This window comes from Delftia sp. (assembly GCF_059499305.1).
Window position 1 is genome coordinate 55,733 of record NZ_JCABYI010000009.1, and the last position, 172,793, is coordinate 228,525.

A 172,793-nucleotide genomic window follows, 5' to 3' on the forward strand; every position below is an offset into this window, starting at 1 on the left:
CCCGAAGACAAGCGCGGCGCCATCCGCGTGGGCCAGAAAGTGAATGTGCGCCCGTGGTCGGCCGGCATGCAGCCGCTGCAGGGCCAGGTGCGCGAGGTGGCGGCCAGTGCCGATCCGGTCACGCGCACCTACCAGGTGAAGGTGGCACTGCCCGCGTCGGATGCGGCCGCCGTGCCGCCGCTGGGCGCGACGGTCCATGCGCTGCCCGAGGGCATGGGCCCCACGGGCCAGCCCGTGATCAAGCTGCCCACCACGGCGCTGCGCCAGGAAGGCGGCGGCGGCCAGGGCACGGCCGTGTGGGTGTTCGATGCCGCCAGCAGCACGGTGAAGCTGCAGCCCGTGCAACTGGCCACGGCCGATGGCAACGAGGCCGTGATTGCCGCCGGCCTGACGCCCGGCATGCAGGTGGTGGCCGCCGGCGTGCATGTGCTCACGCCCGGGCAGAAGGTCACGGTCTATCAGGACCGGTATGACAAGACGCAGCAGCCGGCACAGGCGCCTGCCGCCGCAGGTGCCGCAGCTTCCGCAGGTGCTGCGTCCAGCGGAGCGGCCCAATGAGCGGGCCCAAGCACAAGGCGCCGCAGGGCGGGCACTTCAATCTTTCGCGCTGGGCGCTGGACCATGTGGCGCTGACGCGCTATTTCATGGTCGTGCTGCTGCTGCTGGGCTTTGCCTCGTACTTCCAGCTGGGGCAGGACGAAGACCCGCCCTTCACCTTCCGCGCCATGGTGGTGCGCACCAACTGGCCGGGCGCCACGGCGCAGCAGATGGCCGAGCAGGTCACCGACAAGATCGAGCGTACGCTGCAGGAGGTGCCCTACGCCGACAAGATCAGCAGCTACTCCAAGCCCGGCGAGTCGCTGATCATCTTCCAGCTCAAGGACAATTCGCGCCCCGGCGATGTCCAGCAGCTGTGGTACACGGTGCGCAAGAAGATCGGCGACATGCGCTACACCCTGCCGCAGGGCGTGCAGGGGCCGTTCTTCAATGACGAGTTCGGCGATGTCTATGGCGTGATCTACGCCCTGCAGGCCGACGGCTTCAGCTACGCCGAGCTCAAGACCATGGCCGACGACGTGCGCCAGCAGCTGCTGCGCGTGCCCGATGTGGCCAAGGTCGAGCTGTTCGGCGTGCAGGACGAGAAGGTCTACATCGAGCTGTCGCAGCGCCGCCTGTCGCAGCTGGGCCTGGACATGAACCAGGTGCTGGGCCAGCTGGGCCAGCAAAACGCCATCGAGGGCGCAGGCGTGCTGCAGACGCCGCGGGAGGACGTGCAGGTGCGCGTGGCCGGCCAGTTCCTGGCGGTGGATGAGCTGCGCGCCATGCCCATCCGCGGCGCATCGGGCGCGCAGCTGCGCCTGGGCGATATCGCCGAGATCCGCCGCGGCTATGCCGATCCGGCCAATGTGAAGGTCCGCCACCAGGGGCGCGAGACGATTGCGCTGGGCGTGTCCATGACCAAGGGCGGCGACATCATCCGCCTGGGCAAGTCCCTGCGCGGCGCCGTGGGCGACATCGCGCGCACGCTGCCGGCCGGCGTGGAGCTGGCCAACATGCAGGACCAGCCCAAGGCCGTGGCCGACTCGGTCAACGAGTTCCTGCAGGTGCTGATCGAGGCCGTGGTGGTGGTGCTGGCCGTGAGCTTCATCAGCCTGGGCCTGCACAAGCGCGAGGGCCACCAGCCGCTGTGGAAGCGCTGGTACATCGACCCGCGCCCGGGCCTGGTGGTGGCCATCACCATTCCGCTGGTGCTGGCCGCGACCTTCCTGGCCATGTGGTACTGGAACATCGGCCTGCACAAGGTGTCGCTGGGCTCGCTGATCATCGCGCTGGGCCTGCTGGTGGACGACGCCATCATTGCGGTGGAGATGATGGTGCGCAAGATGGAGGAGGGCTACGAGAAGTACCGCGCCGCCACCTTTGCCTACGAGATCACGGCCAAGCCCATGCTGACCGGCACGCTGATCACGGCGGCGGGCTTCCTGCCCATCGGCATGGCCAAGTCCATGACGGGCGAGTACACCTTCGCCATCTTCGCGGTGACGGTGATTGCGCTGGTGCTCAGCTGGTTCGCCTCGGTGTACTTCGTGCCCTACCTGGGCATGCTGCTGCTCAAGCGCCCGCCGCACGCGGCCACGCTGCCGCCCGAGGTGGCCTCGGGCGAGGTGCCCATCGAGGAGACCAACCTCAATGCGTCCTCAGCCGAGCATGAGGTCTTCGACAGCCCGTTCTACAACCGCTTCCGGCGCGCCGTGAACTGGTGCGTGACGCACCGCTGGCTGACCATCGCCATCACGGTGCTGGTCTTTGCGCTGGGCCTGGTGGGCATGTCGCGCGTGCAGCAGCAGTTCTTCCCGGATTCCAGCCGACCCGAGGTGCTGGTGGACATCTGGTTCCCCGAAGGCACGTCGCTGGCCGCCAACGAGGCCGTCACGCGCCGCGTGGAAGAGCGCTTCATGAAGCTCGACGGCGTGCGCACGGTCAGCGAATGGGTAGGCTCGGGCGTGCCGCGTTTCTACCTGCCGCTGGACCAGGTGTTCCCGCAGAACAACGTCTCGCAGTTCATCCTGGTCGCCCAGGACCTGCCCACACGCGAGCGTCTGCGCAAGGCGCTGCCGGCGCTGCTGGCCCAGGAGTTCCCCGAAGTGCGCGGCCGCGTCAAGCTGCTGCCCAACGGGCCTCCCGTGCCCTATCCGGTGCAGTTCCGCGTCTCCGGCACCGATCCGCAAAAGCTGCGTGCCTATGCCGACGAGGTCAAGCAGGCCATGATCGCCAACGCCGACATGCGCGGCGTCAACGACAACTGGAACGAGTCCGTCAAGGCCGTGCGCCTGGAGGTGGACCAGGACAAGGCGCGCGCCCTGGGCGTGAGCAGCCAGGCCATCGCCCAGGCGGCCCGCGTCATGCTCAGCGGCTCCACCGTGGGCCAGTTCCGCGAGGGTGACAAGCTCATCGACATCGTGCTGCGCACGCCGTATTCGGAGCGCGACGCCATCACCGACATCGCCAACGCCTACCTGCCCACGGCATCGGGCAAGTCGATCCCGCTCACGCAGATCGCCAAGCCCGTGATGGTCTGGGAACCCGGCGTGATGTGGCGAGAAAAGCGCATGTTCGCCATCACCGTGCAGGGCGATGTGCGCGAGGGCCTGCAGGGCGCAACGCTGACCCATGCGCTGCTGCCCGGCCTGCGCGAGATCGAGTCGCGCTGGCACGCTGCGGGCGACACGGCCTACCGCATCGATGTGGCTGGCGCCGTGGAGGAAAGCTCCAAGGGTTCGGACGCCATCGTCGCTGGTGTGCCCGTGATGCTGTTCCTCACCTTCACGCTGCTCATGCTGCAACTGCGCAGTGTCAGCCGTTCACTGCTGGTGTTCATCACCGGGCCGCTGGGCATTCCCGGCGTGGCGGCGGCGCTGCTGCTGCTGGGCCGGCCCTTCGGCTTCGTGGCGCTGCTGGGCGTGGTGGCGCTGATGGGCATGATCCAGCGCAACTCGGTGATCCTGATCGACCAGATCGAGACCGACCGCGCGCGCGGCGTGCCGGCCTGGGACGCCATCATCGAAGCCGCCGTGCGCCGCCTGCGCCCCATCGTGCTGACGGCCGCCGCCGCTGTGCTGGCCATGATCCCGCTGTCGCGCAGCGTGTTCTGGGGCCCCATGGCCGTGGCCATCATGGGCGGGCTGATCGTGGCCACCGTGCTGACACTGCTGGCGCTGCCGGCCATGTACGCCGCCGTGTTCCGCGTGCGCCGCGAGCCCACGCATTGATGCGGCGGAAACGCAGAGGCCGCCGCTCAAATCCGGGGTATGGCAATGCACCCCGCAATTGCGGCTAGAATCTGCGCCCTGACCTAGGAGCCGCCGCGCAGGCGGCTCCCCAAGAACCAGCGCGGGTGGCGAAATTGGTAGACGCACCAGGTTTAGGTCCTGACGCCAGCAATGGTGTGGGGGTTCGAGTCCCCCCCCGCGCACCACGCACCAACGCCGCTCAACTGCGGCGAACACTGCTCAAGCCCGCTTCCTGTAGAGGAGGCGGGCTTTTTTTCTGGGTCTCCGCTGCAAAACGGAACGGGTTGAAACCGGCACAAAACAGCGCAAAATCACATCACAATCCCGCGCAGATCCCGCTTGTGATCCCGCGCGTGCAGCAGGAGATGGGATGGCGTATTTCCGGAAGGTGAAGAACGGCTGGCGGGCCGAGGTGGAGCGTGCGGGTATTCGGCGCACCGCCACGCGGGCGACCAAGGCCGAGGCGCAGGGATGGGCCGTGGCCGAGGAGGCGGCCATTCTGGCCGGTGCGCGCGGGGAGTTTCCGCGGCGCACGCTGGCCGAGGCGGTGGAGCGCTATCGGCGCGAGGTCACCGACAAAAAGACGGCCAGCACGGCGCGGGCCGACCATTTGCGCTTTGATGCCTGGCTGCGCGAGTTTCCCGAGCTGGCCTCCAAGGTCTTCCACGAGATCACGGGCGACGACCTGGCGCGCTGGCGCGATGCGCGGCTGCAGCAGGTCTCCGGCGCCAGCGTGCTGCGCGAGGCGCAGCAGTTCCGCCCCATCTGGACGCTGGCGGTCAAGCAGTGGAAATGGGTGGGCAAGAGCCCCTGGCCCGAGATCAAGCTGCCGGCCAAGTCCCATGCGCGCCGGCGCACGGGGCAGTGGAGCGAGGTGCGGCGCATGCTGCGCTCGGCCAATGTCTCGCCACGCCTGGCGCCTGTCACCGCCATGGAGCAGACGGCCTGGACCATGCTGGTGGCCCTGCACACGGCCATGCGCAGCGGCGAGATCCTGCGCATGGGCCGCAGCAATGTGGATCTCAAGCGCCGGGTCTACCACCTGCCGCACCACAAGACCGAGGCCAAGGTGGGCGAGCGCCATGTGCCGCTGACGCGCCGTGCCGTGCGCCTGCTGCGCGTGCTGGACGCCGCCGCCGAGGCTGCCGGGCGCGATGCCTACTGGACCATCAGCGACGCCAGCCGCGACACGCTCTACCGCAAGCTGCGCGACCGGGTGATGGTGGAGGGCCTGCGCTTCCATGACCTGCGCGCCACGGCGCTGACCTGGCTGAGCAAGCGCGTGGATGTGTTGACGCTGGCCCGCATCAGCGGCCACGTGGATATCAACGAGCTGTTCAATACCTATTACCGGGAGACGGCCGAGGACATCGCGGCACGGTTGTAGGCAGGGTGGCTGCCAGAAATATCACTCCAATATGATATGTTGACAATATTATTCTGGAGTGATAATTTCAATCCATCATCTTGAGATGATATTTTGAATGCCCTGGCCAGGAGAACACCATGGACCACCTGTTGCAACTGCCCGATCAGCTTGCGCTGCACCTGAAGTCGCTGCGCAAGGCCGCTGGCGTGAGCCAGGCCCAACTGGCACAGCGGCTGGGCGTGTCCCAGTCGCGTGTGGCGGCGATAGAGCGTGACCCGGCCGCCATCAGCGTGCGCCAGCTGATGGAGATCCTGCAGCTGCTGGATGCCGATCTGCTCATGCGGCCCAGGGCGGATGCGGTGGCTTCTCCTGCGTCTGCATCTGTGCCTGTACCTGGACCTGGACCTGCTGCGTCGAAGGTTGCCGAGCCCGCTCCACAGCCGTACGCGGGTGACAACGTGCCCCGCAAGCCCGCCGACCGCCCCGTGGCCTTCAAGCCGCAGGCGCTGCCGCCGCACTGGCAGGACCGCAAGCCGAAAGGGTCCTGGTGATGGCGGCGCTGGGCGTCTGGATGAATGGGGAGCGGGTGGGCACCTGGGAGGTCACGCGCACGGGCCGCCATGTGTTCGCCTATGACCCGGCCTGGCCGCAGAGCGCGCATGCGCGGCCGCTGTCACTGTCCATGCCCTTCACGCGTGACCTGACGGTGGCGGGCGAGGTGGTGGCCCACTATTTCGACAACCTGCTGCCGGACGGCGAGGGCATTCGCCGGCGCATTCACCAGCGCTTCGGGCTGCGTGGGGCCGATGCGTTCTCGCTGCTGGAGGCCATTGGTCGCGATTGCGTGGGGGCCGTGCAGCTGCTGCCCGAGGGCGTCGTGCCCGATGGGTTCGACCAGGTGCGCTTCGAGCCGCTGAGCGAGGCGCAGATTGCCGAGCACCTGGCCAGTCTGGGTGGCGGGTTTGGCGCGCTGGAGGTGGACCAGGAGTTCCGGCTGTCCATTGCCGGTGCGCAGGAGAAGACGGCAGTGCTGCGCCATGGCGGCCAGTGGTGCCGCCCGCTGGGTGCGACGCCGACCACGCATATCCTGAAGCCGGCCATCGGCGTGGTGCCGCACTGGCACTACGACCTGAGCGAGTCAGTGGCCAATGAGTGGCTGTGCGCCCGCCTGCTGGCCGAGCTGGGCTTTGCCGTGGCCGACAGCAGCATCGAGAGCTTTGGCGGGCAGCAGGTGCTGTGCGTGGAGCGCTTTGACCGCGCCTGGACGGCGCAGGGCTGGATTGCGCGCCTGCCCCAGGAAGATTTCTGCCAGGTGCGCGGCGTTGCCAGCGCCAACAAGTACGAGACCCACGGCGGGCCCGGCATGCTGCAGTGCCTGCAGGTGCTGCAGCATGGCAGCGAGCCTGCCCAGGATTGCGCCCGCTTCGTGATGGCCCAGCTGGCGTTCTGGCTGCTGGGGGCCACGGACGGGCATGCCAAGAATTTCTCGGTGTTCCTGCAGCCGGGCGGCGGCTATGAGATGACGCCGCTGTACGACGTGCTGTCGGCCTGGCCCATCATCGGCCATGGCCACGGCAAGATTGCCCGCCAGCGCGCCAGGATGGCCATGGCCCTGCCGGGGCGCAGCCGCCACTACCGCCTGGCCGAGATCCAGCGCCGCCACTGGAAGGCCCTGGCCGAGACCACGCGCATCGCAGGCCTGTGGGAAAGCATGGTGGAGATGGTCGAGGCGCTGGACGGTGCCATAGCCCGGCTGCAGCCGCGCCTGCCGGCCAGCGTGCCGCAGCCTATGGCCCGGCAGATCTTCGACGGGGCGCGCGACCAGGCACGGCGCTTTCTTGCGGGCAGCGATCACTGAGCGCACGGCAATGGCCTGGTGCCGGCTCACCGGCGCCCCTCGGCCCAGGCCTTGACGTCGGCCATGCGCCAGTAGCGGATGCGGCGGCTGGCGTTGATGAAGGGCTTGGGAAAGTCCGGGCGCTTGGTCAGGCGCGCGGTGACGTGCTCGCGGCTCAGGCCCAGGTAGTTGGCGATGCCCTGGGTGTCCAGGCGCGGGGCGCTGTGAAAGAGTTCCATGTTCTGTTGCGTCATTGCGGTGTTCTCCGATGTCGTGTCCGGTGCTTGATCAGGCCTGGCGCGGCGTGATGGACTTGCCTGCCTTCTTGCGCTCCACACGTTCAACTCGCTCGACTCGCTCCACTCGCAGAACGGGCCGGCCGCTGGCCAGCAGGGCGCAGGCCTGGGCGTGGCTGGCGCTGGCCGCTTTCAGGCGCAGCACGGGCAGCAGGCGGGCGTCGGCCAATTGATCCAGCTGCGCGGCGTCCACGCCGTGGGGGATGAGGGTGGCGCGGTAGCTGCGCAGGGCGGTGATGTTGTGGTGCATGGTGGGTCCTCCTGGGGTGGATCAGCTGGAAAAGAAAGGGTGGTTGGATGGCGTGGCGCCGGATGCGGGGCGGTGCAGCACGGAATGGGGCACTGAATCGGCACCCGAATCGGGCCCGGCCGGGTTGGCCCGGTCCTCGCATTGGTGCCCGCCGCGGCCGATGAGGGCGCGCAGCGTGTGGCCCGTGAGCCGGGCCGTACAGTTATTGAAACCAGTCCAAGCGCGCGCCAGCGGCGCGCGGGCGGGCAGGGTCGGCGGGGCCACGTTGGCGCCCTCGGCGCTTTCTGCACCTTGGGTTTCCTGGAACTCCAGCGTGGCGCGGGCCACGCTGCGCCAGGCGATGCGGCGCGAGACCAGCCACTGGCCGCGCCGGGTTTCCAGGCCTACCACGCGGCCGCAGCCGGGCGCGATGGCCTCGCCGTATTGGTTGACGGCGCCGGCGGGCACGGGGCGGCGTGCCATGCGCAGGTGCCAGCGGTCGCGGGCCAGGCAGTGGCCGCCCATGGCTTCCATGTAACGGCGCCAGTCGGCGGGGATGTCGGGCCCGTGGCGGTGGCTGGCGCCCCAGGCCTTCCAGCTGGCCTTGTCGCCGTCGATGCGGATCTGTTCGACCTGGTCCTTGCTGACACGGCGCAGCTCGCGCCAGACGCAGACGCTGGGCATGCCCACGGCCTGGAACTGGCGAATGCCCCAGCAGGCGGCCCAGGCGTCCACGCGGCAGTGGCCGGGCATGCCGCCCTGCTCCACATCCCACAGGCGGCCCTGCACCACGTCGAGGTGGTCGGCCAGGGCCGCATGGCCCACGCTCTTGGCGATGTACTTGGCCACGTAGCCGGCAGCGCCACCGCCGGTCATGCGCTTGACGTGGACGCGGTTGCGCTGGGCGCCGCGCTCGTCGCCATCTTCGCTGAGCCACCATTTGCGGATGGCGGCCTCGATGTGCTGGGCGTGCTCCTCGCACTCGGCCCAGACCAGGGCGTGCCAGTGCGGCGTGGCGTCATGGTGCGGCTCGGCCACCCGGATGCCGTACATGGCGATGCGCTGGCGGCCCAGGTGCGAGCGCACGCGCGCCCACATGGTACGCAGCCACAGCTGGGCATCGCGCGGCGTGCTGTGGCCGTCGTAATGGGGATTGGGACGCGGCCGGCCGCCGCTGCCCAGCGTGACGGCGTGAAAGCGGCTGGGCGCCGTCAGCGTGAGAAAGAGGCCGACGTGGCTGCGCGCGTCGGCATATTCCTCTGCGCCGCGGATGCGCGTCATCAGCTCGCCGCCACGGATCACGGGGTTGGCCGGCGACAGCGCGGCCAGCTCGGCCAGGGTGAAGACCTGGCCGGCCTCGTTTCGGTAGAGGCTGCGCTCCAGCGCGCGGGCGTTGCGTTCGATCTGCGCGGTGCGCCGGCGCACGGTGGCATTGCTGGCATAGCCGCCGGCGCTGCGGTTGACGATGCCCAGCTTGACGGCGCCGGCCTCCACGGTGCGCGTGACGTGGCGGCGCAGCATGCGGCGCCACCAGGCGGCATCCAGCGCGCGGCGGATGGCGGGCTCGCCGGCCAGTGGCGTGCTTTCCTGCAGGCCCAGCATGCGCAGCATCAGCCGCACCAGGTCCACGCGTGCGGCCAGGTCCATGTTCTGGGCCTGGGCGCCGGCGTCGAGCTCACCGACTTCGTCGCTCAGGCGCCTGGCCATCTGGCAGATCTCGTAGTCGTCCAGATTCCACTCGGCCGCACGGCCGTGGCGGCTGGCAAAGTCGTCAATAGCGGCCAGCGCGTCGTGGCAGGCAGCCCATTCGGGCTGGCCGTTGGCGTGTTGCGCGCCCTTTTGCCAGTCGCCCAGGCCCAGCAGCTTCATGGGCTGCAGCCACTGCGGGGGCAAGGCTTTTTCCAGCGCTTGCATGGCGCGCTGGACCATGTGGGGGCGGGGCTTGTGCTGGTCCCATTGCTGCAGGCTGGCGGTGCGCAGCCTGCGGCCGGTGGATTTGGCGGCGAGCAGGACGGACATGGGCTCAGGTCCTCAGGGCCAGCGCGCGCAGCGGCAGCAGGCAGGTGCGCAGCGCTCGGATCTGGCGGCGGATGGCGTCGCGCTCGGGCGGCGGCATTTCGCGCCAGTCGCGCAGGGCCAGCTCCTCGATCTCGCCGTCTATGCCCGCCAGCAGCACCAGGGCCATGCGGTAGTGGCTGGCCAGGCCCGCCCATTCGCGGCTTTCGGCGCTGCCCGAGCGGCCGTTGGAGGCGCGCTGCGCGGCTTCGCGCTGCAGCTCGCGCAGGCGGATGCGGCAGTCCCTGACGCTCAGGCGCTGGTAGGCCTCGGGCAGTGCGGGCGGGTCCACGGGCCGGTATTCGGGCCGGTATTCGGGCCGGTATTCGGGCGCGGGCGCATCGTCTGCCTGCAGCAGTCGCATCAGATCGGAAAGGCGCAGGTCGCCGAGCTTCATGGTCTGTCCAGGTCGTTTCAGGGTGAGCGCATCCCGCAGGGCCTTCATGCAGGCTCCGCAGGTTGCGGGAAAGGGGGTGGGGTGGCGGCGGTGCAGGCGGGGCTGCCCGCGCGCCGGGTGGGGCGCCGTCAGGAGAAGGCGCCCCGGCCGCGCTAGCTGCGCGCGCCTTCGGTGGATTGGGCGGATTCGGCCGCCTGGGCTGCGCGGTGCGCTGCGCCTTCGTATTGCGAGGACGGCATGGCGTCCAGCTGGGTCTGCAGCAGCTTGCGCTTGATGTGCGTGCTCATCGGCAGGATCACCATGGGGTTGGGGATGGCGCTGGGGCTGATGGTGCGGTTGATCTCGGTCACCGCCGAGAACACATGGCCGCACTCGAAGTTGCGGCATTGGAAGATGGTCTCGCGGCTGGTGCTGGTCAGCTGCAGGCTGGTGCGGGTGTAGGCGTGTTCGTTGCAGTGGGGGCACATCATGCGCATGGCAGGCTCCTGGGGGCAGTTGGGATCGAAGACAAGGCGGTGAACAGGTCGGCGCGGGCGGCTATCGCGCCTGATCGGCCTGGGGCAGCGGCGGCATCTGCTGCTCGTACTGCTGCATGCCCATGCGGTACAGCTTCAGCGCGAAGTTGGAGGCGCTGCGGCTCTCACGGCTGGCATAGCGGGCGTGGCGTTCGCGTTCGGATGCCGTCATGCGCAGTGGCACGGGCCTGTCATGAAGCACCGGATCCGCAGGGATACCGGGCACGGCTCTGGGGGAGTGCATGGCTGTCATGTAGTATTTGGGATGGTTTGGATGGTTTGGTTACACGCTGACTGCATCATTGCTCGAAATTTCGAGCATGTCAATTGATGAATAGAAGAAATTTCGATCACATCGGTGAAAGGCTGAGGCAGGAGCGTCTGCGTCTGGACGTGGCGCAGCTCGCCATGGCCGACGCCTGCGACGTCTCGCGCGGCACCCTGGCCACCTGGGAGAAGGGCGAGCAATCGCCCAATGCGGCCGCCCTGGCCGTGATGGCGGGCCTGGGCGTGGATGTCCTGTATGTGGTCACGGGCCAGCATGCGAACGCATCGGTCCAGACCCTGGCGCCCGACGAGCGCGAGCTGCTCGATTGCTACGGCCGGGCCGACGATTCGGGCCGCGCCGCCATCATGGCCGTGGCGACCCTGGCCGCGCGCTGAACGGCCTGCGCCGGCCGCTCCAGGACGCGCTCTACCCGCCCCTCTCGCTCACTTGGCGCGTGTCTCCAGCGTCAGCTTGGAGGTGAAGCCGCCGTCGCCCAGCTCGTGCTGGATCTTGACGACCAGCCACGGCGTGTCATCGATCTCTGCCTTGAACCCCTGCAGCTTCAGCGGCGTCTGCGGCATCAGGTCGGGCCGCGCCAGCGCCAGCTTCAGGCCCATGGTGGCCTTGGCGCGGTTGATGCGGCCCATCTCGGCCTTGGCGGCGGCCTGCGCCTCGGCCTCGCTGCCGTAGGTGTCCTTCAGGCGCTTTTCGTTGTCCTCGGCACCCTGCGTGGCGCTGCGTTTCTCTGCGCGATCCGCGTCGTTCCAGTACGCGCGCACGCCGCTGTAGTCGTTGCGTGCGGCCGTGTGGTAGTTGTGGCTGTCGCCCTCGGCGCGCGTGAGCGTGGCGGCCTCCACGGTCTGGCCGCCGGCGGTGATCTTGCTGTCGATGGCGATGAAGGCCAGCTTGCCCTTCTTGACCGTGCACACGGCGTCGTACTGCCGCGCCAGGCGGCTGCAGAAGTTCAGGTCGCTTTCGTGGGTCTGGTCGATGTGGTCCACGCGCAGGTTCTCGAACTGCGCGTCCACGCGCACCTGCAGGCCGTTGCGCTGCGCAATGCTGCGCACGATCTGGCCCAGCGTGCTGTTGTGGTAGCTGTGCTCGGAGCGCGTGCGCAGCTGGCGCTTGAGCTCGGCCGAGCGCGCATGCACCACGATTCTGTCGGGCGCACCCTGGTGCTCCACCTCGTCCACCTCGTAGGTGCCCTTGTCGACCAGGCCGTGGCCGGCCCAGCCCAGCTTCAGCGCGATCTTGGATCCCTTGCCCGGCAGGGCCAGGCGCCCATCGCTGTCGTCCAGCGTGATGTCCAGCTTGTCGGCTTCTTCGCCGCGCGATTCGGACAGCGTCAGGTTCATCAGCCGCGTGTCCACCTGGCTGGTGATGTTGCGCCCGTCCAGGACGATCTCGTACTGGGGCTTGGCGTGCAGGTATTCCTGTGTGGCCATCAGATCCACCATTCCCAGAAGTCGTCACCGGGCCAGGGATCGACGCCGCCGCCGCCTTCGGCCAGGTGGTCGTCCACGCGGGCCAGCTTGAGATCGAACTCGATGCGGCGCGGCTTGCCGCCCGGTGTGTAGTGCGTGCCGGTCTGCTGCAGGCTCTCGATGACCCAGGCGCCCAGGATGCTTTCGCCGCCCACCAGGGCCCATGCCTTGCCCTGGTCGGCCATTTCGCGCAGGTCGTCCAGCGACTTGGCCGTGCCCCGGAACTCGGGTGCGAGCACGCCGGTCAGGCCCAGCGTTTCATCACCTGGGCCCAGCGACTGGCGGGCGGGGCGCGCGCCAACGCGGCTGTTGCTCGGGTGGCGCCAGGTGCTGCTGCGCACCAGCTTGTCGAATGCCAGTGTGTCGATGCCGAAGGCAAACTGGCCCAGTGTGATCAGCATGCTCATGCTCCTCAGTCGATGTCCGACAGCTGCGACAGCACGTTGGAGCGCCTGGCCATTTCGCGGCGGTCCAGCTCGGCGGCCACGGCGCGGGCAATGGCCTGCGCATCCTGGCCGGGCGCAGCGTTGACGGTGATATGGATGGTGGCGCCGGCCACCGGGGCCGGTGCCGGCGCGGGTGCAGCAGCGCTGGCCAGCGGCGGGCGGCTGTCGATGCGCACGGCGCCCGTGTCGGCCAGGGCCGGCATGGCGCCCGTGGCCAGCGTGGCCGCCGTGGCTGCGGCCGCAACACCCTGGCGCAGTGCGCCGGCGCGGCCCTGGTCGGGTGCCGACGCATCGCCGGACTTGAACCATGAGCCCACCGACGAGGCCAGGCCGCTGATGCCCTTGCCGGCCAGGTCAGAGACCACGCCGAACAGGCCGCCCGTGGCGCCATCGAGGCCGGCCTTGCCGGCCTCCAGCAGCGTGCCGCCGACGCCCTTCCAGTCGCCGGCCTTGAAGGCGGTGGAAAGGCCGTCCCAGTTCTGCATGATCGAGCCGCCCGCGCCCATCAGGCCGCCTGCGAGCCGGCCCATGGGTGTCATGCGCACCAGGCCCATCAGCGATGCGGCTGCACCACCCAGACTACCGCCCAGGCCACTGCCGACGGCTCCTGCGGCCCCCAGGCCGGCGCCCAGCAGGCCCATGACGGCGCCCGCACGGCCCTTGCCTGCACCGCCGCCGAAGATGCGGCCTGCAGCGCGGCCCGCGCCGGCCAGGGCGGTGCCTATGCTGCCCATGGCAGCGCCGCGACCCATCATGGCCAGCGACAGGACCACGGCTCCCAGCCCGCGCCTGAGCACGCCCGCAGCGTTGCTGGCCATGCGCAAGCCTCCCGACAGCAGACCCATGGCTCCGCCACCGCCGCTCATCATGGACAGGGACAGGACCACGGCGCCCACGCCGCGCCGGAGCACGCCCGCAGCGTTGCTGGCCATGCGCAAGCCGCCGGCCAACAGGCCCATGGCACTGCCGCCACCGCCCATCATGCCCAGCGACAGGACCACGGCCGCCAGGCCGCGCCTGAGCACGCCCAACGCACCGCTGCCTGCGCCCATGGCCGCGCCCAGCAGGCCGAACACGGTGCGCGTGAGCAGCAGCGGCGCCAGCAGGCCGAACAGCACGCTGCTCACCACGCCGACGCCTGCGATCAGCAGGCCCAGCACGGCCACGATGCGCAGCGTCCACTGCACGATCTGGGGATGCTCCTTGACCCAGGCACGCATGCCTTCGGTCATCTCGCGCAGCGTGCCCAGCACGGCCTTGAGGTCGGACTCGATGGTCGAGCCCATGTCGCTCAACAGGCCGTTGTAGCTGTCCTTGACGGACTCGTATTGGGCCGAGACCGAGTCCTTCAGGATGGCCACGCGCCCATCCAGATCCGCCTGTGACTTGAGCTGGGAGGCGATCTGCTGGTAGCCGCCAGGGCCCTGTTGGAGCAGCGCCTCCAGGGCCTTGCGCGTCTGCGCGTCGCCGCCGGCCAGCTTGTCCAGCGCAGCGGCGCGCAGCTTGTCGCTGCCCAGGCTCTGCAGCTTTTGCAGCTGGGCCATCATCTGCTCGGTGCCGCCGAACTGGCCGCTGGCATCCTTGAAGTCCAGCGACACGCCCTGGCCCGCGAGCATCTTGTTGACCTGGCCCAGCCTGGCCGGGTCCATGGAGTTCTTGACCAGGTTGCCGACGGCCTTGCCGGCGGCCTCGCCGCTGATGCTGGCGTCGTTGAGCATGAGCAGCAGCGGCGCAAACATCTGTCCCGATCTTGCGCCCTGCTGTCCCAGCTGCGGCAAGGCCTTGCCGATGGCGTCCAGGCCCTTGACCATGCCTGTGGGGTCCAGTCCCAGGTGGGAGGTGCGCTGCACCGTGTCGGCCAGTGCGGCCATGTCGCCCGCGCTTGCGCGGGTGGCTTGCTGCAGCTGTGCCGCGAACTCGCCGGCCTCCTTGGCGGGCATGTTCAGCACCGCGCCCAGGTTGGCCGCCTGCCGGGCCACGCCGCCCAGCACATCCTGCGAGGACACGCCCTGGCGCTGCAGCTGGTTCATCATCGCGATGTAGTCGGCCGTGCTGCCGGGCATGTCGGTGCCCAGGCTCTTGGCCAAGTCCAGCACCTGCTGGTAATCGGCGCCCGGCTTGCCGTTGCTGCCCGCCATGGTGGCGCGCAGCTGTGCGGCGGCCTGGTCGTCGGTCATGAAGGCCTGGCTCACGGCGCGCACGGGCGCCAGCATCTTGCCGCCCGTCTCGCGCAGCGCCTGGCCGCGATCGGCCAGGGTCTTGCTCTGCTCGCGCAGGGCGTCGATCCTCTCCAGCCGCTGGGCGGCCGGTGCCACCACCTTGCGCTGCTTTTCCATCTGGGCCGTGGTGGCGCGGATGTCGTTGTGCAGCTTGCGCTCGTGCGCGGACAGGTTGCCCGTGTCCACGCCCGCGCCGCGCAGGCCTTCGCGCATGTCCATCAGGCGCGATCGCTGCGTGGCGCGCAGCAGCGCCAGGCGCTCCTCCTCGACCTGGGCCGAACGCAGCGCGCGCAGCATGGCGCGCGAGGGCTGCTCGCCCGCGCCCGATTCCAGCCGCAGCTGGGCCATCTGCTGGCGCGCGCCGCGCAGCCGTGCTGTGGTGTCGGCCAGGCCGCTGCGCAGCGCGCGGTAGTCGCCCAGCTGGGCTTGCTGCTGCTGCAGCTTCTTCAACTGGTCGACCGTTTCCTTGAGTTCCCGGGCCGTGTTGCTGCTGGTTCTGCCCAGCAGCGCCAGGGGCTGGTGCACGCGCTCGGCCTGCTTGAGCACCTCGTCCAGGCGCAGGGTGTCAACGGCCATGGAGGGCTCCCTGGCCGGTGCGGTGTTGGCGTTGGGTGGAGGTCATGGGCAAGGGGCGTGCAAGACAGGGGCGAGAGGCGGGCAATGGAGTGGAGGTGGTGCTCAGTCCTGGCTCAGTCCTGGCTTTCGTAGCGCTCGCGCGCCCGTTCATGCCATTGGCCGAGTTCGGCCAGCGACATGTCCTCCATGTCCGCCGGCCGCCAGTGGAAGACCATGGCCAGGTCGGCCATGGCGTCCTCTACGCGCTCGGGAATTGCTCCCTCTGCGCCTTCGGCACCAAAAAAGAGGCCACCTCCGTACCGAGGGTCACCAGGTCGGCGGGGTCCAGCTGCAGCACCTCGGCCTTGTGCAGCATGGGCTCGGTCACGCGCGGCAGCAGGGTCTGCAGCGCGGTCACGTTCATGTGCAGCAGCTCGACCAGCGACAGGCCGCGCAGCGCGCCGGCATTGGGGCGGCGCACCAGCACCCGGGCCAGGTCGCCGCCGGGGCGCTTGAGCGGCACGTCGAGCGTGATCTCGCGCGCATCGCCCGATGCGAGGGCGGCCGCGTTGGCGGCAGCCTGGTTCTGGAGGTCTTCCTGGGGCTTGGTGGTGTCCATGATGTGTCAGCGTTCGGGTGAAGAAAAGAGGAGGACCGGGCCGGCCGGCCCGGTCAGTTGAGCCAGGCTCAGATGCCCAGCGCGGCGCGGACCTGGGCCAGGCGGTCGATGCCGTTGACGACTTCGACGAAGTTGACCGGGTCGATCTCGATCAGCACCTGGCCGTTGATGGACAGGCGGTAGTAGCTGACGGCCAGCTTGTACTTGATCTCGGTCTTGTCGCCGGCCTTGGCCTTGCCGGGGTCGAACTCCGAGAAGCGGCCACGCATGACCACTTCCAGCGAGTCCACGCCTTCGCTGTCATCGCCCTGCAGGGCGCCGGCGAAGCGCAGCAGCACGCCGTCGTGGCGCAGCGTGCCCCAGGTGGAGATCAACTCCTTCATGTAGCCGGCAGCGGTCAGGTCGGCCTCGATGGCCTCCATGCCGAAGTCCAGGCTGACCTCGCCGTTCATGCCGCCGGCGCGGTACTTCTCCATCTTGCGGGTGAGCTTGGGCAAGCCCACTTCGGGCATGTCGCCGATGTATGAGTTGCCATCCACGAAGGTGGCGAAATTCTTGAGAGAGCGGGGCAGTCCCATGGTGCTTTTCTCCTGTGTATCCGGTGTGTTCGGTGTATTGGGTGTGTCGGGTGCGGCCGCCGTTTACTGGCCGGTGCCCACGCGCAGGGCGAAGTCGGCGAAGTAGCGATCGGTGATGCGCTGGCGAAAACCCAGGTCCTCCAGCGGAGGCACGGGCGTGTAGTCGTAGTCCAGCACCAGCTTGCCGGCCTTGAGCGTGGCGGTCTCGTTGACCGTTTCGTCGTACCAGGCCTTGCCGTCCAGGATGTAGCCCAGGGCCTTCAGTTCGCGGAACTTGGTGTTGATGCCTTCCAGGATGTCCTTGACCAGGCTGGGGTGCATGGGCTTGTCCACGGCCCAGAAATGCGCCTCGGCCATGGTGTCGGCCAGCACCTGCGCGGTGCGCACGCTGGACTCGAAGCGGAACAGCTCGCTGTCCGTGCAGGTGCGCGAGCCCCAGAAGCGGTGGCCCTGGCTCTGGATCAGCGTGGTGATGCCGGCCTGGTTGAGGATGCCGGCCTCGGTATCGGGGCTTTGCAGGTCCCAATGCACATCGCGCGAGATGCCCAGAACGCCCGACAACGGCACGTTGGACAGCGTCTTGTGCCAGCCCTGCTCCTGGTCGATGCGCGCGCGCAGGCCCAGGGCGTAGGCCACGGGTGAGGCGTCCTGCACGGCGGCGGTAGACAGGTCCAGCGCCTTGAAGCCGGGCCACAGCAGCATCAGCTCGCGCTGGCCGAAGTGCTCGCGGTAGGCCTGGGCCTCGGCCACATCGTTGCCGATGGCCGCCGCATAGGCGAAGCCGCGCAGCTTGATGGCCACGGACGCCAGCGCGTCGGTCACGGCCTGGCTGTCCAGGCCCGGCGCGCCCAGAATGCGCGGCTTGACGCCGAGCTGGGCCTGGGCCGCCAGCAGCGCCTGCAGGCCCGTGTACTGGTTGCCGGCGGTGGTGCCGATGACCTTGGCGTCCTGGTCGGTGCGGCGCTCGGCCTCGGTGGCGCCTTCGCCATCGGCCACGCGCACGACGACCAGCACCGGGCGGCACTGCTCCTTGATGGCGTTCAGCGCCTGGGCCAGCGTGCCCTTGGTGCCGGCCTTGCCGATGGCCGCATCGACCTTGGTGACCAGCACCGGACGGTTCAGCGGGAAAGTGGCCGCATCGGCGTCGCTGGCCGTGGCCACGAGGCCGATCACGGCCGTGGACACGATGCGGATGGAATTGATGCCTTCGCTCACTTCCGTGACGCGAATGCCATGATGGAACGGGGCTGTCGCCATGGTGTTCTCCGGGTTGGGGGTGGTTGGGCCGTGGGGCTGTCGTCAAAAAGGGGTGGTCACGGCTGTTCGTGGGCTTGTACGGGGCCGTCCAGGATTTCCTGGGCACGCCCCGCGGCGATGAGTCCGAAGGCCTCGAACCGGCGCAGGCTGTCGGCCAGTTCGGGGTCGTCAAGATCGAGTTGCCGCGCCTGCTCGATGTCCTTGAGCAGCGAGCGCAGCGTGGCCGCGTTGAGCCGGTCGGCCTCGCCCGCCTCGGCACGGTCCACCACGGCCCACTCCAGCGCCGTGCGCTCGACCACGGTGAAGCGGCGGCGTAGGGCGTGGGGGGTGATGTGGCGGGGGGCGGGTTCGCTGGCTGCAGCGGGGCCAGCCTGGTTTTCAGGCAGCGCCTGCGCCACGTCTTCCCAGTGCGTGCCGGTCCAGCGGCGGCCGAGCACCGAGGTGTCGTAGCGGGGCAGGGGGAGCAGGTCGGGAGCGTTGAGCTCGGCGTGGGTTTCGGTGATGGCGAAGGCCACGCCGGCGGGGGTGAGCTGGGCGTAGTGGTGGGGCATTACTTGAACTCCACCAGTTCCCAAGACATGGAGAACCCAGTTCCTGCTCCCGCCCACGGTGGAAGCGTGCAGTTCCCTTCAATTTGGGTGCCAGAAATCAAGGCAACATGTCCTCCGTTGAACATGCCTTCGGTGTTCCATTGGCGAACACCTGTGCTACCTAGATACGACAAGGCTGCTTTTGCGGGATTGACCGGTGAAATGCTGACAACCACCCTGCTAGTGCTTCCGCTACTAGCGGCGGGAATATCGATTCGACCCCTCTGAACGCTCTTGATGACAGTACTGCCGTTGACCTGGCTGCTCAGTTCCGCAACCGCGCTGCGTGCGGCCGCCAGGGAGCTGGTCAAGGCAGCAATCTCCGCCCGCGTCTTCACCAGATCGGCACTGATGACGGCATCCAGGCTCACGCGGGCACCTTTGCGCAAGCTGCGGTGTTGATGGAATCGACAGTGATGGTCTGTGTCATGCTGAAGTTCATGCAGCCAAGGCGGCCTGGTTGTCCTTGCAGGGCTTGGCGCCTGCCGCCTGCAAGGCCGCTGGCGCTGTGCCCGGGTTGCATTGATGTTCTCGCGGCGGGGGCTTGGGCGCCAGCGACCTTGGCTGTGCCGGAGGGCTGCACAGAGGCTTGGTTTGGCGCTGGTTCGGGGTACAGACCAGAAACGGAAAAGCCCCGGCCGCTCAACGGGCGCCGGGGCTTTTGCAGGTGGAGATGTCAGGCGCGTTCGCCGGGCTGGACGGGGGCTCCGAGGATCTCGCTTGCGCGGCCTGGTGCGATCAGTTGAAGGTCCTCGATCAACAGCAGGTAGCTGGCCACACCGCTGTCGTCCAGGTCGACGAACTGAGCCTGGTCCTGATCCTTGAGCATGGACCGGAGCGTGGCTGCGTTTTTGCGCTGAACCTCAGTTGCATCGGCGCGGTCTACGGCGGCCCATTCGATGGCGGCGCGCTCCGAAACCGTCAGGCGCCAGCGTAGAGCCTGGGAGGTGATGTGGCGCACGGCTTGCGGGAGTGGTGCCGGGGCATCCTGGATGGATGCCACCCGCCAGGCATTTGGATAGTGCTGTTGAGCGAAGGCCTCATCAGCCATGATCGTGTTGGCGACTGAACCTTCGCCGTCGATGATTTCAATAATTGCCATGGCGTCAGACTCGCTTGAACAGGCGCAGGTGGGCGAGGCCGGCGCCGCCATTCCTGGGCATGATGTTGTAGCCGGTGCGGCCTGCTGAGGCCCCGCGACCGGGCAGGGTGTGCGTTGATCCATCTGAATGCCCACTTCCGCCGCCGAAGAGGCCCGCTGGTGGGGACGAGCCGACGCTCGAGCCGACGCCTGGGGCACCTGGTTGGCCTCCGTGAAAACTGATGTCAAAGGGCCAGAAATAGGAGCCGATAGGCACGCCCACCAGTGTTCCGTACAGGTCAACCGCATGATCGCCTGTCGAGCCGTTGCCTGATGTTCCATTTCCCACATCCACTGCTGCGCCCGCAAGATTTCCGTAGGAAAGATTGCCCTGTGGTTGCCTACCCTTGGTCCAGTAGTCGGCACCCATGATTTCTGCAGTGACAGGGCTGACGCCTTGTGCCGTGTTAGGCCCTGCATCGCCGCCCTGACATGTCATGAGGACGTTGCCGTTGACAGTGATGAGCGTGTTGCCACCTGGAGCCGAAGGGATATTCTCGGTCGTCCTTGCTTGACCTCCTGCTCCGATCACGAAGCCGATCACATCGCCTGCAGCCACTGAAAAGGCTTTCACCCCCCAAGGAGCCGAATTGCCAGGTCCATAGGATCTGTTGCCGCCAGCGCCTCCACCCATGCCAGCCACAATGGCCCAGCCTTCATCGACAACCGTGATGCTGGTTGAAGACAGTACCAGCTGGGATCGCACAGGCAGCAGCCTGCCGCCCTCGAATTCACTCAGTCTTGCCATGTTGGCTCCTTATCCGATAGAGAGTGACCAGTTGTTGTGCCAGGCATATGTCAGCGTGACGCGCCAGGCTTCGACATTGAAGACAACATCTTCTGCACGTCCATTGATGAGGTGTGCAGGATTGCCTCGTCTGAGGGTGAAAACTCCGCGCTTCCAGAATCCCCACGGATCGGTGAGAGTAATGGCATCGCCGATAGCCGGTGCAAACGGCAGAGGGCGGCTGTAGGCCGTATCCGTGTACAGCGAGTACTCGACCCCGGCCTCGAACGGTGTGTCATTGGTCAGACTGTTGGAATGTCCCTGGCGCATACGTCGAAGCGCGACATCTCCAGCTACAGCCTGCGCAGTGTTGCTGGCTTTGGCGACAGCTTGCAGATCGACAGCCTTGGTCGCAATCGCGTTCTGCAGCGCAGTGATTTGCTGGCCTGTGCTTTGCAGGCCAGCACTCAGGGACTGGGTCAGGGTCTGCTGCACAGCCGCAAGATCCAGTGCTGAGGTCTGTGCCTGAGAGGTCAGGGCCTGGTCCAGGTACTGGACGGCGCCATCGATGGCATTGAGCGCGCTGCGCAGGCGAAGAACATCTTCTTCCAGCCGATTCTCCGGGTGAGGTAGCGGCCAGCCCTGGGGAGTTTTGTCGTTGTGGACTGTCATGACTTTGGTCGATTCATGGTGGAGTGGGCGCGGTTCATCCCTGCACCTCCGTGGCATTCACCCCCGACACCCGCCCCGTGGCGGCGTCATAGGCATAGGTTTCCGTGCGCACGCGCCCGCGGTAGCTGGTCTGCTGCTGGGAGACGCGGCCGGCGCCGTCGTAGCTGACGGCTGTGGTGGCGCTGAAGCCGTTGACGCTGCGCGTGATGCTGCTGATGCGGCCTTGGGCGTCGTAGCCGAAGCTTTCGCTGGTGGCGCCGTTGGCCGGGCCCAGCGCGATGTGCTCCGGGTTGAGCTTGACGTTGACGCCGGCCACGCCGTTGACGCTGGCTACCTTGCTGGTGCTCAATGCCTGGGCAGCGGTCTCCAGCTGCTCTATGCGGTGAGCCACCACGTCCATTGCGTCCTGCACGCCCTGGGAACTGGCCTTGGTCCCGATGAGCTGGCGCGCTGCGGTCAGCGCCTGGTCCACGTCCTGCACCGCCTGGCGCAGCCGCAGCACGTCGTCCTCGAGCCGGTTGTCGGGATGGGGCAAGGGCCAGCCCTGCGCTGTCTTGTCGTCGTGCAATGTCATATCACGATGGCTCGCAGGTTGGTGACCTGGGGACGGGCGCTATGGCTGCCAGTGAGCACCAGGCGGACGCGCAGGCGCTCGGAGTTGATGCCGGCCAGGCGGTAGGTGATCTCCAGCACGCCTGCCGTCTGCGGGCTGGTGCTCAGGTAGGGGACGTTCACCCAGGTGCTGCTGCCCTCGGCCTGCATCTGCACGGCCAGGGAGCTGCCGGCGGGCAGCAGGGCCTCGGCCACGACGCTGAGCGTGGTGTTGCTGCCGGCGTTGATGGTGGGGCTGATGTAGTCGCCGGTGTTTTGCAGGCTGGCTGCGGCCAGTTGCATGCCGGGCAGCAGATGGGCTGCCAGTTGGGTGTTGCCCGAGAGCTTGGCGCGCACGGCCACTTCTCCGTTGTACCGGCTGGCCAGTTGCACGGGCTGGCCGGCTGCAGCTTCCAACGTTGTTCCATCCTCCAACTGCATGGCAAAGACCACTTGAGAGTCTGCGGCAGGCAGCATGGCCCCGGCCTGCACCATGAGGTCAGTGGCGTCCTGAACGGCAAAGCTGCCCAGTTCGATGGTGCGGGTGTTGGCCGTGTGTTCAGCCGCCAGCAGTTCGAAGGCGAGATCGCGCGTCTGGTGTGGCGTCCAGGTACTGGCGTTGCTGCTGGACAGCAGCACGCCCACGCTGTAGGGCTGGCTGGTGACCCATTGCGCGCGGGCCTGGTCCCAGCCACCGAGTTCGGCCACGGCCACGGCGGTGGTCATGTCGTTGGTGAGGATGACGATGGCGTATTCGACGCCGGCTTCCAGCAGCTGGGGCGCCCACTGAGCAAGAGTGGGCTTGCCTGCGGCGATGTCGGCGCGGATCTGCTCAGGCTTGAGCACGCATTCGGCAATAACGCCGCGCGAGGGCACGCCGCCAGTGACTTCGCGCAGCTGCACCTGCACGTCCTCTTTGCCCGGAGTCGTGAACCACAGGCGTGTTCCGCAGACTTCGCGCGTGGTGCTCAGCGTGAAGGTCTGGGCCAGCGGATCCCAGCCGGTGGGCCATATGACGACGACCACAACGGAGGCCAGCGTACGGCTGCGCAGCGTGCCTTGACCGGTGAAGATGGTTTCTGCATGGCTGCCGCCTCGGCCTGTGAAGCGCACGGCCTTGGTGCCTGCAGGCACGCGAGCCGGGATTTTGAACTTGCCTTTCAGACCTTGTGCCGTGGCCACCAGCGTGCCGCCGGCCAAAGGCTCGGGCGTGACGGCGATGCCATCGAAGCTCACTTCCGTCAGCGTTTCGCCCACGGGGAAGTCGATCCAGAACTGCACATCGATCTGGCGCAGGAACTCGATGTTCTTGGATGTGTCCGAGAGCACGCGCTCGGACTCGCCGCTCCAGAAGCTCTCGATGATGGGATTGGCCCAGGTGGTCTGCACCTCGGTCCAGTAGTCCACGGCAGGGGTGAGTTTGATGGAACTGGGCAGTGGGTCAAAGGCCCCGTAGGGATTGACCAGCATGGTGGTTGTGCGGCCCAGCTGGCTGAGCACGGGCACGGCCTGGTAGGGCGTGGTCTGGGGGGTGGTGATGTCGGTGCCGATCTGGTGCAGTTGCACATTCAGCGGCAGGCGCAGATGCCCGCCCAGGATATGGCCGGTCTGCGCACGTCCCGCATCGCGCAGGCCGTTGTCCAGCATCGGATCCGCAAACAACCCCTTCTTGACCCCGCTGTGCCGCCCCGACACGTCCACCGACAGCCGCAGCTCGGCCAGGTCGGCGTAGATGGTCTGGATGTGGTCCTGGTAGGCCTTGAGGGTCTGCATGGGCACGACGCGCACGGCGTCCTGGTCCACGCGGCGGTTGCTGTCCCAGCTTTGGTAGACCGAGGCCAGGGCCAGGGTGCCGCTGGGTGCGGCCGGCACCTTGGGCGACCAGGCGGCGGGCACGCCGGGCACCCATTGCAGCTGGCCTTCGCTGTTGAGCACCAGGCGGTCGTAGCGGCGCAGCGCGTAGTGGTAGCTGACCAGCACCAGGGTGTCCTTGAGCGCGCCTTCCACGGTGAAGCCCGTGGAGTCCACGGCCGTGGGCGTGGCGTTGAGCATGTACTGGTAGGTGACCTGGTAGGTGCTGCCGGGCACGGGCTCGGCGCCCGAGGGGCTCCAGTCGATCTGGCCGCCCACCAGCTTCCAGTCCGTGCCCTGCACGTAGGTGGTGCCGGCCTGGACCACGCTGTCCACGGCCAGCACGGCGTTGTCGGGCAGCGGGTCGGCCGCGCCCGTGAAGCCGCCATGCGTGAGCGTGACGGTCTTGCGCGCCTGCACGCGCACCTGGGGCGTGCCGACAGCGGGCTGGCGGTCGAAGCGGATGCGCTGGGCGGCCGTGCCGGCCGAGGTGTGGGGCTCGCTGTCCACGAAGAACAGGTCTGGCTTGGCCTCGTAGACCAGGCGGCGGCTGGCACCCAGCTCCAGCGGATGGCCGTTGACGCGGGCGGCGCCCTCGCGCACGGTGTAGACCTGCTGGCCGGTGGCCAGGTCCTCGCCCATGATCACGTCCAGGCCGCGCACCACGTAGGTGCCGCCCGCGCTGTCGCGGTCATAGCGGGCCAGGGCCTGGGTGACGGCGTCGATGTTGGGCGGCGGCTCCTTGGGCATGACCGAGCCGTCGATGATGGTCCACACGGGATAGAAGGTGCCGGCCGTGCCGTCGCCCTGCGCGCCCCAGACCAGGGTGACGCGCTCGCGCAGCGCACCGGGCTCGCCATAGCCGCGCGTGCCGGCGGCGGGGTTGAGCAGTTCGGGGTCCTGCAGCTCGGTGACGGTATCGGTCTGCAGGTAGGCGCCCACGTAGACCGTGCCCACGGTGGCCACGGTGAGCGTGCCCGGCGTGATGCCGCGCACGGCGCCGGCCACGTAGAGTGCGCCGGCCTCGATGGTGGTGGCGCCCGTGTCCGCGGAGGTGATGCACTGGCAGCCGCGGACGATGTCGCCCTCCTTGAACAGCACATCGGTGATGCCGCGCAGGCGGTGCTGCTGCATGCTCTGCAGCTCGTTGAGTTCGGCCGATTGCAGCACGCGGTCGGCCGCGAACTGCAGCCTGTCGTAGCGCTTGCCGGCGTCGAAGCGGTCGTAGATCTTGGTCTGGCTCATGGGGTGCCGTTCAGAAGGGGAGGATGATTTCTTCGACCTGGCGCACGCTGCCGCTGCGCAGGATCCGGGGGCGGCGCTCCAGCGTGTACAGCTCGCCCTTGCCGGTCAGCTGGCTGGCCAGCACCCAGCGCTGGCCGGGCGGCACGTCCGTGGCGACCTGGGTGCCGAAGAACACGCCCATCTCGCGCACGTCCTCGCCCTTGGCGTCGTCGAAGCCGAAGGCCGCGCGCAGGTAGACGAAGGTGGTGGGGGTGTCGCTGACGCTGTAGCGCGCGCCGCTGGGCAGCTCGATCTCGCCGTTGTCGTCGGGCCGCGCAAAGCGCACCTCGGTGACCAGGCGGCGGCCGATTTCGTCGACCAGGGCGTTGGCGGTGATGGGTTCGGGCTCGGGCGCGGCGTCCCAGGCGGGCAGGCCGCGGCCCCAGGCGATGTGAATGGTCTGGGCGGCGACGGCCTTGGCGAGGGCGATGCGGCCCGCTTGCTGCAGAACTGCCATGTTCAGGGTTCCTCGGGTTCTTCGGTGGTGGTGGTGCGGGTTTCGAAGGATCGGCGCCAGGGCGTGCTGTCCCAGCGTCCGGTCCAGGTACGGGTGTTGTCGTGCGGGCGCTCGGTGCTGGCCCAGGGGTGCAGGCTGGCCAGGGCCAGCGGTGCGGGCGCCGTCCAGGCGCTGTGGGTGGCCATGGCCTGGGCGGGAATGGGCCGCAGCGGCGCGTAGTAGGCGGGCTCGCCCGTGGTGGTGGCGTTGACTTCGGTGATGCCCAGGCTGGCGTCGATCAGGATCTCGCTGTCCAACGTCCAGGCATCGAGCAGCATGCGGTCGGCATAGGTGGCGATGGTGGTGACGCGGAACAGCTGGGCCGTGAGCACGCCGTCCGAAGGCGGTGCCTCGGTGCCGGTGCGGCGGGGCAGGCCCTGGCTGAGCTTGACGGGTTCGCCATATGGCGACACATCGATCCAGGTGCCGCTGTCGTTGTCCAGCATGCCGGCGTCCAGGCCCGGGCCGTGGTCCAGCCGCAGCGGGCGCAGGTCGTGGCCGTGGAAGACGCGGTAAAAGCGCACGTGCGCCGGCAGGCTGGCGCGCACCACATGGGCCACGCTGGCCAGCTCTGCGTCGCCGATGATGCGGCCCAGGTCCAGGTGCAGCCAGGCACCATCCTCGTCGAGCTGCGCGCCGTCATAGCCCAGCCAGCCCAGCGCGCGCTGCATGGAAGCGGCCGTACCGCGCTCGCGCAGCCAGGGCAGGCCGTTGGCGATGAGGGCGGGCACATCGTCGAAGTAGCGGTCGAACTGGGCAATGCCCCATTCGGCCGCCAGCCAGGGCAGAAAGGCCGCAGGCTCGCCCTGGGCCGGCGCGGGAAAGGCGCCTGCCAGGCCGTCCCAATTCGGGACGACCTGGTCCACGGCCTTCTCCAGCGCCGTGGCGTTGGGCGGCAGCACGTGGCGGCGGGGCGCCGTCGGGACGATGGCGGCGGTGCTCATGCCTGTAGGCCCTCGTCCACCAGCTGCACGCGGCCCAGCACCGGGTATTCGTCGGCGGCCAGCGGCGTGAGCTCGGCCGGGGCCTGGGCGTCGGGGTAGGTGACGCGGGCAATGCCGTCCACATGCAGGCGCGTGGTGATCCACGAGCGCGGCACATCGCGGCCCAGCAGCGCGTAGGCGGCGATCTGGGCGGCCAGGCCGGCCTGCAGGCGCGCCACGATGTCCACGGGCGCACCGGGCTCGCGCAGCAGGTGCGCCGTGATGTCGATGGGGTGCGGGCGCGCCAGCGATACCGACACGGGCACGCCCAGCGGCCGCGCGCCTGGCGCATTGAGGGCCGACAGCACGATGGCCAGGGTCTCTTCGGCCTGTGCTGGCTCGACCAGCCACAGCTGCACGCTCACGCGGCCGGGCTGGGGCTGCGTGGCGATGGCGCTGTGCACATTGGCGCTGGCCGTCATGGCCAGGTGCTCGTAGTGCTCTGCCGTGCCGCTGCCGGCCAGCGCGCGCACGCGCAGCAGGATGCGCTGGCGGTAGCGTTCGTCGCTTTCCCCGGGCAGTCGGGCCACATCGTAGAAGGCGCCCTTGTGGTCCAGGTCCGAGCCCCGGGCGAACGCAATCAAATGCGCGCGCGCGGCATCGTTGACGCGCGCCCGGTACAGCAGCTCGCGATAGGCGTGCGCCTCCAGCAGCTTGTTGAGCGGCTCGCTCTCCAGCGCCAGGACCTCGGCGGCCTCGGGGTGGCGCGCCAGCAGATCGGCGCGGTGGGCGTCGAGGATGCGCTCGAAATCCAGCGTCTCGACGACGCCGGGCGGCGGCAGGGCGTCCAGTGCAGGGGTCATGTCTTGCTTCATGAAAGGGTGCGGGCGATGGGCATCTGCAGGCTCAGCGGTGCCGGGCGGCGCGTGTTGTTGAAGGTGCCGATCAGCGTCACGTCGGCGCGCCCGGGTGCGGCCGGATCGCGCTCGATCACGATGCGCGTCAGCCGGATGCGCGGCTCCCAGCGCATCAGCGCGCTGGCCACGGCGGCGCGCAGGCGCGCCTGGGTGGCGTTGTTGTCGGGCTGGTCCAGCAGCGCCGGGACCAGCGATCCATAGTCGCGGCGCATCACGCGGGAGCCGATGGGCGTGGACAGGATGTCGGCCACGCTCTGGCGCAGATGCTCCATGCCCTCGATGCGGCGGCCTGTATGGCGGTTCATAGCGGCCCCTGCGTGACGGCGTCGCCCGCCCTGACGCCGCCGTGGCGGTGGCGCAAAAGGCTGATGGGGCCGGTGGTCACATCGGGCGCGCCGGCCAGGCCTTGCGCATTGACGGTGGCCGAACCGCCACCGGCCTGCAGGCTGATGCCTTGCTCGTCGATGCTGATCACCGAGTTGCCCACGCGCAGCGTGATGCCGTGGGCCACGTTGATGTTGAGACGGCCCGTGGTGCTGTCGTGCTCCATGAAATCAGTGGGGCTCCACTGCGTGTGGCACACCCCTTCGCGGTCGCTGGGCTGGGCTGCGGCACTGCTGTAGATGCCGGTCAGCGCCACGGCGCCCAGCAGGTCGCCGCCGGGCGACAGCAGCACGCACTGCTCGCCCACGGCAGGCGGCCACCAGACGCTGGCGTTCTCGCCTGCGGCGCGCAGGGCCAGCCAGGGAATCCAGTTGGTGGTCAGGTTGCCGGTCTTGACGCGGCAGCGCGCAGGGCGCGCATGGCGGACTGCGGCGATGGTGCCCGTGCGGATCAGCCCCTCCAGGCGGCGGATGATCTCGTACGGGCTCTCGGTTTGTGCGACGGGCGAATCCATGGCGTTCATGGTGCCGGCCAGGCCCTTGCGTGTCGCCGTGTGCCGGGCGTGGCGCACGCTGCCACATGCAGCCCGACATGCAGCCCGGCATGGAGCAGGGCCACGCCTCAGCGCGGGTCGTAGTTCCACTCGGCCACCTTCTCGCCGAACAGGAACAGCTCCCACAACTGGCGCTGCGCAATGTCGAGCTGGCCCGGCGGCTCGGGCTTGTAGATCAGGTCGAAGGCGCCGGGGCTGCCCTCGCGCGGGCGCGCCAGCACGGCCTCCACCAGGTCGATCTCGATGGCGAGCTGCAGCGGCTGCGAGGCGGCTGCAGGGTCCGTGGAAGGAGGTGCAATGTCGAAGCGGATCGCCTGCTCGCGCTTTTCGGCATGGTCGAACAGGTCGGGCTGGTGGCGCCGCGCCCAGACCAGCAGCGGCACGGTCACGGCATCGATGCTGCCGGTGAAGTCCGCAATCACCAGGCTCAGCGTGTAGCGGTATTCCCAGGAAAGGGACGGCGTGCCCGTGTTGACCACACGGCCCCTCTGGATGGTGAAACGGATGTTCCCCGGCGACTGTTGCAACTGGGGCAGGGCAGCGACGAGCGCGTCGCGCAGGCTAGCGGGCTTGAGCATGGCGGGGGTCCTGGGTCATGGTGCTGGTCAGGGCGCTGGTCAGCGCGAGCCCGGCGTCGTAGGCGCGCTCGCAGGCGCTGCCTCGGTGGCGGGCGTCGTCAGCAATGCGCGCCAGCGCTCCCGCTCGCTCGTCAGCGCGGCGCTGCAGCTCGGCGAGCAGATCGAGGGCGCCGGTGTCTGGCGCGCACTGTCCGGCAGCGGCGCGAGCCTGGGCGGCGGCACGGTGAGCGGTGAGATAGTTGGCGAGGTCGCCGCGCAGCCGGCCAGCAGCAGCGCGGGCAGCATCGGCATCCGCCGCAGCGCGCGCCAGGGCCAGGTCCGTGTCGCGTGCAAGAAAGTCGAGGCGTTCACGGTAGGCTCCTTCCCGTTGTCGATAGCGTTCGGATGCGTGCAGCGCGGCGGTGGCAGCGGCCTGGCGGTCTGTCGCCAGATCCGTGCGTGCCTGCGCCGCATCGCGCTCGGCACCCAGCCGCGCCAGCGACTGCCAGACCAGCAGTGCCGCCAGCAGCAGGGCCAGCAGCTGCCAGGCATGGGTTTGCAGGCGGTCCATCAAGGCTTGGCCTCCATGCAGGCCGCGTGGCGTGCCTGCTGGCGTGTCCACACGCCGCGGCATACCTTGTTGCCGGGTGCAGAGCAGTCAAAGCGCCAGCGCGTGGGCCGGCCTGCGCCATCCCATCGATAGGCGCTGAAGCCCTGCAAAGGCTGGCTGCTGGTCATGAATCGCCAGGACAGGTAGGACTGGCAGGCGCCGGCGTAGTCGCCAGCCCGTGTCCTGGCCAGCATCGAGGAGCCGCGCCAGGCCCCGCAGCCGTATTGGCCTGCGAAGTCCACCGCCTGGGCGAACTCGGCCGGGTGCACCCGCGTGTCACCCAGCGAATCGCGCACACAGGCGCCGTACTGCTGCTCCAGCAGGTTGATGGCCAGCTCGCGCGCCCGTTCGCGGGTGATAGGCGGGTCGGCCAGGGTCACGCGCGTGCCGTCCTCGTAGCGCGTGGCGCCGTGGCCGATGGTGGGTACATCGCCGCGAACCGGGATGATCGGATCTGCGCTGAAGCCTTCTGCGGCAATCCAGGCAGCAACGATGGCCGCGCCGATGCCCAGGCCTGCCGCTGGCATGCGCGCTGTGCTCATGGCGCCGCTCCGGTGTCTGTGGCGGTCGAAGACGCCTTCCTGCGCGCAGCGTCCTTGGCCTGGCGCGCGCGCCGGTCCTCGCGTTCATTGCGCCAGCGCCACAGCAGATACGCGGCCTGCAGCAGCACGTAGACGATGGTCAGCGCGGTCGCTGTATGGGTCATGGTCCAGCCATTGGCCACGTTAGCGGCCACGACGGTGACGGGAGGCGCGGCCTTGGCGCCTTCCAGGGCGGCGGTCTTGACGATGGTTTCTCGGTCCATGTCAATCCCAGAAACTGATCAGGGGCAGGCTGGGCGCCTGGGCGGGTTCGGTCAGCTCGACAGCCAGGCCGGCGGGCAGGTGGGGCCCGTGGGCCGACAGGCCCGGGTTGCGCTCCAGCGTGGCTTCCACCACGCCGCGCGTGGCGCCCAACTGGCGCATGCACAGCTCGTCCAGCGTTTCGTATTCACGGGCAATGGCCTGCATCAGTCGCGCTCCCTGTATGCAGGGTCGGCGGGAGCAGCGGCACGGGCCGGTGGCGGTATCGCCTGATCCGGCGCGGGAAAGGGAATGGCAAGACTCACTGAAGCTCCTCGTGGGCCGGCCCGCGCGGACCTGCTCCTGGGGCACCTGCCATGCGTGTGGCTGCGGATGCCGGGAACGCCTCAGGCCACCGGATCGCGGGGGCACCGGGCAGGCGGTATGCCGGGTCCGGCGCGCGGGCCGGGGATGAATGCCATGTTTGCCCAGGGGCGCCAGCCGGGCAATCGCCGAAGCCTGTGCGCAAACCTGGCACACCATCGGCGTATCCGGTGCAGGAACGACAAGGCCCCGCAGGGCGGGGCCTTGTCGAGGCGAAGGTGGGCTGGGCTAGCTGCGCTTGCTGCCAATTGCCTGGCTGCGATGCAGATGGTCGGACAGGTCGCCCGCCGCCGCGCTGAGCTTGCGTGACACCGGCAGCAGCAATGCGGTAATGGCCGAGGCGTGCACGGCCGTGCCCCGGGCTGCAGCCAGCAGCTCGCAGATGGCGGCCACTTGCTCGCTGGCGCTTTCCACATCGTCCCTGACCGTCTCAATCTGGTGCTGCATCACGTCTTCTTTCTACTGTATGCACATACAGTATAGGTCGAATGGGCAGATGTTTCAATTTGAAGTGACCCTGTTTCATCTGCTGATTGAGGACGGCAAGCGGGGTTTTGATCAGGTCGTGTACATGTCGACCTGGCGTGTGCAGAGTGCACCTCGAGGCTTTTGAATGGCCCGCGCGAATCCCGCGCTGTGAAGGCAAGTGATTGTTTTTGAATGGTTGACGACCCGCCCCCCGCGCACCACGCACCAACGCCGCTCAACTGCGGCGAACACTGCCCAAGCCCGCTTCCTGTAGGGACGGCCCGTTTGCAAACGGATTGGGGGATTCCCCGCAAGTGGGTGCGTCCGGAGGTTAAAACCGCCTCGTTTATAATGTCCGGCTTCGCTTACATCACGGGTTGAGCGAACCATGTGCGGTCCCCAGCGGCCAGGCGCATGTGATGTAAGCCCTTGAAATCTGAGGTGCCGCGCGGCCGACTGGCTTTGGCTCGCGTTGCACCGTGACTTTTGCGCAATACGGTGCGGGCTGTACAGCAGCCGGCACGGTCCAATCCCTCATAGGAACAAACATGGCCGTTACTGTTGAAACCCTTGAAAAGCTCGAGCGCAAGATCACGCTGAGCCTGCCCCTGAACTCCATCCAGAGCGAAGTCGAGAACCGCCTCAAGCAAGTGGCGCGCACCGTGAAGATGGACGGCTTCCGTCCCGGCAAGGTGCCGATGAGCGTGGTGGCCCAGCGTTATGGCTACTCGGTGCAGTACGAAGTGCTCAACGACAAGGTTGGCGAGGCTTTTGCACAGGCCGTCAACGAAGCCAAGCTGCGCGTGGCTGGCCAGCCCCGCATCTCCGAAAAGGAAGGCGCTCCCGAGGGCGAGGCCCAGTTCGAAGCCATCTTCGAAGTGATGCCTGAAGTCAAGATCGGTGACCTGACCTCGGCCGAAGTCGAGAAGCTGACGGCCGAAGTGGACGACGCCGCCATCGACAAGACCGTGGACATCCTGCGCAAGCAGCGCCGCACCTTCGCGCAGCGCGCCCAGGCCGATGTGGCCGTGGACGGCGACCGCGTGACCGTGGACTTCGAAGGCAAGATCGACGGCGAGACCTTCTCCGGTGGCAAGGCCGAAGACTTCCAGTTCCTGGTCGGCGAAGGCCAGATGCTCAAGGAATTCGAAGACGCAGTGCGCGGCATGAAGGCCGGCGAGTCCAAGACCTTCCCCCTGGCTTTCCCCGCCGACTACCACGGCAAGGACGTGGCCGGCAAGACCGCCGACTTCCTGGTGACGGTCAAGAAGATCGAGGCCGCCAACCTGCCCGAAGTGGACGAGGCTTTTGCCAAGGCCCTGGGCGTGGCTGAAGGCACGGTCGAAGGCCTGCGCGCCGACATCAAGAAGAACCTGGAGCGTGAAGTCAAGTTCCGCGTCCAGGGCCGCAACAAGCAGGCCGTGATGGACGCGCTGGTGTCCAAGGCCGAGCTGGAACTGCCCAAGGCCTCGGTGCAGGCTGAAGTCGCCCGTCTGCTGGAAGGCGCTCGCGCCGAGCTGCAGCAGCGCGGCATCAAGGACGCCGACAAGGCCGAGATCCCTGAAGACGTGTTCCTGCCCCAAGCCGAGCGCCGCGTGCGCCTGGGTCTGGTGGTGGCCGAGCTGGTGCGCGCCAACGAGCTGCACGCCACGCCCGAGCAGATCAAGGCCCACGTGGAAGAGCTGGCCGCCAGCTACGAAAAGCCCGAAGACGTGGCACGCTGGTACTTCGGCGACCGCCAACGCCTGGCTGAAGTCGAAGCCGTTGTCATCGAAAACAACGTGACCGAGTTCGTGCTGGGCAAGGCCAAGGTCTCCGACAAGGCCGTGTCCTTCGACGAACTGATGGGCCAGGCCTGAGGGTTTGAGCACCGCCTGCCTGCCGCTTTGTGAGATCGGCGGGCGGGTTGGCATCTGCGGGGCTTGTGCTTTGGCGCACAAGCCCCATTTTCTTTCCGGATACGGCTAAAGTAGCCCCCTAGTACTGGAGAAAACATGAGCGCATTGGAAACTCAGGGTTTGGGCATGATCCCAATGGTCATCGAACAGTCCGGCCGCGGAGAGCGGTCGTACGACATCTACTCGCGCCTGCTCAAGGACCGGGTGATCTTCCTGGTGGGCCCTGTCAATGACCAGACGGCCAACCTCGTCGTGGCCCAGCTGCTGTTCCTTGAAAGCGAAAACCCCGACAAGGACATTTCGTTCTACATCAACAGCCCCGGCGGCTCCGTGAGCGCCGGCCTGGCCATCTTCGACACGATGAACTTCATCAAGCCCGATGTGTCCACGCTGTGCACCGGCATTGCAGCCAGCATGGGTGCCTTCCTGCTGGCCGCTGGCACCAAGGGCAAGCGCTTTGCGCTGCCCAATTCCCAGGTCATGATCCACCAGCCGCTGGGCGGCATGCAGGGCCAGGCCACCGAGATCGAGATCCACGCCCGCGAGATCCTCAAGACCCGCGAGCGCCTGAACAAGATCCTGGCCGAGCGCACGGGCCAGCCGCTGGAAAAGATCCAGCACGACACCGAGCGCGACTACTTCCTGTCCGCCGACGAAGCCAAGGACTACGGCCTGGTCGATCAGGTGATCAACAAGCGCTCCTGAAGCCCGGAGGCTGTATGAGAATGGGCGGCGTTTTCCCCCTACGGAAAACGCCGCTTTCCATTTGGTTATCATCCTTTTCCATATTTCTGTAACAAGGCACCGACCCCATGGCCGAGAAAAAAGGCTCCTCCAGCGGAAAAAACCTTTATTGCACCTTCTGCGGCAAGAGCCAGCATGAGGTCAAGAAGCTGATCGCGGGTCCGTCAGTCTTTATCTGCGACGAGTGCATCGATCTCTGCAACGAGATCATCCGCGACGAGCAGCCCAGCACCGAGGCCAAGGACGGCCGAGGCGACCTGCCCACGCCCGCCGAAATCAAGGCCAACCTGGACAACTACGTGATCGGCCAGGACCTGCCCAAGCGCACGCTGGCTGTCGCCGTATACAACCACTACAAGCGCCTGCGTCACAAGGACAAGGCCGGCAAGGACGAGATTGAGCTGGCCAAGAGCAACATCCTGCTCATCGGTCCCACGGGCTCCGGCAAGACGCTGCTGGCGCAGACGCTGGCGCGCATGCTCAACGTTCCCTTCGTCATGGCCGATGCCACCACGCTGACCGAGGCCGGCTACGTGGGCGAGGACGTCGAGAACATCATCCAGAAGCTGCTGCAAAGCTGCGAATACGACGTCGAGCGTGCGCAGCGCGGCATCGTCTACATCGACGAGATCGACAAGATCTCGCGCAAGTCCGACAACCCCAGCATCACGCGTGACGTGTCGGGCGAGGGCGTGCAGCAGGCCCTGCTCAAGCTCATCGAAGGCACCATGGCCAGCGTGCCCCCGCAAGGTGGCCGCAAGCATCCGAACCAGGACTTCCTGCAGATCGACACGACCAACATCCTGTTCATCTGCGGTGGCGCGTTCGCGGGCCTGGAGAAGGTCATCGAGAACCGTACCGAGGCGTCGGGCATCGGCTTTGGCGCCACGGTCAAGAGCAAGAAGCAGCGCTCCATCTCGGAAGTGTTCCAGGAGATCGAGCCTGAAGACCTGATCAAGTTCGGCATCATCCCCGAGCTGGTCGGCCGCATGCCCGTGGTCACGGCCCTGGCCGAACTGGGTGAAGACGCCCTGGTGCAGATCCTGACCGAGCCCAAGAACGCCTTGGTCAAGCAGTACAGCAAGCTGCTGGCCATGGAAGGCGTGGAGTTGGAGATCCGGCCCGCCGCGCTCAAGGCCATCGCCCGCAAGGCGCTGGCGCGCAAGACGGGTGCGCGTGGCCTGCGCTCCATCCTGGAGCAATCGCTGATCGGCACCATGTACGAACTGCCCAATGCCGACAATGTCGAGAAGGTGGTGGTGGACGAGTCCACCATCGAAGACGGAAAAGCACCGCTGCTGGTTTACCGCGAGGCGGCCAAGAAAGCCTGATGCGCCGCTGCCTGCAAAGGTCCGGCAGCGCAAGTCCCTGTGGCCCGAAATCCTTTCGGGCTGCGGGGTTGAAATACACCGGTGGGCGGACCATCTTCCGCTGACAAACCGAGGATTCCCATGTCAGGACATACCCCTTTGCCTTCCACCCCCCTAGACCTGGCGCTGCTGCCGCTGCGCGATGTGGTCGTGTTCCCCCACATGGTGATCCCGCTGTTCGTGGGCCGCGCCAAGAGCATCAAGGCGCTGGAGCTGGCCATGGAGGGCGACCGCCGCATCATGCTGGTGGCCCAGAAGACCGCCTCCAAGGACGAGCCCACGGCGGCCGACATGTTCGACGTCGGCTGCGTCTCCACCATCTTGCAGATGCTCAAGCTTCCCGACGGCACGGTCAAGGTGCTGGTCGAAGGCCAGCAGCGCGCGCTGGTCAAGCAGGTCATGGATGAAGAGACCCACTTCGTGGGCTCCGTCGTGCCCGTGGCGCCCGAGGCCGAAACCCACAAGCCCAGCGAGATCGAAGCCCTGCGCCGCGCCGTGACGCAGCAGTTCGACCAGTACGTCAAGCTCAACAAGAAGATCCCGCCCGAGATCCTCACCTCCATCGCCAGCATCGACGATGCCGGCCGCCTGGCCGACACCATCGCCGCGCACCTGCCGCTCAAGCTCGAGAACAAGCAGGCCGTGCTCGACCTGGTGGACATCAAGGAGCGCCTGGAAAACCTGTTCGAGCAGCTGGACCGGGAGGTCGACATCCTCAATGTCGACAAGCGCATCCGTGGTCGCGTCAAGCGCCAGATGGAAAAGAACCAGCGCGACTTCTATTTGAACGAGCAGGTCAAGGCCATCCAGAAGGAGCTGGGCGAGGGCGAGGACGGCGCCGACATCGAAGAGATCGAAAAGAAGATCAAGCTCGCTCGCATGCCTGCCGAGGCGCGCAAGAAGGCCGAGGCCGAGCTCAAGAAGCTCAAGCTCATGTCGCCCATGTCGGCCGAAGCCACCGTGGTGCGCAACTACATCGATGTGCTCACGGGCCTGCCCTGGAGCAAGAAGACCAAGATCAAGCACGACCTGGCCAATGCCGAGGAGGTGCTCAATGCCGACCACTTCGGCCTTGAAAAGGTCAAGGACCGCATCCTTGAATATCTTGCCGTGCAGCAGCGCGTGGACAAGGTCAAGGCGCCCATCCTGTGCCTGGTCGGTCCTCCGGGCGTGGGCAAGACCTCGCTGGGTCAGTCCATCGCCAAGGCCACGGGCCGCAAGTACGTCCGCATGGCGCTGGGCGGCATGCGTGACGAGGCGGAAATCCGCGGCCACCGCCGCACCTACATCGGCGCCATGCCGGGCAAGGTGCTGCAAAGCCTGGACAAGGTCGGCACGCGCAACCCGCTGTTCCTCCTGGACGAAATCGACAAGCTCGGCATGGACTTCCGTGGCGATCCGTCGAGCGCCCTGCTGGAAGTGCTGGACCCCGAGCAGAACCACACCTTCGGCGATCACTACGTCGAAGTGGACTTCGACCTCAGCGACGTGATGTTCGTGGCGACCTCCAACTCCATGAATATCCCGCCCGCGCTGCTGGACCGCATGGAAGTGATCCGCCTGTCGGGTTACACCGAGGACGAAAAGGTCAACATCGCCATCCGCTACCTGCTGCCCAAGCAGATCACCAACAACGGTGTGAAGGAAGGCGAGATGCGGGTGGAGGAATCCGCCATCCGCGACATCGTGCGCTACTACACGCGAGAGGCCGGCGTGCGTTCGCTGGAGCGCGAGCTGTCCAAGATCTGCCGCAAGGTCGTCAAGGGCCTGCAGCTCAAGAAGCTGGAGCCCACCGTCGTCGTCACTGCCGACAACCTGCCTGACTACCTGGGTGTTCGCAAGTACACCTATGGCCGTGCCGAACTGAACAACCAGATCGGCCAGGTCGTGGGTCTTGCCTGGACCGAGGTCGGCGGCGATCTGCTGACCATCGAGGCCGCCATCATGCCCGGCAAGGGCGTGATCTCGCGCACCGGCTCGCTGGGCGACGTGATGAAGGAATCGGTCGAAGCCGCGCGCACCGTGGTGCGCAGCCGCTCGCGCATGCTGGGCATCAAGGACGAGGCCTTCGAGAAGAAGGACATCCACGTGCACGTGCCCGATGGCGCCACCCCCAAGGACGGCCCCAGCGCGGGTGCGGCCATGACGACGGCCTTCGTCTCTGCGCTGACGGGTATCCCGGTGCGTGCCGATGTCGCCATGACTGGTGAAATCACGCTGCGCGGTGAGGTCACCGCCATCGGCGGCCTCAAGGAAAAGCTGCTGGCGGCCCTGCGTGGCGGCATCAAGACGGTGCTGATCCCCGAAGAGAACGTCAAGGATCTCCAGGAGATCCCCGACAACGTCAAGAGCGGCTTGGAAATCATCCCCGTCAAGTGGATCGACCAGGTCCTCAAGGTGGCGCTGGAACGCGTGCCAGAGCCTCTGTCCGACGAGGAGGCCGCCGCCGTGGCCCCGGCGGAAACCAAGGCTGTGGAGCCTGCAGTCAAGCACTGAAGATGAAAAAATGTAGCGTTTTTCCTGAACCCTCCAAGAACTACGCTACAATTCATCCCATCGCAGCAAACGACGTTGTAGAATGTCAGGCTTCGATAGAAATGCGGGAATAGCTCAGTTGGTAGAGCGCAACCTTGCCAAGGTTGAGGTCGACGGTTCGAACCCGTTTTCCCGCTCCAGTTTTGGATGTGTCTTGGTACGTTCGATTCAGGTGACGGGTAGTTGCTTGAATGTTTGCGGGAATAGCTCAGTTGGTAGAGCGCAACCTTGCCAAGGTTGAGGTCGACGGTTCGAACCCGTTTTCCCGCTCCAGTTTTGGATGTGTCTTGGTACGTTCGATTCAGGTGACGGGTAGTTGCTTGAATGTTTGCGGGAATAGCTCAGTTGGTAGAGCGCAACCTTGCCAAGGTTGAGGTCGACGGTTCGAACCCGTTTTCCCGCTCCAGTTTTTAAAAACTGCAGCAATGCTGTAGTTGTTTGATAGTGATCTTGGCGCGATAGCAAAGCGGTTATGCCCCGGATTGCAAATCCGGTTAGACCAGTTCGACTCTGGTTCGCGCCTCCAAAAATTCATTGCGAAAACAGTTCAAAAGGCCCTTCGGGGCCTTTTTCTTTTTCTGCGTCAGGATCATTGCTTGTCCTTGCTGTCTGGTTCGAGCCAGCCCCGTGCCCGGTCAAGCTCCATCTCTCCCTCTCTCTAAAGTTTCGGCACTCTGCGAGTGGTTCAGGGCTTGTTCTTCTGTGACATGAAGAGAATTCCATTCTGTAATTCATTGCCAGTTCGGTGAATTATTTTGTTTCCAATTGTTCTGCCTGGATCATCGACACGAGCGTGCTTATTGGAAGTTGATTGGAAAATTGCAAAAAAGTGCAAATGGCTTGCCATTGGCAGTGGATTCAATTGGCCGGTCGTGGATATGATGCGCGCTTCATTCATCGGGAGGGATTATGAAGATCAAGCTATTGACGGCGATTGTTGCCAGCGGCGTGGTGCTGGCGGGTTGTAAAACCATGGAGTCCGCTGATGTGGGCGGGCTGCTGGATTCGGGCTCCACGGCCATGAAGGCCATGACGCTCACGGATGACGATGTGGTCACGCTGTCCAACGACTCCTGCGCGGCCATGGATGCGCAGAACAAGGTGGCCGATGCCAAGAGCAAGTACACGGTGCGGCTGAACAAGGTCATTGCCAGCATGCCGCAGGCCGTCAATGGGAAAAAAGCCGTCTACAAGGTCTATATGACGCAGGACGTGAATGCCTGGGCCATGGCCAATGGCTGCATTCGCGTCTACAGCGGCCTGATGGATCTGATGAACGACGATGAATTGCGTGGCGTGATTGGCCATGAGATCGGGCATGTGGCGCTGGGCCATAGCAAGAAGCGCATGCAAACGGCCTATGCGGCATCGGCTGCGCGCTCGATTGCAGCCAATAGCGGCAATTCGGCGCTGGCCTCGCTGTCGCGCTCGCAGGCCGGAGATCTGGGTGAGAAGTTCATCAACGCCCAGTTCTCCCAGTCCCAGGAGTCGGCGGCTGATGACTATTCCTTCGACCTGCTCACGGAAAAGAAGATGAGTCGCCAGGGACTGGTCACATCGTTCCAGAAGCTGGCTAAGCTCAGCGGTGGCAGTGGCGGCAGCTCCATCCTGAGCTCTCACCCCCCGTCTGAACAGCGCGCCAAGCGCATGCAGGACCGCATCGACGGCAAGTAAGCGACGGCATGGAGCGGGCTGCTGTGCGGGTGGGCATTGATCCGCTTCGACGTGGATTTTTTCCGGACTTGGTCCGGAGTGCCGGAAATCTGCGCTAGAATTCAAGTCTGCTCTGTGAGGCGCACAGCTTGACAGATATGCGGGAATAGCTCAGTTGGTAGAGCGCAACCTTGCCAAGGTTGAGGTCGACGGTTCGAACCCGTTTTCCCGCTCCAATTCAGAAAAAAGGGAAGCGGTAACGCTTCCCTTTTTCGTTGGTGCTGCAGTTCGCAGGCATGAGCAGCTTGCGTTGGCCTGTGACGCTGCGGTGCAGGGCCCCGATGGTGAAATTGGTAGACACTGCGGACTTAAAATCCGCCGCTTCCGAACAGGGGCGTGCCGGTTCGATCCCGGCTCGGGGCACCATTAAACTATGCAAGCCTGTGCAGCAACTGCACAAATCGGCCTAAATCAACGGCTTGCGATCCATGAACACCATGCTACAGTGCGCCTGCCGCACTGTTTTGCACAGGGCGGCCCAGCAATTTCCCCCAGCTGATCCCCCCAATTCATGGCAACCCCCCAGAAGACAGCCGCCGGCTCTTGGCGGATCCAAATTGAAGTCCGTGGCCAGCGTGACGCAGGCACCTTCCCGACCAAGCGCGAGGCCAGCGAGTGGGCTGCGCAGCGCACCGCCGAACTCAAGGCCCTGGCCGTCGGCGGCAAGGCCGGCGCGAGGATGCTTGGCGAAACCCGTACCGTGAACGATGCTGTTAAGCGATATCGCGATGAGGTCTCGCCCACGAAGCGCGGTTGGGCAAAGGAATGGGTGCGATTGGACGCGATCCAGAAGCATGAGGCATGGCCAGGCCGCCGGCTGCTGGCGCAGTTGGACGCCCAGGACCTGATCGCATGGCGGGATGCTCGGCTCAAGGCCGTGTCTCGCTCCAGTGTTTTGCGCGACATGGTGCTGATTGGCCACATGTTGGAGACGGCACGGCGCGAGTGGAATTGGCTGGATTCGAACCCAATGCGGGACGTGACGAAGCCGGCCGAGCCGGACCACCGTGAGCGGATCATCACGGGGCCGGAAATCCGCAAGATGCTGCGGGCCCTTGGCTGGTCGCGCAGCAAGCCGATCCGGTCGGTGTCGCAGGCTGTGGCGCATTGCTTCATCGCGGCGCTGCAGACCGGCATGCGGGCTGGTGAATTGACGGGGTTGGAATGGGGGGATGTGCGCGAGGACTACTGCACGTTGCATGCAGGGCGCACGAAGACGGGGAAGGCGCGCCAGGTCCCGCTGACACGGGCGGCGCGTCGCAACCTGGAGGCATGCCGAGGCTGGGATGAGGGCTTGGTGTTCGGGATGAAATCACAGTCCCTGGATGCGATGTTCCGCAAGTACAGGGGCAGGGCAGGGCTTGATGGGTTCACCTTCCACGACAGCCGACACACTGCAGCAACCCGTATGGCGCAGGTGCTGCATGTGCTTGATCTGTGCAAGGTTTTCGGCTGGGAGAACACAACGCGGGCCCTCACGTACTACAACCCGAAGGGCTCGGACATCGCGGCGCGCCTCAATGCTGGCGCATCTCCCAGTCGATGACCTCCGACAGCAGCCATTTCCCGTCCTTGCCAGGGCGAGGCATGGTTCGGTCATTTGCCAGCCTGGCTGCGAGCGTATTGCGGTGAACGCCAAGGCGTTCAGCGAGCTGCTGACGGGTCAGGCGCGCACCAGTCTGTGCGCATATGGCCTGCAAAGCGCTGGCCATCACCTGGAGGCTGCGCATCACCTGATCGAGCTTGTCTGGCGGCGTGATTGTGCTCATGTTGTTTCACTCCTAGTTTTTTCTGCTGCTGCACGCGCGGGTCGCGCTCTTGCTGATATGCGCCCCACAGCGCCGCGCCGGCCTGGCGCCGCTCCTGGGAGCGGGTGATGCCGGCGGAGATGCACTGCGGGCAGCTGAAGTGGTGGGCCTGATACGCGCGGTCGGCGGTTTCCCAGGCATTTGGTGGATCAGACATCGATCACTGACCCGGGCTCAATGAGTGGGTGCGTGATCTGGCCGCAGGAGATGACGTGGTTGAACCAGTGCGGGATGCGCTCGTAGATGGACGCCGGTACACCGCTGAATTCCACGCAGTGAAGCCGATGCAGGCGCTCGAAAGAATCCTGGGTCTGATGGGTCAAGGGAATCCGCATGTTCTTCAGGAAATCTCTCAGCGAGCAGATGTCGAAGCTGCGGTAGCGCGTGTAACGCTCTTCTACCTCCCGCCTCAGCTTCCGCACTTCCAGCTTGCCCCAGTCGTCCAGGCTGTCCTCATCGGGCCAGATGAACAGATCCAGCGGGCCGCGCGAGATCTGGAAGGTGCGCACGGGCACGATGCTGGCCGCCTCGGCGCTGCCGGCGATCACTGCTGATGCGAGGCGCAGGCGCTCAAGTACTGCTGTCATCCTCATCCCCTCAAATGAAAGAACCCGCTGGTGCGGGCTCTGGTTGCTGGTCCTGTGGCTCTTGCCGCCTGTCGCGCTTGTCGCCGCGCTCGCGGGCTCGCTTGCTCATGGCTTGTCCCTCATGGCTCGGATGGCAGCATCGGCGCAATCCCAGACCTGGTGCTTGTGGTCAACGTCTTCGAGCGCGTGATCGCAGCGGTCCTCATGCTCGCGCATGACATCCCAGATCGCGCGGGCGACATCGGAGCGCAGCCTCAGCCGGTCGTCATCGCTCAGTGGATCGGGCCGACCTTGCAAATTCGCGGTTTTGTCAACCAGCGGTTCTTGCAGATTCGGCGATTTGTCAACCGGCCGTGCATCCGCCTCGGCCTTGTAGAGCGCCTCAGCCATCTCCAGAAGGCGCACGGGGTCTGGGTTCCGGCCCGGCTGTCCGCGCGGCCCCGCGATCTCGGCGCAGAACTGGATGGCCAGCTCCTCCTGCCCCGGGACCATGCAATCGAACCCGGGTTTCCAGGGCAGCGGTTTGGACTCTGGATGCAAGACGTTCCAGAAGTCACGCGGCCCGTGGAACCAGCGCACGGCCGACTGGTTGACGATGCAGGCGCGGCCATCGGGCAGAGACAGGACAACGCCGGTCACGTCATAGGGCTCGCGCTCGCAGATGGCTTCCACCTTCTGGGCGGTCAGGCCATCGCCAACTAGGGCATTGACGTGCTGGACGGGCGTCATGTCGGTGGGCGGCAGCGGCTTGCGCGCCTCCAGCTCAGCCCGGTGCTCATCGCCCGCTGTGCATCGCTGGACGCTGCTGCAGTACCTCGGCGTGTCGCACTGCAGGAGCTGCTGCAGGCGCTGGTTCTCGGCCTGCAGGCGGCGCATCATCTTGACCGCGCTGTAGGCCTCCAGGGACAAGGCGTTCTGCTTTCCCCATTTGGCTACGCAGTGCTCCAGCCGCGCGGCGAGTGCATGGACTTCTTCGGGTGTTGGTGCTGTGGTCACGGGGTCTGTCCTTTCGCGCAGCCGTAGGCTGCAAGGGCCTTGCGCAGTTCTGGGTGGTCGCCGTGGTCGCGGATGTTCAGGCGGATGTCGCGGGGCGTCATCCACAGCCATTCGCCGTCCGTGTCCACTTCCACGCGTGCGGCTGGCGCATCACGCATAGCACGGCGCGCATGGAATTCGACCAGGCGCCAGTGGCGGGGCTGAGCGGGGTTCGTGGTCATGCAGGTCCTTTCTGCTGCGCCTCTGCAGCCGGCAGGTAGCTCAGCTTCCATGTGGGGTGGAATGGGTAGGGGTTGATGTGGCCGTCCAGCCGGATGTTGATGTATCCGTGGCGCGCACTGGTGATGGTGCCCAGCTCAGACTTGCCGTCGCCCGTGTATTCGACCCGGCCGCCGCGCTTGGCGGGCACGCCGTAGGTCTTGCGTATCCAGGCCATGCTCATTGCTGCGGTCCTTTCTGCTGCGCCTGGGCGCGCGCCTTGGTCGTCGTGTAGCTCGGAGACCACTCCACCTCCAGGTCGAACTTTCCGCCGCAGGTGCCGCATTCCAGGCCCTGGGCCGATTCGTGGCGGGCATCGCTGTTCTGCTTGGTGGCGCAGTACGGACAGATGATGTCGCTCGTATAGACGCAGTCGTCCTCGCTGTGCCCGTTCGCCTCGGCGGCGGCCAGCGCCTCCGCTTTCCGCGCGGCGTCCAGCTTCTCCTGGCACGGCTTGCACCGCCAGCCGCCATCGCGTGCGCCCCACGGTGCTTCAGCCAGCTCGGCGCGGGAGCAGTTGCAGGTCACGCAGCGGTCATGCGCCTCGCACGGGGAGTAGTTGTAGGACTTGCCGGTCCCCAGGCATTTTTCGCAGGCGCACACCCAGTACCAGGCACCATCGATGCGGTCTGCGAACAGTCCCTTGGTAGGTGGCTCCATTCGCACTTCCGGCAAGCCAGTCTTGTGCCATGGATCGTTCCAGACCTGAGTGCTGCCGCTGCGCGTGCGCTGCGTCCACTCTCCTGGGATTTCGGGGATCAGGATCATCGTGTCGCGCAGGGATGTGCCCGCGCCATTCAATGCGTTGGTCATGTGTCAGCTCTCCTTGTGCCCAGTGGGGCGCGGTGGCATGTGCACGCTGACGGTGAGGCCAGGCTCGTCCGTCAGGTCGCGCAGCAGGGCTTCGGTCAGCAGGACGAGGCGGGGCAGGGCCTGCTCGGTGGGGCGGCGCACGATCTCCTGGGCGGTGGCCAGGTACTCGCGGCGCAGGGCCATGGGGTGGGTGGGGATCGCGTCAGCCATGGCCGTGCTCCCCCTTGGTTGCTGCCTGGGCTGCGATGGCTGCAGCGAACGCTTCGTCCACGCCGTCCAGGTCAGGCGCTTCGGCGGGCGCCCAGTGCGTGTATTCCTCCACGTCGTAGGTGCCAAACGTGCGCGGCCCGTCGATGGTCTTGCTGTTGGCGTCGTACAGCCAGATCAGGTCATCCGACTTTTCTGCCGTGAAGATGTCGCGCCACTCGCTCGCTGGTGCCGGCGCATCCACTGCAGGCGCAGCAGGTGCCTGGGGCGCTGCCTCGGCTGCCCGCAGCGGCGATCCCTGCAGCCCCTGGCGCTTCAGGTAGTCCAGCGCTTGCGCCGGCAGAACGTGATTCGGCGCGGCTTTGCGAAGGGCCTGGACTAGTTTCTTCACCAGGGCGGCCAAGTCGTCCACATGAGCTGCAGGTGCCTGGGGCGCTGCGGCCGGCAGGTGCGTTTCCGCGATGAGCGACGTGCGGGCGCCGCACTCAGGGCATGCCGTTGTCATCGTGCCGACGCGGTTGCAGCCTGGGCACTTATCTTCGGCAGGGCTATCGCCGGTCCAGCGGCAGGTGTTGCACGCAGCCTTTCCGTCAGATGCGTCGTTGATGCCGATGTGACCGCAGCAGTCGCACAGCAGCACTGCCACATACGTGCGCGAGGGGACTGCAGGCGCTTCCAGGGCGGGCGCTGCTGGGGCCGGCAGGGCGGTCAGCAGCACAGCACCCTCGTCCTGGTACTCTGCCTGGGCCACATACAGGCCGTGTCCGCTATGGCCGTCGCACACAATCAGCCGCACGGTGAGGGCCTCCTCGTATTCGGCAGGATCGCCCAGCATGTCGCGCAGCAGGCCGGCCTGGTCCTCGTCCAGCGTCACATCCAGGGCCGACGCCACAGCGGCAGGAGCTGCCGGCTCCTCGATCTGGGCCAGGCACTGGCGTGACATGTGCTCCAGCGTTGTGGCCGTGGCCATGTGCTCGTTGTAGGCGTCCAGGGCTTCGTGCTCATTGCCCCAGTCGCCGCCGAGGGTGTGGGCGTTCTTGAGTTCGTCCGCCGCTACGCGCAGCAGGCGTGCGGCTGTCGTGATTGCTGTCATGAGGCTTCCTTGTTGAGCAGCTGCCAATGCGCTGCGGTGGTGTTGATGACGTGGCCTGCGCGCTGCTGCAGCGGGCACGCGGCCTGGGGTGGGGTCGGGGTCATGGGGTGCGTTGTGCTGATCGAGCAATCGACAGCAGCAGGTCTCGGAACTGGTGGGGGGTAGCGTTGCGGATGCGGGTCTTGTTTTTGCCGCCGACCATGGCCAGCATCCCGATGCGTCGGGCCTTTTCGTAGCCGTGCAGCTCTACAGCCCTGGGGTGCAGCCGCTGCTCGGTCTTGCCCCACCGCAGATCCGGAAGCGCTTCCCGCGGCATGCCGGCGGCCAGCAGCCATGTGCCCTTTCCGGCGATGTGCCCGTAGTGGCCCTGGTACACGCAGCAGGTCCAGATGCCGGGCGCGGCCTCCACCCAGCCGCCAGCGCGAGGCGGTTTTCTCAGCCCGAAGTGGGTCCAAGCGTGGGAGTCCGCCGGATGCTCCAGCACACCGCCATGCCGCCGCAGAGCGCCCAGGGCTGAAGCGAAGCAGCCGCCATCGTCACCCATGCGGAACTGGTGCGGCTTGCGGGTGCTCCCGTGCCAGAAGCGGCCCCATCGCTGGCACGGTGGGTGAGCCACCACAGGGTGCGGGCCGTCATAGCGTCGCGCATCCCGGGGCTCATCCCACGGGTCCACGCCAGGCAGGTCGAAATATGCGCCGCCCGTCTCGACGTACAGGGCGGCAACTGGTTGATGGTCCATGAGGGCTCCAGAAACAGGAAAGCCCTCGCGGCATACCGGGAGGGCTTCGGGGGATGGGTGTGTCAGGCTCTGGCGTCGAGCCGGTTCTTGATCGCTGTCACCTTACGGTGGTACTCGTTTGCTGCGTAGACCCGCTCCAGTGCGTCACGAAGCTCTCTACGCGTGCACTGCTGCTGCATCTCATTGCAGATGCGCAGGGCCTCGTAGATTGCGTCGTACTCTGGCTTTGACGCGCCCCAGGTCTGTGCGCGGTCGTGGCGTGCGCTGATGGATCGCATTGCGTCCTGAGCGGCCACCATCGCCGGCTCGGCATCCGGGAAATGGTCCGCCGCCAGGAACCTGCCCCAGTTGATCCGCAGCGTCAGCGTGTGCCACGTCGATTCGTCGGCAGTGCCTTCGATCAGAGTGGTGGCCAGTCCGAGCGGGACAAGCTGTAACTGAGTCTCGTCTGCTTTGCCGAAACGGATGTTGATGGGCAACTGGATGTGCCCAGCACCAAGTACAGGGCGCCGCTGCTTCTTGGCTGCGCGGCGCTGGGCTCTGTTGAGTTGCTGCGTCATGCTCTGGTCACCATGGTGATGAGCCCGGCCCACGGCGATGCGGACGAGCCAACGCGCCGCCTTCGCTGAGCAGCCCTGATGGCTCGGTTCACGCGGTAGTTCCTTCGGTTCAACGCCTTCCTGCGGGCATCGTCAAACACAGGCCGATCTGCGTCTTTTCCGGGAGCTGCTGCATAGATCGGTATTTCACGACCCTGCCGCCCTGATTGATCCCGCCATCGGCTAACCCGGAAGAATTTCCCAGGGTGGTTTTTTCTGGCGCGCGCCATGGCTCCATCCACTTTCCCGCGTGGCAGTCCGGTGGCTTCGGCGATTTCCTCAGCGCTCATGGGGCCGAGCTCGCGCAGGGCCTGGGTTATTGCGTCGCGCACGACAGGTGGGACTGGCATGCTTCCTCCTTTGGCTCGGGGTGCAACTCGCTGAATTCATGGATGCACTGGCTGTAGTAGTCGCGTGCGGCCTCGACCTTCTCGGCAATCGCACGCTCCTTCGCGAAGTCCCGTTCAACCAGCCAGGTGGTCAGCCGCAGGTGCTCTGGGATGTGGCTGACGACGTGCAGCTGCAGCGGCTCGTAACCGATCAGGCGCTCAGGCGTGTCCACAAGGGCGTAGTTCACCTCCCACTCGTCTGCGTCCCACAGCCACATGTAGCCGCGCATCTGCCACTCGTAGAGCTTGTCCTCGCAGTCCTTCGTCCACCCTGGGAAGGTCTTGGCCGACCACGAAGACTTCAAGTCGTGGCCGCGTCGGCGCTGCACGTCGAACAGGTCGCACTCGCCGGTGATGAGGCCATTGGTCTTGCGCTCGGTGTTCTTCACCAGGGCCAGGCCGCGCACACGGTTCAGAAGGGCGATGCTGTCATCCTCGACTTCGAGGCCCTTTTGGGTTTCCTTGCTGGAGAACTCGAACTCAACGCCGAATATTTCCTGCTGAGCCAGTTCGCGGATATAGGTCTTTGCACCCACGGAAAGCGGGCCTTCGGCCTTCGTCTTGGGCTCGGCCATCAGCTTGCCAATGCTGGAGCACCGGAAGAGGATTTCACGCATCACGACTCCTTCAGTTCTGCGCCGCGCGCCTGAACAGCTGCGGCGAATGTGGCGTAACCATCGCGGTCCTTCGCGTTCTGGAAAACCTTCACGCCTTCCTTCATCACTTTGGAAAGTGCGTCTCGGCTCGCGGCGGCCTTTGCCTTCGCGCACCACTCGTCGCGCAGCAGCTGCACCTGGGCCTGGCGCTCGTCGTCAACCAAGTGGCGCACCAGTTCGGCGTCCAGGTCTTCCAGGTCCTGGCTGAACATGTCAGAAGCCGCCGTGACGTTCAGCACCATGGCGATCTTGGCCCGCTTGCAGGCCATCTTCAGCACCGTGTTGGCAAGATCAGCGGACTCTGTTCGGACCTGCTGCACGGTGTAGTACCCCCCTTGCTTGCGGCCAAACTTCATGCGGCGATGCGTCTCTGGGGTGGCTTCGAATTCCTCGGCGCACACAGCCTTGCGCCATCGGTACTTCTCTTCATCCGATGAGCACTCGCCAAGACCAGAGCCAAGCGTGGCGCCAGATGTCTGGTGCTCCCCGATGCAGTTGACTCGGTAGCGGATAGAGCCGTCACGCGACAGGTCCGTCACCTCGTAGCGGTCGGCGATGCGGAAGGTCATGCACAGCACCTCCGCACCAGACTTCAGCAGCGTCGGCTTATCGCCGGCCCCGGGGATGGCGCCGTAGTGCACGTTCGGCTTCATGACCGCCTGCATCACCTGCTGGACGGTCTTCGCATGCGCAACGACCTCAGCAGTAGGGTTCGCGCTGCGTGCGGGAACCATGGTGACTGTTTCAACTTCAACGACAGCATTCATGGTGGTCTCTCGGTTCTCAGTAGGTGATGGAGACGGCCGGAATGGCCTTCTTTGCGATCAGCGTGATGGCCTGTTTCGCGCATTCCTCGGTCATGCCCCCGGCAACGAAAGCGGCCAGCGCGGCGCGGTTGACGGCAGCCTTGTGGGCCTTGTCGGCTTCGCGGCGCTTTGCCTCGGCGGCTTCTGCGGCCTGCTGCTGGGCGACGCGGCGCTGTTCGGCTGCTACGGCTTCGGCGGCGCGGCGTTCGGCGTCCGCCTTGGCCTGCTGCTCGCGTTGCACGGCCTCTGCCTTCTCGCGCTCGGCGCGCTCTGCCGACAGCTTCAGTTCCAGTTCGCGCTTGTCCGCTGCGGCCTTTGCTTCAGCTTCGCGCCGGATCACCGCTTCACGTTCGGCCTGGGCGCGGGCCTCGGCCTCACGCTGGGCGCGCTCTGCGGCCTCGCGGGCGATGCGCTCCTCGCGCTCCTTCTGCTCGCGGGCGGCGGCCTCGGCGCGCAGGCGGGCCAATTCAGCCTGTTCCGCCTCATGCTTCTCGCGCGTCTCCAGCGCCGCAGACAGCCCCTCCAGTGCCTTGGCCTTCGCGCGATGGGCCTCGGCCTCGTATTCCTCGAAAGCCGCATCAATGACATTCGCGTTCAACGCCGCGATTTGCTCCCGCAGAGTCCCGGAGGTCAGGTTCTCGGCACCCTGGACCGACTGCTGCATAAGCTCGATAGCGAGACGGTGCTTTTGCTGCCGAGCCTCTTCCGCTTCCTCCCACTCGGTCAGCGGCCGGCGGACCTCATCCGCCAAGCTGTCCAGCGCGTCCCGCATACGCTTGCGCTCGGCGTCGATCTTCTTCGGGACTTCCTTCATGTCATCGACCAGCTGTTTGCCCAGCCCGTCCAGCGCCGTTTTGGACTTGCGCACCTTGAAGGCAATGCTTGCGATGTGATCGCGGCCTTTCTTCGTTGACGTGTCAGGAGCGTGGCTCAAAGCCTCCTTGCGGATCAGCTCGATGTACGGATCAAGCCCTGACGGTGCGCTGTAGACCTGCAGCGCGGTTTCTTGGGGCGGCAGTAGCGCCAAATCGGTGTTTGTGTTCATGGTGATCTCGGTTGCGCTACAAGGCGCCGGAGTTGATGAGGTGTGGTGCTGCAGCGAGCAGTAGGGCTACTGCTGCGAAGAGCGACCACAGGAATGCGTAGAGCAGGTAGTTCATGGCGTGGCCTTTCCGATCTCGGCTGCGACATGCACGATGGCGTGGCGCATCTGCTCGCGCTTGTCGTCGCGGAACGTGGTGCAACCAGCGATGCCCTGGCGCTGCGACTCAACCGTGCAGCCGTCGCCAGGAAGCCTCCCAGGCAACACCTTGAGCCGGAGGTCAGCGGCGAGGCCAAAGGCTTGACCATCGTCGGCCAGCGGATTCCATGGCACGCGATACCGGAACGAGGGGTTGCCCTGCATTTCCTTGTGGTAGCAGCTGCCATCGTCCGAGAAGTAGATTTCAATGCCGACCGCTTTTGCGGCCAGCGTCAGAAGCTCCTGCTCGCTCATGGCTTCGCTCCTTTCACCAGGGCCAGGGCCGCGCGGGCAGAATCGATCGCATCACTCTGGCTTTCTGAATTTCCCAAAGTGATTGGATGAAAGGCTTTGTGCATTGCTTCCAGAGCCTCCGCAAGCGCATCCCGCTGCTCCACCAGTTGGCGCGGCGTCAGGCCGGTTTCATGGTGCACGCGGCTGGCCTCGCGGATGAACTTCATCGCCTGGATGTTGGACTCCAGCTTTGTGTCGCCGTAGACGCAGCGGACGTGGAAGAAAGCGCCCTCGTTCACTTCGCCGAGGCCGAATGTCTTCGGGCCGTAGACCGCGTATGTCCAGCGCGAGGGCTTGATTGCTTCACTCATGACGGCTCCCTGGTCAGCAGTGCTGTGATTGCTTCCTGTGCTGCGCGCGCGGCTTCCTCGCTTGCGTAGACGAGTCCACGTTTCTGCAGGTCAAATCGAGGATTGCAGGCTGGATCTTCGAACCATCGATAGGCGTGGCCATCCTGCGTGATGTAGTACCCCGGGCCGCTCATCACGGGCGCCTCGATCTCGCGGTCGCCGACAGTGATGGTCTTGGGCTTGATGCGGAATTCCCGGCGCGTCGTCTCGCCCGTGAGCAGATCCGCCAGGACGTGGTCATTGAGGCTGTTCATGCTTTGCCAAACCCCGTCTCCGTTGAATTGGGCCTGCACAGTTTCCCCATCTGCGATCCAGCGCAGGACCTGTGCGTGCGGGTGTTCTTTCTTCATGACTGCTCCTTCGATCGGGCGCGGATCATGTCGTCCGCCATCTGGTAGGCCATCTCGGCGACCTCGTGGGCCCGGCAATTCACAAAGCTCCATCCAGAGCTGCTGTTCGCCTGGATCGGGCCGCCGGGGTTGGCGAGCATGCCGGCCATCGCTTGACCTGCGTAGTGGTCGCGCAGGCTCATGCCCTCGCATCCGGTGTAATCGTCGGCCTGCGGGAATGCCGGGCCGCCCGTGTTGATTGCTTTGCTCATCGAAGTTCCTTGTGGCAGGTGTGACTGCCGTTATCAAAAACAGGGGTGAGTCCCTCGCAGGCACGGGCCGCGCCGCGCGCGATGCGCTGCTCCTGCGCCGTGGGCTGGGGCTCCTGTGCGCCGGCCTGGCTGCAGCCTGTGAGAGCCAGCAGGAGCAGGGCGGCCAGCACAGCGAGCAGCCAGCCTCCTGGTACGCCATCGGCTTCGGGCTCATGCACAGGACCGGGCCGCGAGCACTCGCGCAGGTAGCGGGCATCGGGATCGGGGTTGAAGGGCTCGGCCGGGGTCACGCGCTGCATGGGGCGTCCTCCAAATGAAGAGGCCTCCCGGAGGAGGCCTGCTGAACACGCTTGAACTCGACTACCCAGACCCAGGGGTTTGACTCCCACGATCCGTCGCCGTTGATGGTCCACCAAAGGTGTTCGAAGTTCTCCCGCGCGAACCTGCCGCCGGGGAGATTCAGGCTATGCGGGACGCCCTCTGCCAGTGCGTCGGCCTCGCTGATGTCCTGCAGGCGCTCCACGCGCACACTGGTGATCTCCAGCAGGATGCGGCTGGCCCAGCGGGGCATGTGGATGCTGGGGCGCCAGCCGTGCCGTTTGCTTTCGCCGTCGGCCCTGTATTCCACGTCATCGGCGGTCAGGGCTGGCGGGTAGTAGCCCGTCTCGTGGTCGCATTCGTCCTTGAACCACCAATGCGACTCGCGCACCCAGAGCCTGTCGCCTGGCTGGCCGTAGGGGCAGAACGAGCGCACATAGTCCAGATCGTTGGGCTGCATGCTGCCCTCGTCCAGAAAGTGCGACACCTCGCCCATGGCCGCCGCAGCACGCATCAGCTTTTCCATGCGAGGACTGAAGGCCCTGCGCGTCTGGGTCTTCGTGCCGGCTAGGAGGGCGAGAACCATCGGCGCAGAAAACAGGATCGGTCGTTCTTTCATGGCGTCCTCAAATGGCGTCGGCGCTGAACTCCAGCGCCTGGGGTTGGGTTGCGAGCGCGGCGCGGACCAGCTCGGGCGGCATCGGCTCTGCGAACTGGCGCTGCAGCGCGGCTTCGAGAGTTGCGCAGCGGGCCTCAAGCTCCATCAGCCGGAACTCGGCCAGCGCGGGGTGGCGGGCCACTGTGGCGGCGTCAGGCAGCATTGCGGGCCTCCTGTTCCAGCGCTGCGGCCACGCCCTCGCTGCAGTGCTCGAGCGCGAAGTCCACCAGCGCGGTGTGAAGCTCGGCGGCGCTGGCCTGGCCGACCATCAGCCGCGCGAACACACTGCGCACAGGCTCGTTGTCGCAGTCCAGGGCGTGCAGCAGCAGTTCGTCGGGCGACCAGCCGCCGCGCGGGCCGGATATGCGGCAGTCGAACCAGTCAGCGGGCTTCTTGAGACGCAGGCCGGTGCGGATTTCGCGATCAGCCTGGACAGCCCAGTAGGCGCTGGCGGCGTCGTCGTCGCTCAGCCGCTGCACGTGAGCGTCTGCAACGAAGGAGTCGAGGCATTGGGGGCGGGCGTTCATTGCGTGCTCCCGGTGGCCTTGGCGATAGCGGCGCGGGCCTTGGCGATCAGCGCTGCGGTGTTGTCCCCGCCAAACGTGTTTGCCTCGCAGAAGGCCAGCGTTTCGGCCAGGGCCTCCAGCAGCTCCGGCGCGGCCGCGATCAGACGGGCGTTGGCCTTTGCCTCCAGCGTGTGCGGCAGAAAATAGCCATCCCGACACTCGGCAATTTGCACGCCACGCGGCAAACCTTCTGGCTGGTGCATAGGGGAACGAACCCAGGTTCCCATCGCCTCCCATGGCCCCGGCGTGTGCTTGTCTTGCATAAAGCCTCCATGCGGCCCGCAGGCCAGAAACGAAAAAGGCCCTGCATTGCAGAGCCTGGGTGTAAAGAGCCGGCGCCTTTCGGCACGCCTGGGGAGTCAGGGAGGGTTGGAGATAGTCCCCCAGGTCCCGGCTGGAAAGAGAGAGCCGCGTGTTGCGCGCAAATCGCTTGCATCCATCTCCTGTGCGCGCGCGGCTGGAAACCATCACATCTGCAACCGGCAGAGCTGCAGCACTATCCCGAGGGACCCAGTTGCAGATGTGATGGGCCCTGGGCTTGCCAGGGCGGGGGATCAGGCGACGGCTTCTTCCTTGCGGCGCTTCACGATCTCTTCCCGTGCCTTGCGGCCTTTTGCCTTTGGCAAGTACATCGTCGCCAGGATCTCGCGGTCAACTGTGACGCCTGGGATCAAGTCCATTGCCTCTGCCATGTAGTCCAGCCAGCCCGTGACCTTGCCAGTCTTCAGGTCCATCATCCCGCCCTTGCATGTGCAGTTGTGCATGGCGAAATTGACACGTTTGGCTAACTGCAAAGCCACCTCCTGCCAATCTGTCTCAGGCTTCCCTTCTGCTTGCTTCTCAGTCATCTCTCATCTCCTTGGTGTGCCCCGGCTACGAGCCGGGGGAGTGGGTTAGGCGGGTACTTTGGCGAACGTCCGCTTCGTCACCGTAACTTGCTCTTCTGTGCAGATCAGGTCGTAGGCGTCCTCCATCCACGGGACTGCGTCTGGTTCGCTGTGCTTGCCGCCGCCGTAGTAGTGCGTCCAGCCGACCCAGGAGCCGTCTGGCATCTGCTTGGCGACCGCCTCAGTCTCGTAGTAGCGCGATCCAGGTGCGCTGAGTCCGGTTTCCTCGCCTGTGCTGCGGAGCTCGCTGCGCGCGTCTTGCAGCATTCCGCTCTCGTCGTGCTCTTCGTAGAGGGAATCCACGTTCTCGGCGGTGATCTCTGCATCAGCGGCCAGGGTGATGTCTTTCCACTTGGCGGCAAGCAGCAGGATTGCGTGCTTCAACTTCTGTTCTGGCGTCATATCTGCTCCTGTTGAAAAACCGAAGGCGCCGCGAAGGGTCATGGCGCCTTTGGTTCTGCCCCTGTGCGCCAGGGGCGGGCGGTCATAGATTTGCTCTGTAGGCCTCGAACAGCCCGGCGTGGGCCAGTGCGTCATCAGCTGCAGCGCGCGCCTTGTCGATCTCGCTCTGCAGACCGTGGGCTGTCAGCGACTCCATCAAGCAGGTGATCAGCTTCGTCTCGCGCACTTCCATGGCCTGCCTCTTCAGCTTGAGCAGCTCCACCTTCGTGCGCTGCCGGTCGGCTTCGAGATGCGCAATCTCGCTGTCCAGCGCTATTCGCTGCTCCACAGGGATCGATTCCCCATGCACAAAGAACAGCTCCTTGTTGCGCAGCCGAAGCGCCTCTTTCTCAAAGAGCTCCAGCTTGTTCTGCTCTCGCTTCATGGTCAGCTGCGCGATCTGGGCAGCCAGTGTTTCTTTCATGATTTCCCTTTCTGAAAAAACGAAGCGCACTCGGCGAATGCGCTTTGTTTTGCCCAGATGTCGCTCTGGGCCGCGCCGGTTTCCCGGTCATGCTGTGGCTTCACTGATTGCGTTGAGGGGTCGCCACTCCCAAGTACCCGGTGCCTGATGGCTCCATGCCCGGTAACTCGCCTTTCGCATGTCCGCGAGACTGCGCGGCCAGGTGGTGGCCGGGTCTGCCGGCCTATTCGTGTCGCATGCTTGCTCCTCGCAGCGCGTGGCTGCTTGTGTTTCGCCGGATGTCCGCGCCGGCTCGCGAGTGCCTTTCCGACCTGGCCATGGCTTGGCCTGCGCGGGGAGTCCAACCCAACTTTCTCCAACGGCGTGACCCGTTTAGATTTCGCGCGCCACCTTTTCTCTGCCGGTGGGTCACAGGGGCAGGGCCTTGCGGCCTGTTCATCCTTCCTTGAGAGCTACAGAGAGATGCGGGCTGGTACTGAACTCCAGCATGACCAACTAGCCGTTTAGGGCCGCTTACCAGTCGGTCGGCATCATGCAGAACGAGGGTGCACCACCTGCATGGCCCAACTTGTGTTCCTGCGCATCAGCCTGCGCATTCCGCATCTCTCTGTAGCCCTCTCTTTTTAAAGACCAGTCAGCGCCCGGCCGATCCCGTGACACCCGCCGCCGCAACTGCTGCGCCCCTTGAGGCTCGACCTGCCCTCTGCTTCCTGTCGGGCTTCCCGGCTCCGTATCGCTTGCCGAGGTCGTTTCGCGTTTGTTGCTGCGTCTGGGATGTATTGAATCATGATTCAAAACCGATGTCAATCATGATTCAGTCCTGGGGTGAATACTTGTTCAGTTGGTGCAAAAAAAATCCCGCCGAAGTGGCGGGATGTGGGGCGAACGTCGAGAGCGCTACTTTTGCGACAGGTATCGCTTCCGCACGCTCTCTGTGGTTTGGTTGCACAGGTTTTGCGTCGCCAGCGTGATCTCTGGGACGTGGATGCACACGCCTGGTGAGTGCCGGAAGGAATCGGCCTTCACTTCATCGAAGTACTGGACCTCGCCATCGGCGAGTTTGACCGTGTAGCGCGTCTTGTACTGCTGCACAGGGGCGGAGTCGGCTGCTGAACCAAGCATCGCCCCCAGGAGACCTACCGCCAAGTTTGCCCCGACCGAGTAGCTGTTGCCGCGCAAAGACCGGTCGATATAGGCAGCGCTGGCTACAGCGCCGCCGAGAGCTGCGCCGCCCGAAGTTCCTGGCGTGGATTGATCAACGGTCTGGACATCAGTGATCACGCCGTACCGGTCGGGCTGGTGAGTCCGGACAGCATGCGTGTCTTGCAGCTTCGCTTGCTCATCAGGAGACAGTGCATCCCAGCTGTCTTTTGACAGGTGAGCGATCGTTTTGGTTGGTGTCGGCGCGGCTTCCGTTGTGGTTGGCGTTGTCAGCTTCCAAGAGCCAGGCTCAGGGACTTCTACCTGTGCGACCGGCGTGTATCCGGGGTCGGTGGTCCTTGCGGTGTATCGGGGTATGTCCGGCGCTGACGTGGCGCAGCCAGCCAACATGGCAGACAACAATGCGAGGAAGAGTGGCGAACGCATAGTCACTCATCGAACTTGATTGCCCGGCCCTTGCCCTCAAGGCTGCCCCAGCTCATCAGGGAGATCCCACCCTTTCCGTAGCGCGCCAAAACGACGGCATCCGCACCCATCTCAGAGGCCTTCTCTCTGAGTTTTTCGGTCACCATTTCGCGGGTTGGGTCCGGATGGAAAAGGGTGGTTTTGTTGACCATGACAGAGATGTCTCCAAGCATCTTGTACTTGCGGTCTGTGATATCGCTTTCTGTGACCTGGATCTGCGCTGGTTGCTTCTTCGGCCCTTGGCCGGCAGTGACGTCTGCAGCGCTGTTGTCAACCGAGCTGGTAGACCAAGTTGCGCAACCCGTCATAGACATGCACAACAGAATGGAGCAAAGAATCCTCACGCGCATAGTTTCCCCGTGTCTGGTGGTGTATCAAAAAGTACAGGGAGTGTAGGCCGTAATTGCAAGCCGGCGCAACCGGAATGCCTACCCGCGGCCCAGCTCGGCCAGCGTGTCCTGCAGCGTCTTGATCAGCCGCTCAACGTCCTCTGGTGGCATCTCCACCCAGGTCGTCGTGACTGGCAGGCCGGCTGAGGTCTTGGCCGTGTGCCTGATCCCGATGAGCGTCTTGCCGCCCTCGGTGCGTGTGCGAACGCTGGTGAACTGGAGTAGGGGAGCGGGAGTCATGGCGCCATCGTGGCATGAAAAAGCCCGCTCGGGGCGGGCTTATTTAATGGCGTATACCTTTGTCTAGCAACTTCGCCGCAGCACCCATAACAGGGACACTGAGGAACGCTATGGATACTTTCCAGTCGGCGCCAACATGGATGCTCCATATGGCTGCAAGTACGCAACCAATGACAAGAAGCGCCCCCACAAATCGACTGCAGCTTTCGATAGAAATCTCTGCAATTGATATTCGGCGCTCAGATGATATGCGAGCAGCTTGCTCCTTCTCGCACATGACCATGATACGTTCAGCGCCGTTTGGAATAATTCTGTCGAACTGCTCCAGCGCGCCTGGCGGCGGTAGTGGCCCTTGCCATTGGGCTGACATGATTTGCGTTCCGCCTTGGCGTTGCTGCTCCGCTGGCGGCTGGGGTGCAGGCGACTGAACTGGCGCAGTTCTTTTCGCTGTCCTAGTTTGTTTTGCGTTCATTCTCTCGCTTGAGTACGAAACGCATGGTGTCGCCAACACGCTTCACATCACCTCGCATGCGTGAAAGATCTGAGCCTTCCGGACGCTGGAACGTTGGGGCTGCGAAAACACTAGCGGTTGCGCCAAGGCCGCTGATCAGAGCGGCCAGGAATCTGACGTGCTTCTTCATCATAGACCTCCTGGACTGCAGCGCTTGGCGCCTGCAAGGCCATCGCCAACCGCCTTGAGCTGTTTCGACGCCTTGGACACGAAGTACTGCGTAAATTTAAAAAAAACCTGCGAATATATCTAAGAATCTCTCGCTCTGGCAGAGCGGCGAAATTTCGTTGGTAAGGTAGCTTAACAGCCTTACTTGTACGGATCTAGCATCCCGCAGCAGTTTTCATGGTGTTCCTATGTAGGTTCGACGCTCACACGGCGCAAGTTGTTGGGTGTTCGCATCGTCCTTCGATGCTTGTACGACCCTGTTTGCGCTTGGAAGTTCGATAGCGAATGTCGTGAACCTGTCAGGGTGCGATGGTCATGGCCCTGGTTGGATCACCCTACAACCGCGCGGCGTCGGCCTTGCGCTCAGCGGCCTGAGACGTAGGTGACCAGGCCGTGCTGCACATGGACCAAGAGTCCAGTGCGCCAGCGCATCTTTTCCACGTCAAAGTCTTCCGTCTCGACGTTCGCCGGCTGGCCGCATCGGTGAAGTACGACGCCCTTGCTCATGCCCACCTGGATGTCCTTGCCGCAGGCCTTAACCAAGGCGTCCTCTGTGGCGGTTATTGCGCGCTCCATCGAGGCCACGAACATCGGGTACTGAGCGCGGGCAACGATCATGGGCATGTTGCCCACGGAGTCGAGGTTCACAAAGGTCTCGGACAGGCTCATGGACATCTTCTTCTGGAAGGTCACACCGCTCACAGTCGAGCCAGTCACGATGTGATAGTTCGCGGCCACCAGTACCAGGGCAGCCACAGCAATAGCACCAGTCGCAATCAAGGCCTTCTTCATCCCTCTCTCCTTTAGATCCGCTCGCTCTGTTTGTGCACAACCTCGCCGATCAGCTTCACGCCTTCATGGCAGACCTTACGTGGGTAGCGGCGCTGATCGGGGTTGTCTGAGGAAAGCCACCACTGGCCATCATCCCGGATGAGCCGCTTTACGACCATCTCCCCCTCGTAATTGACAGCGAAGACAACTCCATCCCTAGGCTGTGTCTGAGCGGTGTTCACTATCACTGTGTCGCCGTCATAGAGTCCGGGCTCCATGCTCCCATTGCTGACTGTTGTGGCGAGGAGGTCTTTTGGCCTGAACCCGCGCCTCTCGTACCAGTCCTTGCGGAAGGCAAGTGGATTTCCCACTTCATCGATCGGGTCAACGCCGAAGCCCGTCACGCCCGCTGACAGCTTGAACCTGACACGCCGTATGGCTGGATAGTCTGGATTGTTCTCCAGCTCAATCTCGACGGGATCTGGTCGCGACAGTTCCATGGAGCCTTGGCCAGTGGCAAGCCAGTCTGGGCTGACCTGCAGGAAGCCAGCCGCCTTTGCGTTGTTCTCCGCGCTGAAGGACTTTGAGAGGCCGTCAAGCACGCGCTTGACTGCTTGGTAAGTGACGCCCATGCCGCGCGCGAGCTCGGCGACGGTCACTCCGCGCGTGTCTATAGCCTGCTTAAGGCGTCCTGAAAATTCAACCATGGTTCAAATGTGCCTTGGCTGGAGTGAATTGTGATTGCTTTTCTAAGTGAATCATGATTCAATGTTCGCTATGAACAAGTCTGAAGCAATCCAACAGCTGGGCGGCTCCATAGCGGAGGCCGCCAAGGCCATCGGCGTCACGTACCAGGCCGTCAACCAGTGGCCAGAGGTTCTTCCGCGCAGGATCGTCGACCGTGTGGAGGCAGCACTCTGGCGTGCTCACAAGGCTGCTCACTCGCGCCGCCGCGCCCAGCCCAAGGAGCAGGCCCATGGCTGAGCCGCAGTACCGCTTTGGTGGCCCCATCCCCGAGGGCGCGCGCCGGCTGAAGGAGCGCCGCGAGGCCAGGGAGCAAGAGGCTCTCTGGCGCGAGGTTGAGGCGCGGCGCTCTGGCTGTGTCAGCCGTTCTTCAGGCCCTCTGCAGCACGCCATATCTCCCAGTACGCCTCCTGGATCGTGCGGCACAGGTTCTCCTGCTTGCCCTTCTCTGGGTCGTTCTGAATCTGCGCCGCAGCAATCTGCGCAGCCGCAGCCATCCACATGTCGTTGACCTTGAGTTTCATGCTCGCCCTCCTTGGCGCTGGTTGTGTCGGAACTTCCAGCATAGCCCAGCGAGTGGCGAGCACCTTTTCCTGATTTCCACCCAACAACAACCGCCTGGAGGGCATACCAACCATGACATACCGCAACCGTGACCTCATCCGTGAACCCCTCTGCATGCTGCGTGCCAGCAAGGAGGAGCGGGAGAAGCTGATCGCTTGGGCCGAGCGCCGGTCCAACGGGGGAGCGGTTGCCCCGACGTTGCTGGACGCATTGCTGCGCCTGGCCGACGAAGAGATCCATCAAGAAGAGCGTTCGCATCGGACAAATGCTACGCAGCGCCACGGCCTTGACAGGAACGCCTTCGGCGCTCTCCTGGCCGCGTGATGGCTTCTTCGGACCCGCCCCATGACCCAGAAAGAAGCCACCCCCATGACCGAACCGCCGATGCAAATCGACTTCGGCAGCGCGTCGCCTGAACAGGTGCGCGCTCTCCAAAAGCTAGCAGACCGCGCGGGCTTGTCCTTCGAGGACTTCGCTTTGAAGCATCTGCTCGCCCTGGCCGAACGCGACGAGAAAAAGCCCGTGCAGGGCCCTATTGGGCGACTGCTGGGTTTCCGCCGCGCTCACTAGGCCGTCACTTTCCAGTTACTGCAAAGCAGCAATCCCATGAAGCCCACCGCATTCCACATCCCCAGCAAGTCCGTGATGGCCGGCGCCAAGCATCAGCGCCCGGTCAATCACACAGCTGGTCAATACATCCGCGTCGTCGGCCAGGCAGTCAGCCGCGCCGAGAGCGACCGCCGCCACGCCATGCGAAAGGCATCGATATGAAAGGGCAAAAGCAAAAACGCCTGCAGCTGGAGGGCTAGCAGGCGTTTTAGGAGTCTGGTCTCGGTTGCAGCCGGGATTCAGACGAATCTGGAAATCACATGCGCATTTTATGGCCCCAACCGGCCAGCGCACAAGAGGAATCGAATGCAACGTGATGCAAGCAGGGAGGGGCGATGAACTACTACCCCTTCCATATCGGCGACTACATCGCCCATACAGCGCACCTCGATCCCATCGAGGACTGCGCATATCGCCGTCTGCTCGACGCCTACTACCTGAACGAGGGACCACTCCCGGCTGATGCTTCTGATGTCGCGCGCAAGATCCGCATGAAGGCCAATGCAGCGGATGTTGAGCGAGTGCTGAACGAGTTCTTCACCCTGACGGATGACGGATGGCTGCACGCTCGTTGCAACGACGAGATCTCCAAGATGAAGGAGAAGCAGTCGAAGGCTAAAGCGTCCGCTGAAGCATCGGTGCGCGCCCGTCAAGCGAAGGCTGTAGCGAACGTTTCCGAGAAGAAGAGCGACGAAGAAGCGGGCGGCGAACGAACGCTCAACGAACGCTCAACGGATGCTGAGCTACCAACACCAACACCAACACCAACACCAAATAAAGAAGAATCTGACGATTCTTCGTCGCCTTCGGCTCCTGCCAAGCCTGCCCGTGGCTCCGGCAAGCGATCCGCAGTGTCGTCCATCGACGGTGTGCCGGACAGCCTCTTCGCGGAATGGCTGCAGGTCCGCAAGGCAAAGAAGGCCGGGCCGGTGAGCCAGACCGTGGTTGAAGCGCTGCAGCGCGAGGCAGGCGCGGCGGGCATCACTGTCGAGCAGGCAGTTCGCACCTGCGTTGAGCGCGGATGGCAGGGCTTCAATGCCGAATGGCTCAGGAAGGCCCCTATTGGCCCCGCCATGCGTTCGTTTGACCCTGGTGCACCCGTAGAGACCTTCGCACAGCGCGCGGCCCGCCAGCGCGTCGAGGAGGTCTCGCCGATGGCCGCGAGAAAAGCTCCTGGCGCCGGGTTTGAGGCTGCCCAGCGATTCATGAACGGCGGCGACGTGATCGACGTGACGCCGCGCGCCCAGCCGCAGCTGGAGATCGACGGAGGCTCATATGGCCGTTGAGACCTTCACCGATGTGATCGAGGCCATCTTCACCAAGATGCAGGTCCGTTACGGCGCGACGTGGTTGCGCCAGTGGGAAGGCGTGGACATGAACCTGGTGAAGAGCGACTGGGGCAACGAGCTTTCCGGCTTCGCGCGCAACCTGGAGCCGCTGCGCTACGCCCTGCGCAACCTGCCGGACCGCTGCCCGAACGTGAGCCAGTTCCGCGCCATTGCCAACTGCTGCCCGCTGCCCGAGTTCAAGCAGCTGGAGGCGCCCCGGGCCAGCGAGAAGGTGGTTGCCGAGCAGATCGCCAAGCAGACCGACCTGAAGGCTGCGATGACGCCGCGCCACGACCCGAAGGAGTGGGCCAAGGTCATCGTCAAGAGGCACGAGATGGGCGAGCGCATCAGGCCCCTGGTTCTGCTGTTCGCGCGCCAGGCCCTGGGCATGGAGGGTAAGCAGAAATGGCAATGACCCTCATCCAGCACCTGAAGGCCGGCGCAGTCCTGCGCTACCGCCAAGGCTTCGGCTTCTACGTTGTCAAGGACGGCAAGACCACCAGCGTGAACCAGGCCGAGGCAGAGGCCGCAATCCGCGCCCGCCGCGTCCGCCCCGAGAGCAAAGAGGCCGACAAGTTCGGCGTCTACCACTTCGCATTGACCAACAAGGAGACGGCATGACCACTCACGAAATCAAGTGCCCGTTCCACTCCTGGGGCTTCGGAGAGGAAGACGGATGGGCGCCGGGTTGCCGAGTAGAGGTAGACGAGGTGTATGCCGGCCATGTGCTTGGCGAGGCAACGTGGCGCAAGGAGCACTCGTACATCGCGGACGCTTGGGGGCAAATGGTCATCCGCGAAATCCAGCGCGTGAGCATCGCCGGCTTCGAGGACCGGATTTTCTATGTGCGCACATGGCGCGACCCGGATGGCATTGAGTTCGGCAAGAAGGGGCTGAAGTGCAAGGGCGCGCGCGCCTTCGCTCGGATGCTGAAGGGATGGCGCCACCCGTTCTACATGGACGGCGAACTCGTCAACGTTCAGGAGGCCCCATGACCACATGCATCACCTGCCAGCACTGGCAGCCCAAGAAAACAGACCCAGGCATGCGCCGCCTCGGATTCGCCCAGTGCATGAAGCGCACCAAGGGCCACACGTACAGCGCAACCGCGCCGGCCTGTGAACAGCACAAGGCAGTAACTCAAGAGCAGGCCCAAGCGAGGGCCGAGTGGATCAACAAAGGAGTGGGGCAATGAGCAAGACACACGAGAAAGCCGGCGTGCAGCTGCCGGAGCCGGATGCATTCATGGATGTTGAGGACCAGCACTACCTGGGGACATCGGGCGAATGGTGCGTGAGCGGCCGTCGTTGCGACGACGAGGATCTTGCGCTTTTCAGCAAGAAGACTGTCGAGGAGCTGCTTCAAAAGCAGCATCAGGAAATCGCCAGTGCGCTGGCCGAGTACGACAAATTGCGCGACGCGATGAGCGCGCAGTCGGGCTGCAGGGATGGCGGCTGCTTGGTGAAGCGCCCGCAGGGCATGCACACGAACGGCGGCTGCAAATGCCACCGTGACCAGATCGTTTCCCAGCGAATGATGTACGCCGGCCAGCGCCTGGCTGATGTCGTCCGCGCTTTCGTCCAGGAGGCCGCATGAGCAAGACAGAGACACAGAGCAGAGCAGAGTCCTTGGCCAAGATGCTGGAGTTCGGCGCGTTCTCGCCGAATCTGCTCCAGAACGAGATCGGTGTTCGCAAGGGGGCCGCCGCCGAGCTGCGCCGCCTGGACGCAGAGAACAAGGCCCTGCGGGAGTTGCTTGGCGCATCGCCGGCCGTGCCGCATGGGTTCGCCCTGGTGCCGGTCGTGCCTACGCGGCGGATGCTGGATGTGGGCCGGTGGTCTGGCGCGGGCAGTGTGAGCATTCAGGAGGAATGGGCGCGCAAGGAAGTGTGGCACCGCATGCTGGCAGCAGCGCCCCAGGCAGCAGCCAAGACAGGAGACGCAGCATGACCGAGCGCGAAATGCTGGAGGCGGCTGCACGGGCCATGGGACTGCAACAGACCGGGTGGCTTGATGGGCATGAGCCAATGCAAGCCGTTCTGGTTGCCGATGGGGACTATCAGCGGCTGTGGAATCCGCTCAATGACGGAGCACAGGCTCTTGACCTGGCCGCCGCCCTACGCATCAGCGTGGAGCACAACCACCCGGCAGACAACCATCCGTGGGTCTGCGCCAGCGTTGATGGATACGTTGGGCCGGGGCAGCAGTTTGTCGAAGACGTCCCCGACGAATCCCAGCGCGCGGACCGTATGCGCCTGGCCATCCTGCGCTGTGCTGCGGCTCAGCTGCCAAGGGAGGTTGCATGACCCGATATCAAGCACTGCGCCGCATGGGCTTCGACCCGCTGGCTTCTGGCTTCGTCGCCTTCCTAAACTTCCTGTTCGGCGCGCCGCGCAACGAGATCCGCGTGATGCACACGGTCATCGAGTTCGAGGCAGAGGAAGAGCAGCGGGGCGCGACCCTGATCGAGCTGCTGGCCAGGCACCTGGACACATGGCCGCCTGGCTATGGCCGGGTGATCCAGTGGAAGGACGGGTCGGTCTGGGCTTGCGCTGGGTATGGCCATGGCATCGAGCTCTTCCAGATTGCCGAGATCGCCACCGACCGAGCAACTTCCGTGGCCACTGAAGCCAAGTGGCTCGCACAGCGCGCGAAGGAGCAAGCATGATGCCCCGCATCCGCAAAGAGAACGGCGTCTGGCTGTGCTTCAGTCCGTTCTATCGGGGTTTCTTCCTGGCTGGCCGCGTCTACGGCTTCGGCCTCACGCCCCAGGCCGCCTACGAGTCGTGGGCGGGGAAGGGGGCGCAGGCATGACCTACCTCGAATTCATCTTCAGCAGCCTCTGGGTGTTCTTCGGCGTTCTGCTGCTCTTGGTCGTCGGCCTTGATGGGTTGGCGAAGGTCATCCGGGCTTTTAGGGGGCGTCATGACTGACCGAGCCCCCATCGATCCGCAGGTGGCCGTGGACTACATGCTCCAGACCGCGCCCCGCTACGCCGCTGCGAAAGCAAAGCGCGTGCAGCTGGAGGAGTTCCGCAAGAGCAAGAAGGCCATCCTGATGCAGCAGTCCGAAGGGAAGACCGTGGCGGACCGCGAGGCCTCCGCATACGCCCACCCGGAGTACATCGAGCTGCTGAATGGCCTGGAGGCTGCCGTGGAAGCCGAAGAACTCTTCCGCTGGAAGATGAAGGCGGCAGAGCTGCAGGTGGAGATCTGGCGAAGCCAGGAGGCGAGCAGCCGCGCAGAGGGGAGGGCGGTCCGATGAACAAAGCCATGTACGCCCTGGGCCGGCTCAAGACCGGACAGATGAATAAGACCGAGCAGGCCTATGCCCAGCACCTGAGCAGCCAGCAGCACGCCGGCTTGATCCAGTGGCACAAGTTCGAGGGCATCAAGCTGCGCCTGGCCGACAACACCTTCTACACGCCTGACTTCGCCGTCATGAGCGCGGATGGCGTGATGGAGTGCCACGAGGTCAAGGGCTTCTGGCAGGACGACGCCAGGGCAAAGATCAAGGTCGCGGCCGACCTCTACCCCTTCCGCTTCGTCGCCATCAAGGCCAAGGCCAAGAAGGACGGCGGCGGCTGGGCTTTGGAGGAGTTCTGATGCTCAACAAGCTCAACGCCAAAGAGCGCGCGCACCTCGGCCGCGTCAAGGAGCTGCCCTGCAGCGTCTGTAATGCGCCCGGGCCGAGCGAGGCCCACCACACAAAGCAGGGAAACCAGTACAGCTGCATCGCCCTGTGCCCAGACTGCCATCGTGGCAGCTTCAACGGACTGCACGGCCAGCGCCGCATGTGGTCGGTCATGAAGATGGATGAAAACGACGCGCTGAACGTGACCGTGCAGCGCCTGATGAGCAACTGAAGAAAGAGAGCCACGCATGAAACGAGACCTGAACCTGACCGTGCCCGTGGAGTTGCGCCAGGCTGAGGAGTTACTGGAGCGATACGGTCGCTGGGCCCAGGACCGCTACAAGAAGCAGCGGTGCGCCAGCGCAGAGGGCAAGTACGTCCCACCGCCGCCGCCCATGAAGGACCGCGAGGAACCCATGGAGCCTTTAATGCCGGACTGGAGCGCCATGCAGGTCCAGCGCGCGCTGCAGGTCGTGCCCATGCAGTTCCGTCGCATCCTCCTGGCCCTGTACATCCCGCAGAAGGAGCATCCCAATGCCGCGCGCCGGCGCATGAACGCCACCAACCAGCAATGGCACCAAGGCCGGATCAATGGCCTTCGCTCGTTCTGGTCGTCATATTCGCGCCGGGACTTGCGCGGCTTGACAGGTGGTGCCATAATCGCGACCACTTACCGCGACACTGAGTCGTGCGCCCCGGTTACCTGAAGGTAGCCGGAGGCGTGAGAAACACAAAAGCCCGCAAGGTTCACGCCCTGCGGGCTTTTCCATTTGCGCCCGAACCAGCCGGGACGCGCGCTGCGGGATAGGCGCGCGGGAATGTCTCGCCACAAGCTGCGGAGCTGGTCAGCGAACGGCATCCCCTCAGCGCCCCAGCAGGCGTAAGTCCGATGAGGGAACCCACACCAGAGCCACACAGTGGCCGCCAAGCAAACCGCCCCAGTGGCGGTTTTTTCGTTTCAGACCACGAAAGGACAGCTATGCAAGCATTTGCGCCCCTGGTCGTCATCGTTGATGGCGAGCCCCTGGCCTCCACTGAAACCATCTGCCAGGGCATGAAGGCCCAGCACGCCAGCACCATGAAGCTGCTGCGCCGGCATCGCGCCGCCATGGAGCGGTTCGGCTTGGTCAGATTTGAAATCCGGGCAAGAGCGGAAGGGTCGCATGGCGGTGGCGATGTCGAATACGCGCTTCTGAACGAGCAGCAGGCGGCCTTGCTGATTTCGCTCATGCGCAACACCGCCGCCGTCGTAGCCTTCAAGGCGGACCTGATCTCCGAGTTCTTCCGTATGCGTGATGCGTTGAACCAGCGCGGGCATGACCTCTGGAAACAGCTGCAGGCCGCCATCGCCCAGGAGGTCGAATCCAAAGTCCGCGCCTCCTTCGGATCGCACCTGATGCTGGAGCGCAAGAAGGAAAAGGCGCCGCTGCTGGCCCGCATCGAAAGCCTCAACGCCGAGATCCAGCCCGCGCTTCCGCTGCACTGATCACCACTGGTTCTTCGTGGTTGCCCGCTTCGGCGGGCTTTTTTATTCGCGGCCTTGGCCTATCGGTCGGGCATCAGACTTCCAAGCTGAGGAGCCGGGTTCGATCCCCGGAGGCCGCTCCAGTTCGCCACCGCTCGGGCGCGCCCAACACGCCTAACTCGCTCAGGACGCCTTGCCCGCAGCGGTGGCACCTATTCCAGAAAGGGCCTGCCATGGCAACACCGGCAAAGGCAAAGCCGGCTGCTGTCATCGGCGCCCGGCCATATCCACCCGCCGACCTGTGGCGCTACGTCCCGGCTGAAGGGGTGGGGGAGTGGGTCCAGTCCGAGATCCTGGCCGACGATGGCCGCATCCACAATCCGGACCACGCGCACCTGATCGACGCTGATCTGGTGTTCCTCTGGGCACCTGGCGGATTCACCAAGGCCATGAAGACCGTGATCGGTCAGGCTGAGGAAGTGATGATCCGAGCCGGCGGCTGGCAGAAGGGGCGGCAGGAGCAGCAGTTCTACGACTGGTTCGGTCGCGTGCCCGCTTTCATGATCACCCTGGACGCCAGCTACTGCGCCCAATGCTCGGATGCCGAGTGGTGCGCTCTGGTGGAGCATGAGCTGTACCACGTCGCCCAGGCTCAGGATGAGTTCGGCGCGCCCCGCTTCGGGAAGGACGGAAAGCCGAAGCTGAAGATTCGCGGCCATGACGTGGAGGAGTTCGTCGGCGTGGTCAAGCGCTACGGCCCTTCGGTCGATGTCAAGCGGCTCGTTGATGCGGCTAACGCCGGCCCTGAGCTGCGCCTGGGGAACATCGCTCACGCATGCGGCACCTGTCTGAAGGTTGCGGCATAACATTCACCACTCATATACAGGAGAGCGCATATGGCGAGGCTCGATGAGGCGGTCAAGCGCTTCATTGTGCAAGCGCTCGCCTGCTACGACACGCCGTCTCAAGTGGCTGAGGCGGTCAAGGAGGAATTCGGCCTGGTGCTAGACCGCGCGCATGTGGCGGTCTACGACCCGACGAAGGCGTCTGGCAAGGACCTGTCCAAGAAGTGGCGGGACCTGTTCGAGGAGACCCGCAAGCGCTTCCGCAAGGAGGTGGCGGAGATTCCGATTGCCGATCAGGCGTACCGACTGCGGCAGCTCCAGCGCATGCTGCAGGACGCCATGTCACGCAAGAACGTGGTGCTCGCGTCCCAGCTGCTGGAGCAGGCCGCGAAGGAGGCCGGCGGCGCGTTCTCGAATCGCCGCGAGATCAGCGGGCCGAACGGCGGCCCGGTGCCCGTGGCGCCGACCGTGATCGAACTGGTGGCTCCGAATGTCCAAGGCAAGGATTGAACTGCCGCCCAAACTGATCCCGGTGTTCAGCGGCGAGGCGCGATACCGGTGCGCGCACGGTGGCCGGGGGTCTGCAAAGACCCGCAGCTTCGCCATGATGACGGCGGTACGCGCGTACATGTTCGCCGAGGCCGGTGTGTCCGGGGTGATTCTGGGCGCGCGGGAGTACATGAACAGCCTGAGCGAGTCCTCGATGGAGGAGATCAAGCAGGCCATTCGCTCGGTGCCGTGGCTCGATGCCTACTTCGAGATCGGCGAGCAGTACATCCGCACGAAGAACCGCCGCGTCTCCTACGTGTTCGCCGGCCTGCGCCACAACCTGGACAGCATCAAGTCCAAGGCGCGCATCCTGATCGCCTGGGTTGATGAGGCGGAAAGCGTCAGCGAGGTGGCATGGCAGAAGCTGGCTCCCACGGTGCGCGAGCAGGGCTCCGAGATCTGGGTGACATGGAACCCAGAGAAGGACGGCAGCCCCACGGACAAGCGGTTTCGCAAGGAGCCGCCGCCGAATTCGAAGGTTGTCGAGCTGAATTACTCGGACAACCCCTGGTTTCCCGAGGTGCTCGACCAAGAGCGCCAGGCCGACCGCGACCGGCTGGACGACCAGACCTACGCCTGGGTATGGGATGGCGCGTACCGCGAGAACAGCGATGCGCAGATCCTGTCGGGCAAGTACCGCGTGGCCGAGTTCGATCCGCAGCCGGGCTGGGATGGGCCGTACTTCGGGCTGGACTGGGGATTCTCCCAAGACCCGACCGCTGGCGTGAAGTGCTGGGTCGGGGATGGTCGGCTCTGGATCGAGTACGAGGCCGGCAAGGTCGGGTTGGAGAACGACGACATCGCCGACTACGTGATCCAGCGGCTGCCGGGCATCGAGCAGCACACGGTGCGCGCCGACTCCGCGCGACCCGAGACGATCAGCCACGTCAAGAGCAGGGGCCGCGACGGCAAGCGCCAGTGCCTGCCCAAGCTAGAAGCCGTGGAGAAGTGGAAGGGCAGCGTAGAGGACGGCATCGCTCACCTGCGCGGCTACAAGGAAATCGTCATCCATGAGCGGTGCGCCCAGGTGCTGCGCGAGGCCCGGCTCTACAGCTACAAGGTGGACCGCAAGAGCGGCGACGTGCTCACGGACATCGTGGACGCGAACAACCACTACATCGACGCATTGCGTTATGCGCTTGGCCCGCTGATCAAGCGCGCCGGGTATTCCTGGAGAGGCTTCTGATGGGCATCATCAAAAACATGGCTGATGGGCTCGTCAACATCGTGGCGAACCTGGGCACCGCGCGCGACAAGGCGGCGCACAACCACTACGTCGTGACCCCATGGACGCCTCAGCAACTGGAGGCGATCTATCGGTCCACCTGGCTGGCCCGGGCCATCATCGACTACCCGGCTGAGGACGCCACCCGGAAATGGCGCCAGTGGCGCGCCGAGGCCGAGCAGATCACCAAGATCGAGCGCCTGGAGAAGGCGCTGCACCTCAAGCGCCGCGTGCAGGATGCCGTGACGGCCGCGCGGCTGTACGGCGGGGCGGCGATCTACCTGAACACGAAGACGGCGAAGCAGGAGCTGCCGCTGCAGGTGGGCAAGGAGGAGATCCGATCCCTGGTGGTTCTGACCCGGAACAACCTGACCCCGGACCAGGTGGTGCGCGACATCGACAACCCCTACTACGGGCGACCAGAGTTCTACACGCTGTCCACGGGCGACAACGCCGGGCAGGTGCGCATTCACGCAAGCCGGCTGGTGATCTTCCGGGGCGCCGCGCTCCCCGAGGATGCGAACGCCGCTGCCCAGAACCAAGGATGGGGCGACAGCGTGCTGCAGTCCACAATGGACGCCGTCCAGCACATGGACAGCACCATGGCCAACATGGCATCGCTGGTCTTCGAGGCCAAGGTGGACGTGCTGAAGTTCAATGGCTTCGCCTCGATGCTGGAGGACGAGGGGAACGATGCGGTACTCGCGCGCCGGCTGAGCACACAGGCGGCCATGAAGGGCATCAACGGCGCCCTGGTCATCGACGCCGAGGACGACTACGAGCAGAAGAGCGCCAACTTCGCCGGCCTGCCGGACGTGGTGGCCAAGTTCATGGATGCCGTGTCGGGCGCCTCGCGCATCCCAGTCACGCGCCTGTACGGCCGCGCCGCCGTGGGTCTGTCTGGCTCCGGCGACGGCGACGAGCGCGTGTACTTCGACCGCATCGGGCACATCCAGGCAACGGAGATCCAGCCGGCCATGGAGCTGCTGGACGAGTGCCTGATCTGGCAGGCCCTGGGCAAGCGGCCCGAGGAGATCTATTTCGAGTGGCGCCCGTTGCGGCAGCTGACCGAGACCGAGCGGGCCGAGATCTTCGCGAAGACCGCATCGGCCGCGCGCTCGCTGGCCGGTCCTGCCGCCGGGGAGCTGATCCCCATGGACGCGCTGTCCGATGCGCTGGTCAACGAGCTGACGGAGCAGGGGATGCTGCCCGGTCTGGAGCAGGCCGTGGAGGACTTCGGGAGCCTGCGCGAGCAGGGCCTGCCGGCCGAAGGCGAGGAAGACCCGCCAGCCACTGGTGTCGCGCCGCTGGCCGACGCCGCGCCACGCCCGCTGTATGTCAGCCGCAAGGTGCTCAACGCCGCCGAGATCCTGGCCCATTACCGGGGGCAGGGCATCGGCAACCTGGTGGCCGCCGCAGACATGCACGTGACCATCACCTACAGCCGCCAGCCGGTGAACTGGATGGCGATGGGCGAGGCCTGGGGCAGCGAGCTTGTCGTCAACGCCGGCGGCGCGCGGCTGATGGAGGCCTTCGGGGAAAGCAAGGACACGGCCGTGCTGGCGTTCGTCAGCAGCAACCTGTCCTGGCGCCACGAGGAGATGGTGCGCGCCGGCGCGACCTGGGACTGGCCCGAGTACCAGCCGCACATCTCGATCTCCTACGCCTTCACCGGCGACATCGATGCCATCGAGCCCTGGCGCGGCGAGATCAAGCTGGGCCCCGAGATCTTCGAGGCCCTGGACGAAAACTGGAAGGAGAAGTGATATGGAAACGTTTCAGCAGCCGAAGATCACCGGCTACCGCCAGCTGACCGAGGCCGAGGCCGCCCTGATGAACGAGATCAAGGCCCAGGGCGTGGTGCTCGGGGCCTTGGTTGAGCGTCTGCAGGCCGCACCCGATGTGGATGGCCGCTGGGTTGCCATCGGGGCAACTGACCTGCAGACCGGCCTGATGGCGCTCACTCGCGCCGTGGCCCGGCCGACGACCTTCTGAGGCGCGCCATGAACGTGAAATTCGCTGATCGCGTGGCCGTGGGCGAGCTGAAGGAGACCCGCGAGGGCTACCTGGTGGCCACGGCCCGCGTGGCGCGCACCGGCGTGCAGCTGTACTACGCGAGCGAGCTGGGCGACGTGGCGCGGGATGCCGGCTTCAAGCCTGGCGACGTGGTGCGGGTCTATCGGCATCCGGACGAGGTGTTCCACCCCGACTCGCTGGCCAGCATTACGAGGCTTCCCATAACCGTTGACCACCCCAGTGAGGAAGTCACCGGTGCGAACTGGTCGAAGTATGCGGTGGGCGAGATCGGGGACGCCTACAGCACGGAGCCCGAATGGATCGTGGTCAATCCCATGATCAAGGACGCCGGAGCGACCAAGGCCGCGCGCACGACCCATCAGGAAATCTCGATGGGCTACAGCGCCGCCATCGTCCCGGCCCGCGACGGTCTGGAGGCCGACTTCGAGCAGCGCGGCATTCGCTACAACCACCTCGCCCTGGTGCCCAAGGGCCGCGCCGGCGAGAAGGCGCGCATCGGCGATTCCTGGGGCGCGAGCCCTGTCCAAGATTTTCAACCGGGCATTTCGCCCACAACTGTGAAGGAGGGTCGCATGAGCGATCAAACCAAGACGGTGGTTCTGGGCGACAAGGCTGCCCAGGGCCTGACCGCAGATGCCGCCGCCGTGATCGAGGCCTACAAGGCCGACATGACCAAGCAGCTGGCCGACGCCATGGCAGCGAAGAAGAAGTCCGACGAAGAGAAGGACGAGGAAATCGGCAAGCTCAAGGCCGAGGTCAAGAAGGCCAAGGACGCCGCTGTCATCGACGTGGACGCCCTGGTGGCCGCGCGCACCGAGCTGGTGGGCCAGGTCAAGGCCATGGACGCCAGCATCGACCCCAAGGGCAAGACCGACGCCGAGCTGCGCAAGGCCGCCGTGCTGGCCAAGCTGGGTGACGAGACCGTCAAGGGCGCCAACGACGACCAGATCACCGGCATGTTCAAGGCCCTGGCCAAGGACGCCGCCACCACGAACCCCGTGGCCACCGCGCTGCGCAGTGGCGTGGTCAACGTGGGCGACGCCCAGTCCCTGGCCGACAAGGCGCTGGCCACCGCCAATGCCGACCTCAACGCCTGGCGCACCAAGCAGTAAAGGAGGGCACACACCATGCCTATTCAGTTCAAGGAAAGCATTGCCCCCTTCGCCGTTGGCCGCCGCGTCAACATGGAAGAGTGGAACACCTTCACCCGCACCAAGGAAGGCTCCGGCACGCTGGGCTTCGGCGTCCCGGTCAAGCCCGGCACTGGTGCACACACCTGCGTCCAGATCACGGCCACCACCGGCGAGAACGTGCTGGGCATCACCGAGGCCTCGCAGGTCCTGCCGCGCCCCGGTGACGGCTACGCGCAGTACGACAACGTCGGCATCTGCGAATCGGGCGTCATCGGCGTGCTGCTGGGCGCCAACGTGACCAAGGGCCAGGCGGCCCGCTGGAACACGGCCGCCAATAACTGGACCGGCGCTGCCCAGTCCGCCACCGTGGTGACCATCCCCGGCGCACAGTTCGAGGAAGACGGCGTCAGCGGCGCGGTCGGCGTCGTGCGCTACCGCCGCCCCGTCCCCTCGCTTTCTGTTTCGGGAGCCTAAAAAATGCACCAATTCACTGACCAACAAGCGCTCGCTTTCGTCACCGGCCAGGCCTACCAGATCAACCAGCGTGTCTACGAGACGCGCTACCCCGACTGGGACTACGGCCGCCTGATCTACGTGGACACCTCGTCCCCCGAGTGGTCCCCTGGCATCCTGACCTATACGTCGAACAACACCGGCCGCGCCAACTGGCAGTCCGGATATGCCAAGGACATCCCTCTGGCCGACGTGGACCAGGATCAACAGATCAAGACCTTCCAGCTGGCGGCTATCGGCTACCAGTTCAACATGGAAGAGGTCAACACGACCATGGGCTTCCCAGGCGCCGGCCTGCCGGACCGCCGCGCCAAGTCTGCGCGCCTGGCGTACACGAAGTTCATGTACGACCTCACGGTGAAGGGCAGCCCGGAAAAAGGCATGGGTGGCCTGATCAACTACAGCGGCGTCGTGGTGAGCAACGCACCAGCCGACGGCACGGGAAGCTCTCCGTTGTGGGTGAATGCAGCCGGCGTGGGCGTGAAGACTCCCGCCCAGATCGTGCGCGACGTGAACATCGCTCTGCAGGGCGTTTCGACGGCCACTTTCCAAGCCGAACTGGCCGACACGATCCTGATGCCCGACGAGGCATTCAACTACATCGCCGCGACGCCCTACAGCGCCACGACGATGGAGACCATCCTGTCGTTCCTGATGCGCACGAACCTGTACACGATGAAGACGGGCCTGCCCCTGACCATCCGCACGGTTCGCGAGTTGAGCACTGGCGCGGCCAACGGCACCACCGGCCGGCTCGTGGCCTACAAGAACGACGCTGAGTACGTGAAGCTGCATCTGCCGATGCCTCACCGCTTCCTTCCGGTGTGGCAGGACGGCCCGATGAACTTCGCCATCCCTGGCATCTTCCGCACCGGCGGCGTCGAGCTGCTGACCACGGTGGCCATGCGCTACCTGGACCATATCAGCGAACCGCCCACCCCCTGACGGGCCTGGGTTGAGGGCTACGGCCCTTGACCCGGCATACCCAGTCCATTGCCCCGCAGTGGGCTTTTCTATGCCTGGAGCGACCATGAAAAAGATCACGAACCTGACCAACAGCCCCTATGACCTGCAGGGCGTCGATGGCCCGGTGCGCCTGCCGGCCTTTGATAGCGTCGAGGGCGAGTTTTCCGGCGAGTACCTGGACCTGCTGGCTGCCAGCATGGCCGTGCGCGTGGAGGATGCTGAGGCACCCGCACCCGCACCCGCGCCGGAGCCGGAGCCGGAGCCGAGCGCCGCCGAGGACCTGCAGGGCGTCGATGCTGCTGCTGAGCCTGCTGAGCCTGCTGAGCCTGCTGAGCCTGCTGAGCCTGCTGACGCGCGCGCCCAGTACGAGGCCGTGGCCGGCAAGCCCGCAGACAAACGTTGGTCCGACAAGCGCGTGGCGGAAGAGATCGCCAAGCTGAAGGCCTGACCATGGCGGCATACGGGACCGATGACGGCCTGCAGGCCTGGTTGACGGCTCAGGGCCTGACTCTGCCGGTGGGCGCCGTGCCCGCCACGCTACGCGCGATCGGCAGCGCCTATGTGGATGCAGCCTACGAGGCCCGGCTGCAATGCAGCCACCGCGCCGGCGGCTTCTCCCAGGAGCTGACTTGGCCGCGCGCTGGACACCGGGTGAACGGCCAGCCCGTGCCCGAGGACCTCATCCCGCCGGCCTGGATCAACGCCAGCTACCGGGCGGCCTACCTGGAGGCGACCACGCCGGGCTGGGCCACGGGCAGCACCGATCCAAACCGAGTTGTCAAACGGCAGCGCGTCGAGGGTGCTGTGGAGCGCGAATTCTTCTCGGCGGCAGACGCCGGCGGCGGGAGCGCTTCGGCGGCTGGCATGGCCTCGGACGCCATCATCAACGGCATGGTCCTGCCCTGGCTGTGTTCCGGCAAGCGCAGAGCTGACACGCTGTTCAGGGTGATCTGATGCCCGACTTCTACCAAGAGATGCAGGACATGGCGCGGGAGATGCTCGCGCCCACCAGCCAGGGCGGCCTGGGCCAGGGCGAGATCGTGCTGACCCGCAAGACGCCCGGCACGCCCGGCCCGAATCCGTGGGACCCCGTGGAGCCGGTGGTGCAGTCTGAGACGCTTGGCGGCGCAGTGAGCGGCATCAGCCAGCAGCTGGTCGGCACGGAGATGGATGGGGCTGTTCTCCTGGCATCCGACCGTCAAGCGATTTGCGAGGCGCCCAGGATGGAGTACCAAGCCGGCGATGTGCTGTCAGTGGATGGCGTCCCGGTGCACATCCTGGGCGTCAAGCGCATTCCGGCCGCAGGCACAGTGTCTGCGGTCAAATTTTTCATCAGGGGGTAGGTCATGGCAACGCGCCCCACGATGTCCCAGGCGCGCCTGTTCGCGCTGCTGATCGAAGAGATGAGCCCAGAGGTCCATCGTGCGTTCATGGCCAGCGTGACTGACCTGCAATCGCAGGTGGACTGGCCGGCACTGCTGGACGCCCTGGAGCACATGGACACGCCTGCGGCCATCGCCGCGCTGCACATCGACCCGGCCGCCTGGGCGGTCTACAGCGCAAAGGTGAGCGAGGTCTACGCGAAAGCCGCGGCGTCCACTATCGCGCAGATCCAGGCCCAGGGTATTGGCGGCATCGGCGTGCGGTTCCGCATGACTGATCCCAGCGCCCAGGAGTGGATCCGCGAGAACGTGGCCAACCGCGTCGTGGGCTTCAGCAATGAGCAGGTGCAGGTCGCGCGCACGGTCATCGAGGCCGGCTACGCCCAGGGCCAGGGCCCGCGCAACATCGCCGTGGACCTGGTTGGCCGGGCCACTGGCGGCACTGCCCGCGATGGCGGTGTGCTGGGTCTCGACGGTCCGCGCGCCGCGCGCCTGCGGGCCGTGACCGAGGGCATGCGAACCGCCGAGGGCGTCCGCGACCTGGTGATCGAGCACGCAGACGGCACGGTGTCGGTCCGCTACAAGGTCAACGAGGCGACAGCGAAGCGTATCCTGAAGGCGCACAAGGCCGGAACGGCGGTGCCAGATGCGGAGCGAGCGATCAGCGAGCGCCAGTACCGCAATGCCTTGCTAAAGGACCGTGCCGACACCGTGGCAGCCACGGAGACCGCCAACGCAGTGATGGGTGGTCGCATGGAGCAGTGGAGGCAGCTGGTCGATTCAGGCGTTGTCGATCCCGCGAACGTGATCAAAACGTGGCAGCACAGGCGCGGTGCTTCGCTCTACCACCGGCCCGACCACCTGGCGAAGTCTGGGAAGTCCGTGCGCGGCCTGTTTACGCCCTTCGTCTTTCCAGATGGCGCGCAGCTGCTACACAGCCACGACCCGAAGGGCGGCGCAAAGCACAACATCAGATGCGGGTGCGACACGACGTTCCGCGTCGACCACACAGCGGGGCTTGAGTAATGGGCGCGTTCGCAGATCAACTGACCGCGTGGGCCAAAGAGACCGAGGCCCGCACGGAAGCCGTGTACCGCAGGAGCATTGAGCTCCTGGCCGACGAGATGAGGACCACGGATGAGCAGGGTGGCCGCGTCCCGTTCCAGGACGGCGAACTCGCGCGCTCGCTCCAAGCATCGACTCAGGCCATGCCGACGACAGCGCCAGGACCATTCCCGGGAAACGATGTCGGCGCGGTAGTGGCGACCCTGAAGCTCGGTCAGCCCATCTGGCTGGGTTACCAGGCGGTCTATGCCCGCCGGCAGAACTATGGCTTCGTCGGCGCCGACGTGCTGGGCCGCGTGTTCAACCAGCAGGGCTCCTATTTCGTGGAATACGCCATCGAAATGTGGCCCACCATCGTCAAGCTGGCTGCAGAAGACACGCAAGCCCAAGTGGAGGCCAAAAAGAAATGACTCCAGGCATTGAAACAAGCATCTGGCTGGCCCTCAAGAGCCGCATCGACACGCTGCCCCTGGCCTACCCCAGGGCCTGGCCCGGGCAGACGTTCCAGGTGCCCAGCACCGGCAGCCAGTTACTGCCGTTCCTGCGCATTGGTCGCGTCACGGTGGCTCCGTCCCGCCAACTGCTCGCCGATGGCAAGCCGCACGAGCGCCGTGGATCGCTGATGGTCACCCTGGTGCAGCCGCTGGGCCAGGACGTGGCGGTCTACGACCAGATCGCCTCGGGCATCGCTGAACACTTCATCGACGGCACGCAGATGCGCTACGGCGCCGTGTGCGTGGCCGTCAGCTCGTACCCGCATGTCCAGGAGGGCTACGAGGACACGGGGTACTGGACAGTTCCCGTTCGCATCCCCTGGCGATGTTTTGCATGAAAGGAGGTGGCCATGTGCCCTGACTGCAAGGCGCGGCAACAGCTCGCGCGCGATGCCCTCTACCGGGCGAAGGTGGGCGAGGCCCTGGGCCACGTCGTGAAAGGCGCCGCCGAGATGGTGGGGCTGAAGGGGAAGACCGGCTCTGCTGAGCTGGCTGAGCAACAGGCGCCGCGCACTGAACGCCGGGCCATGAAGGGCGCCACGCCCACCGAATAGCGCCCCGCGCGGGCGCCAGCATCGTTTTTTCAACCGACCCGGCCCAGCGCCGGGTTTTTCGTTTCGCCGCCCCTGTGCGGCTTTTTTGCGTAGGAGCAAACACTATGAGCGGTGGACTCTACCCCATTGCGGGTTCGAAGATCTTCATCGGCGGTCCCGTCACCGCCAAGGGCGCAGTCACTGCGGCCGACTTCCAAGGAGCGACCTGGACGGAGATCGGCGGCTGGGCGAACGCCGGCAGCATCGGCGACACCCAGAACGTGGCCGAGCAGGACCTGATCAATGAGCGGCGCACCCGCAAGATCAAGACCACGCTGAACGCCGGCACGATGGAATCGCAGTTCGTGCCCATGGCCACGGATCCGGGCCAGATCAAGTTCAAGCAGGCCATTGACGAGTGCCGGCCGTACCAATGGAAGATCGAGTGGGGCGCAGACTGCCAGCCCAGCTCTGTCGTGACCATCAGCGTGGCCTCGCCTGGCGTGGTGACCTGGAACGGTCATGGCTTGGCAGCAGGCCAGCCGGTGGTCTTCACGAACGAGGGCGGTGCGCTTCCGACCGGACTGACGGCAGACACCGTGTACTACGTGGTTGCTGCCGGCCTGACTGCCAATGCGTTCAGCGTGGCCGCAACCCCAGACGGTGCCGCAATCGCCACGACGGCGGCAGGCACTGGCGTGGACACAGCGACTGCCCCGCCGGCCGGCATGACGGACCTGTTTTTCGGGCTGGCACTGCCCGGAGCGCGGTCTGGCGGCGCTGCGACTGCGGTGCACCTGCGCACGTGGTCGATCGCGGTTGACTCGAATATTCTCGAGATCTAGACCCAGGGTATAGCGCTGCCTAAAATGGGCGAGCCCGCAAAGGACTGGCATCCGATGCGGGCTCTGACCAAACCATCATTTTTAGAGGAAATGAAAGCATGGCTGCGCGCATTTTAAGCCTCCCCACGCCCGAGCAACTGCGAGAGCTGCTCCGCTACGAGCCTGACACCGGCAAACTGTTCTGGAAGGAACGGCCTCTGAGCATGTTCCCATCCCCAAGGCACCAAGGCTCTTGGAACACACGTTATGCAGGGCGCGAGGCGCTGATCGAATTGCACCCATCTGGCTACCTCAGAGGGCGCGTGTTCAACCGCGTGTACTACGCTCACCGCGTCGTATGGGCAACTGTTCACGGCCTGTGGCCGGACGCGCATATCGATCACATCAATGGCGACAAGGCAGATAACCGGCTCGTCAACCTGCGTGCAGCCACGCAGCAGCAGAACAACCGGAACACGGGGAAGCGCAAGGACAACGCGAGCGGCTTCAAAGGAGTCTGCTTCCACCTTCGGTCCAAAAAATGGATGGCGAGCATAAGCATCGGCGGAAGCAAGTCAACATACCTGGGACTATTCGACACGCCCGAGGAGGCCCACGCTGCATATTGCTCGGCCGCACAGAAGCACCACGGCGAGTTCGCCAAGACGCAATAGCGCTCAACTGAATCAAGCAAAGCCGCAGGCTGGGTTTCCCTCCTGCGGCTTTTTCTTTGCCCGAAACCCCGAAAGGGGCCAGGGGCCGGGGGGAGTGGTTCACCCGCCGGCCCCGCCTGAACCATCGAACCGAGGAATTCGCAAAATGGACATCAATAGCCTCATCGTGACCGACGAAGGTCTGGCAGCACTGGACAACGGCGCCTGGGTGCGCGACATCGGCGGCATGCCCGGCCTGGCCCTGAAGGTGCGCGGCCTGACCTCGCCCGACGTGCAGAAGGCGATCACTGCCAAGCAGGCCGCCCTGCGCGCCAAGAACAAGGGCAAGCCCCTGGAAGCTGAGCAGCTGGCCAAGACCATGAACGAGATCCTGGCCGAGCAGGTGCTGAAGGACTGGGAAGGCATCGAGGATGCCGGCCAGCCCGTCGCCTATGACCAGGCTCTGGCGACAAAGTGGATCACCTCGCGCAACGGCGAGAAGTTCGCCTCCATCGTGCTGCGCGCGGCCCAGATGGTCGATGCCGACGCCAACGCCTTCGTGGAGGAGGCGGGAAAAAACTCGTCGCCCGCCTGAAGTGGGCACTTGAAAACCCCGACGCGGCCGAGACCATCGCGGCCTACGTCCGCTTCGGGCAGGAGATCCCCAAGACGCTCATCCCGCCAGAGCTGACCGACGTGGAGTGGCCGATCTGGCGCGCGTTCTGGGAGCTGTCCACTGAGCGCGGTGTCGGCATGGGCCCAGGGCCGATCCCGATCTCAGCCATCCGCGCCGCCGGCGAGGCGCTGGGCCTGCAGGAGCAGTTCTTCAAGCCCATCGTCCGCGCCATGGACAACGCCTACCTCTCGCACGTCACCGGCAAGGAGAAGACCTTCAGCCGGGAAATGATGCGCAAGGGGTGAACCGGCCGGCCGGCGCCGGCGCTTCTTCACCTGGTCCGTCGCGCGCGGGCCGCCACATTTCTGGAGTCAGCATGGAATCCCAAGGAAAGGCCGCGATGAACGCGGCACAAGCTCAGGCTCAAGCAGGAAACGCTGCCGCAAGCACCACTGCGGCCATTGCTTCGGCTGGTGTGGCGCGCGCCGCATCCACATGTGCATGCAACCGTAAAGGCTGCCCCGCATGCGACATGCTCGCCAGGGTGCACTCCGTAGAGGCCATCGTGCCGCCCACATTCAATCCCTGGACAGAGATGCTGGCCGCGAGCCGAGAGATCGTGCGGCTCAACACCCAGATCGCGCGGCTGCTGCAGCGCTGGGACAGCGAAGGCTTGCCGAGCCGTAGAGGTGAGGTGTGACTATGGACGCTTTCTTAGATGGGAAAGCGGCTCAATGCGTCCTTGCAATGGCTCGATTCCCTGAGCTGCTTGCAGCGACATATCGAAAACCTGCCGCTCCAGTTCTGACATTGGTCCATAAACCTTCTCCGCATCAAGACGAGCCTCAATGCTCGCAAGATGAAGCTGAAATTGGGCGTGGTCGGGGTGTGTTGAAATTAGTGAAGAGAGCACGTAGTGATGCGCTCTGAGCATGGACAGGATCACATCTCTATCCTTGGCAAGATCTTTGTAGGCGTGGTACGCCTCATCCAGTGACTGGAAGCTCATGGTTCGCCCTCCTGGCGATGGGTTGTGTGGAAGCTCCCATCGTAGGCCAGGAGGGCAACCGGGCCCGCTGGGCACTGATGCGCTACGATCAGCGCCATTTAATTGCCTGGAGGGCGTATGGGTGAGATTTCTGATGATGCTGTCATGCCGATCACGCAGCATTCTTGGCCGAAAACCTATGCCGCGTGGGGCAAGGACGGCATCGATCGAATCAACGCACTGATGCAGCCGGCGGCTGAGGTTGTGGCCTCGTCTCCTGGGTGCGACAGGTTGGATGTCTTGGCGTTGAGTGAAGATCGAAGCTCTGCCCCAAACAGCGTTGTCTTCTATGCCGACTGCGCCAACGGCAACCGCTTCTACATTACTGAAGACGACATCGTCAACAAGAGAAAAGTGGTTTCCCAGAACTCGAAGTCCACATGGTTGAGTGATCAGCAGATGTTCGAGATTTCAATGGAGGCGGTGAAGGGCAGACTCATGTTTCCCTGTCACTTTTCCGAAGCCACCGTCCAACGTGCGGTTGTTGGTAGAACTGTGGTCACTCTCGCATTCCGCCATGCTGATGAGAACGGCGCCAATGCAATAAGGGTGGCAAAGTGCTATTTTGACGGAGTGTCGCTAAAGGAAGTGGAGTTCATGCCGCTATGACTATTCGATCATATTTTGGCGCTCGAGCACTGAAGCTTGCTGTAGCGACACTGGCAATTTTGGCATTCGCTTTCCCCGCGTTCGCGCAGAAGGGAAAGGACGCCAAGTTTGTGGCTGACGCTAAGCGCGTAGTCTCTGATTCGTTCAAAGACCCCGATTCGGCAAAATTCCGTGACCTAGGTATATATCAGAGATACAACAGTGAACAGCGATTCCTGTGCGGCGAAGTTAACGCGAAGAATTCCTACGGAGCCTATGTTGGGTATAAATCATTTTATTACACCGAAGGTGATTCGCATGTTATCTCTGATGAGGATAGTCGTATTGACTGGATAAATTACAGAGAATACTGTCACAAGAAAATTTCATCGGTTAAGTAAAAGTTATTCACCATAAGGCCCCGGATACCCCGGGGCTTTTTCATTGGCTCGCCATCGGCGGGCCTTTTTTATTGGGGTCGCACAATGGAAATAGCAGCATTGGGCTTGCGGGTAGACGCTGACGGCGTGGACGGCGCGGCCAAGTCCCTTGAGAACCTGACTGCCCAAGGCGCAAAGGCTGAAAAGTCCCTGGAGGGGATGGAGAAGACCGCAGCGAAGACCCAGAAAACGCTGGAAAAACTCGGCCAATCCGGCGCCGGCGCCGAGCAGGCGGTGAAGAAGGTTGGGGATGGCGTGGCTGCCATTGGAGACGGCGGGCAGGCCGCTGCGCAGAAGGTGGACAGCGCCTCCAAATCCATCGTCGGCAACATCAACAAGACTGCGGCCGCAGCTGAGTCCGCAGAGAAGTCGGCCTCCAAGTTCTACGAGGTGCTGGGCCGGCCGGTGAGCCCTGGCGGCGGTGTCATGGCGTATGCAGAGCAGCTCAAGAGCGCTGAGGCCGCGCAGGAGGCTGCGTCTCAGGGTCTCGGCAAGATCGGTATGTCCGCAAAGGCCACAGAGGCTGCGTTGCGCGGCGTCCCGGCTCAGTTCACCGACATCTTCGTGTCCCTCCAGGGCGGTCAAGCCCCGATGACCGTCTTCCTCCAGCAGGGCGGCCAGCTGAAGGACATGTTCGGCGGGGCCGCACCCGCGGCGAAGGCCCTTGGCGGGTATGTGCTGGGCCTGGTGAACCCATTCACGGTGGCCGCCGCTGCAGCAGCAGCTCTGGGTGCGGCGTATTACCAAGGTTCCCAAGAAGCGGATGAGTTTGTCCGGGCCATCGTGCTCACCGGGAATGCCTCCGGGGTGACGACAAGCCAGCTGCGCGACTATGCCCGCGAGATTGACGCTGTTGTGGGCACTCAGGCCCAGGCGGCATCTGGCCTGGCAGATTTTGTGGCGGCCGGTGTGCGTGGGGGCGACGAGCTGCGCCGATACACCCAGACTGCGATCGAGTGGGAGAAGGTCACCAGCCAAGCAGTGGGGAAGACGGCAGAGCAGTTCTCGGCTTTGCAGAAAGACCCGCTCGCTGCCGTGCTGAAGCTCAACGAGGGGGCCAATTTCCTCACGGTGAGCGTTTACGAGCAGATCAAGGCCCTGGAGGACCAAGGGAAGAAGGCTGACGCATCTCGCGTTGCCATGGATGCGCTGGACAGCTCCATGCGCGACCGAGGCAAGACCATCAAGGAGTCCCTGGGCTATATCGAGCGCGGCTGGATTTCCATCAAGGGTGCAGCCGCCGACGCATGGGATGCAATGCTCAACGTGGGCCGCGCCTCGAGCATCAATCAGCAGCTTGGCGCAGTGCAAAAGGAGCTGTCAGCGCTCCTGGCGCAATCCGAGTCTGGCTTTGGCCAGACCGATGGCGGCGCCGCGACCGGGCGTAGCAATGCGGCCTATGTGAAGAAGATCAAGGAGCGAATTGACGCTCTGCGCGCCGAGGAATGGGCTCTCCTGGAGAAGGCTGATGCCGAGAAGATTGCAGCCGTGGCATCGGAGGAAGCCGCGCGCCGGATGAACGCCCGCATTGCATTCGACAAGGATTACGCAGAGGCGCTGAAGAAGGAAATTTCGCTCGAGGAAAAGCTCACCAAGGCGCGCAACGAAGCAATTGAAGCCGGCAAGAGCGATGCGGACATCAAAACCGTGTTGGCGTGGGTGACCGAAGAGCACAACAAGGCCAACAAGGGCAGTGCTGCTGCCGCCCGCGAAGCGAAAAAGGAGCTCTCCGACCAAGCCAAGGTGTACGCCGAGCTTGCCGGTCTTTCCAGCACCTACTACGACGAGCTGGCGCGTGGGCAAAAGGAGTTCGCCAAGGGCTTCCTGACGCAGGCCCAGTACGTGAAGTATGTCGAGGACCTCATCAAGAAGCAGCCTTTCGCCATCGCATTGGCAAAAGAGGAGGCTGCCACTACCAAGGCCCGGGTGAAGGCGTGGGAAGAGGAAGGGAAGGCTCAGGAGAAGCTGGCCAGCCAGCGTGAGCGAAGCGTCGCTCAGGTGATGGAGTCGGTCCAGAAGGCCAAGGACGAGGAAGAGGCGCACAAAGTGGCTGCTGCCGCTGGGATCACCCATGCGGAGGCCATCGCTCAGATCGCGCTGGCGCGCGCGGAGGACGCCTACCAGCAGGCGCTGAACCAGCAGGCTGATGGACAGACGCTGCTGTCGCTCCAGAAGGAGATCAACGCGCGGCGTGAGCTGGCTGAACTGATGCAGCAGAAGGGCATCCGCGAAAGCAACACCCGGGCCGCGAAGCAGATGGCCCAGGACTGGGAAAAGGTCTCCCAGACCATCAGTCGCACGCTCAGTGACTACATTATGGCCGGGGGCACCGACGCGGCCGTGTACCTGAAGCGGCTGTTTGCCACGCTGGTGCTGCAGCCGGTCGTCCAGGCCGTGGTGGGCGGGCTCATCGGCGGCGGCGGTGCCGGCGGCGCGGCCGCGACGAGCCTTCTGGGCAGTGGTGCCTCGGGGCTGGTCAGCAACCTGCTGTTCGGCGGCATGTCGCTGACCACGGTTGGCAGTTCCATCGGCGCCGGCATCATGGCCACGCTGACTGGCTCCAGCCTGGGCGGCGCGGGCGCGGCCGGCATCCTGGCCGGCGGCTCGTCGGCGCTGGGCATGCTGGGCGGTGCGTTGCCATACCTGGGCGCCGGCCTGGCCGTGCTCAAGATCCTGTCCGGCGACTGGTTCGGCAGCCGCGGCCCGAACCACTCGGGCGGCGTCGCATCGACTGCGACCACCGACCGCGACCTTGCAGTGATGCAGGTGCTGGGCACGGACGCCTGGGGCAACACTCTCGGCGACTTCACCACACGCAAGAACGAGGCAATCGACAAGCAGCTGCAAAAGACCGTCAACGGCATGCTGGAGATGTACAAGGCCCTGGCCAAGATCGGCGGGGGTGGCGCGCGAGAGATCGACATCGCGGCCGGGTTTTCGACGAACCCCAAGTATGCGGATGAAGGCGTGTATGGCTACTTCCAGATCCTGGACAAAGTCACGGGCGAAGTGCTGAAAAAGTACAAAAACCGGGACATGGACAGGGACCCGGAGAAGGCCTGGGCGCAGTTTGTCGCCGACATGGGTGGTGAGCTCGTCAACGAGATCAAGAGGGGGGATATACCGGGCTGGATGCGCGAGGAGCTTGATGCTCTGGGCGACAACGTGACCATCGAGGGCCTCAACGCCGCGATCCAGAAGATCGCCGTCATCGATGCCGCGTTCAAGGGCTGGGCGGACACGGTGATCGGGTTCGCGAACCTGACCGCCAAGGCTCAGACCGAACTGCTCAAGTTCAGCAACGGCATCGAGGCGCTGGCCAACAACGTCAACGCCTTCTATGCCGGCTTCTACAGCGAGCAGGAAAGGGCCGAGATCTTGCAGCGCCAGGTGCGCGACCAGCTCAAAAAGCTGGGCATCGACATCGATCCTGCAGGTGGCGAGGCCGCGAAGAAGGCCTTCAGGAAGCTGATCGAGGACGCTTTGGCGTCTGGCGACAACGAGCTGGCGGCCAAGCTGCTGGCCCTGGCGCAGCTGTTCGGCGTGGCGGCCGACGCGGCGCAGAAGTCGGCCGAGGTGGCTGCTGACGCCGCGAAGACAGCTGCCGAGGAGGCCGCGCGCGCGCTGGAAGAGGCGCAGCAGAAGGCCAAGGACTTGGCCATGGCCAACTTCGAAGCGGCCATCGCGCGCGAGCAGCAGTACTGGCAAGCCGTGGCGTCCAACGCTCAGGAGTCCGTGCAGGCGATCACGGGCATCCTGACGCCGCTGAAGCAAGCCGCCAAGGAGCTGTTCGGCAGCATCGAGTCTGCGGGCCAGATGCAGGCGGTGCAGGGCATGCTGTACATCGAGCGGGCCATTGCCGGCCTGCGCGGTGGGGCCAAGCTCTCCAGCTACGACGGGCTCACCGACGCGATCAGCGCGGCGCGCGGCGGCATCACATCGGGCCGCTACGCATCGCAGTTTGAGCGCGACCGGGATGCCTTGGTGCTGGCCAACCAGCTCAAGCAGATCTCCGGCTACGGCGACACCCAGCTCAGCGTCGAAGAGCGGCAGCTGAAGAACTCGCAAGAGCAACTCCAGAAGCTGGACAAGACGCTCAGCTACTGGCGCGACCTACTGGACGACAACAAGGCCCAGATCGACGCCACGCTCAGCGTTGAACAGGCCATCCAAGCCTTGAAGGCCTTGATGTTCCCAGAGCAGCCGGCCGGAACTGGCTCGAAGCCTGGGAAGGGTGGCGGCCTGGGATCGGATGTCACACCGGGCTCTGGCAGCAACCTGCACAGCGACGGAGGCGACTCCCCCTACAAGCATGTCTACACGAACCCGGACGGCTCTGCGTATTACGCGTCCGTGACTGCGAAGGATCGCGTGGATCGGCTGAACAGCCTGAAGGACGGGTATCACTCGTTCGATGGCTCGGGGGATGCTGCCGGCCTGTATGCCTGGGCGCTGCGTGTCAACGCCACGCCGCAGGACCTGGCCGAGCTGTCCGGTCTTCGGCAAGCCGACTGGGAGGCGTGGCTGGCAAACCAGCGCATGCCGTCCTATGACATCGGCACCAACTACGTGCCCAAGGACATGCTGGCCCAGATCCATGAGGGCGAGGCCATTGTGCCCAAGGCCTTCAACCCTTGGGCCGGTGGGTCGATGGGGGGCGGGAATCTGGAGGGGCTGGTCCAGCAGCTGCTATCCGAAGCGGTCCAGAGCCGCGAGGAGCGCAGGCAGCAAGCAGGCGAGATCGTGCGCCTGAACGCACAGATTGCGCGGCTGCTGCAGCGCTGGGATGGCGACGGTCTGCCACATGAACGAGAGGAGGCAACTGCATGAGCATTTCGCAGCTCACGGTCGTCGCGCCACTGACGGTAACGCCAGCCATGCTGGTGAGCACCGATGTGCCGGAGAACGACTATCCAGAGTGGGCGGCCGGGACGACCTACACGAAGGGCCAGCGGGTGATCCTCGCAGCCCAGCATAAGGTCTACGAGAGCACGGCGGACAGCAACACGGGCAACAACCCCGCGACGCCGTCCGCCGAGCCCAAGTGGGTCGAGGTCGGGCCGACCAACCGCTGGAAGCCGTTCGACAAGTCCGTGTCGAGCCAGGTCAAACAGGCCAACAACATCAGCTACCGGATCAAGCCGGGCCAGGCGATCACATCGCTCGGTCTGCTCAACGTCGCGGGCGCCACAAGCATCCGCGTGCGTGTGATCGATCCGACCTTCGGCGAGGTGTACGACGAAACCACGTCGATGGCGCCCGTGCCCGCCGCCGCAGACTGGTGGCAGTGGTATTTCGGGGTGCGCACAACGCCCACGCAAGCGCTGCTGCAGGACCTACCCAGCTTCCCGATGGCCGACATCCTCATCGACGTATCTGGCACTGCGGATCTTGCAGTCGGCGTGATCTTGATGGGGCAGACCCGCGCGTTCGCGCTGGGTGTTCGGTCCGGCGCGCGCCTGGGGATTCAGGACTACTCGCGCAAGGAGCGGACTGAATTCGGCGACGTTGTGCTTGTGGAGCGGAACTACGCCAAGAGGGCTGCATTCCAGTTGCTTCTTCAATCCAGTGAAGTGGATTCGTTCAATTCCTTCTGCGCCTCTGTGCGCGCCACGCCATGCCTTTGGATTGGGTCTGACCGATTCGAGTCCACGGTGATCTATGGCTTCTACAAAAACTTCGAAATCATCCTGTCCTATTACGACTATGCGGACTCTGAACTGGAACTGGAGGGCCTGACATGACGGAACCCGTCAACCCAACACTCATCACGGAATTGCCGCCAGCACCTGCGCCAACCGATACGCCAGCCGTATTCAGCGAAAAGGCATTTGCGACCGTGGCGGCCCAGGTGACCATGGTGCCGCAGATCAACGCTGAAAATGCCAAGGTTTACCAGAACGCCGTTGCTGCCAATGAACGGGCCGTGGCGGCGGATGCCTCGGCGGATGCGGCCGCAGTTGAGGCTGACCTGGCCATGGGCTACCGCAACACGGCCAACGCTGCAGCCAGCACTGCCACAACTCAGGCCGGGATTGCGACAGGCGCGGCAAGCACGGCAACAACCCAGGCGGGACTTGCCAGCACTGCGCGCACAGGTGCAGAGACAGCGCGCAGCGGGTCTGAATCGGCGCGTGATGATTCGGTCTTGGCGAAGAACGCCTCGGAGGCTGCGCGCGATGCAGCTGAGGACTTCCGCGACCAGGCCGCCGTCTTCGCATCCGAGCAGATCAAAGGGTCTAGCACCACAAGCGTGACGCCTGGCGCCGGCGCGAAGAGCTTCACGATTGAAGCGAACCGCTCGTTTGTCGTGGGCATGTATGTGGTGGCCACCTCCACCAGCGATCCTGCAACGTCGATGAGCGGCTACATCCAGAGCTACAACTCGACCACGGGCGCCATGGTCATCGGGGTGGACGTGTTCTCGGGGGCGAGCGCAAAGGCGGACTGGGTGATCGGCGTTGCTGCACCTGGTGCTGCCTCGGGACTGACGCGCCAGGTTGTCACTGCAAACACGACGTGCGTCGCTGGCGTCGCCTACATCGTTGCCGCCGCAGGCATCACGCTCACGCTGCCCACGTCCTGGACAGCTGGCGACAAGATCGGGATTATCGAAGCCATTGGCGACGGTGCCCAATACACCCAGGCCTGGGGCACCACGAAACTGCGTGGCCGCACCATTGGCACGCAATTGCTGACTGCGGTATTTGGCAGCACCGGCGTTCTCACCTATCAAGATTCGACACGAGGGCTTGTATGACGACACTTCCTGAATTGCTGGGCCAGGGCGGCGGCAGCATTCCCATCTGGTTCAGCGGCCGCACGGTCCTGAAATGGGACACCGTGCGCTCTCCTGCTGATGGCGAGCTGTATACGCGGATAGCGGCAGATGGTGCCGGCACAACTGACCCCGCAGACGACATCACAAACTATGTTGCTGCCAGCTACCGGCGTATCCCGTCGCTCGCGCCGCCCGCAGGCAATTTCGCAACAAACTCTCAATTTGCAACATATGGCGCTACCAAAGTGAGTCCAGTAATCTCTGCAGGGGCGCGGACTTTGCTGGTCAGCGCGACTGGACGTGGAAGCCTTACGTTTCTTGGAGCAGCACAGACTTCAGGATCGAACCGCACGACCCGTTGGGAGGTTATTGCAGATGGCCGTGTTCTACTGGACCAGTCGCTTACTTTAGCGACTAGTCAAGGCTTTGCGATTCTCGGCCGCACAACGATGAACTCGTCAGCAGTCGAGGGTGTCTATACGTGGGAGGATTCCTATCCTCTGGAATTCCGGCGGTCCTTGTCGGTGTACATCACCCCGGCAATTGCCACGACAGCGTCAACGGATTTCTGGGCATACCGACTGAGGGGGCTGTCATGAGCGAAATGATCACTGAAATCATTGACGGCCTGGCAGTGACCCGCTGGCCGGATGCCCTTCGCGTCGAGCTTGTGCCGCACTCGTGCTCGCGCCGCCAGGGCCGTCTCGCGCTGCTCATGCTGGGCTTGCTCGACAGCGCCGAGGCTGCCATTGCGGCCATGCCCGACGACGCGGACAAGCGCGCAGCTCAGATCGAGTACGAGGCCGACACCTGGGAGCGGCAAAACCCGTTCCTGTCAGCTCTGTGGGCCCAGCTCGGCGGCACACCGGAATCGCTCGATGCGGCCTTCGCGCTTGCTGTGACGCTCTGACCGTCCCGATTGACCACCCCACGACAGCCGCCCGCGAGGCGGCTTTTTCATGCCCGGAGGAGGGCCGATGAATCAACTTGAACCAACAGCTGCAGCTGTGGCAATCGCGTCCGTGCTCTTCGGGCCTGCGATGGCGGGCTACATCGGTCCGTATGCAGTGATCGTCATTGCATCGACCGTGGGCGCCGCGTGGGCACTGGGCCGGCGCGATCCCAGCTCGCGGCTCGGCGCCGTGGGCTACTTCGCACGGCTCAATGCCACGGCCCTGCTCATCACTGCCGGCCTGGCCACCCTCGCGGGGCGCTGGATGGGAATGGATGAGACCAACTGGATGTTGGCGCCCATTGCGCTCGTCGTGGGCGGCGTGGGCGACGACTGGCCGCGGCTCGGCCGCTGGGTCTTCGAGCGCGCCGGCCGCGTGCTGGAGCGAAAAGCGGGCGGCGGCGGGGAAGGGGGCACTCCATGACATGGCAATCCCATCAGCTGCTTGCGATGCTCAACCTGGGTATTTGCCTGGCCATCGGCTGGGCCTGCATCTGCCGGCTCAACTCCCACGTTGCGCGCGTACACAAGCTGGCCCGCGCCAGGTATGCGCTGCTGCTGGCAGGCGCTCTGGCCTCGGGCATGCAGCCGGCCCTGTGGGGCACATGGACCACCGTGGGCGACACCATTTTCAGCGCCTGCGTGCTCGCGGGCCTGCTCATCAACGTGGCGCGCTGGCACTCGGCTGCGCACCCCATGCGGAGGCAAGACGACCATGAACTTTGACCAGGCATTCGACCGCCTGCTGGGCCATGAGGGCGGCTACAGCAACAACTCAGCGGACCCGGGCGGCGAGACCATGTGGGGCGTCACGGCCCGCGTTGCCCGCGCCGACGGCTACTTGGGCGAGATGCGGGACCTGCCGCGCGACCGCGCAAAGAGCATCTATCGGCGCCTGTACTGGACGCCCGTGCGAGCCGACGAGCTGCCCGAGGTGGTGCGCTTCGACGTGTTCGATGGCGCCGTCAACAGCGGGCCCGCGCAGTCCATCAAGTGGCTGCAGCGCGCGGCTGGCACGGTGGATGATGGCATCCTCGGCCCCAAGACCATGTCGGCTGCTGCAGCTGCTGGGCCGGCTCTGGCTGCCCGCTACAACGGCCACCGGCTGCTCTTCATGGCCGACCGCCCCACCTGGGGCAGCTTCGGCAAGGGTTGGGCGCGGAGGATTGGCAAAAACCTTCTGGGGGCCGCAGCATGATCGCGCCCACGCACGCCATCGTGGCCGCGCTCGCAGCCGGAAACCTGCTGCTGGGCTGGGCCTGGCTGTCTGCCCGAGACGATGCAACCACGGCTGCCGCTGAGCTGGTGAGCATGCAGGAACAGCGCGACGGCGCGCTCAAGGGCGCTCAGGCCTGCAGCGATGCCACCGAGGCCTTGGGCACGGTGGCTGCTCAGCGTGCAGCCGAGGCAGCGCCGGCCCGTGCTGTCGCCGCTGGCCAAGCCCAGGCGCTCAATGCCCGCGCCGACTACACCCTGGCCACGGCGCCGGCCGCGCCCGGAGACAGCTGCGCGAGCCTGCAGGCCCTGGGCGCGCAGTGGCTCAAGGGGAGGGCAAAGCCATGACGCGGACTGCCCTGGTTGACAGATCGGGAAAAATGCAAGATCGGCTGGTTGACAAATCGCGGATTTTGCAAGGTCCGCTGCTGCTGGCTGTGCTGGCCCTGGTCGGCTGCAGCTCCGTGCCCAGGGTCGAGATCCAGGAGGTCAAGGTGCCCGTGCCCGTGGAGTGCCGCGAGCCCATTCCGGACAGGCCCGCCATGCCCACGGAAACCCTGGCCGACGATGCTGACCCATTCGAGCTGCTGCGCGCAGCCCTGGCCGAGATCGACCGCCGCGAAGGCTACGAGGTGCGGCTGCTGGCCGCGTTGTTGAGCTGCACAACGCCGCTGACGCCGCGTTGATGCGGGATGCCTGGCCAAAGGTTGCGCGCTGAAAAAGGTGTTGACGCAGTACGGATTCCGTACTACATTAACACCCATGGCGACACGTTGAGCGCCACAACCAGGGGCCCAGAATGATCTACCACGTTGCACCGCAAGAACACCAAGGAGCCATCCTCTCCCTGTTCGCGCTGCACGGCGACGAGGCCTATGAGATGTACGCAAGCCGCTGGCCCGAAGCCGGCGAGCTGGCTCAGTATCACGCTCACTACGTGCACTGCTATGACAGCCTCGATGACGCCCGCGAGCACGTAGAGCAGCACGGCGGGAAGATTTACGAGATCAGCGACGAGGCCATGGCGGAAGACCTCATCGAGGTCGAGCGCGACCGCCTGGAGTTTGACCATCCCATGGTCCGCAGCGAGATCCCGGCAGAGTACATCCGCGAGGTCTTGTGATGACAGCGAGCGACCTTCGCGCCTGGCAGGCCCGCCACGGCTACACATACAACACTGCGGCTGAGGCCCTCGGCATGGGCCGCACTACGTTCGCCGAGTACCTCAAGCGCGAGGGGGCGCTTCCGCGCTGGCTGGCTCTGGCGTGTGCGGCCATTGATGCCGGTCTGGAGCCGGCCGGCTCATCTCCGGAGCCAGCTTCATCCCAGCAATAACCCCCCAATTTCAGCAAAAAATGGCGCCAATGCTGGGTTTGCGATCCCGGCTCGGGGCACCATGAGCTATGTGCAGCAACGTTCTGATGCTGCAATCTTTGTAGCAATTTTGCGTTGAGGCGAATGCTGCGGTTGCGCAATGTTTCGCGGTGCTGCGCAGTGCATGTTGCTGGCTTCGTGCTCTTGCAGCACCGCATTGTGGCCATGCGCCGCCAAGTCCTTGCCGGCTGCATTACGTGCGAGAATCCCTTCATCAGGCCCCGGGCTGCTTGCCTGGATGGCGCGGCTCGGGCAGACAGTGATGGCGATGCCTGCATGCGTTCCGTTGACATTGATCGTGGCACATGGTGCGGCGTGACAGGTGTGGCCAAACTCATCCCAGACGAGAACATGTCGAATTACAACGCTCCATTTGAAATCCACGTGCACGGCCAGGTGCTGCTGCGCCCCGACACGACCTACGAGCAGTTGCAGGAAGCGCTGGGCCCGCTGTGGAAGTATGCGGGTGCCCGCTCCCTGGCCGATGGCGCTGGCAGCGTCTACGAAGAAGAGCCCGGCATCCAGTTCGATACCAAGGAGCGCCTGCTCCAGGTGTGCTGGACGGTGCGCGGCGATGAGGACTTCCGCCAGTCGCTGGACGACATGTGCATGGGCATCAACGAGCTGGCCGAGCAGGGCGCTGCCATCGAGGTGACCTTCTACGACACCGAGTTCGACGAGGAAGAGGAGTCCGAAGAGGCCGAGTCGCGCGACGACTTCGTCATGCTCTTCGTGGGCCCGACGCCCGCGGCCATCATGCAGGTGCAGCGCGACCTGCTGGTGCAGGACGTGGTCAACCTGATGGAGCGCCATTTCGACGGCTCCGAGCTGGGTGGCGTGGTGCAGGAGATCGACAAGCTGTTCTCCCAGCGCTTCGACGCCCTGGTCAGCTCGCTGGAGATCGGCAAGCCGCCGCGCGGCATGGGTGGATCGGGTTCGGGCCACGGCGGCAACCGCCGCCCCCGCCACCTGCATTGAGCGCAAGGCGCTGCCCCGCGCAGCGTACAGCCATGGCGGCACAGGCCAGCACGCCCAAGTATTCCGGAGCAGTCACCGAGACCGTGCGCCGCCAGCGCGAGCAGCGGCGCGAGGTGGCCGGTGGCGCGCTGCCGCTTCCCTACCTGTCCGCCTACCCGGCCGCGCTGCAGTCACAGGTGCGTGGCTGGCTGGCCGATGACAAGGCCGAGGCCTGGCTGCTGCGCAAGCATCCCGAGGCCCATGCCGTGCGCACGGACAAGAGCCTCTATGACTACGTGGATGCCCTCAAGGGCCGGCACCTGCGCAACGCCGGCACGCTGAACAAGGTGGCCTACGACGGCCGCATCCATGTGGTCCACAACGCCCTGGGGCTGCACACGCGCCGCACAGTGGTGCAGGGAAGCCGCCTCAATGCCCGGCATGAGATCCGCATCGGCGCACTGTTCAAGCAGGCGCCCGAGGCTTTCTTGCGCATGATCGTCGTCCACGAGCTGGCCCATCTGCGCGAGCCCGATCACGACAAGGCCTTCTACCAGTTGTGCACCCACATGGAGCCCGAATACCACCAGCTGGAGTTCGAGCTGCGGCTGTACCTGAGCTGGATGGACCACTCGGGCCGGCGCCTGTGGCAGGCGCAGCCGTGATTCAAGCGGCCGTGGGGATGGCGCTGGATTCGCCGACCTGAACGGACGAGCAGCATTGCGCGGGCAGATCCAGCCAGCGCGATGCGGCGGACTGCAGGGCCTGCAGCGATCCCGTGGTCATCAACCGGACCTGGCCCTCCGCCGCGGGCAAGGGTCCTGTTTCGCTGGCCAGGGTGCCCAGGCGGTCCAGCACGCGCCGCGTCTGGCGGGCCACCGGGGCACCGGTGTCGATGAACTGGATGTCCGGCCCCAGCAGCGTGCGCAACTGCTCGCGGGCGAATATGTAGTGGGTGCAGCCCAGCACCAGGGAATCCATCTCGCCCGTCTTCTGTCCGAAGCTGCCCAGGGCATTCACATACCTGGCGCACAGGCGCGCGACCTCGGTGGCCATGGGGTCGGCGGGAACGGGCTGCTCCGTGCTTTCCTCGATGGCCTTGGCCAGTCCGTCGCAGGGCTGGACATGGAATTGCACGCGCTGGCCATGGTCGGCCACCAACCGGGCAAAGCGCGCACTACTCACCGTGCCGCGCGTGGCCATCACGCCCACGTGGCCGGTCTGGCTCGATAGCGAAGCGGGCTTGATGGCGGGCTCCACACCGATCAGGGGCAGTTCGGGCATTTCAGCGCGCAGCATGTCCACGGCAGCGGCCGTGGCCGTATTGCAGGCGATCACCAGTACCTTGATCTGGTGCTGCTCGCACAGGTGGCGCGCAATGGTGCGCGTGCGCTGCTGCACGAAGGCGTCGCCGCGTGCATCGCCATACGGTGCATAGCCGCTGTCGGCCAGGTAGATGAAGCGCTCATGCGGCAGCTCATGGCGCAGCGCCTGCAGCACGCTGAGGCCGCCGATGCCGCTGTCGAAGACGCCGATGGGAGAGGCCGGGGAGGTCATGTGGAGATGCGGATAAAGGCTTTTGGAGGCGGCGCCCAGTATGCCCGCTCGGGCGCGTTCATGCTCGGGCCATGGCTTGCTGCTGCAGCCATTGGGCATGTGTCAGGCGGTACAGGCAATGCCTGCGCAGCGCATGGCCTGCCGGCACCTCCGGATGGTCGAAGTCATGGGCGTCGCGCTCCATGCCCAGGCGCTGCATCACGGCCTGCGAACGCAGGTTGGACAGCGCGGTGAACGAGACGATGGACTCCAGATGCAACGCGCCGAAGCCGTACTCCAGCGCCGCCCGCGCGCCTTCGCTGGCCAGGCCCTGGCCCCAGAAAGGCCGGGCGAGCCGCCAGCCGATTTCCACGCAGGGCGAGAACGGCAAAGACGCGGCGGGAGTGTGCAGCCCGATGAAGCCCATGAACTCGCCACTGGCAAGGTGCTCTGCCGCCCAGAAGCCCCAGCCGCGTTCCTCGATCAGTGCCTGGATCCTGTCTGCCATGGCATCGCTTTGTTCACGGCTGAGCAGTGCCGGAAAGTGCTCCATGACCTGTGGGTCGGCATTCAGCGCGGCAAAGGGCTGCCGGTCGCCGGCCTGCCACTGGCGCAGTATCAGGCGCGGTGTCCGCAGGGTCGCTACAGGGGAATGTGTGGTGGTCATGGTTGGAGAGGGCGCTGCAGTACCAGCAGATACGCGGCTGCATGGCCGTGGAAGGAGTGGGGGATGAAGCCTGCCTTGCCTGCCAGCTTTTCCACGCTGGTGCGGCGCTGGAAATGCGGGTCGAAGACCAGCTCGGCCACGGCCAGCAGGCCGCCGGGGCGCAGGCTCTGGAACACGTCGGCCAGCGCGGCCTGGCGGTCCGGGATCTCTCCCAGCACGGCGGCCATCACGGCGCGGTCGTGCTGCTCGGCTGCCAGCTGCCCCTGGCCCAGCGCCGCCGCCTGGGTGCGCACATTCTCCAGCCCCTGCGCGCACGCCTTGGCCGCCACCTGTTCGAGCATGGCCGGCTGCAGGTCCACGGCCAGCACCTGTCCCTGCGCACCGATGGCACGTGCCAACGGCAGGGTGACGCGGCCCGGGCCGCAGCCCGCGTCCAGCACTTTCATGCCTGGCTGGATCTGCAGTTGCCCGACGATGAAGGCGGCCTTGTTGCTGGCCGCGAAGGGATTGTCGAGCTCGACCATCCAGCGCAGCCAGGACGGGCAGGGCAGGACATGGCGGCGGGAGGACAGGCGCCACGCCAGGCTGGTCGCGGCCAGCAGGGCGATGAGGACGAGCGCGATGGTCATGTTGAATGGGCAGTGTTGCAGGCAGCGGGCAGTCTGTCACAAATGCCCGCGCCAATGAAAAGACCGCCCGAAGGCGGCCTCTTTGCGCTTGGCGCCGGCCTCAGGCCGAGGCAATCTCAATGGTCTTGAACTCGCCGGATGCGATGCGCTTTTGCCATTCGGCAGGGCCGGTGATGTGGGCGCTGGTGCCGCCGGCATCCACGGCCACGGTCACGGGCATGTCCACCACGTCGAATTCGTAGATGGCTTCCATGCCCAGGTCCTCGAAGCCCACGACCTTGGCGTTCTTGATGGCCTTGGACACCAGGTAGGCGGCGCCGCCCACGGCCATCAGGTAGGCCGACTTGTGGTTCTTGATGGACTCGATGGCCACCGGGCCGCGCTCGGCCTTGCCGATCATGGCGATCAGGCCGGTCTGCTCCAGCATCATGTCGGTGAACTTGTCCATGCGGGTGGCCGTGGTCGGGCCTGCGGGGCCCACGGCTTCGTCCTTGACCGGGTCCACCGGGCCGACGTAGTAGATCACGCGGTTGGTGAAGTCCACGGGCAGCTTCTCGCCCTTGGCCAGCATGTCCTGGATGCGCTTGTGGGCGGCATCGCGGCCCGTGAGCATCTTGCCGTTGAGCAGCAGTGTGTCGCCGGGCTTCCAGCTGGCCACTTCTTCCTTGGTCAGGGCGTTGAGGTCCACGCGGCGCGACTTGTTGTAGTCGGGCTCCCAGTCGATCTTGGGCCACAGGTCCAGCGAGGGGGCGTCCATGTAGACCGCGCCGGAGCCGTCCATCACGAAGTGCGCGTGGCGCGTGGCCGCGCAGTTGGGGATCATGGCCACGGGCTTGGAGGCCGCATGCGTGGGGTACATCTTGATCTTGATGTCCAGCACGGTTGCCAGGCCGCCCAGGCCTTGCGCGCCAATGCCCAGGGCGTTGACCTTCTCGTACAGCTCCAGGCGCAGTTCCTCGACCTGGTCGAGCTTCTCGCCGCGCGCGGCCTTGGCCTGCAGCTCGTACATGTCCAGGTCTTCCATCAGGCTTTCCTTGGCCAGCAGCACGGCCTTCTCGGCGGTGCCGCCGATGCCGATGCCCAGCATGCCCGGCGGGCACCAGCCCGCGCCCATGGTCGGAACGGTCTTGAGAACCCAGTCCACCAGGTTGTCGCTGGGGTTCATCATGATCATCTTGGACTTGTTCTCCGAGCCGCCGCCCTTGGCGGCCACGGTCACGTCCAGCTTGTCGCCGGGCACGATCTGCACGTTGATGACGGCAGGCGTGTTGTCCTTGGTGTTCTTGCGCGCGAACAGCGGATCGGCCACGACCGAGGCACGCAGCGTGTTGTCGGGGTGGTTGTAGCCGCGGCGCACGCCTTCGTTGATGGCGTCTTCCAGGCCGCCCGTGAAGCCTTCCCAGCGCACGTCCATGCCCACCTTCAGGAACACGTTGACGATGCCGGTGTCCTGGCAGATCGGGCGGTGGCCGGTGGCCGACATCTTGGAGTTGGTCAGGATCTGGGCCATCGCGTCCTTGGCCGCCGGGCTCTGCTCGCGCTCGTAGGCGCGGGCCAGGTGGGCGATGTAGTCGGCGGGGTGGTAGTAGCTGATGTACTGCAGGGCGCCTGCGATCGAATCGATCAGGTCCTGCTGGCGGATCGTGGTGGTCATCGGTGGGGTGTCTTTTTGATCGGGGGAACAGGGGAGGGGAATCCCGGGGGCGATTATCGGCGCTGCGCGGCGGAAAGTGCACGCAAGGGGTGCAGTCTTGTACAAGAGTCGAGGGGTTTGCCTGGACAAGCCCGCCTCGGCGACACCTCAGTGGGGGATGGATGCGAGAGGTTCCCATTTGCGGAGTTACCATGGGCGGGTTTTTGCCATTGCGGCCCCGCCAGCCAGACATCCCCGAGCCACGCAACGCGCGGCCCGCCGACCTGCCTCCAGCCAACTGCGCCGCGTTGTTTTCACCAAGGAGTCCACACCAATGACCGCGACCCGCCAGGAAAAAGACACTTTCGGACCCATAGCCGTCCCCGCAGACAAGCTTTGGGGCGCGCAGACGCAGCGTTCGCTGCAGAACTTCGACATCAGCGGCGAGCAGCAGCCGCGCGAGATCATCCACGCGCTGGCCCAGGTCAAGAAGGCCTCGGCCACCGTCAACCACAAGCTGGGCCTGCTCGACGAGAAGAAGACCCGGGCCATCCTGGCTGCCGCCGACGAGGTGATCGCCGGCAAGCACCCGGACGAGTTCCCGCTGGTGGTCTGGCAGACGGGCTCGGGCACGCAGACCAACATGAACGTCAACGAGGTGCTGGCCAACCGCGCCAGCGAAATCCTCGGTGGCGAGCGGGGCGAATCGCGCCTGGTCCACCCCAATGACGACGTGAACAAGAGCCAGTCGAGCAACGACGTATTCCCGACCGCCATGCACGTGGCTGCCGTCACGGCCATCGAGCAAAAGCTGCTGCCCGCCATTGCCCTGCTGCGCAATACGCTGCAGGCCAAGAGCGAGGCCTATGCCGACATCGTCAAGATCGGCCGCACCCATCTGCAGGACGCCACGCCGCTGACGCTGGGCCAGGAAATCTCGGGCTGGGTGGCCCAGCTGGCCCATGGCGAAAAGCATGTGCGCGCCGCGCTGCCGCACCTGTACGAGCTGGCGCTGGGCGGCACGGCCGTGGGCACGGGCCTGAATGCGCCCAAGGGCTATGCCGAGGGCGTGGCGGCCGAGCTGTCCCAGCTCACCGGCTACCCGTTCGTGACGGCGCCCAGCAAGTTCGAGGCCCTGGCCTCGTGCGACGGCCTGGTCCACGCCCACGGCGCGCTCAAGACGCTGGCCGCCAGCATGATGAAGATCGCCAACGACGTGCGCTGGCTGGCCTCCGGCCCGCGCAGCGGCCTGGGCGAGATCTCCATCCCCGAGAACGAGCCCGGCTCGTCCATCATGCCCGGCAAGGTCAATCCCACGCAGAGCGAAGCCGTGACCATGCTGGCGGCCCAGGTCTTCGGCAACGACGTGGCCATCAACTTCGGCGGCGCCTCGGGCAACTTCGAGCTGAACGTGTTCCGCCCCATGGTCTCGCACAACTTCCTGCAGAGCGTGCGCCTGCTGGCCGATGGCATGAAGAGCTTCAACGACCACTGCGCCGTGGGCATCGAGCCCAACCGCGAGCGCATCACCGAGCTGGTGCAGCGCTCGCTGATGCTGGTGACGGCGCTGAACCCGCACATCGGCTACGACAAGGCGGCCTACATCGCCAAGAAGGCGCACAAGGAAGGCTCCAGCCTGCGCGAAGCCGCCGTGGCTTCCGGCCACCTGACCGGCGAACAGTTCGACGCCTGGGTGATCCCTGCCAAGATGGTCGGCAATCTGTAGGACCTGCTGATGCAATCAAAAAGGGGAGCCGATCGGCTCCCCTTTTTTTGCTTCATGGCCTGGCTCAGTTGTCCGCCTGCGGGCGGCGCACGGTGCGGAACACATACTTGAGCGCGTCGCCGATGGTGCTTTCCCAGACCGGCCATTCATGCTTGCCGTTGACGATGCGCAGCTCGGCAGGCTGCTTGTTCCTGCGCAGTTGGGCGTAGAGCTGGGCGGCGTCGGACTCGATCATGAATTCATCGTCGTCGCCCGAGTTGATGTACATGGGCACGCTGATCTTGCGGGCGAGAAAGCTGTCCCACAGCACAGGGTAGTTGTAGCTCTTCCAGACCGTGGTGCTGTACTGGCCGCCCGTGTTGGGTTCGGCAAAGACCTTGACCGAGCGTGCCGAGGAATCGGCGGGCGGCTCTGGGTTGTAGATGGCAGGGCTGAGCAGGGCGGCGGCCTGGAATTTCTCGGGGTACTTGAGCACGTAGCGCAGCGCGCCGTAGCCGCCCATGGACAGGCCGCCGATCACGCGGCCATCGCGGCTGGTGAGGGTGCGGTACTTCTTCTCGACATGGGGGACGAGGTCCTGGAAGAAGGCCGTCTCCATGGGCTCCTTGAGGTCCACGTACCAGGTTGTTCCCGCGTCGGGCATGACGATGATGGCGGGCGGGATCTCCCCGTTCTGGATCAGCTGGTCCACCGTGCGCAGCAGATTGCCCTTGACGGGCCAGTCGTTGCGCTGGCCGTCGTTGCCGTGCAGCAGGTACATGACGGGATAGCGCAGCCTGGACTGGGCGTCGTAGCCCGTGGGCAGGTAGACGTTGTAGGTCCAGCTGCGCTGCAGCGTGGCGCTCTTGAACTCGGCGGCCTCGATGGAGCCGGCCTGGGCGGCCGGGCCGGCCAGCAGCGCGGCGGCCGCCAGCGTGCCGGAGGCGGCCTGGCGCAGGACGATTGACAAGGAAAGTTGGCGCATGTTTTTTGTCTCCTGTGGTCCGTGGCAAGGGCCCACGGCTGCGCCAATGTAATCGAGGCCCTGGCCCCGCCTGCGCTCCGCGCGGCCGGGCCGTCGCCTCGGGGACCATGGTCCTCAGCCGGGCGCACGCTGCGCGTGGCGCAGCGCGCTGCGAAAGCCCAACTGCCCCACCACGCACGCCACGACCAGGGCCAGCGCGGCCGACAGCGCCGGGTTGCTGCCCAGGCTGGCGCCCAAGGTGCACAGGCCGCCCACGGCCATTTGCGTGCTGCCGTAGACACCGGCGGCCGAGCCCGTGAGGCGCGGATGCACGCTCAGCGCGCTGGCCAGCGCCGCAGGGCTGGTCAGGCCCGAACCCAGCGCGAACAGCACCATCAGCCCCACCACGATGGCCGGCGTGAGCTGGTTGAACAGGGCCAGCAACAGCAGCATGGCCGCGCTGGCCAGGCTCAGCAGATTGCCGTTGAGCATCAGCCGCTCCAGGGGCCAGTGGCGTATCAGCTGGCGGGCCAGCGCATTGCCCACGGCCATGCCGCCCATGAGCAGGCCCAGGTAGATGGCCACCTCATGCTTGGTGGAATGCAGCTGCTCGATGAACACGAAGGGCGCCGCCGCCAGGAAGGCATAGATGGACGTGGTGGCGCAGCCGCCGCCCACGGCAAAGCCCACGAAGGCCGGCGAGCGCAGCAGGCTGCGGTAGTCGTCGCGGATGGTGCCCAGGTGCAGGCGGCCCGTGGGCTGGCCGGTTTCGGGCAGCAGCTTCCAGATGGCGAAGGCCGTCACGCCGCCGACCACGGCCAGCGTGCCGAAGATGGCGCGCCAGCCCAGGGCGTCGTCGATGGCCGAGCCGATGGCCGGCGCGATGCCGGGGCCGATCATCATCATCAGGTTGAGCAGCGCCAGGCTGCCCACGGCGTTCTCGGGCGTGCTCGAATCGCGCGCAATGGCGCGGCCCAGGGCCAGGCCCGCGCAGCCGCCCAGCGCCTGGAGCAGCCGCGCGCCGATCAGCCAGGGGGCGGACGGGGCGAGAAAGGCCGCCAGGCTGGCCAGCGCATAGAGGATGAGCCCTGCCAGCAGCATGGGGCGGCGCCCCAGGCTGTCCGACAGCGGGCCATAGATCAACTGGCCCACGCCCAGGCCCAGGATGTAGACCGTGATGGTCAGCTGCATCTGGCTGGCGCCGGCCTGGAGCTGGCGTGCCGCATCGGGCAGGGCGGGCAGGAACATGTGCATGGCCAGCGTGCCGACGATGGTCACGACCACCAGCAGCCATAGCGGCGCCTTGCGGCTGGCCGCTGCATGGTCCTGGGCGGGTGGCAGCGAAGAGTGCTCGGCAGCCATCTCAGGCAGCCTGCTCGTCGGGCAGGTCCGTGTCGCAGGCGGGCTCGGCGGCCATGGCCTCCAGCAGGCGCTGCAGCGTGGCGTAGGCCGCGTCCAGCTCCTCGGGCGGCACGGCGCCCAGCACCTGGGCGCGGGCCTGCTGCAGCAGGCCCTGCACGGCTTCGACCTGGGCATGGCCGGCTGGCGTGAGCTGGATTTTCCTGACGCGGCGGTCGCTGTCGTCCACGCGCTCTATCCAGCCCTGGGCGGCCAGGCCGTCCACCAGGCGCACGACCGAGGAGCTGTCCAGCGCCAGGGAATGGGCCAGATCCTTCTGGCGCATGGCTTCAGGCGAACGCGCCAGATGCATCAGCGGCATCCATAGCGCCTGGGTCAGGCCCATGGGCGCCAGCAGCCTGTCCAGCGTGCGGCGCCATTGCTTGTTGACCTGGCCCAGCGTGAACATGAAATGCCGCTGCACGCTGGCGGCATCGGCTTGCGCGGGCGGGGACTGGTCGGGAAGGGAAGACATCGTGGCATTCAAATAGTTGGTATTCCAATTATCTGCATGTCAACGATATCGTTTCCCCGAGCCGCCTGATACATCCGCAGGCGTCAGGGTTTTGGCCCCCGCAGGGGAGGCGGGGCCTACATGCCCAGGGACTTGAGCAGTTCGTCGGTGTCCGTGCTCCCGGCCGGTTCAGGCGCTGCGGCGGGGGCGCTGGCGTTGGCCTGCGCCATGAGGGCGTCCGGGTCGGGGCGCTCCTGCGGTTCGAAATCCACCACCTTGATGAACTCCGTGCGGTCCATGGCCAGCTCGAGATAGAAGATGTTGTTGTTGCCCGTGTAGAAGGTCACGCGGCGCGCCTCGGGAGAGTCGAGGTTGGCATCCACGCTGAGGTTGACCTGCTTGTTCAGGCGGATCATCTTGGGCTGGCTTTGCGTGATGTAGGTCTGAAGCTCGCGCTGGACCTTGCTGGTGAAGTCGCCCACCACCTGGTTCATCAGCTCGCCCATGACGTTGCTGACATCGTCGGAGGTGTAGGAGCTGGCAAGGTCCTCTTCACCCATGCCCATGCTCAGCATGTAGCTGCGGTACAGCTCCATGGCGGCGGCGGCCGAGAAGTTGATGATCACCAGGCCCGAAAAGCCGCCGTCCACCAGGACAAAGCAGCCGATGTCGGGCTTGAGGCTGGTCTTGGTGATGCGCTGCACCATGCCCGAATACTGGATCTGGCACTGCGTGGCCACCTGGAGCACGCGCGAGACGGAGTTGCAGAGGCTGATCAGCACGTCTTCCGTGCCATGGACGATGGGATGTTGGGGCTGGTTCATGAGGTCAACGGGACAAAATTGTGAGCGATTATGGGTGCAAGTCCGTTGTTTGCGACTGTTTGTAACATTGAAAGTCCAATGTGCCCCCTCCTGGGGCGGGGCTTGGCAGGCGGCCCCGAAAGCCGCGCTCAGCGAATCGCCTGCGTGGACTCGCGCACGATGCAGCGCCCCTGCATGACCACCTTGCGCACGGGCAGCTCGGGCGCATGCAGCCGCTCCATCAGCAGGCTGAAGGCCGTTCGGCCCATGGCGTCGATCGGCTGCTCGATCACGGTGATGGCGGGGGCCACCAGTTCTGTCCAGCGCTCGTTGTCGAAGCCGGCGAGCGCCACATCGCCGGGGATGCGCAGGCCTGCGGCGCGTATCGCGCGCAGGCAGCCTTCCAGCAGCAGGCCGTTGCTGGCCACGAAGGCGTCGGGCCGCTGCGGCTGGCGCAGCCATTGCGTGACTTCGGCCTCGGCGGCATCGCTGGTCGGGGGCAATTGGCGCAAGTCGGGCTCCAGGCCTGCATCGCGCATGGCGGCCAGATAGCCGTCGCAGCGCTCGCGCGCCGTGCTGCTGGTGCTGCCGAAGACGCCTGCAATGCGGCGGCGGCCCTGTTCCACCAGATGCCTGACCAGGGTGGCGCAGGCCTGGGCGTTGTCCAGCACCACGCTGTCATGGAAGGCCGGGGCGCCCGCCCGGTCCACCAGGACAACGGGAAACTCCAGCTGCATGCGCTCGAGCTTGTGCAGGCTGGCCTGGGTGGGCGCAAAGATCAGCCCCGCGATGCGCTCTTCCTGCATGAGCTGCAGGTACATGGCTTCGCGCTGCGGGTCTTCGTCGGTATTGCACAACAGCACGCGCCGGCCCTGGCGATAGGCCTCGGCCTCGACCGCGCGGATCAGGGCCGTGAAAAACGGGTTGCGTATGTCGGCCACCAGCACGCCCATGGGCCCTGCGTCGCGCGCGCGCAGCCGGCGTGCCATCAGATTGGGCCGGTAGCCCGTGGCCTGCACGGCGGCCGCGACCCGAGCCCGGACCTCCTCGCTGACCGAGCCGCCCGCCAGCGCGCGCGATACCGTTGATTTGGAAACCCCGGCCGCACGGGCCACATCGTTGATGCTGATGCTCAATGCAATCGTTCCCGTTGGTTGTGGTGTGCCGCAGAGGATAACTCCAAAGAAATGCCGGGGTATGGCCGGATGGTGGCCAGGTTATGTTGCAGTGCAGATTGACCGATGGTTGGGAACGTTCCCACAATCCGCGCCATGAACAATGCCCATTCATCCCTCCCGGCGGTTGCACCCACCGCTCCTGCGGGCCTGCAGATCGCCGTGCGCCTGGGCGCCAGGGTGCGCGACAAGGCCGACGCCATTGACCAGGCCGCCCGGCTGCTCCAGGACAGCGGCTGCGTGGCCCCTGGCTATGCCGCCGGCATGCAGGCGCGCGAGGCCCTGGCCGAAACCTTTCTGGGCCACGGCGTGGCCATTCCCCACGGCCGCGCCGAAGACCGGGCCCTGGTGCTGCGCGACGCGGTGGCCGTGCTCCAGGTGCGCGAGGGCCTGGATTGGAATGCCGGCCAGAACGTGCATCTGGTCGTGGCGGTGGCGGCACGCTCCGATGCCCACATCACCTTGCTGCGCCGCCTGGCCGGCCTGCTGCAGACACCCCGGCTGCAGGCGCTGTTCACCACCGGCGATGCGCAGCAGGTCATCGATGCACTCCAGGGGCAGGCGGACCCGGCACCGCCTGCCGCCCGCCCGGCGGCAGTGGACCTGGCCGAGGCGTGCGAATGGACCATTGCCTATCCCAACGGCCTGCATGCGCGGCCTGCCACGCGCTGGGCGGAGGCGGCGCGCGGCTTTGCCTCGCGCATGCAGGTGCGCCATGGCGGCGAGGTGGCCGATGCGCGGCAGATGGCCAGCCTGCTGCAGCTGGGACTGCGCGAAGGCGACAAGGTCACCGTCTCGGCAGAGGGGCTCGACGCCAGGGCCGCGGTCCAGCGCCTGTGCGCCGTGGCCCAGGCCCTGGTGGCCCAGGAACGTGCCGATGCCGACGCCGCTGCGCGCAAGGCGGCCGAATCGCCCGCCACGGGCTGGCTGCCGCCGCTGGCGCGGCCTGCCTTTGTGGGCCTGGGCGCCAGCCCGGGGCTGGCCGTGGCCCGCATCCACCAGTGGCGTGTGGAGGCCGCCGAGATCCCCGACCTGCCCGAGCCGCTCAGCGTGGGCGGTGCGCGGCTGCATGCGGCGCTGGCCGAGACGCAGGGCCAACTGCGCGCCCTGCATGACGACACCCGCCACCGCCTGGGCGAAGGCGATGCGGCCATCTTCAGCGCGCAGGCCGAGTGGCTGGGCGACACCGGACTCATCACGCGCGCCTGCCAGTTCATGGTCCAGGGCCACGGCGTGGCCTGGGCCTGGGACCAGGCCGTGGAGGAGGGCGCTGCCCGTCTCCAGGCGCTGGACAACCCTGCGCTGGCCGCGCGTGCCGCCGACCTGCGCGACGTGGGCCGGCGCGTGCTCGTGCAATTGCAGCCCTCGCTGGCAGCGGCGGGGCCGGATGGCCTGCCGGAAGGCGGCTGCATCCTGGTCGCGGCCGATCTTTCTCCCTCGGAAACCGCCCAGCTGGACACGGCGCGCGTGGCCGCGCTGGTCACGGCGCAGGGCAGTCCCACCTCGCACACGGCCATACTCGCGCGCACGCTGGGGCTGCCGGCCGCCGTGGCGGCAGGCGGCGGCGTGCTGGGCATGGCCGATGGGGCCCTGGCCATCGTCGATGGCGCCAATGGCCGCATCTACCTTGATCCCTCGGAGCAGGACCTGGCTTCGGCGCGTGCCCACATGGCCGAGCAGCAGGCACTGCAGGAACGCGTGGCCGCGCAGCGCAGCCTGCCTGCCATCACCACCGATGGCGTGCGCATCGAAGTCTGCGCCAACGTCAACCTGCCCGGGCAGGTGCCGCTGGCCCTGTCCCAGGGCGCCGAGGGCGTGGGCCTGATGCGCACGGAATTCCTGTTCCTGGAGCGCGGCAGCACGCCCGGCGAGGACGAGCAGTACGAAACCTACCGCGCCATGGCGCAGGCGCTGGAGTGCCGGCCGCTGATCGTTCGCGCGCTGGACATCGGCGGCGACAAGCAGGTCGCCCACCTGGAGCTGCCGCGTGAGGACAACCCCTTCCTGGGCGTGCGCGGCGCGCGGCTGCTGCTGCGCCGCCCCGACCTGCTGGAGCCCCAGATGCGCGCCCTGTACCGGGCGGCCCGCGATGGCGCAAGGCTGTCCGTGATGTTTCCCATGGTCACCAGCGTGCAGGAACTGCTGGCGCTGCGCGCGGCCTGCGAACGGCTGCGCGCCGAACTGGACGCCCCGGTCCTGCCGCTGGGCATCATGATCGAGGTGCCCGCCGCCGCCGTGCAGGCCGACGCACTGGCCCGCCATGCCGATTTCTTCTCCATAGGCACCAACGACCTGACCCAGTACGTGCTGGCCATGGACCGCCAGAACCCGCAGCTGGCGGCCGAGGCGGACAGCCTGCATCCGGCCGTGCTGCGGATGGTGCGCGCCACCGTGCAGGGCGCTGCCACCCGCGCACGCCCCGTGGGCGTCTGTGGCGGACTGGCCGGCGACCCGTTCGGTGCGCTGCTGCTGGCCGGGCTGGGGGTGGGCGAGCTGTCCATGACCCCCAACGACATCGCCGGTGTCAAGGCCGGCTTGCGTGCGGCCAGCCTGCGGCAGCTGCAGGCGCTCGCAGGCAGGGCGCTCGGCTGCGAGGATGCCGCGCAGGTGCGGGCACTGGCCAAGGAGGTGATGGCATGAACGCCCCGCAAGCCATCACCGTGACCCTGAACCCGGCCATAGACCAGCTTGTGACCCTGGATGCGCTGCTGCCCGGCCAGGTGCAGCGCGCGCTGGGCAGCGTGCAGGCGCCGGGCGGCAAGGGCATCAATGTTGCCGCCGCCTTGGCGGGCCTGGGCGTTTCCACGGCCGCGCTGGGCGTGCTGGGCCGCGACAACGCCGGCATGTTCGAGGCCTTGTTCGCGCAGCGCGGCATTGCCGACGCCTGCCTGCGCGTGCCGGGCCAGACGCGCACCAACATCAAGCTGGTGGCCGACTGCGGACGCCAGACCACGGACATCAACCTGCCAGGCCTGGCCTTGGCCGAAGCGCATCTGGACGCCGTCATGGCCGCGCTGGCCCGGTATCTGCGGCCCGGCCTGGCCGTGGTGCTGTCGGGCAGCCTGCCGGCCGGCCTGCCTGCGGACAGCTGGGCCCGGCTCCAGGCCCAGGCCGTGGCCGCCGGTGCCGATGTGCTGCTGGACACCAGCGAGGCCCCCCTGGCCGCCGCCCTGGCGACGGCCCCCCATGTGGCCATGCCCTGGGCCATCAAGCCCAACCGGGAGGAGTTGCAGGCCGCCACCGGCCAGCGCCTGGACGGCCGCGACGCGCTGCTGGCCGCCGCGCGCAGCCTGCTGGACCGGGGGCTGGGGCTGGCCGTCGTGTCCATGGGCGAGGAGGGCGCGCTGTTCGCCAGCGCGCAAGGCGCGGTGATCGCGCGGCCGCCGCAGCGGGCACGCGGCAGCTCCGTGGGCGCGGGCGATGCCATGGTCGCGGGCATGGTGGCCGCGCGGCTGCGCGGACTGGATCTGGCAGACACCGCACGCCTGTCCACGGCCAGCGCGCTGGCCTGGCTGCAGGCCGCGCCCGCGCGCGAAGTCGATGCCAACCGCGTCCAGGCACTGGCTGCCAGCGTGCTGCTGGAGCCATGCCAGTGGCCGTGATCCCCCATTCTTCAGGAGCTCTCATGAACCCTCTTTTTGTGGTGATCGCAGCCGCCGGGCACGACGCCGAAGCGCTGCTGGCCGCCGAAGCCCTGCGCCATGCGGCCGGACAGCGACCCTTGGCCGTGGAAGTGCGTGCCAGCGGCGGTGTGATCGGGCTGCATGCGGCCGATGCCGCCGCGCAGGCCGGGCAATTGCTGATCGTGGCGGATGCCGGCACCCATGACGATGCAGATACCGCCGCCGATGCCTCCCGCTTCGTGCACGCCGCCGTCGAGCGCTGCAGCCTGCGCGAGGCGCTTGATGATCCGGCCGGCGTGCTTGCACGCTGCGCTGCCGCCAGTCCCGCAGAAGAGCGCATGGGCGAGAACATGGGCAAGCGCACGGGCAAGCGGATCGTGGCCGTCACCTCCTGCCCCACAGGCATCGCCCATACCTTCATGGCGGCCGAGGGCCTGCAGCGCGGCGCGGCGGCGCTGGGCCACGCCATGCGCGTGGAGACACAAGGCTCGGTGGGCGCGCTCGATGCGCTGACGCCGCAGGAGATTGCCGAGGCCGACCTGGTCATCATCGCCGCCGACCGCGAGGTCGATCTTTCGCGCTTCGCGGGCAAGCCGTTGCTGCGCAGCGGCACCAAGCCGGCCATACGCGACGGCTCGGGGCTGATCGCCAAGGCGCTGGCCGAAGCCACCGTGCATGGTGCCGCCGTGGGCGCTGCTGCAGGTGGCGCCGCGCCCACGCCGGCCCGGACCCAGGGCGGTGCCTATCGCCACCTGATGACCGGCGTGTCCTTCATGCTGCCCTTCGTCACGGCGGGCGGCATTCTGATCGCGATGGCCTTTGCGCTGGGCGGCATCTATGTCCATGACGATGCGCACCAGGGCACGCTGGGATGGACGCTGTTCCAGATCGGCGCCAAGGGCGGCTTTGCGCTGATGGTGCCGGCGCTGGCCGGCTATATCGCCTATTCCATTGCCGACCGGCCCGGCATTGCGCCGGGCATGATCGGCGGGATGATCGCGTCCAGCATGGGCGCGGGGTTCATCGGCGGCATCGCGGCCGGCTTCATCGCCGGCTACGGCGTGGCCTTCATGGCGGCGCACATCCGGCTGCCGCAGGCGCTCAAGGGCCTGCTGCCCATGCTGATCCTGCCCGTGCTGGGCAGCCTGTTCACGGGGCTGCTGATGTTCTATCTGGTCGGTGCGCCCGTGGCCGAGCTGCTGCAGTGGCTGAGCGCCTGGCTGCGCGGCATGCAGGGCGCCAGTGCCTTGCTGCTGGGCCTGTTGCTGGGCGCGATGATGGCCTTTGACATGGGCGGGCCGGTGAACAAGGCCGCCTATGCGTTTTCCACGGGAATGATCGCGAGCCAGGTCTACACGCCCATGGCCGCAGCCATGATCGCCGGCATGACGCCGCCGCTGGGGCTGGCCCTGGCCACGCGCCTGTTTGCCGACCGCTTCACGCGCGAGGAGCGCGGCAGCGCCGCCTCGGCCGGCGTGCTGGGCCTGGCCTTTGTCACCGAGGGGGCCATTCCCTATGCGGCCCGCGATCCGCTGCGCACGATCCCGGCCCTGGTACTGGGCTCGGCCGTGGCCGGTGCCGTGTCCATGCTGGCGGGGGTGGAACTGAAGGTGCCGCATGGCGGCATCTTCGTCGCGCCCATTCCCAATGCCGTGACCCACGTGGCCATGTATGCGGTGGCGCTGGTGGCGGGCGTGGTGGTCACGGCCATCGCCCTGCGCATGTTCAAAAGGCCCGCCGAAGCGGGCCTTTGAAGCAGGAAGCCGGGGGAGCGCCTGGCGCGGCTCCCCCGCAGCGTTCAGCGGGCTGCGGCGCGGGCCTGTTCCAGCCAGCCGTCGAAGGTCTTCTGGTGGGCCTTGATCCAGCCGTCCACATGGCGGGTGATGTCCGAAGGCTTGCTCTGGCCCTGGCTCATCATGTGGTTCTGTGCGCTGATGTCACCCACGGGGACCTGCATCAGCTCGAACAACTTGGCGGCATCGGGATGCTTGTCGGTGAAGGCCTTGTTGGCGATGATCTGCTGCTTGTTCACCACGAAGCCGTAGTTCTTGCCGTTGGGCAGCTTGGTGTCCAGCTTGGCCTGCTCGCCGGGCAGCGAGGAGAAAGGCACCTCCAGCCATACCACGTCCTTGCCGGGCTTGAGCACGTTGCTCACCCAGTAGGGCGTCCAGGTGTAGTAGAGGATAGGCTTGCCGGCCTTGTAGCGCGAGATGGTGTCGGCGATCAGCGCCGAGTAGGTGCCCTGCTTGTGGGTCACGGTGTCGCGCAGCTTGTAGGCCGTCAGGTGGTGCTCGATCACGGCCTCGCAGCCCCAGCCCGGCGTGCAGCCGGTGAGGTCGGCCTTGCCGTCGCCGTCCGAGTCGAACAGCTTGGCGATCTTGGGGTCCTTGAGCTGGCCGAGGTTGGTGATCTTGTATTCGTCGGCCGTCTTCTTGTCCATCAGGTAGCCCTGGGCGGCGTTGTCCGAGTACACGCCCTTGCGGAACAGCTTGGCGTCGCCGCCCGCGTTCTTGTAGTAGTCGGCGTGCAGCGGGTTCCAATGCGTGGCCAGGAAAGTGGCATCGCCATTGGCAATCGCCACGTGGGCCGTGGGGTACTCGACCTCCTGGAAGGGCTGCACGTCGTAGCCCAGCTTCTCCAGGGCCTTCATGACGATGAGGGTCTGGAAGCTCTCTTCGGCGATGGAGCTCTTCAGTGGCAACACCTTCACGCCCTTTCCGGGCTGTTCGTCGGCCGACCATGCGCTGGCGCAGGCCAGCGCAATGCCTGTGGCGATGGCGCCGGCGCGCAGCCAGTGGCGCAGTGCGTTGGCCTGCAGTCGGTTGGGGTTCAGGGCTTGGATCATCCTCGGGTTCCTCCGTTGTGTGATGAAAGGGGAGCGGGCGGCCAGCGGGGCTGGCCGTTTTCGGGAAGGCGACGCGGCAGAAGGCCCGTCCGCGCCGCAGGCAAGGCGTTCAGCTGGTGCTGCCGCGATGAACTGGCTTGCTGCCGGCGCCCAGCAGGCGGGCAATGCAGCCAGCGGGGCCGCTGTGCCACCAGCGCGCGCCGCCACGGGTGGTCTGTCCCATGGCCTGGGTGATACGGTCCAGCACGATGGCCAGCAGCACGATGCCCAGGCCGCCCACGGTGGCCAGGCCCATGTCCAGGCGGCCGATGCCGCGCAGCACCATCTGGCCCAGGCCGCCCACGGCGATCATGGAGGCGATCACCACCATCGACAGCGACAGCATCAGCGCCTGGTTCACGCCGGCCATGATGGACGGCATGGCCAGCGGCAGCTGCACCTTCCACAGCAGCTGCCAGGGCGAGGCGCCGTACGCGCGGCTGGCCTCGATCAGGTCGGGGCGCACCTGGCGGATACCCAGGTTGGTCAGGCGGATCAGCGGCGGCAGCGCGAAGATGATGGTCACGATCACGCCGGGCACGTTGCCGATGCCGAACAGCATCACCACGGGCACCAGGTAGACGAAGGCCGGCGTGGTCTGCATGGCGTCGAGCAGCGGGCGTGTCCAGCGCTGCGCACGGTCGCTGGAGGCCAGCAGGATGCCCACGGGCAGCCCGATGACCATGCAGAACACCAGCGAGGTCAGCACCAGCGACAGCGTCACCATGGCCTCGGGCCAGATGCCCAGCATGGCGACGACCACAAGCGAAACGGCGGCGCCAATGGCCATGGCGCGGCCCGCGAACTGCCAGGCCACCAGGGTCAGGATCAGGATCAGCAGCGGCCAGGGCAGGGCCAGCATGGCATCGGTGATGCCCGACAGCGTGCCGTCGATGGGCGTGCGCACGGCCTGGAAGAAGGGGCGGAAATGGTGGACCACCCATTCCAGGCCGCTGTTGATCCAGCCCTGCACGGGCAGGCCGTCGGTGGTCAATTGGTGCCAGAGGCTGGCATGGGCGTCTTCGGGAACGCCCGAGCCGGCCGAGGCGCCCAGCCAGTCACCGCCTGCAGCATCATCGCCGCTGGCGGCGCCCCAGGGATCGGCCGGGGCATCGGGTGCCGGCGTGGCGGCGGTGGCCCAGGGATCGGCGCTTGCAGAGGCTGCAGAGGCTGGGGAATCGGTGGAAGCAGGGGCTGCGCTCGCATCGGCCCAGGGATCGGTGGCGGCAGCGGCGGTGTTCGGGTTCAGGTTGTTGTTGGCATCGCTCATGCGGCATCTCCTTGTCGTTGTTCGATCGGCTCCACGGTCGGCGCGACGGTGGGGGCGACGGTGGGGGCGTTGGAGGCCGGGAAATGCGGGTTGAGCGTGACGGGCGGCACGATCTCCTGCGGCGGCGGCACGGGCGGCGTGTCGCGGTCCAGGAAGCGCAGCATGGTGGTGCGGCTGACCACGCCCATGAACTGGCCGTCGTCGCTGGTCACCGGCAGCGCGCAGGGCGCGGCGGCCACGGGCCCGAACAGCTCGGCCACCGGCGTGCCTGCGGACAGCGGCTCCACGTTGGGCAGGAAGGCGTGGCTCAGGCCCAGCATGCCCGGGCGGCCATGCAGTGCGTCGCGCAGCGACTGCGAGGACACCACGCCCAGGAAGCGGCGGCGCGCGTTGACCACATAGGCGTAGTCGCGGTCGGAGTCTTCCAGCAGGCGCTGGGCGGCACGGCAGCCGCGGTCGCTGTGCTCCGACACCACGGTCAGGGCCTGGCGCGCAATGTCCCCGGCCTTGAAGACCGAGGCCGCATCCACGCCGCGCACGAAGCTGCGCACATAGTCGTCGGCGGGGCTGCGCAGGATCTCGTCGGGCGTGCCGACCTGGATCACCTGGCCATCCTTCATGATGGCGATGCGGTCGCCGATGCGCATGGCCTCGTCCAGGTCATGCGAGATGAAGACGATGGTGCGGCGCTGGATCTGCTGCAGGCGCAGCAGCTCGGACTGCATCTCGGTGCGGATGATGGGGTCCAGGGCCGAGAAGGCCTCGTCCATCAGCAGGATGGACGGATCGGACGCCAGCGCCCGGGCCAGGCCCACGCGCTGCTGCATGCCGCCCGACAGCTCGTCGGGATAGCTGGCGCCCCAGGCGCCCAGGCCCACCTGCTCCAGCGCGGCCTGGGCCTGCTTCTGGCGCTCGGCCTTGTCGGCGCCGGCCAGCTCCAGGCCGAAGGCCGTGTTGTCCAGCACCGTCATGTGCGGCATCAGCGCAAAGGACTGGAACACCATGGAGATGTCCTTGCGGCGCAGCGCGCGCAGATCGCGCTCGCTCAGGGCATTGATGTCCTGGCCATCGACCACGATGCGCCCGGCCGTGGGCTCGATCAGGCGGTTGAGCATGCGCACCAGGGTGGACTTGCCCGAGCCCGACAGGCCCATGACGACGAAGATCTCGCCGGCCTCGATGGTGAAGTCGGCGTCGAACACGCCGATGGACTGGCCCGTGCGCTCCAGGATCTCCTGTTTGCTCAGGCCTTGTTGGACGAGCTCGAGTGCGGTCCTGGGGTCGTCCCCGAAAACCTTGAACACATGATCGATGATGATCTGCTTGGCCACTGTGGCGTTCTCCTTTTGGGTGAGATGGAACACAGTCCAGCGTCCTCGACGGGCGAAGACGCTGGCGCGCAAGCCAAAAATGAAGCCCTGATGCCGTTCGCTGCAGGGGACGGCCGTCCCCCGTTGCTGGAATTCAAACAGGTGCGAAAGCACCCGAGACGGCTCGGATGGCACGCGAAGCGGTGCGCAAGAGCCAGAGGTCGAGAGCAGCCGGCGGCAAGCGCGCGCGGTGTCTCAGGCGGGCATCGTGGCTGAAGATCAGCCAGCGCGATGCCCCACAACATCAGGACCGAGTTTCGGCCCGGTTGACGGGGCTGTGCCGGGAGCACAACGATCCGCCGGAGGGATCGGCAGGCCGTGAAGACGGTGCCGATGACCTGCTTGGCAGGTTGTAAAGAAGCCGAAATTATATAAAACAGGTTTTACTGCGTCAAAACGCATGAGCCGGAAAAGGCCTGTTTCGGGCTGTTTCAAGCCCTTGAGGGCTGCAATCCGGTCAGTATTTGCTCACTTAATGAGAGCATAGAGATCATGATTCACAAGGCATATGCTGTCATCGATGAATAAAATCGGTCAAGCGTCAGCTTGAGGAAAGCTTCAGGCCCGATCTGCGGCAAAAAGCGTGCCCGGCGCCCGCCCATGAAAAAAGCCCCGCAGCGGCTGGCGCTGCGGGGCTTCGGTGTGGGATGCCGCCGGCTCAGTGGTTGCCGGCCGTGCTGTTGATCAGCTTGTCGGTGTAGGCGATGGCCAGGGCACTGGCCAGGAAGGTGACGTGGATGATGGTCTGCCACATCAGCACTTTCACGTCGTAGCTGCCTGCGTTGATGAAGGTCTTGAGCAGGTGGATGGAGCTGATGCCGATGATGGACAGGGCCAGCTTCACCTTGAGGATGGAGGCGTTCACGTGGCCCAGCCACTCGGGCTGGTCGGGGTGGCTGTCCAGGCCCAGGCGGCTGACGAAGGTTTCGTAGCCGCCCACGATGACCATGATCAGCAGGTTGGAGATCATCACCACGTCGATCAGCGCCAGCACCACCAGCATGATGATGGTTTCGTTGAGCGCGCCGATGGGCGCATCGTGCTTGTAGCCGATGCTGGTGATCAGCGCCTGCAGCGCTTCCTGGTTGCCGAAGGCGGCCTCGATCAGGTGCCACAGCTCCAGCAGGAAGTGCCAGACATAGACGCCCTGGGCGGCGATCAGGCCCAGGTACAGCGGCAGCTGCAGCCAGCGGCTGGCGAAGATCAGGGAGGGCAGGGGACGCAGGGGGGAGCCGGGGGCTCGGTTGGAGTTTTGCTGGCGGGCCATGGTGGTCGGTCGCGCTTGTCTTGCGTGGGGGCGTGGATGGGAGGGGACAATGGCCGTGGAAAACGGGCGCGCGATTTTAGCGGCGAAACAGGCCATTGCCGGTGACAGCCAGGAACTGCGGGGAATCCCCAGGTAGACGCGCCCAAGGGTGTTTCAGTCAGTGGCATGTAAGACCGGCCCCCGACAGTCACACCACAATTTTTATTTGGCCAGCCCAGGAGACAAGCAAGCATGAGCACCGCAACAGCATCCCCCATTGAATCGGTACTGGTGGAGAACCGGGTCTTCCCGCCGCCGGCAGACTTTGCCGCCAAGGCCCGCATCTCCGGCATGGAGCAGTACAAGGCGCTGTGCGCCGAGGCAGAGAACGACTACCAGGGCTTCTGGGCCCGCCTGGCGCGCGAGAACGTGGTCTGGTCCAAGCCCTTCACCCAGGTGCTGGACGACAGCAATCCCCCCTTCTTCCGCTGGTTTGCCGATGGCGAACTCAATGCCAGCGCCAACTGCCTGGACAAGCACATGGGCACGGCCGTCGAGCACAAGACGGCCATCATCTTCGAGGCCGATGGCGGCGAGGTCACCAAGGTCAGCTACCGCGAGCTGCTGGAGCGCGTCTCGCAGTTCGCCAACGCGCTCAAGGCCCAGGGCGTGCAAAAGGGTGACCGTGTCCTGATCTACATGCCCATGACCATCGAGGGCGTGGTGGCCATGCAGGCCTGCGCGCGCATCGGCGCCACGCACAGCGTGGTGTTCGGCGGCTTCTCGGCCAAGGCGGTGCAGGAACGCATCGTCGACGTGGGCGCCGTGGCCGTGATCACCGCCAACTACCAGATGCGCGGCGGCAAGGAACTGCCGCTCAAGGCCATCGTGGACGATGCGCTGGCGCTGGGCGGCTGCGAGGCCGTGCGCCATGTCTTCGTCTACGAGCGCACGGCCACGGCCTGTGCCATGACGGCGGGCCGCGACAAGACCTTCAGCGAGATCCTGGCCGGCCAGAGCACGGAGTGCGCGCCCGTGGCCGTGGATTCCGAGCACCCGCTGTTCATCCTCTACACCAGCGGCTCCACCGGCAAGCCCAAGGGCGTGCAGCACTGCACGGGCGGCTACGTGCTGTGGGCCAAGCAGACCATGGAGTGGACCTTCGACCTCAAGCCCAGCGACGTGTTCTGGTGCACGGCCGACATCGGCTGGATCACGGGCCACACCTACGTAGCCTACGGCCCGCTGGCCGCTGGCGCCACGCAGATCGTGTTCGAGGGCGTGCCCACCTTCCCCAATGCGGGCCGCTTCTGGCAGATGATCGAGCGCCACGGCTGCACCATCTTCTACACGGCGCCCACGGCCATCCGCTCGCTGATCAAGGCCGCCGACAGCGATGCCGCCGTGCATCCGAAGAACTGGAACCTGTCCAGCCTGCGCCTGCTGGGCAGCGTGGGCGAGCCCATCAATCCCGAGGCCTGGATGTGGTACCACAAGCATGTGGGCGGCGAGCGCTGCCCCATCGTGGACACCTTCTGGCAGACCGAGAACGGCGGCCACGTGATCGCCCCCATGCCGGGTGCCACGCCGCTGGTGCCGGGTTCGTGCACGCTGCCGCTGCCGGGCATCATGGCCGCCATCGTCGACGAGACCGGCCACGAACTGCCCAACGGCGCAGGCGGCCTGCTGGTGGTCACCAAGCCCTGGCCCAGCATGATCCGCACCATCTGGGGCGACCCCGAGCGCTTCAAGAAGAGCTATTTCCCGGCCGAACTCGGCGGGCAGACCTATCTGGCAGGCGACGGCGCCGTGCGCAGCGAGGACCGGGGCTACTTCCGCATCACCGGCCGCATCGACGACGTGCTCAATGTCTCCGGCCACCGCATGGGCACGATGGAGATCGAATCGGCCCTGGTCGCCAAGACGGATCTGGTGGCCGAGGCCGCCGTCGTGGGCCGCCCCGACGATCTGACCGGCGAGGCCATCTGCGCCTTCGTGGTGCTGAAGCGGGCACGCCCCACGGGCGAGGAAGCCAAGCAGATCGCCAAGGAGCTGCGCGACTGGGTGGCCAAGGAAATCGGCCCCATCGCCAAGCCCAAGGACATCCGCTTCGGCGACAACCTGCCCAAGACGCGCAGCGGCAAGATCATGCGCCGCCTGCTGCGCTCGATTGCCAAGGGCGAGGCCATCACCCAGGACACGAGCACGCTGGAGAACCCGGCCATCCTCGACCAGCTGGCCGAGACGAACTGAGGTCCGACACGACCGCCATGAAGAATCGGAGCCCTGGCTCCGGTTTTTTCTTGGCCGGACTGCGGGCGGCGCCCTGTCTTGCAGTCCTATTTTGTGTGGGCCGACAGCTCAGGCATGATGGTTGCGGTACAACCGAAGCTGTTGCTTTCACCACTGCCGAGGGAGGCCTTTCACCATGAATCTGAGAACCTTGTCGCTGCTGATCACCGTGGCCCTGATCGCGTTGCTGGCGGCATTCAACTGGAACACGCTGGCCGCGCCATCCGTCGTGTCGCTGGGCGTCACCGATGTCCAGGCGCCGCTGGGCGTGCTGATGCTGGCGCTGACCTGCCTGCTGGGCGTGTTCTTCGTCGCCTATGTGCTGTGGCTGCAGGGCTCGGTGCTGATGGAGGCGCGCCGACACGCCAAGGAAATGCAGGCCCAGCGCGACCTGGCCGACAAGGCCGAGGCCTCGCGCTTCACCGAGCTGCGCACCGTGCTGGAAGACCTGCATGCGCGTGACAAGGAGGTGCTGATGGCGCGGCTGGATGCGCTGGAGGCCCATCTGGTGCAGCGCGCCCAGGAGTCGGACAACAGCACGGCCGCCTATGTGGGGCAGCTGGAGCAGCAGGTACGCCTGCACCAGCAGCCCGGCACGGGCGCTGCGGACTACAGGTAAGGGGGCCGGGCCCGGATTCACCGGCGGACCATGAAAAAACCGCGCGACTTGCGTTGCGCGGTTTTTTTTTGCGGGCCCTGAGGCGGGGCCCCGAAGGAAAGGCGGAGCCTACTTCAGCGACATCACCCAGGCGGCCAGCTTCTTGGCATCGGCTTCGTTGACCTGGGGGTTGGCGGGCATGGGAACCGGGCCCCAGACGCCGCTGCCGCCCTTCATGATCTTGCCTGCCAGCTTGTCCACGGCGTCCTTCTGGCCGGCGTACTTGGCGGCCACATCCTTGTAGGAGGGGCCCACCAGCTTCTTGTCCACTGCGTGGCATGCCATGCAGTTCTTGGAGGTGGCAAGTGCCTGGTCGGCCATGGCGGGGGCCACGGCGGCGACGGTCAGGGCAAATGCAATCAATGTCTGCTTCATCATGAGTTCCTGGGGTGTTGTCGGGAATAATTATGCGAACCATTGTAGTGGGCGCGCATGCGTGATGCGTTACCTCGTGTGAAGCGCTTTGTGGCGAAGGAGAAGTGATGTATCTGTTGGGAATTGCGGTCCTGCTCACCCTGCTCAAGCTGGCCGATATCGAACCTGTCGCCACCTGGTCGTGGTACGTCATCCTGGGCGCCTATGGCTTGACGGCGGCCTGGTGGGCCTGGGCGGACATGTCGGGCTACACCAAGCGGCGCGCGGCCGACAAGATCGAGCAGCGGCGCCTGAAGCGCATCGAAAAGAACAAGGAAGCCATGGGCACGGGCACGCGTTCGCGCCGCTGATCGGATCTGAATTGCGCAGCAGGCTTCGCCGCAGGCGATGCCTGGGGTCTGCAAAGGGGCGGTCCACGCCGGCCGGGGCATTCCTGCGCCCCAGCGGTGCGGCGGGTGCTGCGCCATAATCTTCGCCCAGACCCTGGCCTTCCCCACAGGACCAGGGACGGACCGAGACGACAGACAACTGGATTGCCCATGCCCGCATACCGTTCCAAGACTTCCACCGGCGGCCGCAACATGGCTGGTGCGCGCGCCCTGTGGCGTGCCACCGGCATGAAGGATGGCGACTTCGACAAGCCCATCATCGCCATCGCCAATTCCTTCACGCAGTTCGTGCCCGGCCACGTCCACCTCAAGGACCTGGGCCAGCTGGTGGCGCGCGAGATCGAGGCCGCAGGCGGCGTGGCCAAGGAATTCAACACCATCGCCGTGGACGACGGCATCGCCATGGGCCACGACGGCATGTTGTACTCGCTGCCCAGCCGCGACATCATCGCGGACTCGGTGGAGTACATGGTCAACGCCCACTGCGCCGACGCGCTGGTGTGCATCTCCAACTGCGACAAGATCACCCCCGGCATGCTGATGGCCGCCATGCGGCTGAACATTCCCGTGATCTTCGTCTCGGGCGGCCCCATGGAAGCGGGCAAGACCAAGCTGGCCAATCCCACCACGCACACGCTGGAGTTCAAGAAGCTGGACCTGGTCGATGCCATGGTGATCGCGGCCGACTCCAACTACACCGACGAGCAGGTCGCCCAGGTCGAGCGCTCGGCCTGCCCCACCTGCGGTTCGTGCTCGGGCATGTTCACCGCCAACTCCATGAACTGCCTGACCGAGGCCCTGGGCCTGTCCCTGCCCGGCAACGGCACGGTGCTGGCCACGCATGCCGACCGCGAGGAACTGTTCAAGCGCGCCGGCCGCCGCATCGTCGAGCTGGCCCGCGAGTACTACGAGCAGGAAGACGCATCCGTGCTGCCGCGCTCGGTGGGCTTCAAGGCCTTCGAGAACGCGATGACGCTGGACATCGCCATGGGCGGCTCCACCAACACCATCCTGCACCTGCTGGCCATTGCCCGTGAAGCCGAGATCGACTTCACCATGGCCGACATCGATCGCCTCTCGCGCCAGGTGCCCCAGCTGTGCAAGGTCGCGCCCAACACGCAGAAGTACCACATCGAGGATGTGCACCGCGCCGGCGGCATCTTCGCCATCCTGGGCGAGCTGGCTCGCGCCGGAAAGCTGCACACCGACGTGCCCACCGTGCACGCCAAGACCCTGGGCGAAGGCCTGGCGCAGTGGGACATCACCACCACCCAGGACGAAGCCGTGCGGCACTTCTACCTGGCAGGACCGGCCGGCATCCCCACCCAGGTGGCCTTCAGCCAGAACACGCGCTGGCCCAGCCTGGACCTGGACCGTGCCGAAGGCTGCATCCGGTCCTACGAGCACGCCTTCTCCAAGGAGGGCGGCCTGGCCGTGCTGACGGGCAACATCGCCCTGGACGGCTGCGTGGTCAAGTCGGCCGGCGTGGACGAAAGCATCCATGTGTTCGAGGGCACGGCCCACGTGACCGAGTCGCAGGACGAGGCCGTGCAGAACATCCTGGACGACAAGGTCAAGGCCGGTGACATCGTCATCGTGCGCTACGAAGGCCCCAAGGGCGGCCCCGGCATGCAGGAAATGCTGTACCCGACCAGCTACATCAAGTCCAAGGGCCTGGGCAAGGCCTGCGCGCTGCTGACGGACGGGCGCTTCTCGGGCGGCACCTCGGGCCTGTCCATCGGCCACTGCTCTCCCGAAGCTGCCGCTGGCGGCGCCATCGGTCTGGTGAAGAACGGCGATCGCATCCGCATCGACATTCCCAACCGCAGCATCAACGTGCTGGTCTCCGACGAGGAACTGGCCCGCCGCCGCGCCGAGCAGAATGCCAAGGGCTGGAAGCCCGCCCAGCCGCGCCCGCGCAAGGTCTCGGCCGCGCTCAAGGCCTATGCCAAGCTGGTGATGTCGGCCGACAAGGGCGCCGTGCGCGACCTGTCGCTGCTGGACGACTGACACCGGGCTGCACCGCCGCCCGGCGGTGCGCACCCGATGAAAATGAAAAGGGATGGAAGGCCTTGCGGCTTTCCATCCCTTTTTCTTTTCTCTTCTCTCAGGCCCTTGAGGGCTCTTGTTTCATCGTGGGGCGACCGGCTTGCCGTTTCATCGTGGCTGCCGGTTCGGGTTTTCATCGTGGAGCAAACAGCCCACTCTCATTTATGGGAAGTGCCTGAAAAATTGGCGCGGCCAAAACAAGGGACAGCGAGCAAGGGCCGCCCCGCCGCGAGGCTGTCGTCCCCCTCCCGCGAAGCGAGAGAGGGGGAAGGCGCGAAGCGCCTCAGGGGGAGCTTCATTCAGGCCGGTTCGCCCATCTTGCTTTGCAGGTAGTTGGGCAGGCCGATCTTCTCGATCAGGCCCAGTTGCTTCTCCAGCCAGTAGGCGTGGTCTTCTTCGGTGTCGCGCAGCTGGGCCAGCAGCAGGTCGCGACTGTTGTAGTCGCCGTGGCGCTCGCACAGGGCCATGGCCGAGCGCAGGCTGTCACGCACGCGGTATTCGGTGGCCAGGTCCTTGCGCAGCATCTCTTCGACGGTCTCGCCGGGCGTGAACTCATGCGGGCGCATGTCGGGGCGGCCGCCCAGGAACAGGATGCGGCGCAGGATGGCGTCGGCGTGCTGGGTTTCCTCTTCCATCTCATGGCCGATGCGCTCGAACAGGCGCAGCAAGCCCTGGTCCTCGTACTGGCGCGAGTGGATGAAGTACTGGTCGCGTGCGGAAAGTTCGCCGCGCAGCAGCTCTATGAGGCATTCGATGACTTCTGGCTGGCCTTGCATGTTCTTCTTCTCCTGACTGTGTTGAACACCGCAAGTATCGCGTGAACCCCCGGATCGGCCAAAACGCCTGCCGCAATTCCCCGCGGGCCGCGCATTGCATGCATGCGCGACGCAGAAGCATTCGCATCGCCACCGGTCTGGGTGGAGGCGGGGCCTAGGGTAAACGCTGTATTGCTATGTCGAATAATAGTTATTTATCATAACGATTATGGATCCGAAGCATCGGTGTCCAACCTCCCATTTCCCTTTTGCACAAGGAAGCGCAATGAGCACCGAACGTACCGAAGAACAGACCGTGTCCTGCACCGTCGAAGGCCGCGTGGCCTGGGTGAAATTCAACCGCCCCGAAAAGCGCAATGCCATGAGCCCCCAGCTCAACCGCCAGATGATGCGCGTGCTCGACGACCTGGAGTTCCGTGACGACGTGGGCGTGGTCGTTCTGGCCGGTGAGGGCACGGCCTGGACTGCCGGCATGGACCTGAAGGAATACTTCCGCGAGACCGAGGCCACGGGCCTGGCCGGCACCCGCAAGGCCCAGCGCGAGAGCTATGGCTGGTGGCGCCGCCTGCGCTGGTTCCAGAAGCCGACCATCGCCATGGTCAACGGCTGGTGCTTCGGCGGCGGCTACGGCCCGCTGTTCGCCTGCGACCTGGCCTTTGCCTCGGATGACGCCAAGTTCGGCCTGTCCGAAATCAACTGGGGCATCCTGCCCGGCGGCGGCGCCTCCAAGGTGGCGGTGGAGCTGCTGTCCTTTCGCCGCGCCATGTACCACGCCATGCTCGGCGAGAACATCGACGGCCGCACGGCGGCCGAGTGGGGCCTGGTCAACGAATCCCTGCCGGCCGACCGCCTGCAGGCCCGCGTCACCGAAGTGGCCGAGGCCCTGCTGCAGAAGAACCCCATCGCCCTGAAGGCCACCAAGGACGCCATCCGCCGCGTGCGCGACATGAGCTACGACAACGCCGAGGACTATCTGGTGCGTGCCCAGGAAGCCGCCAACAGCTTCGACAACGAAGGCCGCAAGGAAGGCATGCGCCAGTTCCTGGACGACAAGACCTACAAGCCAGGTCTCGGAACCTACGACTTGAGCAAGCAAGTCACCCCCTGAGGCGCTTCGCGCCTTCCCCCTCTCTAACTCGCTTCGCGAGGGAGGGGGACGACACCCTCAGTGCGGGGCGGCGCGGCCGGCTTAGGCCCTTCCTCGGTGTCCCTCGCTTGGGCAGCGTCCACCACGCGCGGTAGGCCTCCCAGCTTTAATCATTGGAGACAAGAATGACAACGACAGAGATGGCGGCCGCCGTGCGGCCCGACATCGGCAGGCTGCTGAGGCCGCGTTCCATCGCCATCGTCGGCGCCTCGGCCACGCCGGGGGCGCTGGGCGCATCGGTGCTGGGCAATCTGGAGCGCAACGGCTTCGCTGGCGACATCCACCTGATCAATCCCAAGCGCAGCGAGATCGCCGGCCGGGCCTGCCTGGCTTCGGTGGACCAGCTGCCCGAGGGCGTTGACGTGGCCGTGCTGGCCATCCCCCAGCCCTTTGTGCTGGACACGGTGCGCGCGCTGGCGGCGCGGCGCGTGGGCGCGGTGGTGATCTTCTCGGCCGGCTTTGCCGAGGCAGGCGAGCGCGGCATGGCCGAGCAGCGCGAGATCGCACGCATTGCCGCCGAGGCCGGCATGGTGGTGGAGGGTCCCAACTGCCTGGGCTGCATCAACTACCTGCAGCGCGTGCCGCTGACCTTTGTCGAAGTGAATATCGACGCGCAGCAGGTCGATGCCGCGCGGCCCGCCATTGGCGTGGTCTCGCAAAGCGGCGCCATGATGACCGTGCTGTGCACCACGCTGGCCAGCCGCGCGCTGCCGCTGTCGCACGCCATCTCCACGGGCAACGAGGCCGCCAGCCATGCCGAGGACTATGTGGACTTCCTGCTGGAGCAGCCTTCCACGCGCGTGGTCGCCATGATCGTCGAGCAGTTCCGCCAGCCCGGGCGCATTCTGGCCGCCGTGGCCCGTGCGCGCAGCCTGGGCAAGTCGGTGGTGCTGCTGCATCCGGGCAAGAGCAGCGCGGCGCGCGCCTCGGCCGCCACGCACACCGGCGCCATGGCCGGCGACTATGCGCTGATGCGCACCAAGCTGGAACGCGCAGGCGCGGTGTTTGCCGAGACACTGGAGGAGCTGGGCGACATTGCCGAGATCGCCATCCGCTGCCCGGTGCTGCCATTGGCTGGTGCAGCCGGTGCAGCAGCTGCAGCGGGAGTTGCCGTGCTGGGCGAGTCCGGCGCCTTCAAGGCGCTGACGCTGGACTGGGCCGAGGAGCTGGGCCTGGCCCTGCCCGCCATCGGCGACGACGACTCGCCCGCGCTGCGGGCTGCGCTGCCCGAGTTCGTGGGCGTGAGCAACCCACTGGACCTCACGGCCCAGGGCCTGGTCGAGCCGGACCTGTATTTCCGCACGCTGGATGCGCTGTTTGGCGATGTGCGCTTTTCCACCATCATCGTCGGCCTGATCCAGGGCGACCCGGTGACCTGCGGCATCAAGATGCCGCCCGTGCTGCGCGCCGTGCGCGAGCTGCGGCCGGCCAAGCCCGTCATCGTGGCGGGCCTGGACGAGGGCGCGGCCGTGCCTGCCGAGTTCATCGCCGAGATGCGTGCGCTGGGCGTGCCGTACTTCCCGAGCACCGAGCGTGCCCTGCGCGCCGTGCAGCGCCTGACCGCCTTCAGCCAGCGCAGTTTCGAGCGCACCGATGCCCAGCCCGTCGCGCTGGCCCTGCCCGCAGGCCGCACGGTGGTGCCCGAGTACGAATCCAAGGCCGTGCTGGCCCAGGCCGGCGTGCCGTTTGCGAAGGGCCGCCTGGCCACCTCGGCCGAGCAGGCCGTGGCGATTGCGGCGGAGATCGGCTGGCCCGTGGCGCTCAAGGCGCAGTCGGCCGACCTCAGCCACAAGAGCGATGCAGGCGGCGTGATCCTGAACATTGCCGATGCGCAGGCCATGGGCGAGGCCTGGAGCCGGCTGCATGCGAATGTGGCCGCCTATGACAGCGCCATTGCGCTGGACGGCGTGCTGGTCGAGGCCATGGGCCGGCGTGGCCTGGAGATGATCATCGGCGCGCGCAACGATCCGCAGTGGGGTCCCGTGATCCTGGCGGGCCTGGGCGGCGTGACGGCCGAGATCATGCGCGACGCGCGCCTGCTGGACGCCGACCTGTCCACCAGCGAGGTGCTGCGCGAGCTGGACCGCCTGCAGGGCGCGCCGCTGCTGCACGGCTACCGTGGCGCCCCGGCGCTGGACCGCCAGGCGCTGGCCGAACTCATCGTGCGCCTGGGCCAGGTGCTGCGCGGCATGCCGGCCATCCGCGAGATCGACCTCAACCCGGTCATCGTGCTGCCCGAAGGGCAGGGCGTGGTGGCGCTCGATGCGCTGATGCTGGTCGAGCACAGCGCCGGCTGATGCCCGCGCAAGGGCTGGCGCGGCGCGCCGGCCCTTTTCATGCGCAGCCCTGTCTCGCTTTCCCGCTTTCTTTTTTCCGCTTTCCCTTCCTCCACAGGAGGTCTCCATGAGCCTGCCTTACCCGCCGGGCCGCGTGTCCACGCCCGCGCCGGCCGAGTCGAACGGACTCGGCTATGCCTACTACGTCACCATCATCCTGCTGCTGGCCTACACCCTGTCCTTCGTGGACCGCCAGATCCTGGGCCTGCTGGTGCAGCCCATCAAGAAGGATCTGCAGCTGTCGGACTGGGTCTTCAGCATCGTCCACGGCTTTGCCTTCGCCATCTTCTACACCTTCGTCGGCATCTTCCTGGGGCGCCTGGCCGACCGCTGGAACCGCCGCAACCTCATCGTCATCGGCATGGCGATCTGGGTGGTGGCCACGGCGGCGGGCGGCTATGTCACGGGCTTCGTCTCGCTGTTCGTGGCGCGCATGTTCGTGGGCGTGGGCGAGGCGGCACTGTCGCCGGCGGCCTATTCCATGCTGGCCGACTACTTCCCGCCCGAGCGCCGCGCACGCGCCATGAGCATCTACACCTCGGGCGTGTACATCGGCTCGGCCACGGCCTTCATCGTGGGCGGCCTGGTCATCCAGGCCACCAGCCAGGCCGGCGAGGTGGTGTTCCCGCTGCTGGGCAGCTTCAAGCCCTGGCAGGCGGCCTTCATCTTCGTGGCTCTGCCCGGCATTCCGCTGGTGGCGCTGATGTACACCGTGCGCGAGCCGCTGCGCCGGGGCCTGCAGGCCCGGGCCGCGTCCGCCATAGTGGCCGCGCCCGCGGGACCGGCGCCCGACCTGTCCCATGTGTTGCGCAACAAGCGCGCCTTCCTGCCGCTGCTGCTGGCGCCGGGCATCACGGCCATGATCACCTTCGGCGTCACGGCCTGGCTGCCGGCCACCTTCATCCGCCAGTGGGGCTGGACGCCTGGCGAGATCGGCCCGGCCTACGGCGTCATCATCCTGACCTTCGGCATTGGCGGCATGCTGCTCAGCGGCTTCCTGGCCGACTACCTCACGGCGCGCGGCAAGCAGGTGGGGTCGATCGTCATCTCGCTGGTGGCCACCGGCGTGCTCGTCATCACCGGCCTGGTGCTGGCCTTTGCGCCCACGCCCACGGTGGCCCTGGTGGCCGTGGCGGCCACCACCTTCTTCCTGGGCATGCCGGTGGCGCTGGCGCCGCCGATCCTGCAGGCGGTCACGCCCAACCAGCTGCGCGGCCAGGTGACTTCCATCTACCTGCTGCTGATCAACCTGATCGGGCTGGGCCTCGGTCCCTTCCTCGTGGCCTTCTTCACGGACTTCGTCTTCCATGACGAAAAGCTCGTGGGCCTGTCGCTGGGCCTGGTGTCCGCACTGGCCGCGCTGCTGTCCGTGCTGTGCCTGGCCAGCGCCATCGGTCCCTACCGCCGCCTGGTCGCGGCCACGGAGGGCCGGGCATGAGCGCGCAGGCATCACATTGCTCGCACTACCAGCCGCCGCTGCAGGACATCCGCTTCGTCCAGCAGCACTGGCTGGGCGCCGAGGGCGACTGGCGCCGCATGCCGGCCCACGAAGCCCTGGACCAGGAGACGGCCGACATGGTGGTCGAGGCGGCCGGGCGCTTTTGCTCCGACGTGCTGGCCCCGCTCAACGGCCCGGCCGACCTGCAGGGCTGCCGCTTGCAAGAGGGCAGGGTGCGCACGCCCGACGGCTTTCCCGCCGCCTATGCAGCCTTCGTGGAGGCAGGCTGGCCCGCACTGGCCTGCGCCCCCGACGCTGGCGGCCAGGGCCTGCCCCAGCTGCTGGACGCCGCGCTGCACGAAATGCTGGCCTCGGCCAACCATGGCTGGACCATGTATCCGGGCATCCTGCACGGTGCCTATGCCTGCCTGCACGCGCATGGCGACGCGCACCTGCGCGCCACCTACCTGCCGCACATCGTCAGCGGCCGCTGGCTGGCCACCATGTGCCTGACCGAGCCCCAGGCCGGCTCCGACCTGGGCCTGCTGCGCAGCCAGGCCCGGCCCCGCGGCGATGGCAGCTATAGCCTGGACGGCAGCAAGATCTTCATCTCGGGCGGCGACCAGGACATGAGCGAGAACATCGTCCACCTGGTGCTGGCGCGCCTGCCCGATGCGCCTGAGGGAACGCGCGGCCTGTCGCTGTTCCTGGCGCCGCGCGGCATTCCCCGGGACGACGGCAGCTTTCTGCCCAACGCCATCCACTGCGATGGCATCGAAAAGAAGATGGGCATCAAGGGCAGCGCCACCTGCGCCATGCGCTTCGAGGGCGCGCAGGCCTGGCTGGTGGGCCAGCCCCACCAGGGCCTGGCTGCCATGTTCGTGATGATGAACTCGGCCCGCCTGCACGTGGGCCTGCAAGGCCTGGGCCATGCCGAGATGGCCTGGCAGCTGGCGCGCGCCTATGCGGCCGAGCGACGCCAGATGCGTGCCCAGCCCCGGCCTGCCGATGCGCAGGGCCCCGCCGACCCCATCGCCCTGCAGCCGGCCGTGCAGCGCATGCTGGCCGACCTGCGCGTCTGGACCGAAGGCATGCGCGCCATTGCAGGCTGGGTGGCGCACCAGCTGGACCTGGCCGAACAGGCGCCGGATGCCGAGGAGCGCGCCCAGGCCCATGCGCTGGCCTCGCTGCTCACGCCCGTGGTCAAGTCCTTCTTCACCGAGCGGGGCTTTGCGCTGGCCAGCGAGGCGCTGCAGGTCTTCGGCGGCTACGGCTATGTGCACGAGTACCGTATCGAGCAGACGCTGCGCGATGCCCGCATCGCCATGATCTACGAAGGCACGAACCAGATCCAGGCGCTGGACCTGCTGCAGCGCAAGGTGGCCTCCAGCGGCGGTGCCGCGCTGGCGCCGCTGCTGAAGGTGCTGCGTGAAGAGGCCGATGCCTGCGACGCCGCGGGCATGGAGACCGGCTTTGCAGGCGCGCTGCGCAGCTGGGCCGAGCGCATGCAAGCGCTGACGGGCGAGCTGTGTACCGGCGCTGCCGGCGACAGGCAATTGCTGGCGCGTTGTGCCGAGGACTACTTGCGACTGGTCGGCACGCTGTGCATGGCCTTTGCCTGGGCACGCGCGGCGCGCGTCAGCCTGCCGCTGGCCGATCCGGCGCTGCGCCGCTCCAAGGCGGACAGCGCGGCCTGGTTCCTTGCGCATGGCCTGCTGGATGCGGAGCACTGGCTGCGCCGTACCGAGGCCGCTGCCCGTACGCCGCTGCCAGCCGCCGTGGCTTGAGCGGGCTGCCGGGGCTTTTATGATGGAACGCCGCACCGGCCCTGCAGAACCGCAGGCGCCGGTGCGGCCTTGCCTCGTTGCGCCTTCTTCCTCTTCCGGATCCGTGTCCATGGACAGCTCCTTCGAACCCGCCGTCGACCAGTCGCGCCTGCAGCGCTTTCTGGGCTACCGCCTCACGCGCGCGGAAATCCACATCCACAAGCTGTTTGCGCGGCGCGTGGCCGAACTGGACCTCAAGCCCAGCGAGTTCTCCATCCTGGTGCTCATCCACTCCAATCCCGGCATCTACCTGCGCCAGCTGGGCGAGGCGCTGGACATCTCGCCCTCCAACCTGGTGCCCGTGGTCGAGCGCCTGGTGCAGCGCGGCCTCATCGGGCGCCAGCCCGATCCGCGCGACCGCCGGCTGCAGCAGCTGCACCTGACGGACGACGGCAGCGCACTGCAGGCGCGGGCCGAAGGCGTGGTGGTGCAGCTGGAAGACGAACTGGAGCAATTGCTCACCGCCACCGAGCAGCGCCATCTGCTGTCTGCCCTGGACAAGCTCACGGCCATCCATGAAGGCCCGCAAGGCTGAGCGGGCGGGACGCCATCTTTCCAACCCCTGGCCGGCGCCGGCCATGCGGCGCTGCGGCACAATGCCGACCATGCTGATGTACCCGCAGATCGATCCCGTGGCCCTGCAGATCGGGCCCCTCGCCGTGCACTGGTACGGCCTGACCTATCTGGCCGCCTTCGGCCTCTTCCTCTGGCTGGGCACGCGCAGGCTGCGCCACCCGCCCTTCGTGCGCATGCAGGGCGACCGCGCCTGGACGCGCAAGGACGTGGAAGACATTCTTTTCCTGGGCGTGCTCGGCGTGGTCGTCGGCGGGCGGCTCGGCTATTGCCTGTTCTACAAGCCCGGCTACTACCTCAGCCATCCGCTGGAAATCTTCTACGTCTGGCAGGGCGGCATGAGCTTTCATGGCGGGCTGATCGGCGTCATCGGCTCCATGGTCTGGTTCGCGCGCTCGCGCGCACGCTCGTGGCTGGAGGTGGCCGACTTCGTCGCGCCCTGCGTGCCCACGGGCCTGGCGGCGGGCCGTGTCGGCAACTTTATCAATGGCGAACTGTGGGGCCGCTTTGCCAGTCCCGAGCTGCCCTGGGCCATGGTCTTCCCGCAAAGCGGCTCCATGCTGCCGCGCCATCCTTCGCAGGTCTACCAGTTCCTGCTCGAGGGCCTGCTGCTGTTCGTGCTGCTGTGGCTGTATGCACGCAAGGAGCACAAGCCGGGCCAGGTGGCGGCGGTCTTCCTGACCGGCTATGGTGCCTTCCGCTTCATTGCCGAGTACTTCCGCGAGCCTGACGACTTCCTGGGCCTGCTGTCGCTGGGGATGAGCATGGGCCAGTGGCTGTGCGTGCCCATGGTGATCGGCGGCATTGCCATGTGGCTGTGGGCGGCGGGGCGTCCGGCCTATCCGGCCCATGCGGGCAAGCCGGCCTGAACCTGGCTGGACACAATGCGAAGCGGGCCCTGGGCCCGCTTTCTTTTTGGCGTGGCGCGCGCGTGCTGGGGATTGCCCGAAGACAAGAACGCGACATCGGCGTACACGCGCTGGCGTACAGACTCCCATAATGTGAGCAGCAAGGGATTGTCATTGGCCCGTTGGCGGCATGACAGTCCCGTGACCGCTTGATATGGAGGAGTGTCTGAATGGGTCTGGCTACCGACTGGATTGCCCGCAATGTGTCCCGCTTTCGCAGCACCGAGGCCGCTGCGCCTGCAAAAAAGGCCGAAGGCGATGCAGCCAAGGCTCCCGCGCCGCGCGGCACGGCCCAGCGCCTGCAGGCCACCCTGCGCCGAGGCCAGGAAGTGCTGTCCCCGCGCGAGCTGCGCAAGCTCATGGAAGACCTACAGGCGGCCGCCGACGCAGCGCTCAGCGATGTCGAGGGTGGCCGCCACGCGCAGCAGCTGATGGACTGGTATGCCCAGGCCGAGCTGCCGGCGCGCCAGGATTTCTGGGCGCTGATCGTCGAGCAGTTCGGCCCCGACACCGACGCCTTGATGACCGCACGCAAGCGCTATGACACGGCCACCAGCGACGCCGAGCGCGGCCATGCCGAGATGGATCTGCGCCGCGCGCTGATGTCGCCGCGCACGCGGCTGCTGCAGCGGTTTGCCCAGCCGCAGGGCGGCATGGGCTTTCTGGTGGACCTGCGTGCCGAACTGCTGGCCCTGCCCAAGGCGGAACAGCAGCGCTTTTCCGCGCTGGATGCCGAGCTGGAGCATCTGTTTTCCACCTGGTTCGACGTGGCCCTGCTGGAGCTGCGCCGCCTGAGCTGGGACTCGCCGGCCTCGCTGATCGAAAAGCTCATCCAGTACGAGGCCGTGCACGACATCCGCAGCTGGGCCGATCTCAAGAACCGCCTGGACAGCGACCGCCGCTGCTACGGCTTCTTTCACCCCCGCATGCCCACCGTGCCGCTGATCTTCGTGGAGGTGGCGCTGGTGGACAAGATGTCCGACAGCATTGCCCCACTGCTGGACGAGACCGCCGCAGCCTCCGACCTGGGCCGCGCCACCACGGCCATCTTCTACTCCATCAGCAACACCCAGACCGGCCTGCGTGGCGTGAGCTTCGGCGACTCGCTGATCAAGCATGTGGTGGAGACGCTGACGGGCGAATTCCCCCGGCTGCGCCATTTCGCCACGCTGTCGCCCATTCCGGGCCTGCGCGCCTGGATCGCCAAGCACGGCGACGCCATCCTGGAGAAGATGGACGAGCGCCAGCGCAAGGCCTTCGAGCTCAAGGCCGGCGGCATGGGCGCCGAGCACCTGCTGGCGGCGCTGGATGCGCCGCAGGATCTCAAGCCCGACGCGCCCGTGCGCCGCGCCCTGCTGTTCTGCGCTGCCCACTATCTGGGGCGCGAGACGGCCAAGGGCCGGCCGCTGGACCCGGTGGCGCGCTTTCACCTGGGCAACGGCGCGCGCGTGGAGCGGCTCAACTGGGCGGCCGACCTGTCGGCCAAGGGACTCAAGCAGTCGCTGGGCCTGATGGTCAACTATCTCTACGACCTCAAGCGCCTGGACAAGCATCGCGGCCTGCTGGCGCAGGGCCGCATACCGGTGTCCTCGGACATCGAAGCCCTGTGCAAATGAAAAGGGGCGCGGCGCAGGCCGTGCCCCTTTTCTTGCACAGGGATTGCTGCGCCTGACAACGAAGACAGCCTCAAAGAGGCGACAAGGAGACAAGTCATGCAAGCTTCCCACCCCACGGGGCGGCGCGCGGTGTTGCGCGCGGCCGGGGCCTCGATGGCCGCGCTGGCCCTGCCCATGGCAGCCCGCGCGGCGGCGGACTGGCCGTCCAAACCCGTGAACCTGGTCGTGCCGTTTCCGGCCGGCGGGGGCACCGATGCCTTTGCCCGGCCGTTCTCGGCCCAGTTCGCCAAGAGCGCGGGCAAGACCCTGGTGATCGACAACCGTGGCGGCGCAGGCGGCACCCTGGGCGCCAGCTACGCGGCCAAGCTGGCGCCGGACGGCTACAACTTCTTCATGGGCGGCACCCACCATGTGATTGCGCCGTCCATGTACCCCCGCCTGGACTATGACCTGGAGCGCGACTTCGTCGCGCTGGCCCTGCTGGCCAGCGTGCCCCAGGTGCTGGTGGTCAACCCGCGCAACGTGCCGGGCAAGACCGTGCAGGAGCTGCTGGCCGACCTGCGCAAGCGGCCGGGCAAGCTCAACTACGCCTCGGCGGGCGCGGGCACATCGCACCATCTGGCCGGAGAGCTGTTCAAGCTGCAGACCAATACCTTCATCACCCACATTCCCTATCGGGGCGCAGGCCCGGCGCTGCAGGACCTGATCGCCGGCAATGTGGACATGATGTTCGACGGCCTGGGCTCCTCGGCCCAGCACATCAAGAGCGGACGCATCCGTGCGCTGATGGTCTCGGGCGACAAGCGCAACCCCGCCTTCCCCGACGTGCCCTGCGCGGCCGAGTCCGGCCTGCCCGACTACACGGTCACCACCTGGTACGGCCTGTGGGCGCCCAAGGGCACGCCGCAGGCGGTGCAGGCCCAGGTCATCGACCAGGTGCAGCGCATAGGCTCGGCCGAAGAGATCAAGTCCATCTGGGCGCGCAACGGCGCCGACTACGGCGGCATGAACCAGCAGCAGTTCGCGGCCATGGTGCATGGCGAGATCGCGCGCTGGGCCCAGGTGGTCAAGGCCTCGGGCGCCAAGCTGGAGTAGCGGACGAGGGGCCGGTCAGGGCGGGGGCAGGGCGGCGGCATGCGCGTGCATGTCACCACCCTGTCACGGGCCTTGGCTACGGTCCATCCCTTCTGAGATCCATCCTGGGAGGGAATATGAACAAGGCAGACAAGGTCCGCTCGCCCGCATCCGTGCTGCTCGCGTTGGTCCTGTCTTTCGGCACGGCCACGGGCCTGGCAGGCTGCGGCGGCAGCGACGACGGCCCCGAGACCATCGGCTCGCTGCGGCTGATCGGCGACTACAGCATCAAGACCAAGACACTGTTCGACGGCGTGGAGTTCGGCGGCATCTCCGGCCTGGACCGCGCGCCCGATGGCAGCTACTGGGCCATCTCCGATGAGCGCGGCGGCGAGCGCGGCACGCCGCGCTTCTACAACCTGGGCATTCAGTTCGATGACAAGGCCATCCAGGCCGTGACCATCCGCAAGATGGTCACGCTCAAGGGCCGCGACGGCCAGCCCCTGCCCGGCACGCGCCGCACCGTGGACCCCGAAGGCATCCGCGTGGCGCCCAACGGCAACCTCTACGTGTCCAGCGAGGGCAACTTCAGCACCGACCCCGCCAGCCTGTTCCAGCCCTTCGTGCGCGAGATCAGGGTGGACGGCAGCTTCGTGCGCGACTTCGAGACGCCTGCGGCCTTCAACTACGTGGACAACACCACCAGCGGAGGGCGCAACAACAAGCTGTTCGAGGCCCTGGCCGTCACGCCCGACGGCAGCGTGTTCACGGCCAACGAGGATGCGCTGGTGGAAGACGGCCCCCTCACCACGCTGGCGGCGGGCAGCGTGGTCCGCGTCCTCAAGCTCGATCCGGCCACGGGCAAGTCCGGCGCGCAGTACGTCTACCAGCTGCCGAAGATTCCGCTGGACAAGGCCGCCAGCGGCAGCTTTCCGCCGGACAACGGCCTGCCCGAGCTGCTGGCCGTCTCCAACCACGAGTTCATCGCCATCGAGCGTGCCTTTGCCGATGGCGTAGGCAACACCATCCGCCTGACGCGCGCCACCATCGAGCCGGACACCACCGATGTGCGCAGCTTCAAGAGCCTGGTCGGCGCCAGCTACAAGCCCATGAAGCGCGAGCTGCTGCTGGAGATGCCCGTGACCTACCAGGGCGTCAAGCTGGACAACATCGAAGGCATCTCCTGGGGCCCGCGCCTGGCCAACGGCAACCGCACCCTGGTGCTGGTGGCCGACAACAACTTCGCGGACAACCAGGTCACGCAGTTCCTGGCCTTCGAAGTGCGGCCCTGAGCCCTCTTCGGGCTATCTCGGCTTGCGCGGGCGTTCATAGCCTGCGCTTGCGGGCGCGCCCAGCACCATGTCGGTGAAGGCGCTGCCGCCTGCGCAGATGTGCTGGCGCATGGCCTCGGCGGCCACCTCCGCCTGGCCCGCGCAGATCGCAGACACCACGGCCACGTGCTCCTGCTGCGAGCGCGCCAGGCGGCCCGGCTTCTCGAACATCCGGCCCCGGTAGGGCGTGATGCGCAGCCGCAGCAGCCGGGTCTGTTCCACGATGAAGTCGTTGCCGCTGGCCTCGTATATCAGTTCGTGCAGCTGCATGTTGGCCTGCACATAGCCTTGGGCATCCTGCGCCTGGGCGCAGGCGGCGGTGTGCGCCAGCGCCGCCTGCAGCCGCTCGCGCAGCTGCGCATGGATGCGCGTGGCGGCCAGCCGGGCCAGCACGCCTTCCAGCTCGGCCAGGCCTTCCATCATGGCCACCAGCTCGCGCGCATCCAGGCGCCGCACATAGATGCCCGAGCGCGGAACGATCTCCACCAGCCCCTTGGCCACCAGCAGCAGCAGCGCCTCGCGCACGGGCGTGCGCGAGGCGCCGAAGCGCTCGCACAGGGCCGGCTCGTCGATGGCATCGCCGGGCTGCATGGCGCCTGAGCGCAGCTCGTCTTCCAGCGATTGCCGTATACGCTCCTGCAGGCTGGACGTGGCCGGGGTTTTCTCCAATGGCTGCTTGGCTGGAAGCATTTTCTAATTCAAATATATCTGATTGACTGACTGATACATATGACGCCCAGACTCGACATCCAGGATCACCTGGCCACCATCACGCTGCAGCGCCCCGAAGCGGCCAACAAGCTGGCCCCCGAAGACCTGGGCACGCTAGTCGCGCATGTGGAGCTTATCAACCGCCGCGACGATGTGCGCGTGGTGGTGCTGCGCAGCGAGGGCAAGTACTTTTGCAGTGGCTATGATATATCAGAGATCCAAGGCAGCCAGACCGAGGGCAGCAGCTTCGGCGAGATGGTGGACGCCATCGAGCAATGCCGCGCCGTGACCGTGGCCGCCATCCACGGCGGCGTCTACGGCGGTGCCACCGACATGGCCCTGGCCTGCGACTTTCGCGTGGGCAGCACGGCGGCCGAAATGTTCATGCCGGCCGCGCGCCTGGGCCTGCATTTCTACGCGGGCGGGCTGGAGCGCTATGTCTCGCGCCTGGGCCTGGACACGGCCAAGCGGCTGTTCCTGACCTGCGAGCGCATCCAGGCCCCGGAGATGAAGGCCTGCGGATTCCTCACCCATCTGGCCGAACCCGCCGCCTTCGACGCGGCCGTGGCCCAGCTCACCGGCACGCTGGCCGCCATGGCGCCCATCCCTTTGTTCGGCATGAAAAAGCACCTGAACCTGATCGCGCGCGGCCACCATGACGTGGCCGAGATCACGCGCGAGGTGCAGCGCAGCATCGCCTCCGAAGACCTGCAGGAGGGCGGCCGGGCCTGGCGCGAGAAACGCAGCCCGGAGTTCAAGGGGCGCTGAGCAGCATCCTCCCGCATACACGCAGATTGCCCGTGGTGCTGCCTACCGCCCACAGCCCACGGAACCGGCGCGGCCCAACTCGGGGACACCGAGGAAGGGCCGCTCCCGCACCGAGGGTGTCGTCCCCCTTTGGGGGAAGGCGCGCAGCGACTCAGGGGGTATCAATAAACAGGAGACAAGCCATGTTCAAGCGTTTTGCACTGTCGTTGCTGCTGGCCGGATTGGCCGGTGGCGCGATGGCCCAGTCCTATCCCGCCCGGCCCGTCACGCTGGTCGTGGGATTTCCGCCCGGCGGCGGTGCCGACGCGGTGGCGCGCATCGTGGCCGACAAGGTCGGCAAGATCCTGGGCCAGCCCCTGCTGGTGGACAACCGCCCGGGCGCCGGCACCACGCTGGCGTCCGAGCATGTGGCGCGTGCAGCGCCCGACGGCTACACGCTGCTGCTGGGCAGCGCCAACATCTATGGCTCGGACCAGCTGCTCTACAAGAGCGCTCGCTATGAGGGCGCGCGCAATTTCACGGGCATCACGCGCTGGAGTTCGGCCCCCATGCTGCTGGCCGTGCGCAAGGATTTTCCGGGCCAGAGCGTGGGCGATCTGGTGGCGCTGGCGCGCAGCCAGCCCGACAAGCTCAGCTATTCCTCCTCGGGCGCAGGCGTGATCACGCACCTGGCCACGCTGTCGTTTGCGGGCGCCAGCGGCGGCCTGCGCATGCTGCATGTGCCGTTCAAGGGCGGGGCGCCATCGATACAGGCCGTGGCCGCTGGCGATGTGGACCTGACCTTCGGCACGCCGCCCTCCGTGCTGCCGCTGGCCCAGGCGGGCAAGCTGCGAATGCTGGCCGTGAGCACGGCCGAACGCTCGCCGCTTTTCCCCGAGCTGCCGGGCATGAAGGAGTCCGGCGTGCCGGGCTTTGACTACACGTTCTGGTTCGGCCTGTTCGCCCCGGCGGGTCTGCCCGAGGACGTGGCGAAGAAGCTGTTCGATGCCAGCACCAAGGCGCTGGAAGACCCCGATGTGAAGGCCAGGCTGGCCAAGCAGGGCAATCTGGCCGCGCCCTCGGCATCCCTTGAGGAATTCCGTACCTGGGCCCTGAAGGAAGGTCAGGAATCGAAGGCCCTGACCCAGCGTTCCGGAGCCGGATTGCAGTGAATATGAATGATCAAGCCATGAATGAACAAGCCACGGGCCTGCCGCTGCAAGGCCTTACCGTCATCGACCTCACGCGCGTGCTGGCCGGCCCCATGTGCACGCAGATGCTGGCCGACCTGGGCGCGCGCGTGATCAAGGTGGAGCAGCCCGGCACGGGCGACGATGCGCGCGGCATCGGGCCGTTCGTGGACGGGGGCTCGGCCTATTTCCTCTCGGTCAATCGCAACAAGGAGTCGATTGCGCTGGACCTCAAGCAGCCCCAGGATCGCGAGGTCTTCGAGCGCCTGCTGCAAGTCGCCGATGTGCTGGTCGAGAACTTTCGCCCCGGCACCATGGACAAGCTCGGTTATGGCTGGGAGACCCTGCATGCACGCCATCCCCGGCTGGTGATGACCTCGGTCTCTGGCTTTGGCCAGACGGGTCCCTACAGCGGCTTTCCCGCCTACGACATGGTGGTGCAGGCCATGAGCGGCATGATGAGCGTGACCGGCCACCCGGACGCCGGGCCCTGCCGCGTGGGCGTGTCCATCGGCGACCTGGGCGCGGGCCTGTACGCGGTCATCGGCACACAGGCGGCCTTGATGCGCCGCTCGCGCACGGGGCAGGGCGAGCGCGTCGATGTCTCCATGCTCGACTGCCAGGTGGCCTTGCTGGAGAACCCCGTGGCCCGCCTGGGCGCGCTGGGCAGCGTGCCGGGGCCAATCGGCACGCGGCATCCCTCCATGGCGCCCTTCGATGTGTTCGCGGCGCAGGACGGCTGGTTCGTCATCGCCGTGGGCAGCGATGCGCTGTTTCGCAAGCTCTGCGGCCTGCTGCAATTGCCCGAACTGGCCGAGGACGCGCGCTTTGCCGGCAATGCCCTGCGCTGCGAGCACCAGGCCGAGCTCAAGGCCGCGCTGCAGGCGCGCCTGCGGGACAGTCCCAGGGCGCATTGGCTGGGGTTGCTCACTGATAATGGCATCCCGGCGGGGGAGTACAACAGTGTGGCCGACATCGTCGAGCACCCCCAGGTGCGCGAGCGCGGCATGCTGGCCCAGGTGCAGACCCCCAGCGGCCAGACGCTGCGCGTGGCGGGCAATCCCTTGCAGGCCTCGCTCGGCCAGCCCCTGGTGCGCAGGCAGCCGCCCGCGCTGGACGCGGACCGCGAGCGCATCCTGCGCGAGCTGTCCGTGGCGCCGCCTTCGCCAATCCATGAACGTGCCTGAGATTTCCCGGTCCCCAGCGGATTCTTCCTTCTTCTTCACAGCCATGACCAACCGCAATCTGTTCGCTGCCTTGCGCGCCGCCTTTCCCCAGGATCTGCAAAAGTGGGCCGTAGAGGCCATAGGCGCTGACGGCGCCAGCCTGTTCTACAGCTGGGCCGACCTGGACCGTGGCAGCGCGCGCATGGCCAACCTGCTGCAGTCGCTGCAGCTGCCGCCCGCCAGCCGCATTGCCGTACAGGTGGACAAATCGGTGGAAGCGCTGATGCTCTACCTGGCCACGCTGCGCAGCGGCCATGTCTTTCTGCCGCTGAACACCGCCTACCAGGCCGCCGAGATCGAGTACTTCGTGGGCAATGCCGAGCCCGCCGTCGTGGTCTGCACGCCGGCCAATTTCGGCTGGGTGTCCAAGATCGCCTTCACCTCGGGCGTGGCCCATGTCTACACCCTGGGCGACGACCGCAGCGGCACGCTGCTGGAGCGCGCCGCCCACCATGGCGACGAGCATGAGGTGGTGGAGCGCGGCGAGGACGATCTGGCCGCCATCCTCTACACCAGCGGCACCACGGGCCGCAGCAAGGGGGCGATGCTCACGCACGGCAACATGCTGTCCAACGCCGAGACGCTCAAGGACTACTGGGGCTGGCAGGACGGCGACGTGCTCATCCACGCGCTGCCCATCTTCCATGTGCATGGCCTGTTCGTGGCCATCCATGGCGCGCTGCTCAACGGCAGTCCCATGATCTGGCTGGCCAGGTTCGAACCCGGCACGGTGATCTCGCGCATGCGTGATGCCACCGTCTTCATGGGCGTGCCCACGCTCTACGTGCGCATGCTGGCCGATGCGCGGCTCACGCGCGAGGCGGCGGCCCACATGCGGCTGTTCATCTCGGGCTCGGCACCCATGCTGGTGGAGACGCACCGCGACTGGCAGGAGCGCACCGGCCACGTCATCCTGGAGCGCTACGGCATGAGCGAGACCATCATGCTGACCTCCAACCCCTACCGTGCCGATGGCCGCAACGGTGGCCAGTCCGAGCGCCGCGCCGGCACCGTGGGCTTTGCGCTGCCCGGTGTGGGCGTGCGCATCGTGGACGACGCAGGCCAGCCCGTGGCCGTGGGCGAGATCGGCAACATCCAGGTGCGCGGCCCCAATGTGTTCAAGGGCTACTGGCGCATGCCCGAGAAGACGGCCGAGGAGTTCACGGCCGATGGCTGGTTCCGCACGGGCGACGTAGGCAAGCTCGACGAGCGGGGCTATGTCAGCATCGTGGGCCGCAGCAAGGACCTGATCATCTCGGGCGGCTACAACGTCTATCCGGCCGAGATCGAAGGCTTCATCAACGAGCTGCCCGGCGTGGCCGAAAGCGCCCTGGTCGGCGTGCCGCACCCCGACTTCGGCGAGGTGGGCGTGGTGGTGGTGGTGCCGCGTCCTGGCGCTTCGCTCGAGCCCCAGGCGGTGGTCGATGCGCTCAAGGGCCAACTGGCCAATTTCAAGATTCCCAAGCGCTGCTTCGTGGTGCAGGAGCTGCCGCGCAACACCATGGGCAAGGTGCAGAAGAATCTCCTGCGCGACCAGCACAAGCAGTTGTTCGCCTGAGTGGTCGCCAAGGCGCGGGTCGCGCCCTGGCCTGATTGAAAAAGCAAAAGGCATCGGCGCCGCCGATGCCTTTTTTTGTGCAGCGAAAGCCGAAGCTGCCGCTACCCTTCAGCGCAGTACCAGCACGGGAATGTGGGTGTGCGTGAGCACGTGCTGCGTCTCGCTGCCCAGCAGCAGGCGCTGCAGGCCCTTGCGGCCGTGCGAGGCCATGACGATGAGGTCGCAGTCGCGGCGCTTGGCCACGTCTATCACGCTTTCGGCCACCAGGTCGGACTTGACGATCTCCGTGGTCACGTGGACCTTGAGCGCCTGGCCCTTGGCGTGGATGGCATCCAGCACGGTCTGCGCGTTGGCCGTCCACTGGCCTTCGATGCGTTCGATCTGCTTGAGATCCACGGTTTCGCCGCCTTCGAAGTAGCTGCGCGGGTAGTGCTGGACCACCTTGACGACGATCACACTGGCGCCGCACAAGGCGGCAAGGCCCAGGCCGCTGTCCACGGCCTTGTCGGAAAGCTCGGAACCGTCGGTGGCGATCAGGATGCGGTTGTACATGCGTGCTCCTTTCGTGTGTGCTGATGGGTGGGACGAAGTCAGCATAGACCCAACCATGAGTTAACGGTTGATTAATGTCAATACGCTTATCATGCCCCCCGATTACGCTAAGAACCATGCCCCACACCATTGCAGCCCCATCCAGCGAGGCGGCGGTGGCGGCGCCTGATTCAGGTCTCTCGCCCTCGCAGCAGGCCACGGCCCGGCTGCTGGATGATCCGCAGGAGTGGAGTTCGTTCGGACGGCCCGCAGGCCCCGCAACTCCCGCCGACCCTTCCAAAGAACCCACCGATTTCCCTGCCTGGGATTCGCACGTCGTTCTGGAGGGCATGCACTGTGCCGCATGCGCGCTGACCATCGAGGATGCGCTGCGGGCCGTGCCCGGGGTGGAGAAGGCCGAAGTCAGCGCAGCCACGCGCCGCGCGCGAGTCACCTGGCGCCACGAGCAGGTGCTTCCATCCCAGTGGATGGAGGCCGTGCGGCGCGCCGGCTACCAGGCGCTTCCTGCGCGCGATGCCTTTGCGCGCGAGCGCCGCCAGGCCGAGAGCCGCCGTGCGCTGTGGCGCTGGCTGGTGGCCGGCTTTTGCATGATGCAGGTGATGATGTATGCGTGGCCCGCCTACGTGGCCCGCCCCGGCGACCTGTCGCAGGAGATGGAGACGCTGCTGCGCTGGGCCTCCTGGGTCATCTCGCTGCCTGTGGTGCTGTTTTGCTGCGGACCCTTCTTCTCCAGCGCGCTGCGCGACATACGCCAGCGCCGCGTGAGCATGGACCTGCCCGTGGCGCTGGGCATGCTGATCACCTTCGTGATCAGCTCGCTGGGCACCTTCGATCCTTCGGGGCCCTTCGGCGAGGAAGTCTTCTACGACTCGCTGACCATGTTCGTCTTCTTCCTGCTGTCCGGCCGCTGGCTGGAGCTGCGGCTGCGCGACCGCACGGCCGGTGCGCTGGAAGCCGTGATGAACCGCCTGCCGGATGCCGTGTTGCGCGAGAACGCGGCCGGCCACTTCGAGCGCGTGGCCACGCGCCGCCTGCGTGCCGGCGACCTGGTGCGCGTGCTCAGCGGCGAGGCCTTCCCGGCCGACGGCACCATCGTGCGCGGCCGCACCCATGCCGACGAGGCCCTGCTCACGGGCGAGTCCACGCCCGTGCTGCGTGCCGAGGGCGACAGCGTCACGGCCGGCAGCTACAACCTGGACGCCGTGGTCGATGTGCGCGTGGACGGCGTGGGGGCCGACACGCGCTTTGCCCAGATCGTGGGTCTCATGGAAAGCGCCTCGCTGCAAAAGCCGCGCCTGGCCCAGCTGGCCGACAAGGTGGCGCGGCCCTTCCTGGTCGTGGTGCTGCTGGCCGCGCTGGGCGCTGCCATCTGGTGGTGGCCCACCGATCCCGGCAAGGCCATGATGGTGGCCGTGGCCGTGCTCATCGTCACCTGCCCCTGCGCGCTGTCGCTGGCCACGCCCGTGGCCATGCTCACGGCCGCCGGCACGCTGGCGCGCAGCGGCGTGCTGGTGCGCAACCTGCAGGGCCTGGAAGCGCTGGCCGCCGTGGACACCCTGGTGTTCGACAAGACCGGCACGCTCACACGCGACGGCCTGGCGCTGTCCTCGTTCGAGCCTGCGCGCGGCGAGGATGCCGACGAGGTGCTGGCGCTGGCGGCGCTGCTGGCGCGCCAGTCCATGCACCCTGCCTCGCGCGCCATCGCGCAGGCCGGCGCCCATGCCGCGACGCACTGGAAGCTGGACACCATGCAGGAAGTGGCAGGCCTGGGCCTGGACGCCTGGGTGCAGGGCCCGGGCGGACGCCGCCATCTGCGCCTGGGATCGGCCCTGCATGCGGGCGTGGCGGGCGAGCAGCCCGTGCAGGGCGTGTTGCTGGCCGAGCAGACCGAACAGGGCTGGCATACGCTGGCGCGCTTTGTACTCAGCGAGGACGTGCGGCCCGAGGCCGCCGCCGTCGTGCAGGCGCTCGGCAAGCAGGGCATCGCCGTGATGCTGCTGTCCGGCGACCGAGAGGACGCCGCACGCGCCATGGCGGCGCGCGTGGGCATCACCCAGGCCCACGGCGGCTGCAGCCCGCAGGACAAGCTGGAGCGGCTGCAGCAGGCGCAGGCAGCCGGCCACCATGTGGCCATGGTGGGCGACGGCCTCAACGACGGCCCAGTTTTAGCTGGAGCGCATGTCTCTTTTGCTTTTGGTAGAGCAGTGCCGCTGGCACAATCGCGCGCAGATTTCGTTGTTCTGGGCGACAGCCTGGAACTGGTGCTCCAGGCATGTCTGTTGTCGCGCCGCACACTGCAGGTGGTGCGCCAGAACATGGCCTGGGCTGCCGCTTACAACGCGGTGTCGATTCCACTGGCCCTGGCGGGCTTCATGCCTGCCTGGGTGGCCGGCCTGGGAATGGCACTGAGTTCGCTGCTGGTGGTGCTCAACGCCGCGCGCCTTGCGCGCAGCCTTCCACTGGCCTTGACGAATCACACGGGCACGCCTGCTGCGCCCGCAGCGTCCGTCACCATGCCGACGGGCTCCACCGCAACGGTGGGGAGGTTCTGACTATGGACATTCTCTATTTACTGATCCCGCTGTCGGTGGTGCTTGTGCTCGCCATCCTCGCGGCCCTGTGGTGGGCCGTCTATCGCGGGCAATTCGAGAGCGTGGAACAAGAGGGCGAACGCATTCTTCGGGACGATTGACGTGGGTCAACACGCCCGACAGCGAAGAAAGTAACACTTTGATAGCAATCTAAGGGGTGCACGATGGATAGTTCAAATAACAACGCTGTCTATTACGACGATACCGTCGTAAGGCAGTTCTCTATCATGGCCGTCGTCTGGGGAGTGGTGGGCATGGCTGTCGGGGTGTTGATCGCCTCGCAGCTGGCCTGGCCGGAACTCAACTTCGGCATTCCATGGCTGAGCTACGGACGCCTGCGTCCGCTGCACACGAACGCCGTGATCTTTGCCTTTGGCGGATCGGCGCTGTTCGCAACCAGCTACTACGTGGTGCAGCGCACCTGCCAGACGCGGCTGTTCATGCCCAAGCTGGCCAGCCTGACTTTCTGGGGCTGGCAGATCGTCATTCTCGCCGCCGCGATCAGCCTGCCGCTGGGCTACACCCAGGGCAAGGAGTACGCCGAGCTGGAGTGGCCGATCGACCTGCTGATCGCCGTGACCTGGGTCTCGTATGCCATCGTGTTCTTCGGAACCATCGGCATCCGCAAGGTCCGTCACATCTATGTGGCCAACTGGTTCTTCGGCGCCTTCATCATCGCCGTGGCGCTGCTGCACATCGTCAACAGCGCGGCCATTCCGGCCGGCTGGATGAAGAGCTACTCGGCCTACGCCGGCGTGCAGGATGCCATGGTGCAGTGGTGGTACGGCCATAACGCCGTGGGCTTCTTCCTGACCGCAGGCTTCCTGGGCATGATGTATTACTTCATTCCCAAGCAGGCTGGCCGTCCGGTCTACAGCTACCGCCTGTCCATCGTCCACTTCTGGGCGCTGATCTTCACCTACATGTGGGCGGGTCCTCACCACCTGCACTACACCGCGCTGCCCGACTGGACGCAGTCCGTGGGCATGGTGTTCTCGCTGATCCTGCTGGCTCCCAGCTGGGGCGGCATGATCAACGGCGTGATGACGCTGTCGGGCGCATGGCACAAGCTGCGCGACGACCCCATCCTGCGCTTCCTGATCGTGTCGCTGTCGTTCTACGGCATGTCCACGTTCGAAGGTCCGATGATGTCCATCAAGACCGTCAACGCGCTGTCGCACTACACGGACTGGACCGTGGGCCACGTTCACTCGGGCGCCCTGGGCTGGGTGGGCCTGATCACCATGGGCTCGCTGTACTACCTGATCCCGCGCCTGTTCGGCAAGACCAAGATGCACTCGGTGGGCGCCATCGAGCTGCACTTCTGGATGGCCACCATCGGCATCGTGCTGTACATCGCCGCGATGTGGATCGCCGGTGTGATGCAGGGCCTGATGTGGCGCGCCGTCAATCCCGATGGCACGCTGACCTACACCTTCGTCGAAAGCGTCAAGGCCAGCTATCCGTTCTACGTGATCCGCGTGGCCGGTGGCCTGCTGTACCTGGGCGGCATGCTGGTCATGCTGTGGAACACCTGGAAGACCGCGATCTCCGGCCGTTCCGTGAAGGTGGCCGTGCCTGCTGTCGTGGCCCACGCCTGAGCGTCTAGGAGCATTACTCATGTCCGATCACAACCATAGCGCTCCCAAGAGCTTTTCCCACGAGAAGGTGGAAACCAACAATTTCCTGCTGATCGTGCTGACCCTGCTGGTGGTCGCCGTCGGCGGCCTGGTGGAAATCGTTCCGCTGTTCTTCCAGAAGTCGACCACGGAAGCGGTGGCGGGCCTCAAGCCCTACACGCCGCTGCAGCTGATGGGCCGCGACGTCTATCTGCGCGAGGGCTGCTACAACTGCCACTCGCAGATGATCCGCCCCTTCCGCGCCGAGACCATGCGCTACGGCCACTACTCGGTGGCGGGCGAGTTCGTCTACGACCACCCCTTCCAGTGGGGTTCCAAGCGCACGGGTCCCGACCTGCACCGCGTGGGCGGCAAGTACAGCGACGAATGGCACCGCATCCACCTGAACAACCCGCGCGACGTGGTGCCCGAGTCCAACATGCCTGCCTACTCCTGGCTGGAGAAGAACAAGGTGGATGACACCGTGGTCGCCCAGCACATGAGCGCGCTGCGCAAGGTGGGCGTGCCCTACAGCGACGAGGAAATCAGCGGCGCCGCCGAGCAGGTCAAGGGCAAGACGGAAATGGACGCCGTCATCGCCTACCTGCAGGTGCTGGGCCGTTCGGTCAAGTAAAGGAGAGCGACATGGACATCACCACCATGCGCATCGTGGCCACGCTGGCCTCTCTGGCCTGCTTCATCGGTATCTGGTGGTGGGCGTTCGCCCGCCGCAACCAGGCCCGTTTCGAAGAGGCCGCCCAGCTGCCGTTCGAGCAAGACTGAGTCCCTCCACCAGAACGAGAACTTCCCATGAGCGATTTCGTAAACAACTTCTGGTCGATCTATGTCACGGCGATCACGCTGGGCGGCATCATCGGCTGCCTGCTGCTGCTGTATCTCACCGCACGCAAGAAGGTGGTCCCGTCGGCCGACAACACCACGGGCCACGTCTGGGACGAGGACCTGCGCGAGCTGAACAACCCCATGCCCAAGTGGTGGATGTGGCTGTTCATCATCACCTCGGTGTTCGGCTTCGCCTACCTGGCGGCCTATCCGGGCCTGGGCTCGTTCGCGGGCAAGCTGGGCTGGACGCAGCTGGGCGCCTATGAAAACGAGATGGCCAAGGCCCGCGCGGACCTGGAGCCGCTGTACGCCAAGTTCACGAGCATGAGCACCGAAGACATGGCCAAGGACCCCCAGGCCATGGCCATCGGCGAGCGCCTGTTCATGAACAACTGCGCGCAGTGCCACGGCTCGGATGCACGCGGCGGCAAGAGCTTCCCCAACCTGACCGATGGCGACTGGCTGCATGGCGGCACGCCCGACAAGATCAGGGAAACCATCACGGCGGGCCGCATCGGCATCATGCCTCCCATGGCCGCTGCCGTCGGCACGCCCGATGATGTGCGCAACCTCTCGCACTATGTGCTGAGCCTGTCGGGCAGCCCGCACGACTCGCTCAAGGCTTCGCTGGGCAAGTCCAAGTTCACGGCCTGCGCCGCCTGCCATGGCATGGACGGCAAGGGCAACCAGGCCCTGGGCGCGCCCAACCTGACCGATGACATCTGGCTGCACGGCTGGGGCGAGGCCGCCATCACGGCCATGATCAACAACGGCAAGCACAACGAGATGCCTGCCCAGAAGGACAAGCTGACCGAGGCGCAGATCGCGGTGCTTGCCTCCTATGTCTGGGGCATGTCGCACAAAGACGGCGCAGTCCGTCAATAAGGACAGGGGGCGGCGCTGCGGCGCCGCCTTTTTGCCTTTTGAGTTTTCAGATATTCCAAAAAACCAAGGAACCCACCATGAAGCCCGAGAACGGGGATGATGCCGGGAAGCCTCCCCGCAAAGTCATTCCGATCACGCCTGCCGACCCGGACCCGAGCCAGCTGGTGTCGATGTTCGAGTCCGAGAAGAAGGTCTACCCGCGCTCCATCAGCGGTGTCTTCGCACGCTGGCGATGGGCTCTGGTGTTTCTCACCCAACTGGTTTTCTATGGCCTGCCCTGGCTGGAATGGGGGCAGCGCCAGATGGTGCTGTTCGACCTGGGTGCGCGGCGCTTTTACCTGTTCGGGCTGGTGCTGTACCCGCAGGATTTCATCTACCTGGCGGGCCTGCTGATCATCTCGGCGCTGGCGCTGTTCCTGTTCACGGCCGTGGCCGGTCGCCTGTGGTGCGGCTTTTCCTGCCCGCAGACGGTCTACACCGAAATCTTCATGTGGGTGGAGCGCAAGGTCGAGGGCGACCGCAGTGCGCGCATGCGCCTGGACAAGAACGGCTGGACCTTTGAAAAGCTCTGGAAGAAGTCGCTCAAGCAGTTGCTGTGGATTGTCATTGCCCTGTGGACCGGCTTCACCTTCGTGGGCTACTTCGTGCCCATCCGCGAGCTGGGCGGCGAGCTGCTGGCGCTGCAGGGCAGCTGGCAGGTCTTCTGGGTGCTGTTCTACGGCTTCGCCACCTATGGCAACGCCGGCTACATGCGCGAGCAGGTCTGCAAGTACATGTGCCCCTATGCGCGCTTTCAGAGCGCCATGTTCGACCGCGACACCATGATCGTCAGCTACGACACGGGCCGGGGCGAGCCGCGCGCGCCTCGCACCAAGAAGGTGGACTACAAGGCCCAGGGCCTGGGCGACTGTATCGACTGCAAGATGTGCGTGCAGGTCTGCCCCGTGGGCATCGACATCCGCAACGGCCTGCAGTACGAATGCATAGGCTGCGGTCTGTGCATAGACGCCTGCAATTCCATCATGGACAAGATGGAGTATCCGCGCGGCCTCATCCGGCTGACCACGCAGAACGCCATGGCCGGCCTGTGGCGGCGGGCCCAGGTGCTGCGCCGCATCTTCCGTCCGCGCGTGCTGGTCTACTCGGCCGTGCTGATCGGCCTGAGCATGGCCATGATCGTGAGCCTGGCGCTGCGCCAGTCGGTCAAGGTCGACGTGATACGCGACCGGGCGTCGCTGTCGCGCATCGTCGCGGGCGGCAAGCTGGAAAATGTCTACCGCCTGCAGATCATGAATGCCACCGAGCAGGCCCAGCGCTACCGCATCAGCGCCCATGGCCTCGACGGGCTGGAGCTGGCGTCCGAGCAGGAGGTCGAGGTCGGCCCGGCCGAGACGCGCGGCATTGCGGCGCGGCTGCAGATTCCCTACGGTTCCGCCGAGCCGGGCTCGCACACCGTATTCTTCGATATCGATGCCGTGCATTCAGGCGCGGGACGCGCGTCCGAAAAGGCCGTCTTCCTGGTGCCCCGGTGATATGTCTGGCCGGCGCCGCCCAGGCTGCGCCGGCTGTTTGAAAGAAAGAGGTTATCCATGTCTTCCAGTCCCGCAGTCTCCGCGCCCGCCACGGCCCCTTCGCATCCGGACGCCGGCAAGCCCTGGTGGAAGTTCGCCCATGTCTGGCTCGTGGTGGCCGGCCCGGCCGCCGTCGTGGTGGCTGGCGTGGTCACGGCCGTCATTGCGATCAATGGCGCCGATCCCGTGATCGATCCTGACTATTACCGCAATGGCATCACCATCAACGAGCGTGCCGATGGCGTGCGCGAAGTGCCCAAGAGCCTGGCGCCCGCGGTCACCGGCCGCAACCACGCGGCCACGCCCGCGCAGGACCATCCCACGGACCGCTGAACGCAGGAAAATGCCGTGCACAAGGCCGCAGTCGCGGCCTTTTTGCATGGTGGATGGCATCTCCAGCATGCGCGAGGGCCAAGGGTTTCCTACAGGCAGTGCAGGGTGCGCAGGGCTTGGCACGGTGCGAGGGCGGCGCGCACAATGAAAGCCACCCCTCGACAGCTCAAGGAGATCGCTGATGTTGGCCCAACGCTGGATGTGGATTGCCTGGCCGGCCTTTCTGGCCGCCGCCGTGATGGAGATGCTGGTATTCGCCTTCGTGGACCCGCTGGAGCTGCACTGGCTCGGCGACCTGGGCTGGTCGCGGCAGGGAATCTACACGCTGGCCTTCTTCGCCTTCTGGGGCGTGACCATGCTGTCCAGCCTCATGACCACCATGCTGGGACGCTCCACGCACGATCTCAACGACGGCGTGGTCTCCGAGCCGGACCCAAATCTGGCCATGCAGGGCCTGGGGCGCGATTGAACCTGCGTGCACTGCAATGGCAATGAACAAGGCCCGCGATCGCGGGCCCTGTTCATTGCCGGGGGGCGGGGCCTTGCGGCGTCACTGGCACTGCTGGCTGTTGACGATGCGCTTGAGCGCGTCCGTGTCCAGGATGCGCAGATGGCGCTGGCGCACCTCGATGATGTTTTCTTCGGCAAACTTCGAGAAGGTGCGGCTCACCGTCTCCAGCTTCAGGCCCAGGTAGCTGCCGATTTCCTCGCGCGTCATGCGCAGCACCAGTTCCGACTTGGAAAAGCCCCGGGCGTGGAGGCGCTGCACCAGGTTGAGCACGAAGGCGGCCAGGCGCTCCTCGGCACGCATGCTGCCCAGCAGCAGCATCACGCCATGCTCGCGCACGATCTCGCGGCTCATGACCTTGTGCACATGGTTTTGCAGGGCCGTGACCTCGCGCGACAGGTCCTCCAGCTTGTCGAAGGGCATGACGCAGACCTCGGCGTCTTCCAGCGCGACCGCATCGCAGGTGTGGTGGTCGTTGACGATGCCATCCAGGCCGATGATCTCGCCGGCCATCTGAAAGCCCGTGACCTGGTCGCGCCCGTCCTCGGTGGCCACGCAGGTCTTGAAGAAGCCCGTGCGGATGGCGTACAGCGAGGTGAAGGACTCACCGTTGCGAAACAGCAGGCCGCCGCGCTTGACCTTGCGGCGCGTGGCCACGATGTCGTCGATGCGCTGCATCTGCTCGGCATCCAGGCCCATGGGCATGCACAGCTCGCGCAGGTTGCAATTGGAACAGGATGCTTTGATGGTCTGAAGGTTCATGGAGTAAACATCAGCGGCGCAGCAGTGCGCCGGCGGTGACCTCGTGGATGGCGATGAGTTGGATCAAATTGTCGCAGCACTGCCGCGAACAACTCTTGATATGAGTCAAGGACGCGGCCAATGGGCTGCGGCACAGTGGACGACATTAGAGGAAAAAACCCATGACCGCTGTCACCCCAGAGCTGCTGCGTCGCTTCGACGTACCGGGGCCCCGATACACCTCGTTCCCCACGGCCGATCGTTTCGTGGAGGCTTTCGGTGCTGAAGACTATATCCTGGCACTTGAGCACCGCAAATCGAGTACCGCAGCGCGGGCCATGCCTTTGTCGCTGTATGTGCATGTGCCGTTCTGCGAGTCGCTGTGCTACTACTGCGCCTGCAACAAGATCGTGACGCGCCACCACGATCGCGCGGCCGTCTACCTGGACTACCTGGCGCGCGAGATGGCCTTGCACACGGCCCATTGCGGCAAGGGCCAGGCCGTCAGCCAGCTGCACCTGGGCGGCGGCACGCCCACCTTCTTCTCGGACGATGAACTGCGCACGCTGATGGCCCTGCTGCGCGAGCATTTCAAGCTGGAGCCGGGCGGCGAATACTCCATCGAGGTCGATCCGCGCACCGTCAGCGTCGAACGCCTGGCCGTGCTCAAGGAACTGGGCTTCAACCGCCTGAGCTTCGGCGTGCAGGACTTCGACGAACAGGTGCAGATCGCCGTGCACCGCGTGCAGCCGGCCGAGCAGGTGTTCGCGCTGGTGGCAGCGGCACGGCAGCTGGGCTTTGCCTCCATCAACGTGGACCTGATCTACGGTCTGCCCAAGCAGACGCCCGAGTCCTTCGAGCGCACGCTGGCCCAGGTCAATGCGCTGCGGCCCGACCGCATCGCGCTCTATGCCTATGCCCACCTGCCCGAGCGCTTCAAGCCGCAGCGGCGCATCGCGGCCGAGGACCTGCCCCAGGGCGCCGACAAGCTGGCCATGCTCTCGCGCTCCATCGCGGCCTTCATGGACGGCGGCTATGTCTACGTCGGCATGGACCACTTCGCCTTGCCCGAGGACGCGCTGGCCGTGGCCAAGCGCCAGGGCCGGCTGCATCGCAACTTCCAGGGCTACAGCACCCAGCCCGACTGCGACCTGATTGCGCTGGGCGTGTCGGCCATCGGCAAGGTGGGGGCCAGCTACAGCCAGAACGCCAAGACGCTGGAGGAGTACTACGACGCCATCGACGCCGGCCACCTGCCCGTGGTGCGCGGCCTGGCACTGTCGCGCGATGATCTGGTGCGGCGCGCCGTCATCATGGCCATCATGTGCCAGGGCGCCGTGCTGTTCGAGCCCATGGAGCAGGCCTGGCTGCTGGGCTTTCGCGAGTACTTCGCCCCCGAGCTGGCGGCGCTTCAGGACCTGCAGGCCAAGGGGCTGGTGCAGATCAGCGACGAGGGATTCCAGGTCACGCCCATGGGCTGGTACTTCGTGCGTGGCGTGGCCATGCTGTTTGACCGATATCTGCAGGCCGACAAGAACCGGGCGCGGTTTTCGAGGATCATCTAGGCCCCATGCTGTTGTCGCTGCTCTGGACCGCTTTGATCATGGGGCTCGTCGGCGGGCCCCATTGCCTTGCCATGTGCGCCGCGCCCTGCGGCGTGGTCACGGGCGGGGCGGGGCAGGGCACGGTACAGGGTGGTGGGCAGGTGGTCGCCGTCCATGGACTGCAAAGCCGGCTGTGGCTGCGCACGGCGCTGTTCCATGGCGGGCGGCTGGCCGGCTATGCCAGCCTGGGCGCTGCCTCGGCGCTGGCCATGGAAAGCCTGTCCTGGCTCACCAGCCAGACCACGGCGCTGCAGCCGTTCTGGACGCTGACCCATGTCGCCGTGATGGCCTGGGGCCTGGCCATGATGGTGCAGGCCCGCCAGCCCGCCTGGCTGGAGTCTGCGGGCCGCGCCGCCTGGCGGCGCGTGCAGCCCTGGGTGTCCGCCCCTGGCGGCACGCTGGCGGCGGGCTATGCCTGGGCGCTTATGCCCTGCGGACTGCTGTATTCGGCCGTGCTGGTCGCCGCGCTCAGCGGTGGCCCCTTGCAGGGCGCATCGGCCATGGCGGCCTTTGGCGTGGGCAGCGGGCTGTGGCTGGTGGCCGGCCCCTGGCTGTGGCGGCTGGGCCGCCAGCGCCTGAACGGCCTGCGTGCCGAATGGGGCACGCGGCTGGCCGGCCTGATGCTGGTGGGCGTGGCCGTGTGGGCGCTGTGGATGGACCTGATCTACAAGCCCAGTCTCTGGTGCCGATGAACAACAGCGGGGGACAGACTTGGTCCTGAGGGTCGCGGATTGCCTGCAAGGCCCTCAGAACTGGAGATAATGCCCGAATCATCGGCTTACATTTGCCGATTCCTTCAGCCTCGGGGCCGTTGCCGCGCGTGAACCATTCCGTCCTCATCGATATCCGAGACCTCCGTCCGGGCATGTTTGTCCAGCTCGATGTTGGATGGCTGAACCATCCCTTTCCGGTCAGCAGCTTCAAGATCACCTCCAGCGCACAGATCCAGACCCTGAAATCCCTGGGCCTGGAGGCGGTGCGCTGCGTTCCGCACAAAAGCGACGCCTGGCCGGCCGAGGTGCGCACTCCGCCGCCGCAGCCGCTGCCCGCTGTGGCGGCCGCCGCAGCCGAACCCGCCGAGGAACCTGCACCCGCAGCGCCGCTGCTGCTGTCCGTGCCCAACTGGCGCGGCCGGCTGGAGGACTGCAATGCGCGCTTTCAGAAGGTGGAGCGTGGCTATGTGGCCATCGAAACCACCCTTGCCAGCGCGCCCGAGCAGGCGCGCATGCCCACCGAAGCCCTGGTCGACGGCTGCCTGGCCGAACTGGCCGGCCCGCAGGACGTGGCGATTCACCTCCTGTCCGATGGCGTGGGCAGCAACCAGAGCGTGCATGCCGTCAACGTGACCGTGCTCGGCCTGCTGCTGGGCCGGGCCCTGGGCCTGGAGGCTGCGCTGCTGCGCGACCTGGGCCTGGCGGCGCTGCTGCACGATGCCGGCAAGCCGGTGGCCGGCGCCGAGGGCATGCACGGCCTGGCCCTGGAGTCTTCCGTGCCCGACGCGCTGCGCGACCGCTACGAGCGCCATGTGGGTGAATCGGTGGCCATCGCCATGCGCATGGGCCTGTCGGCCCAGGTCACCACCGCCATCGCACAGCACCATGAGTGGGCCGACGGCACGGGATTCCCGCTGAGCCTGGTGGCCGAGGACATGGAGCTCACGGGCCAGATCCTGGCCCTGGTCAACACCTATGACCGCCTGTGCAATCCCGGCGATGCGCAGACGCCGCACACGCCGCACGAGGCGCTGTCCATGCTGTTCAGCCGGCTGCGCGACAAGTTCGCCGCGCCCGTGCTCAATGGCTTCATCCGCATGATGGGCGTGTTCCCGCCGGGCTCGGTGGTGGAGCTGACCGATGGGCGCCATGCCATGGTCATGTCCGTCAATGCATCACGGCCGCTCAAGCCTTCGGTGATGGTCCATGACGCCAGCGTGCCGGCCGCCCAGGCGCCCGTGCTGGCGCTGGAGCTGTTTCCCGCGCTGGGCATACGCCGGGGCGTGGCTCCTGCGCAGTTGCCGCGCGACGCGCTGGACTATCTGTCGCCGCGCCGGCGTGTCTGCTATTACTTTGAACGGGCGGTGGAATTGGATCCGCCGAAGGTGGCGTCTTGAACAAGCAAGCGCTCAACCGCGCCTGGCCCCGCCTGCTCGATGCCCTGCAGGAGGCGCTGTGGCTGATCGATGCCCGCAGCCTGAAGGTGCTGCGCGCCAACGCCGCCAGCGAATCCGTCACCGGCTATGAGACCGATGCCGCCGTGGGACTGCCCGTGCAGGTGCTGGCCGCCACGCCGCAGCAGCAGGCGTTCTGGAGCGACCCCTTCAACTGGCAGGCCGGCGCCCAGTTCATTTCCGAGGTGCGCCGTGCCGACGGCCAGCTGGCGCCCGTGGAGATGCGCGTGCGCGCGCTCGACGGCGAGGTGCTCCTGGTCAGCATGCTGGACCGGCGCGAGCAGGCGCTGCACGAGGCCGAATTCGAAAGCCTGCTGGGCGAGTTGCGCGCCACGCTGGAGTCGGCGGCCGACGCCATCCTGGTGTGCGATCCCGATGGCCGCATCCGCGCCTTCAACCACCGATTCGCCACGCTCTGGGGCATTCCCGAGGCGTTGCTGGTGCGCCGCAACGACGCGGCCATCCTCGATCACCTGGCCGGCCAGGTGCGCGATGCCGAGTCCTACGCGCAGCAGTTGAAGCTGCTGTCGGCCCAGCCCCTGATGGAAGCGTCCGACGTACTGGACCTGCGCGACGGCCGCATCCTGGAGCGCCGCGCCGTGCCCCAGCTGCGCCGGGGCCTGCCCATGGGGCGCATTTTCTCCTTCCGCGACATCACGGCCGAGGCCCAGACCCAGGCGGGCCTGGAGCTGGCTGCGCGGGTCTTCGAGTCCAGCCTGGACGGCATCTTCATCGCCGATGACCACATGGACGTGGCACGCACCAACCCGGCCTGCGAACGCTTGCTGGGCGGCATGCCCGTGCAGGGCCGCACGGTGGAATCGCTGTTCGAAGCCACCGAAGACCCATCCGACACGCTGGGCGACCTGGCCCGCATACAGTGGCATCAAGGCGGCTTCTGGGAGGGCGACCTGTGGCTGCGCCAGGCCGGCGGTGCGCGCTGCGCCGTGCGCCTGTCCTGGGTGCCGCTGCGCAATGCGCAGGGCGACGTGGTGCAGAGCATCGGCTTCATGCGCGACCTCACCCAGCAGCGCGTGGCACAGCAGCGCATCGAACAGCTGGCCTACAGCGACGCGCTCACCGGCCTGCCCAACCGGCTCAATCTCACGGAGCGCGTGGATGCGGCCATCGAGGCCGCACGCGCAGGCGGCACGGTGTTCAGCATCCTGTTCATCGACCTGGACCGCTTCAAGATCATCAACGACTCGCTGGGCCACCAGTTCGGCGACCGAGTGCTCAAGCTGGTCGCACAGCGCCTGAGCGACTGCATGCGGCCGGTAGACATCCTGTGCCGCCTGGGCGGCGACGAGTTCGTGCTCTACCTGCACGGCTGCAACGCCGAGCTGGCTGCCGCGGTGGCCAAGCGCATCCTGCAGGAGATGGAGCGGCCCTTCCTGCTCGACGGCCTGGGTTTTTCCGTGCAGTGCAGCATCGGCGTGGCCCAGTACCCGGCCGACGGCCTCACGCTGGACGAGCTGATCCGCCAGGCCGACACGGCCATGTACCGCGTCAAGGAGCGGGGCCGGGGCCATTTCAGCTTCTACCAGCCGCAAATGAGCGCGGGCCTGCTGTCGCGCATGAAGCTGGAGCATGCCATGCGCCAGGCGCTGGAGCATGGCCGCATGGCCGTGTACTTCCAGCCCCAGGTGCACATAGACAGCGACCGCATCGTCGCGGCCGAGGCGCTGCTGCGCTGGACCGACCCCGAATTCGGCGTGGTCTCGCCCGGTGTCTTCATTCCGCTGGCCGAGGAGTCGGGCTACATCGTCACGCTGGGCGCCTGGGTCATGGAGCAGGCGGTGCAGGAGGCTGCGCGCTGGCAGAAGCAGGGCATGCCGATCAAGGTGTCGGTCAATGTCTCGGCGCTGGAATTTCGCCAGTCGGGCTTTGTCGAGCGCGTGACCGAGCTGCTGCGCCGCTATGGCCTGGAGCCCCATCTGCTGGAGCTGGAGCTGACCGAAAGCATCCTGCTGCAGGATGCACAGGACATGGCGCTGCGCGTATGCCAGATCGCCGATCTGGGCGTGGGCATGGTCATCGACGACTTCGGCACCGGCTACTCCAACCTGGCCTATCTGAAGAAGCTGCCCATCTCCAAGATCAAGATCGACCAGAGCTTTGTGCGCGGCCTGCCCAGCGACGAGGGCGACCAGGCCATCGTCGGCGCCATCATCAGCCTGGGGCTGGCGCTGGGCGTGGAGATCGTGGCCGAGGGCGTGGAAACGCACGAGCAGCTGACGGCCATCCACCGCATGCAGGGCCACTACTTCCAGGGCTTTCTGTGCGCGCCGGGCCTGCCGCGCGAGCAATTCGGCGAATGCCTGCAGGCCCAGCGCGCCGGCATCGGCGCCATCGCCTACCGGCAGAGAATGGCCCAGGTGGCAAGCGCTCAGCTGCCCGCGCTCAAGCCCTTCCAGAGCATGTAGGCGGCCAGGCCGAACAGCAGCGTGGCGAAGATCCGCTTGAGCTGGGCCACGGGCAGCCGGTGCGCGGCCCGCGCGCCCAGCGGTGCGGTCAGCACGCTGCAGCAGGCCAGTGCCAGCAGGGCCGGCAGCCACAGGTAGCCCAGCGAGTATTCGGGGCGTCCCGCATCACCGGCGCCTGTGAAGATCAGGCCTGCCGCATTCACCACGGCAATCGGAAAGCCCAGCGCCGCGCTGGTGCCCACGGCCATGTGCATGGGCACCGAGCAGCGCATCATGAAGGGCACGCTGATGAAGGCCCCGCCCGCACCCACCAGCCCCGAGATGAAGCCCAGGCCCGTACCCGCACCGTACAGCCCCAGCGGCCCCGGCAGGGCGCGCGTGGCCGTGGGCTGGCTGTTGCTGCGCAGCATGCGCAGCGCCATGTAGCCGATGAACACGCCAAAGAACAGCGCCAGGTACTTGCCGCGCAGCAGTGCGAAGACTCCCAGGCTGGCCAGCAGCCCGCCCGTGATGATGCCCGGCGCCAGGCTGCGCACGATGTCCCAGCGCACGGCGCCGCGACCGTGGTGGGCGCGCAGGCTGGAGATCGAGGTGAACACGATGGTGGCCATGGCCGTGGCGATCGCCATCTTCACGGACAGGTCCGGGCCGACCCCGCGCTTGTCGAGAAAGTAGGTCAGAAACGGCACAAGCACCATGCCGCCGCCCACTCCCAGCAGGCCGGCCAGGAAACCGGAGCACAGGCCCAGCAGGGCCAGTTCGAGAAACAGCAGATCAGGCATGCGGCGGCAGATCGGTAGTGGAGGGGCGGGCAACAAAAAACCCGGCGCACCGTGGAGGTGCGCCGGGTTGGAATCAGGTGTCTGCAAAGACCACCGGGCCGTCATCCTGAACCGGGGTTCAGGGGGGCAAGGGCAGCCAGACGTTGGGTTCATCTGACGCGAGACGATCACGCTCGAATGGCAATGTACCAAGCCCGGGCTCATAGAGCATTGGTCCAAGGAACTATAAAGCCCGGCGGGTTTGCAGACGCCTCCATTCTAAGGCCGTTGATCAGGCCCGCGATCAAGTTCTTTGAACGGCATGGGCTTTTCATTGACATGGGCGATGCAATGAAAACAGCCTCCGAAGAGGCTGTCGTGCGGGGCAAGGAAAGGCAGCGGCGGCCCAGGCTCAGATCAGCCGCGCATCGCCCTCCAGGGCCTGGTCCAGGCGCAGCACCAGTTGCTCGGCAAGGGCCTGCTGGCGCGCACGCTCGGCCAGTTCCTCGGGGCTGGGCTCGGGCGGCTGGGATGGGGCGTTGTGCTGGGAAGCGGCCTCGTCATGCAGGGACTGCATCTCGGCCTGGGCCGTGGCCATGGCGCTTTCCTGGGCTTCGCGGTCCAGCACGTCGAAGGCCATGTTCAGCGCGGACAGCACGGCCACGCGCTCGCGGGAGCGGACCTTGCCGCTGTCGCGGATGCGGGTCATGGCCGTGTCCACACGGCGCACGGCTTCGAGCAGACGCTCTTCCTGGCCATCGGGGCAGGTCAGCACATAGCTTTGCTGCAGGATTTGCACTTCGATCTGCTTCATGGGCGTTCGGGGCGTCGGCGGTTGCGAAGGGGTCAGGCCCCCTGGTTGGAGGGCAGGCGCTCGATCAGGGCATCGACGCGGGCCCGGGCGGCGTTGAGCCGCGAGCGCAGCGAATCACGCTCCTGGGTCAGGGCCGCCACCTGCTCGGCGAGCAGCGCATTGGTGCGTTGCAGTTCCTCGTGGCGAACCAGCAGGCGCTCCACGCGCTCTGCAATGTGGTCGAGGGAAGTCTGGGAGGTCATAGACGCTGAGATTGTAGGACGTGCGAACGAAGTGAGCACATTCCGTGGAAGTATCCGAGGAAACCTGGTAACAGGCAGGCGTACACGGCTTGACGTCAGCGCCTTGCTCGGGTATTGGAGAGCGAGCGCCAGACTGTCTCACAAAATCGTAGCGCCATCTGTAGGACTCGTCTGCTTCGGCGGGATGTATTGCGTAAGCATTGGTTGCGGCCGCGGTGCGGGCGCGCACTACAATGCGCCGCGCGGAGCGAACACATGAACATTGACCTTGGCCAGGGCGGGGCACGCTGCCCGGCGCTGCTGATCACTTCCACGGCTTCGGGCCAGGGCAAGACCACGCTGACGGCTGCGCTGGCGCGGCTGCATGCGCGCCAGGGGCGCCGCGTGCGCGTGTTCAAGTGCGGCCCCGACTTCCTGGACCCGCACTGGCACGAGCTGGCCAGCGGCGCGCCCGTGCACAGCGTCGATCTGTGGATGACGGGCGAGGCCGACATGCGTGCGCGCCTGCACGCCGCCGCCTGCGAGGCCGACCTCATCCTGGTGGAAGGCGTCATGGGCCTGTTCGACGGCACGCCCTGCGCGGCCGATGTGGCCGAGCGGCTGGGCCTGGCGGTACTGGCCGTCATCGACGCCTCGGGCATGGCCGGCACCTTTGGCGCGCTGACCCATGGCCTGCAGCACTATCGGCCGGGCCTGCGCTGGGCCGGCCTGCTGGCCAACCGCGTGGGCAGCGCCCACCATGCCGATCTGCTGCGTGCCGGCCTGCGCGATCCCTCGCTGTGGCTGGGCGCGCTGGCGCGCGTGCAGGGCAAGGGCGCCGCCTCGCTGCTGCCCGAAAGACACCTGGGCCTGGTCGCCGCACATGAACTGGACGATGCGCTGGTGCGCCTGGACGTGGCCGCCGACGCGCTGCAGGCTACGCCGCTGGGCCAGTTGCCCTGGCAGGCCGGGCCGGGGCAGGGCGCCAGCTGGCAGGACTGGTCCGTGGATTTTGAGCTGCCTGCCGAACGCACCGAGCAGGTGCAGCCCTGGCTGGCGGGCCGCACCGTGGCCGTGGCGCGCGATGCGGCCTTCAGCTTCATCTATGCGGCCAACCTCGACTGCCTGCGTGCCATGGGCGCGCGGCTGGCGTTTTTCTCGCCGCTGGCCGGCGAGCGCCTGCCGGATTGCGATGCGCTGTGGCTGCCCGGCGGCTATCCCGAGCTGCACCTGGATGCTCTGGCCGCCAATGCCGCGCTGCGCGGCGACATCGCCGGCCACGTGGCTGCCGGCCGCCCGGTCTGGGCCGAGTGCGGAGGTATGCTGGCGCTGTGCGAGCGACTGACCGACACCGCGGGCCGGACCACGGACCTCTGGGGCCTGTTGCCCGGCCATGCCTGCATGCAGCCGCGCCTGGCCGGACTGGGCATGCTGCAGCTGCCCACGCCCTGGGGCCTGCTGCGCGGCCACACCTTTCACTACAGCCGGCTGGAGACTTCCATGACCGAGGCCGGGCGCAGCAGCCGTCCGGGACAGGACGCCCATCCCGACCGGGGCGAGGCGCTGTACCGCCACGGCAGCGTGCATGCCAGCTATTTCCATGCCTGGTTTGCCTCGCAGCCGCGTGCCGTGGCCGCGCTGCTGGGCGCCGACATTCATCCGGGGACCGCGTGATGACCGAGCCCATCTCCACCGTTTCGCTTCCCCGCAGCCAGCTCATTGTGGGTGGCCAGAAAAGCGGCAAGTCGCGCCGCGCCGAATTGCTGGCGCGCGCCTGGCTCGATGGCGCACCGGACCGCGAGGCCGCGCTGATCGCCACCGGCCAGCCCTGGGACGACGAAATGCGCGAGCGCATCGCCCGCCACCGGCGCGACCGCGCCGAGCGCGTGCCCGGCATGGCCACGCTTGAGGAGCCGCTGGACCTGGCCGCCATGCTTGCGCGGCACAGCACGCCGCAGCGCCTGCTGGTGGTGGACTGCCTGACGCTGTGGCTGACCAACTGGATGATGCCGGCCCAGCCTTCCGAGGAACTGGCGCGTGGATGGTCGGGCCAATGCGCGGCCTTTCTTGACGCCTTGCAGGGCGCGCCCGGCCCGGTGATCCTGGTCGGCAACGAGATCGGCCTGGGCGTGATCCCGCTGGGATCGCAGGTGAGGGCCTTCGTCGATGCGCTGGGTGTGCTCAACCAGCGTGCGGCGCAAAGCTGCGAAACCGTCACGCTGATGTGCGCCGGCCTGCCGCTGGCGCTCAAGGGCCCGCAGCCGTGAGGCCATGGCGTCCCGCCCTGTGGGGCCTGGCGTTGGCACTGGCGCTGTCTGCGGCGCAGGCTGCCATCCGGGTCACGGACGGGCGGGGCGTTCCGGTGGAGCTGCCACAGCCGCCGCAGCGCATCGTCAGCCTGCTGCCCTCGCTGACCGAGACCGTGTGCGAGCTGGGCGGCTGCCAGCGCCTGGTCGGCGTGGACCGCTATTCGAACTGGCCGGCCCATGTGAAGACCCTGCCCGTGATGGGCGGCGGAATCGATCCCAACATCGAGGCCATCGTCGCGCTCAAGCCCGATCTGGTGCTGGTGTCCATGGCCTCGCGCTCGGTGGCGCGGCTGCAGGCATTGGGCCTCAAGGTCGTGGCGCTGGAGCCGCGCACCCATGCCGATGCGCAGGCCGTGCTGCGCACCGTGGGCCAGTTGCTGGACCTGCCGCCCGAGCAGGGTGCCGACCGGGTCTGGGCCGCCATCGAGGCGCGCATGCAGGAGGTGGAGCGCAGCATGGCCCCCGCGCTGCGCGGGCAGACCGTGTACTTCGAGGTCAACCGCGGCCCCTTTGCCGCAGGCGAGTCTTCGTTCATCGGCGAGACCCTGGCGCGCCTGGGCATGCGCAACATCGTGGGTGCGCAGCTGGGGCCGTTCCCGCGCATCAACCCTGAATTCGTGGTGCGCGCCGATCCGGACTTCATCCTGGGCGGCGACCGCAGCCTGGGCACATCGGGCGAGCCCTATCCGGGCTGGGGCCGCCTGCGTGCCATGCAGGCCGGGCGCGTCTGCCGCTTTGTGCCGGCCGAGCTGGACGTGCTGGTGCGCGCCGGCCCGCGCATGGCCGAGGGCGCTGCGCTGATGGCGCGCTGCCTGAACGGGGCCGCACGGTGAGGCCGGCCCGCAGGCACCACAGCGGCTTGGCGGCGCCGTGGATGGCACTGGCCCTGCTGGTCGTGAGTGCCCTGCTCATGCTGCTGGGCGCGGGCGTGGGCAGCACGGGCTGGGAAAGCGTGTGGGCGGCGCGCAGCGATCCGCTGTCCTGGCAGATCGTCACCGAGATCCGGCTGCCCCGCACGGCGGGCGCCTGGCTGGCCGGCGGCCTGCTGGGGCTGGCCGGGGCCATCGCCCAGGGCGTGTTCCGCAATCCGCTGGCCGATCCCTATCTGCTGGGCAGCGCCTCGGGCGCCTCTCTGGGCGTTGCATTGAGCATGGCGGCGCTGGGCGCCTCGCCCTTCGCACTGGCGGGCCTGGCGCGCCTGGGTGTCACGGGTGCGGCCTTTGCGGGCGCGGCCCTGGCCGTGCTGCTGACCCTGGTGCTGGCCCAGGGCGTGCACAACACCATGCGCCTGCTGCTGGCCGGCGTGGTGGTGGGGGTGGTTCTGGGCGCGGCCGCATCGCTGGTGCTGCTGATGAACCCGGACATCATGCAGGCCATGCAGGCCTTCATGCTGGGCAGCACCTCCTTCATCGGCTGGGGCGCCTGCGCGCTGATGCTGGCCGTGCTGCTGGCCACCGCCCTGGGTGCCTGGTGCCTGGGCCGCGTGCTCGACGGCCTGTCCCTGGGCGAGGCCACGGCCCACAGCCTGGGCCTGCCGCTGGCGCCGCTGCGCATGGTGCTCATCTTGCTGCTGGCGCTGGCCACGGGCACGGCCGTGGCGCAGACCGGGCTCATCGCCTTCGTCGGCCTGGCCGCGCCGCATCTGGTGCGCTCCATGGTGCGGTCCATGCACCGCTGGCTGCTGGTACTCAGCGCCGGCATGGGCGCCGTGCTGCTGCTGGCCGCCGACCTGCTGGCGCGCTGGCTCATCGCCCCGCAGGAGCTGCCCGTGGGCGCGCTCACGGCCTTGCTGGGAGGCAGCTACCTGCTGTGGCTCATGCACCGCCGCCACGCCCTGCGCGGCGGGGAGGGCGCATGACGGCCCCCGCCCTGCAAGCGCGCGCCCTGAAGGTTCGCCTGGGCGATCGACAGGTCTTGGGCGGCCTGAGCCTGGCCCTGCCCGCCGGCCGCTGGACCGCCATCGTCGGCCCCAATGGCGCAGGCAAATCCACGCTGCTGCGCGCCCTTGCAGGCATGGAATCCGGCGCTGGCGTGCAAGGCGAGGTGGAGCTCCTGGGCCGCCCGCTGCGGCAATGGAGTGCGCGCGAACGGGCCTGCTCGCTGGCCTGGCTGGGGCAGAACCAGCCCGTGGCCGGCGACATGCGGGTCCAGGACGTGGTCATGCTGGGCCGCCTGCCGCACCAGGGCTGGCTGGCGGCGCCCAGCCAGGCAGACCATGCCGCTGTGGAGCAGGCGCTGCGCCAGACCCAGGGCTGGGACTGGCGCATGCGCAGCGTGGGCAGTCTCTCGGGCGGGGAGCGCCAGCGCGTGCTGCTGGCGCGCGCCCTGGCCGTGCAGGCCCGTGTGCTGCTGATGGACGAACCCCTGGCCAACCTCGACCCGCCGCACCAGGCCGACTGGCTCGAATGCGTGCAGGCCCTGGTCGCCCAGGGCCGCACCGTGGTCAGCGTGCTGCATGAGATATCGATGGCCTTGCAGGCCCAGGACCTGGTCATTCTCGACAAGGGGCAAGTGGTGCACCAGGGGGCCTGCGCCGACGCGGCCACGCATGCGGCGCTGGAGGCCGTGTTCGAGCACCGGCTGCGCATCCGCGCCATCGACGGGCAGTGGCTGGCCCTGCCACGGCTGCGGGGGCAAGCTGCGGCTCCCTGATCGCCTGTCGGAAAAAATGTCTCTCCATGCGCCGTATCTGAGTCGCTGGGCTCTGACCATCGATGGCCAGCCCCTGTCCACGCCGCGCGGTGTGTTGCTGCCCGTGCGCCAGGGCGGCACGCCCGCCATGCTCAAGATTGCGCTGGAGCCCGAAGAAGTGGCCGGTGCCCGCCTGATGGCCTGGTGGAATGGCGACGGCGCCGCGCCTGTGCTGGCCCAGGAAGGGCCGGCCTTGCTGATGCTGCGCGCCACAGGACCCGAATCGCTGGTGGAGATGGCCCGTGGCGCGCGCGATGAGCAGGCCACGCGCATCCTGTGCACCGCTGCCAAGCGCCTGCACCTGCCGCGCGCCAAGGCGTTGCCACCCCTGGTGCCGCTGACGCAGTGGTTCCATGCATTGCTTGCACAAGGCCATGGAACCGCCAGCCTGCTCGGCCTGTGCGCCACCACGGCACGCGAGCTGCTGGCCGCACCGCGCGACGTGACCGTGCTGCATGGTGACCTTCACCACGGCAATGTGCTGGACTTCGGCCCCCTGGGCTGGCTGGCCATCGACCCCAAGGGCCTGCACGGCGAGCGCGGCTTTGACTACGCCAACATCCTGAGCAATCCCGACCGCGCCAGCGCGCTGGCGCCGGGGCGGTTTGCGCGCCGCATGGCCACCATTGCCGAAGTCTCGGGCATAGAGCAAAGGCGCCTGTTGCAATGGGTGCTGGCCTGGTCGGGGCTGTCTGCCGTCTGGAGCATGGAAGACGGTGATGATCCTGGCGCTGCAATGGCTGTGGCGCAAATGGCGGCTTCGGCCTTGGCATGCTGATTTTCAGACTGCGATACATCTCTTTTTCTGTCGCAACAGGGTGAAATAGCGCTTCACAAAAAAAGGGTGGAGGAATTTTTCGATGCTTGCCGATGCACTGGAGATGTTTGAGCAGCAGGGATTTGTCATCTGGCCAAGACCCATGGAGAAGGGCCTTCTCGACAGCTTGGTGGCATCTGTTGAAGCCATCCAGCGCCATGCGCAGGCCAGAACACTGGATCCGGCGTTGGACGAGCTGTTGGTATACGAGAAAGATCTGTCGGCCAGCAAGCGCGCCGGCTTGGATGGTGCCCTTACCGGAAACTCGATCTTCATTGTTGGAGATCCCGCCCGCTTTGATGAAGTCTTTGCAGAGACACTTCACGATGCCGCGCTTGTCTCGGCGGCAACGACGCTTCTTGGCGTGGACGAGGCAGTGGTCCATTTCATGAACGTGACCATCAAGAATCCCGGATTCGGACGGTCGATCTCCTGGCACCGCGATTATCCCAATGGGTATTTCTGCACCAGGGATTCCAGCTTTGTCCGTCTGATGATCTGCCTGGATGGCATGTCGGTGGAGAGCGGTGCCACCTGCTTCGATGCGGGCACTCATCGCATCTCCGACCAGGAGGCGCAGCAGCAGAAGGTGAGTGGCACCTGGCCCACTCCCGATCCGGCCGACACCGTCACCGTGCAGTGTGACCCAGGCCAGATCGTGGCGATCCACCCGAAGGTGCTTCATGGCGGAGGCATGAATACCGGCTCTGGAATGCGGCGCAACGTCATCCTGCAGATTGGCACTCTGGGTGCAGAGCCCATGACACACGCCGAAGAATCTCTGACCGGCATCGTCATCGGCGCGAAAGGCTGCAGGGAACACCTGAATCGCTGAAGGCGTATCGGGGACGAGGCCAAGGCCATCGTGGACCGCGTGGTGAGGGGCATGATGCCTTCGCCCATCCTTCGCTCATCCCTCGTCCAAGGGCATCTGAAGGGCGCAGGCCGGCCTGGTTGTCCTGCCAGCGGAATTTTTCTAACATACAGAAATCTGTACGAAAGATCTTTGCAAAGGATCTGTGCGAGAAATCTGTACGAAATTCCTGCTCTGGGGGCCGTCATGAAGACCACGCTTGACCTCAACGATGCATTGCTGACCGAAGCAAAGACCTATGCGGCACAGCAGCACACCAGCCTGACGCGCCTGATCGAGGAGGGCCTGCAATTGCGCTTGCGCAAGGCCCAGGCGCCTGCCCGGCGCGTGCGCCTTCCCGTCTACCACGGCAAGGGCGGACTGGCACCGGGGCTGGACGCACTGAGCAACCGCGCGCTGCTGGATGCCGCCGGTCAGCAGTATCAACCATGACGCCCGATGTCAACCTGCTGGTTGCGGCATCGCGCAGCGACCACCCCCATCATTCGGTGGCCCGCGACTGGCTGGAGCAGGCCATGGCCGATGCCAGCCAGGGCGTGCTGCTGAAATTGCAGCCCATGGTGGTGGCGAACTTTCTGCGCCTGGTCACGCATCCGAAGATCTTCGTCAACCCGACTCCTATGGTCGAGGCTTTGCGCTTCGTTGACGCATTGCTGGCATCGCCCGGCGTCGAGCAGGCCGTGCTGGGTGCCGAATGGCCGGCGTTAAGGCAACTGTGCGCCGACAAGGCGCTTTCCGCCAATGACGTACCGGACGCTTGGCTGGCCGCTGCCGCCATCCACCAGGGCGAGCATGTGGTCAGCTTCGATGCCGATTTCAAGCGCCTGCTGCCGCGCTCCCAGTTCACCCGGCTGGCGCCCCAATAATTCCGTTTCATTTCAGACTCCCCCAACCCATGACCCGCATCGCCCTCATCCACGCCCTCAGCCATTCCGTCGCTCCCATCAACGAAGCCTTTGCGCGCGACTGGCCAGAGGCGGTACGCATGAACCTGCTGGACGACAGCCTCTCGGCCGACCTGGCGCGCAACGGGCGCGGGCTGGACGCCGCCATGCACGAGCGCTTCCAGCGCCTGGCGCAGTACGCCGTGGACACGGGCGCGCAGGGGATCTTGTTCACCTGCTCGGCCTTCGGCCCCTGCATCGAGGCCGTGGCCGCGCGCCATGCGCCGCTGCCCGTGCTCAAGCCCAACGAGGCCATGATCGAGGAGGCCGTGCAGGGCCAGCAGGGGGCCTTGGGTTTGATCTCCAGCTTCGCGCCCACGCTGCAGTCCATGCCGCCGGAGTTCCCGGCCAGCATCGAATTGGTGCCTGCCCTGGCCGATGGCGCCATGGACGCGCTCAACCGCGGCGACACCGCCACGCATGACCGCCTGGTGGTCGAGCAGGCCAGGGCCCTGGCTGCGCGTGGCTGCACGCGCATTGCACTGGCCCAGTTCAGCATGGCGCGTGCCCGCGCCGCCTGCGAGGCCGCCACGGGCCTGCCCGTGCTCACCACGGTGGACAGCGCCGTGCGTGCCCTGCAGCGCCGGCTGGGCGTGCGCCTCGGTTAAAGTGGCGCTCCGCTGCGGCGCACGCCCGCCGCAGCGTGTGCAACTTTTGAGGACACAGACCCATGCAGATCGAACAGGCCCCGACGGAAAAGCCCTATGAAAAGCCCGAAGGCGAACGCCGTGGCCTGGTGCTGGTGAACACCGGCGACGGCAAGGGCAAGAGCACGGCGGCCTTCGGCCTGGCCCTGCGCGCGCATGGCCGGGGCAAGTCCGTCAAGATCTTCCAGTTCATGAAGGTGCCCACGGCGCGCTTTGGCGAGCACCGCATGTTCGAGCAGCTGGGCATGCCCATCGAGGGACTGGGCGACGGCTTCAGCTGGAAGAGCCAGGACCACGAACGCTCTGCCCAGATCGCACGCGAAGGCTGGGAGCGCGCCCGCACGGCCATTCTCTCGGGCGATCACTTCCTGGTCGTGCTCGACGAAATCACCTATCCGCTGATCTACGGCTGGCTGCCGCTGGAGCCCGTGCTGCAGGCCCTGGCCGACCGCCCGCGCCATGTGCACGTCATGCTCACGGGCCGCCGCTGCCCCGAGGAAATCATTGCCGTGGCCGATACGGTCACGCGCATGGAACTGGTCAAGCACGCCTTCCAGGCCGGCATTCCCGCCCAGCGTGGTATTGAGGACTGATGCCGCCTGCAGGCCCGGCCTGCGGCGGACAATGGCGGCATGAGCAGCGAAACGCATTCCCGGGCGCCAGATACCATTCCCGCCCAACCCTTTGCCGAGGCCGAGCGGGCAGCCGTCTACCGCGCGATCCATGAGCGGCGCGACATGCGCCATTTCTGCGGAGGCGAGGTCGCGCCCGATGTTCTGCTGCGCCTGCTGCGCGCCGCCCACCATGCGCCCAGCGTCGGCTTCATGCAGCCCTGGCGCTTCATCCGCGTGCGCGATGCGCAGTTGCGCCAGGGCATACACGCCGTGGTCGAGCAGGAGCGCCTGCAGACCGCCCGCGCCCTGGGCGAGCGCGAGGAAGACTTCATGCAGCTCAAGGTCCAGGGCGTGCTGGATGCGGCCGAGGTGCTGGTCGTGGCCATGCCGCCCGGGCGCGATGCCCATGTCTTCGGTCGCCGCACCTTGCCCGAGATGGATGTGGCCTCGGCCGCCTGTGCCATCCAGAACCTGTGGCTGGCCGCGCGTGCCGAGGGGCTGGGGCTGGGCTGGGTCTCGCTGTTCGATCCCGAGGTGCTGGCCGCGCTGCTGCAAATGCCCGTGGGCAGTCGGCCGCTGGCCGTGCTGTGCCTGGGCCCCGTGTCCGCCTATTACGCCGAGCCCATGCTGCAGCAGCAGAAATGGGCCAGCCGTGCGCCGCTGCAGGACATGCTCTACGACGACCTGTGGGGCCAGCGCGCCGCCGGGGCGCCGCCGCAGGCATGAACGACAGCCATTTCTGGCAACTGTCGGGCGCCGCGTTCAGTCCGCTGTGGTGGAGCTGGCAGGCGCTGTCGCAGCCTGTGCCCGACCCCTGGGCCCGCCACGCCCTGGCCGCCGCGCTGGCTGTGCCCGTGGCCCTGCTGATCGACCGGCTCTGGGGCGAGCCGCCCGTGTGGATGCACCCCGTGGTCGCCATGGGCCGGCTGCTGGCTGCGGTTGGGCGAAGAATTGCCCCACGCGAAGAACATGTGCGCGACTGGCCACGCTTTGCGCTGGGCGCAGTCGCCTGGTGCCTGCTGGCGCTGCTGTTCTTCGCCATCTACGCGTTCATCCAGTGGCTGCTGCCGCCTATGCCCTGGTGGCTGGGGGCGCTGGTGCTGGGGGTGCTGCTCAAGCCCTTGCTGTCCTGGCGCATGCTGCGCGACGAGGTGCTGGCCGTGGAAGCCGCACTGCAGCAATCCCTGCCTGCAGGCCGCGAGCGCCTGACCTGGCTGGTCAGCCGGGACACGGCGCAGCTCGACGCAGGCCAGGTGCGCGAAAGCGCCATCGAAACCCTGGCCGAGAACCTCAGCGACTCCGTGCTGGCGCCGCTGTTCTGGTTTGCCGTGGCCGGCCTGCCGGGCGCGGCCCTCTACCGTTTTGCCAACACGGCCGATGCCATGTGGGGCTATCCGGGCTGGCGCGGGCATGGCGATGACCGGCGCCACTGGCAATGGGCCGGCAAATGGACGGCGCGTGCCGATGACCTGCTCAACTGGATACCGGCGCGCCTGACCGCCTTGCTGCTGACCTTGTCCGGCCTGGCCGCTGGCCGACGTCCGGGCTGGGGTGCGCTGCGCCAGGACGCGCGCATCACCCCGTCGCCCAACGGCGGCTGGCCCATGGGCGCCATGGCAAGGCTGCTGGGTGTGCGCCTGGGCAAGCCCGGCGTCTACGTGCTCAACCCCGCAGGCTGCGTGCCGCAGGCGGCCGAGCTGCAGCAGGCCGTGGCGCATGCGGGCCGCGTGGTCGCCATGCTGGTGGCTGCAGGGCTGGCCGCCGCCCTGGTCCTTGGATGGGCGATGGCAGGAAAGACACCATGAAACCGATCCCAGTCACCCACGGCGGCACGGATGCGCTGGGCGTGCCCGCGCACGATTTCTCCACCAACCGCAATGCCTGCGGGCCCAGTCCGCAAGCGCTGGATGCGCTGTCCCAGGCCCACGCGGCCCAGTACCCCGACCCGCAGTACACGGCGCTGCGTGCGCGCCTGGCGGACTTTCATGGCGTTACGGCCGGGCGCATCGTCATCGCGGCCAGCGCCAGCGACTTCATCCACCGCATCACCATGCATGCAGCGCGCGAAGGCGCGGCCGTCGCCAGCCTGCCGGCACACCATTACGGCGACTACGCCCACGCGGCCCAGGTCTGGCGCCTGCGCCAGGCCGTGCGCGACGGTATCACCGAGGCCGGCCCCGGCCTGCACTGGGCCTGCGCGCCATCGAGCCCGCTGGGCCAGCCCGAAGATGTCTGGCCCCTGTGGAGCGAGCCCGCACCGCCCGGCACCTGGCGCGTGATCGACTGCGCCTATGCGCCCCTCAGAATGGAGCCGGGCATGGAACCCGCCGTGCCCTTCCCGGTGCGCGATGCCTGGCAGATGTGGACTCCCAACAAGGCCCTTGGCATGACCGGCGTGCGCGCGGCCTACGCCATTGCGCCCGAAGCCGTGCCGCACGACGAGATTGATGCCTTGCGTGCCCTGTCACCCTCCTGGCCCGTGGGCGCCCATGGCGAGGCCATGCTCACGGCCTGGACCGCACCGGCCACCCGGCAATGGCTGGCGCAAAGCCTGCAACGGCTACGCGATTGGAAGGCGCAACAGATCGATCTGGTGCAGCGCCTGGGCTGGCAGGTGCTGCCCGGCTCGCAGGCCAATTACTTTGTGGCGCGCTGGCCGCAGGCACGGCAGGGCGACGCCATGCAGACGCGTCTGGCCCAACTGCGCGTGCAGGGCATCAAGCTGCGCGACTGCGACAGCTTCGGCCTGCCCGGCTGCGTGCGCATGGGCGTGCTGGCGCCTGCATCCCAGAACGCCTTGCTGGCTGCCTGGCAGCCAATGGAGAAACACCATGCAATCGAGTGAACCCGCCGCCGTGAACCTGCCCTTGCCCGAGCCCGGCCAGCGCCCCGCGCTGTGCGTGATGGTGCTGGGCACCAGCAGCGGTGCCGGCAAGAGCTGGGTGGCCACCGCGCTGTGCGCCTGGTACCGCGCCCAGGGCTACAAGGTGGCGCCCTTCAAGGCGCAGAACATGAGCAACAACGCGCGCGTGGTCTGCGCGCCGGGCGGTGCCTGGGGCGAGATCGGCACGGCACAGTACCTGCAGGCCCTGGCCGCAGGCTGCGCGCCCGATGTGCGCATGAACCCGCTGCTGCTCAAGCCCGAGGCCGACATGCGCAGCCAGGTCGTGCTGCTGGGCCGGGTCAGCGAGGAACTCTCGGCCTTGCCCTGGCGCGGCCGCAGCGCCCGCGTGTGGCCGCAGATCGCCGAGGCGCTGGACAGCCTGCGTGCCGACAACGACGTGGTCGTCATCGAGGGCGCAGGCTCGCCGGCCGAGATCAACCTGCATGCCAGCGACGTCGTCAACATGCGCGTGGCGCGCCACTGCGGCGCGCATTGCCTGCTGGTATCCGACATCGACCGCGGCGGCGCCTTCGCCCACCTCTACGGCACCTGGGCCCTGCTGCCTCCGGAAGAACAGGCGCTGATCCGCGGCTTCGTGCTCAACAAATTCCGGGGCGACGCCAGCCTGCTGGCGCCCGCCCCGCAGATGCTGCAGGAGCGCACCGGCGTGCCCACCGTGGCCACCATCCCCATGCAGTTCCAGCATGGCCTGCCGGAGGAGGATGGCGTCTTTGACGACCGTGGCTCTGGAGGAGGCGTGGGGCGCGCCGTGCACACCACCATCGCCATCGTCGCCTACCCGCGCATCAGCAACCTCGACGAATTCCAGCCCCTGCTGCAGGTGTCGGGCCTGCGCGTGGTCTGGGCGCGCACGCCGGCCCAGCTGGCTGGCGCGGACTGGATCATCCTGCCGGGCTCCAAGGCCACGGCTGCCGATCTGGCCTGGATGCGGTCCCAGGGCCTGGATGCTGCCGTCGCCGCCCATGCGGCGGCAGGCCGGCAGGTGCTGGGCATCTGCGGCGGCCTGCAAATGCTGGGCGAGGCGCTGATCGACCTGCACGGCGTGGACGGCAACGCAGCCGGCCTGGGCCTGCTGCCGCTGACGACCCTGTTCGCGCCCGACAAGACCGTGCTGCCCGCCAGCGTGCAGCTGCCGCCGCTGCCAGGGGCTTTGGCGGCGCTGTCCGGCGTGCAGGCCCGGGTCTATGAAATCCACCATGGCCAGACCAGCGTGCGCCCCGACATGGTGGCTGCCGGCAGCGCCGTGGCCGAGCCTGTGCCGGGCCTGCTGTGGCACAGCCCTGACGGCCGCATCGCCGGCTGCTATTGGCACGGCCTGTTCGAGAACGCGGACGTGCTGCGCGCCCTGTGGGGTGCCGAGGTTCCCACGCTGGACAGCGTCTTCGCGCGCATGGCCGACGGCGTTCAGCGCTGGTTTGCCACCCAGGCTTGACCCAGGTCGGCGACCGCTTGCGCGTTGCGCGGCAACATGTAGGCCATGGACTGCATGCGCAGCCGTGCTGTACCGATAAATGGGGAGCTGGAAAACACGCATGCTTGGGCCTTGACTTTTTCACGAGGAATGGAGTGAAGCTATGAAGAATCCATGGATCCGTCCCCTGCAGCTGTGTATTGGCGCTGCCGTCCTGGGCATGGCCGGCCTGGCCACCGCCCAGCCCGGCCCCGGGCCTGATGGCACGCCGCCTCCGCCCCCCGCCGCGGAAAAGGCCAAGCCCCATCACCACCACAAGAAGCACGCCGAGCACAAGGGGCCCGCCAAGCGCGGCTATGACCGCCGCGACCCTGCCCAGCACGAGGCCGCCGCCGTCCAGGAGCAATCGCGCCGAGGCGGCGTCCAGTCGGGCGACAACTTCCAGCGCAATGCCGTGGCCCGCTGCGATGTCTTCAAGAACGAAGGCGACCGCCGCTCCTGCGTGGAGCGCGTCAAGGACGGCCAGGTCAGCGGCTCCGTCGAAGGCGGCGGCGTGCTGCGCGAGTACACGGAACAGGTTCCTGTAAGGCAATAACAGCGTCTGCTGTTATTCACCTGAGAAAACCCGCCGGGCCACGAAGCCGGCGGGTTTTTTTGTGGGCGAATGCAGGCTCCCGCGTCAGCAGCCTGTGGTGTGGTCCGTGCTGCAGGCAGCCGGTATCGAACCTCGACCGCAGAGACCTGGCCCGCCACCACGCCCCTGTCCACCGGATTTGACCTGGGTCATACAAACCCATTCCACCCGCCCCGGACCGGCGCGCACCGGCAAGGCATTTCTATGATGGCGCCGTACTTCCCATATGGAAAAGGATTCAACCCATGCAAGCCTTCCGGATCGTGGTCATTGGTGCGGGGCAGACCGGCACTCCCTTGCTGCAGCAATTGCTGGACGCGCCCTTCGTGCAGTTGCTCGGGGTGGCCGACCTGGACCTGGACCAGCCCGGCATCGCACTGGCGCGCGCGCGTGGCGTGCCGGTCACTACACGGTTCATGGATCTGGTGGATGCAGCGGTCGACATCATCATCGACGTGACCGGCTCCCCCCAGGTGCGCGAGTCGTTGCGCAGCAAGATGGTGGAGACCGGCAACACGCACACGCTGATCATGCATGAGGCGATTGCGCTGCTGATGATGTCGCTGTCGGCCGGCCGGCTGGTGACCAGCAAGCACAGCGATCTGGAGTATTCCTGAACGCAGGCGGCGGATAGGCAGGACAGCTATCCGCCCCGTCCTCCCGTGCCTGGCGGATGACGGGCTGCCGCAGCAGGCGCTACAGCTACAGCCACTCCTTCATCCACCCCAGCCCCTCGCTGGTAGCGTGCGCGGCCGCGCCGCGCGCGGGGCGATATTCGCAGCCTATCCAGCCGTCGTAGCCCAGCTGGTCCAGCAGGCGGAACAGGTAGGGGTAGTTGACCTCTCCCACGTCGGGTTCGTGGCGTTCGGGCACGCCTGCGATCTGCAGGTGGCCCACGCGGCCCGTGGGCAGGTACTGGCGGATCTTCATGGCGAGGTCTCCCTCGACGATCTGGCAGTGGTAGAGATCCATCTGGACCTGGACATTGGGCTCGGCAATGCCGGTCAGCAGGGCGTGGGCCTGGTCCTGGCGGCTCAGGAAGAAGCCGGGCATGTCGCGGCCGTTGATGGGCTCCAGCAGGATGGCGATGCCGTGGGGCGCGGCCAGCCGTGCGGCGTGGCGCACGTTGGCGATGTAGGTGGCGCGCAGGGCATCGTCGCTGGCGCCTTCGGGCTTGAGGCCGGCCATCACGTGGATGCGTGGGCAGCCCAGCGCGCGGGCATAGGCAATGGCGCGTTCCATGCCCTGGGCGAATTCCGCCTCGCGCCCGGGGATGCAGGCCAGGCCGCGCTCGCCCGCGTTCCAGTCGCCGGGCGGGGCGTTGAACAGTACCTGCCGCAGGCCGTGGTCCTGCAGGCGGCGGGCCAGTTGCTCGGGCGCGAAGTCGTAGGGGAACAGGTATTCGACGGCCTGGAAGCCGTCGCGCGCGGCGGCCTCGAAGCGGTCAAGAAAATCCAGGTCGTTGTAGAGCATGGACAGGTTGGCGGCGAAGCGGGGCATGAAGGCTTTCCTGAAAACGGATGCTGAGTGTGGCATCAGGCGCGCTGCAACGCGCCGAAGGCCTTGGTGAAGAAGTCCGTGGTGCCGAAGTTGCCGGACTTGAGCGTGAGGTGCAGCCCCTGCGGCGCCAGGGGCGAGGCGGCATGGCACCAGGGCACGCCAGGGTCGATCTGCGGCCCTATGCGCATCTGCTCGATGCCCAGCGCCTGCACGCAGGCGCCCGAGGTTTCGCCACCGGCCACGACGAGCTGGCGCACGCCCATCTCGACCAGCCCCCGGGCGATGGCGGCGATGGTCTGTTCGACCAGTGCGCCGGCCTGCTCCACGCCCAGGCGGCCCTGCACGGCCTTGACGGCCGCGGATTCGGCCGTGGAGTAGATCAGCACCGGGCCGCTGGCGATGTGCTGGCGGGCCCAGGCCAGGGCCTTGCCGGCTTCGTCCTCGCCGGCGGCGATGCGCAGCGGCTCCAGCGCCAAGGCAGGGCGCCCCGAGGCGATGAAGTGCGCCACCTGCGCATTGGTGGCCACCGAGCAACTGCCCGAGACGACCGCCTGCAGGCCGGTGGCGGTGGGCAGGGCAGCGGCCTGGGCCGAGGGCTGTATGCCGAAGTTCGCGGGCAGGCCGATGGCCACGCCCGAGCCCGCCGTGACAAGCGGCATGCCGGCCAGCGCCGGGCCCAGGCGCAGCAGGTCGTCGTTGGAGACGGCGTCGACGATGGCCATGCCCGTGCTCTCTGCCTGGAGTGCGGCGATGCGCGCGCGGATGGCGGCTTCGCCCTGCGCGACGGCCACATGGTCGATCAGCCCCACCTTGCGCCGTGTCTGCGCCTGCAGCACGCGCACCAGGTTGGCATCGGTCATGGGCGTGAGCGGGTGGTTGCGCATGCCGCTTTCGCTGAGCAGCACATCGCCCACGAACAGGTGGCCCTTGAAGACGGTGCGCTGGTTGTCGGGAAAGGCAGGCGTGGCAATGGCGAATTCGCAGCCCAGCGCGTCCATCAGCGCATCGGCCACGGGGCCGATATTGCCCTGCGGCGTGCTGTCGAAGGTGGAGCAGTATTTGAAGTAGATCTGCGGAGCCCGGCCATCGGGGCCCTGGCCTCGCAGCCACTGCAGTGCCTGCAGCGACTGGGCGACGGCGTCGGCCGGCGCGATGGTGCGCGACTTGAGCGCGACCACGACGGCGTCCACGCCCTCGTCCACCGGGCCGGCGGGCACGCCAATGCTTTGCACCACGCGCATGCCTGCGCGCACCAGGTTGTTCGCCAGGTCGGTGGCGCCCGTGAAGTCGTCGGCTATGCAGCCCAGAAGAAGGGTCATGGGGATTCCGATGGAGCCGGAGGCAGGGTGATGCCCGGGAAGATCTTGATGACGGCGCTGTCGTCCTCGCGGCCATGGCCGGCGGTGGATGCCTGCATGAACATCTGGTGGGCCGTGGAGGCCAGGGGCAGCGGGAATTTGCTGTGGCGCGCGGTGTCCAGCACCAGGCCCAGGTCCTTGACGAAGATGTCCACGGCCGACAGCGGGGTGTAGTCGCCGGCCAGCACGTGGGCCATGCGGTTCTCGAACATCCAGCTGTTGCCGGCGCTGTGGGTGATGACCTCGTAGAGCGCGGCGGCATCGACGCCTTCGCGCAGGCCCAGGGCCATGGCCTCGGCCGCTGCGGCAATGTGCACGCCGGCCAGCAGCTGGTTGATGATCTTGACCTTGCTGCCCGCGCCCGCGCTGTCGCCCAGGCGGTAGACCTTGGCGGCCATGGCGTCGAGCACGCCTTCGCAGGCGGCATAGGCCTCGGGGCGGCCTGCCGTCATCATGGTCATCTGCCCGGACGCGGCCTTGGCCGCGCCGCCGGAGATGGGCGCGTCAATGTAGTGCACGCCCTGCGCCTGCAGCCTGGCCTCCAGCGCCACGGACCAGTTGGGGTCCACGGTGGAGCACATGACGAAGACGGAGCCGGGCTGCAGCGCGGGGGCGATGCCGCCTTCGCCGAACAGCACGGCCTCGGTCTGCCGGGCGTTGACGACCACGCTGACGATGATGCGGCAAGCGGCGGCCATGTCGGCCAGCGTGGCGCAGGCTGTGCCACCTTCGGCGGCAAAGGCGGCTGCGGCCTCGGGGCGGATGTCGTGGACATGCACGTGGTGCCCGGCGCGGCGCAGGCTT

General features: G+C 66.4%; 206 protein-coding genes and 8 tRNA genes (1 of these 214 cut by a window edge). 125 read left to right on the forward strand and 89 right to left on the reverse strand.

Annotated features, from left to right (window positions below; translation table 11 throughout):
- The 6 genes from AC5I49_RS06335 to AC5I49_RS06360 all read left to right on the forward strand — a co-directional run.
- On the forward strand, nt 1-558 hold the end of the coding sequence (locus AC5I49_RS06335; protein WP_016449590.1) for an efflux RND transporter periplasmic adaptor subunit. 666 nt of this gene lie to the left of the window's left edge; 558 of the gene's 1,224 nt are visible here — the last part of the coding sequence; the start codon falls outside the window, past its left edge; it ends in the stop codon at nt 556-558.
- On the forward strand, nt 555-3,770 hold the full coding sequence (locus tag AC5I49_RS06340) for an efflux RND transporter permease subunit (RefSeq protein ID WP_392414048.1): 3,216 nt from the start codon (nt 555-557) through the stop codon (nt 3,768-3,770). The genes AC5I49_RS06335 and AC5I49_RS06340 overlap by 4 nt, the downstream gene beginning before the upstream one ends.
- 119 nt (nt 3,771-3,889) lie before the next feature.
- Nucleotides 3,890-3,976, forward strand: a tRNA-Leu gene (locus tag AC5I49_RS06345).
- A 185-nt stretch (nt 3,977-4,161) separates the two neighbouring features.
- Nucleotides 4,162-5,178, forward strand: a complete 1,017-nt coding sequence (locus AC5I49_RS06350; protein WP_495789012.1) for a tyrosine-type recombinase/integrase — start codon at nt 4,162-4,164, stop codon at nt 5,176-5,178.
- 119 nt (nt 5,179-5,297) lie between these two features.
- Complete coding sequence (locus AC5I49_RS06355) at nt 5,298-5,711, forward strand: helix-turn-helix domain-containing protein (protein ID WP_495789013.1); 414 nt, start codon at nt 5,298-5,300, stop codon at nt 5,709-5,711.
- Nucleotides 5,711-7,018, forward strand: a complete 1,308-nt coding sequence (locus AC5I49_RS06360; protein ID WP_495789014.1) for a type II toxin-antitoxin system HipA family toxin — start codon at nt 5,711-5,713, stop codon at nt 7,016-7,018. Before AC5I49_RS06355 ends, AC5I49_RS06360 begins: the two co-directional genes overlap by 1 nt.
- A 26-nt stretch (nt 7,019-7,044) precedes the next feature.
- On the opposite strand, the gene AC5I49_RS06365 is transcribed toward AC5I49_RS06360, so the two are convergent.
- The 6 genes from AC5I49_RS06365 to AC5I49_RS06390 all read right to left on the reverse strand — a co-directional run bounded on the left by AC5I49_RS06365 (nt 7,045) and on the right by AC5I49_RS06390 (nt 10,661).
- Nucleotides 7,045-7,251, reverse strand: a complete 207-nt coding sequence (locus tag AC5I49_RS06365; RefSeq protein WP_012204496.1) for a helix-turn-helix transcriptional regulator — start codon at nt 7,249-7,251, stop codon at nt 7,045-7,047.
- A 34-nt stretch (nt 7,252-7,285) separates the two neighbouring features.
- Nucleotides 7,286-7,543, reverse strand: a complete 258-nt coding sequence (locus AC5I49_RS06370; RefSeq protein WP_016449585.1) for a hypothetical protein — start codon at nt 7,541-7,543, stop codon at nt 7,286-7,288.
- Nucleotides 7,544-7,564: 21 nt separating this feature from the next.
- A complete protein-coding gene (locus tag AC5I49_RS06375) occupies nt 7,565-9,541 on the reverse strand; it encodes a replication endonuclease (RefSeq protein ID WP_495789015.1) in 1,977 nt (658 codons plus the stop codon).
- A gap of 4 nt (nt 9,542-9,545) precedes the next feature.
- Nucleotides 9,546-9,974 carry a hypothetical protein gene (locus AC5I49_RS06380; RefSeq protein ID WP_495789016.1) on the reverse strand — a complete coding sequence of 143 codons (429 nt, stop codon included), beginning with the start codon at nt 9,972-9,974 and terminating at the stop codon, nt 9,546-9,548.
- 152 nt (nt 9,975-10,126) lie between these two features.
- Nucleotides 10,127-10,450: an Ogr/Delta-like zinc finger protein gene (locus AC5I49_RS06385; protein ID WP_043825225.1), complete on the reverse strand. Its 324-nt coding sequence runs from the start codon at nt 10,448-10,450 to the stop codon at nt 10,127-10,129.
- Between the two features lie 61 nt (nt 10,451-10,511).
- On the reverse strand, nt 10,512-10,661 hold the full coding sequence (locus AC5I49_RS06390) for a hypothetical protein (RefSeq protein ID WP_236884675.1): 150 nt from the start codon (nt 10,659-10,661) through the stop codon (nt 10,512-10,514).
- A gap of 158 nt (nt 10,662-10,819) precedes the next feature.
- Between AC5I49_RS06390 and AC5I49_RS06395 the strand changes: the two genes are divergently transcribed.
- Nucleotides 10,820-11,152, forward strand: coding sequence for a helix-turn-helix domain-containing protein (locus AC5I49_RS06395; RefSeq protein ID WP_012204502.1), 333 nt, complete (start codon nt 10,820-10,822; stop codon nt 11,150-11,152).
- Nucleotides 11,153-11,200: 48 nt separating this feature from the next.
- On the opposite strand, the gene AC5I49_RS06400 is transcribed toward AC5I49_RS06395, so the two are convergent.
- The 25 genes from AC5I49_RS06400 to AC5I49_RS06520 all read right to left on the reverse strand — a co-directional run bounded on the left by AC5I49_RS06400 (nt 11,201) and on the right by AC5I49_RS06520 (nt 30,824).
- Entirely contained in the window at nt 11,201-12,202 is a 1,002-nt protein-coding gene (locus AC5I49_RS06400) for a contractile injection system protein, VgrG/Pvc8 family (RefSeq protein ID WP_250439276.1), read from the reverse strand.
- A complete protein-coding gene (locus AC5I49_RS06405) occupies nt 12,202-12,642 on the reverse strand; it encodes a phage tail protein (protein WP_495789017.1) in 441 nt (146 codons plus the stop codon). The genes AC5I49_RS06400 and AC5I49_RS06405 overlap by 1 nt, the downstream gene beginning before the upstream one ends.
- 11 nt (nt 12,643-12,653) lie before the next feature.
- Entirely contained in the window at nt 12,654-15,482 is a 2,829-nt protein-coding gene (locus tag AC5I49_RS06410) for a phage tail tape measure protein (protein WP_495789018.1), read from the reverse strand.
- 113 nt (nt 15,483-15,595) lie between these two features.
- Entirely contained in the window at nt 15,596-15,712 is a 117-nt protein-coding gene (locus AC5I49_RS06415; protein ID WP_012204506.1) for a GpE family phage tail protein, read from the reverse strand.
- Between the two features lie 8 nt (nt 15,713-15,720).
- On the reverse strand, nt 15,721-16,080 hold the full coding sequence (locus AC5I49_RS06420) for a phage tail assembly protein (RefSeq protein ID WP_012204507.1): 360 nt from the start codon (nt 16,078-16,080) through the stop codon (nt 15,721-15,723).
- A 68-nt stretch (nt 16,081-16,148) separates the two neighbouring features.
- Entirely contained in the window at nt 16,149-16,658 is a 510-nt protein-coding gene (locus AC5I49_RS06425) for a phage major tail tube protein (protein ID WP_012204508.1), read from the reverse strand.
- Nucleotides 16,659-16,721: 63 nt separating this feature from the next.
- Nucleotides 16,722-17,915, reverse strand: a complete 1,194-nt coding sequence (locus AC5I49_RS06430) for a phage tail sheath subtilisin-like domain-containing protein (RefSeq protein ID WP_016450710.1) — start codon at nt 17,913-17,915, stop codon at nt 16,722-16,724.
- Between the two features lie 56 nt (nt 17,916-17,971).
- Nucleotides 17,972-18,466, reverse strand: a complete 495-nt coding sequence (locus AC5I49_RS06435; protein ID WP_016450711.1) for a hypothetical protein — start codon at nt 18,464-18,466, stop codon at nt 17,972-17,974.
- A complete protein-coding gene (locus AC5I49_RS06440) occupies nt 18,466-18,876 on the reverse strand; it encodes a hypothetical protein (RefSeq protein WP_155524763.1) in 411 nt (136 codons plus the stop codon). The genes AC5I49_RS06435 and AC5I49_RS06440 overlap by 1 nt, the downstream gene beginning before the upstream one ends.
- Nucleotides 18,877-19,181: 305 nt before the next feature.
- A complete protein-coding gene (locus tag AC5I49_RS06445) occupies nt 19,182-19,607 on the reverse strand; it encodes a hypothetical protein (RefSeq protein ID WP_016450712.1) in 426 nt (141 codons plus the stop codon).
- Between the two features lie 4 nt (nt 19,608-19,611).
- Complete coding sequence (locus AC5I49_RS06450) at nt 19,612-20,394, reverse strand: hypothetical protein (RefSeq protein ID WP_495789019.1); 783 nt, start codon at nt 20,392-20,394, stop codon at nt 19,612-19,614.
- A 9-nt stretch (nt 20,395-20,403) separates the two neighbouring features.
- Complete coding sequence (locus AC5I49_RS06455; RefSeq protein WP_495789020.1) at nt 20,404-21,045, reverse strand: hypothetical protein; 642 nt, start codon at nt 21,043-21,045, stop codon at nt 20,404-20,406.
- A gap of 34 nt (nt 21,046-21,079) precedes the next feature.
- Nucleotides 21,080-21,619: a hypothetical protein gene (locus AC5I49_RS06460; protein ID WP_016450715.1), complete on the reverse strand. Its 540-nt coding sequence runs from the start codon at nt 21,617-21,619 to the stop codon at nt 21,080-21,082.
- Nucleotides 21,616-24,732: a DUF4815 domain-containing protein gene (locus tag AC5I49_RS06465; protein WP_495789021.1), complete on the reverse strand. Its 3,117-nt coding sequence runs from the start codon at nt 24,730-24,732 to the stop codon at nt 21,616-21,618. The genes AC5I49_RS06460 and AC5I49_RS06465 overlap by 4 nt, the downstream gene beginning before the upstream one ends.
- Before the next feature lie 10 nt (nt 24,733-24,742).
- Complete coding sequence (locus AC5I49_RS06470) at nt 24,743-25,228, reverse strand: BW3TFN family phage tail fiber component (protein ID WP_012204516.1); 486 nt, start codon at nt 25,226-25,228, stop codon at nt 24,743-24,745.
- Nucleotides 25,229-25,230: 2 nt separating this feature from the next.
- Nucleotides 25,231-26,211: a phage tail protein gene (locus AC5I49_RS06475; protein WP_012204517.1), complete on the reverse strand. Its 981-nt coding sequence runs from the start codon at nt 26,209-26,211 to the stop codon at nt 25,231-25,233.
- Nucleotides 26,208-27,053, reverse strand: a complete 846-nt coding sequence (locus AC5I49_RS06480; RefSeq protein WP_235434621.1) for a baseplate assembly protein — start codon at nt 27,051-27,053, stop codon at nt 26,208-26,210. Before AC5I49_RS06480 ends, AC5I49_RS06475 begins: the two co-directional genes overlap by 4 nt.
- Nucleotides 27,054-27,061: 8 nt before the next feature.
- Nucleotides 27,062-27,412, reverse strand: a complete 351-nt coding sequence (locus AC5I49_RS06485; protein WP_495789022.1) for a GPW/gp25 family protein — start codon at nt 27,410-27,412, stop codon at nt 27,062-27,064.
- On the reverse strand, nt 27,409-28,062 hold the full coding sequence (locus AC5I49_RS06490) for a phage baseplate assembly protein V (RefSeq protein ID WP_495789023.1): 654 nt from the start codon (nt 28,060-28,062) through the stop codon (nt 27,409-27,411). Before AC5I49_RS06490 ends, AC5I49_RS06485 begins: the two co-directional genes overlap by 4 nt.
- Before the next feature lie 50 nt (nt 28,063-28,112).
- A complete protein-coding gene (locus AC5I49_RS06495; RefSeq protein WP_495789024.1) occupies nt 28,113-28,622 on the reverse strand; it encodes a phage tail protein in 510 nt (169 codons plus the stop codon).
- Nucleotides 28,606-29,172 carry a DUF2514 family protein gene (locus AC5I49_RS06500; protein ID WP_495789025.1) on the reverse strand — a complete coding sequence of 189 codons (567 nt, stop codon included), beginning with the start codon at nt 29,170-29,172 and terminating at the stop codon, nt 28,606-28,608. Before AC5I49_RS06500 ends, AC5I49_RS06495 begins: the two co-directional genes overlap by 17 nt.
- Nucleotides 29,172-29,753 (reverse strand): glycoside hydrolase family protein, encoded by a 582-nt coding sequence (locus AC5I49_RS06505; protein WP_495789026.1) that lies wholly within the window; start codon nt 29,751-29,753, stop codon nt 29,172-29,174. Before AC5I49_RS06505 ends, AC5I49_RS06500 begins: the two co-directional genes overlap by 1 nt.
- Nucleotides 29,750-30,016, reverse strand: a complete 267-nt coding sequence (locus AC5I49_RS06510) for a hypothetical protein (protein WP_495789027.1) — start codon at nt 30,014-30,016, stop codon at nt 29,750-29,752. Before AC5I49_RS06510 ends, AC5I49_RS06505 begins: the two co-directional genes overlap by 4 nt.
- Nucleotide 30,017: 1 nt before the next feature.
- On the reverse strand, nt 30,018-30,221 hold the full coding sequence (locus tag AC5I49_RS06515; protein WP_016445085.1) for a tail protein X: 204 nt from the start codon (nt 30,219-30,221) through the stop codon (nt 30,018-30,020).
- A 384-nt stretch (nt 30,222-30,605) separates the two neighbouring features.
- Nucleotides 30,606-30,824, reverse strand: a complete 219-nt coding sequence (locus AC5I49_RS06520) for a hypothetical protein (protein WP_016445086.1) — start codon at nt 30,822-30,824, stop codon at nt 30,606-30,608.
- Nucleotides 30,825-31,393: 569 nt separating this feature from the next.
- Here AC5I49_RS06520 and tig point away from each other — a divergent pair.
- The 12 genes from tig (at nt 31,394) to AC5I49_RS06580 (ending at nt 40,651) form a co-directional block, all read left to right on the forward strand.
- Entirely contained in the window at nt 31,394-32,704 is a 1,311-nt protein-coding gene (gene tig / locus AC5I49_RS06525) for a trigger factor (protein ID WP_016445087.1), read from the forward strand.
- Between the two features lie 135 nt (nt 32,705-32,839).
- Nucleotides 32,840-33,448: an ATP-dependent Clp endopeptidase proteolytic subunit ClpP gene (clpP, locus tag AC5I49_RS06530; RefSeq protein WP_016445088.1), complete on the forward strand. Its 609-nt coding sequence runs from the start codon at nt 32,840-32,842 to the stop codon at nt 33,446-33,448.
- Nucleotides 33,449-33,555: 107 nt separating this feature from the next.
- Nucleotides 33,556-34,818 carry an ATP-dependent Clp protease ATP-binding subunit ClpX gene (clpX, locus tag AC5I49_RS06535; RefSeq protein ID WP_495789028.1) on the forward strand — a complete coding sequence of 421 codons (1,263 nt, stop codon included), beginning with the start codon at nt 33,556-33,558 and terminating at the stop codon, nt 34,816-34,818.
- A gap of 120 nt (nt 34,819-34,938) precedes the next feature.
- Complete coding sequence (gene lon, locus AC5I49_RS06540; protein WP_016445089.1) at nt 34,939-37,353, forward strand: endopeptidase La; 2,415 nt, start codon at nt 34,939-34,941, stop codon at nt 37,351-37,353.
- A gap of 103 nt (nt 37,354-37,456) precedes the next feature.
- Nucleotides 37,457-37,532, forward strand: a tRNA-Gly gene (locus AC5I49_RS06545).
- Between the two features lie 57 nt (nt 37,533-37,589).
- Nucleotides 37,590-37,665 (forward strand) — tRNA-Gly (locus AC5I49_RS06550).
- 57 nt (nt 37,666-37,722) lie between these two features.
- Nucleotides 37,723-37,798 (forward strand) — tRNA-Gly (locus tag AC5I49_RS06555).
- 46 nt (nt 37,799-37,844) lie between these two features.
- Nucleotides 37,845-37,918: transfer RNA gene (locus AC5I49_RS06560), tRNA-Cys, on the forward strand.
- A gap of 383 nt (nt 37,919-38,301) precedes the next feature.
- On the forward strand, nt 38,302-39,066 hold the full coding sequence (gene loiP, locus AC5I49_RS06565; RefSeq protein ID WP_016445158.1) for a metalloprotease LoiP: 765 nt from the start codon (nt 38,302-38,304) through the stop codon (nt 39,064-39,066).
- 139 nt (nt 39,067-39,205) lie between these two features.
- Nucleotides 39,206-39,281 (forward strand) — tRNA-Gly (locus tag AC5I49_RS06570).
- A 99-nt stretch (nt 39,282-39,380) separates the two neighbouring features.
- Nucleotides 39,381-39,471: transfer RNA gene (locus AC5I49_RS06575), tRNA-Leu, on the forward strand.
- A gap of 145 nt (nt 39,472-39,616) precedes the next feature.
- Entirely contained in the window at nt 39,617-40,651 is a 1,035-nt protein-coding gene (locus tag AC5I49_RS06580) for a tyrosine-type recombinase/integrase (protein ID WP_495789029.1), read from the forward strand.
- Here AC5I49_RS06580 and AC5I49_RS06585 read toward each other — a convergent pair.
- The 32 genes from AC5I49_RS06585 to AC5I49_RS06740 form a co-directional block, all read right to left on the reverse strand.
- Complete coding sequence (locus AC5I49_RS06585) at nt 40,623-40,874, reverse strand: helix-turn-helix transcriptional regulator (RefSeq protein ID WP_495789030.1); 252 nt, start codon at nt 40,872-40,874, stop codon at nt 40,623-40,625. The two genes, AC5I49_RS06580 and AC5I49_RS06585, sit on opposite strands and share 29 nt — an antisense overlap.
- Nucleotides 40,875-41,062: 188 nt before the next feature.
- Nucleotides 41,063-41,500, reverse strand: coding sequence for a hypothetical protein (locus tag AC5I49_RS06590; protein ID WP_495789031.1), 438 nt, complete (start codon nt 41,498-41,500; stop codon nt 41,063-41,065).
- 105 nt (nt 41,501-41,605) lie between these two features.
- A complete protein-coding gene (locus AC5I49_RS06595; RefSeq protein WP_495789032.1) occupies nt 41,606-42,496 on the reverse strand; it encodes a hypothetical protein in 891 nt (296 codons plus the stop codon).
- Nucleotides 42,493-42,717 carry a hypothetical protein gene (locus tag AC5I49_RS06600; protein ID WP_392458746.1) on the reverse strand — a complete coding sequence of 75 codons (225 nt, stop codon included), beginning with the start codon at nt 42,715-42,717 and terminating at the stop codon, nt 42,493-42,495. The genes AC5I49_RS06595 and AC5I49_RS06600 overlap by 4 nt, the downstream gene beginning before the upstream one ends.
- A complete protein-coding gene (locus AC5I49_RS06605) occupies nt 42,714-42,938 on the reverse strand; it encodes a hypothetical protein (protein ID WP_495789033.1) in 225 nt (74 codons plus the stop codon). The genes AC5I49_RS06600 and AC5I49_RS06605 overlap by 4 nt, the downstream gene beginning before the upstream one ends.
- Complete coding sequence (locus AC5I49_RS06610) at nt 42,935-43,567, reverse strand: hypothetical protein (RefSeq protein WP_495789034.1); 633 nt, start codon at nt 43,565-43,567, stop codon at nt 42,935-42,937. The genes AC5I49_RS06605 and AC5I49_RS06610 overlap by 4 nt, the downstream gene beginning before the upstream one ends.
- 3 nt (nt 43,568-43,570) lie before the next feature.
- Nucleotides 43,571-43,777, reverse strand: a complete 207-nt coding sequence (locus tag AC5I49_RS06615; RefSeq protein WP_495789035.1) for a hypothetical protein — start codon at nt 43,775-43,777, stop codon at nt 43,571-43,573.
- The gene (locus AC5I49_RS06620; RefSeq protein WP_495789036.1) at nt 43,770-44,867 is read right to left on the reverse strand and encodes a hypothetical protein; all 1,098 of its coding nucleotides are present in this window, start codon (nt 44,865-44,867) and stop codon (nt 43,770-43,772) included. Before AC5I49_RS06620 ends, AC5I49_RS06615 begins: the two co-directional genes overlap by 8 nt.
- Nucleotides 44,868-44,967: 100 nt before the next feature.
- Nucleotides 44,968-45,606, reverse strand: a complete 639-nt coding sequence (locus tag AC5I49_RS06625) for a hypothetical protein (RefSeq protein ID WP_252652681.1) — start codon at nt 45,604-45,606, stop codon at nt 44,968-44,970.
- A 62-nt stretch (nt 45,607-45,668) separates the two neighbouring features.
- A complete protein-coding gene (locus AC5I49_RS06630) occupies nt 45,669-46,166 on the reverse strand; it encodes a hypothetical protein (RefSeq protein ID WP_252652682.1) in 498 nt (165 codons plus the stop codon).
- Nucleotides 46,167-46,521: 355 nt separating this feature from the next.
- Entirely contained in the window at nt 46,522-47,211 is a 690-nt protein-coding gene (locus AC5I49_RS06635; RefSeq protein WP_252652683.1) for a hypothetical protein, read from the reverse strand.
- Nucleotides 47,211-48,017, reverse strand: a complete 807-nt coding sequence (locus AC5I49_RS06640; RefSeq protein WP_016449480.1) for a hypothetical protein — start codon at nt 48,015-48,017, stop codon at nt 47,211-47,213. The genes AC5I49_RS06635 and AC5I49_RS06640 overlap by 1 nt, the downstream gene beginning before the upstream one ends.
- 16 nt (nt 48,018-48,033) lie before the next feature.
- The gene (locus AC5I49_RS06645; protein ID WP_016449479.1) at nt 48,034-49,101 is read right to left on the reverse strand and encodes a hypothetical protein; all 1,068 of its coding nucleotides are present in this window, start codon (nt 49,099-49,101) and stop codon (nt 48,034-48,036) included.
- A 111-nt stretch (nt 49,102-49,212) separates the two neighbouring features.
- Complete coding sequence (locus AC5I49_RS06650; RefSeq protein WP_495789037.1) at nt 49,213-49,551, reverse strand: hypothetical protein; 339 nt, start codon at nt 49,549-49,551, stop codon at nt 49,213-49,215.
- The gene (locus AC5I49_RS06655; RefSeq protein WP_495789038.1) at nt 49,548-49,901 is read right to left on the reverse strand and encodes a hypothetical protein; all 354 of its coding nucleotides are present in this window, start codon (nt 49,899-49,901) and stop codon (nt 49,548-49,550) included. Before AC5I49_RS06655 ends, AC5I49_RS06650 begins: the two co-directional genes overlap by 4 nt.
- Nucleotides 49,898-50,290 (reverse strand): hypothetical protein, encoded by a 393-nt coding sequence (locus AC5I49_RS06660; RefSeq protein WP_495789039.1) that lies wholly within the window; start codon nt 50,288-50,290, stop codon nt 49,898-49,900. The genes AC5I49_RS06655 and AC5I49_RS06660 overlap by 4 nt, the downstream gene beginning before the upstream one ends.
- Nucleotides 50,287-50,541: a hypothetical protein gene (locus tag AC5I49_RS06665; protein WP_495789040.1), complete on the reverse strand. Its 255-nt coding sequence runs from the start codon at nt 50,539-50,541 to the stop codon at nt 50,287-50,289. The genes AC5I49_RS06660 and AC5I49_RS06665 overlap by 4 nt, the downstream gene beginning before the upstream one ends.
- Complete coding sequence (locus tag AC5I49_RS06670) at nt 50,538-50,840, reverse strand: hypothetical protein (protein WP_495789041.1); 303 nt, start codon at nt 50,838-50,840, stop codon at nt 50,538-50,540. Before AC5I49_RS06670 ends, AC5I49_RS06665 begins: the two co-directional genes overlap by 4 nt.
- Complete coding sequence (locus AC5I49_RS06675; RefSeq protein ID WP_495789042.1) at nt 50,828-51,478, reverse strand: ASCH domain-containing protein; 651 nt, start codon at nt 51,476-51,478, stop codon at nt 50,828-50,830. The genes AC5I49_RS06670 and AC5I49_RS06675 overlap by 13 nt, the downstream gene beginning before the upstream one ends.
- A 7-nt stretch (nt 51,479-51,485) precedes the next feature.
- Entirely contained in the window at nt 51,486-51,680 is a 195-nt protein-coding gene (locus AC5I49_RS06680; RefSeq protein ID WP_016454446.1) for a hypothetical protein, read from the reverse strand.
- Nucleotides 51,670-52,044 (reverse strand): hypothetical protein, encoded by a 375-nt coding sequence (locus AC5I49_RS06685; protein WP_495789043.1) that lies wholly within the window; start codon nt 52,042-52,044, stop codon nt 51,670-51,672. The genes AC5I49_RS06680 and AC5I49_RS06685 overlap by 11 nt, the downstream gene beginning before the upstream one ends.
- A complete protein-coding gene (locus AC5I49_RS06690) occupies nt 52,041-52,346 on the reverse strand; it encodes an XkdD/Y8K6 family phage-associated protein (RefSeq protein ID WP_495789044.1) in 306 nt (101 codons plus the stop codon). The genes AC5I49_RS06685 and AC5I49_RS06690 overlap by 4 nt, the downstream gene beginning before the upstream one ends.
- Nucleotides 52,347-52,637: 291 nt before the next feature.
- A complete protein-coding gene (locus tag AC5I49_RS06695) occupies nt 52,638-52,931 on the reverse strand; it encodes a hypothetical protein (protein ID WP_495789045.1) in 294 nt (97 codons plus the stop codon).
- A gap of 45 nt (nt 52,932-52,976) precedes the next feature.
- Complete coding sequence (locus tag AC5I49_RS06700) at nt 52,977-53,414, reverse strand: hypothetical protein (RefSeq protein WP_495789046.1); 438 nt, start codon at nt 53,412-53,414, stop codon at nt 52,977-52,979.
- 40 nt (nt 53,415-53,454) lie between these two features.
- The gene (locus tag AC5I49_RS06705) at nt 53,455-53,835 is read right to left on the reverse strand and encodes a hypothetical protein (RefSeq protein WP_495789047.1); all 381 of its coding nucleotides are present in this window, start codon (nt 53,833-53,835) and stop codon (nt 53,455-53,457) included.
- Nucleotides 53,836-54,732: 897 nt separating this feature from the next.
- Nucleotides 54,733-55,422: a hypothetical protein gene (locus AC5I49_RS06710; RefSeq protein WP_495789048.1), complete on the reverse strand. Its 690-nt coding sequence runs from the start codon at nt 55,420-55,422 to the stop codon at nt 54,733-54,735.
- A gap of 2 nt (nt 55,423-55,424) precedes the next feature.
- Nucleotides 55,425-55,613, reverse strand: coding sequence for a hypothetical protein (locus AC5I49_RS06715; RefSeq protein ID WP_495789049.1), 189 nt, complete (start codon nt 55,611-55,613; stop codon nt 55,425-55,427).
- 276 nt (nt 55,614-55,889) lie between these two features.
- Complete coding sequence (locus tag AC5I49_RS06720) at nt 55,890-56,090, reverse strand: hypothetical protein (RefSeq protein ID WP_495789050.1); 201 nt, start codon at nt 56,088-56,090, stop codon at nt 55,890-55,892.
- Nucleotides 56,091-56,133: 43 nt separating this feature from the next.
- Nucleotides 56,134-56,460 (reverse strand): DUF2335 domain-containing protein, encoded by a 327-nt coding sequence (locus AC5I49_RS06725; RefSeq protein ID WP_227468510.1) that lies wholly within the window; start codon nt 56,458-56,460, stop codon nt 56,134-56,136.
- A gap of 82 nt (nt 56,461-56,542) precedes the next feature.
- A complete protein-coding gene (locus AC5I49_RS06730) occupies nt 56,543-56,731 on the reverse strand; it encodes a hypothetical protein (RefSeq protein WP_016449465.1) in 189 nt (62 codons plus the stop codon).
- 401 nt (nt 56,732-57,132) lie between these two features.
- Complete coding sequence (locus tag AC5I49_RS06735; protein WP_495789051.1) at nt 57,133-57,561, reverse strand: hypothetical protein; 429 nt, start codon at nt 57,559-57,561, stop codon at nt 57,133-57,135.
- An 11-nt stretch (nt 57,562-57,572) separates the two neighbouring features.
- Nucleotides 57,573-58,247 (reverse strand): LexA family transcriptional regulator, encoded by a 675-nt coding sequence (locus AC5I49_RS06740; RefSeq protein WP_495789052.1) that lies wholly within the window; start codon nt 58,245-58,247, stop codon nt 57,573-57,575.
- 70 nt (nt 58,248-58,317) lie between these two features.
- On the opposite strand from AC5I49_RS06740, the gene AC5I49_RS06745 reads away from it, so the two are divergent.
- The gene (locus AC5I49_RS06745) at nt 58,318-58,524 is read left to right on the forward strand and encodes a Cro/CI family transcriptional regulator (RefSeq protein ID WP_495789053.1); all 207 of its coding nucleotides are present in this window, start codon (nt 58,318-58,320) and stop codon (nt 58,522-58,524) included.
- Between the two features lie 119 nt (nt 58,525-58,643).
- Here the strand turns inward: AC5I49_RS06745 and AC5I49_RS06750 are convergent, their stop codons facing one another.
- Nucleotides 58,644-58,808, reverse strand: a complete 165-nt coding sequence (locus tag AC5I49_RS06750; RefSeq protein ID WP_495789054.1) for a hypothetical protein — start codon at nt 58,806-58,808, stop codon at nt 58,644-58,646.
- 112 nt (nt 58,809-58,920) lie between these two features.
- Here AC5I49_RS06750 and AC5I49_RS06755 point away from each other — a divergent pair, with 112 nt between their 5' ends.
- From AC5I49_RS06755 to AC5I49_RS06950, 40 genes are all read left to right on the forward strand, one after another.
- Nucleotides 58,921-59,172, forward strand: a complete 252-nt coding sequence (locus AC5I49_RS06755; protein WP_250439358.1) for a hypothetical protein — start codon at nt 58,921-58,923, stop codon at nt 59,170-59,172.
- A gap of 21 nt (nt 59,173-59,193) precedes the next feature.
- A complete protein-coding gene (locus AC5I49_RS06760) occupies nt 59,194-59,418 on the forward strand; it encodes a hypothetical protein (RefSeq protein ID WP_495789055.1) in 225 nt (74 codons plus the stop codon).
- Between the two features lie 36 nt (nt 59,419-59,454).
- Entirely contained in the window at nt 59,455-59,619 is a 165-nt protein-coding gene (locus tag AC5I49_RS06765) for a hypothetical protein (protein WP_495789056.1), read from the forward strand.
- A 173-nt stretch (nt 59,620-59,792) separates the two neighbouring features.
- Complete coding sequence (locus tag AC5I49_RS06770; RefSeq protein ID WP_495789057.1) at nt 59,793-60,743, forward strand: YdaU family protein; 951 nt, start codon at nt 59,793-59,795, stop codon at nt 60,741-60,743.
- Nucleotides 60,733-61,200 (forward strand): hypothetical protein, encoded by a 468-nt coding sequence (locus AC5I49_RS06775; RefSeq protein ID WP_495789058.1) that lies wholly within the window; start codon nt 60,733-60,735, stop codon nt 61,198-61,200. The genes AC5I49_RS06770 and AC5I49_RS06775 overlap by 11 nt, the downstream gene beginning before the upstream one ends.
- Nucleotides 61,197-61,406: a hypothetical protein gene (locus tag AC5I49_RS06780; protein WP_495789059.1), complete on the forward strand. Its 210-nt coding sequence runs from the start codon at nt 61,197-61,199 to the stop codon at nt 61,404-61,406. The genes AC5I49_RS06775 and AC5I49_RS06780 overlap by 4 nt, the downstream gene beginning before the upstream one ends.
- On the forward strand, nt 61,403-61,780 hold the full coding sequence (locus AC5I49_RS06785; protein WP_495789060.1) for a hypothetical protein: 378 nt from the start codon (nt 61,403-61,405) through the stop codon (nt 61,778-61,780). Before AC5I49_RS06780 ends, AC5I49_RS06785 begins: the two co-directional genes overlap by 4 nt.
- Nucleotides 61,777-61,980 (forward strand): hypothetical protein, encoded by a 204-nt coding sequence (locus tag AC5I49_RS06790; protein ID WP_495789061.1) that lies wholly within the window; start codon nt 61,777-61,779, stop codon nt 61,978-61,980. Before AC5I49_RS06785 ends, AC5I49_RS06790 begins: the two co-directional genes overlap by 4 nt.
- A complete protein-coding gene (locus tag AC5I49_RS06795) occupies nt 61,977-62,381 on the forward strand; it encodes a hypothetical protein (RefSeq protein ID WP_495789062.1) in 405 nt (134 codons plus the stop codon). The genes AC5I49_RS06790 and AC5I49_RS06795 overlap by 4 nt, the downstream gene beginning before the upstream one ends.
- Nucleotides 62,378-62,734 (forward strand): hypothetical protein, encoded by a 357-nt coding sequence (locus AC5I49_RS06800; RefSeq protein ID WP_495789063.1) that lies wholly within the window; start codon nt 62,378-62,380, stop codon nt 62,732-62,734. The genes AC5I49_RS06795 and AC5I49_RS06800 overlap by 4 nt, the downstream gene beginning before the upstream one ends.
- Nucleotides 62,731-63,090: a hypothetical protein gene (locus AC5I49_RS06805; RefSeq protein WP_495789064.1), complete on the forward strand. Its 360-nt coding sequence runs from the start codon at nt 62,731-62,733 to the stop codon at nt 63,088-63,090. The genes AC5I49_RS06800 and AC5I49_RS06805 overlap by 4 nt, the downstream gene beginning before the upstream one ends.
- A complete protein-coding gene (locus tag AC5I49_RS06810) occupies nt 63,087-63,452 on the forward strand; it encodes a hypothetical protein (RefSeq protein WP_495789065.1) in 366 nt (121 codons plus the stop codon). Before AC5I49_RS06805 ends, AC5I49_RS06810 begins: the two co-directional genes overlap by 4 nt.
- The gene (locus AC5I49_RS06815) at nt 63,449-63,598 is read left to right on the forward strand and encodes a hypothetical protein (RefSeq protein ID WP_495789066.1); all 150 of its coding nucleotides are present in this window, start codon (nt 63,449-63,451) and stop codon (nt 63,596-63,598) included. Before AC5I49_RS06810 ends, AC5I49_RS06815 begins: the two co-directional genes overlap by 4 nt.
- On the forward strand, nt 63,595-63,717 hold the full coding sequence (locus AC5I49_RS06820; RefSeq protein WP_495789067.1) for a hypothetical protein: 123 nt from the start codon (nt 63,595-63,597) through the stop codon (nt 63,715-63,717). The genes AC5I49_RS06815 and AC5I49_RS06820 overlap by 4 nt, the downstream gene beginning before the upstream one ends.
- Entirely contained in the window at nt 63,710-64,048 is a 339-nt protein-coding gene (locus tag AC5I49_RS06825; protein WP_495789068.1) for a hypothetical protein, read from the forward strand. Before AC5I49_RS06820 ends, AC5I49_RS06825 begins: the two co-directional genes overlap by 8 nt.
- Nucleotides 64,045-64,389, forward strand: coding sequence for a PDDEXK family nuclease (locus tag AC5I49_RS06830; RefSeq protein WP_495789069.1), 345 nt, complete (start codon nt 64,045-64,047; stop codon nt 64,387-64,389). The genes AC5I49_RS06825 and AC5I49_RS06830 overlap by 4 nt, the downstream gene beginning before the upstream one ends.
- On the forward strand, nt 64,389-64,649 hold the full coding sequence (locus AC5I49_RS06835) for a hypothetical protein (protein WP_495789070.1): 261 nt from the start codon (nt 64,389-64,391) through the stop codon (nt 64,647-64,649). The genes AC5I49_RS06830 and AC5I49_RS06835 overlap by 1 nt, the downstream gene beginning before the upstream one ends.
- A 16-nt stretch (nt 64,650-64,665) precedes the next feature.
- A complete protein-coding gene (locus tag AC5I49_RS06840; RefSeq protein ID WP_495789071.1) occupies nt 64,666-65,124 on the forward strand; it encodes a hypothetical protein in 459 nt (152 codons plus the stop codon).
- A gap of 272 nt (nt 65,125-65,396) precedes the next feature.
- A complete protein-coding gene (locus AC5I49_RS06845) occupies nt 65,397-65,903 on the forward strand; it encodes a Rha family transcriptional regulator (protein WP_495789172.1) in 507 nt (168 codons plus the stop codon).
- Nucleotides 65,904-65,951: 48 nt separating this feature from the next.
- A tRNA-Gly gene (locus tag AC5I49_RS06850) sits at nt 65,952-66,025 on the forward strand.
- Nucleotides 66,026-66,115: 90 nt separating this feature from the next.
- Nucleotides 66,116-66,748 carry a putative metallopeptidase gene (locus tag AC5I49_RS06855; protein WP_495789072.1) on the forward strand — a complete coding sequence of 211 codons (633 nt, stop codon included), beginning with the start codon at nt 66,116-66,118 and terminating at the stop codon, nt 66,746-66,748.
- A 30-nt stretch (nt 66,749-66,778) separates the two neighbouring features.
- Entirely contained in the window at nt 66,779-67,237 is a 459-nt protein-coding gene (locus AC5I49_RS06860) for a DUF2280 domain-containing protein (protein WP_495789073.1), read from the forward strand.
- Entirely contained in the window at nt 67,218-68,462 is a 1,245-nt protein-coding gene (locus AC5I49_RS06865; protein ID WP_495789074.1) for a PBSX family phage terminase large subunit, read from the forward strand. The genes AC5I49_RS06860 and AC5I49_RS06865 overlap by 20 nt, the downstream gene beginning before the upstream one ends.
- On the forward strand, nt 68,462-70,267 hold the full coding sequence (locus AC5I49_RS06870; RefSeq protein WP_495789075.1) for a phage portal protein: 1,806 nt from the start codon (nt 68,462-68,464) through the stop codon (nt 70,265-70,267). The genes AC5I49_RS06865 and AC5I49_RS06870 overlap by 1 nt, the downstream gene beginning before the upstream one ends.
- Before the next feature lies 1 nt (nt 70,268).
- Nucleotides 70,269-70,496, forward strand: a complete 228-nt coding sequence (locus AC5I49_RS06875; protein ID WP_495789076.1) for an Acb2/Tad1 domain-containing protein — start codon at nt 70,269-70,271, stop codon at nt 70,494-70,496.
- An 8-nt stretch (nt 70,497-70,504) separates the two neighbouring features.
- A complete protein-coding gene (locus tag AC5I49_RS06880; protein WP_495789077.1) occupies nt 70,505-71,650 on the forward strand; it encodes a DUF2213 domain-containing protein in 1,146 nt (381 codons plus the stop codon).
- Between the two features lie 15 nt (nt 71,651-71,665).
- A complete protein-coding gene (locus AC5I49_RS06885; protein WP_495789078.1) occupies nt 71,666-72,145 on the forward strand; it encodes a structural cement protein Gp24 in 480 nt (159 codons plus the stop codon).
- 3 nt (nt 72,146-72,148) lie between these two features.
- The gene (locus tag AC5I49_RS06890) at nt 72,149-73,129 is read left to right on the forward strand and encodes a DUF2184 domain-containing protein (protein WP_495789079.1); all 981 of its coding nucleotides are present in this window, start codon (nt 72,149-72,151) and stop codon (nt 73,127-73,129) included.
- Between the two features lie 85 nt (nt 73,130-73,214).
- A complete protein-coding gene (locus tag AC5I49_RS06895) occupies nt 73,215-73,598 on the forward strand; it encodes a hypothetical protein (protein WP_495789080.1) in 384 nt (127 codons plus the stop codon).
- Nucleotides 73,599-73,600: 2 nt separating this feature from the next.
- Nucleotides 73,601-74,104, forward strand: a complete 504-nt coding sequence (locus AC5I49_RS06900) for a DnaT-like ssDNA-binding protein (protein ID WP_495789081.1) — start codon at nt 73,601-73,603, stop codon at nt 74,102-74,104.
- Nucleotides 74,104-74,493 carry a hypothetical protein gene (locus tag AC5I49_RS06905; protein WP_495789082.1) on the forward strand — a complete coding sequence of 130 codons (390 nt, stop codon included), beginning with the start codon at nt 74,104-74,106 and terminating at the stop codon, nt 74,491-74,493. The genes AC5I49_RS06900 and AC5I49_RS06905 overlap by 1 nt, the downstream gene beginning before the upstream one ends.
- Nucleotides 74,494-74,496: 3 nt before the next feature.
- Nucleotides 74,497-75,558 carry a hypothetical protein gene (locus tag AC5I49_RS06910; RefSeq protein ID WP_495789083.1) on the forward strand — a complete coding sequence of 354 codons (1,062 nt, stop codon included), beginning with the start codon at nt 74,497-74,499 and terminating at the stop codon, nt 75,556-75,558.
- Entirely contained in the window at nt 75,558-76,007 is a 450-nt protein-coding gene (locus AC5I49_RS06915; RefSeq protein ID WP_495789084.1) for a hypothetical protein, read from the forward strand. The genes AC5I49_RS06910 and AC5I49_RS06915 overlap by 1 nt, the downstream gene beginning before the upstream one ends.
- Nucleotides 76,004-76,429 carry a DUF4128 domain-containing protein gene (locus tag AC5I49_RS06920; protein ID WP_495789085.1) on the forward strand — a complete coding sequence of 142 codons (426 nt, stop codon included), beginning with the start codon at nt 76,004-76,006 and terminating at the stop codon, nt 76,427-76,429. Before AC5I49_RS06915 ends, AC5I49_RS06920 begins: the two co-directional genes overlap by 4 nt.
- Before the next feature lie 12 nt (nt 76,430-76,441).
- Nucleotides 76,442-76,645: a hypothetical protein gene (locus AC5I49_RS06925; RefSeq protein ID WP_495789086.1), complete on the forward strand. Its 204-nt coding sequence runs from the start codon at nt 76,442-76,444 to the stop codon at nt 76,643-76,645.
- 104 nt (nt 76,646-76,749) lie between these two features.
- Complete coding sequence (locus tag AC5I49_RS06930) at nt 76,750-77,469, forward strand: hypothetical protein (protein WP_495789087.1); 720 nt, start codon at nt 76,750-76,752, stop codon at nt 77,467-77,469.
- 98 nt (nt 77,470-77,567) lie between these two features.
- Nucleotides 77,568-78,122 carry an HNH endonuclease gene (locus AC5I49_RS06935; protein ID WP_495789088.1) on the forward strand — a complete coding sequence of 185 codons (555 nt, stop codon included), beginning with the start codon at nt 77,568-77,570 and terminating at the stop codon, nt 78,120-78,122.
- 145 nt (nt 78,123-78,267) lie between these two features.
- Entirely contained in the window at nt 78,268-78,696 is a 429-nt protein-coding gene (locus AC5I49_RS06940) for a phage-derived protein YdaY family protein (RefSeq protein ID WP_047472550.1), read from the forward strand.
- A gap of 35 nt (nt 78,697-78,731) precedes the next feature.
- Nucleotides 78,732-79,022, forward strand: coding sequence for a phage tail assembly chaperone (locus AC5I49_RS06945; RefSeq protein ID WP_495789173.1), 291 nt, complete (start codon nt 78,732-78,734; stop codon nt 79,020-79,022).
- 71 nt (nt 79,023-79,093) lie between these two features.
- A complete protein-coding gene (locus AC5I49_RS06950; protein ID WP_495789089.1) occupies nt 79,094-79,417 on the forward strand; it encodes a hypothetical protein in 324 nt (107 codons plus the stop codon).
- Here the strand turns inward: AC5I49_RS06950 and AC5I49_RS06955 are convergent, their stop codons facing one another.
- On the reverse strand, nt 79,418-79,726 hold the full coding sequence (locus tag AC5I49_RS06955; RefSeq protein ID WP_495789090.1) for a hypothetical protein: 309 nt from the start codon (nt 79,724-79,726) through the stop codon (nt 79,418-79,420).
- Between the two features lie 117 nt (nt 79,727-79,843).
- Between AC5I49_RS06955 and AC5I49_RS06960 the strand changes: the two genes are divergently transcribed.
- From AC5I49_RS06960 to AC5I49_RS07025, 14 genes are all read left to right on the forward strand, one after another.
- The gene (locus AC5I49_RS06960) at nt 79,844-80,374 is read left to right on the forward strand and encodes a hypothetical protein (RefSeq protein ID WP_495789091.1); all 531 of its coding nucleotides are present in this window, start codon (nt 79,844-79,846) and stop codon (nt 80,372-80,374) included.
- A gap of 464 nt (nt 80,375-80,838) precedes the next feature.
- A complete protein-coding gene (locus AC5I49_RS06965; protein WP_495789092.1) occupies nt 80,839-85,623 on the forward strand; it encodes a phage tail length tape measure family protein in 4,785 nt (1,594 codons plus the stop codon).
- Nucleotides 85,620-86,537 carry a carbohydrate-binding protein gene (locus tag AC5I49_RS06970; protein WP_495789093.1) on the forward strand — a complete coding sequence of 306 codons (918 nt, stop codon included), beginning with the start codon at nt 85,620-85,622 and terminating at the stop codon, nt 86,535-86,537. The genes AC5I49_RS06965 and AC5I49_RS06970 overlap by 4 nt, the downstream gene beginning before the upstream one ends.
- On the forward strand, nt 86,534-87,553 hold the full coding sequence (locus AC5I49_RS06975) for a hypothetical protein (RefSeq protein ID WP_495789094.1): 1,020 nt from the start codon (nt 86,534-86,536) through the stop codon (nt 87,551-87,553). The genes AC5I49_RS06970 and AC5I49_RS06975 overlap by 4 nt, the downstream gene beginning before the upstream one ends.
- Nucleotides 87,550-88,173 carry a hypothetical protein gene (locus tag AC5I49_RS06980; protein ID WP_495789095.1) on the forward strand — a complete coding sequence of 208 codons (624 nt, stop codon included), beginning with the start codon at nt 87,550-87,552 and terminating at the stop codon, nt 88,171-88,173. Before AC5I49_RS06975 ends, AC5I49_RS06980 begins: the two co-directional genes overlap by 4 nt.
- Nucleotides 88,170-88,484, forward strand: a complete 315-nt coding sequence (locus AC5I49_RS06985; RefSeq protein WP_495789096.1) for a hypothetical protein — start codon at nt 88,170-88,172, stop codon at nt 88,482-88,484. Before AC5I49_RS06980 ends, AC5I49_RS06985 begins: the two co-directional genes overlap by 4 nt.
- 67 nt (nt 88,485-88,551) lie before the next feature.
- On the forward strand, nt 88,552-88,950 hold the full coding sequence (locus AC5I49_RS06990) for a hypothetical protein (RefSeq protein WP_428141570.1): 399 nt from the start codon (nt 88,552-88,554) through the stop codon (nt 88,948-88,950).
- Nucleotides 88,947-89,252, forward strand: a complete 306-nt coding sequence (locus AC5I49_RS06995) for a hypothetical protein (RefSeq protein WP_495789097.1) — start codon at nt 88,947-88,949, stop codon at nt 89,250-89,252. The genes AC5I49_RS06990 and AC5I49_RS06995 overlap by 4 nt, the downstream gene beginning before the upstream one ends.
- Entirely contained in the window at nt 89,242-89,724 is a 483-nt protein-coding gene (locus tag AC5I49_RS07000) for a glycoside hydrolase family 108 protein (protein WP_495789098.1), read from the forward strand. The genes AC5I49_RS06995 and AC5I49_RS07000 overlap by 11 nt, the downstream gene beginning before the upstream one ends.
- Nucleotides 89,721-90,089: a hypothetical protein gene (locus tag AC5I49_RS07005; RefSeq protein ID WP_495789099.1), complete on the forward strand. Its 369-nt coding sequence runs from the start codon at nt 89,721-89,723 to the stop codon at nt 90,087-90,089. The genes AC5I49_RS07000 and AC5I49_RS07005 overlap by 4 nt, the downstream gene beginning before the upstream one ends.
- A 32-nt stretch (nt 90,090-90,121) precedes the next feature.
- Nucleotides 90,122-90,427, forward strand: a complete 306-nt coding sequence (locus AC5I49_RS07010) for a hypothetical protein (RefSeq protein WP_495789100.1) — start codon at nt 90,122-90,124, stop codon at nt 90,425-90,427.
- A gap of 113 nt (nt 90,428-90,540) precedes the next feature.
- A complete protein-coding gene (locus AC5I49_RS07015) occupies nt 90,541-90,864 on the forward strand; it encodes a hypothetical protein (RefSeq protein ID WP_495789101.1) in 324 nt (107 codons plus the stop codon).
- A 602-nt stretch (nt 90,865-91,466) separates the two neighbouring features.
- Nucleotides 91,467-92,093: a DUF6806 family protein gene (locus AC5I49_RS07020; RefSeq protein WP_013803265.1), complete on the forward strand. Its 627-nt coding sequence runs from the start codon at nt 91,467-91,469 to the stop codon at nt 92,091-92,093.
- A gap of 32 nt (nt 92,094-92,125) precedes the next feature.
- Nucleotides 92,126-92,737, forward strand: a complete 612-nt coding sequence (locus AC5I49_RS07025) for a M48 metallopeptidase family protein (RefSeq protein ID WP_279492868.1) — start codon at nt 92,126-92,128, stop codon at nt 92,735-92,737.
- 1 nt (nt 92,738) lies between these two features.
- On the opposite strand, the gene murI is transcribed toward AC5I49_RS07025, so the two are convergent.
- The 4 genes from murI to AC5I49_RS07045 form a co-directional block, all read right to left on the reverse strand.
- Nucleotides 92,739-93,629 carry a glutamate racemase gene (murI, locus tag AC5I49_RS07030; protein ID WP_016445161.1) on the reverse strand — a complete coding sequence of 297 codons (891 nt, stop codon included), beginning with the start codon at nt 93,627-93,629 and terminating at the stop codon, nt 92,739-92,741.
- 58 nt (nt 93,630-93,687) lie between these two features.
- Nucleotides 93,688-94,275 carry a GNAT family N-acetyltransferase gene (locus AC5I49_RS07035; RefSeq protein WP_209802888.1) on the reverse strand — a complete coding sequence of 196 codons (588 nt, stop codon included), beginning with the start codon at nt 94,273-94,275 and terminating at the stop codon, nt 93,688-93,690.
- Nucleotides 94,272-94,904, reverse strand: a complete 633-nt coding sequence (locus AC5I49_RS07040; protein WP_209802889.1) for a class I SAM-dependent methyltransferase — start codon at nt 94,902-94,904, stop codon at nt 94,272-94,274. The genes AC5I49_RS07035 and AC5I49_RS07040 overlap by 4 nt, the downstream gene beginning before the upstream one ends.
- 100 nt (nt 94,905-95,004) lie before the next feature.
- A complete protein-coding gene (locus AC5I49_RS07045) occupies nt 95,005-96,558 on the reverse strand; it encodes a fumarate hydratase (RefSeq protein ID WP_013803260.1) in 1,554 nt (517 codons plus the stop codon).
- Nucleotides 96,559-96,871: 313 nt separating this feature from the next.
- Between AC5I49_RS07045 and fumC the strand changes: the two genes are divergently transcribed.
- Entirely contained in the window at nt 96,872-98,263 is a 1,392-nt protein-coding gene (fumC, locus tag AC5I49_RS07050) for a class II fumarate hydratase (RefSeq protein WP_016445164.1), read from the forward strand.
- Between the two features lie 64 nt (nt 98,264-98,327).
- On the opposite strand, the gene AC5I49_RS07055 is transcribed toward fumC, so the two are convergent.
- From AC5I49_RS07055 to AC5I49_RS07075, 5 genes are all read right to left on the reverse strand, one after another.
- A complete protein-coding gene (locus AC5I49_RS07055; protein ID WP_133073210.1) occupies nt 98,328-99,227 on the reverse strand; it encodes an alpha/beta hydrolase in 900 nt (299 codons plus the stop codon).
- Nucleotides 99,228-99,341: 114 nt separating this feature from the next.
- Nucleotides 99,342-100,568, reverse strand: coding sequence for a multidrug effflux MFS transporter (locus AC5I49_RS07060; protein WP_047217613.1), 1,227 nt, complete (start codon nt 100,566-100,568; stop codon nt 99,342-99,344).
- Between the two features lies 1 nt (nt 100,569).
- Nucleotides 100,570-101,079 (reverse strand): MarR family winged helix-turn-helix transcriptional regulator, encoded by a 510-nt coding sequence (locus AC5I49_RS07065; RefSeq protein WP_047217614.1) that lies wholly within the window; start codon nt 101,077-101,079, stop codon nt 100,570-100,572.
- Nucleotides 101,080-101,195: 116 nt separating this feature from the next.
- Nucleotides 101,196-101,882: a DUF3334 family protein gene (locus tag AC5I49_RS07070; protein WP_016445168.1), complete on the reverse strand. Its 687-nt coding sequence runs from the start codon at nt 101,880-101,882 to the stop codon at nt 101,196-101,198.
- Between the two features lie 128 nt (nt 101,883-102,010).
- Nucleotides 102,011-102,997, reverse strand: a complete 987-nt coding sequence (locus tag AC5I49_RS07075; protein WP_017407260.1) for a LacI family DNA-binding transcriptional regulator — start codon at nt 102,995-102,997, stop codon at nt 102,011-102,013.
- A 135-nt stretch (nt 102,998-103,132) separates the two neighbouring features.
- Between AC5I49_RS07075 and ptsP the strand changes: the two genes are divergently transcribed.
- The 3 genes from ptsP to AC5I49_RS07090 are packed head-to-tail and all read left to right on the forward strand — an operon-like array spanning nt 103,133 to nt 108,413.
- Nucleotides 103,133-105,676: a phosphoenolpyruvate--protein phosphotransferase gene (gene ptsP / locus AC5I49_RS07080; protein ID WP_495789102.1), complete on the forward strand. Its 2,544-nt coding sequence runs from the start codon at nt 103,133-103,135 to the stop codon at nt 105,674-105,676.
- A complete protein-coding gene (locus AC5I49_RS07085) occupies nt 105,673-106,638 on the forward strand; it encodes a 1-phosphofructokinase family hexose kinase (protein WP_043789623.1) in 966 nt (321 codons plus the stop codon). The genes ptsP and AC5I49_RS07085 overlap by 4 nt, the downstream gene beginning before the upstream one ends.
- A 23-nt stretch (nt 106,639-106,661) precedes the next feature.
- Nucleotides 106,662-108,413, forward strand: coding sequence for a PTS fructose transporter subunit IIC (locus AC5I49_RS07090; RefSeq protein ID WP_495789103.1), 1,752 nt, complete (start codon nt 106,662-106,664; stop codon nt 108,411-108,413).
- A 44-nt stretch (nt 108,414-108,457) separates the two neighbouring features.
- On the opposite strand, the gene proX is transcribed toward AC5I49_RS07090, so the two are convergent.
- The 4 genes from proX to AC5I49_RS07110 form a co-directional block, all read right to left on the reverse strand.
- Nucleotides 108,458-109,504, reverse strand: coding sequence for a glycine betaine/L-proline ABC transporter substrate-binding protein ProX (proX, locus tag AC5I49_RS07095; RefSeq protein WP_495789104.1), 1,047 nt, complete (start codon nt 109,502-109,504; stop codon nt 108,458-108,460).
- Nucleotides 109,505-109,613: 109 nt separating this feature from the next.
- Nucleotides 109,614-110,813 (reverse strand): glycine betaine/L-proline ABC transporter permease ProW, encoded by a 1,200-nt coding sequence (gene proW, locus AC5I49_RS07100; protein WP_495789105.1) that lies wholly within the window; start codon nt 110,811-110,813, stop codon nt 109,614-109,616.
- Nucleotides 110,810-112,144, reverse strand: a complete 1,335-nt coding sequence (gene proV, locus AC5I49_RS07105) for a glycine betaine/L-proline ABC transporter ATP-binding protein ProV (protein ID WP_016453088.1) — start codon at nt 112,142-112,144, stop codon at nt 110,810-110,812. The genes proW and proV overlap by 4 nt, the downstream gene beginning before the upstream one ends.
- Nucleotides 112,145-112,841: 697 nt before the next feature.
- Nucleotides 112,842-113,450 carry a TIGR00645 family protein gene (locus AC5I49_RS07110; protein WP_016445176.1) on the reverse strand — a complete coding sequence of 203 codons (609 nt, stop codon included), beginning with the start codon at nt 113,448-113,450 and terminating at the stop codon, nt 112,842-112,844.
- 231 nt (nt 113,451-113,681) lie between these two features.
- Here AC5I49_RS07110 and acs point away from each other — a divergent pair, with 231 nt between their 5' ends.
- Both acs and AC5I49_RS07120 read left to right on the forward strand, forming a co-directional pair.
- Nucleotides 113,682-115,682, forward strand: a complete 2,001-nt coding sequence (gene acs / locus AC5I49_RS07115) for an acetate--CoA ligase (protein ID WP_074922968.1) — start codon at nt 113,682-113,684, stop codon at nt 115,680-115,682.
- A gap of 175 nt (nt 115,683-115,857) precedes the next feature.
- Nucleotides 115,858-116,340, forward strand: a complete 483-nt coding sequence (locus tag AC5I49_RS07120; RefSeq protein ID WP_016445178.1) for a hypothetical protein — start codon at nt 115,858-115,860, stop codon at nt 116,338-116,340.
- A gap of 108 nt (nt 116,341-116,448) precedes the next feature.
- Here the strand turns inward: AC5I49_RS07120 and AC5I49_RS07125 are convergent, their stop codons facing one another.
- Complete coding sequence (locus AC5I49_RS07125) at nt 116,449-116,754, reverse strand: c-type cytochrome (RefSeq protein ID WP_016445179.1); 306 nt, start codon at nt 116,752-116,754, stop codon at nt 116,449-116,451.
- A 107-nt stretch (nt 116,755-116,861) separates the two neighbouring features.
- Here AC5I49_RS07125 and AC5I49_RS07130 point away from each other — a divergent pair, with 107 nt between their 5' ends.
- Both AC5I49_RS07130 and ilvD read left to right on the forward strand, forming a co-directional pair.
- Nucleotides 116,862-117,104, forward strand: a complete 243-nt coding sequence (locus AC5I49_RS07130) for a TIGR04438 family Trp-rich protein (protein WP_016445180.1) — start codon at nt 116,862-116,864, stop codon at nt 117,102-117,104.
- A gap of 189 nt (nt 117,105-117,293) precedes the next feature.
- On the forward strand, nt 117,294-119,153 hold the full coding sequence (gene ilvD / locus AC5I49_RS07135; RefSeq protein ID WP_473042777.1) for a dihydroxy-acid dehydratase: 1,860 nt from the start codon (nt 117,294-117,296) through the stop codon (nt 119,151-119,153).
- 338 nt (nt 119,154-119,491) lie between these two features.
- Here ilvD and bfr read toward each other — a convergent pair whose 3' ends face one another.
- Nucleotides 119,492-119,968 (reverse strand): bacterioferritin, encoded by a 477-nt coding sequence (gene bfr, locus AC5I49_RS07140; protein WP_016445182.1) that lies wholly within the window; start codon nt 119,966-119,968, stop codon nt 119,492-119,494.
- A 265-nt stretch (nt 119,969-120,233) separates the two neighbouring features.
- On the opposite strand from bfr, the gene AC5I49_RS07145 reads away from it, so the two are divergent.
- From AC5I49_RS07145 to AC5I49_RS07185, 9 genes are all read left to right on the forward strand, one after another.
- Entirely contained in the window at nt 120,234-121,076 is an 843-nt protein-coding gene (locus AC5I49_RS07145; RefSeq protein ID WP_016445183.1) for a p-hydroxycinnamoyl CoA hydratase/lyase, read from the forward strand.
- Nucleotides 121,077-121,240: 164 nt separating this feature from the next.
- Complete coding sequence (locus tag AC5I49_RS07150) at nt 121,241-123,412, forward strand: acetate--CoA ligase family protein (protein ID WP_495789106.1); 2,172 nt, start codon at nt 121,241-121,243, stop codon at nt 123,410-123,412.
- Between the two features lie 106 nt (nt 123,413-123,518).
- Nucleotides 123,519-124,889 (forward strand): MFS transporter, encoded by a 1,371-nt coding sequence (locus AC5I49_RS07155; RefSeq protein ID WP_495789107.1) that lies wholly within the window; start codon nt 123,519-123,521, stop codon nt 124,887-124,889.
- The gene (locus tag AC5I49_RS07160; protein ID WP_495789108.1) at nt 124,886-126,676 is read left to right on the forward strand and encodes an acyl-CoA dehydrogenase; all 1,791 of its coding nucleotides are present in this window, start codon (nt 124,886-124,888) and stop codon (nt 126,674-126,676) included. Before AC5I49_RS07155 ends, AC5I49_RS07160 begins: the two co-directional genes overlap by 4 nt.
- Nucleotides 126,677-126,785: 109 nt before the next feature.
- The gene (locus AC5I49_RS07165; protein ID WP_473042780.1) at nt 126,786-127,250 is read left to right on the forward strand and encodes a MarR family winged helix-turn-helix transcriptional regulator; all 465 of its coding nucleotides are present in this window, start codon (nt 126,786-126,788) and stop codon (nt 127,248-127,250) included.
- A gap of 61 nt (nt 127,251-127,311) precedes the next feature.
- A complete protein-coding gene (lgt, locus tag AC5I49_RS07170; protein ID WP_223275185.1) occupies nt 127,312-128,157 on the forward strand; it encodes a prolipoprotein diacylglyceryl transferase in 846 nt (281 codons plus the stop codon).
- A gap of 209 nt (nt 128,158-128,366) precedes the next feature.
- Entirely contained in the window at nt 128,367-129,812 is a 1,446-nt protein-coding gene (locus tag AC5I49_RS07175) for a malonyl-CoA decarboxylase (RefSeq protein ID WP_016445189.1), read from the forward strand.
- A 96-nt stretch (nt 129,813-129,908) separates the two neighbouring features.
- Nucleotides 129,909-130,907, forward strand: a complete 999-nt coding sequence (locus tag AC5I49_RS07180; RefSeq protein WP_016453085.1) for a Bug family tripartite tricarboxylate transporter substrate binding protein — start codon at nt 129,909-129,911, stop codon at nt 130,905-130,907.
- 116 nt (nt 130,908-131,023) lie between these two features.
- The gene (locus tag AC5I49_RS07185) at nt 131,024-132,178 is read left to right on the forward strand and encodes an esterase-like activity of phytase family protein (RefSeq protein ID WP_126311836.1); all 1,155 of its coding nucleotides are present in this window, start codon (nt 131,024-131,026) and stop codon (nt 132,176-132,178) included.
- Nucleotides 132,179-132,190: 12 nt separating this feature from the next.
- On the opposite strand, the gene AC5I49_RS07190 is transcribed toward AC5I49_RS07185, so the two are convergent.
- Nucleotides 132,191-132,907, reverse strand: a complete 717-nt coding sequence (locus AC5I49_RS07190) for a GntR family transcriptional regulator (protein WP_016453084.1) — start codon at nt 132,905-132,907, stop codon at nt 132,191-132,193.
- A 39-nt stretch (nt 132,908-132,946) separates the two neighbouring features.
- Here AC5I49_RS07190 and AC5I49_RS07195 point away from each other — a divergent pair, with 39 nt between their 5' ends.
- The 4 genes from AC5I49_RS07195 to AC5I49_RS07210 all read left to right on the forward strand — a co-directional run bounded on the left by AC5I49_RS07195 (nt 132,947) and on the right by AC5I49_RS07210 (nt 137,649).
- Nucleotides 132,947-133,696 (forward strand): enoyl-CoA hydratase/isomerase family protein, encoded by a 750-nt coding sequence (locus AC5I49_RS07195; protein WP_312839976.1) that lies wholly within the window; start codon nt 132,947-132,949, stop codon nt 133,694-133,696.
- 182 nt (nt 133,697-133,878) lie between these two features.
- Nucleotides 133,879-134,847 carry a Bug family tripartite tricarboxylate transporter substrate binding protein gene (locus AC5I49_RS07200; RefSeq protein ID WP_392451675.1) on the forward strand — a complete coding sequence of 323 codons (969 nt, stop codon included), beginning with the start codon at nt 133,879-133,881 and terminating at the stop codon, nt 134,845-134,847.
- Between the two features lie 17 nt (nt 134,848-134,864).
- Nucleotides 134,865-136,052, forward strand: coding sequence for a CaiB/BaiF CoA transferase family protein (locus AC5I49_RS07205; RefSeq protein ID WP_495789109.1), 1,188 nt, complete (start codon nt 134,865-134,867; stop codon nt 136,050-136,052).
- Between the two features lie 43 nt (nt 136,053-136,095).
- Complete coding sequence (locus AC5I49_RS07210) at nt 136,096-137,649, forward strand: malonate--CoA ligase (RefSeq protein WP_034363058.1); 1,554 nt, start codon at nt 136,096-136,098, stop codon at nt 137,647-137,649.
- 108 nt (nt 137,650-137,757) lie between these two features.
- Here AC5I49_RS07210 and AC5I49_RS07215 read toward each other — a convergent pair whose 3' ends face one another.
- Complete coding sequence (locus AC5I49_RS07215) at nt 137,758-138,201, reverse strand: universal stress protein (protein WP_016445196.1); 444 nt, start codon at nt 138,199-138,201, stop codon at nt 137,758-137,760.
- Nucleotides 138,202-138,317: 116 nt separating this feature from the next.
- Between AC5I49_RS07215 and AC5I49_RS07220 the strand changes: the two genes are divergently transcribed.
- The 9 genes from AC5I49_RS07220 to AC5I49_RS07260 all read left to right on the forward strand — a co-directional run bounded on the left by AC5I49_RS07220 (nt 138,318) and on the right by AC5I49_RS07260 (nt 146,512).
- Nucleotides 138,318-140,753: a heavy metal translocating P-type ATPase gene (locus tag AC5I49_RS07220; protein WP_047327124.1), complete on the forward strand. Its 2,436-nt coding sequence runs from the start codon at nt 138,318-138,320 to the stop codon at nt 140,751-140,753.
- Nucleotides 140,754-140,755: 2 nt separating this feature from the next.
- Nucleotides 140,756-140,893, forward strand: a complete 138-nt coding sequence (gene ccoS, locus AC5I49_RS07225; RefSeq protein ID WP_013803228.1) for a cbb3-type cytochrome oxidase assembly protein CcoS — start codon at nt 140,756-140,758, stop codon at nt 140,891-140,893.
- 63 nt (nt 140,894-140,956) lie between these two features.
- On the forward strand, nt 140,957-142,393 hold the full coding sequence (gene ccoN, locus AC5I49_RS07230) for a cytochrome-c oxidase, cbb3-type subunit I (RefSeq protein ID WP_016445198.1): 1,437 nt from the start codon (nt 140,957-140,959) through the stop codon (nt 142,391-142,393).
- Between the two features lie 19 nt (nt 142,394-142,412).
- Nucleotides 142,413-143,045, forward strand: a complete 633-nt coding sequence (gene ccoO, locus AC5I49_RS07235; RefSeq protein ID WP_016445199.1) for a cytochrome-c oxidase, cbb3-type subunit II — start codon at nt 142,413-142,415, stop codon at nt 143,043-143,045.
- Nucleotides 143,046-143,056: 11 nt separating this feature from the next.
- Nucleotides 143,057-143,194: a cbb3-type cytochrome oxidase subunit 3 gene (locus AC5I49_RS07240; RefSeq protein WP_016445200.1), complete on the forward strand. Its 138-nt coding sequence runs from the start codon at nt 143,057-143,059 to the stop codon at nt 143,192-143,194.
- 27 nt (nt 143,195-143,221) lie between these two features.
- The gene (gene ccoP / locus AC5I49_RS07245; RefSeq protein WP_016445201.1) at nt 143,222-144,139 is read left to right on the forward strand and encodes a cytochrome-c oxidase, cbb3-type subunit III; all 918 of its coding nucleotides are present in this window, start codon (nt 143,222-143,224) and stop codon (nt 144,137-144,139) included.
- A gap of 77 nt (nt 144,140-144,216) precedes the next feature.
- Nucleotides 144,217-145,671, forward strand: a complete 1,455-nt coding sequence (gene ccoG / locus AC5I49_RS07250; protein ID WP_495789110.1) for a cytochrome c oxidase accessory protein CcoG — start codon at nt 144,217-144,219, stop codon at nt 145,669-145,671.
- 57 nt (nt 145,672-145,728) lie between these two features.
- Nucleotides 145,729-146,043: a FixH family protein gene (locus AC5I49_RS07255; protein WP_016445203.1), complete on the forward strand. Its 315-nt coding sequence runs from the start codon at nt 145,729-145,731 to the stop codon at nt 146,041-146,043.
- 181 nt (nt 146,044-146,224) lie between these two features.
- Nucleotides 146,225-146,512, forward strand: coding sequence for a hypothetical protein (locus tag AC5I49_RS07260; protein WP_016445204.1), 288 nt, complete (start codon nt 146,225-146,227; stop codon nt 146,510-146,512).
- 81 nt (nt 146,513-146,593) lie between these two features.
- Here AC5I49_RS07260 and fnr read toward each other — a convergent pair whose 3' ends face one another.
- Complete coding sequence (fnr, locus tag AC5I49_RS07265; protein WP_016445205.1) at nt 146,594-147,313, reverse strand: fumarate/nitrate reduction transcriptional regulator Fnr; 720 nt, start codon at nt 147,311-147,313, stop codon at nt 146,594-146,596.
- Between the two features lie 161 nt (nt 147,314-147,474).
- On the opposite strand from fnr, the gene hemN reads away from it, so the two are divergent.
- The 4 genes from hemN (at nt 147,475) to AC5I49_RS07285 (ending at nt 153,489) form a co-directional block, all read left to right on the forward strand.
- Nucleotides 147,475-148,857, forward strand: a complete 1,383-nt coding sequence (gene hemN / locus AC5I49_RS07270; RefSeq protein ID WP_016445206.1) for an oxygen-independent coproporphyrinogen III oxidase — start codon at nt 147,475-147,477, stop codon at nt 148,855-148,857.
- A gap of 5 nt (nt 148,858-148,862) precedes the next feature.
- A complete protein-coding gene (locus AC5I49_RS07275; RefSeq protein ID WP_017406349.1) occupies nt 148,863-149,588 on the forward strand; it encodes a sulfite exporter TauE/SafE family protein in 726 nt (241 codons plus the stop codon).
- Nucleotides 149,589-149,761: 173 nt separating this feature from the next.
- Nucleotides 149,762-151,006 carry a cyclic di-GMP phosphodiesterase gene (locus AC5I49_RS07280; protein WP_016445208.1) on the forward strand — a complete coding sequence of 415 codons (1,245 nt, stop codon included), beginning with the start codon at nt 149,762-149,764 and terminating at the stop codon, nt 151,004-151,006.
- Nucleotides 151,003-153,489 carry a bifunctional diguanylate cyclase/phosphodiesterase gene (locus tag AC5I49_RS07285; protein WP_203399688.1) on the forward strand — a complete coding sequence of 829 codons (2,487 nt, stop codon included), beginning with the start codon at nt 151,003-151,005 and terminating at the stop codon, nt 153,487-153,489. The genes AC5I49_RS07280 and AC5I49_RS07285 overlap by 4 nt, the downstream gene beginning before the upstream one ends.
- On the opposite strand, the gene AC5I49_RS07290 is transcribed toward AC5I49_RS07285, so the two are convergent.
- From AC5I49_RS07290 to AC5I49_RS07300, 3 genes are all read right to left on the reverse strand, one after another.
- On the reverse strand, nt 153,453-154,271 hold the full coding sequence (locus AC5I49_RS07290; protein WP_016445210.1) for a sulfite exporter TauE/SafE family protein: 819 nt from the start codon (nt 154,269-154,271) through the stop codon (nt 153,453-153,455). The two genes, AC5I49_RS07285 and AC5I49_RS07290, sit on opposite strands and share 37 nt — an antisense overlap.
- A 391-nt stretch (nt 154,272-154,662) precedes the next feature.
- The gene (locus AC5I49_RS07295; RefSeq protein WP_016445211.1) at nt 154,663-155,064 is read right to left on the reverse strand and encodes a cell division protein ZapA; all 402 of its coding nucleotides are present in this window, start codon (nt 155,062-155,064) and stop codon (nt 154,663-154,665) included.
- Nucleotides 155,065-155,096: 32 nt separating this feature from the next.
- Complete coding sequence (locus tag AC5I49_RS07300) at nt 155,097-155,306, reverse strand: hypothetical protein (RefSeq protein WP_012204637.1); 210 nt, start codon at nt 155,304-155,306, stop codon at nt 155,097-155,099.
- 255 nt (nt 155,307-155,561) lie between these two features.
- Here AC5I49_RS07300 and AC5I49_RS07305 point away from each other — a divergent pair, with 255 nt between their 5' ends.
- From AC5I49_RS07305 to AC5I49_RS07385, 17 genes are all read left to right on the forward strand, one after another.
- Nucleotides 155,562-156,959 carry a cobyrinic acid a,c-diamide synthase CobB gene (locus AC5I49_RS07305; RefSeq protein ID WP_495789111.1) on the forward strand — a complete coding sequence of 466 codons (1,398 nt, stop codon included), beginning with the start codon at nt 155,562-155,564 and terminating at the stop codon, nt 156,957-156,959.
- A complete protein-coding gene (locus AC5I49_RS07310; RefSeq protein ID WP_047217631.1) occupies nt 156,959-157,552 on the forward strand; it encodes a bifunctional adenosylcobinamide kinase/adenosylcobinamide-phosphate guanylyltransferase in 594 nt (197 codons plus the stop codon). The genes AC5I49_RS07305 and AC5I49_RS07310 overlap by 1 nt, the downstream gene beginning before the upstream one ends.
- Nucleotides 157,549-158,427, forward strand: a complete 879-nt coding sequence (locus tag AC5I49_RS07315; RefSeq protein ID WP_495789112.1) for an ABC transporter substrate-binding protein — start codon at nt 157,549-157,551, stop codon at nt 158,425-158,427. The genes AC5I49_RS07310 and AC5I49_RS07315 overlap by 4 nt, the downstream gene beginning before the upstream one ends.
- A 41-nt stretch (nt 158,428-158,468) precedes the next feature.
- A complete protein-coding gene (locus AC5I49_RS07320; protein ID WP_063327961.1) occupies nt 158,469-159,452 on the forward strand; it encodes a FecCD family ABC transporter permease in 984 nt (327 codons plus the stop codon).
- A complete protein-coding gene (locus tag AC5I49_RS07325; protein ID WP_043789652.1) occupies nt 159,449-160,246 on the forward strand; it encodes an ABC transporter ATP-binding protein in 798 nt (265 codons plus the stop codon). The genes AC5I49_RS07320 and AC5I49_RS07325 overlap by 4 nt, the downstream gene beginning before the upstream one ends.
- 16 nt (nt 160,247-160,262) lie before the next feature.
- Nucleotides 160,263-161,063 (forward strand): aminoglycoside phosphotransferase family protein, encoded by an 801-nt coding sequence (locus AC5I49_RS07330; RefSeq protein WP_495789113.1) that lies wholly within the window; start codon nt 160,263-160,265, stop codon nt 161,061-161,063.
- Nucleotides 161,064-161,145: 82 nt separating this feature from the next.
- Nucleotides 161,146-161,937 (forward strand): phytanoyl-CoA dioxygenase family protein, encoded by a 792-nt coding sequence (locus AC5I49_RS07335; RefSeq protein WP_495789114.1) that lies wholly within the window; start codon nt 161,146-161,148, stop codon nt 161,935-161,937.
- A gap of 225 nt (nt 161,938-162,162) precedes the next feature.
- Entirely contained in the window at nt 162,163-162,408 is a 246-nt protein-coding gene (locus AC5I49_RS07340; protein WP_495789115.1) for a DUF6364 family protein, read from the forward strand.
- The gene (locus AC5I49_RS07345; RefSeq protein ID WP_016453067.1) at nt 162,405-162,842 is read left to right on the forward strand and encodes a TA system VapC family ribonuclease toxin; all 438 of its coding nucleotides are present in this window, start codon (nt 162,405-162,407) and stop codon (nt 162,840-162,842) included. The genes AC5I49_RS07340 and AC5I49_RS07345 overlap by 4 nt, the downstream gene beginning before the upstream one ends.
- Before the next feature lie 29 nt (nt 162,843-162,871).
- Nucleotides 162,872-163,528, forward strand: a complete 657-nt coding sequence (locus AC5I49_RS07350; protein WP_047327134.1) for an aspartate/glutamate racemase family protein — start codon at nt 162,872-162,874, stop codon at nt 163,526-163,528.
- 62 nt (nt 163,529-163,590) lie between these two features.
- Nucleotides 163,591-164,160 carry a cob(I)yrinic acid a,c-diamide adenosyltransferase gene (gene cobO, locus AC5I49_RS07355; RefSeq protein WP_013803210.1) on the forward strand — a complete coding sequence of 190 codons (570 nt, stop codon included), beginning with the start codon at nt 163,591-163,593 and terminating at the stop codon, nt 164,158-164,160.
- Nucleotides 164,161-164,199: 39 nt separating this feature from the next.
- Nucleotides 164,200-164,907, forward strand: a complete 708-nt coding sequence (bluB, locus tag AC5I49_RS07360) for a 5,6-dimethylbenzimidazole synthase (protein WP_252652938.1) — start codon at nt 164,200-164,202, stop codon at nt 164,905-164,907.
- Nucleotides 164,904-165,986, forward strand: a complete 1,083-nt coding sequence (gene cbiB, locus AC5I49_RS07365; protein WP_495789116.1) for an adenosylcobinamide-phosphate synthase CbiB — start codon at nt 164,904-164,906, stop codon at nt 165,984-165,986. Before bluB ends, cbiB begins: the two co-directional genes overlap by 4 nt.
- Entirely contained in the window at nt 165,983-167,026 is a 1,044-nt protein-coding gene (locus tag AC5I49_RS07370; RefSeq protein WP_495789117.1) for an aminotransferase class I/II-fold pyridoxal phosphate-dependent enzyme, read from the forward strand. The genes cbiB and AC5I49_RS07370 overlap by 4 nt, the downstream gene beginning before the upstream one ends.
- Nucleotides 167,013-168,518, forward strand: coding sequence for a cobyric acid synthase (locus AC5I49_RS07375; RefSeq protein ID WP_495789118.1), 1,506 nt, complete (start codon nt 167,013-167,015; stop codon nt 168,516-168,518). Before AC5I49_RS07370 ends, AC5I49_RS07375 begins: the two co-directional genes overlap by 14 nt.
- 142 nt (nt 168,519-168,660) lie before the next feature.
- Entirely contained in the window at nt 168,661-169,092 is a 432-nt protein-coding gene (locus AC5I49_RS07380) for a hypothetical protein (protein WP_016445226.1), read from the forward strand.
- 284 nt (nt 169,093-169,376) lie between these two features.
- Complete coding sequence (locus tag AC5I49_RS07385) at nt 169,377-169,748, forward strand: hypothetical protein (protein WP_016445227.1); 372 nt, start codon at nt 169,377-169,379, stop codon at nt 169,746-169,748.
- An 85-nt stretch (nt 169,749-169,833) separates the two neighbouring features.
- Here AC5I49_RS07385 and otnI read toward each other — a convergent pair whose 3' ends face one another.
- The 3 genes from otnI to ltnD form a co-directional block, all read right to left on the reverse strand.
- Nucleotides 169,834-170,631 (reverse strand): 2-oxo-tetronate isomerase, encoded by a 798-nt coding sequence (gene otnI / locus AC5I49_RS07390; RefSeq protein ID WP_046241994.1) that lies wholly within the window; start codon nt 170,629-170,631, stop codon nt 169,834-169,836.
- A gap of 35 nt (nt 170,632-170,666) precedes the next feature.
- Nucleotides 170,667-171,950, reverse strand: a complete 1,284-nt coding sequence (gene otnK, locus AC5I49_RS07395) for a 3-oxo-tetronate kinase (RefSeq protein WP_495789119.1) — start codon at nt 171,948-171,950, stop codon at nt 170,667-170,669.
- The coding region (gene ltnD, locus AC5I49_RS07400; protein ID WP_495789120.1) for an L-threonate dehydrogenase at nt 171,947-172,793 on the reverse strand (847 nt) is incomplete at its 5' end. The genes ltnD and otnK, both read right to left, overlap by 4 nt.

Excerpts from the sequence above, each read along its gene's own strand:
- AC5I49_RS07340 (WP_495789115.1), top strand. The coding sequence starts at position 162,163 with ATGAAGACCACGCTTGACCTCAACGATGCATTGCTGACCGAAGCAAAG.
- AC5I49_RS06730 (WP_016449465.1), bottom strand. The coding sequence starts at position 56,731 with ATGAAGAAGCACGTCAGATTCCTGGCCGCTCTGATCAGCGGCCTTGGC.
- AC5I49_RS07385 (WP_016445227.1), top strand. The coding sequence starts at position 169,377 with ATGCAAGCCTTCCGGATCGTGGTCATTGGTGCGGGGCAGACCGGCACT.
- AC5I49_RS06695 (WP_495789045.1), bottom strand. The coding sequence starts at position 52,931 with ATGACTGAGAAGCAAGCAGAAGGGAAGCCTGAGACAGATTGGCAGGAG.
- AC5I49_RS07035 (WP_209802888.1), bottom strand. The coding sequence starts at position 94,275 with ATGACCACCACACATTCCCCTGTAGCGACCCTGCGGACACCGCGCCTG.
- fumC (WP_016445164.1), top strand. The coding sequence starts at position 96,872 with ATGACCGCGACCCGCCAGGAAAAAGACACTTTCGGACCCATAGCCGTC.
- AC5I49_RS06780 (WP_495789059.1), top strand. The coding sequence starts at position 61,197 with ATGACCCTCATCCAGCACCTGAAGGCCGGCGCAGTCCTGCGCTACCGC.
- AC5I49_RS07180 (WP_016453085.1), top strand. The coding sequence starts at position 129,909 with ATGCAAGCTTCCCACCCCACGGGGCGGCGCGCGGTGTTGCGCGCGGCC.
- AC5I49_RS07375 (WP_495789118.1), top strand. The coding sequence starts at position 167,013 with ATGCAATCGAGTGAACCCGCCGCCGTGAACCTGCCCTTGCCCGAGCCC.
- AC5I49_RS07210 (WP_034363058.1), top strand. The coding sequence starts at position 136,096 with ATGACCAACCGCAATCTGTTCGCTGCCTTGCGCGCCGCCTTTCCCCAG.
- cobO (WP_013803210.1), top strand. The coding sequence starts at position 163,591 with ATGCAGATCGAACAGGCCCCGACGGAAAAGCCCTATGAAAAGCCCGAA.
- AC5I49_RS07145 (WP_016445183.1), top strand. The coding sequence starts at position 120,234 with ATGAGCACCGAACGTACCGAAGAACAGACCGTGTCCTGCACCGTCGAA.
- AC5I49_RS06700 (WP_495789046.1), bottom strand. The coding sequence starts at position 53,414 with ATGACCCTTCGCGGCGCCTTCGGTTTTTCAACAGGAGCAGATATGACG.
- AC5I49_RS06935 (WP_495789088.1), top strand. The coding sequence starts at position 77,568 with ATGGCTGCGCGCATTTTAAGCCTCCCCACGCCCGAGCAACTGCGAGAG.
- AC5I49_RS06630 (WP_252652682.1), bottom strand. The coding sequence starts at position 46,166 with ATGACGCAGCAACTCAACAGAGCCCAGCGCCGCGCAGCCAAGAAGCAG.
- AC5I49_RS06505 (WP_495789026.1), bottom strand. The coding sequence starts at position 29,753 with ATGAGCACAGCGCGCATGCCAGCGGCAGGCCTGGGCATCGGCGCGGCC.
- AC5I49_RS06870 (WP_495789075.1), top strand. The coding sequence starts at position 68,462 with ATGGGCATCATCAAAAACATGGCTGATGGGCTCGTCAACATCGTGGCG.
- AC5I49_RS06585 (WP_495789030.1), bottom strand. The coding sequence starts at position 40,874 with ATGAGCACAATCACGCCGCCAGACAAGCTCGATCAGGTGATGCGCAGC.
- AC5I49_RS06355 (WP_495789013.1), top strand. The coding sequence starts at position 5,298 with ATGGACCACCTGTTGCAACTGCCCGATCAGCTTGCGCTGCACCTGAAG.
- ptsP (WP_495789102.1), top strand. The coding sequence starts at position 103,133 with ATGAACAATGCCCATTCATCCCTCCCGGCGGTTGCACCCACCGCTCCT.
- lon (WP_016445089.1), top strand. The coding sequence starts at position 34,939 with ATGTCAGGACATACCCCTTTGCCTTCCACCCCCCTAGACCTGGCGCTG.
- hemN (WP_016445206.1), top strand. The coding sequence starts at position 147,475 with ATGACCGCTGTCACCCCAGAGCTGCTGCGTCGCTTCGACGTACCGGGG.
- AC5I49_RS07240 (WP_016445200.1), top strand. The coding sequence starts at position 143,057 with ATGGACATCACCACCATGCGCATCGTGGCCACGCTGGCCTCTCTGGCC.
- AC5I49_RS06685 (WP_495789043.1), bottom strand. The coding sequence starts at position 52,044 with ATGAACGCCCGCCCCCAATGCCTCGACTCCTTCGTTGCAGACGCTCAC.
- AC5I49_RS06840 (WP_495789071.1), top strand. The coding sequence starts at position 64,666 with ATGAAACGAGACCTGAACCTGACCGTGCCCGTGGAGTTGCGCCAGGCT.
- proW (WP_495789105.1), bottom strand. The coding sequence starts at position 110,813 with ATGAGCGATGCCAACAACAACCTGAACCCGAACACCGCCGCTGCCGCC.
- AC5I49_RS06880 (WP_495789077.1), top strand. The coding sequence starts at position 70,505 with ATGAACGTGAAATTCGCTGATCGCGTGGCCGTGGGCGAGCTGAAGGAG.
- AC5I49_RS06845 (WP_495789172.1), top strand. The coding sequence starts at position 65,397 with ATGCAAGCATTTGCGCCCCTGGTCGTCATCGTTGATGGCGAGCCCCTG.
- AC5I49_RS06925 (WP_495789086.1), top strand. The coding sequence starts at position 76,442 with ATGTGCCCTGACTGCAAGGCGCGGCAACAGCTCGCGCGCGATGCCCTC.
- AC5I49_RS06710 (WP_495789048.1), bottom strand. The coding sequence starts at position 55,422 with ATGCGTTCGCCACTCTTCCTCGCATTGTTGTCTGCCATGTTGGCTGGC.
- AC5I49_RS06390 (WP_236884675.1), bottom strand. The coding sequence starts at position 10,661 with ATGACGGCATCCGAACGCGAACGCCACGCCCGCTATGCCAGCCGTGAG.
- AC5I49_RS07160 (WP_495789108.1), top strand. The coding sequence starts at position 124,886 with ATGAGCGCGCAGGCATCACATTGCTCGCACTACCAGCCGCCGCTGCAG.
- otnI (WP_046241994.1), bottom strand. The coding sequence starts at position 170,631 with ATGCCCCGCTTCGCCGCCAACCTGTCCATGCTCTACAACGACCTGGAT.
- AC5I49_RS07295 (WP_016445211.1), bottom strand. The coding sequence starts at position 155,064 with ATGAAGCAGATCGAAGTGCAAATCCTGCAGCAAAGCTATGTGCTGACC.
- AC5I49_RS06600 (WP_392458746.1), bottom strand. The coding sequence starts at position 42,717 with ATGACCACGAACCCCGCTCAGCCCCGCCACTGGCGCCTGGTCGAATTC.
- AC5I49_RS07130 (WP_016445180.1), top strand. The coding sequence starts at position 116,862 with ATGTATCTGTTGGGAATTGCGGTCCTGCTCACCCTGCTCAAGCTGGCC.
- AC5I49_RS06765 (WP_495789056.1), top strand. The coding sequence starts at position 59,455 with ATGAAGCCCACCGCATTCCACATCCCCAGCAAGTCCGTGATGGCCGGC.
- AC5I49_RS07150 (WP_495789106.1), top strand. The coding sequence starts at position 121,241 with ATGACAACGACAGAGATGGCGGCCGCCGTGCGGCCCGACATCGGCAGG.
- AC5I49_RS06615 (WP_495789035.1), bottom strand. The coding sequence starts at position 43,777 with ATGGCTGACGCGATCCCCACCCACCCCATGGCCCTGCGCCGCGAGTAC.
- acs (WP_074922968.1), top strand. The coding sequence starts at position 113,682 with ATGAGCACCGCAACAGCATCCCCCATTGAATCGGTACTGGTGGAGAAC.
- AC5I49_RS06485 (WP_495789022.1), bottom strand. The coding sequence starts at position 27,412 with ATGAACCGCCATACAGGCCGCCGCATCGAGGGCATGGAGCATCTGCGC.
- AC5I49_RS07205 (WP_495789109.1), top strand. The coding sequence starts at position 134,865 with ATGAATGAACAAGCCACGGGCCTGCCGCTGCAAGGCCTTACCGTCATC.
- loiP (WP_016445158.1), top strand. The coding sequence starts at position 38,302 with ATGAAGATCAAGCTATTGACGGCGATTGTTGCCAGCGGCGTGGTGCTG.
- AC5I49_RS06760 (WP_495789055.1), top strand. The coding sequence starts at position 59,194 with ATGACCCAGAAAGAAGCCACCCCCATGACCGAACCGCCGATGCAAATC.
- AC5I49_RS06910 (WP_495789083.1), top strand. The coding sequence starts at position 74,497 with ATGGCAACGCGCCCCACGATGTCCCAGGCGCGCCTGTTCGCGCTGCTG.
- AC5I49_RS06455 (WP_495789020.1), bottom strand. The coding sequence starts at position 21,045 with ATGACAGTCCACAACGACAAAACTCCCCAGGGCTGGCCGCTACCTCAC.
- AC5I49_RS07190 (WP_016453084.1), bottom strand. The coding sequence starts at position 132,907 with ATGCTTCCAGCCAAGCAGCCATTGGAGAAAACCCCGGCCACGTCCAGC.
- AC5I49_RS07060 (WP_047217613.1), bottom strand. The coding sequence starts at position 100,568 with ATGGCTGCCGAGCACTCTTCGCTGCCACCCGCCCAGGACCATGCAGCG.
- tig (WP_016445087.1), top strand. The coding sequence starts at position 31,394 with ATGGCCGTTACTGTTGAAACCCTTGAAAAGCTCGAGCGCAAGATCACG.
- AC5I49_RS06915 (WP_495789084.1), top strand. The coding sequence starts at position 75,558 with ATGGGCGCGTTCGCAGATCAACTGACCGCGTGGGCCAAAGAGACCGAG.
- AC5I49_RS06380 (WP_495789016.1), bottom strand. The coding sequence starts at position 9,974 with ATGAAGCTCGGCGACCTGCGCCTTTCCGATCTGATGCGACTGCTGCAG.
- ccoN (WP_016445198.1), top strand. The coding sequence starts at position 140,957 with ATGGATAGTTCAAATAACAACGCTGTCTATTACGACGATACCGTCGTA.
- AC5I49_RS07200 (WP_392451675.1), top strand. The coding sequence starts at position 133,879 with ATGTTCAAGCGTTTTGCACTGTCGTTGCTGCTGGCCGGATTGGCCGGT.
- clpP (WP_016445088.1), top strand. The coding sequence starts at position 32,840 with ATGAGCGCATTGGAAACTCAGGGTTTGGGCATGATCCCAATGGTCATC.
- cbiB (WP_495789116.1), top strand. The coding sequence starts at position 164,904 with ATGAACGACAGCCATTTCTGGCAACTGTCGGGCGCCGCGTTCAGTCCG.
- AC5I49_RS06750 (WP_495789054.1), bottom strand. The coding sequence starts at position 58,808 with ATGAAACTCAAGGTCAACGACATGTGGATGGCTGCGGCTGCGCAGATT.
- AC5I49_RS06825 (WP_495789068.1), top strand. The coding sequence starts at position 63,710 with ATGACTGACCGAGCCCCCATCGATCCGCAGGTGGCCGTGGACTACATG.
- AC5I49_RS06990 (WP_428141570.1), top strand. The coding sequence starts at position 88,552 with ATGAATCAACTTGAACCAACAGCTGCAGCTGTGGCAATCGCGTCCGTG.
- AC5I49_RS06790 (WP_495789061.1), top strand. The coding sequence starts at position 61,777 with ATGACCACATGCATCACCTGCCAGCACTGGCAGCCCAAGAAAACAGAC.
- AC5I49_RS06365 (WP_012204496.1), bottom strand. The coding sequence starts at position 7,251 with ATGACGCAACAGAACATGGAACTCTTTCACAGCGCCCCGCGCCTGGAC.
- AC5I49_RS06875 (WP_495789076.1), top strand. The coding sequence starts at position 70,269 with ATGGAAACGTTTCAGCAGCCGAAGATCACCGGCTACCGCCAGCTGACC.
- AC5I49_RS06960 (WP_495789091.1), top strand. The coding sequence starts at position 79,844 with ATGGGTGAGATTTCTGATGATGCTGTCATGCCGATCACGCAGCATTCT.
- AC5I49_RS07300 (WP_012204637.1), bottom strand. The coding sequence starts at position 155,306 with ATGACCTCCCAGACTTCCCTCGACCACATTGCAGAGCGCGTGGAGCGC.
- AC5I49_RS06860 (WP_495789073.1), top strand. The coding sequence starts at position 66,779 with ATGGCGAGGCTCGATGAGGCGGTCAAGCGCTTCATTGTGCAAGCGCTC.
- AC5I49_RS06425 (WP_012204508.1), bottom strand. The coding sequence starts at position 16,658 with ATGGGACTGCCCCGCTCTCTCAAGAATTTCGCCACCTTCGTGGATGGC.
- AC5I49_RS06835 (WP_495789070.1), top strand. The coding sequence starts at position 64,389 with ATGCTCAACAAGCTCAACGCCAAAGAGCGCGCGCACCTCGGCCGCGTC.
- AC5I49_RS06955 (WP_495789090.1), bottom strand. The coding sequence starts at position 79,726 with ATGAGCTTCCAGTCACTGGATGAGGCGTACCACGCCTACAAAGATCTT.
- AC5I49_RS07125 (WP_016445179.1), bottom strand. The coding sequence starts at position 116,754 with ATGAAGCAGACATTGATTGCATTTGCCCTGACCGTCGCCGCCGTGGCC.
- AC5I49_RS06900 (WP_495789081.1), top strand. The coding sequence starts at position 73,601 with ATGGCGGCATACGGGACCGATGACGGCCTGCAGGCCTGGTTGACGGCT.
- AC5I49_RS07185 (WP_126311836.1), top strand. The coding sequence starts at position 131,024 with ATGAACAAGGCAGACAAGGTCCGCTCGCCCGCATCCGTGCTGCTCGCG.
- AC5I49_RS07040 (WP_209802889.1), bottom strand. The coding sequence starts at position 94,904 with ATGACCATCGCGCTCGTCCTCATCGCCCTGCTGGCCGCGACCAGCCTG.
- AC5I49_RS06610 (WP_495789034.1), bottom strand. The coding sequence starts at position 43,567 with ATGACCAACGCATTGAATGGCGCGGGCACATCCCTGCGCGACACGATG.
- AC5I49_RS06405 (WP_495789017.1), bottom strand. The coding sequence starts at position 12,642 with ATGCTGATCACACTGGGCCAGTTTGCCTTCGGCATCGACACACTGGCA.
- AC5I49_RS06340 (WP_392414048.1), top strand. The coding sequence starts at position 555 with ATGAGCGGGCCCAAGCACAAGGCGCCGCAGGGCGGGCACTTCAATCTT.
- AC5I49_RS06435 (WP_016450711.1), bottom strand. The coding sequence starts at position 18,466 with ATGCCCCACCACTACGCCCAGCTCACCCCCGCCGGCGTGGCCTTCGCC.
- otnK (WP_495789119.1), bottom strand. The coding sequence starts at position 171,950 with ATGACCCTTCTTCTGGGCTGCATAGCCGACGACTTCACGGGCGCCACC.
- AC5I49_RS06500 (WP_495789025.1), bottom strand. The coding sequence starts at position 29,172 with ATGGACCGCCTGCAAACCCATGCCTGGCAGCTGCTGGCCCTGCTGCTG.
- AC5I49_RS07055 (WP_133073210.1), bottom strand. The coding sequence starts at position 99,227 with ATGCGCCAACTTTCCTTGTCAATCGTCCTGCGCCAGGCCGCCTCCGGC.
- AC5I49_RS07155 (WP_495789107.1), top strand. The coding sequence starts at position 123,519 with ATGAGCCTGCCTTACCCGCCGGGCCGCGTGTCCACGCCCGCGCCGGCC.
- AC5I49_RS06395 (WP_012204502.1), top strand. The coding sequence starts at position 10,820 with ATGAATAGAAGAAATTTCGATCACATCGGTGAAAGGCTGAGGCAGGAG.
- AC5I49_RS06855 (WP_495789072.1), top strand. The coding sequence starts at position 66,116 with ATGGCAACACCGGCAAAGGCAAAGCCGGCTGCTGTCATCGGCGCCCGG.
- AC5I49_RS06820 (WP_495789067.1), top strand. The coding sequence starts at position 63,595 with ATGACCTACCTCGAATTCATCTTCAGCAGCCTCTGGGTGTTCTTCGGC.
- AC5I49_RS06800 (WP_495789063.1), top strand. The coding sequence starts at position 62,378 with ATGAGCAAGACAGAGACACAGAGCAGAGCAGAGTCCTTGGCCAAGATG.
- AC5I49_RS07090 (WP_495789103.1), top strand. The coding sequence starts at position 106,662 with ATGAACCCTCTTTTTGTGGTGATCGCAGCCGCCGGGCACGACGCCGAA.
- AC5I49_RS07085 (WP_043789623.1), top strand. The coding sequence starts at position 105,673 with ATGAACGCCCCGCAAGCCATCACCGTGACCCTGAACCCGGCCATAGAC.
- AC5I49_RS06350 (WP_495789012.1), top strand. The coding sequence starts at position 4,162 with ATGGCGTATTTCCGGAAGGTGAAGAACGGCTGGCGGGCCGAGGTGGAG.
- AC5I49_RS06495 (WP_495789024.1), bottom strand. The coding sequence starts at position 28,622 with ATGCTCAAGCCCGCTAGCCTGCGCGACGCGCTCGTCGCTGCCCTGCCC.
- AC5I49_RS06795 (WP_495789062.1), top strand. The coding sequence starts at position 61,977 with ATGAGCAAGACACACGAGAAAGCCGGCGTGCAGCTGCCGGAGCCGGAT.
- AC5I49_RS06460 (WP_016450715.1), bottom strand. The coding sequence starts at position 21,619 with ATGACATTGCACGACGACAAGACAGCGCAGGGCTGGCCCTTGCCCCAT.
- AC5I49_RS06430 (WP_016450710.1), bottom strand. The coding sequence starts at position 17,915 with ATGGCGACAGCCCCGTTCCATCATGGCATTCGCGTCACGGAAGTGAGC.
- AC5I49_RS07255 (WP_016445203.1), top strand. The coding sequence starts at position 145,729 with ATGTCTTCCAGTCCCGCAGTCTCCGCGCCCGCCACGGCCCCTTCGCAT.
- AC5I49_RS07010 (WP_495789100.1), top strand. The coding sequence starts at position 90,122 with ATGCAAGATCGGCTGGTTGACAAATCGCGGATTTTGCAAGGTCCGCTG.
- AC5I49_RS06980 (WP_495789095.1), top strand. The coding sequence starts at position 87,550 with ATGACGACACTTCCTGAATTGCTGGGCCAGGGCGGCGGCAGCATTCCC.
- AC5I49_RS06885 (WP_495789078.1), top strand. The coding sequence starts at position 71,666 with ATGCCTATTCAGTTCAAGGAAAGCATTGCCCCCTTCGCCGTTGGCCGC.
- AC5I49_RS06590 (WP_495789031.1), bottom strand. The coding sequence starts at position 41,500 with ATGACAGCAGTACTTGAGCGCCTGCGCCTCGCATCAGCAGTGATCGCC.
- ccoS (WP_013803228.1), top strand. The coding sequence starts at position 140,756 with ATGGACATTCTCTATTTACTGATCCCGCTGTCGGTGGTGCTTGTGCTC.
- AC5I49_RS06645 (WP_016449479.1), bottom strand. The coding sequence starts at position 49,101 with ATGAACACAAACACCGATTTGGCGCTACTGCCGCCCCAAGAAACCGCG.
- AC5I49_RS06755 (WP_250439358.1), top strand. The coding sequence starts at position 58,921 with ATGACATACCGCAACCGTGACCTCATCCGTGAACCCCTCTGCATGCTG.
- AC5I49_RS06690 (WP_495789044.1), bottom strand. The coding sequence starts at position 52,346 with ATGCAAGACAAGCACACGCCGGGGCCATGGGAGGCGATGGGAACCTGG.
- AC5I49_RS06950 (WP_495789089.1), top strand. The coding sequence starts at position 79,094 with ATGGAATCCCAAGGAAAGGCCGCGATGAACGCGGCACAAGCTCAGGCT.
- bluB (WP_252652938.1), top strand. The coding sequence starts at position 164,200 with ATGAGCAGCGAAACGCATTCCCGGGCGCCAGATACCATTCCCGCCCAA.
- AC5I49_RS06620 (WP_495789036.1), bottom strand. The coding sequence starts at position 44,867 with ATGACAGCAATCACGACAGCCGCACGCCTGCTGCGCGTAGCGGCGGAC.
- AC5I49_RS06385 (WP_043825225.1), bottom strand. The coding sequence starts at position 10,450 with ATGCGCATGATGTGCCCCCACTGCAACGAACACGCCTACACCCGCACC.
- AC5I49_RS06995 (WP_495789097.1), top strand. The coding sequence starts at position 88,947 with ATGACATGGCAATCCCATCAGCTGCTTGCGATGCTCAACCTGGGTATT.
- AC5I49_RS06450 (WP_495789019.1), bottom strand. The coding sequence starts at position 20,394 with ATGGCAAGACTGAGTGAATTCGAGGGCGGCAGGCTGCTGCCTGTGCGA.
- AC5I49_RS06635 (WP_252652683.1), bottom strand. The coding sequence starts at position 47,211 with ATGCGTGAAATCCTCTTCCGGTGCTCCAGCATTGGCAAGCTGATGGCC.
- AC5I49_RS07325 (WP_043789652.1), top strand. The coding sequence starts at position 159,449 with ATGACGGCCCCCGCCCTGCAAGCGCGCGCCCTGAAGGTTCGCCTGGGC.
- AC5I49_RS07320 (WP_063327961.1), top strand. The coding sequence starts at position 158,469 with ATGGCACTGGCCCTGCTGGTCGTGAGTGCCCTGCTCATGCTGCTGGGC.
- proX (WP_495789104.1), bottom strand. The coding sequence starts at position 109,504 with ATGATCCAAGCCCTGAACCCCAACCGACTGCAGGCCAACGCACTGCGC.
- AC5I49_RS06665 (WP_495789040.1), bottom strand. The coding sequence starts at position 50,541 with ATGAGCAAAGCAATCAACACGGGCGGCCCGGCATTCCCGCAGGCCGAC.
- AC5I49_RS06810 (WP_495789065.1), top strand. The coding sequence starts at position 63,087 with ATGACCCGATATCAAGCACTGCGCCGCATGGGCTTCGACCCGCTGGCT.
- AC5I49_RS06940 (WP_047472550.1), top strand. The coding sequence starts at position 78,268 with ATGGACATCAATAGCCTCATCGTGACCGACGAAGGTCTGGCAGCACTG.
- AC5I49_RS06805 (WP_495789064.1), top strand. The coding sequence starts at position 62,731 with ATGACCGAGCGCGAAATGCTGGAGGCGGCTGCACGGGCCATGGGACTG.
- AC5I49_RS07220 (WP_047327124.1), top strand. The coding sequence starts at position 138,318 with ATGCCCCACACCATTGCAGCCCCATCCAGCGAGGCGGCGGTGGCGGCG.
- ccoP (WP_016445201.1), top strand. The coding sequence starts at position 143,222 with ATGAGCGATTTCGTAAACAACTTCTGGTCGATCTATGTCACGGCGATC.
- AC5I49_RS06675 (WP_495789042.1), bottom strand. The coding sequence starts at position 51,478 with ATGAAAGAACGACCGATCCTGTTTTCTGCGCCGATGGTTCTCGCCCTC.
- AC5I49_RS06475 (WP_012204517.1), bottom strand. The coding sequence starts at position 26,211 with ATGAGCACCGCCGCCATCGTCCCGACGGCGCCCCGCCGCCACGTGCTG.
- murI (WP_016445161.1), bottom strand. The coding sequence starts at position 93,629 with ATGACCTCCCCGGCCTCTCCCATCGGCGTCTTCGACAGCGGCATCGGC.
- AC5I49_RS07260 (WP_016445204.1), top strand. The coding sequence starts at position 146,225 with ATGTTGGCCCAACGCTGGATGTGGATTGCCTGGCCGGCCTTTCTGGCC.
- AC5I49_RS07175 (WP_016445189.1), top strand. The coding sequence starts at position 128,367 with ATGGGTCTGGCTACCGACTGGATTGCCCGCAATGTGTCCCGCTTTCGC.
- AC5I49_RS07370 (WP_495789117.1), top strand. The coding sequence starts at position 165,983 with ATGAAACCGATCCCAGTCACCCACGGCGGCACGGATGCGCTGGGCGTG.
- AC5I49_RS06470 (WP_012204516.1), bottom strand. The coding sequence starts at position 25,228 with ATGGCAGTTCTGCAGCAAGCGGGCCGCATCGCCCTCGCCAAGGCCGTC.
- AC5I49_RS06445 (WP_016450712.1), bottom strand. The coding sequence starts at position 19,607 with ATGGCAATTATTGAAATCATCGACGGCGAAGGTTCAGTCGCCAACACG.
- AC5I49_RS06725 (WP_227468510.1), bottom strand. The coding sequence starts at position 56,460 with ATGTCAGCCCAATGGCAAGGGCCACTACCGCCGCCAGGCGCGCTGGAG.
- AC5I49_RS07350 (WP_047327134.1), top strand. The coding sequence starts at position 162,872 with ATGACCCGCATCGCCCTCATCCACGCCCTCAGCCATTCCGTCGCTCCC.
- lgt (WP_223275185.1), top strand. The coding sequence starts at position 127,312 with ATGCCGACCATGCTGATGTACCCGCAGATCGATCCCGTGGCCCTGCAG.
- AC5I49_RS06375 (WP_495789015.1), bottom strand. The coding sequence starts at position 9,541 with ATGTCCGTCCTGCTCGCCGCCAAATCCACCGGCCGCAGGCTGCGCACC.
- fnr (WP_016445205.1), bottom strand. The coding sequence starts at position 147,313 with ATGAACCTTCAGACCATCAAAGCATCCTGTTCCAATTGCAACCTGCGC.
- AC5I49_RS06680 (WP_016454446.1), bottom strand. The coding sequence starts at position 51,680 with ATGCTGCCTGACGCCGCCACAGTGGCCCGCCACCCCGCGCTGGCCGAG.
- AC5I49_RS06400 (WP_250439276.1), bottom strand. The coding sequence starts at position 12,202 with ATGGCCACACAGGAATACCTGCACGCCAAGCCCCAGTACGAGATCGTC.
- AC5I49_RS06740 (WP_495789052.1), bottom strand. The coding sequence starts at position 58,247 with ATGGTTGAATTTTCAGGACGCCTTAAGCAGGCTATAGACACGCGCGGA.
- AC5I49_RS07045 (WP_013803260.1), bottom strand. The coding sequence starts at position 96,558 with ATGACCACCACGATCCGCCAGCAGGACCTGATCGATTCGATCGCAGGC.
- AC5I49_RS07070 (WP_016445168.1), bottom strand. The coding sequence starts at position 101,882 with ATGAACCAGCCCCAACATCCCATCGTCCATGGCACGGAAGACGTGCTG.
- AC5I49_RS06720 (WP_495789050.1), bottom strand. The coding sequence starts at position 56,090 with ATGACTCCCGCTCCCCTACTCCAGTTCACCAGCGTTCGCACACGCACC.
- AC5I49_RS06965 (WP_495789092.1), top strand. The coding sequence starts at position 80,839 with ATGGAAATAGCAGCATTGGGCTTGCGGGTAGACGCTGACGGCGTGGAC.
- AC5I49_RS06360 (WP_495789014.1), top strand. The coding sequence starts at position 5,711 with ATGGCGGCGCTGGGCGTCTGGATGAATGGGGAGCGGGTGGGCACCTGG.
- AC5I49_RS07195 (WP_312839976.1), top strand. The coding sequence starts at position 132,947 with ATGACGCCCAGACTCGACATCCAGGATCACCTGGCCACCATCACGCTG.
- AC5I49_RS07305 (WP_495789111.1), top strand. The coding sequence starts at position 155,562 with ATGAACATTGACCTTGGCCAGGGCGGGGCACGCTGCCCGGCGCTGCTG.
- AC5I49_RS07110 (WP_016445176.1), bottom strand. The coding sequence starts at position 113,450 with ATGGCCCGCCAGCAAAACTCCAACCGAGCCCCCGGCTCCCCCCTGCGT.
- AC5I49_RS06970 (WP_495789093.1), top strand. The coding sequence starts at position 85,620 with ATGAGCATTTCGCAGCTCACGGTCGTCGCGCCACTGACGGTAACGCCA.
- AC5I49_RS06520 (WP_016445086.1), bottom strand. The coding sequence starts at position 30,824 with ATGCAGCACCAGATTGAGACGGTCAGGGACGATGTGGAAAGCGCCAGC.
- AC5I49_RS06420 (WP_012204507.1), bottom strand. The coding sequence starts at position 16,080 with ATGGACACCACCAAGCCCCAGGAAGACCTCCAGAACCAGGCTGCCGCC.
- AC5I49_RS07015 (WP_495789101.1), top strand. The coding sequence starts at position 90,541 with ATGATCTACCACGTTGCACCGCAAGAACACCAAGGAGCCATCCTCTCC.
- AC5I49_RS07065 (WP_047217614.1), bottom strand. The coding sequence starts at position 101,079 with ATGTCTTCCCTTCCCGACCAGTCCCCGCCCGCGCAAGCCGATGCCGCC.
- AC5I49_RS07165 (WP_473042780.1), top strand. The coding sequence starts at position 126,786 with ATGGACAGCTCCTTCGAACCCGCCGTCGACCAGTCGCGCCTGCAGCGC.
- AC5I49_RS07215 (WP_016445196.1), bottom strand. The coding sequence starts at position 138,201 with ATGTACAACCGCATCCTGATCGCCACCGACGGTTCCGAGCTTTCCGAC.
- AC5I49_RS06515 (WP_016445085.1), bottom strand. The coding sequence starts at position 30,221 with ATGCAGGCCATTGCCCGTGAATACGAAACGCTGGACGAGCTGTGCATG.
- AC5I49_RS07025 (WP_279492868.1), top strand. The coding sequence starts at position 92,126 with ATGGCGGCACAGGCCAGCACGCCCAAGTATTCCGGAGCAGTCACCGAG.
- AC5I49_RS06650 (WP_495789037.1), bottom strand. The coding sequence starts at position 49,551 with ATGAGCGAGCAGGAGCTTCTGACGCTGGCCGCAAAAGCGGTCGGCATT.
- AC5I49_RS07310 (WP_047217631.1), top strand. The coding sequence starts at position 156,959 with ATGACCGAGCCCATCTCCACCGTTTCGCTTCCCCGCAGCCAGCTCATT.
- AC5I49_RS06815 (WP_495789066.1), top strand. The coding sequence starts at position 63,449 with ATGATGCCCCGCATCCGCAAAGAGAACGGCGTCTGGCTGTGCTTCAGT.
- AC5I49_RS06465 (WP_495789021.1), bottom strand. The coding sequence starts at position 24,732 with ATGAGCCAGACCAAGATCTACGACCGCTTCGACGCCGGCAAGCGCTAC.
- AC5I49_RS06660 (WP_495789039.1), bottom strand. The coding sequence starts at position 50,290 with ATGAAGAAAGAACACCCGCACGCACAGGTCCTGCGCTGGATCGCAGAT.
- AC5I49_RS06745 (WP_495789053.1), top strand. The coding sequence starts at position 58,318 with ATGAACAAGTCTGAAGCAATCCAACAGCTGGGCGGCTCCATAGCGGAG.
- AC5I49_RS06985 (WP_495789096.1), top strand. The coding sequence starts at position 88,170 with ATGAGCGAAATGATCACTGAAATCATTGACGGCCTGGCAGTGACCCGC.
- AC5I49_RS06830 (WP_495789069.1), top strand. The coding sequence starts at position 64,045 with ATGAACAAAGCCATGTACGCCCTGGGCCGGCTCAAGACCGGACAGATG.
- AC5I49_RS06580 (WP_495789029.1), top strand. The coding sequence starts at position 39,617 with ATGGCAACCCCCCAGAAGACAGCCGCCGGCTCTTGGCGGATCCAAATT.
- AC5I49_RS07005 (WP_495789099.1), top strand. The coding sequence starts at position 89,721 with ATGATCGCGCCCACGCACGCCATCGTGGCCGCGCTCGCAGCCGGAAAC.
- AC5I49_RS06735 (WP_495789051.1), bottom strand. The coding sequence starts at position 57,561 with ATGAAGAAGGCCTTGATTGCGACTGGTGCTATTGCTGTGGCTGCCCTG.
- ilvD (WP_473042777.1), top strand. The coding sequence starts at position 117,294 with ATGCCCGCATACCGTTCCAAGACTTCCACCGGCGGCCGCAACATGGCT.
- AC5I49_RS06715 (WP_495789049.1), bottom strand. The coding sequence starts at position 55,613 with ATGGTCAACAAAACCACCCTTTTCCATCCGGACCCAACCCGCGAAATG.
- AC5I49_RS06865 (WP_495789074.1), top strand. The coding sequence starts at position 67,218 with ATGTCCAAGGCAAGGATTGAACTGCCGCCCAAACTGATCCCGGTGTTC.
- bfr (WP_016445182.1), bottom strand. The coding sequence starts at position 119,968 with ATGCAAGGCCAGCCAGAAGTCATCGAATGCCTCATAGAGCTGCTGCGC.
- AC5I49_RS06410 (WP_495789018.1), bottom strand. The coding sequence starts at position 15,482 with ATGGCCGTTGACACCCTGCGCCTGGACGAGGTGCTCAAGCAGGCCGAG.
- AC5I49_RS06770 (WP_495789057.1), top strand. The coding sequence starts at position 59,793 with ATGAACTACTACCCCTTCCATATCGGCGACTACATCGCCCATACAGCG.
- AC5I49_RS06895 (WP_495789080.1), top strand. The coding sequence starts at position 73,215 with ATGAAAAAGATCACGAACCTGACCAACAGCCCCTATGACCTGCAGGGC.
- AC5I49_RS06705 (WP_495789047.1), bottom strand. The coding sequence starts at position 53,835 with ATGAAAGAAACACTGGCTGCCCAGATCGCGCAGCTGACCATGAAGCGA.
- AC5I49_RS07275 (WP_017406349.1), top strand. The coding sequence starts at position 148,863 with ATGCTGTTGTCGCTGCTCTGGACCGCTTTGATCATGGGGCTCGTCGGC.
- ccoO (WP_016445199.1), top strand. The coding sequence starts at position 142,413 with ATGTCCGATCACAACCATAGCGCTCCCAAGAGCTTTTCCCACGAGAAG.
- AC5I49_RS06510 (WP_495789027.1), bottom strand. The coding sequence starts at position 30,016 with ATGGACCGAGAAACCATCGTCAAGACCGCCGCCCTGGAAGGCGCCAAG.
- AC5I49_RS06670 (WP_495789041.1), bottom strand. The coding sequence starts at position 50,840 with ATGCAGCGCGTGACCCCGGCCGAGCCCTTCAACCCCGATCCCGATGCC.
- AC5I49_RS07290 (WP_016445210.1), bottom strand. The coding sequence starts at position 154,271 with ATGCCTGATCTGCTGTTTCTCGAACTGGCCCTGCTGGGCCTGTGCTCC.
- AC5I49_RS07345 (WP_016453067.1), top strand. The coding sequence starts at position 162,405 with ATGACGCCCGATGTCAACCTGCTGGTTGCGGCATCGCGCAGCGACCAC.
- AC5I49_RS07330 (WP_495789113.1), top strand. The coding sequence starts at position 160,263 with ATGTCTCTCCATGCGCCGTATCTGAGTCGCTGGGCTCTGACCATCGAT.
- AC5I49_RS06975 (WP_495789094.1), top strand. The coding sequence starts at position 86,534 with ATGACGGAACCCGTCAACCCAACACTCATCACGGAATTGCCGCCAGCA.
- AC5I49_RS06905 (WP_495789082.1), top strand. The coding sequence starts at position 74,104 with ATGCCCGACTTCTACCAAGAGATGCAGGACATGGCGCGGGAGATGCTC.
- AC5I49_RS07000 (WP_495789098.1), top strand. The coding sequence starts at position 89,242 with ATGAACTTTGACCAGGCATTCGACCGCCTGCTGGGCCATGAGGGCGGC.
- AC5I49_RS06930 (WP_495789087.1), top strand. The coding sequence starts at position 76,750 with ATGAGCGGTGGACTCTACCCCATTGCGGGTTCGAAGATCTTCATCGGC.
- AC5I49_RS06890 (WP_495789079.1), top strand. The coding sequence starts at position 72,149 with ATGCACCAATTCACTGACCAACAAGCGCTCGCTTTCGTCACCGGCCAG.
- AC5I49_RS06920 (WP_495789085.1), top strand. The coding sequence starts at position 76,004 with ATGACTCCAGGCATTGAAACAAGCATCTGGCTGGCCCTCAAGAGCCGC.
- AC5I49_RS07120 (WP_016445178.1), top strand. The coding sequence starts at position 115,858 with ATGAATCTGAGAACCTTGTCGCTGCTGATCACCGTGGCCCTGATCGCG.
- AC5I49_RS06605 (WP_495789033.1), bottom strand. The coding sequence starts at position 42,938 with ATGAGCATGGCCTGGATACGCAAGACCTACGGCGTGCCCGCCAAGCGC.
- AC5I49_RS06785 (WP_495789060.1), top strand. The coding sequence starts at position 61,403 with ATGACCACTCACGAAATCAAGTGCCCGTTCCACTCCTGGGGCTTCGGA.
- clpX (WP_495789028.1), top strand. The coding sequence starts at position 33,556 with ATGGCCGAGAAAAAAGGCTCCTCCAGCGGAAAAAACCTTTATTGCACC.
- AC5I49_RS06775 (WP_495789058.1), top strand. The coding sequence starts at position 60,733 with ATGGCCGTTGAGACCTTCACCGATGTGATCGAGGCCATCTTCACCAAG.
- AC5I49_RS06415 (WP_012204506.1), bottom strand. The coding sequence starts at position 15,712 with ATGGCCGACCTGGCCATGGTCTTCCACTGGCGGCCGGCGGACATGGAG.
- AC5I49_RS07335 (WP_495789114.1), top strand. The coding sequence starts at position 161,146 with ATGCTTGCCGATGCACTGGAGATGTTTGAGCAGCAGGGATTTGTCATC.
- ccoG (WP_495789110.1), top strand. The coding sequence starts at position 144,217 with ATGAAGCCCGAGAACGGGGATGATGCCGGGAAGCCTCCCCGCAAAGTC.
- AC5I49_RS07280 (WP_016445208.1), top strand. The coding sequence starts at position 149,762 with ATGTTTGTCCAGCTCGATGTTGGATGGCTGAACCATCCCTTTCCGGTC.
- AC5I49_RS06655 (WP_495789038.1), bottom strand. The coding sequence starts at position 49,901 with ATGAGTGAAGCAATCAAGCCCTCGCGCTGGACATACGCGGTCTACGGC.
- AC5I49_RS06480 (WP_235434621.1), bottom strand. The coding sequence starts at position 27,053 with ATGACCCCTGCACTGGACGCCCTGCCGCCGCCCGGCGTCGTCGAGACG.
- AC5I49_RS06625 (WP_252652681.1), bottom strand. The coding sequence starts at position 45,606 with ATGGACCATCAACCAGTTGCCGCCCTGTACGTCGAGACGGGCGGCGCA.
- AC5I49_RS06370 (WP_016449585.1), bottom strand. The coding sequence starts at position 7,543 with ATGCACCACAACATCACCGCCCTGCGCAGCTACCGCGCCACCCTCATC.
- AC5I49_RS07380 (WP_016445226.1), top strand. The coding sequence starts at position 168,661 with ATGAAGAATCCATGGATCCGTCCCCTGCAGCTGTGTATTGGCGCTGCC.
- AC5I49_RS06640 (WP_016449480.1), bottom strand. The coding sequence starts at position 48,017 with ATGAATGCTGTCGTTGAAGTTGAAACAGTCACCATGGTTCCCGCACGC.
- AC5I49_RS07020 (WP_013803265.1), top strand. The coding sequence starts at position 91,467 with ATGTCGAATTACAACGCTCCATTTGAAATCCACGTGCACGGCCAGGTG.